Below are 230,686 nucleotides of genomic sequence, written 5' to 3'. Positions count from 1 at the left end.
GTCATCTTTAGAATTACAGAACTTGCAAACAAATTTTTGCTTAATAAAACCATCAAAATACTGCTTGCCGTCTTTGAGCATTTTAATACCTGCTTCACAAACCATATAACCATCATCAGTCAGTGGGGGACTTTTAGAATTACGCTTGTTAAGAGGAATAAAACAATGACCATGGAGAGTATCTCTAACAAAATTATAAACTCTCTTAACATCATACCCCTTATCGGCAATAAAATTAACATACTTAAGGTTAAACCACTTATTAGTCTTTTCAAGTAAAGACAAAGCAACTTCAAAATCAGGGACATCAGCGGGAGTAGTAGTTTCAGCGATAGGTAATCCAGAGATAGCATCAACAATAATATGATTTTTATAGCCCCAATAAAACTTATAACGTTTATTAGAAGAATCATTAGAAGCAGAATAAACGCCTAATTTACAATCCTTATCAGACTTAGGCTGATTATCTTTAGAGAATTTATTTTTAGAAAAAGACTTAGGGTTATTTAACTTAGTGTTAGCTTTAATAGGGGTAGAGTCCATGGAAATAAACTCACCAGAGATAATGCCCATATTTTTGAGGATATTGACTTGATTTTGAAAGATAGAGGTCAAATAATCATGAGAGAACTCATTAATAAAACGGCGGAAAGTCCAATAAGAAGGAAGAGGTTTAAGGATGTTAAAGCCACAAAGATGAGCAATGATAAGATTATTGCGGAGATAATCTAAAAGGTCAGAAATTGTACCGAATCTTTCAGCTTTCATAACAATAAAAGCTCTAAACATTGCATGATGAGAATAACCCTTACGGCCAGGACTAGAGGAAGGGAATTCAGGTATTGAAGACAAGTCTAGATTTTTAAACATAGAAGAATAGAAATCAATTTTAGACAGAGAAGTAAAGAGTTCAGGTATATTTAAAAGTAATTGAAGCTGGTACATGTAGGATTTCCCCCTCCTTAAAAAATATTTTCATGCGGTATATATAATAATTCGACAAATGGGAGGGGAAATCCTACATAAAAGATAAAAAATTCAAGAGTGATAGGAAAAAAGTATGTCTGTAGAATGGCTTAAATGAAGGCTTTTGAATTTTGCACAAGTCTATTAGTATATAATCCTATTGAGGTGATTTTTATGAAAATTGCTATTGCAGGTAATATTTATAAATACCCAGGAGGGACAAAATTAGAAAATATTGCAAAAAAATTTGAACATCTTTACAATGGGATAATAGTGGCTGCGAAAGTCGATAATGAATTAGTCGATCTGAACTGCACAGTTTCAAAGGATAGCACAGTGGAGTTTGTAGATACGACGATTGAGGAAGGTACGAGGATATATAGAAGAAGTTTGACTTTTGTTTTTATTAAAGCTGTAAAAGAGCTACTTCCTGGAGCTACAGTTACTATTGAACATTCTTTAGGGAAAGGATTGTATTGCGAGATACATGGTTATTCTCTCAACAATAAAATTGTTTCTATGATTAAAAAGAGGATGGAAGAAATAATAGAGAAGGATTTAAAAATCGAAAGAAAAATGTTGCCTAAAGAAGAGGCAATAAAGCTATTTGAAAAAGAAGGATTGACTGAGAAAGTAAAATTGTTTAAAGATACTGACAAAGACAAGGTTCCTGTTTATTATTGTGATGGTACAGTGGACTTTTTCTATAGCCCTTGTGTACCTTCTACAGGGTATCTAAAAGTATTTGATATACGTTTTTATTTTCCAGGCATTATTTTAATTGCTCCAGATGTATATAATCCCCGCTCTTTGCCTGCGTTTGTGGATGTTCCAAAACTTGCTTCGATTTTTAAAGAGACAGAGGAGTGGGCAAGTATTTTAAACATAAGTTATGTTTCTTCTTTGAACGACATGATAAAACAAGGAAGAGGTAGAGATTTAATATTGGTTTCTGAAGCATTTCATGAGAAGAAAATATCCAAAATTGCAGATTATATAGCTTCAAACAAAATGATAAAAGTAGTGCTTATTGCTGGACCCTCTTCTTCAGGGAAAACCTCTTTTATTCATAGACTTAGTGTGCAGTTGAGGGTAAACGGACTAAAGCCTTTTCCGATATCATTAGACAATTATTTTGTGCCAAGAGAACTTACTCCGAAAGATGAGTTTGGAAATTACGACTTTGAGTCCATAGATGCGTTAGATTTGCCACTTTTCAATGAGCATTTAATAAAGCTTATTCAAGGGGAAGAAGTAGAAATTCCTATTTTTAACTTTAAAACAGGGGAAAGAGAGCCAGAAAGAAGAAAAGTAAAACTTGACAAAAATCAAATTATTTTGATGGAAGGGATTCACGGTCTAAATGAAAAATTGACTTTGCAAATACCTAAAGATAATAAATATAAAATATACGTGAGTGCTATTACGCAGCTAAATCTTGATGAACATAATAGAATATCTACTACTCAGACAAGATTAATAAGGCGCATGGTGAGAGATAGCCAATTCCGTTCTAGTGATGCGGCAGAGACTATAAACATGTGGCCTATGGTCAGAAAAGGAGAAGAAAAATGGATTTTCCCTTATCAAGAACAAGCGGATGTCATGTTTAACTCTTTTTTACCTTATGAGCTACCTGTATTAAAAAAATATGCAGAGCCTTTGCTTAAGAAAGTTTCCCAAGACAATCCTGCTTATTCTATCGCTAAAGAAATATTAGAGTTTTTGAGTTATTTCCTTCCATTAGAAGATGAATTAGCAATACCTCCCAATTCTATCATAAGAGAATTTATAGGCGGCAGTTGCCTTGATGTTTAAGTTTAGGAATCTTCAATGGACTCCTGCTTTATTTTGTAGAATTTTTGCAAAAAGAGAAGGAATATTTAAGGTTTTGTAGAAATAATAAGAAAAGGCTAATACCTATGTTGTAATTAATGCAACCTAAAACAGGAGGGATTTTTATGCTTAAAAGTATCAAGTTTAGGCTGTTGATGTACGGTGTTATTTTGGCGGGTGTAAACAGTATTTTAGTTGCTTTTTTTGTGACCTATTTTGCAAGTAGAAATACAGTTGTGCCTTATGTAGAGGCTTTTATTGTAACAGTTGTTATAGCTGTTTTACTTCATTGGATAATGTTCGAAAAAAGTATGATTTTAGCAGTTGAAAAAATGAAGGAAGCCATTGAGGGAATAGCAAAAGGGGATTTGACGAAAAAAATTGACATAAAAGGTGATGATGAATTTGAAACGTTAGCTAAATCTCTAAATAGCTTTTTGAATAACTTTAAAAGATTAGTTACAGAATCTCAACAAACTGCGGAACAAACAGTTGTTGGGTCAAAAAAATTAACACATGAGATTAATAACGTTACCAATGCTGCAAAAGAGATTGCTGCTGCTTTAGAAGAAATTGCAAAGGGGGCAGAAGAGCAAGCAGAAGCTGCTCAGCAAACTGCCAAGGATGCTAATCAAGCTTTTGAGTTTAATAAAGAGATTAAAAGTAAATTTAATGAAACTAAAGATTTAAGCTTTGAGATGGGAAAAGTAATAAAAGAAAATGAAGCGATTATGACTGAATTGATGAAAAGGATAGAAGAAAGTGCTAACAAGAATAAGGAATTAATTAAAGAAGTATTGGATTTAAGAGAAAGAGCAAATAAGATAACAGATATAATTGGGATGGTGAATAAAATTGCAGATCAAACAAACTTATTAGCTTTAAATGCTGCAATAGAGGCAGCAAGAGCAGGAGAACAAGGAAAAGGCTTTGCTGTGGTAGCACAGGAAGTGAGAAATCTTGCAGAGCAGTCTGCTTCTGCTGCGGGAGAAATAGTTTTACTGACTAAAAACATTCAAGAAAAAATTAAAGAAGTTTCGGGGAAATTGGAACAAGAAATTCAAAACGCGTTAGAAAATTTGTCTTATACAAATACTGCAAAAGAAAAGATAGAAAATGTAGTAAAATCTAGTAGCAGAGTTATAGAGGCGATTATGTCTGTAGACAACTTAGTAAACTCTCAATACGATAAAATTAAAGAAATTAAAGAACTCAATCACAAGATTGCAGCGGTTACACAACAAACTGCAGCAAATACCCAGGAGACATTAGCTTCTACTCAAGAACAAGTTTCTTCAATGGAAGAATTAAAAGAAATGATGGGAAAATTAAATAACTTTGCAGAAAAATTGCAGACATTAGTTAAAAAATTTTCTAGCACAGTAAAACTTACACAAGAGCAAAAAAGAAAAATTGAAGAGGCTAAAAAGATACTTCAGAGAATAATAGAAGAAAACAAGGAACAGCTGTTTGGGAATAGAGCAAAAGAGATAGTCATGGAAATAATAAAGAAATATCCAAATTTTGAGTTGGTATTTTCTATTCTAAATAATGGAGATATAAAGGCTATTTCAATGGAAGTAGGAATTTCTAATGTATATCACAGGTCTTGGTTTCAACGGGCTATTGAAGGGGAAATAACAGTGACAGAGCCTTACATTTCTTTAGCGACAAACGAAATTTGTACCACAATTGCAATTCCTGTTTACAATTCAGAGAAGAAAATAATAGGAGTTTTTGGAGGGGATGTACAATTAGGTAAATAAAATAGTACTTGTAAGCATAAAATATAATAAATATTACTTGAAATGTTATTTTTAAAGTGGTATAATGTTCTTGAAATGGAATTTTGGTTTTTTGGGTTAGTTTGATATTTTGGGATAAAAAATAAAGTAGAGGAGGAGTTATGATGAATGTGATTGACCCGCTTATCAGTGCTGTTATTAACTATGTAGAAAAAGACCCAGAGAAAAATTTAGACAAAATAGCTAATCTTCTGTCAAAAATTGCAATAATGCCCAATCATAAACAGCAAATAGAAAGTGTGAAGAGATTTTTAGATGACAAAGACAGCAATTGGTACAGATTTGCAATGAAACTTCTTAAAAATATTGACAAAAACATTATAAAAACTTTAGGTGTTAATTTCTTTATAAATGCTAGCTTGAAAGGAATTCCAAAACAAAAAGAATTAGAAAACAAATTAGATATTAACATTCCGTGGGCAATTTTGATGGATCCAACTGAGGCTTGCAATTTAAGATGTGTAGGATGCTGGGCAGGACAGTACAAACCTCACAATCTTTCTTTTGAAGTGATGGATAGAGTATGTACAGAAGCAGAAGAGCTGGGCATATATTTTATAGTTTTGTCTGGTGGAGAGCCTACTGTTAGGATGAAAGATATTATAAAGCTTGCTGAAAGACATAAAAACCAAGTATTCCACTTGTTTACCAATGGTACTTTAATTGACGAGGATATGATAAAGGAAGTTAAAAGAGTAGGCAACATTACTTTTGCAGTAAGTATTAATGGTTTTAAAGAAAGTAACGATGCAATACGTGGAAAAGGTACTTTTGATAAGATTATGAGAGCAATGGATTTGATGAGAGAAAATGGGGTGCTGTTTGGATATTCAGCTACATCTACAAGAACAAATGTAGAGGAAATTTTAAGTGATGAATTTGTAGACATGATGATAGATAAAGGAGCTGCCTTTGCTTGGTATTTTACTTATATTCCTATAGGCAGAGACCCTGATATCAGCTTCATGGTTACACCTGAACAGAGAAAGTATAGCTATGAAAGAATAAATTATATAAGGGCTACAAAGGAACTTTTTGCAATTGATTTCTGGAATGATGGCGAATACAGTGGAGGATGTATTGCAGGAGGAAGAAGGTATCTACACATAAATGCAGCGGGAGAAGTTGAGCCTTGTGCTTTTATCCATTATTCTAATGTAAATATAAATGAAGTAAGTTTATTGGAAGCATTACAGTCACCTATTATGAAAAGCTATAGAAAAAGGCAGCCATTTAATCTAAATCATCTAAGACCATGTCCACTTATTGACAATCCAGAAAAACTTTTAGAAATAGTTAGAGAATCAAAAGCAAAACACACAGAAGCCAGTGAAGCTGCTCATATAGAGAACCTCTACGATGATTTAACAGTGGTTGCTGATAATTGGGGTAAAGTAGCCGACGAAATTTTGGAGAAAAAAATGGAAATAAAAAAAGAGGCTTGACATAAATATTAAAATCCCCTATAAATTTAGATAGTATTACTTAATGGGGTGTTGAGATGCTGACAAATAGGAGGGTGGAATTTTTAAAAACACTAACTGAACTTTATGATTCAAAAGGTGAGCCCGTTCACTATACAGATGTGGCGCAGGCAATGAAAATTAGCAAATGGACAGCTTATGATATTTTAAAGGAATTAGAGAAAGGTGATTTTGTTAAGACCGAGTATTACCTTGGGGAGGAAAAAAGCCAAGGAAGATCTACTTTAAGATTTCTACCAACAGAAAAAGCTTATGAAATATTTAAAAAAGCGAATAAAGATGAATGGAATTCCCTAAGAGATACTTTGATTAAAAAAGTAAAAAATAGTAAGCCTAATTCTCTTGAGGAAATATTAAATGAGATGTTTCAGGCTACTAAGCCTATAGAATTTTGTGCATATGCTATTACTGCATTTTTACTAAAACTTAGGATGGCGGGAGGCCTTTCCATGGAGAGTATAGAAAATTTACTGGCCTCTGTTAATCCTACTTCTTCTTTAGTTTTATTTGTAGGAGCAGTATTAGGTGTTTTGTTGTACACTAAAGTAAAGAGCGATATAGACAAAAAATTGGCTGAAAACATTCAAAAATTTTATATCAATTTAAATAAACTGAATTCGCAAGATGTCAATTTACTCAATAACTTTTTGAGAGAACTCCTTGCAATTGTATAAGGCTATATGCCTTATTTTTTTGCATATTTTCAAAGAGAAAGTTAAAAACTATTGAAGCAATGGAAGGTTAATGATATAATGTATGTGTAAAATTTTACATAAAATGATTAGGAGGTAATGGTATGAAAGTTTATGTCGACCAAGACGAATGCATAGCTTGTGGGGTTTGTATAGACATGTGCCCAGATGTTTTTGACTGGAATGATGAAGGGAAATCCCATGCAATTGTAGATGAAGTTCCAGCAGATTTAGAAGATTGCGTAAGAGATGCAATGAGCTCTTGTCCTACAGAGGCAATAAAAGAAGAATAACCCGGATTTTTCCGGGTTTTTTCATACATTTTTAAAGAAGCTTTAGGGGAAAATATTGATAAAACGAAACATGGAGGGTTTTTATGGGGAAAAGAAAAAAGTTATACCCTAAAGCTGAGGATGAGTTAGATTCTTTGAAGCAAGAAGCTGCTGAAGAGCTTAATTTAGATGATGATATTGAAAAACGCGGATGGGAAAACATGACTACAAGAGAAGTGGGTAAAATAGGAGGCAATATGGTAAAGAAAATGATAAAATTTGCAGAAAAAGAAATGGATGAAAGAGACGGAAAAATTGATGAAGAAGATTAATTGGCTGGAGGATTTTCCTTCAGCCAAAATTTATTCTTTGTGTAAAAAGAGGAAAAATTGATTTGTTGGCGAATAATTATTATTAAAAAGATTGGGTGGGTGTTGTTATGGGAAAGTTGAGTTTTAACAGATTAAAAAGATATGTAAATCCAGAAGTTTTTGATTTTGACACAACTGAAGAAATCCCTCCATTAGAAGGAATAATAGGACAAGACAGAGCGAAAAAGGCAATGGAATTTGGAATTAAAATAAAACAGAAAGGTTACAACATATTTATAACAGGAATAACTGGAACTGGTAAAACTAGTTTTGCCTCCAGTTACATAAAGAAGATTGCAAGAACGGAAGAAAGGCCAAATGATTGGGTTTATGTATATAATTTTGAAAAACCTGCTCAACCAATAGCGATAGAATTACCAGCTGGAATGGGCAAGCAATTCAAAAAAGACATGGAGGATTTTGTGGAACAACTCCAAAGGGATATACCTAAAGCTTTTGAATCGGATTCTTATGATATGCAAAAGAGTGAGATAATAAAGAAATACCAAGAAAAAAAGAGTGAGCTAATGGAAGAATTAAATACGCTTGCAAAAAGTTTTGGATTTGTCTTAAAAGATACTCGCACAGGTATTATAAGCATTCCTGTTATAGAAGGAAGGCAAATAAGTCAAGAAGAGTTTCAACAGTTAGATGAAGAAGTAAGAAAGGAAATTGAAAAAAGAGCTGCAGAATTTGAAGTAAAAGCTCTTCAAATATGGAAGGAAATACAATCTATTGACAAACAAGCGAGAGATGAAATTAAAAATTTGGACAATAATATAGGTCTCTTTGCTGTAGGTCATTTGATTGAGGATTTAAAGGGGAGATATAAAGTAAATGAAAGTGTGCTAAAATATTTAGAAAGCGTCAAAAAGGACATCTTAGAAAATATTGGAAGTTTTAAGAGTACTGATGGAGAAGATATGCCATTTCCTCTTTTGATGAGGAAAGAAAAAGCCTTTTTAAAAAAGTACATGGTTAATTTGCTTGTAGACAATAGCAATACTGACGGTGCTCCAGTTGTGTTTGAGTATAATCCTAACTATAATAACATAATAGGAAGTATAGAATACGAAAGTGACTTTGGAGTTGCTACAACGGACTTTACTAAAATAAAAGCTGGAGCATTACATAGAGCAAATGGCGGTTATTTAATTTTGCAAGCAAAAGATCTGTTATCTTATGCTTATGCTTGGGATGCTTTAAAAAGGTCTTTAAAGACGGAAAAAATTATAATTGAAAATATATCTTCTCAATATGGATTTTTGTCAATTTCTTCTTTAAAACCAGAGCCTATAAAGTTGGATGTAAAGGTGATTTTAATAGGTACCCCTTATCTTTACTATTTGCTTTACAATTATGATGAGGACTTTAGCAAACTTTTTAAAATAAAAGTAGATTTTAACGAAGAGATGGAGCTAAATGAAGAAAATATGAAAAATATGGCTTCTTTTATAAAGACCCACTGTGTAGAAAACAATTTAAAGCCCTTTGACAGGGAAGGTGTTGCAAAAGTTATAGAGTATAGTACTAGACTTTCTGAGGACCAGGACAAATTAACTACCCGCTTTAACGAAATTGTGGAAGTATTGTATGAGGCAGATGCCTGGGCAGGTTTGGAAGGAAGTCAAGTAGTTACAGGAGTCCATGTTAAAAAGGCTATAGAAGAAAAAATAAAGAGGGTAAATAAGCTAGAAGAAAAAGTTTTAGAATATTTCAAAAGGGACATATATCTTGTTGATGTTGAGGGAGAAAGAGTAGGAGTTGTCAATGGATTAGCTGTTATAAATTTAGGGGATTATGAATTTGGTAAGCCTTCAAGGATAACTGTCACCACATACCCAGGGGAAGAAGGGGTTGTAAATATTGAAAGAGAATCAAAAATGAGTGGTAGAATACACGACAAAGGAGTTATGATATTGACAGGTTATTTAGGGAGTAAGTTTGCAAAAGATTTCCCTTTGACCCTCTCTGCTAGAATCGTTTTTGAACAGTCCTATGAAGGAGTAGAAGGAGATAGTGCTTCCAGTACAGAACTTTATGCACTCCTTTCCAGCCTTGCAGAAGTTTCTATAAAACAGGGAATTGCCGTAACAGGGTCAGTCAATCAATTTGGGGAGGTACAACCGGTGGGAGGAGTGACCCATAAAATAGAGGGATTTTACAAGGTTTGTAAAGAAAAAGGTTTGACAGGGGAGCAAGGAGTAATAATTCCTCATCAAAATGTCAATAATTTGGTTTTAACAGAAGAAGTTATAGAAGCAGTTAAAGAAGGGCTTTTCCACATCTACAGTGTAAAAACAATTGAAGAAGGGATAGAAATTTTGACAGGAAAAAGCTTTGAAGAAATTTACGATAAAGTTTATAGAAAGCTTAAATATTATTATGGATTATTGTCTAATAAAAAAGAAGATAAAGGGGATAAATAGTGGATTGTGTAACTAAGGAAGAGATAAAAAAATTTGCACAACAAATTGGCATTGACTTAGTAGGTTTTGCAAGTCCTGATTGTTTGAAAGAATATAACAATTTTCTAAAAGAAAGAGAAAATTTAGGCTATAGTTGTTCTATTGAGGAGAGAGATATTCAAAAAAGAATCTCTCCTGAATTTATTTTGCCTGAAGTGAAATCTATTATAGCCATAGCTTTATCATATAATGTGGAACATGAGATTAAATATTATAGTAGAAGCTATGGTATAATTTCAAGAAGCAGCTGGGGAGTAGATTATCATAAAGTTTTAAAAGAGAAGATGGAAAAACTTTCTGAATTTATAAAATCAAAATGCCAAGAAGTAAAAACAGTATGTTTAGTGGACAATAACCCGCTTTTAGAAAGAGAAATTGCTTATCATGCAGGGATAGGGTGGTTTGGGAAAAATGGGCTTATAATTAATGATGAATACGGTTCTTATATTTTTTTAGGGGAAATACTCATCAACAAATATTTTGAACCAGATGTACCGCAAAAAACTAAATGTGGGGGTTGTGATTTATGTATAAAAGCTTGTCCTACTAAGGCTATAATTGAGCCTTATATAATAGATGCCAATAAATGTTTGTCTTATATTACAGTCAAAAAAGGCAAAATAGAAGAAAAAATAGCTAAAAAAATGGGCAGAAGAATATATGGCTGTGATACTTGCCAGCAAGTGTGTCCTTTTAATAAAAGAGCAAAAAAGGTAGTAAGGCCAGAATTTGTACCGGATAAGTTACTGCCAAGACATGACTTAATAGAAATTTTAAATATGTCAAAAAAGGAATTTGCAGAAATTTTTGGACCAACTTCTTCCTCTTGGAGGGGAAAAAGTATTATAATAAGAAATGCTATAATTGCTTGTGTCAATACAAAGGAAAAAAGTTGTATAGAGCCTATAAAAAACTTGTTAAAGTCACAAAGTCCTCTTTTGAGAGGATATAGTGCATGGGCTCTTTCTCATTTGTGCGACAAAGATAAAGAAGTCGTGGTTGAAATAAAGGAAGCGTTAATTGAAGAAAAAGATGAATTTGCTAAAGAAATGATGGCAAAAGCGATAAATAGGTTAAAAGGGTGAGGAAATTGCAAATAACAAAGGAAGAAGCCTTAAAAGTCATAGAAATACTAAAAAATACTTATCCTAATGCTAAGTCAGGGCTTAAATTTACTAATCCGTTTGAGCTTTTAATTGCCACAATTTTGTCAGCGCAGTGTACAGACAAAAGAGTGAATATAATTACTGACAGGCTTTTTAAAAAGTATAAAACGCCGGAGGATTTTTTAAAGCTTACTCCTGAAGAGCTTCAAGAGGAAATAAGGGAATGTGGTTTGTATAGGAATAAATCAAAAAGTATATTAGAGACATGTAAAATTTTAAAGGAGAAATACGATAGCAAAGTGCCTGAAACTTTAGAGGAATTGATGACATTACCGGGTGTGGGGAGAAAGACTGCCAATGTAGTTTTAAGCAATGCTTTTTCCAAACAGGCTATAGCAGTGGATACTCACGTTTTTAGAGTGTCCAATCGCATAGGTCTGGCGGACAGTAAAGATGTTTTTACAACAGAGAAGCAGCTTATGGAATTAATACCAGAAAACTTATGGTCTTTATCTCACCACCTTTTAATTCATCACGGAAGAAATTTGTGCACAGCGCGAAAACCTAAATGTGATGAGTGCCCTGTAAATCATCTGTGTTTGTATTTTAAAGGAAGGAAAAATTAATATTTTCGTAACCTTTTTAAGAAATTATTAATTGTATTATAAAGCTAATTGTAATATTATACTATTGTAAATGGAAGAAAGGAATAGGAGAGAAGCAAATGCAAGCAAAGGGTGGTACTAAAAAAAATAATTATTTTTATATTGCAATTATTTTATTGCTTTTGGTTTTCTTATCATCTTCTTTTGCGTATTTTTATTTAATGCTTAATTCTAAAGTTATTGCAAAGGGGATTTTTGTAAATGGCATAAGCATAGGAGGGATGACAAAAGAGGAAGCGGTAAATTTTCTTAAAAATAAGATAAAACTTCCTTCTTTTTCCATTACAGCTAAGTATCAAGACAAAGATTTTGTTATCACATCAGAAGATATCAATTTATCTTATAGCTATCAAGAAATGGTAGATGAAGCTTACAAAATAGGTAGAGAAGGAAATCCTATTGAAAGAGTGAGAGAAATTTATGTGACAGAAAAAGAGGGAAAGTATTTTAGCTTTTATCCCAAGTACGATGAAAATAAATTAAAAGAGTTTGTTGATAAAATTTCTCAAGAGATTGATAAAGAGCCAGTTAATGCGAAAATAAAAATTACAGGAGGAGTAAAACAAATTACACCAGATGTAGAGGGTGTAAAAGTTGATAAAAAGAAAACTTTAAAAAATCTAAAACAGCTTATAGATGAATTAGTAAAAGGAAAGACAGAAAAGACAGAAGTAGAGATTGTAGCGGAGAAAGTTGAAGCAAAAATTTCAAAATCAATGTTAGAAATGATAAATGGACGAATTTCCACTTTTTCTACAGTATTTAATCTTCAAGATGTAAACCGTTCGGGGAATTTAGCAGTGGCGGCAAGAGCCGTAAATGGAACATTGCTTTTGCCAGGAGAGACTTTTTCTTTAAACAAAACTTTAGGTCCAAGAATTATAGAAAATGGTTATAAAGAGGCACCAGTGATAGTAGGAAACAAGCTTGTACCAGATCTCGGTGGAGGTGTGTGCCAAATTGCTACAACCTTGTATAATGCAATTTTACGGGCGGATATAACAATTACTGAAAGATACCATCACAGTTTTCCGGTAGCTTATGTACCACCAGGACAAGATGCTACTATTTCGGGAGATGTTTTAGATTTAAAATTTAAAAATTCTACTCAATATCCCATATATATTGAGTCCTACATAGAAGGCAACAAATTAGTAATGAACATATATGGTTATGTGAAAAATCCTTCAAGATGGATAGATATTCAGTCAGAGATTGTTGAAAAATATGAGCCTAAAATAAAATATATAGATGACCCGACCTTGCCTCAAGGAGAAGAGGTTGTGGATATACAGCCCCATACTGGCTATAAAGTCAATACATATCGTTTGATTTATGAAAATAACAAATTAGTTAAAAGAGAATTTTTATATACAGATGTGTATAAGCCAGTAGATGGAGTAATTAAAAGAGGAACTAAAAAAGTAGAAAAATCTAAACCTATAGACGAGGAAAAAAAGGATGGAAGTAGTGATTTGACTCCAGAACAAGAAAGCCCACCTCAGGATAGTGCGCTCCAGCCTACCAACCCTTAATTTCTTAAAAAAATTCCCACTTTCTATTTAAAAAGTGGGAATTTTTTTAATTGCTAAGCTTCTTTTGACAAGCAGGGCAATAACCATAAAAATATAATTTTTGTTCTACCAGTTTGTAATCTGTGTGCTTTTTCACTTCTTCTATGAGATTTTGAAGAACAGATTCATCTAAATCTTCTACTTTGCCACAGCCCAGGCATACCAAATGAGGATGTGAGTTTGTATTAGCATCATATCGGAAACTGCCTTCTCCTACGTTTAATTCTTGAATGAGCCCTATATTTTTTAAGACTTCTAAAGTTTTGTATACAGTAGCTAAACTCATTGTAGGAAAATCAGAGGCAAGCTTTTTGTATATAGTTTCTGCTGTAGGATGTTCTTTTGTATTTCTAAGCAGATTAAGTATTGCTAATCTTTGAGGTGTTACTTTAAGCCCTTTTTGTTTTAAGAGGGCAGCGGCTTCTTCCATTATATCACTCCATTTCATAAAAGATAATATTTTTCTTTTAATATTTTGTGTCTTAATTATATCTCTCTTCATTAATAATGTCAATTATTTTTGAACAAATCGACGATATGGCAATTTACAGTGATATAATGTATAATATAATTAAACACAATATAGGGATGTGCAAAATTAATTAAAATAATCACGAACAAAAACCAAAATATGTATGACATACAATATATAGTAATCAACACTGACAATCAAACATAAAGGAAGTGGTAAGGGAAAAGAAAAGACAAAAAGAGGAGCTAAAGAAGGGCATAAATATCCTGTAGAAGTCAAATGTTAAAAAATGGCATGAGCTAAATTCAGCAAAAGTTAAGCCGATTGCATTAAAGCAACAAGAGACTTAAACTCATCAAATTTACCCAGTTTAATAGCTACAATAGCGACAGTAAGCAAAGTAATATGGCCAAAAGTATTAAGGTTGCTGACAGAATTAATATTTCTAACATAAGCTTTTTCAAAATCTAGAGCTTTAAATCGAGAATTATATCTTTCTGATTCTACTCTTAGTCTATAGACAGCCTTAAAATATAGGGAGTCTCTATTAATAGAAGACCTATAATCAGAAGATATAATAGCATACTTAGTACAGCCTCTATGCTTTTTGCCATTAAAATATTTAGGATGCTTTATAGGGCAGGCAGAGTCATCTTTAGAATTACAGAACTTGCAAACAAATTTTTGCTTAATAAAACCATCAAAATACTGCTTGCCGTCTTTGAGCATTTTAATACCTGCTTCACAAACCATATAACCATCATCAGTCAGTGGGGGACTTTTAGAATTACGCTTGTTAAGAGGAATAAAACAATGACCATGGAGAGTATCTCTAACAAAATTATAAACTCTCTTAACATCATACCCCTTATCGGCAATAAAATTAACATACTTAAGGTTAAACCATTTATTAGTCTTTTCAAGTAAAGACAAAGCAACTTCAAAATCAGGGACATCAGCGGGAGTAGTAGTTTCAGCGATAGGTAATCCAGAGATAGCATCAACAATAATATGATTTTTATAGCCCCAATAAAACTTATAACGTTTATTAGAAGAATCATTAGAAGCAGAATAAACGCCTAATTTACAATCCTTATCAGACTTAGGCTGATTATCTTTAGAGAATTTATTTTTAGAAAAAGACTTAGGGTTATTTAACTTAGTGTTAGCTTTAATAGGGGTAGAGTCCATGGAAATAAACTCACCAGAGATAATGCCCATATTTTTGAGGATATTGACTTGATTTTGAAAGATAGAGGTCAAATAATCATGAGAGAACTCATTAATAAAACGGCGGAAAGTCCAATAAGAAGGAAGAGGTTTAAGGATGTTAAAGCCACAAAGATGAGCAATGATAAGATTATTGCGGAGATAATCTAAAAGGTCAGAAATTGTACCGAATCTTTCAGCTTTCATAACAATAAAAGCTCTAAACATTGCATGATGAGAATAACCCTTACGGCCAGGACTAGAGGAAGGGAATTCAGGTATTGAAGACAAGTCTAGATTTTTAAACATAGAAGAATAGAAATCAATTTTAGACAGAGAAGTAAAGAGTTCAGGTATATTTAAAAGTAATTGAAGCTGGTACATGTAGGATTTCCCCCTCCTTAAAAAATATTTTCATGCGGTATATATAATAATTCGACAAATGGGAGGGGAAATCCTACATAAAAGATAAAAAATTCAAGAGTGATAGGAAAAAAGTATGTCTGTAGAATGGCTTAAATGAAGGCTTTTGAATTTTGCACAAGTCTATTAAACACAATAAAATAAGGAGTTGAAAAGGATGCAATACAAACTAATTGCCGTCGATATGGATGATACTCTTCTAAGACATGATAAAACTATATCTAAAGAGAATATAGAAGCATTACATAAAGCTCGGGAAAAAGGAGTATATGTAGTAATATCTACAGGAAGGGTTTTTGCTTCCGCCTATGCCTACGCAGATATGATTGGTTTTAGAACTTACATAATTGCAAGTAATGGTGCTTTGATAAGGGACCCTAACAATAATACTATTTACGAAAGTATTTTAAACTATGACAGCATGGTAGAAATTATAAAGGTTTGTCAAAAGTATAATACATATTTTCAGCTTATAAGTGAAACGACAGTTTTTTCGCCAGAGATTACAAATAAATTTCAAAGATACGCTGAGTGGAATGAGCTTTTTAAAACAGAATTAAAAGTAAATGTTAAAGAGATAAAAGAGCCATTAGAAGACATAGATAAACTAAAAGACAGTGTTTTAAAAATCATAGTTTTTAATGATGATATTGAGGTATTAAAAAGCATAAGAGAAGAATTGTCAAAAAATGATTCAATCCAAATCACCAGTTCCTACATGGACAATATTGAAATTGTCAACAAAGGAGTTAGCAAAGGAAGGGCTCTTGAAATTTTGGGAGAATATTTAAGTATAAAAAAAGAAGAAATGATAGCAATAGGAGATAGTGAAAATGATATTGAAATGATCAAGTTCGCAGGGTTAGGAGTAGCAATGGAAAATGCGATTGAAGAAGTGAAAAAGGTAGCAGATTTTATAACAAAGTCTAATATGGAAGATGGTGTAAAGTACGTTATTGATAAATTTATATTAAAACAATAAAAAGAAAGGAGTATTTTTATGAAAAAAACTGTATACTTGCGCATAACCGGACATGTGCAAGGGGTGGGGCTGAGGTATTCTGTGTATCAAAAGGCAGTTTCTTTGGGAATTGCAGGTTATGCGGAAAATCTTTATGATGGCAGTGTAGAAGTTGTTGCAGAAGGGGAAGAGGAAAGTATTAAAGAATTGATAAATTTTATTAAAACAGGTTTGAGATGGGCAAAAGTAGATAATGTAGAAGAAAGATGGTCGGATTACAAAGGGGAGTATCGGGATTTCCGGATTTATTAGTTGCTCTTTTTTTTATTCAATAAAACGTTTAAATGTGATATAATAATTAAAAAATAGTTTTACTATTTTAATGAGTTAATTTATTAATAGCGATTGAGGGTGCATGAATATGAGGATGGAATTCGATTTAAAACTTCAACAAACTCAAAAACTTATAATGACTCCTGAACTAAAACAGGCTATTGAGATTTTACAATTAAATTCCTTAGAACTTAATGCTCTTATAGAACAGGAATTAGAGACTAATCCTCTTCTTGAAAAAGAAGAAGTTATCGAAGAAGATATATATGAATCTAATGATTTTACTGAGTTGGCTAAATATATACGAGAAACAGAAGAGAGAATGTATTATGATGATTCCGATGATGAAGAAATAGAAGAAGTCAATTATGAAAACTTTGTGTCCACAAAGCCTTCTTTGACTGACCACCTTTTGTTCCAACTTCACATAACCCCTGTTTCTCCTAAAATCCAGAAAATATGTGAATATATAATATTTAGTCTAAGTCCGAGTGGTTATTTGAGAGAGGATATAAAAGATATTGCGGAAATTCTGGAATGTACTGAAGAAGAGGTATTAGAAGGATTATCTATAGTTCAATCTTTTGACCCCCCAGGAATTGCAGCACGTAATTTGCAAGAATGTTTAAAACTTCAGCTTTTAGCCCAAGATAGTTACAAAGGCATTGTAAAAGAATTGGTAGACTATCATCTTGAGGAAATTGCTGAGGGGAAGTATTCATACTTAGCAAAGTTGTATAATATTTCCCTAAAAGAAGTGCAACAAGCTGTAGATTTTATAAAAAAACTCAATCCTAAACCGGGAAGCAGCTTTTCTTCTACAGCAGATGTTAGATATATTGTACCAGATGTGGAGGTAATAAAAAGAGAGGGAGAGTATTTTGTTATAGTAAACGATTCAGTCACTCCTAAGCTCAAGATTAATAATTACTATCATTCTATTTTAAATAGCCATGATGAAGAAGCTAAAAAATATATAAATTCAAAACTGCAATCAGCCATGTGGCTTATAAAGAGTTTAGAAAGTAGAAAAGAAACTTTGTATAAAGTAGTTAAAGCAATAGTGGAGTTACAAAGGGATTTTCTTGACAAAGGTATCAATTACTTAAAGCCTATGACACAAAAACAAATTGCTGATATTGTAGGTATCCATGAATCTACTGTCAGCAGAGCTATAAATGGGAAATATGTTGCGACTCCAAGAGGGCTTTTTGAACTAAAATTTTTCTTTCAATCTGGAATTTCTAATAAAAATGGGAATGAATTTTCTGCTGAAACTATTAAAAATCTCATAAAAAAATTGATCGAAGAAGAAGATCCAACAAATCCTTTAAGTGACCAGAAAATAGCGGATATTTTAAAAGAAAAAAATATTAATATTTCAAGAAGAACAGTGGCAAAATATAGAGAGGAATGCAACATTCCTTCTACTATCAAAAGAAGAAGATATTAAATGGGCATGTAAATGCCCATTTAGGCTATTGAAAAAGCTTTATTAATAGTATAAAATAGTTAATGTAAATACTTTTTATGAAATGTGGGACATTTATAGAATAACGGGACTTTAACCGTCCTGAAGAGGGAAATGGCATGAAAGATATTATAGCTTTACAACAAAAGATAGTACCAGAGTTAATAGATTTACTTCAAAAGAGATATACTATAATGCGAAACATATATTTTAATCAACCCATAGGGCGAAGGGCACTTTCACACCAGTTGAATATGGGGGAACGAATAATTAGAAGTGAGGTATCCTTTTTGAAGGCTCAAGGTTTGGTGGATATAAATCCGATGGGAATGACAATTACTAAAGAAGGAGAAGAACTTATTGAAAACCTCAAAGATTTTATTCATGAGCTTAAAGGATTAAATAACATTGAAAATCTTTTAGAAGACAAGCTACAGGTAGAAAAAGTTATAGTAGTACCAGGTGATGTTGAAGAAGACTCCATGATAAAAAAAGAGTTAGGCAAATCTGCAGCTAATTACCTAAAAACAATAATAAAATACGACAGTATAATTGCCTTAACGGGTGGCTCAACTGTCTTAGAAGTTGCAAATGGTATGCCTCAACTTTATTCCCAATCAAACATAGTAGTTGTGCCAGCCCGTGGTGGATTAGGCCGGGAAGTAGAAAAGCAGGCAAATACAATCGCTTCAATTTTAGCTAAAAAACTTGGCGGTACATACAAGATGTTGCACGTGCCGGACAATTTAGGCAAAGAGGCGGTAAAGAGTCTCATCAAAGAGCCGGATATAAAAGATGTGGTAGAAACCTTGAAAAAAGCAGATATTTTGATATTTGGAATAGGTCGCGCAGATATAATGGCAGAGAGAAGGAATTTACCACAAGATATTAGAGATTTTTTAGAAGGGAACAATGCTACAGCTGAAGCTTTAGGCTATTACTTTGATAAAGAAGGGAAAGTAGTCTATGCTACACCAAGTATTTTTCTGACTTTAGAAGACCTAAAGTTTGTTAAAAATTTAATAGCAGTATCTGGCGGAAAAGGTAAAGCAGAAGCTATTGTTTCTACTTGCAGAAGTGGCAATGTACAAGTGCTTGTCACTGATGAAGGAGCTGCTTTTGAGATTTTAAAAATTGTTTAAAACACCTTTTCAGGTGTTTATAAAATAAAAATCAAGGAGGAATACATAATGGGTGTTAAAGTTGCTATCAATGGTTTTGGAAGAATTGGAAGAAATGTATTCAGAGCTGCATTTAAGAAAAATGTTGACCTTGAATTTGTAGCTATCAACGATTTAACAGATGCAAAAACATTGGCTCATCTATTAAAATACGATTCTACTTTTGGTAAATTTGAAGGAGAAGTATCTTATACGGATGATGCGTTAATTGTAAATGGCAAGGAAATTAAAATTTTCAAAGAAACTGACCCTGCAAAGCTTCCATGGGGAGAATTAGGAGTAGACATTGTAATTGAATCCACAGGAAGATTTACAAACAAAGATGATGCTATAAAGCACATCCATGCTGGAGCTAAAAAAGTTATAATTTCTGCACCTGCTAAGAATGAGGACATAACAATTGTTATGGGTGTTAATGAAAACATGTATGACCCAGCTAACCATCATGTAATTTCAAATGCTTCTTGTACAACCAACTGCTTAGCACCAATAGCTAAGGTTATTAACGACAAATTCCGCATTAAAAAAGGTATGATGACAACAGTTCACTCTTACACAAATGACCAAAGAATACTTGACTTACCTCACAGCGATTTGAGAAGAGCAAGGTCTGCGGCTATGTCAATAATACCTACTACAACAGGTGCAGCAAAGGCTATTCACTTAGTAATTCCTGAATTAAAAGGAAAAATGAATGGTTTTGCGATGAGGGTTCCAACTCCAGACGTATCTGTTGTTGATCTTGTTGCAGAAGTTGAAGTACCTGTTACAGTTGAAGAGGTTAATGCAGCATTAAAAGAAGCTTCTGAAACATATATGAAAGGCATTTTAGGTTATTCTGAAGAGCCATTAGTTTCAATGGACTATAAAGGAGACGACAGATCTTCTATAGTTGATGCACCTCTTACAATGGTAATTGAAGGAACATTAGTGAAAGTTGTTTCTTGGTATGACAATGAATGGGGTTATTCCAACAGAGTTGTTGACCTTGCAAAATATATTGCTGACAGACTCTAAGTAATAAAGGGTCCGTGTCCTTTGTGGACCGGACCTTTAAATCCTAATATAAGGAGGTTTTTGTGATGAAAAAGACAGTGCGTGATATAGATGTGGCAGGAAAAAGAGTTTTAGTGAGAGTAGATTTTAATGTGCCTATGGATGAAAACAAAAATATAACAGATGACACTCGTATAAAAGCAGCACTTCCTACTATTGAGTATTTAATAAATCACAATGCTAAAGTAATACTGGTATCCCATTTAGGAAGACCAAAGGGCAAAGTAAATCCAGAATATTCTTTAAAACCTGTTGCAAAAAGGTTGTCAGAGCTTTTAGGCAAACAAGTCATTATGGCAGAGGATGTAATTGGAGATGATGCTAAAGCAAAAGCAGCTGCATTAAAAGAAGGAGAAGTATTGCTTTTAGAAAATGTGAGATTCCACGCAGAAGAAGAGAAAAATGACACTCAATTTGCAAAAGAGTTAGCTTCTTTAGCAGATATATATGTAAATGATGCTTTTGGCACAGCTCACAGGGCCCATGCTTCTACAGCAGGCGTTGCAGCTTATTTGCCGGCAGTATCAGGCTTTTTAATTGAAAAAGAACTTACTATTATGGGAGAAGCTTTAGAAAATCCAAAGAGACCATTTGTCGCTATATTAGGAGGAGCTAAAGTTTCTGACAAAATAGGGGTTATAACAAACCTATTAGAAAAAGTAGATAGCCTTTTAATTGGCGGTGGTATGGCTTACACCTTTATAAAGGCAAAAGGATATGAAATTGGTAAGTCGCTTTTAGAAGAGGATAAAATAGAGTTAGCTAAAGAATTAATGGAGAAGGCTAAGCAAAAAGGTGTTAATTTGATGCTTCCTGTTGATACAGTTATTGCTAAAGAATTGAAATCAGGCGTACCTTATGAAGTAGTCGATATAGACAAAATGCCTCAAGACCAAATAGGAGTAGACATTGGACCTAAGACTATTGAAGAATACTCAAAAGTGATAAAACACGCCATGACAGTAGTGTGGAATGGGCCTATGGGAGTTTTTGAAATTCCTGAGTTTGCAAAAGGTACAGAGGCTATTGCGAAAGCTTTGAGTGAATGCAAAGGTACTACTATAGTAGGCGGTGGTGATTCTGCAGCTGCTATAGAGCAATTAGGATATGCGGATAAAGTCACTCATATTTCTACTGGAGGAGGAGCTTCTCTAGAGTTTTTGGAAGGCAAAGTATTGCCAGGAATTGATGTTTTAAATGATAAGTAAAGGGGTGTTTGTTTTGAGAAGACCAATAATTGCAGGTAACTGGAAAATGCACATGACCCCTTCTGAAGCGGTGAAGTTAGTTGAGGAATTGATACCTCAAGTGAAAGATGCAAAAGCAGAAGTTGTAGTAATACCTCCTTTTGTGGACTTGACAGAGGTAAATAAAGTAATTCAAGGTACTAATATTCTTCTCGGAGCACAAGATATGTTTTGGGAAGAAAAGGGCGCATATACGGGGGAAATTTCACCTTTAATGCTTAAAGAGATTGGGGTGAAATATGTTGTAATAGGCCACTCTGAAAGAAGGCAGTATTTTGGTGAGACTGATGAAATGGTGAATAAAAAAGTTTTATCCGCTCTATCTCACGGCTTAAGTCCTATTGTGTGTGTAGGAGAATCTCTTTCTCAAAGAGAAGAAGGAAAAACTTTTGAAGTAGTTTTAAATCAAACTAAAGAGGCTTTAAAAGGTGTTTCCCACGATGATATTGTAAATGTAGTAATAGCTTATGAGCCAATTTGGGCTATAGGTACTGGCAAAACTGCTACAGCTAAAGATGCCAATGAAGTGATAAAAGCTATAAGGAATACTATAGCTTCCCTTTATGGAAAAGGAAAAGCAAGTTTAGTTAGGATACAGTATGGGGGGAGTGTAAAGCCCGAGAACATTTCTGAACTCATGGCAGAGAGCGATATAGACGGGGCTTTAGTAGGGGGAGCAAGTCTTGTAGCATCAGATTTTGCAAAGATTGTCAATTATTAAGGAGAGGATTATATGCCTGAAAAATTAACCATGCTAGTTATACTGGATGGGTTTGGACTATCAGACAAAAAAGAAGGAAATGCAGTATATCAAGCTAATACTCCAAATTTAGATTTTTACTTTAAAAACTATCCCCATACGATTCTTTCCGCCAGTGGCCTTGCAGTAGGACTTCCTGAGGGACAAATGGGAAACTCAGAAGTAGGGCACTTAAATATTGGAGCGGGAAGAATAGTATATCAAGAACTTACGAGAATTAGTAAAGATATAAAAGAAGGTACCTTTTTTAAGAAAAAAGAATTTTTAGATGCGATAGAAAATGTAAAGAAAAACAACTCAAAACTACATCTTTTTGGCCTTTTGTCAGATGGAGGGGTTCACAGCCACATAACTCATTTATTTGCTTTAATGAAATTGGCAAAAGAACATGGGTTAAAAGAAATATATATTCATGCTTTCTTAGATGGAAGAGATGTTCCACCCGCTTGTGCAAAGGAATATATAAAGCAGTTTGAAGAAGAGTCAAACAGGATTGGCATAGGAAAAATTGCAACGATTTCTGGAAGATATTATGCAATGGATAGAGACAAAAGATGGGATAGAACTAAAAAGGCTTATGATGCAATAGTGTTGGGAAAAGGTGTTTATGTTAATTCACCAATGGAAGCAATAGATATAGCTTATTCAAAAGACCAAACTGACGAGTTTGTAGAACCAACGGTAATTTTAGAAAATGGAAAGCCAGTTGCTACGGTAGAAGCGGGGGATTCTATAGTATTCTTCAATTTTAGACCTGACAGAGCAAGGCAACTTACCAGAGCTTTTATTGACGAGGTATTTAACCATTTTGAAAGAGAAAAAGGGTATTTGCCTGTATTCTTTGTGTCTATGACGCAATATGATGAAACCTTTGAAAACATACATGTGGCGTATAAGCCAGAAAGACTGGAGAATACTCTTGGTGAATACTTAAGTAAAAAAGGGATTAAACAGCTTAGAATTGCAGAAACAGAAAAATACGCCCATGTGACTTTCTTCTTCAACGGTGGCGTAGAAGAGCCAAATGAAGGGGAAGAAAGAATTTTAGTTCCTTCGCCTAAAGTAGCTACTTACGACCTAAAGCCAGAAATGAGCGCTTATGAGGTTACAGATACTGTAATACCTAAGATTATGTCAGATCAATATGGCTTTATTCTTTTAAACTTTGCAAATCCTGATATGGTAGGGCATACAGGAGTTTTAAATGCTGCAATAAAAGCGATTGAAGCAATAGATGAGTGCCTTGGAAGAATAGTAAATGCTGTTCAAAGTGTAGGAGGGACAATAATTATAACAGCTGACCATGGCAATGCGGAAGAGATGATTGACCCTGCGACAAAAGAGCCACAGACAGCTCATACTACAAACCCAGTTCCATTTATTGTTATAGGTGAGGGAGATATTGATTTAAGAAAAGATGGGATACTGGCTGACATTGCTCCTACAATTTTGGACATAATGAAACTACCAGTTCCTAAAGAGATGACGGGTAAATCTTTAATCATTGGAAGAAGATAAAATTTAAAATAAAATTTAAAAAGAAAGGAGAAATTGTCATGTCATCAATAATTGATATTTTTGCAAGAGAAATACTTGACTCCCGTGGAAATCCCACAGTTGAAGTAGAGGTAGAGTTAGATAGCGGTGCCGTAGGAAGAGCTGCTGTGCCTTCAGGGGCTTCTACAGGAGCTTTTGAAGCAGTTGAGTTACGAGATGGAGATAAATCAAGATATTTGGGAAAAGGAGTGCTAAAAGCTGTTCAAAATGTCAATGACATTATTGCTCCTGAGCTAATTGGCATGGAAGCACAAGACCAAGTAGCAATTGACAAAGCGATGATTGAACTAGATGGAACTCCCAATAAGAGCAAATTAGGAGCAAATGCTATCTTAGGGGTATCTTTGGCAGTGGCAAAGGCAGCAGCTGAGGAATGTGGTTTACCTTTGTATCAATACATTGGTGGAGTAAATGCAAAAACTCTTCCTGTGCCAATGATGAACATATTAAACGGTGGAAAACACGCTGATAACAATGTAGATATACAAGAGTTTATGATAATGCCTGTTGGTGCTCCAAACTTCCGTGAAGCATTAAGAATGTGTTCAGAAGTTTATCACAATTTGAAAAACGTGTTACATTCTAAAGGGTTAAGTACAACAGTTGGTGATGAAGGAGGTTTTGCTCCCAACCTTACCTCAAATGAAGAAGCTATACAAGTCATATTGGAAGCTATAGAAAAAGCGGGATATGTGCCAGGAGAAGATATAGTATTAGCATTAGATCCTGCTTCAACAGAGCTTTATAAAGAGGATGGGAAATATCATTTTGAAGGAGAAGGAATTGTAAGAACCCCCGAAGAAATGGTAGATTTTTGGGAACAACTTGTTAACAAATATCCTATTGTCTCTATTGAAGACGGTCTTGCAGAAGAAGACTGGAACGGATGGAAACTATTGACTGAAAGATTAGGCAAGAAGATACAGCTTGTAGGAGACGACTTATTTGTAACGAATACTCAAAGACTTTCAAAAGGTATAAGCATGGGAGTAGCAAATTCAATCCTTATAAAACTCAATCAAATAGGAACTTTAACAGAAACTCTTGATGCTATTGAAATGGCAAAAAGAGCAGGATATACAGCTGTTGTGTCTCACCGCTCAGGAGAGACAGAAGATTCAACAATTGCAGACCTTGTAGTTGGAGTAAATGCAGGGCAAATTAAAACTGGAGCACCTGCAAGAACTGACAGAGTCGTAAAATACAATCAGCTTTTAAGAATTGAAGAAGCTTTAGGAAGCACAGCTCAATATCTTGGCAAAAATGCTTTTTACAATGTAAAAAAGTAATTAAAAGGGGATCCAAATGGGTTCCCTTTTTTAATAGTCCGTGTAAAATTATAAGTTAGGTAATATTGCTGACATTTTGCACAAGAGAAGCGACTTGACAGCCCGGCACTCAACCGAAAATTTTAAAAAAGGAGAATAAGAGAAAGGACCAGCCCGTTCAGTTGAGTGCCGGGAAACTTAGCGAGACCGAAAGACGGAAGCGGGGCCGAATCCAAGGATAGCGGAGGCGGGCAACTATTAACTTTTGACACACACTTTTTAATTAAACCTCTTGATTAAGAGATACATTATGATATAATATAGTATGTGGTATTGTGTTTTTGACAGAGCAAAAATTAGAGATAAGGCGGTGTAAATATGCTAAAAACTGTACTTATGGTTATACAAATTTTGGTTAGCATTTTCTTGATAGTAGTTATACTTTTACAAAAGGGCAAAAGTGCAGGTATTTCTGGTGTAATTGCAGGAGGAGCAGAAACATTTTTTGGGAAAAATAAAGCTCGAACTATGGAGGGGACATTAGAAAGGCTTACAACTATAGCGGCGGCGTTGTTTATAATTTTGTCTATGGTATTGACTATAATGATGGCTAAATAAAAAAGACAGTGCATTTAGAAATGAAAAAACCCTTTATGGGTTTTTATTTTTACCACCATTAAAAAAGGCTAGGTGGTCAAATGAAAATTAGAGAAATTACAGAGGAATTAGAATATCAGCTGCTTTCTCCTTATGCGACAAAAAGCCGTGAAACTCGCGGCAGGGATAAAGAAGAGGAAAAATGCGATATAAGGACAGAATTTCAAAGAGATAGAGACAGGATTATTCATAGCAAAGCTTTTAGAAGATTGAGCCATAAAACACAAGTCTTTATTTCTCCAGAAGGTGACCATTATAGAACAAGGCTAACTCATACTTTAGAAGTAGCTCAGATCGCAAGAACAATTGCAAGAGCTTTGAGGTTAAACGAAGATTTGACAGAAGCTATTGCTTTAGGTCATGATTTAGGACATACTCCTTTTGGCCATTCTGGTGAGGAAGTTTTAAATAGACTTTTAAAAGATGGCTTTAGACATAATGAACAAAGCATTAGAGTGGTTGAGGTTTTAGAAAATGATGGAAAGGGTCTTAATTTGACTTGGGAAGTTAAGGATGGCATATGTAACCACTCTACCGCAGGAAATCCTCAGACTTTAGAGGGACAAGTAGTACAAATTTCTGATAAAATAGCATACATTAATCATGATATAGATGATGCAATAAGGGGAAAAGTTTTAAAGCCGGAGGATTTGCCAAAAGATTTAATAGGAATTTTGGGAGATAAGCATAGTAAGAGAATAGATACAATGGTAAAAGATGTTATAAATAATAGCTTAGGGAAGCCAAGAGTTTCAATGAGTAAAGAGATTTATGAGGCTACTTATAGCTTGAGGGATTTTTTATTCAAAAAAGTTTATATTGGGTCAAAAGCTAAAAAAGATGAGGAAAAAGCCAAAAGAGTAGTAGAGCAATTGTTTTATTACTTTTATGACAATATTGACAAGATGCCTCAAGAATTTATAAAACTTGCTGAGATTTATGGAAGAGAAAGAGCTGTTGCTGATTATATTGCTGGTATGACAGACAAATATGCTCTTTTAAAATACAAAGAGATTTTTTTGCCCAGTCCTTGGTTTGAGCAAAATATTTTTTGATTTTAATAAAAATTTAATAAAACCAAAGAAGGATTTTTAAATCTTTTGTCGAATATATATTGGTCGCTACTAATAAATTAATTTGGTAAAGAGGAATTTAACAATTTTTGTCGAATAGAATAATTAGGTGATATTGATGGCTTACTCAAGAGAAATGATTGAAAAGGTCATAGAAGCAAATGACATAGTAGATGTTATATCAGAGTATGTAGAACTAAAAAAAGCGGGAAAAGAATTTAAAGGTCTGTGTCCTTTTCATAGAGAAAAAACCCCATCTTTTATGGTCAGTCAAGAAAAACAGGTTTATCACTGTTTTGGCTGTAATGCCAGTGGAAATGTTGTTACTTTTATAATGGATATTGAAAATTTGACTTTTAAAGAAGCAATTGAATTTTTAGCAGATAGAGTGGGAATAACTCTTGAAGAAAGCCAACTAAGTGATCAGGAGTACCGAAGAAAGAAGCTTATTGACGAAATATATAAAATAAATAAATTAGCAGCTATGTATTTTTATAATAAGCTTTTTTCTGAAGAAGGTAGACAGGCTTTAGCTTATATAAGAAAAAGAGGTTTGACAGAAGCAACGATAAAAAAATTTGGAATAGGTTATTCACCACCTCAAGGAAATGGACTTTTAAATTTTTTAAAGGAAAAAGGCTATACAGAAAGTTTTCTGGTAAAGGCGGGACTTTTGTCTCAAAAAAATAACCGCTATTACGACAGGTTTAGAAATAGAGTAATGTTTCCTATTATAGATGTAAAGGGTAATGTTATAGGTTTTGGAGGCCGCTCTATTGATGATAGTTTGCCTAAATACTTAAACACTCCGGAGACAGAGGTCTTTAAAAAAGGCAAAACGCTATTTGCAATAAATTTTGCTAAAAAAACTCAACAAGACAAATTTATTATTGTAGAAGGATACATGGACGCTATTTCCTTACACCAAGCTGGAATAGATTGTGCTGTAGCATCTTTAGGAACCGCTTTGACAGGGGACCAAGCAAGACTCATAAAAAGGTATAAAGGAAATGTTGTAATTGCTTATGATGCGGATGAAGCTGGTATTAGTGCCGCATTAAGAGGACTTGACATTCTTGATGAATTGAATTTAAATATAAAAGTACTGACTATTCCTTATGGGAAAGACCCTGATGAGTTTATAAAAAAAGAAGGAGTAGAAGCATTTAATCAATTAATAGAAAATGCCGATAGTTTAATTGAGTTTAAAGCAAAGGTATATAGAAAAAATCTCGACCTTGATAACCCTCAAGATAGAATAATATATGTTAAAAAAATTGCAAAAGATATTGCAAAACTTTCTGATGAAGTGAAAAGGGAAGTCTATATTTCTTCAGTGGCTAAAGTTGCTCAAATATCTGAGAATGCAGTGAGAACAGAGGTTGCTCGCTTTGTCAATAGGAAAATTGAAAAAAATCAAAAAAATATGTATATGGCTGGCAAGATAAGGCATAATATATACAGTAGCAGTAGTAAAATATCACCAGAAAAGTACTTAATTGCATTGCTGCTGTATGATAATAATCTTTACAAAAGGGTGAAAGAAACAATTACTGCCGATATGCTAGAGAATGTTAAATTAAAGCCAATTTTTGAAGAAATAATGTCAAGGTTGGAGGATGGGAAAAAAACTCAAATAAATGATATTGTTTATTTATTACAAGACGAAAATCTCATATCTGATTTTAACGATATTATTAAAGCTTTTTACGAGAGTGAAAATATTACTGAACAAGCTATTGATGATATTATAAACAAGATTCTCATTAACAGTTTGGCAGTTAAAAGAGAAAAGATTAAAAGAGCCATCAATGAAGCTCATATGTTGGGGGATATAGATAAAGAAAGGCAACTTTTAATAGAATTACAAAATTGTGAAAAGGAGATGCTAAAGATAAAAAATGGCTAAAAAGAAAGAAACCCATAGGGAGGGGAAACCTATGAACAACGAAGAACTGTCTAAAGAAGCCATTACAGAACTTATCAATAAAGGAAAAAAAACTGGGATGCTCACCTACAATGAGATAATGGATTCTTTAGAAGATATTGATTTAAATCCTGACCAAATTGAGAAGGTATATGATGCTTTTGAAGACATGGGAATTGAAATTGTTGGGGAAGAACCTCGTCAGGAAGAAATAACTGAAGAAGATTTAGACTTAGACCTTTCTCTTCCTGAAGGAATCAGTATAGATGACCCTGTGAGAATGTATTTGAAGGAGATAGGCAAGATTCCTCTTCTCACTCCTGAAGAAGAGATTGAATTGGCAAAAAGAATCGAACAAGGAGACGAAGAAGCTAAAAAAAGACTTATAGAAGCCAATTTAAGATTGGTTGTAAGCATAGCAAAAAGATACGTAGGAAGAGGAATGCTTTTCTTAGATTTGATACAAGAGGGAAATTTAGGGTTACTCAAAGCAGTTGAAAAATTTGACTATAGAAAAGGCTACAAATTCAGTACTTATGCCACATGGTGGATAAGACAGGCTATAACAAGAGCTATTGCAGACCAAGCAAGAACCATAAGAATCCCTGTACACATGGTAGAAACTATCAACAAATTGATAAGAGTTCAAAGGCAATTGCTGCAGGAATTAGGTCGCGAACCTACCCCTGAAGAGTTGGCAAAAGAGATGGGTATGCCAGAAGAAAAAGTAAGAGAGATAATGAAAATAGCGCAAGAACCTGTATCTTTAGAAACTCCTATTGGGGAAGAGGAAGACAGCCACTTAGGAGATTTTATACCCGATGAAGATGCACCAGCTCCAGCAGAAGCTGCTGCTTTTACAATGCTAAAAGAACAATTGATGGATGTTCTTGATACTCTAACGCCAAGGGAAGAGAAAGTACTAAGACTTAGGTTTGGCCTTGATGACGGCCGAGCAAGAACTTTAGAGGAAGTAGGAAAAGAATTTAATGTTACAAGAGAACGCATAAGACAAATTGAGGCAAAAGCATTAAGAAAATTGAGGCATCCCAGCAGAAGCAAAAAATTAAAAGATTTCCTTGATTAAATAAGCTTCTTGACAATGGGGCAAAAATCTGTATAATTATTATTGTATTCCTCAGTAGCTCAAGGGTAGAGCAACCGGCTGTTAACCGGTAGGTTGTAGGTTCGAATCCTACCTGAGGAGCCACTTTTTGGGCCTTTAGCTCAGCTGGCAGAGCGGTCGGCTCATAACCGATTGGTCCGGGGTTCAAATCCCTGAAGGCCCACCATTTAGAGAAAAAAGCATTTAGCTTTAAATGCTTTTTTATTTTTTATACTTTTAGGAGGATTACATGAAACTTACAGAGCGATTAGGGAAAATTGCTGAATATATTCCTCATGGGTCAAAAGTTGCAGACATAGGTACTGACCATGGTTTTATTCCTGTTTACCTTATTGAAAACAAAATAGCTACCTATGTCGTTGCTTCAGATTTAAATAAAGGTTCCTTAAATAAAGCTGTAAAAGAAGTTCAGAAGCGAAATTTGCAATCTTTGATAGACACAAGGTTAGGGAATGGTCTTAATGTTTTATCTCCAGGGGAAGTAGACGTAGTTGTCATTGCAGGTATGGGAGGAATTTTGATTACAAAAATATTAGAGGAAGGAAAAGATACTGCAAAAACTATTAAGAAATTTATACTTCAACCTATGAGAGATTCAACATATTTGAGGAAATACTTAATAGAAAATGGATATAAAATTTGTGATGAGGAATTAGTGAAGGAAAATCAAAAATATTATGAAATAATAGTAGCAGAACATGGTAGACAAAAAGTCAAAAATGACATATATTATCAAGTAGGGGAAAAACTCATACAAAAAAAACATCCACTGTTAAAAGAATTTTTGCAGTATAAAATCGACAAAATGAAGAAAATCATAAATAAACTTCCTGAAACCAATGAAAAGCGTAAGCAATTAGAGGAAAAAGTAAAGAAATTCGAGGTGTTGATAAATGGGCTTGAAATGCCAAGTAATAGCTTCCATAATGGATAAACTTGCACCGCGTAAATTTGCTGAAGAGTGGGATAACGTGGGATTATTAATAGGAGATGGTTCTAAAGATATCTCAAAAGTTTTAGTAGCTTTGGATGCTACTTCTGAAGTAATTAAAGAAGCGGTTGACAAAAAAGTAGATATGATTGTAACTCATCATCCGTTAATTTTTAAGCCAATAAAAAATGTCAGAGCTGATAATCCAGTGGGCTCATTGTTAATACAACTTATTAAAAATGATATCTCGCTTTATGCAGCCCATACCTCTTTTGATATAGCTCCAAATGGGGTGAATGATATTTTGTGTAATGTCTTAGGAATATACGATAGGGAAGTTTTGGATGTCACTTATTCCGAAGGATATAAAAAAATTGCAGTTTATGTGCCACAAGGATATGAAGAAGTGGTAAGAAATGCTATGTGCAGTGCAGGCGCTGGTTTTGTTGGGAATTATAGTGATGCTACTTTTCAGGCGCGAGGCATTGGAACTTATAGACCTTTAGAAGGAACAAACCCATTCATTGGTGAAACAGGGAAACTAGAAAAAACAGAAGAAGTAAAGATAGAAACTATAGTACCTCAGAGATATTTAGAAAAAGTGGTAACTGCAATGCTGAATGTTCATCCCTATGAAGAGGTTGCTTATGATATTTATTCTTTGGAAAATGTTAAAGAAGAATATGGGCTTGGAAGAATTGGAATTATTTCAGAAACTACTTTGCAAGAATTAGCTTTACAAGTAAAAGCAAAACTTAAAATTAATAATTTAAGAGTGGTAGGAGACCTAAATAAAAAGATCAGAAAAGTGGCTGTATGTGGTGGAAGCGGTGCAAGTCTTATTCACAAAGCTGTTTCTAAAGGAGCGGATGTTTTAATAACAGCAGATATTGGCTATCACGATGCAGTAGAAGCCCAACACCTCGGATTGGCTTTAATTGATGCTGGACATTTTGCTACGGAGAATATTGCAGTCAGGTTTATTGCAGAATATATAATCGATGAAACTCAGAAACAGGGACACGAAATAGAAGTATTAATTAGTGAAAGTCAAAAAGATCCTTTTATGTATCTATAATTAGGTTGACAAAAACAGATATATATGATAATATATACTCGACTGATATTAGAAAAATATATATGAAATAACGCATGTGAGTAAGTCGGATGGCCGCGTGCGATTTCGCACGAGGAAAGTCCGAGCTCCACAGGGCAGGGTGCCGGGTAACACCCGGTGGAGGCGACTCCAAGGAAAGTGCAACAGAGATATACCGCCTGGCACTCAACTTGTTGAGTGCCAGGTAAGGGTGGAAAGGTGAGGTAAGAGCTCACCAGGGACCAGGCGACTGGTCTGCTCTGCAAACCCCACCTGGAGCAAGGCGAATAGGAGGGAGTAGGTGGCCCGCCGTTTCCCTCGGGTTATGCCGCTAGAGGTGTCAGGCAACTGACCCCCTAGATAGATGGCCATCCTCGACAGAACTCGGCTTATAGACTTGCTCACATGCATTTAAAATACCATGATTTTGTGGTATTTTTTATTTTTTATTTATACAAAATTAAAAAATTGTTTGGTCCATAAATTTTTGTTTGATTTAAAAGCTGTTTTTTGCTAATATTATATATGGGCAAAACTATTATAGAAGGAGAGATTCAGATGAGCATACATATTGGGGCTAAAGAAAACGAAATCGCTCAAACAGTGTTATTGCCAGGAGATCCTTTAAGGGCTAAATACATAGCAGAAAATTTTCTTGAAGATGTAAAATGTTACAATGAAGTTAGAGGAATGTATGGTTTTACAGGATATTATAAAGGGAAAAGAGTGTCAGTTCAAGGGACAGGCATGGGAGTACCTTCTTTATCTATTTATGTAAATGAGCTTATAACCAGTTACAACGTGAAAAATCTTATAAGAATAGGTACTTGTGGTTCTTTGCAGCCAGATATCAAACTCAGAGATATAGTAATTGCCATGAGCTCTTCAACAGACTCTGCAATAAATAAGATTAGATTTAATGGCATGGATTATGCTCCTACAGCAAGTTTTAAATTATTGAAAAAAGCCTATGATAAAGCAATGGAGTTAGGAATACAACCTAAAGTAGGAAATATTCTTACAACGGATACTTTTTATAATGATGACCCAGACAGTTGGAAACTATGGGCGAAGTTTGGTGTTTTGGCAGTAGAAATGGAAACTGCAGGACTATATACTTTGGCTGCTAAGTACAATGTAGATGCTCTTACAATATTGACAGTGAGCGATAGCTTGGTTACCGGAGAAGCAACGACAGCTGAAGAAAGGCAAAAGACTTTTATGGACATGGTGAAAATTGCACTAGAAATAGCTGAATAATTTTTTAAAAGAGGATAACCTTGTTTATCCTCTTTTAAAATAATTGAAAAAGGAGCTGATAGTTGATGAAACCTTTAAAATTTAAGCCTATTTTTATGGAGAGAATATGGGGAGGTACTGCATTAAGAGATAAATTTGGATTTGATATTCCCGAGGGTAAAAAAATTGGAGAATTGTGGACAATATCTGACAATAGAACAGCTGTTAGTGTAATTGAAGGTGGAGAATTTAATGGCCAAAAACTAAGTGATATAGCCTACAAATTTTTTGAGGATATATACGGTAAAGGGGTAAATTATGAGAGATTTCCTTTACTTATCAAAATAATTGATGCACAAGACAAACTTTCTGTCCAAGTTCATCCAGATGATGAATATGCTTTTAAATACGAAAATGGCGATTCTGGAAAAACAGAGATGTGGTATATAATAGATGCAAAACCAGGGGCTAAACTTGTATGTGGTTTAAAGGAAGAAACTACAAAAGAAGAATTTAAAAGGCTATTGGAGGAAGAAAGATTAGAAGAATGTTTAAAAGAAATAGAAGTAAAGCCAGGAGATGTGGTTTACATACCTTCAGGGATGGTGCATGCTATAGGTGAAGGCATACTTATTTGTGAAATTCAACAAAATTCAGACCTCACCTATAGAGTATATGATTACAATAGAGTAGATGAATTCGGGAGGAAAAGGAAGTTACATATAGAAAAAGCATTAGATGTTATAGATTTTAATTTAAAAACAGATAAAATAATACCTGAATTTAAAGGAATACAAGGCGGACGCATATCTCATGTTGTTAAATCTCCATATTTTCAGGTAAGTATAATTGAAATAAATGAAGAAGTAAAAATAGATACAGAAGGAGAATTTAACACTTTAACAGCTGTAGAAGGAAATTGTAAAATTGACTATTATGAAGGTACTGTTGAATTAAAGGCAGGAGAAACTGTATTAATACCTGCTTCTATTCCAAGTTATACAATAGAGGGCAATTGCAAGGTGCTCAAAGCTTATATATAGAAAGCGTAAATATTGACAACCTTTTATTAAAATTGTATAATAAAAAAGCAAGAAGTGGGGTTATAGCTCAGCTGGTCAGAGCGCTACGTTGACATCGTAGAGGTCACAGGTTCGATCCCTGTTAACCCCACCATTTTTTTATATGGGTTACATGGGGATATAGCTCAGTAGGGAGAGCGCATGCCTCGCATGCATGAGGTCAGGGGTTCGAATCCCCTTATCTCCACCAAACTGAAAATAAAATATTTTTATACATAAAATTTATTTTTTATCAAAAGATATAACCGAATCATAAAAATGAGGAGGTTATATCTTTTTATGTGGAAAAAATTGAGATTGATATCAATCTTGATAATTTTGCTATTAACCATATCAATATCTTTGAGCGGATGTAAAAGTACAGCTCAAAAACCCTTTTTCAAACCTTTTAGTAAGATAGGAGTAAAAAAACTTCAAGTAGTAGGATTTTATGTTGATTCTGCTGGCCCAGATAATTCATATCAATCATTGGTAAAGTATTCAAGATATATTGATACACTTTCTCCCTTGTGGCTTACTGTAGAAGGAGACGGGACAGTAAAAGATTCTACAAACCCTCAAGCGCTGGCTTATGCGAAAAAACAAGGGATAAAAGTAGTTCCTCTTGTTAATGTGGCTAACAGCAAAGATGAAGTTCTTTTGGATCCAAATATCCGAGAAAAGGCTATTTCTCAATTAATGGCTTTATTAAAAAAACATGATTTTGACGGTTACAACATAGATTTTGAGTTTATTCCTCATGGAACTAAGAATTATGTTCAGGACAAAGATTATCTTACGGCTTTTATAAGCAAAATAAGACCGCTTATCAAAAAAGAAGGTAAAATTCTTGACATTTCCGTTATACCTCATTATCAGGTACCTAAAGAAATATCAGGTATATACGACTATCACGAATTAGCGCCTTTAGTGGACCATGTCACCTTGATGACCTATGATAGGCATAATGCTTCTTCACCGCCGGGACCTGTTTCTCCTGAGCAGTGGGTGGAGTACAACGTCAAAGATGCACTAAATGAAGGTTTTAAACCTGAACAAATATGTTTAGGAGTAGCTACTTATGGATATGATTGGCCTGCAAGTAAAAGTGGTGGTTTCTCTCGCCCTACAAAAGAAATACTTACAAAAGCACAAATTCAAGGAATTCAAATAAAGTGGAGCGACCAATACCAAGAGCCTTATTATGTCTATTATGACAAAAACACGGGAATAACGAGAGAGGTATGGTTTGAAAACTCTGCCACTTTAGCTGAGAAGATAGAAGTTGCTAAAAGGTATAATTTACATGGCATATGTGTGTGGAGGATTGGCTTTGAAACCCCTTCCTTTTGGAATGTTATAGGTAAGAAAATAGGAAGCAGATAGAAAAATATTGAAAACATTTAAGTAAAGGTATATAATAGAGATGTGATTACCAAATTATTGGGGGGATTTTTATGGATTTAAATTCCTACATAGACAATATGAGAGATGACATTATAAAATCTGTTCAAGAGTTAGTCAAGATAAAAAGCGTACAAGATGAACCGAAACCAGGAATGCCTTATGGAGAAGGTGTTGCTAAGGCATTGGACAAAGCTTTAGAGATTGCACAAAGTTTAGGCTTTAGGACTAAAAACGTGGATGGCTATGTAGGGTATGCAGAATACGGCGAAGGAGAAGAAATGATAGGAGTTTTGGGACATTTAGATGTAGTTCCAGAAGGTGATGGGTGGACTTATCCACCTTATGGTGCTGAAATACATGATGAAAAGATATATGGGAGAGGTACTGTAGATGATAAGGGCCCTATAATTGCTGCTTTATACGGGCTAAAGGCTATAAAAGACGCTGGGTTAAAGCTTTCTAAAAGAGTGAGAATTTTATTTGGAACAAATGAAGAGACAGGTTCTCACGAGATTGCTTATTATTTAAAACACGATGAAGCTCCTACAATGGGCTTTACTCCTGATGCTCAATATCCAATTATATATGCAGAAAAAGGAATAACAATGTTTAATGTGGTAAAAGACTTTAATAAAAAGTCCAGCAACATTGTTATAAAATACATCAAAGGTGGAGAAAGGCCTAATGTAGTACCAGGCTATTGTGAAGCTGGATTAGAGGTAAAAGAGGCAAATAAGAAGAAAGAAATTCAAGATAAGTTAGAAGCCTTCATAAAAGAGACTGGTTACAATTTGAAGGCTGAAGAAAAAGACGAAATGCTTGTAATCAAATCAGTAGGGGTTTCGGCTCATGGCAGCCTTCCACACTTAGGGAAAAATGCTATAATGCAGCTATTTCTCTTCCTTGACAGAATAGATTTAGAGGATAGCGATGTCAAAGATTTTATACATTTCTTTGCTACAAATGTGGGAATGGAAACAGATGGAAAAACTTTTGGGATATACTTAAAAGATGAAACAGGAGAATTGACTTTTAACGTTGGTACTATTCAATTAGATGAAAACAAAGGAGTATTAGGATTAAATATTCGATATCCTGTAAAATATAAATATGAGGATTGGATGAATATTTTTGAAGAAAAAATCAAAACTAATGGGATGAGAATAGAAGACATGCTCCATCAACCACCTTTGTATTTCCCACCAGACCATCCTTTGATAAAAACTTTGAGCAAAGTTTATGAAGAACAGACGGGACAGAAAGCAGAGCTTTTAGCAATAGGTGGAGGAACTTATGCGAAAGAGATGCCTAACACAGTAGCATTTGGGCCTGTTTTTCCAGGCAAGCCAGAGTTAGCACATCAAGCGGATGAATATATAGAAATTGAAGATTTGATATTAAATGCAAAAATTTATGCTCACGCTATATATGAATTAGCAAAATAAAATCCCTCTTTTGAGGGGTTTTATTTTAAACTAAAATATAATTTATTTTCTTCTAGCATAAATCCTAATTCTTCCCAAGGCAAAGATGTATTATTAGAATATACTGAAATGACACCAATATCGCGTAGAAACTCAGAAACAGTTTTTATAATTTGTTTTTCTAGTTCTTTTTTGTCAATTTCTTTTTCAAAAGACACAGAAAGTTCATTAATTATAATTCTATTAACTGGTTCATAAGAGTCTTGGAAAATTGTCAGCCAAAGTCGAAAGTTTTTTTCTATTCCATTTAGAAGAATAAACCATTCAGTATCATCTTCATATTTTAGAATATGTTGTATCAAGTTAATTTGTAAAATTTTTTCTATTTCCCACTTCATGAGGGAAAGGTATTCGTCGCTAAGAATTTCGCTCAAAGTAATGTTTATGCATCTCAATGATAATAAGTCATTCATGATATCCCTCTTTTTATAAAATGATATTCTTATTTGGTGATTTTTACTATATAGTATATGTTATTATGCAAGTAAGTGGTTTTATATTATAAATTCTATTAAAACGTTTAAAGTCCTTCTTTGTATTAAAAAATTTGTGATTGACATATTTTAGAGAGATGTATATAATAAAAATATAGAAAGTGGGGTTATAGCTCAGCTGGTCAGAGCGCTACGCTCACATCGTAGAGGTCACAGGTTCGATCCCTGTTAACCCCACCAATAATATGAAGATTTTCCGGCATTGTATAGATGCCGGGATTTTTATTTTTTGATGTTTATGCAGGAATGGTAATATTTTGCCCCTGTTGCCCAAGGAGGCAGCTCTATTCTTTTTATGTGTTTTCTTCTTCAATGTTTTTGTAATTATTCTCTAAGTGGTAAATATGTCTATACCTATTTGAGGGAGATACAAAAAGGTTCTTGACTTTACAGTTTTAAATTGATAACATAAATTACAACATGTTATACACAATAGTAATCATTACTTTCGTTATCCTTGGCTGGGATTATGGTTAAATCAACAGAACCGTAAATCCCCTTATTCTAAATGAAGAAATGCTTATAGACTGCTTAGTGATGTTGATAAACATTTTTGTAAAATTCATATAGGTTAGGAAGGAGTTATAGGTGTGGAACAATTGAAAAAGAAGGTCATTTCTTTTATCGATAGTATTAAGGGGGAGATTTTTGAAATTGCTGATGAGATATACAAAAATCCTGAGCTTGGAAATCAAGAATTTAAAGCTTCAAAACTATTAAAGGAAAAAATAAACGGTTATGGTTTTTTAGTAAATGAAGTCGAAGGCCTGCCAACTGCTTTTTTGGCACAGAAAAAAGGTAAAAAACCTGGTCCCAAGGTGGCGCTTTTGGCTGAGTATGATGCTCTTCCAGAAATAGGTCACGCTTGTGGTCATAACTTAATTGCAGCTGCAAGTTTTGGAGCTGCAGCAGCCTTAGGGGCATTAGATGAAGAGCTTTTCGGCGAAGTGATGTTAGTAGGTTCCCCTGCAGAAGAAACTGACGGTGCCAAGGTAATACTAGTAGAAAGAGGTATTTTTAATGATGTGGATGCAGCTATGATGGTACATCCTGGCAATAGAACTACTGTATATACTACTTCACTTGCCATAGAACCTCTGGAGTTTACATATACGGGTAAAGCAGCGCATGCCGCCGCTGCACCTCACCTAGGCATAAATGCTCTGGACGCGGTCATCCTTCTTTTCAACGGTATCAATGCCTTAAGGCAGCAGTTGAGACCTGATGCGAGAATCCATGGGATAATTACCGAAGGAGGATACACTCCCAATATTATTCCCGAAAGAGCTGTCGCCCGCTTTTACGTGAGGGCAAAAGAAAAAAATACATGCTGGAGGTAAAGGAAAAAGTAATAGCCTGTGCCAAGGGTGCTGAGGTGGCAACTGGAGCAAAGCTTTCATATAGAAATTTTGAGCTTGGCTTTGACAACCTAGTAACCAATAAAACTATGGCTGAGACATTTAAAGCTAATTTAAAGGAACTGGGTTATCATGATATAAGCGATAAGGAAGAGGGCGTTGGCTCAACGGACATGGGAAATGTAAGCCAGGTTGTGCCTTCTATCCATCCCCACATTGCCATAGCTGAAGAGGACATAGCACCTCATAGCTTGGAATTTTTGAAAGCTGCAGGTTCAGAGAGGGGAAAGGAGGCAGCCGTACTTGCAGCCAAAGCTCTGGCTATGACTGCGGTAGATATAATGACAAAAGAGGAATTGCTAAAGAAGATAAAAGAGGAGTTTAAAAAAACGGTTGAAATTTCTTAAATATTCCTCGCGAGCAATTTCTTATACCAATCAGAGTAGAAGGAAGCTTGCTGCCTTTATTTTTATGTAATTTAGGTTTGGTGCCAAAACTTTTTATGTTGAGGATAGATTTTTTTATTTCAGAGTCATATAAAAGCATTATAAGGAAATAAAAGTCACCTCTTGACATATTATCGAAATGCTGTAGAATGATATTATAATGAAAATCTTATCAGAGTTTTCTGTTTAAAAACTATTGTATGGAGGTTGTATGATGTACATTCCGACAATTAGCCCTTATGCTTTTAAAATTGGTCCAATTGCTGTTCATTGGTATGGAATTTTTATGGCTATTTCTATTGCTATTGGTGGATATTATTTGTACAAAGAGGCAATGAAATTAAATTACGATGAAGACTTTTTATTAAATCTATTAATGATTGTAGTAATTTCTGGTGTTATAGGTGCTCGATTGATGTTTGTATTGGCAAATTATCCTGAGTGGTTTATTAAAAATCCTATTCAAGTGTTAAAGATTTATGAAGGTGGACTTTCATGGCATGGTGCAGTTTTAGGTGGTTTTTTAGCAGGGCTTTATTATTGTCGTAAAAAAGGTGTGAGGATAAATCCTCTAGAGGATTTCGCAGTTTTAGGACTTTCAATTGGTAATATATTAGTCAGAATAGGAAATATATTTAACCAAGAAGTATTAGGAAGGCCGACTGAGTTTGCCTTTGGGAGATGGCCTGCGCAATTAGTAGGAGTTGCTATGGGAGTAATACTTCTCATAAGATATTTTTATATACAAAAAAAGCACATGCCTGATGGATATCAATTTTGGTCTTTTATATTTTATTATCAATTAATGAGAGGTTTAATTGAAGAAACAGTAAGGGACAATCCTTTAATATGGCCTGTATATTTAAATGAAAAATGGGGAATAGGATTTTTTACTTTAACTCAGTTAGTAACACCTTTTATTTTGATATTGGCATACTGGATGATTAGAAGGGTTTTAAATGACCCCAATAAACAATTTTACAATTAAACTGCCTTTGAGGCAGTTTTCTTATTTAAGGCAAATTGAATTAATCTTTAACTATTGATAAATCTAAAAGGGAACTACTTTATTTTATAACATTTTAATGGTAAAATTATATTGATAAATTTTTTACAGAGGAGCTGAAAAGATGGAAAAAAGAAAAGTTTTTGATGACTTATTAGTTAGGATTGACCAAAAGGCAAGAGAAATTGATGATATGGATGAATTTTATGGTGAAGTTGTTAAGATATTAGCAGACAATATTCCTTACTATAATTGGACAGGTTTTTATTTCATGAAGGATGGAGAGTTAGTAATAGGACCTTATATTGGTAGACCTACAGAACATGTGAAAATTAAAGTAGGACAGGGGGTTTGTGGAAGAGCTGTTGCAGAAAAAAATACTATAATTGTAGATGATGTAACAAAAGAAGATAATTATTTGGCTTGTAGTCTTGAGACGAAATCGGAAATTGTAGTGCCAATATGGGTTAATGGCGACATAATAGGAGAAATAGATATTGACAGCGATGATTTGGCTGCTTTTGATGAAGAAGACAAAAGATTTTTAGAAAAAGTTGCAGAAATTATAAGTCGAAAACTCAAAAAATAGATTTCCATTGATTTTTGTGGTATAATAATTGTGTCAGGAAGGAGGATAGGCTATGAGAGAAAGAGTAGAGGAAGTATTAGAGCTTCTAAGACCATCTCTTCAAGCAGACGGAGGAAATGTGGAACTTATTGACGTTACAGAGGATGGAATTGTAAAGGTAAGGCTGACAGGTGCTTGTGGAGGATGCCCTTTTGCTACGTTGACGCTGAAAGAAGGCATTGAAAGGGCTATCAAAGAAGAAATTCCTGAAGTGAGGGAAGTAATAGCAGTTTAAAAATCCGGGTTATCCGGATTTTTTTGTTATATAAGCAGGAATTTTTAACCATACATAGAATAGTATATATGGGAATATTTTCAAGGAGGTCTATGTATGGTTAAAAAATTTTGTTTAGCAGGATTGATTGCCTTGATATTATTTTTAAATTTATCAAGTGCCTATTCAGAAGCTAATCCTTATTCAGAAGAAAAAATATTACAAGAAATAATAATGAAGGTACCTTTTACAAGGGGATTAAAATTGGTAGAACATAAGTTGCAAAATGGGTTATATAGCTTTAAATTTGAAGGAAGTAATCCCTTTAAGAATTTAAAAATTGTATACAATAGTGACAATGATAAATTGGAGTATATAGATTACTATGAAAATACTTTTACACCTTTTGACAAAAATTTATCAGCAAAATATTCAAAAAGTGAGTCGATAATTTTAGCCCACAATTTGATATCTTCAATTACAGGAGAAGAATATCAATTTGTAAAAAGCCTTTCAGATGATGAGTATATTGATGAAAGTTTAGAAAAACCATATATTTATAAGTTAATTTTTAAAAAAGTGATAAATCACCTGATAGTGGATAATAGAGAAATAGTTGTGTACATAGATTCTCATTCAGGAGAAGTTGTTAAATTTTTTGGTGAAAATCTTTCGGAAAAAGTGGAATATGAGGGTACAAAGGATATTAAAAGTATTGGCGAAATAAAAAGCCTATATCAAAAATATATTGTTCCTCAGCTTATGGCTTATAAAGAAGGCAAAAAGTATCAGTTAGTGTATATTTCCTCTTTGAATCCTTTGTTTTATGGGATTGATGCCAAAAGTGGTATTTTTATTGATTATAAGGGAAATGATATTAAAGAAGAAATGATTACACTGGATTTTGCAAAGTTAAAAGACGATTGTTTTAATTTAAAAAATCCAGAGACAATTGCTCAAGATATAGCAAAAAATTTAAAAATAGATAAAATTTCTTTGCTCAAATCCGGTTATGTGAATAATTTTTGTTTGACGGGTAAACCGGCTGTGGCCTATGATTGGAATTTTACAAGTTTAAAAGACAAAATTTTAAATATAAATGTAGCAATTGATTCTCACGACCAAAATATTCTTCACTTAGGTTTTGGTTATTGGAATTATAATGAGAAAAATTTTAGAGTACTTGATATGGAAGAGGCAAAGACATATGTGAAAGAACATCTTTATAATTATTTGTCTTGTGATTTTTTGGTAGCATATCCTATGAATTATCGAGATAATAAAATTTATACTTTTTATAGACAAACAAACAATACGATAATTTCTAATAATTATATAACCATTGAAACAAATGAGGAAGGAATAGTTAAAAAAATAATTTTTAATTGGGATTATATTGATTTTCCAAAGATAGACAATACTATCAATACACAAGTTGCTCAAAATATTTTTATAGATAGTGGTTTTAAACTGTACTATTTTATAACAGAGAATAAAAAAGGTAAATTAGTGTATATACCTAACTCTTTGGAGTTTATGATAGATGCCAGCACAGGGAAAAAGATATATTACAGTTCTTTAAATTGGGAGGAGGATTAGAGAATGGACAATGAAATTTTGAAACTTGAAGCGGCTGAAGAATTAGGACTTCTTGAAAAGGTAAAAAAAGTTGGATGGTCTAAGTTATCTGCCCAAGAAACTGGGAAGATAGGTTCAATAGTTAAGAAAAAGATGAAAATGCAACAGGAGGTAGGAAAAAAAGAAAAGTTGTGATATACTCTATTTGAGGTGAATTGCCATGGGGGATAAAAATTTGTTTGAAGAGGCTGCTCGCCTCATTAAGCAGTCAAGAAAAACTATTGTATTGACAGGAGCAGGTATATCAACGGAAAGTGGTATACCTGATTTTAGAAGCCCAGGAAGGGGTCTGTGGGAGAAGTTAGATCCAATGGAGGTTTTGTCAACGGGAGTATTGTACAATTTCCCGGAGGAATTTTATAAAGTTGGTTTCAAGATTTTGTCTTCAATGAGAAATGCTGAGCCTAATGAAGCTCATTACATATTAAGCGAAATGGAGAAAGAAGGTATAATTTTTGGAGTAATTACACAAAATATAGACAATCTTCATCAAAAAGCTGGTTCTAAAAATGTATTCGAAGTTCACGGCAATACGAGAGAAGGAAGTTGTTTACATTGTGGAAAAAAAGTCTCTTTTGAAGTTTTAGAGGAAAAAGTAAATAAAAAACAAATTCCTCCTCGCTGCGATGAGTGTGGTGGGTTACTGCGGCCTGATGTAGTACTATTTGGAGATCCTATGCCTTATGTTTTTGATTTGGCAGTAAAAGAAGTAAAGTCCAGCGATTTGTTAATAGTCATAGGTTCTTCTTTAGCAGTTTCGCCAGTGAACTTTTTGCCAGATATAGTAAGACATTTAATAATTATAAATGCGACAGAGACTCCTTATGACTATAAAGCTGATGTAGTTATAAGGGAAAAAGCAAGCTATGCGCTTAGAAATATATGGGATATTATAAAATTTCAATAAAAAATTTGACAATTTGATATATAAGTGCTATGATAGAGAAGTAAATTATTTATCAAGTTTGGAGGAAGATATAAATGGTAAGAGGTAAAGTAAAATGGTTTAATGCCGAGAAAGGCTATGGCTTTATTGAAAGGGAGGATGGCACAGACGTATTTGTCCATTACTCAGCAATTGAAGGTGATGGCTTTAAGACATTAGAGGAAGGACAAAAAGTTGAGTTCGAGGTAGTTGAAGCTGCAAAAGGACCACAAGCTTCTAAGGTAAGAAAGGTAAACTGACGTGAAATTAAACCCTAACATTAAATATGTTAGGGTTTTTTGATATAGGAGGTATTTACTATGAGTGATTACATTGTAAGAGCTACAGCTTATAATAATAAAATATTAGCTATTGCAGCTTTTTCAACACAAACTGCCCAGAAGGCTAAAGAAATTCACAATCTCACACCTACCACTTGTGCAGCTTTAGGAAGAGCTTTGACAGCTGTCGCTATGATGCGAGTTATGATGAAGGGTGAAAAAGACAAGGTCACTTTAGTTATAAAAGGTGATGGGCCTATAGGGAATATTGTTGCAGTGTCAAATTACCCGGGAATTGTCAAGGGGTATGTAGGAAATCCTACAGTGGATTTACCACTGTCTGAAAAAGGAAAATTAGATGTAGGCAAAGCTGTTGGTAAAAATGGATATGTGACTGTTATAAAAGATATAGGTTTAAAGGAACCTTACATTGGAACTGTAGAGCTTCAAACTGGGGAAATCGGGGAAGATATAGCCTATTATTTTTATGCCTCTGAGCAGGTACCTTCTGCTGTTGGGGTAGGAGTGTTAGTGGGAAAAGAAGGAAATGTTTTAGCTTCTGGAGGCTTTATTATACAGTTATTGCCTAATGTTGAAGAAGAAGTTGTAGCAAAGCTAGAGGAAGTACTCAGGAATATTTCTTCAGTTACAGAATTGTTAAGGAATGGATATCTACCAGAAGATATATTGAACCATATATTAGGGGAGATGGGACTTAATATTTTAGAAAGAGTAGATTTAAAATATGAATGTGATTGTTCACAAGAAAGATTTGAAACTGCTATAATTGCTCTTGGAAAAGAGGAGATAGAAAAACTTATTTCAGAAGGACAATCTGTTGAAGCTGTATGCCATTTTTGTGGTAAAAAGTATTTGATAGAGGAAAGTAGGCTTAAAGAATTGCTGAGAATTGCAGAGGAATAAAGCAAATTTAAGAGAATCATCGATATTTTTTATTTTTAATTAGACATAAAGGCGAAAAAATCCTCAAAATAGTGTTGACTAATAGCAGTTTTTTATGTATACTATTACTTGCACGGCAGTAGAATGGTCGTATAGCTCAGCTGGGAGAGCACCTGCCTTACAAGCAGGGGGTCATAGGTTCGAGTCCTATTGCGACCACCACGGCCCAATAGCTCAGTTGGTTAGAGCGCCAGCCTGTCACGCTGGAGGTCGAGGGTTCAAGTCCCTTTTGGGTCGCCAGTTATGCCTCGATAGCTCAGTTGGTAGAGCAAGGGACTGAAAATCCCTGTGTCAGTGGTTCGATTCCACTTCGAGGCACCATTATGCGGACATAGCTCAGTTGGTAGAGCATCACCTTGCCAAGGTGAGGGTCGCGAGTTCGAGTCTCGTTGTCCGCTCCAATATGGCGACATAGCCAAGTGGTAAGGCAGAGGTCTGCAAAACCTTTATTCCCCGGTTCGAATCCGGGTGTCGCCTCCATAAAAATATGAAACTTTAGTGAATCAGGTTATGAAAAAGCCCTAGAAGGGGCTTATATTTTTTAATTTTAAAATCTAATCGTTTGTAGTCTTTTGGATAGGAGGGAAATTATGGATAAAATTAACGACATAGAAAATATAGAACAAATTATAAAGGAAAATGATATGGTATTTCTTTATTTTTCTACACAAGATTGCGGAATATGTACATCATTACTTCCTAAACTTGAAGAAATGCTAGTAAACTATCCAAAAATAAAAAGTTTTCACATTCCTATTGATGAGATTCCGCTGGCTTCTGGTAAGTTTTCTGTTTTTACTGTTCCTACTGTAATAGTTTATGTGGATGGAAAAGAGGCAATAAGAGAGGCTCGTTTTATAAGTATGGACACATTGGAAGAAAAAATTTCAAAATATTACTCTCTTTTCTTTGAAGAAACTGCATAAAATTTTATGTAAAATTTTTTCATTTTTAATTTAAATTTAATTTGCTAAAGTAGTAGTTTTTTTGCCAAAATTTTTATATAATATTATGGGGTTGTTAAATGTTTTTTTGTGGAGGAAGCATTGTGAAGGGGAGAAACATTCTTATTGTCGATGATAACAAACTTACAAGGAAAATTTTGAAAGATATTTTAGAAAATGCTGGGTATGGGGTGCTAGAGGCTAAAGATGGAGAAGAGGCTTTACAAATATACAGGAATAAACTACCTGATATGGTAATATTAGATATAGTTATGCCAGGCATGAATGGCTTTGACCTTTTAAGAATTTTGAGGAAAGAAGAAGAAAATTTGATGCTTCCTATAATACTTTTGACTTCACAGGACAATTTTGAAGAAAAAATTAAAGGGTTGGAATTGGGTGCAGATGATTATTTAGTGAAACCTTTTAATGACAAAGAACTTCTGTTTAAAGTCAATAATTTGTTTCAGCGGATAGAACACAACAGAATGGCCAACCCTCTTACTGGTCTTAGAGGAAATATTGACATTAAAGAAGAAATAAAAAGGCGAATTAAAGAAAACAAGCCTTATGCCATTTTGTATATTGATTTGGACAATTTTAAGTCTTATAATGATTACTATGGTTTTCTAAGAGGAGATAATGTAATAAAACTTACAGCCAAAATTTTATCAGATGCTGTAAATCTGATTGGAAATGAAAGAGATTTTTTGGGACACATAGGTGGAGATGATTTTGTGATAATTACTACTCCTGATAAAGCTGAAGAGATGTGTAAGTATATAATTTCTCGCTTTGATGAGGAAATAAAGTATTTATATGACGATGAAGATAGAAAACGGGGTTACATAGAGACAATTGGTAGGACTGGCGAAAAGATGATGTTTCCACTGGTATCAATTTCTATTGCTATTGTCACAAATGAATTTAGAGATTTTAAAAATGATTTGGAAATAAGTGCAGTAGCTGCTGAATTGAAAAAGAAATTAAAGACAATGGATGGAAGTTGTTATTTAAAAGATAGAAGAAAAGGTTAAAGAAAAGGTTAAAGAAAAGGTTAAGGGCATACAACAGTATGCCCTATCTTTGTATAAAAGAGGTGAAAAAATGTCTAATCCCTTTGTTCCCCATGGCAATTTTAAATGGGTTGTAATTGATGGAAGAGAGAGGGAAATTGGAGATAGTTTGTCTAAGTTAGGGATAAAAGTCTTATATACTGAAAAATGTGCAGATTTATACGATGCTATTTCTTTTCATCCCGATATACTTTTGCATCCCTTAGGAGACAGAGAAATCATTGTAGCTCCCAATGTGACACCAGAGTTTATACGCAAATTGAAATTAATAGGTTTAAAAGTAAAAATAGGACAAACTTTTTTGAAACGTAACTATCCTTATGATATCGCATATAATGTAGCAAGATTGGGAAACACAGCTTTTCACAATTTCAAGTACACAGATCCTGTTTTGAGAGAGTCCTTAGAAAAAAAAGGTGTCAAGTTTTTAAATGTAAAGCAAGGTTATACAAAATGTAATATGGCAATCATAGATGATAATAGCTTTATAACTTCAGACAAAGGAATATTTGAGGTAGCAGTTAGCAATGGTTTTGAAGCGCTTTTGATAGAACCCGGAGGTGTTTTTTTAAAGGGTTTTGAATACGGGTTTATTGGCGGTGCAATGGGGCTTATAGGAGAGAAAAAATTAGCAGTAACTGGTGTATTCAATTCACATAAAAATTATGAAAAAATTATTGAATTTTTAAATAAAAAAGGAATTGAAATTGTTTATCTTACTTTTAAACAAATAAAAGACATTGGTTCCATCATTCCACTGATTTAAAACAGATAAAAATGATAAAAAGACACATATACTATTAACGAAGGGAGTGAGAAAATTGCAACTATTTTCCATAGGTGTTTCAAAGGATTTAAAACTAGATGTAGAAAATTTAAAACATGGCTTAAAAAATTTAGCTGAAAATGGTATAAAGATTGCGATAAATTCTAATGTGTGTGGCTCAGTTACCTATTATAGCTTAAAAGTGGAGGATAAACAAGGCTTTAGCAATGTTGCGAGAATAAGAAATTATATAGCGGAAGCTATTTCAGATATAATTGTTAACCAAATTGACAAACGGATAATAAAAAAATTAATCAATAAATATTACCATTATTTTTCAGAAGATGAAAAGGAGGAAATAGAAAAAATCGCTTACAATATTTTAGAAGATGATGTGAATAAAGAGACATTTAAATTAGCAAAAAAAGAGCAAATTTTTGTATTGGTAAGAGATTTTTTAAAAGAGAGTGATTATATAGACTTAGAAGGATTTGTGAACTTTAGACTGAGGGATTTTATTGGTGAACTTAGCGAAGTAGCAGATAAGGCTGTTGATGAATTTTTAATGAAAAAAGAGTACAATGAGTTTATAGGTTTACTTAAATACTTCGTCGAATTACAGGATTCAAAAGTTGAAATATTGAATATCATTGTCGATAAAAATGGCAAATTTAAACTTTATGATGAAAATGACAAACCAATATCTAATGATTTTATTAATGAAATAGTTGCTGAATTAAAAGATGGTGTTATAAGTGATGAAGATGCTTTGATAAGCACGCTTATAACCATTGCTCCTAAAAAAATATTTTTTCATTCTATTAACAATATGAGAGATAATGAAATTCTAGAGACGGTTAAAAAAGTTTTTAATGACAAAGTAGAAATTTGCTATGGTTGTGAATTGTGTTCAAAGATTAAATGTGAAAAATAGCCCAGCTTAAGGCTGGGTTTTAAAATTCGTCAAAATCTGATATTATTATATTTGTGATTTTTTAAAATTTAGAGGTGGTGGAATGCAATTTTTAACAAGGATGCTATTTTTAGCTTTTGTAGGAGCAGCTATTGGATGGCTTACGAATTTTGTCGCCGTTAAAATGCTATTTAAGCCTTTGAAACCTGTAAAAATTTTCGGTATTACGTTACAAGGACTTATCCCTAAAAGAAAATATGAAATTGCTAAATCAATAGGTGAAATTGTGGAAAGGGAATTGTTATCTTTTAATGATTTATGGGACAGGCTTTTAACAGAAGAAAATCGCAAGTTTCTATTATCGAATTTGGACTTAAAAGTTAAAGAAGTTACAGAAAATAAACTTCCTTCTTTTCTTCCCAAGGCTATAAAAGAGATGATATCAAACTACATTGGTGATATTATAAATAGAGAAGTAGAAGTATTTTTAAATTCTCCTTCTAATGAAGTGGTAGAGATTATTTCAAAAAAACTTAAAATATCAGAAATTGTAGAGGAAAAAATAAAAAGCTTCAAATTAGAAAAATTGGAGGAGGTGGTGATAAAAATTGCTCACAGTGAACTTTATATGATAGAGATTATGGGGGGAGTTTTAGGGTTTCTAATAGGAGTATTGCAAGCAATTGTGATACAATTTTTATAAATTATTATTGACAAATGTCCGAGAGGAAGATATAATGATTAAAAAATTAAATATTAAAGCAATGAGGGGGAAAGTAGATATTTAAAGAACATCACAGAGATTGAATGACATAGGCTGAGATCATTCAAATGTTCTGAATATCGAAGACCACCCCGGAGCTGCGGATGATGAATCCGAACGGTTATTCCGATATAATACCAGAGTATAAAAAAGAGTGGAACCGCAGATAACCTCTGCCTCTTTACGGGGTAAGAGGTTTTTTATTTAAGAGAAAAATTTTACAAAGGAGGTAATTGAATGATTATAACATTAAAGGATGGCACACAAAGAGAATTTGAAAAGGGTATGACAGTTTATGAAATAGCTAAAAGTATAAGTGAAAGGTTAGCAAAAGAAGCCGTCGGTGGAAAATTTAATGGCAAAGTGGTGGAACTTAATACAAAAATTGAGGAGGACGGAAAATTAGAAATTTTGACTTTTGATGATGAAGAAGGGAAAAAGATTTATTGGCACACTTCTTCCCATATTTTAGCACAGGCTGTAAAAAGGCTTTTTAAAGATGTGAAATTGGCAATTGGTCCGGCTATAGACAATGGTTTTTATTATGACTTTGATACAGAAAGGCCTTTTACCACAGAAGACTTTGAAGCTATAGAACAGGAAATGAATAGAATTATAAAAGAAGATTATAAGTTGGAAAGGTTTGTCCTTCCAAAAGATGAAGCGATAAAATTGATGAAAGAAAAAGATGAACCTTATAAAGTGGAGCTAATTGAAGAAATACCAGAAGGAGAGGAAATTTCTTTTTACAAGCAAGGAGAATTTACTGACCTTTGTGCTGGGCCCCATCTTATGTCAACAGGCATGGTAAAAACTATTAAATTGTTGTCAGTTGCTGGAGCCTACTGGAAAGGCGACGAAAAAAATAAAATGCTTCAAAGAATATATGGAATAAGCTTTCCCAAAAAAAGCATGTTAGATCAATATTTACATATGTTAGAGGAAGCTAAAAAGAGAGACCATAGAAAATTAGGGAAAGAGTTAGATTTGTTTAGTATCCACCCTGAAGGACCTGGTTTTCCTTTTTTCCATCCTAAGGGAATGATTATAAGAAACATTTTAGAAGATTTTTGGCGAAAAGAACATATAAAGCATGGTTATCAGGAAATAAAAACTCCCATAATTTTGAATGAAGAATTATGGCGTAGGTCAGGACACTGGGACCACTATAAAGAGAATATGTATTTCACTGAAATAGACGGAGAGACTTATGCAATAAAGCCTATGAATTGCCCTGGAGCAATGCTTGTTTACAAGTCTACAATGCACAGTTACAGGGATTTGCCTTTGAGACTTTGTGAATTGGGTTTAGTGCATAGACATGAACTCTCAGGAGTTTTGCATGGGCTTATGAGAGTAAGAAGTTTTACTCAGGATGATGCTCACTTGTTTATGACTCCTGAGCAGGTTGAAGATGAAATTTTAGGGGTTATAAATTTAGTGGATTATTTCTATAAAATTTTTGGCTTTGAGTATTTTGTTGAATTGTCTACACGTCCTGAAAATTCTATGGGGTCTGATGAAGACTGGGAATTGGCTACAAATGCTTTGATTTCTGCTTTAAATCGCGTGAATTTACCATATAAAGTTAATGAGGGGGATGGTGCATTTTACGGACCCAAAATAGATTTTCATTTAAAAGACAGCATAGGTCGTACATGGCAATGTGGAACTATCCAATTGGATTTCCAGATGCCTGAAAGGTTTGAACTGGAGTATATAGGCCCAGATGGAGAAAAACACAGACCTATAATGTTGCACAGGGTAATTTACGGAAGTATAGAAAGATTTATTGGAATTCTTACTGAACATTTTGCAGGGGCTTTCCCAACTTGGCTGGCGCCAGTACAAGTTAGAGTTTTGCCTATATCTGATAAACACTATGCTTATGCCCAACATGTATACGGGCGTCTGTTGGAAAATGACATAAGAGCTGAATTAGACGACAGGAATGAAAAAATAGGATACAAAATACGAGAGGCACAACTTCAAAAGATTCCTTACATGCTGATTGTAGGGGATAAAGAAGTGGAACAAGGAACAGTATCTTTAAGGTCAAGAAAAGAAGGGGACTTAGGCGCTATTTCCTTAAATGAGTTTATAGAAAAAATTCTTAAAGAAATCGCCACAAAAGCTTTATAAAATCAAAATGCTCCTTTAAAGGGGCATTTTGATTTATTGAAAGAATTTAAAAAACGTGGTAATCTAAAATTAAAATATTAATTTTGAGGGAAGAGGTATGAAAAAGGACGCAGAAGTTTACAAATATTTAAGACATAACATAAAAATGAATATGACAAATGGTCTTGCATGGGCTATAGGCTTTAATATGGTCAACCCTTTTATTGGCATATATGCTATAAAATTAGGAGCAAATGACTTTCAAGTGTCTCTTTTAAATTCTTTACCTGCCCTTATGGTGGTAATTGGAGTTATTCCTGTAACATATTTGATTAATAAATTAAAAGAGGTTCACAAATTTTCTTATATTGTACTTTATATCGCAAGAACTTTTTATTTTTTACTTGCTCTTGCTCCGTTTTTTAATAAAGAGCTCCAACCGTGGGTGGTAGTCGTGTTGGTGGGAGTAATGAATTTACCTTCTATGACAGTTGGCATGTGTTGGCAATCATTTATGAGTGAATTAATTCCTCCAGAATATAGAAGTAAAGTTTTCGCTGACAGAAATTTTTGGACGACAATTGTGGCAACAATTACAGTTTTGGTAACAGGATGGTTGCTTGATAAAATAGTTTTCCCTATTAATTATCAAGTAATATTTACTGTTGCATTTATTTTCGGATTAATAGAATCTTATTATTTTTCAAGGTTTCATGTGGTAAAAAGGGATTTGGATGAAGCCAAGTCCGGAAGTTTTTATGAAGCTTTTAGAAACATGTTTGAGTCTAAGAAATTTATATATTTTAATGTAACTTCTTTTATATATTATTTTGCATGGATGATGGCTTGGCCCATTTTTACCATATATAAGGTAAATTTTTTGCATGCTAACAATGCATGGATGAGTATATTTACTATTGTTTCCTCTATTGGGTCTATTTTAGCTTTTTATAAATGGGCTGACCTGTCCAACAAAAGGGGAAACGGATTTGCTGTTGCATTAAGTGCATTGCTTCTAGGATTTATTCCCCTCATGTGGGCTACAGCTAAAAACCTTTATGTTGGCGCTATTTTTGATTTTTTAGGGGGTATAGCTGTAGGAGGTTATAACATGTTGCTCTTAAATTGGCTGTTAGAGCTTTTACCTCCTACTTCAGAAAAAATGAGTTACATCGCCGTGTTTACACTAATTACTCAAATTTCCGCTTTTATTGCTCCTATGTTTGGAATGTGGCTTTATACACAAATGGGTTATGTAGCTTTTATGATTTTAACAGGTATTGCAAGAATAGTAGTGAGTATTTTGTACTTTTTAGTAGCTAATTATGAAGATGAGATTAAAGAAATTGAAGCAAAGCAAGGAGGAAAAGTATGAGATATATTACTGCAGGGGAATCCCATGGGGAAGCTTTAATTGCTATTATTGAAGGCCTTCCATCAAATCTCTTTATTGACGTAGAATTTATAAATAATGAGCTTAAAAGAAGGCAAGGGGGTTATGGAAGAGGGGGAAGAATGGCTATTGAAAAAGATGAAGTACACATCTTGAGTGGAGTAAGACATGGCAAGACTATCGGAGCACCTCTTACATTGGAGATTATAAATAGAGATTATACAAATTGGAAAGATAAAGAAATTCCACCTATAACAAGACCACGCCCTGGTCATGCAGACCTTGCTGGTGCTATTAAATACAATCAAAGAGATATTAGAAATATTTTAGAGCGTTCTAGTGCCCGTGAGACCGCGGCAAGAGTGGCTATAGGAAGTGTGGCAAAATTGCTTTTAAAAGAACTAAATGTTTCAGTAAAAAGCAAAGTATTAGAAATAGGTGGTGCAAAAACAGAGGAAGAGTGGATTAAAGTAATTGAAGAGGCAAAGGCTAAAGGCGATACTTTAGGAGGTATAATAGAAATAGTAATTGAAGGGGTGCCTATAGGATTAGGCAGCCATACTCAATGGGACAGGAAATTAGATGCTCTGCTTTCTTATCATATAATGAGTGTTCAAGCAATTAAGGGAGTAGAATTTGGTTTAGGCTTTGAGGCAGCCAAAAGACCCGGTTCCTTAGTCCATGATGAAATTTATTATGAGGGAGATAAAGGTTTTTACAGAAAGACAAATAATGCAGGAGGAATTGAAGGAGGAATATCTAACGGTAGCCCTATAGTGATAAGAGCTGCCATGAAGCCAATTCCTACTCTTTTAAAACCCCTTACTTCTATTGACATAAATACTAAAGAGGAAGTAAAAGCTGCTTATGAGCGTTCAGATGTGACTGCTGTTGAAGCTGCTGCCTGTGTTTTAGAAGCAGTTTGTGCTTGGGTGATTGCTGATGAAAGCCTTAAAAAGTTTGGTGGAGACTCTATAGAAGAGCTAAAAAGAAATTATATTTCTTACTTGGAGTATGTGAGAAATTTTTAGGGTTATAAATTGCAATATTAAATGCAACACTTAATGAAAATCATGTAGATATAGGATTTGGGACAAATCATATATAACCTTAAGCCCATCTTAGTTAACAAATTGAGCGAAGGTCGTGATTTGTCAAGGGTTTAAGTCAGGCGAAGCCTGCCCCTTGACAAATCACGAGCGAGCTCTATACTTTATAAGAGATGGGCTTAACAGATTTTTGCCAGTTCCTCATAAAAGCATTCTTTAGGTGTTTTATAATTTAACAATTTTCGTGGAAGGTTATTAAGCCAATTTTCTACTCTCTTTATCGTATCTATAGATAAATCTTTAATACTTTTTCCTTTAGGGATAAAACGTCGTATAAGACCATTATGTCGTTCATTCGTAGCTCTTTCCCAAGATGAATATGGATGTGTATAATATACTTCTACCCCATATTCTAAAAGAGTACTTTCTAAATCACTAAACTCTGTACCATTATCAGATGTTATGGTTTTAAATACTTTGTTTAAATTATCACCAAATATATCTTTTAATTTTGATAGTGCATCTTTAACAGATTTGCTGTCTTTTGCATCTAAAAGAAGTATTATTTCATGGCGAGTCTTACGCTCTGTTAATGTCAAAAGGACCTTGTCATTAGACTTCTTGCCAATTAACGTATCTATTTCCCAATGTCCAAAAACTTCACGGCTTTCAACTTCTTTAGGCCTAAAATCAATACTTTTACCCATAATACGTTTATTTTTACGGTTTTGCTTCTTCCTTGGTTTTAAACGTAGTTTTAAAGGTAAATCAATGTTTTTAACTTTTAATAATCCTCTATCTATATAGTTGTAGAGTGTTTTAGTACAAACAATGGTTTTATTATTCCAGCTTGGGTCCTTCTTACAATAACCTACAACTGCATCCGGCGACCATTTTTCATGTAATATTTTATTTTCAGCATATTTCAAAAAATCTTCTGCTTTAGCTGCTTTAAATTTAGCTCCACAATTTGAACGATTTTTTTCGTAGACAGCCTGACCAGTTTCAGGGAAATAGCTTGTATAAGAAGACAAATCACTTCTAAGTTGTGTAGTAGTTCCACGTTTAATTTCACGGCTTATGGTACTTGGAGATCGATTAAGTTTTTTAGCAATATACCGAATACTCCTTCCTTCCTTGAGTAATGCATAGATTTCTCCTCGTTCATAGCTACTTAAGTGTTTAAAAGAACGCTTTTTTGTGGTACAATTATTATGAACCATAGTGAAAATCCTCCTTGTATGATGTTGATTTGACACCTATATCATACATGATTTTCACTATGGTTTCTATTTTTTTATCTGTTGCATTTAATTATACAACTAACCAAATTTTTAGGGTTTAGCAAACATAAAAATAAATATTGACAAAAAAATAAAATAATGATAAACTAAAAAAGCGAATAAGTAGAAGCGCCCGCTTCTCACCTTTCACCGAAGGTGCAAAGGTTTCTTCAAAAGTATTTATCTTTGTTTTATTGTAAAGAAGCGGGTATTTCTATATCCGCTTTTATTTTTTCATAATTTTTAGGAGGTGCGTATTTATTAACAAAGAGCTGCAGGTCAATGAGGAAATAAGGGACAAAGAGGTAAGGCTGATTGACCAAGACGGTAAGCAAATAGGTATAATGTCGGCAAAGGAAGCTTATAAAATTGCTCAAGAGCGACATCTTGATTTGGTTAAGATTGCCCCTCAAGCCAATCCGCCCGTGTGCAAATTGATGGATTTTGGTAAGTATAGGTATGAACTTAGTAAAAGAGAAAAAGAGGCAAAGAAAAAGCAAAAGATTATAAATGTAAAAGAAATAAGGATGTCCCCGACTATTGAAGACCATGACTTTGGTGTAAAGTTAAAAAGTGCTATTAAGTTTTTAAAAGAAGGTAATAAAGTAAAAGTTACTATAAGATTTAGAGGAAGGGAAGCAGCTCACACTTCACTGGCAGAAGACCTTTTAAAAAGGTTTGCAAATGAGCTCAGTGAGTATGGCGTTATAGAAAAAGCTCCTAATATTGAGGGGCGAAATTTAATGATGGTATTAACACCAAAAAGTTAGCAAAAATTACAGAAGGAGGATATATTTATGCCTAAAATGAAAACACATAGAGGAGCAGCAAAAAGGTTTAAAGTGTTAAAGTCAGGAAAAGTTAAAAGGTCGAGAGCTTATAAAAGTCACCTTTTGACACATAAAAATGCAAAAAGAAAAAGAAGATTGAGAAAAGCTACTTATTTGGTAGGTGCGGATGCTAAAAATATCAAACGCTTATTACCTTATTCATAATAGATTAGGAGGTTTTTAAAATGGCTAGAGTAAAATTTGGGAAAGTGACGAGGAGAAGACGCAAGAAAATATTGAAGCTTGCAAAAGGTTATTTTGGAGCTAAGAGCAAGCTTTTTAGAGTTGCCAATCAAGCAGTAATGAAATCTTTAATGTATGCTTATATTGGCAGAAAATTAAGAAAGAGAGATTTTAGAAAGCTTTGGATAACAAGAATAAATGCTGCTGCAAGAGCCCACGGAATTTCCTACAGCAGGTTTATAAATGGGCTTAAAAAGGCTGGAATAGAAATTAACAGGAAGATGCTTTCAGAAATGGCGATAAACGACGAAAAAGCCTTTGCAGAATTAGTAAATATAGCTAAGCAGCAGTTAAACGCATAAGGCCAGTTTGTATGGCCTTTTGCTTTAACTAATTTTGTAAAAGAGTGGTTGAAATGTTAATTACGAGTGAAAACAATGACCTTATAAAAAAATAAAAAAGCTAAAAGACAAAAAGGGCCGATACGAAGAAGGACTGTTTTTTGTAGAGGGTACTACAAGTGTATTGGAGGCTTTAAAAAGTGACTTTGAAATAGAGTACATAGTTATGGGGGAAGGGGTTAAAATAGATATTCCCAAAGGTGATTTTGAAATTGCACATACTACTGAAAGAATCTTTAAGAAAATAAGTGATACAGTAACTCCACAAATGGTGATGGCGATTATAAAAATACCAAAATATGAAGAAAATACGTATATAAAAGAAAAGGGTGTATATGTTATAGCAGACAATATTCAAGACCCAGGAAATTTAGGTACTATAATACGTACGGCTGATGCATTTGGGGTTAGTGCTATTTTTACTATAAACAACTGTGTGGATATTTTTAATCCAAAGGTTTTAAGAGCCTCTATGGGTTCTATTTTTCACATTCCTGTCATAGCTACTACTTCACAAATTTTGTTAAAACTTAAGCGAAGAGGAATAAAAGTTTTTGCAACTCACTTAAAAGCTCAAAAATTAGTTCATGAATGCAATATTTCGGATAAAGTAGCTTTTGTTTTGGGAAATGAAGCAAAAGGTGTCAGTGTTGTAGATCTGGTTGATGACTTTGTGAAAATACCTATGACAGGGGAGGCAGAGTCTTTAAATGTTTCAATCGCTGCTAGTATATTTTTATACGAATCTCAAAGGCAGAGGTTGATAAAAAATAATTAGGATGGTATAATCTTAAAAAAATATTTCAAAATGCTATGAAGGAGTAAAGTACATTATCGAAAATCACAGGGAGATAACACCGTAGACTGAGAGTGTTATCGTTAAGTAGATAATGGAAAGTTCCCTCCGGAGCAGCGTGCTGAACTAATAGTAGGCATTGCCGGTCATACCGTTATCCAAATGAGTGAGCATTTTTTATAAAATGCTAATTTAGGTGGTACCGCGGATTCTTCGTCCTATTGACGGAGGATTTTTTATTTTAACTAATACTAGGGATGTGCAAAATTAATTAAAATAATCACGAACAAAAACCAAAATATGTATGACATACAATATATAGTAATCAACACTGACAATCAAACATAAAGGAAGTGGTAAGGGAAAAGAAAAGACAAAAAGAGGAGCTAAAGAAGGGCATAAATATCCTGTAGAAGTCAAATGTTAAAAAATGGCATGAGCTAAATTCAGCAAAAGTTAAGCCGATTGCATTAAAGCAACAAGAGACTTAAACTCATCAAATTTACCCAGTTTAATAGCTACAATAGCGACAGTAAGCAAAGTAATATGGCCAAAAGTATTAAGGTTGCTGACAGAATTAATATTTCTAACATAAGCCTTTTCAAAATCTAGAGCTTTAAATCGAGAATTATATCTTTCTGATTCTACTCTTAGTCTATAGACAGCCTTAAAATATAGGGAGTCTCTATTAATAGAAGACCTATAATCAGAAGATATAATAGCATACTTAGTACAGCCTCTATGCTTTTTGCCATTAAAATATTTAGGATGCTTTATAGGGCAGGCAGAGTCATCTTTAGAATTACAGAACTTGCAAACAAATTTTTGCTTAATAAAACCATCAAAATACTGCTTGCCGTCTTTGAGCATTTTAATACCTGCTTCACAAACCATATAACCATCATCAGTCAGTGGGGGACTTTTAGAATTACGCTTGTTAAGAGGAATAAAACAATGACCATGGAGAGTATCTCTAACAAAATTATAAACTCTCTTAACATCATACCCCTTATCGGCAATAAAATTAACATACTTAAGGTTAAACCACTTATTAGTCTTTTCAAGTAAAGACAAAGCAACTTCAAAATCAGGGACATCAGCGGGAGTAGTAGTTTCAGCGATAGGTAATCCAGAGATAGCATCAACAATAATATGATTTTTATAGCCCCAATAAAACTTATAACGTTTATTAGAAGAATCATTAGAAGCAGAATAAACGCCTAATTTACAATCCTTATCAGACTTAGGCTGATTATCTTTAGAGAATTTATTTTTAGAAAAAGACTTAGGGTTATTTAACTTAGTGTTAGCTTTAATAGGGGTAGAGTCCATGGAAATAAACTCACCAGAGATAATGCCCATATTTTTGAGGATATTGACTTGATTTTGAAAGATAGAGGTCAAATAATCATGAGAGAACTCATTAATAAAACGGCGGAAAGTCCAATAAGAAGGAAGAGGTTTAAGGATGTTAAAGCCACAAAGATGAGCAATGATAAGATTATTGCGGAGATAATCTAAAAGGTCAGAAATTGTACCGAATCTTTCAGCTTTCATAACAATAAAAGCTCTAAACATTGCATGATGAGAATAACCCTTACGGCCAGGACTAGAGGAAGGGAATTCAGGTATTGAAGACAAGTCTAGATTTTTAAACATAGAAGAATAGAAATCAATTTTAGACAGAGAAGTAAAGAGTTCAGGTATATTTAAAAGTAATTGAAGCTGGTACATGTAGGATTTCCCCCTCCTTAAAAAATATTTTCATGCGGTATATATAATAATTCGACAAATGGGAGGGGAAATCCTACATAAAAGATAAAAAATTCAAGAGTGATAGGAAAAAAGTATGTCTGTAGAATGGCTTAAATGAAGGCTTTTGAATTTTGCACAAGTCTATTAACTAATACACTAAAAGAGGGGTTGGTTTAAAGATGGAAGAATTGTTGCGCAAGCTTTATGAAGATGCACAAAAAGAAATTCTGTCAGCTGATAGTTTACAGCAAATTGAAAACTTAAGAGTTAAATACTTAGGTAAAAAAGGCGAATTGACGCAAATTTTAAGGGGAATGGGAAGTTTAAAGCCTGAAGAAAGACCTGTAATTGGTCAAATTGCCAATGAAGTTAGAGAGAAAATTGAGGGTTTACTCACAGAAACAAAAAATAAAATTGCCCAATTAGAAAAAGAAAAGAGGATAAAAAGTGAGTACATAGACATAACTATGCCGGGTAAACCTTATGAGTACGGTCACAAACATCCCATGACACAAGTATTGGATGAAATTAAAAAGATATTTTTAGGATTAGGCTTTTCTATTGCAGAAGGGCCAGAAATAGAGTTTACTTATTACAACTTTGAGGCATTAAATACTCCAGAGGACCATCCAGCTAGAGACTTGCAGGATACCTTTTATGTGACTTCTGATATACTTTTGAGGACTCAAACATCCCCGGTACAAGTAAGGACTATGGAGAAAAATAAGCCTCCAATAAGGGTTATATCTCCTGGAAGGGTTTATAGGTCTGATGAGATAGATGCAACTCACTCTCCAGTATTTCATCAGATGGAAGGGCTTGTAGTAGATGAAGGAATAACAATGGGAGATTTAAAAGGAGTTTTAAATATATTTGCGAAGAAATTTTTTGGGGAAGACACTCAAACCAAATTTAGACCTCATTATTTTCCCTTTACAGAACCCAGTGCAGAAATGGACGTGAGCTGTTTTGCTTGTGGTGGAAAAGGTTGTAGAGTTTGCGGTTATACTGGTTGGATTGAAATTTTAGGTGCAGGCATGGTACATCCTAATGTTTTGAGAATGTCTGGTATTGATCCTGAAAAATACAGTGGATTTGCTTTTGGATTGGGGATAGATAGGATTACAATGCTGAAATACGGAATAGAAGATTTGAGACTTCTTTTTGAAAATGATTTAAGGTTTATACAACAGTTTTAAAGGGGTGGTCGTATGTTAGTGTCACTTTCGTGGTTGAAAGAGTTTGTTGACATAGATGAAGATGCGAAAATTATTGCTGAAGGCCTTACTATGTCAGGGTCAAAGGTAGAGACTATAACAAGTTATGGGAAAGAAATTTCAAATGTGGTGGTAGGGAAAATTATTTCATTAGAAAAGCACCCTAATGCTGATAAATTGTTAGTTGGTATTGTAGATGTAGGCACTGAAAAACTACAAATTGTAACCGGAGCACAAAATATTAAAGTGGGGGATTACATACCAGTAGCACTTCATGGCGCAACTCTTCCTGGAGGAGTTAAGATAAAAAGAGGCAAATTAAGAGGAATAGAATCCAATGGCATGATGTGTTCTGCTGAAGAGCTAGGACTTGATGAAAGCCTGCTGCCAGAATATCAAAGAAACGGAATTTTTATATTACCACCTTTTCCATTAGGAATGGATATAAATGAAGCTCTTCAGCTAAAAGACGATGTATTGGAATTTGAGATAACGCCCAACAGACCTGATTGTTTGTCAATGGTAGGAATAGCGAGAGAGGTAGCTGCGACTTTTAAGAAAAAATTTAAAATGCCAGTGGTAGAAGTTAATGAAAGCGAAGAACAAAATCCTGCAAAAGTGACTATTGAGGCTACGGATTTATGCTTTAGATATGTGGCAAGGGTCGTTAAGAATGTGAAGATAGGTCCTTCTCCTATGTGGATGCAGATGCGTCTTTTGAAAGCGGGAATAAGACCTATAAATAACGTGGTGGATGTTACAAACTATGTGATGTTAGAATTAGGTCAGCCCTTACACGCTTTTGATTTGGACAAAGTTGAAAACAAGCGTATAATTGTGAGAAGGGCAAAAGAAGGAGAAAAATTAGTTACATTGGATGGAAAAGAGAGAACTTTAGACAGCTCAATGTTGGTTATTGCTGATGAGAAGAAAGCTATAGGTTTGGCAGGTGTAATGGGAGGAGAAAATACGGAGATAACTGACACTACTGTAAATATTTTAATAGAAAGTGCTAATTTTAAAGGAAGCAATATAAGGCATACTTCTAAGAAATTGGGTTTAAGAAGTGAAGCTTCTTCAAGATTTGAAAAAGGTTTAGACCCAGAGATTACAGTTTTAGCTTGTGAAAGAGCAGCACAGCTTATGGAAAAATACTGTGGTGGTACAGTTTTAAAAGGGCTTGTGGACGAGTATCCAAAGCCAATTGAAAAAACAGTTTTAACTGTAAATCCTCACAGGATTAATAGATTTTTAGGCACAGAGCTTCCGACATATCAAATGATTGAAATATTGGAGTCTTTAGAGTTTAAAGTTCTACAAAAAGGCGATGACCTTGAGATAACAGTTCCGCATTTTCGCAGAGATGTGACAATGGAGGCAGACATTGCAGAAGAAATAGCGAGGTTATTTGGATACAACAACATACAAGATAGCTTAATGAAAAACGCTCAAACGACATTGGGGGCAATGACAAAAGAACAGGAATTAGAGGAAAAAATAAAAGAAGTGCTGTTGGCTTGCGGATTGAATGAAATAGTTACGATATCTTTTATGGGAAGCAAAGACTTAGATAAAATCAATGTGCCTTTAGACAGTCCATTGAGGAAAGCAGTTAAAATTATAAATCCTTTGGGAGAAGACCAAAGCCTTATGAGAACTACTCTACTGCCTTTTATATTGAATGTAGCTTATACCAACTATAGTAGAAAAGTACAAGATTTCAAAGTTTTTGAAATATCTAAAGTCTTTATGCCAAAAGAATTACCCTTAAAAGAATTACCACAGGAAATAAAGACTATTGCAATAGGAATGTACGGGAAAGATGTGGATTTTTACTCATTAAAAGGAGTAATAGAAGCACTTTTTGAAGTAATGGGTATAAAAGGAGTAGAATATGTAAGGGCAGAAGATCCTTCCTATCATCCAGGAAGGTCTGCAAAAATTCTCCTAGGTGACGAAACATTAGGTATATTTGGAGAGATACACCCTGATGTTTTAGAAAATTACGACATACCTGTTAGAGTCTACGGTGGAGAAATAAACTTAGATAAAGTAATACAATATGCTAATGTAGAAAAGAAGTACATGCCTCTTCCCAAGTATCCAGCTGTAGAAAGGGATATAGCAGTTTTAGTAGATAGAGATATTTTTGTAAAAGATGTGGAAAAAGTTATACTTGAAACAGGAGGAAAACTTATAGATAAAGTCGAATTGTTTGACGTCTATAAAGGTCCTAACATCCCTGAAGGCAAAAAAAGCGTTGCTTTCTCTATCTGGTACAGGTCTTATGAAAGGACTTTGACAGATGAAGAGGTAAATGTAATTCACAACAACATTGTAGAGGCTCTTGACAAAAAATTAGGAGCCAAATTAAGATAAAAAAGGCTATTTTACAGCCTTTTTTATCTTTTATTTTAATTAAGAAGGAAATTGCACTTTAATGTAGAAGTAAATAAAATAACAAAAGATTAAGGGGATGTTTTTGTGGAGTTAAATAAAGTTACCGTGATTATCAATGGGAATGAATATATTTTAAAATCTGATTATCCTGAAGAGCATGTAATAAAACTTGCCAATTATGTAGACAATGTAATTAAAGAATTGCTCCAAAACTACGAAAAGTTATCACAAATGCAACTACTACTTTTGTCGTCTTTAAATATTGCAGATGAACTTTTTATTGCAAAAGAAGAAAATAATGCTATCAAAAAGGAATTGCTTTCTTTAAAAGCAGAATTAGAAGAAAAAAATCGCTATATAAAACAATTAGAGGAGGAGCTTACTAAAACTAAACAACAGCTTTTAGAGACAGAGGAAGAGTTTCGGCAGTTTATAGAAACTTTTGATGAAGAAAAGTAAAGGTGATTGGATGAAAAAAGTTGAATTATTAGCTCCAGCAGGAGATTATGAGGCTTTAACGAGTGCAGTTAATGCAGGATGCGATGCAGTGTATCTAGGAGGAAAAAATTTTGGTGCAAGAGCTTATGCAACCAATTTTGACTATGATGATTTAAAATCTGCTGTAGAATTCTGCCATTTAAGAGATGTCAAGGTATACGTTACTGTAAATACCCTTGTAGCGAATGAAGAATTTGAAAAGCTGGTGAACTATTTAGATTTTTTGTATTCTATAGGTGTTGATGCAGTTATAGTGCAGGATATGGGAGTATTAAAGTTTTTACGAGAAAATTATCCTGATTTAAAAGTTCATGCCAGTACTCAAATGACAGTTCATAATTTAGAAGGAGTACAAGAATTAGCTCAAAAGGGAGTTTCACGGGTTATTTTATCAAGAGAGCTTACATTAAAGGAAATAAAGGATATAGTTCAAAATTCTAACATTGAAATAGAAGTTTTTGTTCATGGAGCTCTCTGCGTCAGTTATTCCGGACAGTGCTTTATGAGTAGTATACTAGGAGGAAGAAGCGGAAACAGGGGAAGATGTGCACAACCCTGCCGTTTAAAGTATTCTCTTGTAGATAAAGAGGGAAAAGTTTTAGAAAAGGATTTACACCTTTTGAGTATGGCGGATTTATGTACTATAGAACATATACCAAAACTCATTGAGGCGGGAATCACTTCTTTTAAAATAGAAGGTAGGATGAAAAATGCCGAGTACGTCGCTTCGGTTGTAAAAGCCTACAGAGAAGCTATTGACAGTTTTTATGAGAGCAAAGCTTTTGATTCAGGTAAAGCTATAGAAGAGATGTCTCGAATTTTTAATAGAGGATTTTCTACTGGCTATCTTTTTGGAGTTAAACCCTCTAAAATGAGTTATATTTCCCCTAAAAACACGGGAGTTGCTGCTGCAGAAGTGATAAGTGTAACTTCAAAAACTTCAAAACTGAGGCTTTTAAGGGATATCGCAAAAGGTGATGGAATTTCTGATGAAAAAGGAGAAAAAGGACAAAAAGTTGAAATAATATTTAAAAATGGGAAGAAGGTAGATAGAGCTTATGAAGGAGACATAATAGAACTACCCCTTAAGTTTTATGTAAAAGAAGGAGAAATATTAAATAAAACTTATGATGCATTGTTAAATGACAAGCTGAAAAACTTACCTTCCAAGAAGATTCCTATAAAAATTTATGCGGAGTTAAAAAAAGGCAAACCTTTGTATATAAAGATACAAGAAGGAATTCGTACAGTAGAAGCTTATAGTGATGAAATAAGTCAGATAGCAGAAAAAGTTTCTATTGATGAAGATTTTTTGAAGGATAAACTTACTCAAATAAATGATACAGCCTTCTACGTAGAAGAAATAGAGGTAGTAGTTGAAAAAGGCCTTTACATGTCTGTAAAGGGAATAAAAGAGGCGCGAAGAAAAGCAATAGAAATGTTAGAAAAGAGAAAGTTAGACTATTATAAAAGAGAAGAAAAGCATACCTTTTTTATTCTGCCTTCTTTCAAGGAGAAAAAGGAAGAAGTAAGTTTAACTTTTTATACTGATAAAGTTGAGCACTTGAAGATAGCCAGCCAATTGGGTATAGAATACGTCTATTTCAATTACAAGCTTGATATAAAACTTTTAAAAAAAGGTTTAGAACTGACAAAAGATTCAAAGACAACGGTTATAGCTGCTTTCCCTTCTATATTGAGGGAAGAGATAAAAAGAATAAAGCCTCAATTAGAATTTTTACAAGATATGGGGATAAACAAAATTTTGGTTTCAAATTTAGGGCTTTATCATATTGCAAAAAATTATGACTTTGAGATATTTATAGATTATCCTTTGAATATTTTCAACAATTTAGCTGTAGATTACTTTAAACCTTACGCTGTGACTTTATCTTATGAACTTACGCTGGAGCAGATTAAAGATATTGCCAAAAGAAGTGATGTAAAATTTGAAGCTTTAATATATGGTAGACTGCCTCTTATGACAATGGAATATTGTCCAATAAGAAATTTAGTAGGCTGTGACAGAGAAAGGTGTGAAAAAGGTTATTATTTTCTAAAAGACAGAAAAGGCAAATTAATGCCTCTTAAAAGCAATGGTTTTTGCAGGATGCAGATTTTAAACGCAGATGTGCTTTTAATGTTAAGCATAAAGGAGCTTAAACAAGCTGGACTTTCTTTTTTGAGGATACATGATACAATAGAAGAAGATGAAGAAATAGAGAAAGTTTTAAAAATGCATATTGAAGCTTTAAAAGGGAATGAAATTGAAATTTTAGAAGGAAAATATACAAAAGGACATTTTTACAGAGGAGTTTTGTGATGGTGAGAGGAATTAATAGTAGAGCAATAAAAAGTCTTGAATTTGACAAGATAGTGGAGTTTATTGTTGGATATTGTGATTCGGATTTAGGCAAACAAAAAGCTTCAAATATTGTCATAAAAAAAGACATAGAGGAAATAGAGAGGGAATTAGATTTACTGAATGAGGCAATTAGCTTTATTTCCTCCTATGGAGGTATTTCTTTTGCTTTTGAGGACATAAGGGATTATATAAAAAAAGCACAAATAGATTCCGTGCTTTATAACCAAGAGCTTTTAAAGATAAAGAAATTTCTTAACTTGGTAAGCCAAATAAAAGGCTATTTTAAAAATCTTCAAGAAAGTGATAGATTTGTAAGGTTAAAAGAATACGATAAAAAAGTTTTACCAATAAAAGATTTGGAAAAAAGGATTGAAAATATAATAATTTCAGAAGATGAAATAGCAGATGATGCTTCTCCAATGCTTAAATCTTTAAGAAGGCAGAAATCAAGCATAAATGAAAAAATAAGAGCGACATTGAATTCGATAATTTCTACCCGTCAAAAAGAATTGCAAGAGCCTATTATAACTGTAAGACAGGGAAGATATGTTGTACCTGTAAAACAAGAATATCGCAGCACTTTTAAAGGTATCGTCCACGACCAATCCTCCAGTGGTGCTACTCTTTTTATTGAACCTATGCAAGTGGTTGACTTAAACAACGAATTGAGACAAGTGGAACTAAAAGAAAGACAAGAGATACAGAGGATACTTCTTGAGCTTTCTCAAGAGGTCAAAAAGTATTCACAAATTTTATTTGATGACATTGAAATAGTTTCAGACTTAGATTTTATATTTGCTAAGGCTAAATATTCTTTAAAGCTAAAAGCCGTAAGGCCAGAGCTAAACACAATGGGATATATTAATTTAAAAAAAGCAAGGCATCCTCTCATAAATCAGGAAGTAATTGTCCCTATAGATATATATATAGGAGACCAATTTAATACTTTAGTCATTACTGGCCCTAATACAGGTGGGAAAACTGTAACTTTAAAAACAGTGGGACTTTTAACTTTAATGGCAATGGCGGGGCTTAATATTCCTGCGGAAGAAAGGTCACAGGTTTCAATATTTGAGGAAGTTTTTGTGGATATAGGAGATGAGCAGAGTATTGAACAAAGCTTAAGCACTTTTTCTTCTCATATGACGAATATTGTAAGTATACTCCAAAAAGTAAACAAAAATTGCCTTGTTTTGTTAGATGAATTAGGGGCAGGTACAGACCCTATAGAAGGTGCTGCTTTGGCTATGAGTATTCTTGATACCTTGCATAAGATTGGTGCGAAGACAATAGCTACTACCCATTATAGTGAGCTAAAGCAGTATGCCTTAAAAGCACCAGGAGTAGAAAATGCCAGTGTGGAATTTGATGTTGAAACTTTAAAGCCTACCTATAAACTTATAATAGGCCTTCCTGGCAAAAGCAATGCCTTTGAAATATCCAAGAGATTAGGACTTCCTCAGCAAATAATAGAAAATGCGAGAAAGTATATTTCAGGAGAAGCTTTAAAATTTGAAGACATAATTGCAGACGTCGAAAGTAAAAGAAGGGAATTGGAAAAGGCAAATCAAGAAATAGCTTTTTTAAAGAAAGATGTAGAAATTTTAAAAGAGGAATTAGAAAAAGAAAAGAAAAAATTGCAAAGTGAAAGGGATAAAATATTAAAAGAGGCGAAAGAAAAGGCGAGAAAAATAATACAAGAGGCGAAATTTACCGCCGAGGAAATAATTAAAAAAATAAAAGAGGCAAAAGAAAGCACACAAAATAAAGACAGGATAATACAAGAAGTAAGAGAAGAATTAAAGAAAAATTTAGAAGAATTAGAAGAAGAAGTTTTAAAACCTAAAGAGGCTCACTACAGCAGAATCCCTGATAATTTAAAAGAGGGACAGACAGTCTATATAGTACCTTTGGACCAAAATGGGATTGTACTTTCTCTTCCTGACAAATCGGGAAATGTAGAAATACAGGCAGGAATTTTAAAGATGACAGTTCATATAAGTAATTTGAGGGTAGCAGAGGAGAAAGAAGATGAGGAAGTAAAAAAAGGCTACAGCAAATTTGTACACGAAAAGTCTCAATCTATAAGCACTTCCATAGATGTAAGAGGTAAAAACCTTGACGATGCTTTATTAGAGGTGGAAAAATATATAGACGATGCTTATTTAGCCGGACTTAAGGAGGTGACAATTATTCACGGACGTGGTACAGGGGTGTTAAGGACAGGGATATCACAATTTTTAAGAAGCAATAAGCATGTTAAATCTTTTAGATTAGGTAAATACGGTGAAGGAGGAGACGGCGTTACTATAGTAGAATTAGCTGATAAATAGGGGATGGTAAAATGTATTTGGTAAGTGCTTGTCTTGCCGGAGTTAACTGTAAATACGATGGGGGAAACAATGAAAAAGAAGAAATAAAAAGATTAGTAGAAGAAGGGAAGGCTATTTTAGTTTGTCCTGAGCAATTAGGTGGACTTCCAACTCCGCGTTTACCCTCTGAGATAAAAGGTGATAAGGTTTTTAACATTGAAGGAGAAGAGGTTACAGAAAATTTCTATAGAGGAGCCTATGAGACTTTAAAAATTGCTAAAATGTACAAGATAAATGAGGCAATTTTTAAGGCTAAAAGCCCTTCTTGCGGCTGTGGAGAAATTTACGATGGCACTTTTTCAGGAAATTTGATAGATGGAAATGGAATTACCACAAGGATTTTAAAGGAAAATGGGATATCTGTTATGACAGAACATGATTTTTATAAAAAAATAAAAAATGAGTAACCAAAACACCTCCTCTAACATAAAATATAGGGGAGGTGTTTTGCTTGAAAAGGAAAAAATGGGGACTGAGGCGCGTTAATTCGTTTTACATATATTTGATTTACATAGTTGTTTTATTTGTGATTTTATACTATTTTACAGAATATCGATTAAAACCGGCTATTATAGCAGTAAGTGAAACTTTAGCAAAAGAAACAGCTGTAAATACTATAAATGATGCTATAAATGAAAAAGTGTTAAAAGGAATAGAGTATAAAGATTTAATCTATGTGAGAACTGATAACAATGGCAAGGTATCTATGCTTCAAGCAAATACTATTGAGATGAATCTTTTAGCTGCCAAGATAACAAAAGAAGTCAAGGAAAATTTAAACAATATAGGACCTTTGCATGCCAAAATTCCCTTAGGTTCTGTGTTTTCCAGTGATTTATTTGCAAATGTAGGACCTAAAATAAAAATTGGGCTTTTGCCTGTGGGAGCAGTGGATGTGGATTTTAGTTCAGAGTTTGAACCTGCAGGGATAAATCAGACAAGGCATAGAATATATTTAGACATACAAACTACAATACGCATAATTGCACCATTAGCATCAGATAAAGTAGCAGTTACACTTCACATGCCAATAGCAGAAAGTATAATAGTAGGAGATGTGCCTGCCAGCTATGTGGATGTAAATGGCGACAAATTTACGATTCCTGTACCTCAATCACCAAATTCAAAAGTAGAAATACAAAAATAGCTATTGAATTTTTAAAAGGATGTGGTATAATAAAAAACGTGTGATATGTGGGGGTGTAGCTCAGTTGGGAGAGCACCTGCCTTGCAAGCAGGGGGTCAGGAGTTCGAATCTCCTCATCTCCACCAATTAAAGATAAAGATTACCCGAGAAGGGTATTTTTTTTGCTTTTTTTCTTTACCTTAGCAATTTTTTCTTTAAAATGCAGGATTTTTTTGTTCTTTGTCGAATTATAAAAGAAGTGAGGCTCAGGAGGTGAAATACATGAGTCTTAACATGGAAGTTGCTTATAAAAAGCGATTAGATAATATCGTAGAAAAAACTATTGAAGTGATTGAAAACAGCAAGGAGCAAATTTTTGATATTTTAGAAAAAGCAAAAGAAGAAGCGAGAAAGTTAGAAGGGCAATTAGAAGAGCTAAAAGTCCAAGTTGTAAATGTGATAAAAGAAGTAGAACTGTGTGAGAGAAGAGAAAAAAAGTGCAGGTTAAAGCTGGCATTCGTAAGCAAACAATTTGGCCACCTCTCTGAGCAAGCTATAAAAGAAGCCTATGAAGAGGCAAAAGAAGCACAAATAGAGTTGGCATTAAAAAGACGGGAGGAAAAAGAATTAATTGAAAAAAGGAATGAATTAGAAAGGAAACTTTTGGATACCAAAGCCATTATAGAAAAAGCTGAAAAACTTGCATCACAAATTAATATAGCTCTTAATTATTTAAACAGTGATTTGAAAGAAATGAATATGCGGTTTGAACAGTTAAAGGACAAGCAAGCTTTGAGCGTAAAAATTATTGAGGCTCAAGAAGAAGAAAGAAAAAGAATTGCAAGGGAAATTCACGATGGTCCCGCACAAGCTATGGCAAATGTGCTTTTAAAGTCTGAGCTTTGTGAAAGGTTGATAACTAAAGATGTTGAACAGGCGAAAGTGGAGCTCAAAAATTTAAAAGATATAGTGCAGCAGTCGTTGAAAGAAGTGAGGAAAATAATATACGATTTAAGACCTTCAGCTCTTGACGATTTAGGACTTATTCCTGCTCTTTCAAGGTATATAAAAAATTTTTCAGAAGAAACGGGCATTGCTGTTGATTTTACTGTTTTATCAGATTATAAAAGACTCAGTCCTGAGATTGAGATAACCTGTTTTAGGGTTATTCAAGAAGCTCTTACAAATATAAAAAAGCATTCTAGGGCGAAAAATGCCTCTGTTAAATTTGAATTTGGCATGCGATTTATCAGCATAATTATCAAAGACGATGGCACTGGATTTGATAAAGAAAATATTGGGCAAGGATATGGTCTAATGGGCATGAAGGAAAGAGTAGAAATTTTAAATGGCAAATTTGAAATAAGCAGTTTTAAAAATAAAGGGACTCAAATTTATATTTCTATACCTGTAAGGGGTGTTGAGGATGATCAGATTATTAGTGGCTGATGACCATGCCTTGATAAGAAAAGGATTAGTCCAGCTTATTGAAATGGAAAATGATATAAAAGTTATCTCTCAGGCTTCGAATGGGGAAGAGGCTTATAAACTTGCAAAGAAATTTATGCCTGATTTAATACTTATGGATGTGAATATGCCCGTGATGAATGGTATAAAGGCAGCAAAGATGTTAAAAGAAGAAAAACATCCAAGTAAAGTGTTGTTTTTAACTATTTACAATGACAGAGAGTATCTTTTAGAAGCGCTTAAATTAGGAGTAGAAGGGTACATATTAAAGGATGCGGAATATGACGATTTAATAAAAGCGATAAGGACTATTTACAATGGAGGAGTTTATATTCATCCTTCTTTAATGGAAGAAATAGACAACATAGACCATGAAAACTTGAAAAAAGACCTCACACCAAGAGAGATAGAGATTCTTAAACTTATTTCTAAAGGGTATAGCAATAAAGAAATTGCACAAAAACTATTTTTAAGCGAGAAAACTGTCAAGAACCACGTTTACAATATTTTCAAAAAATTAGATGTGAAGGACAGAACTCAAGCTGCTATTTATATGCTTAAAAATGAGACAATTTTACAAAACTAATCTTTTATAAGGCTAAATTTGACTTTTATACAAAAAAAGCGTATCATATTGTTGATACAGAGTGTCATCCATACAAAAAACCACGGGGGGGTAATTTCATTGGAAGAAAAAGATTTAAAGGAAATTGAAAAGCGTTTAGGTTACAAAAACGTAGATGCATGGACAAAAATTTCTGATGAGGAAAAAGAAAAAGTTTATCAGTTTGGAGAAGACTACAAAGACTTTATGACAAAATGTAAGACAGAAAGAGAAACGGCAGAGAAGATTATAGAAATAGCAGAAAAGAATGGCTTTATCAATATTGAAAAAGTTACAAATTTAAAGCCGGGCAGCAAAGTGTATTACAACAACAAGGGGAAATCAGTAGTTTTAGCTGTAATTGGTAAAGAGTCAATGCAAAAGGGGATAAAGGCGGTAGCATCCCATATTGATTCTCCGAGAATTGACCTAAAGCCTAATCCAATGTATGAAGATGGCGGCTTGGCTTTATTTAAAACCCATTACTATGGCGGTGTTAAAAAATACCAGTGGGTGACAATTCCTTTGGCTCTCCATGGAGTAATTGTCAAAGCAAACGGTGAGAAGATAAACATTGTAGTGGGAGAAGATGAAAATGACCCTGTCCTTTACATAACAGATTTATTGCCTCACTTAGGGAAAGACCAGATGGAGAAAAAAGCAGCAGAAGTGGTTACAGGAGAAGCATTAAATGCTGTAATTGGAAGCATTCCTCTTTCTGAGGAAGTCAGCGTGAAACCTAATATTTTGAAATATTTAAATGAAAAATATGGCATAGTGGAGGAGGACTTTTTAAGTGCTGAGTTAGAATTAGTGCCTGCCTATAAGCCTCGCGATATAGGTTTTGACAGAAGTATGATTGGGGCTTATGGTCAAGATGACAGGGTTTGCGCTTATACTTCTTTAAGAGCAATTCTTGAGCTTGAGGTGCCAGAGAAGACGGCTGTTGCGATATTTGCTGATAAAGAAGAGATTGGGAGTATGGGCAATACTGGTTTGCAATCAAGATTTTTCGAAAATGCTATTGCAGAGATATTAGAAAAATATGAAGGAAGCACAGATATCAAATTGAGAAGGGTTTTGGCTAATTCTGAATTGCTATCTGCTGATGTAAATGCTGCATTTGATCCTACTTATCCAGAAGTTAGTGAAAAGCAAAACACTGCTTATTTAGGGAAAGGGGTTTGTGTAACCAAATATACTGGTTCAAGAGGAAAAGGAGGATCAAATGATGCAAATGCGGAGTTTGTAGGCAAAGTTAGAAAACTCTTCAATGAAAAGGGAGTAATATGGCAGACAGGTGAGCTGGGCAAAGTTGACATGGGAGGCGGCGGCACAGTAGCACAATATGCTGCAAATTATGGAATGGAAGTTTTAGACTGTGGTATTGCCTTATTAAGCATGCATGCTCCTTATGAATTGTCCTCTAAAGTGGATGTATATATGGCTTATAAAGCTTATAAAGTGTTTATGGAAAAAGATTAAATCCGGGGAAACCCCGGATTTAATCTTTAATAAACATTTCAACAACTATTATCCCATTGCCTTCCCTATTTTTTACTATTCCCACTCCAACCTTATTGTAGTAAGGATTTAAAATGTTTGCCCTATGTCCTTCTGAGTTCATCAAGGAATAGTGAGCTTTTATAACATTGGAATTTAAAGCTATATTTTCACCTGCCAAATAGTAATTTATTCCAAAATTTTTTATCATGTTGAAAGGTGAGCCGTAGGTTGGAGAAGTATGAGAGAAATAGTCGTTTTCTTTCATGTCTTCTGCTTTTAGTCTGGCGACTTTACAAAGATTTTCATCTATTTGAAGAGGATTCAAGTTGCGGCTTATTCTTTCTCGATTTATTAATTCTACTAAAGTTTTTTCTTCTTGAGAAAGAAAAATATTTGTTGTTGGAAATGTTACTCCTTTATTTTGCGAAGTAGAACCATTGCTAGTAATGGTATTAGAAACATTTGGTGGGTTTGAGGTTGTTTGTTTAGCTGTGACATTATAAGAAACTGGTTGTTTTATAGTTATAAAGTTCTTTGAATCAGAAAACCTTATTGAATTATTTGCTACAGTATTTTTAGTGAAATATCCATAAGAATAAAAAATTGAAGCACTGGCAGGATTTAAAGAAAAAATTATAGTTATTGCTATTAATACTGCTATTATTGATTTTATTTTCATTTTTATTACCTCCTCAAAATCATATATTCTACAGACAGCTGTAAATTCCTTCAAGTAATTTATGGTAAGGTAGGAACGTTGTATCAACTTTTGTTTTGTTGGAATATACTAATTTTGAGGTGGTAATAGTGAAATATGGATTGATTGTCTTTTACTCTTATCAGCATGGTTTAATGGCAGAAAAGATATTAAAGAAAAACAATATTCCGGTGGAGTTTGTACCAACTCCTAGAAGTATTACGGAAAGCTGCAGCCATTCTCTCAAGTTTGGATTAGAATCTTTGCGAGTAGTACAAAACCTTTTGCAAAGGCTCAACATTCCTTATAAGGGGATATACGAAATAGAGAGAATTCCTGCAGGATATAAAATAGTCAAAATTATTTAATATTAGTCGCTTTTTATAAATATACTTTTTATTTTTTGAAAAGTAGTAACATTTTGAAGAGTCTCAAGCTTGCTGTTTAAGGTTATTATTTGATTTTGCAAATCTTTTATTTGTTTTTTAAGATTTTCATTTTCTCTTATCAAACTATTTACCATTGTATTGTAATTGTCCGCTTTAAGGGCAATTTTCATTTTTTCATCATTTATTTGTTTTAATAATTCTTGTAAATCGGCTATATTTTTGTTTTTTATTGTAATTTCAACATTTTTTCTGCTTAGTTCCTCTTCTAATCTTGTTTTTTCCTCCTTGATAGTTTCCAGTTTTTTTATTAGGATGTTTAAATACTCCTGAACTTCTTTTATATAAAAAGTGAAGTAAGAATCTTTTTCTCCGTTTTTCCTGGTTAATTTGTATTGCAAAGAAGGAATTACTTCTCCGTTATCGTTTATAAATAAATAATTGCTTTGAAATTTGTCTATTGGGCTTTTTAACTTAAAAAAGTTGTATTCAGAAAAAGAAGGAGGAATTTTAAAAGGCTTGCACCAACTATTTCCTCCATCAGAGGACATGGTGGCAAAAAAGCTATCGTTTTGAAGGTAAGTGCACCATAAAATATTTTCTAAAAGGGAGATATAGCAATTTTTAATATTTGTAGAATAAGCCAAAGTTATAGGACTACCCCAACTGCCTTTTGGCCAGCTTCCAGGGGTTTTCTTTCTATATTTTATTTTTTGAATTATATCTTCTTCTACCCATAAGGTATGTACATTTTTTTGCGAATTTACCGTTATTGTAGGATAGAATATTCCTTCTGCTTCTGAAATTAGAAATTTTGGCGACCAGTTATCTTTTACGTAGTAAAGGTAATAAAGTTGGTTCTTATTTTTTTCTTTTGTAACATAAATTAAATGAATATTTTCCTCTTCATCAATGAATAAGTCATAAAAAGGGGTGAAAGAAATATTTTTTATAACAGCTATATTATTGCCCTTCCAATTTTTGGCCCATTTTTGGTGTATTAAATGGACTTCTCTAGGATTATTAGAATTACTGATTGTGAAAAATATGTGAAGTGTTTTATTTTTTATAAAGAGGCTAAAATTGCTTATATACGTTTTTTTATCTTTATAGGTGTATAAAGCTTTCCCTACCCATCCTTCTTTCTTTTGAATTAAAAAAATTATTTCTCCTTGTGAATTAAAGTATATCAGGTTTAGATTTCCTTCTTCATCGTAACAAGCGTCAAAATCACTTAAACAGTCTTTTACAATGATTTCTTCTGTTGTTTTTCCATTTTCTATAGTGTTCAATAGGATTTTTCTATCTTTAAGATAAAGATACTGTAAAAAATCCTCATCTTTTTTAGTCACAATCTTGTCCATAAATTTCCCTCCCTTTGCTAAAATATATGCATAATGATTGTTGAATAGAATTGACATGTTATTGACAATGATGAAAGAAGGATTTTTGAGGTCAAATGTAGAAATAAATAAGAAGATAAATCAAGCATCAAATACACTCAAAAAGGAGGTCACAACAGTTGGAAATGACAGTGCAAAATGATATAATTTTAATTAGGTGATTATGGATGTATTAACTGTGCAAAAAGTTAAAGAGATATATAATATTAGCAGAAGAACACTAATACACTGGGAAAAGAAAGGTTTAAAACTTTTGTTAGAACACCAAAAGGGAGAAGAAGATACAGAAAAGAGATATAGAAAAATTATTGGGTATGATAGAAGAAAAACCGAAACCGAAAGTAGTTTTATATGCAAGAGTATCTACAAAAAAACAAGAGGAATATCTTGAAAATCAGATTAGAAAGCTAGAAGAATATGCCAATTCTCAAGGTTGGCAGTATGAGGTTATATCCGAAATAGCAAGTGGGGTAAACGAAAATAGAAGAGGTTTATTAAAACTTCTGAACAAAATAAAAAGAGGAGAAGTTGAAAAAGTTGTAATAGAATATCCTGATAGACTAGCAAGATTCGGTTTTGAATATCTTAAATTTTTCATGGAAAGTTTTGGAGTAGAACTTATAGTTTTAAATGGAAAAGAAAATAAAGAAGATGTAAACAAAGAACTAGCAGAAGACTTGATAGAATAGTCACTACATTTGCAGCCAGGATTTATGGACAAAGAGGTGGTAAAAGACATGCTAACAATACAGACTAAACTTATTTTTCTAAGCGAAGAAGACAAACAAATCGTACTAGATTTAATGAGAATATGGTAGAATATAGAAAACTAAAAATCAAATGGCAAGAAAAAAGAAAAGGAAATCTCTAAAGGATAAGTTAAAGGAGTGATTATGTTGAGAAAGGGAGAAGTTTTAAAACTGGGAATTGTACCTTATATGGAAGGAAAAGAGATACAGCTTAAAGCCTTTGAAAGAGTTAAAAAGGGCGAGACGGACGGGATTCTTATATTGCTTCAACATCCACCAGTATATACTATAGGAGTTTCAGGTGGTTTTGACGAAAACATCCTTGTGCCTTTAGAGGAACTTATGAAAAAAGCGGAGCTTTATAAAGTAGAAAGGGGAGGTAAAATAACTTTTCACGGGCCAGGACAAATAGTTGCCTATCCTATATTTAATTTGGCAAAGTGGCAAAAAGATGTTCATCTTTTTGTTTATAAATTAGAAGAGACGATTATAAAACTCCTGGAGGAGTATGGTATAAAAGCGGAAAGGAAGCCTAAATACACCGGAGTATGGGTAGGAGATGAAAAGATATGCGCCATAGGTATCGCTGTTAGGCGCTGGATTACTTGGCATGGAATAGCCTTTAATGTAAATACTGACCTTTCATATTTTGGCTTAATAAATGCCTGCGGCATTACTGAGTTTGGAGTTACTTCTATGCAAAAACTTGGAATAAATGAAGACATAGAAAAAGTAAAAGAAAAAATGGTTGATAAATTTAGTGAAGTATTTGGTATACACTTTAATGAGATAACTTTAGATAGATTGGCGGTGATTGATAATGCAAAAGCCTGAATGGCTCAAAGTGAGGCTATTAAACGAAGATTTAAACAGGATGGAAGCTTTTTTAAAAAGTATGTCTTTAAACACAGTTTGTCAAAGTGCCAATTGTCCCAACATGGGGGAATGCTTTGCGAGAAAGACAGCTACTTTTATGATTATGGGAAATATATGTACACGAAACTGTAGGTTTTGTGCGGTAGAAAAAGGCCATCCTCAGCCTCTTGATGAGGATGAACCGAGAAGAGTAGCTGAGGCTGCTCAAAAATTAGGATTAAAGCATGTGGTGGTTACTTGTGTTACAAGAGATGATTTGCCGGATGGTGGGGCATCACATTTTGCAAAGACAATCTATGAACTTAAAAAATTGCCAGGAGTTACAGTCGAGGTACTTGTATCTGATTTCATGGGCAAAGAGGAGTCTATTGCTAAAGTAGTAGAAGCCAAGCCAGATATAATAAATCACAATATAGAAACAGTGCCTAGACTTTATTCAAAAGTGAGGCCAAAAGCTGATTATTCAAGGTCTTTAAACCTTTTAAAAAAGTCAAAAGAACTAGACCCTTATATTCTTACTAAGTCAGGAATTATGGTGGGGCTTGGGGAAACAGAAGAAGAGGTTATACAAGTTATGAAAGACTTAAGAAGTGTTGATTGTGACATGATGACTATAGGACAGTATTTGAGACCTTCAGCAAAACATATAGAAGTAGCAGAATATGTTACTCCACAGCAATTTGAGAGATATGAAGAGATAGGATATGAATTAGGTTTTAAATACGTAGCTTCTGGCCCCTTAGTCAGAAGTTCTTATCATGCTGACGAGGGGTTGAAGGTGACAAAGGCTTAGTTTTTAAGCCTTTGTTTTTGCTTGAGGAGAATTTTAAAATGATTTAAGGGGGAGTGTCATGAAAGATTTTATATCTTTTATGGAGAGGGCTTGGTGGAGATACGTTAATGAGGGGGTAATTACTGAAGGTGTTAAAGAAGAGGTTAGAGAGTCATGGGAGCTTTGTAAGTTCTACGGTGTAGACCCTTTTGGAGGTGTTGGAGAAATATTAGATGAAGATAACATGAAAATAAGGTTGAGGCAAAATGAGGATTTAATATCTGTTGCACATCCTATTATGGAAAATGTATATAAACAAGTAACTGGCTCGGGTTTTTTGTTTGTTCTGGTGGACAGGGACGGTTATCTTATTGACAGAATTGGCGATGATAGTATACTGGGAGAGACGAGAAAATTAAACTTTGTTGAAGGGGCTTTATGGACAGAAGAGGCAGTGGGGACTAATGCGATTGCTTTGGCTTTAAGACTTAATAAACCTATACAACTGGTGGGAGCCGAACATTATTGCATTACCCATCACATAGCCACATGTTCTGCAGCACCTATTCATGATGAAAACGGCAATATTATAGGATGCCTTGATATGACTGGATTAAAAGAAGACGCACATCCACATAATTTAGGTATTGTACTTGCTGGAGCTTGTTCTATTGAAAAGCAACTTGCGCTTATCAAATCTCATAAACTTATAGACGCTACTTTTGATTCTATTCACGAAGGCATGCTTATAATGGACCATAATTTTGTTGTTCAGAGGGTTAATGAAATAGCATTAAAGATATTAAATATTTCAAAGAAGGAAATTATAGGCATGCATATACAGTCCATACTTGAAGATGTGGATATAATTGAAGATATACTAAGTCAGACAGAACCCTATTACGATGTTGAATGTGTTTTTTATGGTCGAAACCAAAAAATACCATGTCGTATAAATGCTGTTCCTATAGTAGCTAACAGAAAAATTATAGGTACTGTTATAACTTTTAGAGAAGAGAAATATGTTCGTAATGTTGTTAATAAATTAGCAGGATTTAAAGCGAGTTATACATTTGAAGATATAATCACAAATGATGAAAATATGAAAAAAATCATAGAAACTGCTAAAAAAGCTGCGAGGAGTGATTGCAATATCCTTATAGAGGGTGAAAGTGGAACAGGTAAAGAACTTTTTGCGCAAGCAATACATAACTATAGTAAACGTTCAAAAGGACCATTTATTGCAGTAAACTGTGCTTCTATACCACGAGAATTAGTAGAAAGTGAGCTTTTTGGGTACGAAAGAGGAGCGTTTACTGGGGCAAATAAAGAAGGCAAACCTGGTAAATTTGAACTTGCTGACAATGGAACGATATTTTTAGATGAAATTGGAGAGTTGCCCTATGAGGTGCAATCTAAACTTTTAAGAGTGCTGGATAACCATAAAATTGTAAGGGTAGGCGGTACTGAGGAAAAGAAATTGAATGTAAGGGTTATTGCGGCAACTAATAGGAATTTAAGTGAAGAAGTGAATAAAAAGAATTTTAGAAATGATTTATATTATAGGATAAATGTCATAAAAATAAACATTCCTCCTTTAAGAGAGAAAAGGAGACGTTGAACTTCTTGCTAAAGTGTTTGTAGAACGACTTAATAGATATAATGCTTTAAGCGTTTCAGATTATAAGGTTTTAAGCGAATCGTTTATAGAACGATTGATGAATTACAACTGGCCAGGAAATGTTCGAGAGTTACAAAATGTTATCGACAGGGCGTATTACCTTACGGAAGGCAAAGTAATTATCGAAGAGTATTTCCCTGAAAATATAAGTGAAAATAGTAATGCACAACAGGAAAATAATACTACAGTCTTTCCAATTGAAGTTATTGAAGAAAAAAACATAAGAGAAGCACTAAAAATAGCCAAGGGTAATATATTGAAGGCAGCTGAAATGTTAAATTTGAGTAGAGCTACTATTTATAGAAAGATAAAAAAATACAATATAAGTGTAAAGGAATTGCTGTCTCAAATTGAGACTAAATAAAAGGAATCTCAAAATGAGACAAATGATTTTGTATAAATATGAGATTGCTAATTTATTAACCCTTAATTTAAGGGGTTTTTTATTTTGGCATGAAATTTGAATATTAATTTTAATAGCATTGTCTTTGATAAAAAATTTTAAGAAATGGAGGCGGTACTTATTAAAAGGTTTATAGTCGAGTTTGGATATGGAGTAGATTTACACGGTCAAGATGTCAATAAAGCTGCTCAAAAGGCAGTAAAAGATGCGATATCTCATAGTTGTCTATGTGGACTTACGGAAATATTGGGTGTTGACTTAAATGAGATAGTTGTAGAGGCTACAGTGGCAGTATCAAGGCCAGAAGAAATTGAAGAAGAAGGAATAAAGGCTGTACTTCCCATTGGGGAAAAATATGTAAAAGCAATAAAAGGGGGGATGAGGGTAGCAGGAATAAAAGAGCCGGAATTTGGAGACAAAGATGACACCATTGAAGTTGCAGTGGCTTGCATAACGGTAAATATAAAATGAGGAGGAGATGAATAGTTATGGAAATTTCAAGAGATGTTCTTCTTGATATGTACACCAGAATGGTTAAAATCAGGAAGTTTGAAGAAAAAGTCGCGGAACTATTTGCTCAGGGGAAAGTTTTAGGTTTTGTACATTTATACATTGGTGAAGAGGCTACAGCTGTCGGTGTATGCGAAAATTTAGAGGATAAAGACTATATTACCAGTACTCACAGAGGTCATGGTCATTTAATAGCAAAAGGTGGCGATCTAAAATATATGATGGCCGAATTATATGGCAAAGAAACGGGATACTGTAAAGGGAAAGGCGGATCTATGCATATAGCGGATGCCACTAAAGGAATTTTAGGAGCTAATGGTATTGTAGGTGGAGGTTTTCCTATTGCAGCGGGTGCAGCTCTTTCCGCTAAAATGAGAGGAACTGATCAGGTGGCAGTATGTTTCTTTGGTGATGGCGCCTCCAACCAGAGTACTTTTCACGAGGCGTTGAATATAGCCTCTATATGGAAGTTACCAGTAGTGTTTGTCTGTGAAAACAACCTTTATGGTATATCTATGAGGCAGGATAAGCACCAAGCTATCAAAGATGTAGCTGACAGAGCTATTGGTTATGGTATTCCTGGGGTTACGGTGGATGGAAACGATGTATTGGCAGTATATGAAGTAGCAAAAGAAGCTATAAACAGGGCTAGAAGTGGCGCCGGTCCGACTTTAGTTGAATGTAAAACGTATAGATATAGAGGGCATTTTGAAGGGGATCCTACTATTTATAGGTCTAAAGAAGAAGTGGAAGAATGGTTGGCAAAAGATCCAATACTTCGATTAAGTAAACATATACTCGACAATGATGTGGCAACTGAGAAAGAATTAAAAGATATAGAGGCAAGGATAGTTGAAGAGGTAGAAGAAGCGGTAAGGTTTGCTGAAGAAAGCCCATATCCAAAAGAAGAGGCAGCGGTAGAGGATGTTTATACAGATATAGTAGAGGAGGTAAGGGTAAGATGAGGAATATGGCGTATGCAGAGGCTTTAAGAGAAGCTATTTTAAATGAGATGAGAAGAGACCCGGCAGTGTTTTTATTAGGAGAAGATATTGGGAGATTTGGAGGGACTTTTGGCGTAACTCGCGGCTTGATAGATGAATTTGGAGAGGACAGAGTAAAAGATACTCCTATTTCAGAAACAGCAATTACAGGTGTTTCGATAGGAGCTGCAGCTACTGGCATGCGACCTGTTGCTGAGCTTATGTTTGTGGATTTTGTAACAGTGGCAATGGATCAGCTTGTCAATCAGGCTGCAAAAATGAGGTATATGTTTGGCGGGAAAATTACAATACCTATGGTTTTAAGAATGCCAGCAGGTGCAGGAATACAAGCAGCAGCTCAGCATTCACAAAGCCTTGAAGCGTGGTTTACTCATGTGCCGGGATTAAAGGTGGTTTATCCTTCTACTCCTAAAGATGCTTTAGGTCTAATGATATCTGCAATACGTGATGACAACCCGGTGGTTTTTGTGGAACATAAAGTTTTGTACAGTATGAAAGGGGATGTTCCTGATACTAATGAACCCATACCTCTTGGAGTAGCAGATATCAAAAGAGAAGGCAGCGACGTTACCGTAGTTGCAACAGGTCTCATGGTCCATAAAGCGTTAAAAGCAGCAGAAATATTGTCAAAAGAGGGTATAGAAGTGGAAGTAATAGACCCGAGGACTTTGTTCCCTCTTGACAAAGAAAAAATTTTTAATTCCCTAAAAAAGACTCACAAGATAGTAATAGTTACAGAAGAAGTTAAGAGGGGTAGCTGGGGCGGTGAGTTAGCAGCATTGATAGCTGAAGAAATGTTTGATTATCTAGATGCACAGATAGTACGCATTGGAGCTTTAAATACACCAATCCCATTTACGACGGTTCTTGAGAATGTTGTAATCCCTAATGAAGAAGATATAATAAAGGCGGTAAGGGCAATAGCATAGGACGTAAAGCATTTTGTTTGATAAATATAAGGAGGCAGACATGAAAACCATAGGGATAATTGCAAATCCGTCATCGGGGAAAGATATAAGGCGATTGGTTGCACATGCGACGGTAATTGATAATTATGAAAAGGTAAACATAGTAGAAAGAATTATATTGGCTGCTCAAAAATTTGGTACTGAGAAAATATATATAATGCCTGACACTTATGAAATTGGATATAAAGCCAAAAATAACTTAATTTATTTAAAACAATTGGGAATAGATGTGGAGATACTTGATATGACTATAACTGGTAGTTTTGCAGATACAATGGTAGCTACGAAAATAATGGAACAATTTGGTGTGGGATGCATTGTTTCATTAGGGGGGGATGGAACCAACAGAGTTATTGCAAAAGTGATTAACGAGACACCACTTTTGCCAATTTCGACAGGTACCAATAATGTATATCCTATGATGTTGGAAGGAACTATAGCTGGCATTGTAGCTTCTGTAGTATCTTCTGGTAAATTTGACAAAGAGATATTGTGTAAAAGAGACAAAAGATTAGAAATATACAAAAACGGTAAGTTAATAGACATTGCTTTGATAGATGCTGTAATCTCTAAAGAGAACTTTACAGGTACTAAGGCAATTTGGGATATATCGACAATAACTGATATTTTTGTTACAAGGGCTCACCCTAATAACATCGGCTTTTCTTCTGTAGCTGGTTATAAAACAACATTGTCAGAAGATGAGGATGGAGGTATATATGTAAAAATAGGGGAAAGCCCGGAGTCAGTCATGGCGCCTATAGCTCCGGGCGTCGTTGAAAAAGTAGGGATAATTGATTGTAAAAGATTGAACATGGATACAGATTATTCTTATGAGGTGATGGAAAAAGGTACTATTGCGTTGGATGGAGAAAGAGAAGTGATAATAAAAGAAGGTGATATATTAATTTTTAGAATATCGCGGAATGGACCTTATCGAGTTAATGTAACAAAAACGCTTGAAATTGCACAGCAAATAGGACTTTTTGTAAAGAGGTGATTTTATGCCGGTAAATGTAGTGATGCCTAAATTGGGACTTACAATGAAAGAAGGCAGAGTAGATAGATGGCTTAAAAAAGTTGGTGATATTGTAAAAAAAGGAGAAGAGATTGTCGAGGTTTCTACAGATAAGATTACCAATGTTGTAGAATCTCCAGCGGATGGAATTTTGGCGAAGATCTTAGTAAATGAAGGAGAAATTGTACCAGTAGCTACTCCTATTGGAATAATTACAGCTGAAGGGGAAAAGTTAGAAGAAGTAGAAAAAAGTGAGGAAAAGTTTATAAAAGCTACTCCAGTAGCAAAAAGGTTGGCGAAGGAGAATAACATAGACCTTTCTTTAATAACTGGAACAGGACCAGGTGGAAGGATTACTGAAGAAGACGTAAAAAAGTTTATTTCTGAGCAAAAAGTAAAAACAGAAGAAGAGGGACCAAAAAAAGAAGTAGCAGTAATAGAAGGACAAGCATTGGAAAAAGTTGAAAGAATGCCAATGGACAATATTCGCAAAACCATAAGTCAAAGGATGAAAAAAAGCTGGTCAGAAATTCCTCATGTTACAGAAGATATTAAAGTGGATGTCACAGAACTGGTTAACTTAAGAGAAAATTTAAATCATATTAGCGATAATAAATTTACTTATACCGATTTAATTGCAAAAGCATGTGTAATAGCTATAAAGAAAAATCCTGTAGTTAACTGGTCTATAGAAGGAGAATATATAATTAAAAATAGCAGTATAAATCTCGGAATTGCAGTGGCTTTAGATAATGGTTTAATAGTTCCTGTAGTGAAAGAGGCGGACAAAAAGAGTCTATTAGAATTGTCAAAAAATATAAAAGAATTAAGTGAAAGAGCGAGAAATAATAAGCTTACTCCAGACGAAATAATCGGAAGTACATTTACTATCACTAACCTTGGAATGTATGAAATAGATAGTTTCACGCCTATTATAAATCCGCCCGAAAGTGCTATATTGGGTGTCAACAAAATATATAAAGAACCAGTTGTTCTAGACGACAATATTGTTATAAGGCATATTATGAAACTTAGCCTTTCTTTTGACCATCGATTAATAGATGGGGCTACCGCTGCTAAATTTTTGCTTGACTTAAAGAAAACATTAGAGAATCCAGTATCTTTACTTATTTAAATTAAAATTTTAAATAAAGCAAGCTGATGTTGAAAATAAAGTTATATTTTCACATTGGCTTGTTTTATTTGATGCTGAAATAAATAACAAATACGTTGAGTTGATTCGACTTTTTGAAATTTTTTGATATTACATGAATTTGTGATATAATAAAATCAATACATAAGGAGAGGGGATGTTAGTTATGCCTGAGTTTGGAACTCCTTTTTCTGGACTCACTGAAAAAAGGAAGGTCACCCATGAAGAGTTGGTACGGGCTATACGCTTTATGGTGGCGGCAGAGTATGAGGCAATTCAACTTTATACTCAGTTGGCAGAAGCTACTGATAATGAATTAGCAAAAGCAGTTTTAATGGACATAGCAGATGAGGAAAAAGTGCATGCGGGAGAGTTTTTGAGGCTTTTGAAAGAACTAGCTCCTGATGAGGAAAAATTTTACGAAGAAGGGGCAAAAGAAGTAGAAGAAATGATTGAAAAGATTAAATAAAAGAAGGAGTTTGCGTTTATAGATGATTGAAAAATCAGGAACAATTTATGTGGCAAGCTAAAATAAGTACCTCAATCGAGGTACTTACAGACTGTAGACAAACTTTCGTAAAGGAGATATTTTGCATAAGGAGCGACTTGTTACAAAGCGGTAACAAAACTTAGCAAGACCGAGGGTGGAGGCAGGGCCGAAGCCATGGATGGCGAAGGCGGGCACCTGAGGCAAGGAGGCCGATTGTGCCCGGTACCCTGCCGGAGCCCGAAGGTCGAGCTTTAGTTTTGTCGCTTTGGAACATCGGAGCGACGATGCAAAATATCTCCTTTGAATATTTTTTAACTTTGTCAACAAACTGTAAGTACCTCAATCGAGGTACTTATTTTTTTGATTTTTTGTAACAGTCTAATACATTAAAACGTATATTGTAGATAGATAAGATAATTTAAGTTAATAAAAGCTGTAACTGTAAAGGGGGAAATAATATGGCTTTTTCTAAAAAAATGGTGGGGCAGCAAGAGATAGTGCCAGGCCCTGTACAGCCAGGGCAACTTCCTGAACCTACAGAAATAGCTTGCATTGAAGTGACTAAGATATATGATGCTTGTTCTCAGAGAATATGTTTAGATAAAATACCACCCATTACTTTTCATCCTTCTAACCCACAATTAACTCCTACTTTTGGCGAAATAACAAATATTACTGTATCACTTATTACACCTCCTGGCTTTGTTATAACTCCAATTGCAGATAGGCCAGGATTTGCAAGAGTAGAAGCAACTTTTCAAGTGACTTTTGACATTGTGATTAACTATCCGGATGGAACCACACAAACATTGCCAGGTAAAACTACTACTTTCAACAAAGATATTGTACTTTACGTGCCAGACCCAAATGTAGCAATAATGAAATACGAAGCGTTGGCAGAAGGGTTATATGGAAAGGTTACTACAGGAAAAAAGGAAAGTTCAGAGGGGGAAAGTTCAGAGGGGATTCCTAAAGCTACCGTAGAGGTAATAATAGGGGTATGGATTGTGATAAAATCCGCAGTAGATGTGCAATTATTAGTTCCTTCTTACGGTTTTTGCCCTACTCCAGCAGCTTGTGAAGAATTTGCAGCAGATGTGTGTGAAATTTTCAATCAAAAGCCTTTCCCATCTTTTGATCCGCCTCAAATGCAACAAAATCCTTATTAAAAGCCAGCTACTTAGCTGGCTTTTTTACGTGCGCCCGGCATGGGCGATAACTAGGCGGTGAAAGTCCGCTGTGGGCTTGGTAGTGGGAACCACTAGCCAGAAGCAAGGGTGTCCATCGTGAGGTGGAATCTGAAGGAAGCTTAAGGCAAAATCTCGGTCTGATGAACAAGAACCAGATAAGAGGCTGAATTGGGATGGACGAGTTTGCGTAACAAAACGAAGTCCAACACTACCCGAATCCCATCCAGTATATCTGGCAGATATGTGAGATGAAAGTTATCGTTTTTACCCGGGGAGGTCTCAAGGATAAGTCATGGGAGTGAACTCTGAAATGACAACCCATGCAGTGATGTATGGCTGGACCTTGAGAAGTCAGCAGAGGTCATAGTACTTATCTAGTCATGAATAGATAAGGAAGGACCGAACGTTAGGAGGTTTTGGAAATCTTATGAACTCGAGAGATATGCGAAGACTGCAGACAACTCAACAAAGAGGCTATCCGTTGGAGGGAGAAATGGAATTTCAAAAGACAACGGAAGTGCATAGTATATCACCGGCGTCAGAAGATAGAAGAAACGATGTACAAAGATATACCAGCAATATGATTGAGATGATAGTAGAACGAGAGAACATGAGATTAGCATACAAGCGAGTCGTTGCAAATAAAGGGAGCCATGGAGTCGATGGGATGGAAGTAGATGAACTTCTACCGTATCTCAAAGAGAAATGGCCAACCATAAAGCAACAATTGCTGGAAGGGAAGTATAAACCACAGCCAGTGCGAAGAGTAGAAATTCCCAAACCAGATGGAGGAGTAAGACTACTAGGAATACCTACAGCACTAGATAGGCTAATACAACAAGCATTAGCCCAAATACTAAATAGAGTCTACAACCATACATTTTCCGATAGCAGTTATGGATTCAGACCAGGACGCAGTGCAAAAGACGCAATAAAAGCCGCAGAAGCATATATAAATGAAGGATACGCATGGGTTGTAGATATGGACTTAGAAAAGTTCTTTGACAGAGTAAACCACGACATAATAATGTCCAAACTAGAAAAGCGGATAGGAGACAAAAGAGTACTAAAGTTAATACGAAGATACTTAGAATCAGGAGTAATGATAAACGGAATCAAAGTATCAACAGAAGAAGGAACGCTGCAAGGAGGGCCACTAAGTCCGTTATTAGCAAATATCATGTTGGACGAATTAGACAAAGAACTTGAAAAACGTGGGCATAAATTTTGTCGATATGCAGACGACTGCAACATATATGTAAGAAGCAGGTCTGCAGGAAACAGAGTAATGAAGAGCATAAAGAAATTCATAGAAAGCAAATTAAAACTAAAAGTCAACGAAGCAAAAAGTGCTGTAGATAGACCCTGGAGAAGAAAATTTCTTGGATTTTCATTCTATACAAAAGAAAATGAAGTGAGGATAAGAATCCATGAAAAATCCATCAAAAGGTTTAAGGAAAAAGTAAGAGAAATAACCAATCGGAACAAGGGAATAAGCATGGAAAACAGAATAAATAGACTAAATCAAATAACAACAGGATGGGTCAACTATTTTGGATTAGCAGACGCAAAAAGCATAATGAAAACCCTTGACGAATGGATAAGGCGAAGACTAAGGGCATGTATATGGAAACAATGGAAGAAGATAAAAACGAAGCATGATAACTTAGTAAAACTAGGAGTAGAAGATCAAAAAGCCTGGGAATACGCCAATACAAGGAAAGGCTATTGGAGAATTTCCAACAGCCCAATCCTGAACGCAACTCTTACAAACAAATACTTTGAAAGCATTGGATACAAGAGTTTAACAAAAAGATATCTAACTGTGCATTAGTTCCTAATGAACTGCCGTATACCGAACGGTACGTACGGTGGTGTGAGAGGACGCTGAATAAAATAATTATTCAGCTCCTACTCGATATAGGAATTGACTCTTTGCAAATTTTGTGGCAAAGTTAATATATAAGGAATTAAATTAGTAAAGGGTGTGTTGTAAATGGGCGATAATTTGAGAAATGATATTTTGATGAGATTAAAGACGATAAAAGGGCATATAGCAGGGATAGAAAAAATGGTAGAAGAGTCAAAAAGTTGTGAGGAAATTTTATTGCAGATAGCAGCTGTAAAAGCTTCTTTAGAAAAAGTGGGCATGTCTATAATACAAGAGCATGCTAAGGAGTGTATATTAGCAAGTGAAGATGGAAAGGCTACCTATGAAGAAGTACAGCGAACTATTAATTTGTTAATCAAGTTTGCAAAATAGATAAAAGGGATGATGTCTATGGAAGTATACCTTGACAACAGTGCTACTACACGAGTTAGGAAAGAAGTTATAGAGAAAATGGTAGAGGTTTTAGAAAATGAATATGGCAATCCTTCTTCGTTACATTTGAAAGGGTATCAGGCTGAAAAATTGATGAAGGAAGCAAGAGAAAATGTTGCTAAACTAATTAACGGAGATATTGAGGGGATTGTTTTTACTTCTGGTGGTACAGAATCAAACAATCTTGCTTTAATTGGAGTAGCGGAGAGTTTGAGAAAAAAGGGTAATCATATAATTTCTTCCGCTATTGAACATCCCTCTGTACTTAATGTGCTAAAATATTTAGAGGAAAATGGCTTTGAAGTAACCTATTTAACTGTGGATAAAACAGGAAAAGTAGATGTAAAAGACTTAAAAAGAGCTATAACTGACAAAACGATTCTCATTTCAATTATGGCTGTTAACAATGAAATAGGTACGATTGAGCCAATAGAGGAAATAGGGGAAATAGCAAAGGAAAGAGGTATAATTTTTCATGTTGATGCTACACAGGCAGTGGGAAAAATAAATATAGATGTAAAAAAGCAAAATTTAGATATGATTTCTTTAAGCAGTCATAAAATACACGGCCCTAAAGGTGTAGGAGCCTTATATATTGATAAATCAGTAAAGATTAGGCCAATAATTTTTGGAGGAGGACAAGAAAAAAATTTAAGGTCTGGGACAGAAAATATGCCAGGAATTGTGGGATTTGGTGTGGCTAGCAAATTAGCCAAAGAAAATTTCCACGGTAATGTAAGCAAATTAATGACCTTAAAGAAGCGACTTTATCAAGGCATAGTTTCTGAAATAAAAGATGTTCATTTAAACGGGCCAAATGTTGAAGAGGGAGCGCCACATATACTCAATATTTCTTTTGCCGGTGTGAGGGGAGAGGTGCTTTTACACGCTCTTGAAGAAAAGGGCATATATGTTTCTACGGGATCGGCTTGTTCTTCCAAAAAGAAAGGACAAAGTCATGTTTTAAAAGCGATAGGTCTTAAAGAGGACCTCATTGAAAGCGCTATAAGATTTTCCATTGGAATTTTTAATACAGAAGAAGAAATTGACTATACTATATCAGTGTTAGAAGAAAAAGTGAATTTTTTAAGAAAGTATAAACGGAGGTAAAATATGCAAGACATATTATTGATTAAATATGGAGAATTAGCTTTAAAAGGAGATAATAGGTCTTTTTTTGAAAATAAATTGATAAAAAATATAAAACATGCTCTTTCTGATTTTAAGGAAGTTAAAGCTGAAAAAACTCATGGCAGAATTTATGTAGAATGTGATGGAGATATTGAAGAGGTAATAGAAAGATTAAAAAAAGTCTTTGGTATTGTAGGAATAACAAAAGCTAAAAAAACCGATTTAAACTTGGATGAAATATTTAAAGCTGCAGTAGAACTTATGAAAGGACACGAAGGAAAGACTTTTAAAGTAGAGACTAAGAGGCCAAATAAGTCTTTTCCTTATAACAGCATGGAGGTTAGCCGCAGAGTAGGAGCAGCAGTATTGAAAAATATCAAAAACTTAAAAGTAGATGTCCATAATCCTGATGTGCTTTTAAATGTAGAGATAAGAGAAATGGCTTTTGTATACGCGGGAGTGATTGAGGGAATAGGAGGCCTTCCTCTTGGGACAAACGGTAAAGCGACTGTACTTTTGTCAGGAGGCATTGACAGCCCTGTAGCTGCTTGGATGATGATGAAAAGAGGCGTAGAAGTAGAAGCGGTTTATTTTCACAGTCCTCCTTATACCTCTGAAAGAGCTAAAGACAAGGTTGTAGATTTGTGCGAAGTCCTTTCTCAGTATGGCCAAAAGATAAAATTACATGTAGTGCATTTTACTGATTTGCAATTGGAAATTTATGAAAAGTGTCCACCAAGATTTACTACTATAATCATGAGAAGGATGATGATGAAGATAGCAGAAAAAATTGCTCAAAAGAATGGTTCTATGGCTCTAATCACTGGGGAAAGTTTAGGACAAGTTGCAAGTCAAACGATTGAAAGTTTATATGTAACCAATGCTTCTGTGTCTATGCCAATATTTAGGCCTCTCATTGGAATGGATAAGACAGAGATTATAGATTTAGCTCAAAAGATTGGTACTTTTGAGATCTCTATAAGACCGTATGAAGACTGCTGCACTATTTTTGTGCCAAAACATCCTGCTACAAAGCCTAAGTTAGACAAAGTAATAGAAGCAGAACAAAAAATGGAGTATCAAAAATATATTGATGATTTTGAAGAAGAGGTTATAGAAGTTTAAGCCAAGCAGCTTTGCTTGGTTTATTTTTATCCTTTAAAAAATTAATTTTTTTAAACTAAAACTTAAAATAATTTAAAATTTTTATTGACATTTTTAAAATAAGTGTTATAATAAAAACAAGATGACGAATGTGAGCAGGCTTTTTATAATAAACTTGCCTTTTAAGAGGTGATATTAATGAATGAAGTAATAGGTAGATGTCCAGTTTGCAGTGAAAAAATGGTGGTAACAAGGCTGGAATGTCCTCAATGTGGAACAGCAATTGAAGGTAAATTTGAACTTTGTAAATTTTGCTATTTGTCAAAAGAGCAAAGAGATTTTTTGGAACTTTTCATACGGACGAGGGGAAATATAAGGGAAATGGAAAAAGAATTAGGCTTATCTTATCCTACAATTAGAAACAAATTGGACAATTTGATTGCTGCTTTGGGATATGAAGTTGAAAGAAGGCCTACAGTAGACAAAAAAGAAGTCCTGAAGAAGTTAGAAAGTGGTGAAATAACTGTTCAAGAAGCTTTGAAACTTTTAAAAGAATAGTAAGGATTAGGGGGCAAGCTCTATGAATGAAGAAAAAGAATTGATTTTAAAAATGCTAGAGGAGGGGAAGATAACAGCAGAGGAAGCGGCTCAATTGCTTGAAGCGATAGAGGGAGAAGAATTTTTTTATGAAGAAGAATTAGAAGAGGTAGAAGAGAAAGAGAAGGCAAATAAAAAAGAGGAAAGTTTTTCAAAGCTAGAAGAAATTCCTTTTAAAATAGAAGAGAAAATTGATAAGGCAATCTCTACAGTAAGAGAGAAAGAAAGAGAAATTTCTACTTTTGAGAGGACAGTTGACCGGCTGCTGGATACTTTTTTAGGAATATCTTTAGGAAAGACAATTGAAAAAGAATTTCGATGCGATAGTGTAGCGGAAAATACTAATATAAGAATAGAAGGGAGAAATGGAGAAATTTATATTGAAACGTGGGAAGAAGAGTATGCTTCTATTACCACAAGATATGTAGTTCCCAGAAATGGAGAAGAAGAAATTATATACAATTGCCAAAATGGAATATTAGAAGTAAAGAAGACTCCAAAGATAAAGGCTTTGAGTGTTAAAATGTATCTTCCTAAGGTTAAATATAAAAATATAACACTTTCCACTACAAATGGCAGAATTTCCATAGAAGGTATTGAAGGAGAAAGCCTGCAGGCTTACACTACCAATGGAAGCATTTACTTAGAAGAGATAAAGTCTTATCAAATAGAGAACCACACTACAAATGCGAAGATAGAGGTGGATGATGCTACTTGTGAAAGGGTTGTTTGTCGCACTTCTAATGGCAGTATAGCTGTAGAGGACAGTACTTTCAACGATGCAGATTTAAACACAATAAATGGTAAAATTATTGTAGAGGATTTTAAAGTCAATTCAAGCAATTCTTCCCTAAAGGCAAGTACTACTAATGGCAGTATCGAAATGAAGATTGCTGATGAAAAGGTTGGCGTTTCTTTTGATTTGAGCACAGTAAATGGCAAGTGTCAAGTGAAATTGCCAAGTATGTTTTATGAGGTAAGAGGAGCTACTCATCTTAAAGGGAAAACTCAAGACTATGAAAGGGCTTATAATAAAATAAATATAGTAGCTCGTACTGTCAATGGGAATGTTCATTTAGAGTGAGGGGGTATTTTTATGGAAGAAGAAAAAATGAGAATTTTAAAGATGTTAGAAGAGGGCAAAATAACAGCTGAAGAAGCGGCTGAGCTATTGAAAGCTATCGATGATAATGGGGGAGAAGAAATAAGTTCCAAAACAAGTCAAAAAAATAAATTCAAATGGATGAAGATAAAGGTTTATGACATAGTTAACAATAGATTAAAGGTGAATCTTGCAATACCATATAGTCTTGTCAACTTGGGAATGAAAATAGGAGGAAAATTTATTCCTTCTGAAGTTACAAATGCAGGTATAAATTTAGAAGAAATTCTTGAGGCGCTAGAAAAAGGAGAAACAGGGAAAATAATAGATGTATATGATGAAGAAGATGGGGAACATGTAGAAATAAGTCTGGAGTAACGTATAAAAATCGCCTTTTATGGCGATTTTTATACGTTAAATCTGAAGACTACTATATCCCCATCCTGCATCACATAATCTTTTCCTTCCAGTCTCATAAGTCCCATTTCTCTTGCTGCTGCCTGTGAACCAGCTTTTACTAAATCTTCATACGAGATCACTTCTGCCCTTATAAATCCTTTTTCAAAATCTGAATGAATTTTTCCTGCTGCTTGAGGTGCTTTTGTGCCTTTTTTTATTGTCCAAGCGTGGACTTCTTTTGGTCCAGCGGTGAAAAAGGTTATAAGTCCAAGGAGAGAGTAACCATGCCTTATTATGTTGTTAAGGCCAGGTTCGGCAAGGCCGTATTCTCTCAAAAGTTCATTTCTTTCATCATCACTTAAAGAGGCTAATTCTTCTTCAATTTTTGCACTTATAACCAAAACTTGGGAATTCTCTTTTTCAGCATATTCTTTTAGTTGCTTTACATATTGGTTTTCTTCTCCTGAAATTAAATCTTCTTCTGATATATTTGCTACATACATAACAGGTTTATAGGTAAGCAACATAAGTTGACTTACAAAACTTTTTTCTTCTTCAGTAAATTGAAGTGTTCTTACAGGCTTCCCTTCATCTAATCCTTTTTTATTTTTTCAAGTACTTCCACTTCAAAGGCTGCTTTTTTGTCATTTCGTGCAAGTTTTGATGTTTTTTGAAGCCTTCTTTCCACTACTTCCATATCAGCAAGTATAAGCTCTAAAGTTATTATTTCAACATCTCTTATAGGATCAATACTTCCCTCTACATGGACAATATTGCTATCTTCAAAACATCTTACTACGTTTAAAATAGCGTCAACTTCCCTAATATGAGAAAGAAATTTATTTCCTAAACCCTCACCTTTACTGGCGCCTTTTACTAAACCTGCTATGTCAACAAATTTTATAGTTGCAGGTATGACTTTTTGCGGATTTTCAATTTTTGCCAAAAAGTCCAGTCTTTCATCTGGTACGGCCACAATTCCAACATTTGGTTCAATGGTACAAAAAGGGTAGTTTGCACATTCTGCACCTGCTTTTGTAATTGCGTTAAACAAAGTGCTTTTACCGACGTTAGGTAGTCCAACAATTCCTATTTCCATTTCATCTTCCCTCCAATAGTTTTACATATGCATTATATATTACTCACAAAATTTTTTCAAATGTTTTTCGTAAAAATTCCATAATTTAGCATAATACTTTTTAATAAAAGTGCAAAAATATATTTTGAGGAGGTGCATAGCTTTGAAAAAAATAAAAAGTATAATTACAATAATGCTTATTGGGATAATGATAATGGTTTCAATGGCAGGATGCAAAACTGCGACTAAAAAGCCTACTCCTGCACGTTATACACCAGCCCCTACAAGGACTACTCCTGCGCCTTCTAAGACAGCCCCAGGATATACTACACCTGCACCGACAACACCTACACCTGCTCCAACTGCTGTAAGAAAACCGACACCTGAGAGTGTAAGGGCTTCTAAGATAGCTTCAAATGTTGCCAAAATACCAGAAGTAAACAAGGCTACAGTGGTAATTTCAGGGACAAATGCTATTGTAGGTGTGGATATGAAGGCAAGGGTACAAGGCGCTCATGAAACTGATGTGAAAAAGAAAATAGAAAAAACAGTAAAAGACACAGATAAGTCTATAAAAAGAGTTTATATAACTGCTGACCCAGATTTGTACAAGAGAATAGATAATATTGCTAAGGGTATTTCAGAGGGAAGACCAGTTTCTGAATTTGCAAAACAGATATCAGAAATTATTAAGCGCATAACGCCTGGCATGTAAAAAACCTGGGGTTTTTCCCCGGGTTTATGTATTATTGACTTTGTGATACAATTATCATATAATCAAAAAATAATTGGATTATTTTAGAAGGAGTTGATTCCATGGAATTAATTGAGAAACAATTAAACAACGGAATAAATTTGTACATAGATACTACAGACAAATTTAAAACAGTGACAATTAATCTTTATATCCACAATCAATTAGGAGAAGAGGCTACAAAATATGCTTTGCTGCCTGCTGTTTTAAAAAGGGGTACTTCTAGTATTAAAACCTATAAAGAAATGGTGAAGTTTTTAGAAAACTTATACGGCACTACTATGGCTGTTTCTGTGTATAAAAAAGGAGAAAGGCACCTTCAACAATATAGATTGGAATTACCTCAAGAGGAGTACATAAAAGAGAATATTTTAGAAGAGGGAGTAAAATTTTTAAAAGAGTTAGTTTTCAACCCTCTTACAGAAGGAAATGCTTTTAATAAAGATTATGTACTTCAAGAAAAAGAGATTCACAAAAATTTAATAGATTCAAGAATAAATGACAAAACCAAATATGCGGTAGACCGTTGTTATGAAGAGATGTGTAAAGGGGAGCCTTTTGCTATATTCGAATTAGGCAAGAGTGAGGACTTAGAGGTTATTGATGAAAAAAATCTTTACCACTATTATCAAAATTGTATTAATACTTTGCCGATGGATATATATGTAGTGGGAAACGTAGACCCTAAATATGTAGAAGAGGTTTTTAGAAAATATTTTGCTTTTCAAAGAGGACAAATATTAAATATTCCTTCCCCAAATATATATAAAGAAGTAAAGGAAGTAAAATATGTGACAGAAAATTTAGAAGTAACCCAGGGAAAGCTTACTCTTGGCTTTAGAACGAATGTGCCGGCTAACAGTGAGGAATATTATCCGCTTTTGGTATACAGTGGCGTGCTAGGAGGAGGACCTTTTTCTAAACTTTTTATGAATGTGAGAGAAAAGGCAAGTCTTGCTTATTATGCTTATTCAAGGCTTGAGAGATTTAAAGGTTTAATGGTGGTAAGTTGCGGCATAGAGATAGAAAATTACAACAAAGCTCTTGATATAATACTTAAACAGTTAAAAGAAATTGAAGAAGGTAATATCTCAGATTATGAATTAGATTCCACAATAAAAGCCTTAAAGACCTCTTTGAATGCAATGAAAGACAATGCTACTTCTAAATCTGACTACTATTTGTCACAAAAAATTGCAGGAGCAGATTTAAATATAGAAGAATTTATTAAAAAAGTAGAAAAGGTGACAAAAGAGGACGTAGTGGAAGTTGCTAAAAAGGTTAAATTAGATACGGTGTATTTTATGACCGGCAAAAAGGAGGAATAATTATGCAGCAGTTGTACAATGAGAGAATAGACGAAAAAATACTTTTACAAGAATTGGATAATGGCCTGAAAGTGTATATAATGCCGAAAAGAGGTTATACAAAGCAGTTTGCAATATTTGCTACCCATTTTGGTTCTAATGACAGTAAGTTTATCGCTCCAGGGGATACTGATGTAACAGAAGTACCTGATGGGGTTGCGCATTTTTTGGAGCACAAAATGTTCGAGGAGGAAGAAGGTAGTATTTTTGAGCAGTTTTCAAAATTAGGGGCTTCAGCTAACGCTTATACAAATTTTACTACAACTGCTTATTTATTTGCGAGTACTGAAGACTTCTATGAAAATCTAAAACTTTTAGTGAAGTTTGTACAAAATCCTTATTTTACAGATGAAAATGTGGAAAAAGAAAAGGGAATAATAGCTCAAGAAATAAGGATGTATCAAGATGACCCCAATTGGAGAGTTTATTTTAACGCATTAGAGGCTCTTTATCATGTACATCCAGTTAGAAAAGACATAGCTGGTACGATTGAATCAATTTCGCAAATAAATAAAGAAATCTTGTATAAATGTTATTACACATTTTATCATCCTGAAAATATGGTATTGTTTGCTGTAGGAGATATTGATATAGATAAAACTCTTGACGTTATAAAAGAAAATGTGAGACAGGATAAAAAACAGGGAGAAATAGAAAGGATATATCCTAAAGAGCCTTCAAGCGTTTATAAAAAAGAAGTTGTACAAGATATGCAAGTATCCATTCCTCTTTTTAATCTAGGTTTTAAAGATACAGATGTAGGTTTTGGGGGAAAGAAATTATTAAAGAAAAATTTAGAGATACAAATAGGTTTGGAAATGGCATTAGGCAGAAGTTCTGACTTGTATGAGAGGCTTTACAATGAAGGGCTTATTGACAGCACTTTTAGCTTTGATTACGGTGGAGAGATAGATTACGGTTATTCTATAATAGGAGGTCAATCTAAAGATCCTTTTAAAGTGAGAGATATCATTTTAAATGCAATAAATAATCTACAATTTTTAAAGGAAGAAGATTTTGAGAGAATAAAGAAAAAATACATAGGAAAATTTTTAAGAACATTTAATTCGGTCGATAGTATAGCTTACAGTTTTATAAACTTTTATATGAAGGAAATAAATTTACTGGATTATTTAGATCTGCTTTATAGTATAAGCTTTGAAGATGTTAGAGAAAGATTTCAAAATCATCTGAGAGAAGAGAATAGTGTGCTTTCCGTTGTGAATCCTATTAAAAAATAAAAATCAGGCGCAAAGCCTGTTTTTTTATTTTTTATAAAAATTTAGCAGGATTTTTTAAATTTATATAGAATAACATATTAAGTGGTGCAATGTGGTGGTAAGTGGGAGAATGTGAAGGGAAAGTTTGGTGTTTTGTATGTTGATGGGTCAATACGAACACACAATTGATGCAAAAGGAAGAGTCATAATCCCCGCTAAATTCAGAGAAGAGCTGGGGGATAGGTTTGTATTGACTAAAGGATTGGACAATTGCTTATTCGTATATTCACTGGATGAGTGGAAAAATATTGAGGCCAAACTTAAAACTTTGCCACTTACCAAAAAAGACGCAAGAGCATTTACGAGATTTTTCTTAGCTGGAGCTGTGGAATGTGAAATTGATAAACAGGGAAGAATACTTATACCTGCTAATTTAAGAGAGCATGCCAAAATAGAAAAAGATGTTATATTTATTGGAGTTTCTACAAGGGTTGAGATTTGGAGTAAAGAGGTTTGGGAAGAGTATTCTAATAATACAGATGTTTCTTTTGAAGAGATTGCTGAGCATCTTGACGACTTAAATATATAGGTGTGATAAAGAATGGAATACAGCCATAAAAGTGTTTTGCTTAAGGAGACAATTGAATATTTAAATATAAAACCAGAGGGAATATATGTAGATGGTACTTTAGGTGGTGGAGGTCATTCTGAAGAAATATTAAAAAGGCTTCCCACCGGAAAGTTAATTGCGATAGATAGAGATTTGGATGCGATAAAAGCTAGCAAAGAAAGGCTTAAAAATTACAAAAATGTAGAGTACATAAATGATAATTTTAAAAATATAAAAGAGATACTTAAAAGTTTGGATATTGACAAGGTTGATGGCATCCTTTTGGATTTGGGGGTATCTTCTTATCAATTAGAAGAAGTTGAACGCGGTTTTTCTTATATGAAAGATGCTCCGCTGGATATGAGAATGGACAAAAATTCACCTTTTTCTGCCTATGATGTGGTGAACAAGTATTCACAGCAAGAATTAGAAAGAGTGATAAGAGAATATGGAGAAGAGAAATGGGCATCGCGTATTGCTAAATTTATTGCAAAAGAAAGAGAAAAAGGAGAAATAAAAACTACTTTCCAATTAGTAGAGATTATAAAAAATGCTGTTCCTGCCTCTGCCAGGAGAGAAGGACCACATCCAGCAAAAAGAACATTTCAAGCCATACGAATAGAAGTCAATGAAGAACTTAAAGGTTTAGATAAGGCGATTGAGGATATGGTAGAGGTATTACGGGGGAAAGGGCGCATTGCGATAATCACATTTCACTCTTTGGAAGATAGAATTGTGAAGAATACTTTTAAAAAATTAGAAAATCCCTGCACTTGTCCACATAATATGCCTTGTACTTGTGGCAAAGAACCTTTGATAAAAATCATCACAAAAAAACCGGTACTACCTTCCAAAGAGGAAATAGAGACAAATTCAAGGTCTCGCAGTGCAAAACTTAGAGTTGCAGAAAAACTGTAAGTTCTAAAAGAAATGGAGGTAGAATAAATTGATAGTAGCACAAAGAGAATATAATTACGAGTATCCCCCATATACCTCAGAAAAGAAAGAGCAAGTAAGAAAAACTAAAAAAAACAGGAAATTAAAGAATTTACTTTTGGTAGTTTTTGTAAGTTCTCTAAGCATTTTGATACTTTACAGGTATACTGTAATTTATCAAAGGTCAATTGCATTAGATAAAATGGAAAAACAAGTACAATATACAGAAAATTTAAATCAACAATTAAAAGCCCAAATTGCTTCTTTAAGCAATCCTGCTCGAATTGAAGAGATTGCAAAAGAAAAATTAGGAATGCAATTGCCAGAAGAAAATCAGATAGTCTATATAAATGTGGGAGAAAAGCCTAAAGTAGCTGAAGAGAAAAAAGGTGAAGAGAAATCACAAGATAGAAGTAACTTTTTTATGAGGATATTGGGGGTGTTGAATAGATAGGGGGGATAATAAATATATCCAACCATATCTGTAAAGAGAAGAATTCTTTTTTTACTTTTTTTATCTTCTATAGTAGTTTTTGGGCTTATACTTAGACTTTTTTGGATACAGGTTGTAAAAAGTGAAGAATATCAAAAGATGGCACTTCCTCAATGGACTTTAGACGTATCTGTTAGCGACAAAAGGGGAAATATATTTGATAGAAATGGCAAAGTATTAGCAGAAAATATAAGTGTTAATAAAATAAGTGTTATCCCCAAAGAAATACCTGATTCTCAAAGAGAAGCAGTAGCTGAAGCTTTAGCCCAAATATTAAATTTAGATAAAGGAAAAGTTCTTCAAAAGATTTCTAATAAAAACTTACAAGAAGTGTTAATTGCTAAACAAGTTGATGACGAAAAGGCAGCAGAGATAAGAAAGCTTAATATAGATGGAATAATAATTTCTGAGGACATGAAAAGATTTTATCCAAATAATACTCTTGCATCTCATGTCTTGGGCTTTACTGGAATTGACAACCAAGGTTTAGATGGCATTGAATTAGCATTTGACAACTTTTTAAGAGGTATTCCGGGAAGAATTTCTACTCCAATGGATGCTATAGGTAGAAAGATGGATGTGGGAGAGGATGAGTATTTTGAACCTCTTCCAGGTTATAACGTAGTGCTTACAATAGATGAAACTATTCAGCATTTTGCAGAAAAGGCTCTTAACCAAGCGATGGTTCATTCTAAGCCTTCAAAAGGAGCAGTAGCCATTGTTATGGACCCCAAAACAGGGGAAATATTGGCTTTGGCTAATAGACCAAATTTTAATCCTAATAATCCTTTTGAAGGACCGCAGGAGGAATGGTATAAAGCTTGGCGAAATAAAGCTATTTCTGATTCTTATGAACCTGGTTCTGTTTTTAAGACAATTACTGCTTCTGCAGCTTTAGAAGAAAAACTTGTAGGTCTTAATGAACAGTTTTATTGTCCGGGCTATATTACAGTTGCGGGGCATAGAATAAATTGCTGGGCTACTCATGGCAGTGAAAATTTTGTTAAAGGCGTTCAAAATTCCTGCAACGTAGTTTTTGTGACGTTAGGACAAAGATTAGGAGTTGAAACATTTTATAAATACATCCATGAATTTGGATTTGGACAAATGACTGGAATACTTCTTCCTGGTGAAGCTTCAGGTCTTGTATTGGCAGAAAGTAGTATTGGACCTGTTGAGTTAGCCACTAATTCTTTTGGGCAAGGTATTGCTGTGACGCCTCTTCAGATGATTACTGCTGTCTCCGCAATAGCCAATGGAGGAAAATTGATGCAACCTCTAATTGTGAAATCAATTGTAGATTCAAATGGAAAAGTAGTGAAGGAATTTAAACCAAAAGTAGTGAGGCAAGTCATTTCTGAACAGACCTCTTCTACAATGAGAGAAATACTAAAAAGTGTAGTGTCAGAGGGAACAGGCAAAGCAGGATATATTGAAGGATTTGATGTAGCTGGAAAGACTGGTACTACAGAAAAATATATGCCAGGCAAATATGTGGCATCTTTTATAGGTTTTGCACCAGCGGAGGATCCAAAAGTTATTGTGTTGGTGGTAATAGATGAGCCTAATAATCCTGAAACCCATTTTGGAAGCCAATTGGCTGCACCTGTAGTAAAGAGCATTTTAGAAGATACCTTAAGATATTTGGAAGTACAGCCAAGAGGAATAGAAAAACCTGCGTCGGTTGTGGTACCGGATGTGAGGAATATGAAACTTTATGAAGCAGAAAACATTATTTTGTCGAATAGGCTTAATTTTATAATAGAAGGAAATGGAGATACTGTTTTTGACCAAATGCCTAAACCAGGAGCAATTGTAGAAGAAAACACACAAGTTATTTTGTACTTAAATGCTGAAAAAATACAAGAAGTAGTAGTTCCTGATTTAACTGGTAAGAGTGTAAAAGAAGCCACAGAAATTCTAAATTCTTTAGGGCTTAAAATAAAAATAAAAGGCAGTGGTTTTGCTGTGAATCAAAGTCCGAAAGAAGGCACGATTTTGAAAAAAGGTGAAACTGTAGAAGTGGAGTTTAGGCCTAAGGAAAGTTAAACTTCCTCTATGCAAAATCTATAATTGTGCTATACTATTTAGTGGTGGTATGCTTTTTAGATATTTTTGTGAGGAGGCCTAACATGAAACTTATAGATATTTTAAAAGGAGTCAACTGCGAGATAAAAGGAGATCCTAATATAGACATCAGTGGGGTGTGTTACGATTCCCGTAAATCTAAAAATAAATATTTATTTATCGCTATAAAAGGGTTTAAAACCGATGGTATTTTCTATGTGGAAGAGGCTATTAAAAATGGGGCAGTTGCTGTTGTTACAGATAGGGAAATAAAAGAATATCCCGGAATTACAACAGTATTAGTAGAAGATGCTCGAGCTGCCATGGCAAAAATAGCTTCTAATTTTTACAATAATCCCACCAGCAAACTTACTTTAATTGGTGTAACAGGAACAAATGGCAAAACCTCTGTTACTTATATGCTAAAAGCGATTTTAGAAAGGCAAAATAATAAAGTGGGATTAGTAGGGACTATACAAAATATGATAGGGGATGAAGTGATACCTTCTGTACATACCACACCTGAATCGTTGGATTTGCAGGAACTTTTTAGTATTATGGTGAACAAAGGTGTTAAGTATGTGGTTATGGAGGTATCATCTCATTCTTTAGCATTAAATAGAGTAGACGAATGTGAATTTGATATAGCAGTTTTTACCAACTTATCCCAAGACCATTTAGATTTTCACCAGAACATGGAAGAGTATGCTAAGACAAAGGGTAAGTTATTCAAGATGGCGAAGAGTGCGTCGGTCATCAATATAGATGATAAATACTCTTCTATGATGATTGAGAGTTCTAAAGCAAAGGTTTTGACTTATGGTATAAAAGATTTTGCTTATGTTATGGCAAAGGATATTAGGAATAGTCTAAGCGGTGTAAAGTTTAAAGTTCAGATTGAAGATAAAAAAGAAGAGATTTCATTAAAAATTCCAGGAATTTTTAGCGTCTACAATGCTTTAGCTGCCATTACAGTGGCTGATTTTCTTGGCATTTCTTTGCGAAGTGTGAGAGAGGCTTTAAGTCAGGTCACAGTAAAAGGTCGATTTGAACTGGTGGAGACAGGAAAAGACTTTTATGTGATTATAGATTATGCCCATACTCCTGACGGAATACAGAATATAATGGAAGCCTTGAAGGAATATAAAACTGGAAGAAAAATACTTCTTTTCGGTGCTGGAGGAGATAGAGATAAAACTAAAAGGCCTTTGATGGGAGAAGTTGCAGGGAAGTATGCGGATTTTTGCATTTTGACTTCGGATAATCCTCGTTCGGAAGACCCAAGAGAAATAATTTCACAAATTGAGGAAGGCATAAAAAAGACTAATTGCCCTTATGTTGTAATAGAAAATAGAAAAGAAGCGATAAGCTACGCTCTGACTAATGCTCAAAAAGACGATGTAATAATACTTGCAGGTAAAGGACACGAAACTTATCAAATTATAGGAGATAAGGTTATTCACTTTGATGAGAGAGAAATAGTTAAAGAAATTTTGTCTGAAGGCGGTAATAGATGATGGAACTTTTAATAGATGAAATTGTAAGAGCTACTGAGGGAAAATTGATAAAAGGAAGTTTAAAGGATAAAGTAATAGGAATTTCAACTGATTCGAGAAAAGTCAAAAAAGATGAATTATTTATCCCTTTAAAAGGGGAAAAATACGATGGAGAAGATTTCGTAAAAGATGCAATAGACAAAGGTGCTATTGCAGTTATTACTGCGAGGTTGGAAAATGTAGAGTGTTTGAAAGATTTTTCAGTTGATGTCATTTACGTTAATGAGACTTTAGAAGCTTTGCATAAAATTGCTTCTTATTATAGAAAAAAATTCAATATTCCTTTTATTGCTGTGACAGGTAGCAGTGGAAAAACTACTACGAAAGATATGATTGCACAAATATTGTCTAAAAAGTATAAAGTTTTGAAAACAGAGGGAAATTTTAATAATGAAATTGGCTTGCCATTGACAATTTTTAATTTGGAAGATACTCATCAGATTGCGGTAGTGGAAATGGGAATGAGTGGTTTTGGAGAAATTAGGAGGCTAAAGAATATTGCAGAGCCTCAAGTAGCAGTTTTTACAAATATAGGAGTTGCTCATATCGAAAAATTAGGCTCAAGAGAAAATATATTAAAAGCAAAAACTGAGTTAATTGAAAATTTTAAAGAGGAAAATGTGATTGTATTAAATGCAGATGATGATATGCTATCAAAAATTCCTCTGAAGTATTCAAGTAAGTATTACAGGTATGGTATAAAAAGTGGAGAAATTAAAGCTTGCGATATAAAAAAAGGAGAAAAAGATATAAAATATACTTTAAAATATAAAGATTTAGAGAAAGAAATAAAGCTTTCAGTACCTGGTATTCATAATGTGTACAATTCTCTTGCTGCTATTTGTGTTGGATTAGAGTTTGGTATCAATGTAGAGGACATGGCAGAGGCTTTAAAAGATTTTCAACCAGGCAAAATGAGACTTAATATAATAGAAAAAGGTGATATGAAAATTATTGACGATGTATATAATGCTAATCCGGATTCTATGAAAGCAGCTTTAAGTGTATTAAGGGATTTACCTGCTAAGAGAAAAATAGCAGTTTTAGGAGATATGCTGGAATTAGGTGAGTATGCAGTAGAAGCACACAAAGAAATAGGAAAATTGGTGGCAGATAGCCATATAGATATTTTGATAACGTCTGGTGATATGTCGAAATATATTGCAGAAGAATCCAAGGTTTGTGGGATGAAAGGGAACAATATTTTTGTTTGTAACACTAATGAAGAGGTTAATGAAATTTTGAAAGATATTATCAAAGAAGGGGATTCAATTTTAGTAAAAGGTTCAAGAGGTATGAAAATGGAACAAATAGTACAATTTTTGCAGGAGAGGGTAAAGTAAAATGTTGCAAAAGATAATTTTGGCTACAGTTGTTGCTTTTGTGCTAAGCTTGGTGTCTGGTCCTCTTTTTATACCTTATCTTAGAAAATTAAAATTTGGGCAAAAAGTAAGGGAAGATGGGCCTAAAAGCCATTTAAAAAAATCTGGAACCCCTACAATGGGGGGAATAATGTTTATTACAGCCACAGTTATTTCTACTTTAATTTTTTCTCATTGGAACAAATATTTAGCTATTTTGTTATTAGGTTTTTTGGGATATGGTTTAATAGGATTTGCAGATGATTTTCTAAAGGTTTATTTTAAAAGACCTTTAGGTTTGAGAGCGAGAGAAAAACTTATTGGACAGTTTTTACTTGCGATAATCATTTCATATTTTGCTCAAAAATATGTAGGAACAGAAGTGATTTTTCCTTTTTTAAAAACTTCTATTGACCTTGGCAATTTTTATATTCCTTTTATGGTTTTTGTAATAGTTGGAACAGTAAATAGCGTAAACTTGACAGATGGGCTTGATGGATTAGCAGCAGGTGTATCTTTTATTGTTATGGCTTTTTTCACTATGACAGCTTTATTTTTAAATAATATAACTTATGGAGCTTTTAGCGCTGCTTTGACAGGAGGATTGTTAGGATTTTTGAGGTATAATCGTCATCCTGCAGAGGTTTTTATGGGAGATACTGGTTCCTTAGCTATTGGAGGAGCTATAGCTACTGCCGCGGTTTTGACTAAATTGCCCTTGATTTTGCCCTTATTAGGCATTATTTATGTGGCTGAAGCTCTTTCAGTGATTATTCAGGTATTGTCTTTTAGATTGTTTGGTAAAAGGGTTTTTAAAATGAGTCCTTTACACCATCATTTTGAATTGTCAGGTTGGCAAGAACAAAATGTAGTCTACGCTTTTTGGATTGTTACTCTAATTGCTATGTTTATATCTTTTTATAGTTTAAGCTAAGGAGTGCAAATTATGGAGCTAAAGGGTAAAAAAATTTTTGTGGCAGGTTTAGGAGTTAGCGGAATAGCTTTGTGTAAAGTGTTGGACAGCTTGAAAGCGAAAGTAATAGCTTATGATGGAAAAGAATATGATGTATTAAAAGAAAATTTAGAAGAAATTAAAAGTTTGTCCATAGATTTTAGGTTTGGTAAATTCAAAAAGGAATTTTTAGAAGGCATAGATTTGGTCGTTTTAAGTCCAGGTGTTCCTATTGATTCGGATATAGTAAAAACAGCACAAGAAAAGAAAATTGAAGTATTGGGAGAAGTGGAGTTTGCATATAGATTTTCTAAAGCTCCTATTTATGCAATTACAGGTACAAATGGCAAAACAACTACTACTTCTTTATTAGGCGAAATGTTTAAAAATGCAGGGAGAAAGGTATATGTTGCTGGGAATATAGGTTATCCACTTATTTATGCTGTCATGGAAGCGACAGAAGGGGATTTCATAGTAGCAGAGATTAGCAGCTTTCAATTAGAAACTATAAAAGAGTTTAAACCTAAAATAAGCTGTATAATAAATATTACCCCTGATCATTTAAACAGGCATAAGACTTTTGAAAGTTATAGAGATATAAAAGGAAGAATTTTTGAAAATCAACGAGGCGATGAATATACTGTTCTAAATTTCGATGACCCTGTTACGTGGAGTCTAAAAAACAAGGCTAAATGCAGAGTTTTTCCTTTTAGTAGAAAAAGTTCATTAGAAAATGGGGCATATGTAAAAGATGGCAGTATTTATATAAGTGTTAATGGAAATGCTAAAAAAATTATTGACATAGAGGAAATTTATATTCCTGGAGAACATAATTTAGAGAATGCATTGGCTGCTTCTTCAGTAGCATATCTTTCAGGGATTAGTGCAAATGTTATTGCAAATACTTTAAAGACTTTTAAAGGTGTAGAACATAGGATTGAGTTTGTTGATGAAATAAATGGTGTAAAATTTTATAACGATTCTAAAGGGACTAACCCAGACGCTTCAATTAAAGCAATACAGGCCTTAAAAACCCCTATAGTTTTAATTGCTGGTGGTTATGATAAAGGTAGTGAATTTGATGAGTTTGTAAAAGCCTTTAATGGGAAAGTAAAGAAATTGATTTTGATAGGGCAAACTGCAAAAAAAATCAGAGATACTGCAAGGAAGTATTCTTATCCTGAGGATGACATACTTTTTGCTGGTACTTTAGAAGAAGCTGTTAAAAAAGCTTATGAAAGTGCGAAAGAGGGAGATAGTGTACTTTTATCACCAGCTTGTGCCAGTTGGGATATGTTTAGGAATTTTGAAGAGAGGGGAAGAATCTTTAAAAAGGCAGTAGCAGAGTTGAGGAGGTAAAATAATGAAAAAAAAGTACCCTGTGGATTATGGCATTTTACTCACAGTTTTAATACTAGTCTCCATTGGTGTAATTATGGTCTTTAGTGCTAGTTCTGCCAGTGCTGAGTATATGTATAATGATGCCTATTATTTTTTAAAAAGGCAATTGTTATGGGTAATATTGGGCTTTTTTGCTATGGTTTTTATGATGAATTTTGATTACACTATTTTAAAAAAGTTAGCTGGTCCTTTACTTATTATTTCGATTGGATTGCTTATTGCAGTCTTGATTCCTGGAATAGGAGTTGAAAGGTATAATGCGACCAGATGGATAGGAGTTGGAAGCTTTACAATCCAGCCTTCTGAATTGGCAAAATATGCTCTTATTATATACTTGGCAAAATATTTTGACAAACATCCCGATTATGCAAAGAGTTTCAAAAAGGGAGTTATGCCTGTCTTAGGATTGGCAGGGTTGTTTTTTGGCCTTATAATGTTACAGCCTAATTTTAGTACAGCTGGTATTATATTTATTGTGGCTGTAATAATTCTCTTTGTAGCAGGTGCTAAATTATCTTTTATGGGAGCTTTATTTGGAGCAGGAATTGGGGCAGCTATCGTTGTTTTTTCATCTTTTAAGTATATACGGGAAAGGGTATTTACATTTTTAAATCCGTGGCAGGATATTCAAAAATCTGGATATCAAATCGTACAATCCCTTTATGCATTAGGCTCGGGAGGACTATTTGGAGTTGGACTCGGAGGAAGCAGGCAAAAACTTATGTATCTGCCTATGCCTTACAATGATTTTATATTTTCCATAATTGGAGAAGAATTAGGACTTGTTGGTACAGTCACTATACTTTTGATGTTTTTATACCTTATTTTGCGAGGTTTGAGAGTGGCAGCAAAAGCTCCAGATATGTTTGGATGTCTTTTAGCTACAGGAATTACAAGTCTTATAGGAGTTCAAACACTTATAAATGTTGCGGTTGTAACTTCTTCTATGCCACCTACAGGGGTGTCTCTTCCTTTTATAAGTTATGGAGGTACTTCTACTGTTATTATGATGGCAGGAGTAGGAATACTATTAAATATTTCACGATCTGCAAATTTAGATAGGAGTTGATGATAATTGAAATATTTGTTTGCTGGTGGAGGTACTGGAGGACATATTTATCCTGCCATAGCCATTGCTAAGGAAATATTAAAAAATGAAAAAGATGCTCAAATTTTATTTGTAGGTACAAAAAAAGGTTTAGAGAATGAATTGGTACCAAGAGAAGGTTTTGAATTAAAGACAATTACTGTGCAAGGATTTAAAAGGAAATTATCATTGGATACATTAAAAACTATTTATAAAGCAATGGTGGGGCTTAAGGAAGCAAATGATATTTTAAAAGAATTTAAACCAGATGTAGTAATTGGAACAGGGGGATATGTTGGTGGTCCTGTTTTAATGATGGCAGCTTTAAAAGGGATACCTACTTTGATTCATGAACAAAATGCTTTTCCAGGCCTTACAAATAAGGTACTATCACGATTTGTGAAGGTAGTAGCGGTAAGTTTTGAAGAATCAGTTAAATATTTTAAAAATAAAGGAAAAGTTGTGGTAACAGGTAATCCAATTAGAAGAGAATTGCTAAAAGTTACTAAAGAGGAAGGTTTAAAAAATTTGGGTTTTTATTCTGATAAACCTTTAATAGTATCAGTAGGGGGAAGTAGAGGAGCAGAAAAAATAAATTTTACAATGGTAGAATTTTTAAAGCAAAAGGATAAAAACCTGCAAGTTTTAATAATTACAGGAGCTAATCAATATGAAAAAGTGTTGGAAAAAGTTAAAACTGAAACTATAAACATAGATGAAACAGTTAAAATAATTCCTTATTGTCACAATATGCAGGATGTATATGCTGCTGCAGACATTATAATCTGTAGGGCTGGTGCTATTACTTTGGCAGAAATTACTGCAAAAGGTGTTGCTTCAATCTTGATTCCTTCTCCTTATGTTGCTAACAATCACCAAGAATATAACGCCCGGGTATTAGAAAAAGCCGGAGCTTCTTATGTTATATTAGAAAAGGATTTGACAGCAGAGAAATTATACAAAAAAATTAAATATCTTTTAGATAATCCTCAAGTACTTTCAAAAATGAGAGATAATGCCCGAAAAATTTCTAAAATTGATGCTGCGGAGAAGATATACAAGCTTATAAAAAGCATAACTTAATACCTTATGTAACACCCCATCTTATTTATGCATAGTATATGGTGTAAGCTGTATTAAATTTAGGGGTGATAAGATGGGGAAATTTAAAATTAATGGAGGGAACAGGCTGTATGGTGAGTTAAAGGTAAATGGCGCTAAAAATTCTGTTTTACCCATCCTTGCAGCATCAATTTTAAATGAAGGGATTTCTGTAATACATGATTGTCCAAAATTAAAAGATGTTTATTCAATGATAGAAATTTTAGAACATTTAGGGTGTAAGATAACTTTTAAAGGCAGAGATATTATTGTAGATGCAAGGGATGTAAAAGATAGTGAAATACCTGATAGCTTAATGAGAACCATGAGGTCATCTATATTTTTGATGGGGGCTTTAATATCAAGAAACAAAAAAGCTTTGATGAGTTTTCCAGGAGGTTGTGATATAGGACACAGACCTATAGATTTACATCTTAAGGGTTTGAGAAGATTAGGAGTTAAAATTGAAGAGTCTTATGGATATATTAAATGTGAAGGTGGGAAGATAAGAGGAAATGAAATTCACTTAGACCTTCCTAGTGTAGGAGCTACAGAAAATATTATGTTGGCGGGAGTTTTTGCAGAAGGTATTACCATCATTAGAAATGCGGCAAAAGAACCGGAAATAGAAGACTTGCAGAATTTCTTAAACTCTATGGGAGCGAAAATATCAGGAGCTGGTACTAACACGATTATCATAGAAGGAGTAAAAAGATTGCATGATGCGGAATACACCATAATTCCAGACAGAATTGTTGCAGGTACTTATCTTTGTGCTGCGGCGATGACACGAGGAGAATTAACAGTAGTAAATGCTTTAAAAGAACATTTAGAACCATTGCTGTCAAAATTGAGAGAGACGGGATGCGAAATACATGCTGGAAATGATTATATAAAAATTATAGGCGATAAGCGCCCCAAAGCAGTAGATATGATTGTTACCTTGCCATACCCTGGCTTTCCCACAGATTTGCAGCCTCAGATGGTTTCGGTTTTATCTGTAGCAGATGGGACATCTATTGTTACGGAGACAATATTTGATAATAGATTTAAATACACAGAAGAACTAATACGAATGGGAGCAGATATAAAAGTGGATGGAAGAGTAGCGGTAATACGTGGTGTTGAGAAGCTAATGGGTGCAAAAGTAGTAGCAAGAGATTTAAGGGGAGGAGCTGCTTTGATTATTGCAGGTTTGGGGGCAGAAGGTGCTACAATAGTAGAAGAAGCAGAACACATTGATAGAGGATATGAATCAATCGAAAAGGCTTTAAAAAGTGTGGGAGGGGATATTGTAAGAATAATGTAAAACAGCGTCATGCTGTTTTACATATGCGAAAGAAAAGTACAAGCAGGGGATGGTTTAATGGTTAAAAGGGCTTTTAAGAAGCGGTTTTTAATATTTATGTTTGTGATGCTAGTATTTATAGTTTTGCTTTACCTTTTTATGTTTCAATCAAATTATTTTGAGATTAAAACTATAAAAGTTGTAGGTAATCAAATTTTATCTTATAATGATATTAAAGAGTTGGCTATGATAGATTATGGAATGAATATTTTTAAAGTTACTCCTAAAAAAATAGAAAGTAATTTACTTGCTAACCCCTATATAAAAGAAAGCAAAGTAAAAATTCAATATCCTGATACTGTAGAAATATTTATAAAAGAAAGACAAATAGTTGCACAAGTCAAATATCAAAAAGACTATTTAATGATAGATAAAGAAGGAGTGGTAATAAAAAAGGACGATTATAACCCTGAACTTCCTGTTATAGAAGGAATAAAAGTTGAGAAATATCAAATTGGCAAAAAGTTGAATGATATTTTTGAAAAAAGTTATTTGGGAACGCTTTTAGAACTCATAGAAGGTACTGATTTTTGTTCTGTTATAAAATATATGAATGAAAGACAAATTATATTAGTTACAAAAAATGGCATAGATATATCTTTTGACAATCCTTCTGATATTAATTATTCTTTCAAATTTGCCGAATTAATATTAAAAGATTTGGTTGAAAAAGGGTATCATAAAGGTACAATTCAAATTATTGGAGACAGCAATCCAGTATTTATGCCATAGAGGATGGGGGTACTTATGAAAAAAAGTGTATATATTTCCGTAGCTTTAGTTTCAATAGTATTAGGAATAATGCTTTCTACTCAATTTAAAATAGTAAAAAAAAGCGGCGTAGTTACTGTGCAGAGAGCAGAAGAATTGGCAGCTCAATTAAAGGAACTGCAGTCAGAAAAGGATGCTCTTCTAAAACAGATTAATGATTTAGAAGCAAAAATAAATGCTTACGAAGATTCTGCGTCCAAGAATAGCGTAATTACTCATACTTTGAAAAATGATGTAGAAAAATATAAAGAATTAGCAGGACTGACTGACCTTCAAGGTCCAGGAGTAATTGTAACTATAAATGATAGCAAACAAGCCGTTCCCCCAGGACAAGACCCTAATTTATTTCTGGTCCACGATGAGGACTTATTGCGAGTTGTAAATGAGCTAAGAGCGGCAGGAGCGGAGGCCATATCTTTAAATGACCAAAGATTAATTGCTACTTCAGAAATTAGGTGCGTTGGCCCTACAGTAAATGTAAATTCTGTGCGTTTTTCTGCGCCGTATGTCATAAAGGCTATTGGAGACCCTGATACATTAGAGGCTGCTCTTAAGCTAAAGGGTGGAGTAGTAGATACTTTAGCTACTTGGGGAATAGAGGTAAATATCAAAAAATCGGACAATATATTGATTAAAAAATATGACGGAGTGATAAAGTTCAGATATGCAAAACCTTTAGTTGAAGGAGAGAACAAGTAATGGCTTATATTATAATAGTTAGTTTATTAATAGGAATAGTGATAGGTTTTATTTTGCCAATTAATATCCCCAGCACTTATGTTTCTTATTTATCTGTTGCTATTCTTGCAGCGTTGGATTCAGTTTTTGGTGGTATTAGAGCTAGTCTTGAAGAGAAGTTTGATAATCTTATTTTTATAACTGGCTTTTTTGGCAATGCGATATTGGCAGGAGGCCTTGCTTATATTGGAGATGTGTTAGGAGTTCCTATTTATCTTGCGGCAATTTTTGTATTTGGAAGCAGGCTATTTGTCAATTTTGCATATATAAGGAGATATCTGATAGACAAGATGCGAAAAAGATAGCAGTCTCCTGAAGGAGGATTTGATAATGGGTGATTTAATAGTTGGTTTAGACATTGGCACATCTAAAGTATGTACAATTATTGGAGAAGGGGATAAAAATGGAGAACTGCATATTGTTGGGATTGGCTATTATCCGTGCTATGGGGTTAAAAAAGGGGTTATTGTAGATATAGATGAAACTGCCTATTCTATAAAAAAGTCTGTAGAGCAAGCGGAAAGAATGGCCAACCAAAAAATATCCTCTGTGTATTTGAAAATATATGGAGGGTTGACGACTATATATAAAAACAATGGAGTAGTAGCAGTATCGAGAGAAGATAGAGAAATAACAAAACAAGATGTGGATAGAGTTTTACAAGCTGCTAAAATCATTGCTATTCCTTCTGATAAAGAAATTATCGATGTTATACCATTAGAATATATTGTGGATGGGTATGGGGAAATAAAAGACCCTGTTGGAATGGCGGGTATAAGGTTAGAGGTAAATGCCGCTATAGTAACAGGTAGTGTTACCGCTATTCAAAATATGGAAAAGTGCGTTAAAAAAGCAGGGTTAGAGGTAGAGGGAATAATTGTAGGCCCTTTAGCTACAGGAGAAGCAGTACTTTTAAAAGATGAAAAAGAGTTGGGGGTTGCATTAATTGATGTGGGTGCAGGAGTGACTGATATTTCTGTTTTCAAGTATGGCAGCCTTATTTATTCATCTATGATAGCAGTCGGTGGATGGCATATCACAAACGATTTATCTATAGGGTTAAAGATTTCTTTTGAAGAAGCCGAAAATATAAAGAAGAAATATGGAACTTTAGAAAAATTATCCCCTGAAAAGCTGGAACCAATTAAAATTGCTAGTTTAGCAGGTAAAAGCAAATCAGCTACAGATGTAAATGAAATATCTGATATAATAGAAGCGAGGGTTTCTGAACTTTTAATGCTTGTGTATGAGAGATTGGAAGAAGCAAAAGTTCTGGAAGACATTGTTACAAATGTAGTCATAACAGGTGGAGGCATTTCCTTTTTAAAGGGAAATATAGAGTTGGCACAAAAAATTTTTAATAGAAACATTCGCATTGGTTCTCCGCAAAATATCGGAGTAGCAACTCCTATTTACTCGGCAGGGGTAGGAGTGGTAAAATATGTATATAACAATAAGAGGTTTATGCATAATGTCCAACCGACTGATAAAAAAGAGAAAAAGAGTTCTAAATTAGTTGATAAACTCAAAGAAATATTTAGCGATTTTTGGGCGTAAAGAGGAGGGTTTTTTGTGATAGGTATAGAAACTGATATGGAACAATTTGCTGCTATTAAAGTAATAGGAGTTGGTGGTGGAGGCGGAAATGCTGTAAATCGAATGATTGATGCTGGCCTTCGCGGTGTTGAGTTTATTGCAATTAATACAGACAAGCAGGCTCTTTATTTATCAAAAGCTGAAACAAAGATACAAATTGGTGAAAAATTAACAAAAGGGTTAGGAGCAGGAGCAAACCCTGAAATTGGGAAAAAAGCTGCTGAAGAATCTAGAGAAGAAATAGAACGAGTCATAAAAGGTGCTGATATGATATTTATCACTTCTGGCATGGGAGGAGGCACAGGAACAGGAGCTGCTCCTGTTGTGGCGGAAATAGCAAAAGAATTAGGAATTTTGACTGTAGGAGTAGTTACCAAGCCTTTTACCTTTGAAGGGAGAAAAAGGATGGCCCATGCAGAAATGGGCATTGAAGAACTTAAAAAACATGTAGATGCTCTTATTACTATTCCTAATGATAGATTATTGCAAGTTGTTGAAAAAAAGACTTCAATGATTGATGCTTTTAAATTAGCAGATGATGTTTTAAGACAGGGTGTTCAAGGTATATCCGACCTTATCGCAGTCCCTGGACTTGTAAATGTGGATTTTGCTGATGTTAAAACTATTATGACAAATACAGGACTTGCACATATGGGAATAGGTATAGCTTCTGGGGAGAATAAAGCGACTGAGGCAGCGAAACAAGCAATCCATAGTCCATTATTAGAGACTTCAATTGAAGGCTCAAGAGGAATATTACTTAATATTGCAGGAGGTCCAAATTTAACCATATTTGAAGTTAATGAAGCGGCTAATTTTATCTATGAAGCTGCAGACCCTGATGCAAATATTATATTTGGTGCAGTAATAGACGAGGCATTAGAGGACCAAATAAGGATTACTGTTATAGCTACAGGATTTGAAAGAAATGAAAAATCTAAGGATACAGCAAAGAAAAAAGACACTAGGGAGCCTGAAGTAAAATTAGAAAATGTTATAGAGAGTGATGATTTAGATATACCTACTTTTTTAAGAAGAGGGAGACGATAAATCTGCAAAGGTTTCTTTGCAGATTTTTTTATGCAAAAATTCTACAAAAACAACCTTATTTTTATTCCAAAATATTACAATAAATTTGAGATTTTTATTTTATAATATGAATAAAATAAGCAAATGGGAATATACATTGTATAAGGATTAAAAGTGTCCCCGGGGATGGTATGAATGTATTTAGACGTAATTTTTTTCGAAAATTTAATTATTAACTATCTTATTTTATCCCTTACACGAAAATTTTCTAAAAAGGGCAGCAAACCTATTAAGCTTTTTTTAGGTGCATTATTGGGAGCGTGTTATGTCCTAATATTTTTTTGTTACCTTATAAGATGATTCACGAAGTTTTCGCAAAAATTATTTTATCTCTCTTAATAATATATATGGCATTTACTCCAAAAACATTAAAAGAATTTTTGAGAATTTTAGCAGTTTTTTATCTAATTTCTTTTGCGATAGGTGGGACAATTTTTGCAGTTTTGTATACGGCAAAATTTAATTTACACAGTTTATGGATTGGAATATTGATAGCTATTTTACTTTTCTATACTAATTGGGATTATATAGTGAGAAAATCAAAAGAGGAAAAAATGTTATACAGCATAAAAATAGAAATTTTTCAGAAACAAATAGAGATAAAAGGATTGTTAGATACTGGAAATAGATTATACGACCCTTTAACTAAATCGCCTGTTGTGGTAGTAGAGTTTTTGGCTATGAAAAATATACTTCCTGATAATATGGAAATTTTATTAAATGAAGAGATGATAGATTTTAACAAAATTTTTGAAGTTTTGAAAGAGGAAAGATGGTTATCAAGGATAAGGTTAATACCCTTTATATCAGTAGGACAGTCTAAAGGAATAATGTTAGGATTTAAGCCAGATAAATTAGTGGTAGGTGAAAAAGAGGTAAGGAATGTAATAGTAGGAGTATACAAAAGCCAAATAGATAAATATGGTAATTATGCGGCGTTGTTAGCACCAGAAATTTTAGTATAATGGGGGTGTTGGAAGTGCAACTAAAAACAAAAGTAAAAATAGAAATGCTATTGTTGTGGAAAAAAATCCTTGATTTTTTAGATTTATCTGAAGGCATATTTTATATTGGAGGAAGTGAAGCATTACCTCCACCTCTTTCTGTAGAAGAAGAAATATATTTAATTTCAAAAATGGAAAAAGGAGATAATGAAGCAAAAACGGTACTTATTGAAAGAAATTTAAGGTTGGTAGTATATATAGCAAAAAAATTTGAAAACACAGGAGTAGGAATCGAAGATTTAATATCTATTGGCACGATTGGACTTATAAAAGCTATTAATACTTTCAATCCTAAGAAAAAAATAAAATTAGCTACTTATGCTTCTCGATGCATTGAGAATGAGATATTAATGTATTTAAGAAGGAATAGCAAAACTAAATTAGAGGTTTCTTTTGATGAACCTTTAAATGTAGATTGGGATGGAAATGAACTTTTGCTTTCAGATATTTTAGGCACTGATAACGAAACAGTTTATAAATATATCGAAGATGAAGTAGAAAAGGAATTATTGACTTCTGCATTAAAGAAATTACCAGATAGAGAAAAAAAGATAATAGGACTTAGATTTGGATTAGAGGGTGGAGTAGAAAAGACTCAAAAAGAAGTGGCAGATATGTTGGGAATTTCACAGTCCTATATTTCTCGCTTAGAAAAAAAGATTTTAAAAAGATTAAAAAAAGAAATGAATAGACTAGTTTAAGCGTTTCTGTATATTTTTTTATCCTGCCGGCAATACTGTTAATAAGCTAAACATGTGGGGGCAGGATTTATGAATAACAAAGTTGAAATTTGCGGTGTCAATACTTCTAAGTTACCTGTTTTAAAACCTTCCAAGCAAAAAGAGCTACTGCAGCGGATGAAAAATGGAGACAAAAAAGCGAGAGAAGAATTTATAAATGGGAATTTGCGATTGGTACTAAGCGTTATTCAACGGTTTAATAATCGCGGAGAGTACGTAGACGATTTGTTTCAAGTAGGATGTATAGGGCTTATAAAAGCTATTGACAATTTTGACTTAAATCAAAATGTAAAATTTTCTACTTATGCTGTTCCAATGATAATTGGAGAAATAAGAAGATACTTAAGAGATAATACTCCTATAAGGGTGAGCCGCTCTTTAAGAGATATAGCCTATAAAGCATTACAGGTAAGGGACAAATTAGTATCGGAAAATTCCAAAGAGCCGACAGTAGGCGAAATAGCTAAAGAGCTGGACCTTCCAAGAGAGGAAGTGGTAATGGCTCTTGATGCTATTCAAGAACCGGTTTCTTTGTTTGAACCTATATATCATGATGGTGGAGATGCAATTTATGTGATGGACCAAGTCAGCGATGACAAAAATATGGATGAAGTGTGGCTAGAGAAAATTGCATTAAAAGAAGCAATACAAAAACTAAGCGAAAGGGAAAAAATGATATTGACGATGAGATTTTTTGAAGGGAAAACCCAGATGGAGGTAGCAAAAGAGATAGGAATATCTCAAGCACAAGTTTCAAGATTAGAAAAAGCGGCTTTAAATCACATGAGGAAATACATCTAGCTTATCAGGAATGATAAGCTAGATTTTTTCATATAATTTTATGAAAAGGACAAAAGGGGGAAATGAGGATGATTAAAGCTTCAGAGTTAAGAGATAAAGATGTTATAGATATAAATACAGGAGAAAAATTAGGGAATATAATTGACATTGAAGTAAACCTTGAAGAAGGAAGAGTAGAGGGAATTGTTATACCGAAAGAAACAAGTTTTTTTAGGTTTTTTAATAAAGATATAGAAATATACTTGCTGTGGGAATCTATAAAAAAGATTGGAACGGATGTAATATTAGTAGATTATAAATTGCAATATTAAATGCAACACTTAATGAAAATCATGTAGATATAGGATTTGGGACAAATCATATATAACCTTAAGCCCATCTTAGTTAACAAATTGAGCGAAGGTCGTGATTTGTCAAGGGTTTAAGTCAGGCGAAGCCTGCCCCTTGACAAATCACGAGCGAGCTCTATACTTTATAAGAGATGGGCTTAACAGATTTTTGCCAGTTCCTCATAAAAGCATTCTTTAGGTGTTTTATAATTTAACAATTTTCGTGGAAGGTTATTAAGCCAATTTTCTACTCTCTTTATCGTATCTATAGATAAATCTTTAATACTTTTTCCTTTAGGGATAAAACGTCGTATAAGACCATTATGTCGTTCATTCGTAGCTCTTTCCCAAGATGAATATGGATGTGTATAATATACTTCTACCCCATATTCTAAAAGAGTACTTTCTAAATCACTAAACTCTGTACCATTATCAGATGTTATGGTTTTAAATACTTTGTTTAAATTATCACCAAATATATCTTTTAATTTTGATAGTGCATCTTTAACAGATTTGCTGTCTTTTGCATCTAAAAGAAATATTATTTCATGGCGAGTCTTACGCTCTGTTAATGTCAAAAGGACCTTGTCATTAGACTTCTTGCCAATTAACGTATCTATTTCCCAATGTCCAAAAACTTCACGGCTTTCAACTTCTTTAGGCCTAAAATCAATACTTTTACCCATAATACGTTTATTTTTACGGTTTTGCTTCTTCCTTGGTTTTAAACGTAGTTTTAAAGGTAAATCAATGTTTTTAACTTTTTAATAATCCTCTATCTATATAGTTGTAGAGTGTTTTAGTACAAACAATGGTTTTATTATTCCAGCTTGGGTCCTTCTTACAATAACCTACAACTGCATCCGGCGACCATTTTTCATGTAATATTTTATTTTCAGCATATTTCAAAAAATCTTCTGCTTTAGCTGCTTTAAATTTAGCTCCACAATTTGAACGATTTTTTTCGTAGACAGCCTGACCAGTTTCAGGGAAATAGCTTGTATAAGAAGACAAATCACTTCTAAGTTGTGTAGTAGTTCCACGTTTAATTTCACGGCTTATGGTACTTGGAGATCGATTAAGTTTTTTAGCAATATACCGAATACTCCTTCCTTCCTTGAGTAATGCATAGATTTCTCCTCGTTCATAGCTACTTAAGTGTTTAAAAGAACGCTTTTTTGTGGTACAATTATTATGAACCATAGTGAAAATCCTCCTTGTATGATGTTGATTTGACACCTATATCATACATGATTTTCACTATGGTTTCTATTTTTTTATCTGTTGCATTTAATTATACAACTAACCAATATTAGTAGATTTTAAAGATAGAGAAGCTTAAGTTTGACTAATGAAAACAAGTTTATTATAATTTTATTAAACAATTAAGAATTGTTGGAGGTAATAAGATGAAATGCCCTTATTGTGGGTATCCAGATTCAAAAGTTATTGATTCTCGACCTACAGACGATAACACTTCTATAAGGAGAAGAAGGGAATGTTTAAAATGTGGGAAGAGATTTACTACTTATGAGAAAGTAGAACAATTGCCTATACTTGTAATAAAAAAAGACAATCGCCGAGAAGTCTATGACAGAGATAAAATATTAAAAGGCATGATAAAAGCTTGCGAAAAAAGGCCCGTGCCTATAAAGGTCTTAGAAGAAATTACAGATGAAATTGACAAAAGAATAATAAATTCAATGGAAAGGGAAATAACCTCCACCGAAATCGGAGAAATGGTAATGGAAAAACTTAAAAATGTAGATGAAGTAGCTTATGTCAGATTTGCTTCTGTTTATAGGCAGTTTAAAGACATAAATACTTTTATGGATGAACTTAAGAAACTTCTTAAAGAGAATGAGACAAAAAAGTAAAGACATAATTTTATTTTTTGTTTCAAATGTGTACAAGCCATATTATCTGGAGGTGTCAAAATGGCCCATACGGTTTTGGTTATAGAAGATGAAATTCATATATTGGAACTTTTAAGATACAACTTGGAAGCAGCAGGATACAAAGTTATTACTTCGGAAAATGGAAAAGAAGGCTTGGATAAAGCACTTGAAGGAAAACCTGATTTGGTTATATTAGATTTGATGTTGCCAGATGTGGATGGACTGGAAATATGTAAAATTTTAAAAAAGAATGATGAAACGAAAAATATACCGATAATAATGTTAACAGCAAAAAGCGAAGAATTTGATAAAGTATTGGGATTGGAGTTGGGAGCAGATGATTATATAACAAAGCCTTTCAGCGTAAGAGAATTGTTAGCTCGAATTAAAGCCGTTCTTCGGCGAACCCAACAACCAGAAGAAGAAAAAGAAGGAATAATAAAATTTGGTGATATAGTTATAGATACTGGAAAGCATTTGGTTTATAAAAAAGGGAAAGTCTTAGAATTGACTTTAAAAGAGTTTGAGCTTTTAAAACTTTTGTCTCAAAATATGGGTAAAGTATTAACTAGAGACTATCTTTTAGACAAAGTATGGGGATATGAATATGCTGGAGAAACTCGAACTGTTGATGTCCATATCAGACATTTAAGAAAAAAGATAGAAGACGATGATAAATCTCCTGTGTATATTGAAACTGTAAGAGGAATTGGATATAAGCTAAAAGATAAAGGTGAAGTGTGATGCTAAAGAATTCCTATTATAAATTGTTTTTTATAAACCTACTTGGAATTTTAATAGTCGCCATATTTTTTTAGGCTATGTTCCAACGGCCAAATTTATTTTTACTATTTTATTAGGAATTTTTGTAACAGGTTTTTTAAGTTATAGATTTATACGAAATATAGTAGAGCCCATAAAAGAAATAACTGAAATTACAAAGGATATTGCAAATGGTATATACAGTCATGAACTTGAAAGCAATTCTATTGATGAAATAAAAGAACTTTCTCTTGCAGTAAATTCTATGTCTTATAAATTAAAAGAAACGATAGAGGAATTAAATGACAGAAATGCAAAATTAGAAGCCATTTTAAAAAGTATAGTAAATGGGGTTATCGCTTTTGATGATAATGAGAAAATATTACTTATAAATGATGCTGCGAGGAAAATTCTAAATATAAAAGAGAAAGATTTAATTGGAAGACATATCTTAGAAGTTGTAAGAAATAGTAAATTACATGACCTTTTTGAAGATGTTAAGAAAAATAAAAATTCCTCTTCCAGAAGTTTAGAACTAAACGTTTTCAACAAACACCTCAAAGTGTATACCAGTCCAATTCTTCATCCAATTTCCCATCAAAATTTAGGTTTTGTGTTGATAATAGATGATATTACAGAAATGAGAAGATTGGAAAAAATAAGAAGCGAATTTGTTGCAAATGTGTCCCATGAGCTAAGAACTCCTTTGACTTCTATTAGAGGCTTTATTGAAACTTTAAGAAATGGTGCTATTGAGAATCCTGAAGCAAGAGATAAATTTTTAGATATAATTGATTTTGAGTCTGAAAGACTTACAAGACTTATAAACGATATACTCACTCTTTCTGAAATAGAAAATGTTAAAGAAGGTTATCCGACAGAAGAAATAGAATTAGATAATGAGATAGAGGATATATTATATATAATGGACAAGGTCGCGAGAAATAAAAATATAACGTTGAAAAAAGATTTAAATTGTACTGATTTGGTGATAAATACTAATAAAGATAGATTTCATCAGATGATGATCAATTTAATAGATAACGGTATAAAATACACTCCAGAGGGAGGATTTGTAAAAGTATCTACCAGAGAAGAGGGGGATAAAATAATTATTGAAGTAGAAGACAACGGTATTGGTATTTCAAAAGAAAATATTCCTCGGCTTTTTGAGAGATTTTATCGAGTTGACAAAAGTCGCTCAAGAAAATTAGGTGGTACAGGATTGGGACTTGCTATAGTTAAACATATCGTGGAATATATGAAAGGGGAAATTTTTGTAGAAAGTGAAGTGGGGAGAGGTACAAAATTTATTATAAAATTCAACAAAGCTGATTTAACAAAGACTTAACAATATCTTAATATTGACTTTACAATAGACTGTTACAATGTAGTTGTACAAAAAATTTAAGGAATTTTGGAGGTGCTTCAATGTTAAATAGTCGATTTGCGAAAGTTGCTATTGCAGTACTGTTAATTGCAAGTTTTTTTACTTTTGCTGCGTGTGGCTCAAAACAACCTCAAAGTGCAGATTCTGGTAACCTTTCAGGTAATATAACAATTGCTGGTTCTACAGCGTTACAGCCATTGGCTGAACAAGTTGCTAGAATGTTTATGGAAAAATATCCTAATGTAGCGATAACAGTGCAAGGCGGTGGCAGTGGTACAGGATTGACACAAGTAGTTCAAGGGGCAATTGATATTGGAAATTCTGATATTTTTGCTGAAGAAAAATTAGATGCCAACACAGCCAAATCTTTAGTAGATCATAAAGTTGCGGTTGCAGGTTTTGCTGTAGTTGTTAATAAAGATGTTACAGTTGATAATTTAACTCAACAGCAATTAATAGACATTTTTACAGGGAAAATAACAAATTGGAAAGACGTTGGCGGACCAGATATGAAAATAGTTATTATTAATAGACCTGCAAGTTCAGGAACTCGTGCTACATTCAAGAAAGTGGTATTAAAGGGACAAGAAGAAGCTCAAGGTTTTGCTTTGACAGAGGATTCATCAGGTGCAGTTAAAAAAGCAGTTGCTGACACAAAAGGAGCTATAAGTTATCTTGCTTTATCCTACGTGGATGATACTGTTAAAGCTCTAAAATATGAGGGAGTAGAACCAACGGCCCAAAACATAATAGATGGCAAGTATCCAATTTGGTCGTACGAGCATATGTATACAAAAGGAGAACCAACAGGAGCAGCCAAAGCTTTCTTAGATTTCATGATGTCAGATGAAGTGCAGAAAGGACCTCTTACTAAGTTGGGATTTATCCCTGTTACTGAAATGAAAACAAAATAAAGTAAAAAATGGGAGCTGGTTTATTTTCCAGCTCCTTTTTAAGGCGAGAAATAATGGAAATTTGTAAAAAAACGAATAAATTTAACATAGATTTAACATAAATTTAACATAGATTTAATGAATGTTTTTTTTAAGTTGTTATCATGAAATGAGTGTGATTATTGTATTAGATTTTCTCAAACGGGGGATGGGTATGACAGTTGATAAAAAATATGAAAGCAAGCGAAAAGTGGCTGACATATTTGGAAGAGTTATCGTTTTCATCTCTGCTTTATTGTTAATAATTATTACTGTTTCACTATTTTTATTTGTGACATCTAAAGGCCTTTCTACTTTCATAAAAGATGGCATCTCGATAAAAGAGTTTTTGTTTTCTACCACTTGGAATCCGGATAGAGAGGTACCTGCTGTCGGGTCTTTGCAATTTATAATAGGGTCTATTCTTGTTTCTGCTTTTGCAATTATGATAAGTGCACCTCTGGGAGTTTCCTCTGCAATTTTTATGGTAGAGATTGAAAAAAAATTAGGACAAAAAATATTGCAACCAGCTATTGAGATTTTTGTTGGTATTCCCTCTGTCGTATACGGATGGGTTGGTCTTACTGTATTAGTTCCTTTTATAAGTAAACATTTTGGGGGATTGGGCTTTAGTTTATTGGCAGGTATATTAGTCCTTACCATTATGACGCTTCCAACAATTACTAGTGTTAGTACTGATGCTATAAGGTCATTACCTGTGGAAATAAGAGAAGCCAGTTATGCTCTTGGGGCGACAAGATGGCAGACAATACGACATGTTGTCATTCCTGCTGCGAAATCGGGAATTTTAACAGCAATTATTTTGGGTTTGGCAAGGGCTTTTGGAGAAGCTTTGGCAGTTCAAATGGTTATAGGTAATCGTCCAGTTATTCCCAAATCTTTTTTAGAGCCTATGAGCACTATAACCTCTATTATTACAATGGACATGGCAAATACAGTAATGGGTTCTGTGTGGAATGATGCACTTTGGTCTTTAGCATTACTGCTTCTCATAATATCTTTTACTTTTATCATTATTATCAAATTAGTTGGCAGGAGGGGAATGTATAAATGAAATCCAAGCTGTATGACAAAATAGCGACTATATATTTCTATGCTGTTGCTGTGTTTTTAATCTTGTTTTTGGTTTCATTAATAAGTTATATATTATATCAAGGGAGAACTAAACTCAATATAGATTTTTTAACTTCCCCTCCAAAATTTATGGAAGCAGGAGGAGGCATAGGGCCACAGCTTTTTAATTCGTTAGAATTATTAATAATAACTTTGATAATTTCTGTTCCTATAGGCTTAGGTGCAGGAATCTATATGGCAGAGTATGCAAAGCCAGGTTTATTAACAGAACTTATAAGATTGTCAGTAGAAACTTTATCTTCAATGCCTTCTATTGTAGTAGGTCTTTTTGGACTTTTAGTGTTTGTAACTATGACTGGATGGGGTTATTCCCTCATTGCAGGAGCTCTTGCTCTTACGGTGTTAAATCTTCCTGTAATGACAAGAGTAAGTGAAGATTCAATTAGAAGTGTGCCTAATAGTTTGCGAGAGGCAAGTTACGCTTTAGGTTCCACAAAATGGCAAACAATTGTAAAAGTTGTAGTGCCTGCTGCAATGCCTGGAATTATAACCGGGATAATTTTAACTGCTGGAAGAATTTTTGGAGAAGCTGCTGCTTTATTGTATACTGCAGGTATGAGCAGCCCTGCCTTGAATTTTTCAAACTTAAATCCTTCAAGTCCTACCTCGCCTTTAAATATCTTTAGACCTGCAGAGACTTTAGCTGTTTATATTTGGAAGGTAAATAGTGAGGGGTTAGCACCTGATGCAAGACAGATTGCAGACGGTGCAGCAGCAGTTTTATTGCTAATGGTATTGATTTTCAACATCCTTGCTAGATGGTTAGGAAGTACATTATATAAAAGAATGACAGGCGAAAAATAAAATGGTATAATATAGCTAATAGGAAGGGGAATGACTGACAAATGAAAAAAATAGAGGTCAGAGAGTTGGACTTATTTTATGGTGAGGTCCAGGCCCTTAAAAAAATAAATTTGGATGTAGAAGCAAATAGTGTTTTGGCACTTATAGGTCCGTCTGGTTGTGGGAAATCTACCTTTATTCGTACTTTAAACAGGATGAACGATCTTATAGAAGGGGTCAAAATAAATGGAACAGTTTTGCTAGATGGACAAGACTTATACAAAGAGGTAGATGTTATTGAACTTAGAAAAAAAGTAGGAATGGTTTTCCAAAAACCAAATCCTTTTCCTATGACTGTTTACGACAATGTAGCATATGGACCTAGAATCCATGGTATAAAAGACAAAAAAAAGTTAAATGAAATTGTTGAAAAAAGTTTAAAAGCTGCAGCTTTATGGGATGAAGTAAAAGATAGGCTTCATAAGTCGGCTCTTAGTTTATCTGGAGGTCAACAACAAAGGCTTTGCATTGCTAGGACATTGGCAGTAGAGCCAGAAGTAATTTTGATGGATGAGCCTACATCTGCGTTAGACCCTATTTCTACTATGAAAATAGAGGAATTAATTGAGGAACTTAAAAATAAATATACAATAATAATAGTAACTCACAATATGCAACAGGCAGGAAGAGTGTCTGATTATACTGCGTTTTTCCTAAATGGTGAATTAATTGAAAGTGGACCAACAGATCAAGTATTTTATAATCCTAAAGATAAAAGAACAGAAGATTACATTACTGGTAGATTCGGTTAAAGGAGGTGACACAGTGAATCGCACCCATTTTGAAAAAGAATTAGAGGAACTCCATTATGACGTATTGAAAATGGGTAGCCTTGTAGAAGAGGCCATAGCAAATGCCATTGCTTCTTTAGTAAACCATGATACAGAATTAGCTCAGAAAGTTATAGATGACGATGACAGGATAGACAAAATAGAAGTAGAAATTGATAATAAGTGTGCAAAAATCATGGTCACACAGCAGCCGATTGCAAGGGATTTGAGAATAGTTTTGACGGGCCTTAAAATTGTTACAGATTTAGAAAGAATGGCAGATCATGCAGTAGATATAGCAAAGACTACGTTGCGGATTGCTCATCAAAAGTATATAAAACCTTTAATCGATATTCCTAGAATGGCAGAAATTGTAAGAGAAATGGTCAAAATGTCTTTGGATTCCTACGTACGACAAGATTTAGAGCTGGCAAGAGCTATTGGCGAAAAAGACGATATAGTAGATGCTCTTTACAAACAGATTTTTAGAGAACTTTTGACATATATGATGGAAGACCCTAGAAACATTGACCAGGCAACTCAATTTTTGTTTGTTGCTCGTTATCTTGAAAGAATTGCTGACCATGCAACTAATATATGTGAATGGGTAATCTACCTAGATACCGGTGAACATATAGATTTAAATTGAAATGCAAAAAGCGCTCACTCGAAGAAGTGAGCGTTTTTTGCATATTTTTTTTGCATTGTGTAAAACATATTTTTAAGAAAAAAAGTTAAGGAGTGATTTTGATGCCATTAAGTTATATTTTGCTTTCTATTACAGGATTGGTCGTTTTGTTTGGATTTGCCCATAGAGTATTAGATAGGATGAAAATGACAGATACTTGGGCTTTTTTAGTGATAATTGGGATGATTATAGGGACTTTGATACCTAATATTCCTATAACCAAAACTGTGTCTATAAACATAGGTGGAGCTGCTATTCCTATAGCAGTATGTGTGTATCTTTTTTTGAGAGCAGAAAGTACCAGAGAAAGAGTAAATGCAGTTGTAGTATCAATTGTTACAGGAATAGCTGTTTTTATTGCAGGGCGAATACTTCCTGCAGAACCTGAAGCCATGATTATTGAGCCTAAGTATATTTATGGTATTGTTGGAGGTTTAATCGCGTATCTTTTTTCACGTTCGAGAAGAAGTGCTTTTATTGCAGGAGTGATGGGAATAATGCTGGCAAATGTGATGCAGGCAGTTTCAAACTACTTGACAGGGACAAGAGGAGCAGTACCCATAGGAGGAGCTGGATTTTTTGATTCGGTAGTTATATCTATGATAATTGCCGTGTTTTTGTCTGAAATAATTGGGGAAACAAGAGAAAAAATACAAGGAGGTACTTCTAAAAAGCATCTTGAACCCAGGGAGGGTATGGCTAGCAGCCTGATAGATACTAACAAAAAAGAAGAGGGTGATAAAAATGAACAAAAAGAAGATGAATAAAGTTACAATATTAATCTTATTGATTATTGTGTTTTTATCTTTTGCTTTTAGCAGTTATGCAGAGAAGCAGGCTGAATTACAACCTGATTATTACACAGTGTATGATGCAAAGACAAATAAAGTGCTTTTCAGGACTGCAATGGAGGTTTATAAAGGGGATAGATATTTATCAGGGGATAATAAATTGTATGAAGTGTTCACAGTGGATAAAAATGAAAATATAGCTTATGCAAAGTATTTGCGAACAGAAAAACTTCCAGATGTTAACATAGAAGAAATTTCACAAGCAATGGCAGTAGCAGAAAATACTGGTGAAAAGAGAGTGGCGATATATTCTACCCACAGTGATGAATCATATCTTCCTTCAGATGGCGCTGCAAGTATCAATGGACATGGCGGGATATATAAAGTAGATGCCGCCTTACAAAAAGCTTTAGAGGCAAAAGGAGTCACAGTCAAAGTGGACAGGACTTTGTATTTACCGCATGATGCTATGGCATACAGCCGGTCAAGAACTGGAGTAGTCAAACTTTTAAAGGATTTTAAACCGGACTTACTTTTGGATGTCCATAGAGATGCAGTCCCTTTCAAAGAATATATACGAAAAATTGCAGGGAAGAATGCTACAGGCGTAAGAATTGTCATAGGACGGAACAACCCTAATTTAAAAGCAAATCAGCAATTAGCCTATAGGATAAAAGCTATTGCGGATAAGACATATCCAAACATGATCAAGGATGTATTTTTTGGACAAGGAGATTTCAATCAAGATTTGACTCCAAACTCTTTGTTGTTAGAATTTGGCACTTATTCTCACACAAGAGAAAGAGCAGAAGTTTCAGCTTCTTTAATAGCAGACATATTGACAAAAGCTTTATATGGTTCCGATGAACAAAAACAAGTAGGTACAGTTACAAAAACTCAAAAGCCGTTGCCAGGACAAAATAAAGCTGCAGGTACCGGAATATGGGTTTTGATTGGAGTTGTTGTAGTATCAGCAGTAGCTTTCATGTTTTTGAGTACTGGTGGGCGAGAGATGTATCACAAGTTTTCTAAAGCTACGCGCAAAGAATTTGCAAGTTATTTGGGTAAGTTTAGGAGAAAAAAAGGAGATGAGCCATGAGCATAAATCATGAATTGTATATCAATATTGTGGTTTGTGGAATTGCTTTGGGGACACTTGCCCGCTTTATATATTTAAGAGTGGACTATAGGCAGTATCCTACTTATCCTCAAGGTTATATGACTCATTTAACCTTAGGGATAATTTCAGCGGCTTTAGGAGCTTTTTCTGTGCCTGCATTAATTGAAAAACAGTACACTGCTGTCACCTTTTTAGCTTTGGCAGCACAACAATTTAAAGAAGTAAGAGAAATAGAGAGAGCCAGTTTAGAAAAAATGGAAGCAACAGAATTAGTTCCAAGAGGAGCAGCTTATATAGAAAATATAGCTAAAATTTTTGAAGCAAGAAACTATATTGCTATGGCAGTAGCTACTCTTACTTCTTTGGCAGTTTATCTTTCTAAAAGCGTTATAATAGGGACAATTGTGGGAGGACTAGCAATTTATTTGTCTCGTTATGTAATGAAAATTGCTTATATTAGAGATATTGCCGAAGTTCTTCCTTCAAAGATTGTTTTTAAAGGACCTTTATTGTGCGTTGAGGATGTGGTTTTAGCAGATATAGGTCTAAAAGAAGGAAGAGAAATAATAGAGAAATTTGGAATGGCTGTTATAATACGTCCGAAAGGATTGGATAGTTTAATTTCCATAAACAATTTGGGAATAAGACAGGCTATTCTCCATGAAGCTGCTAATCAATTGGGATTAAAAATGAATATTGATACTCCCGAATTAGCTCCTCTTACTATGAACAACAATGAAAATGGAGATATTATTGTAGTTATGGTAGCGATGAAGCCTGATATTGATGCTTTTGTGGAAATTATAAAGAATGTGCCAGCAATTGAAACTGTAAGAAAGTATCCTTCAAAGTCAAGGGGCGCGAGAAAAGCTGTTAATTGAGGTGATAGAATGGAAGTACATGTAACAGGATATATAATAGCAATAGTAGCTTTAAGAAAAGCAAAAGATAATGTCTTAAGTGGTACTGCACCCATCATTTATGTAGAAAATGAAGAAGAGCAGCAAAAGATTTCTATGTATTTGAGCAGAATTTTTAAGGCAGCCGTTCACGATCTTGAAAATGGAGTATTTATTTTAGTTAAACAATATTAGGTGGTATCTATGAAAGTAGTGTATTATAGCTATTATGGGTGCTATTCTTCTCCTATATGTGCATATCTTCATTTAAATGATAAATCCAAAATTGAAAAAGAGGAATTTTTTAAAATCCCTTTTTTGTTTCAAGTTGATTATGGACAAATGAGATTTATTGGGAAAGATAATAATCAAAATGAAGTGTTCATAATAGGAATGAAAAATTTTAGTGAAAATATCAAGAAAACTTTGTGTGATTTGATGGAAGTTTTTAAAATAAAAGAAGATATAATTTTTATAGATACTTCCCACTATGATGTAATTTTTTTAAAGTGCTGATGAATCTAAGAGGTAAGAAAATACTAACACAAACTATAGACAATTTTTTGTATAATTACTATTTGATGAGACACAAGAATATAAAAAGATTTGTAGAGAGATATAAAAAAATACTATGAGGTGGTAGGTTTGTGATTATTGTATATATGTGTTATGGAAGTGCTCACTCTTCTGTTGTAGCTGCTTCTATACACATAGGACTTTTACCTATTGACAGAGTGCCTACTTATGAAGAAATTGTTTCTCTTCCTCATTATGATAAAACTTCCAACGATGAAATTGGCACTCTTTTTTATATGGGTAAGGATGAATTTGGAAACTATGTGTACATTGTCGGTGCGAGAAATGGGCGAGAAATAGTGACAAAAGCTATTTACAGTTTTTTGTCTTTATATGGAATTTCTGAAAAAGATATATTAGTCGTAGATGCACTTCCTACCATAGGACTTACTACAAAGATTGGAGGTATTACGTCAAGGCGCTTAGGAATTATCTTTTTAGGTAGGCCTATAACGGTATATGGCATATTGAAAAAATACAACAATTTCGTAAAATTAGTAACAGATATTAAAACAAAGTTGCAAATAAGGTCTTGACGTATTGATAGGATTAATTCATAATTGAAAAGAGAGGAGTTAATTTAGGAGGAAAAATATGCATAAAATAAATATAAAAGATGTAATAAAAGGAAGTATAGCATGGGATTTAGATATACAAAAAGGAGACAAACTCATTACATTAAACGGAAAAGAAATAATTGATATAATAGATTATCGATATGAAGTGTCAAATGAGTTTATACAATTAGAAATTGAAAAGGCTACAGGAGAAAGATATATTTTTGAAGTGGAAAAAGACTATGATGAGGATTTAGGGTTAGTCTTTGAAGAAGACATAATTGACAGGCCAAAACATTGTAGAAATAAGTGTATTTTTTGCTTTATTGACCAGTTACCTAAAGGAGTCCGCAAATCTCTTTTATTTAAGGATGACGATTATAGGTTTTCCTTTTTACAAGGTAATTTTATTACTATGACTAATATGAGTGAAGAGGAAATTGCCAGGGTAATAAAATATAAGCTCTCTCCCTTATATGTTTCAATTCATGCCACTGATGATGATGTAAGAATGAAAATGATAAATAACCCGAATGCAAAAGGTATAATGGATAAATTAAAAAAACTTGTTGAGAACGGAATTGAGGTACATGGTCAAATCGTATTATGTCCAGAAATAAATGATGGTAAAATTCTTGACAGAACTATCAAGGATTTGTCAAGTCTATATCCTGGTGTAAAATCAATAGCAGTTGTTCCAGTAGGACTTACAGACCACAGAGAGAAACTTTATAAACTTAGAACTTTTACTAAAGAGGAAGCTAAAAATGTGGTCGAACAAGTATTTTCATGGCAAAAGAAATTAAAGAAAGAATTAGGTTCTTCTTTTGTTTTTTTGTCAGATGAGTTTTATGTGATGGCAGGTGTTACTATACCTTCTTATTATCATTACGAGGGTTTTCCTCAAATAGAAAATGGCGTAGGACTTATGGCATTGTTTAAACATCAATTTCAAAGGAGTCTAAAAAGATTAAAAGTGAAGAAAGGGAAAAATATAAACACCACCCCTTACATTATTGTTACAGGAATAGCTGCCTATAATTTTATGGAAGAAGTAGCGAAAGAATTAAGAAAAACAGGGTTTAATGTAAAAGTGGAGAAGATACACAATGAGTTTTTTGGTCACAATATCACAGTAGCTGGACTTGTGGTGGGGAAAGATATAATAAACCAATTAAAAGGTAAAATAAATGAGGAAGTTTTAGTTATTCCCGATGTCATGTTAAAGGAAAGTTCAAATGTTTTTCTTGATGATACTACTGTTGAAGAAATAGAAAGAGAACTGGGGACAAAAGTTATAGTTTCTGAAGTCGATGGGAGAAAATTTTTACAAAGGATACAGAGTGGAAGGTGATAGATATGGCAGGAGCAATGGTAAGTATTGTAGGTAGACCAAACGTGGGTAAATCTACTCTTTTTAATAAAATTATGGGAAAAAGAATTTCTATTGTGGAAGACAAACCAGGAGTTACAAGGGATAGAATATACGGCAATGCAGAATGGCTGGACAAAAAATTTATATTAGTAGACACAGGAGGATTAGACCCAAATGCTGAAGATATCCTCTTTTCAAAAGTCCGTTTACAAGTGGAAGCAGCAATTGATGCTTCCGACGTAATATTATTTTTAGTTGATGCAAAAGAAGGTTTAATGCCAGAAGATGAAGAAATAGCAAACATTTTAAGAAGAGCAAAAAAAGAAGTTATTTTGGTTTGCAACAAGGTGGACAGTTTTAAAGAAATGCCTCCTACTTATTATGACTTTTTTAGCCTTGGTTTAGGCAATCCCATTCCAATTTCAGCGTCAAATGGGTTGGGCATCGGAGAACTTTTAGACGAAGTAGTAAAAAAATTGCCACAGGAAGAGTTAGAATACACTGAAGAGACAATTAAAATTGCTGTTATTGGCAAACCTAATGTGGGGAAATCCTCACTAGTTAACAAAATATTAGGGGAAGAAAGGGTAATAGTCAGTAACATACCTGGCACTACACGGGATGCAATAGATACTCCTTTTTCAAAAGATGGGAAGAACTATGTTCTTATTGATACAGCAGGGATACGTAGAAAAAGTAGAATTAGCGAATCTATAGAAAGGTACAGCGTACTAAGAGCTTTAGCTGCAATTGAAAGGTCTGATATATGCCTTTTGATGATAGATGCTACAGAAGGTCCAACAGAACAGGACACTAAAATAGCAGGATATGCGTTTGAAAATGGAAAAGGAATCATCATAGTTGTTAATAAATGGGATGCAATAAAAAAAGATAATAATACTGTTAATGAGTATACTAAGATGGTAAGAGAAAAACTATCTTTTATATCTTTTGCTCCTATACTATTTATTTCAGCAAAAACAGGGCAAAGAGTACACAGAGTTTTAGAGACTGTAGATAAAGTATGGGAGGAATATAATAAAAGAATTACTACTGGTCTTTTAAATAATGTGCTAAATGAAGCTATGCTTATGTTTCCGCCACCTGCTGATAAGGGCAAACCATTAAAAGTATATTATACTTCACAAGTAGGAATTAAGCCGCCTTCTTTTGTAGTATTTGTCAATGAACCTGAGCTGATGCATTTTTCCTATTTAAGATTTATTGAGAATACATTAAGACAAAATTTTGGTTTTGAAGGAGTACCTGTTGTGATTTCTACGAGAAAAAGAGGGGAAAATTAAAAGGGAAAGGGGGGAAAATATGTACGCTGTTCTGACGGCCATCATTGCTTATTTGATTGGTTGCATAAACAATGCATATATTTTAACAAAATATACGCGAAAAATAGACATTCGCAATTATGGGAGTGGAAATGCGGGGGCTACTAATGTTTTAAGAGTATTAGGGTATAAAGCTGCGGCTCCTGTTTTTGCATTGGATGTGTTAAAAGGAGTAATAGCCGTATTAATCGGTAAGTATTTAATGGGTAATACTGGTGCTATGATTGCAGGAATAGCAGTGGTATGCGGTCATAACTGGCCTGTGTTTTTAAAATTTAGAGGTGGAAAAGGAATTGCTACAAGCGTTGGAGTTGTAATGACCGTAAGTCCTCTTTTAGGGCTCATAGCCTTAGCAATTGGGGTTACAGTAATTGTTTTGACAAAATACGTATCTTTAGGGTCCATAACAGGGTCGGTTACTTTTGTGCTTTTAAATGCAATCTTTTGGAATTCAACACAAATATTCATATTTTCGCTTATTCTGGCATTTTTAGCAATTTTCCAACACCGTTCTAATATAAAACGTTTGCTGGCGGGAACAGAATCCAAGCTGGGACAAAAGACGGAAATAAAATGAGAAAGGAAAGTGGTCATGAAAATATCAGTATTAGGTGCGGGAAGTTGGGGAACAGCTATAGCGATACACTTAAACCGACTTGGGCATCAAATTACATTGTGGATGAGAGATAAAAATCAGTTTGAGGAAATTGTGTCTACTCGTCACAATAAAAAATATCTTGATGTTGATATTCCTCAAGAAATTTCCATTACTACTGATTTAAAAGAGGCAGTAACTAACTCTGAAATAGTAGTAATTGCAGTACCTTCTCATGCTGTGAGAGAGATATCGGAAAAATTAAAAGAGGTAGTTGATAAAAACTTTATTGTGGTAAATCTTGCAAAGGGAATAGAGACTTCCACTTTAAAAAGAATGTCTGAAGTCATAAAAGAATATCTTTCAAATGATGTAGTTGTTTTGTCAGGTCCTAGTCATGCTGAGGAAGTAGTCAGGCAAATTCCTACAGCCTGTGTTTTAGCCTCTTTAAATGTTAAAGCCTGTGAAGTAGTGCAAGATGCCTTTATGGATGAAAACTTTAGGTTGTATATAAACAAGGACGTTGTGGGAGTGGAATTAGGAGGATCATTAAAGAATATTATAGCCTTGGGAGCTGGAATTTCAGACGGGCTTGGATTTGGCGATAATACCAAAGCTGCTCTTATGACAAGAGGTCTTGCGGAAATTACTCGTTTGGGTGTCGCGTTAGGTTCTGATCCGTTGACGTTTTTAGGTTTGGCAGGCGTAGGAGACCTCATTGTCACTTGTACCAGTATGCTTTCACGAAATAGAAGAGCAGGGATACTTATAGGTAAAGGTAAAAGTTTAGAAGAAGCATTAAAAGAGATAGGAATGGTAGTAGAAGGAGTTAATACTACAAAATCCGCCTACAAACTTTCTCAAATTCATAAAATAGAAATGCCAATAACTAAAGAAATTTATTCCATACTTTTTGAGGGTAAAAATCCCTATGAGGCTGTTTATAGCCTTATGACGAGAGATAAAAAACATGAATTGCACGGTATTTGATCTCCGGTTTTCCGGAGATTTTAGTTTGTTGACAAAGTTAAAAAAATATTCAAAGGAAATATTTTGCATCGTCGCTCCGGTGTTCCAAAGTGACAAAACTAAAGCTCGACCTTCAGGTTCCGGCAGGGTACCGGGCACAATCGGCATCCATGCCTTAAGGTGCCCGCCTTCGCCATCCATGGCTTCGGCCCTGCCTTCACCCTCGGTCTCGCTAAGTTTTGTTATCACTTTGTAACAAGTCGCTCCTTATGAAAAATATCTCCTTTACGAAAGTTTGCCTAAGGTTTGTGAACTCCGGTATTTCCGGAGATTTTATCATATTTCAATATTTTTTACATATAAATGTACTGTTAAAGCATATATATATGAGTGAGAAGAAAAGGATATGGGGATATAAAAAAGGAGGGAAATGGGTTGGAAAACTACGATATCTATAAAAATATTGCAGAAAGAACACAAGGGGATATCTACATAGGAGTAGTAGGCCCAGTGAGAACAGGTAAATCGACTTTTATTAAGCGATTTATGGACATATTGGTACTGCCATACATAGAAAATCTTCCCCAAAAAGAGAGAATAAAAGATGAATTGCCACAAAGTGCAGCAGGCAAAACCATAATGACTACTGAGCCTAAATTTGTTCCTGAAAAAGCGGTAGAGATAACAATTAATGAAAATACGAGGTTTAAAGTGAGATTAGTAGATTGTGTAGGATATATGGTTAAAGGTGCACTGGGATACATGGAAGGGGATAAGCCCCGCATGGTGTCTACTCCTTGGTATGATTATGAAATACCTTTTGAAGAAGCAGCAGAAATAGGAACAAAAAAAGTTATAAATGACCATTCTACAATAGGATTAGTGATTACCACTGATGGAAGCATAACCGACATACCGCGAGAAAATTATGTAGAAGCAGAAGAAAGGGTAGTAAAAGAATTAAAAGAATTGAATAAACCTTTTATAATAGTGCTAAATACAACTAATCCTCAAAGTCCCGAAACAATTAATTTAGCAAAAGAATTAGAGAAAAAATACGACGTACCTGTAGTTGTTTTAAATGTACTTAAAATGGAAATACCAGACATTCATGCGATTTTGGAAAAAGTCTTATTTGAATTTCCTATACGGGAGATTTCAATTGATTTGCCTAAATGGGTAGATGCTCTTGATAAAAGTCATTGGCTTAAGCAAAGTATAATGGAAACAGTAAAAGAAAATATAAAAGATTTGTTTAGATTAAGAGATATACCTAAGTTAGTTGGTGGTCTTAAAGCAAATGAAAACTTTTCTGAGGTGTTTATAAAAAAGATAACTCCAGGTGAAGGCTGTGCAAATGTTGAAATAAAAACCCAGGAAGGCTTATTCTTTAAGATATTAAGTGATGAAAGCGGACTTGAAATTCATGGTGATAAAGAATTAATGACAATGATGAGAGAATTGGCTTATGCAAAAAGACAGTATGATAGAGTTAAAGATGCTTTTTTACAAGCTGAAAAAACAGGTGTAGGAGTGGTACCTGCAAGCCTTGATGACATGAAGTTTGAAAAACCCGAAATAGTAAGGCAAGGTGGGAGATTTGCGGTAAGGCTTAGAGCTTCTGCTCCTTCATATCACATATTTAGAACTGATATTACGGCAGAAGTATCGCCAGTTGTAGGAACAGAAAAGCAAAGTGAAGATTTTGTAAAATATTTGACAGAACAGTTTGAGAGCGATCCAGAAAAAATTTGGGAATCTAACATTTTTGGCAAGACCTTGAGTGACCTTGTAAAAGAGGGAATGCAAAACAAGATTGGCACAATTCCCGAAAACTTAAGTCATAAACTGAGAGATACATTAGAAAGAGTGGTGAATGACAGCGGAGGCGGAATAATCTTTATAATCATTTAACTATTGATTTTTTCTTTTATCTCGTTTATAATAAAAGCTGAACATAGTTTCTTTCTGGGTGTGGCGCAGCTGGTAGCGCGCCAGAATGGGGTTCTGGAGGCCGGGGGTTCAAGTCCCCCCACTCAGACCAGTGAAGATCAGTAACCGCAAGGCTTTGCGGTTTTCTTTTTTTTGGAAATACAATTAGAAATCGAAATTTGCAAACATTTTGCAAACATATTTTTTATTTTGTTTCTTTATCAAGAATTGGGGTGGGTATTTTCTGAATGCCTGCCCTTAGTTTTTAGATTGGAACGTAATACTATTATTAGCAATTTTATATATTGAATGCAAATAACTTTATTTTACTCTAATCTTATTTTAACCTCAATTCGACAAGTAGCAACTAGATTAAAAATTCAATTTCTATGAATGTAAAATATTGATACTTCATTATGAGATCTTCAACTATTGTATATTTGTTGGATAAAGATGTTCTTTTTTGATTAACATAATTTATAAAACATCTAATCCATGCCTGATTTTTGGGTTTCATTTCATGCTCATAATCTTATTCTAAGCAAAAATGAAATTTTACCTCAAAAATTTGGACTTGGCTTAATGTAGCTATCTATAAATTTTTTGACAGAAGAATATCATAGGGATAGTATTATGACAGGAAAATTTTTATTGTGTTTTTAAGTAAAAAGAGTATAATAATATTTCGGAAATAGAGGTCTTGAGTGATTTTCAGAAAATATAGCAAAACGTTTTTATAAGTTACATTTGGCTATATTTGCTGAAATCTAGTTAATTGGAGGCATTAACTGATGAATGCTGTTTAAAGGAGAACAGAAGCAAATTATCTTTAACACAGTACACCGCAGGAAAGATGGTTCTCTTTATCCAGTAGAAGTTCACTTGGAACTTATAGAATTTGGGAAAGAAAAAGTATATGCAGCACTTGTGATTGATATAACGGAGCGTAGAACAATGGAAAAAGAACTGAAGGAAAGGAATGAGATTTTAAGCACTATAATGGAGTCTGCAGGAGATGCCATTATTATGATTGACGACAAAGGGAACGTAACTTTTTGGAACCCTGCAGCGGAGCGTATACTTGGATATTCAAGAGAAGAAATAATAGGAAAAGAATTACACGCACTTATGATTCAAGATGAACGACTGTACGAAGTATATAGAAAAGCATTTAAAAGATTCCGCTTGACCGGCAAGGGGAATACTGTAGGGAAAACAATCGAGCTAAAAGCAAGACATAAAAACGGCTATGAAATTGATGTAGAACTTTCACTTTCTGCTGTAAAAATTAAAGATGCATGGCATGCAATAGGCATAATTCACGACATAAGCGAGCGCAAGAGATTTGAGGAACTGCTTTACTGCCAGTCCATTACCGATCCCCTTACAAATATATATAACAGACGTTTTTTCATGCAGATGCTGGAGCAGGAAATAGAGCGAGTAAAACGAAATAAAAAGCTCTTTTCCCTTATATTATGTTTGACTTAGATCATTTCAAAAAGGTAAATGACCGTTTTGGGCATGCTGCAGGAGATATGGTTCTTAAAAGTGTTGCCGATACAGTAAAAGAAAGGATACGCAAGACAGATTGTTTTGCGCGCTGGGGAGGAGAAGAATTTATAATCCTCCTGCCTGAAACTTCTTTGAATAATGCAGTTGATCTGGCTGAAGAGCTTAGAAAACAGATAAGTAGGATGGAACTGCAAGGAATAGGGGATGTAACAGCAAGCTTTGGAGTAACTGAATATAGGGATACTGATACCATTGACACAGTTCTTATTCGAGTAGACAACATGCTTTATGAAGCAAAGGGTGAAGGAAGAAATGTGTAAAAAGCGAATAAAAAATGGAAATGAAATATAATGTGGGAGGAGGATAAAAAGAGAGGCTTGTAATGAAGCCTCACTAAAAGAACTATGGAGGAAAGGAAAGATAGTAAAAATATTCTAGTAATAGATGATTCTGTATTAATACGGCTTATGGCTAAAAATATATTAGAGGCAGAAGGATATAACGTTGAAGCTGCAGCTACCGCTGAAGAAGCGATGCTGAAAGTAAAAAATAGAAAAGAATTATTTGATTTAGTAATTGTAGACATTAATCTGCCGAATCAGAATGGTTTTGAATTTATACGGAAATTAAAGTCAGAGGAAAAATACAGAGACATCCCGGTAATGATATTGAGCGCAGATGCTACAGCACCTTCAATTAGACAGGCAGTAGAAGCTGGTGCGGTAGAATATCTCATTAAGCCCTTTAAAGCAGCTGAGCTTGTAAAACGTGTAGTAAAACTAATAGGATACATTAAAGAAGAAGATCACTATCCGGAACTTAAAGAGCTGCTAAAAAAAGAAATAAACCGGGCCAAGAGAAGCAATGTAAATCTTTCTTTAGTTCTGGCACAATGCGAAGGAAAAATCAGAGTAGAAATTTCAAAAATAGCAAAACAGGTAAAGAACAGACTTCGAGACATAGATACAGTATTTGAGATTGATAAAAATACTTTGGCTTTAGTTCTTCCTGTTACAGGAGCTGATGGCGCAGTGGTTGTAATAAAAAAAGTTAAAGGTAAACTGCCGGGTAAATGGTATTTTGGTATAGGTACATATCCCGATAACGGCAAAGATGAAGAGGAGCTAATTAATTTTGCAAAAGAAAGCTTAATGAAAGAAATATCGAATTTAAAACAAGAGACGGCAGAAAGAAAAGAAATATAGGAGTTATATAGACAGTAATTTTTTGGTATTATATTTTTAGACAAAAAAATAATAAAATTGCTATTGCAAAGGAAATGTTAAAAAAGGCATAGATATCGACAAAATTACAAAAATTACTAAGTTGTCTTTAAAAAAATAAAAAACTGCTAAATTAGTTTTTCTGTTTAATTGATGGTGATGACTTAAGGAATCAGAAACGTACAAAGTGATATTAGGAGAAAGGATAAAAGAGAGTGCTAAGAAAAAAGTATTAAAAATTGCTAAAGAATTATTAAAAAGGCATGAGCATTAACAAAATTGCAGAGATTACTGAACTTTCAATAGAAGAAATAAAAAAGCTGCTAAATTAAATACTCTGAAGATAGGCGGGCCAAGGCTTTTCTTGACCTATTTTATTTACCCCTTTATTTACAAAACATTTTTATTGGGAAAATTTAAAAAGTATTATAATATAAAGTGAAATTCAAAAGATGGACTTATATAACAACACATAAGTTTATCGGGTGAAGATCTATGAAGATTGTAGGAAAATTTTTTACTTTTTAGGAAAATGGATTTTTTATTTTTTATTTAAAATATTTATCAAAATTGAAGTTGAAGGAAAGAAAAACCTTCCTGAAAAAGGGCCTCTTATAATCGCATCAAATCATAAAAGCATATTGGATCCATTAATACTAATGGTTATATTACCTTATTATATAACTTTTCTTGCTGCTTCATACCTATTTAAAATACCGTTTTTAAATATAATTTTAAAGCTTGTGGGTGTGCTTCCTGTAAAAGAAAAAAATCAAGATTTAAGGACATTAAAACGAGCAATAGATTTGCTAAAAAACGGCAATATAGTCGGCGTTTTTCCGGAAGGCGGGGTGAGCGTAAATGAAAATGTTAAAGAATTTAAACCTGGTTTTGCTTTCCTTTCGGTTAAAACAAATGCACCTATCCTTCCTATAGCGATAATAGGGACGGAAAGAGTGCTTCCTCCAGGAAAATGGATTCCAAAAAGGGCAAAAGTTAAAATTTGCATTGGGGAACCCATATTTTTAGAAAAAGTAAATATAAAGGATAAAAAAGAAATTTACAGTTATTTAGTAAATTATACAAGGGCAATGATTTTAAAGTTCATATCAAAATTTAGCACTCCTGTAATAAATTAAAATGTTGTAATATTTTCCCGAAATTGGGCATGAAGTATATAAGAAGAATAAAAAAATTGCGAAGCAAAGTTCAAAATAGCCAGATGCAGTAGTAGGTTATTGCAGAAGGAGTTCTGGATGAAAAAAAAGAAACAGTTTGTACTAAGACACTATATAATTACATAGATAAAGGCTTGTTAAAAGTTTGCAATATAGATTATTTATGTTTAAAAGTACGTTTAAGGCCGAAGAAGAAGGTAATAAGTATTTCGGTAATATGTCAAGAGGGTGATAAAAAAAATTCAAAAAAAATTTAATAAAATAACCTAAAAAAGGGCATAGCAAAGCTAACCATCACGCAATAAGCTGATGGAAATTAATGTAAAATATGGTTATGGGATAATATGTTAACTTATACAATCATCTCCTTTCATTATTGGGGATTTATAAAGTTTTTCTTCGCGCAGCAGAGCGAAGACTAACCTTACAGTTTTACGTGCAGTCAATACAAGAGCACGTTTATGCTTGTGAGTTTTGCTTTCTTTAAATTTGCGAGCATAGTATTGTGAGAACTCAGGTAAATACTTCCTGAGTTGGTCAGCTGCTTGAATAAAATAATATCTGAGATACTCATTACCAGTACGCTTGAGATATGTGTCCTCCGCTTTAAAATCAGCAGACTGGTATTCTGACCAATAAAGGCCGGAAAACTTTGCAAGGGCATTATCATTATCAAACCTTGAAATTCCGCCTATCTCAGATATTAAGCCGGCTGCGATGGTTGGGCCAATACCTTTTACTGATGTAAGACAAAGAAATTCATTGTTAAATCCTTTTACCTCATTAATAATGGCTTTTTCTACAGCTTTCTTCTGTTTTTCAAGGGACTGTAGATTATCAAAGCAAGACTTGATAACAAAGTTTAAAGAATCATCTACAGTAGCATTAATTCTATAAGACTTGCGAACAGCCTCTTGAAGCAATTTAGCTGTAGCTTCTGGATCATCAAAGCGATCTTTACTCTTATCAACCAAAAAGCCGGCAAGCTCATCAAGCGGTCGAGCCGCAATATCATCAAGGGTGAAAAACTCATTAAACATTTCAGTAGCAGCTTTAGCAAAATTATTACTAAAGACTTTATTTTGGCACAAACCGCTAAACTTAAGGAACAAATTGCTGAGTAAATAATTTTTTCTCTAACAATACTATTAACAATGTGAAAGCGATGGCGAGTAAGCCTCTGGAGAGCAAGATATCTAAAATCTACAGAACAAGATTTAGGGAGTCTACCGAATCTCAGTTTTTCAGCAATAGCAAAGGCATCCATCCAGTCATTTTTAGGCAAATTGCCGAGAGACTTTTTAAAAGCATTAATAATATTAGCATTAAAAGTAGTAATAGAAGGTTGATAAGGCTTAAGAGCAAAATGATCAGCCAAATAATACTGGAGGTGCCAGCCATAGACTGAGGTAGATTCCAAACCAATAAAGACCTTTTGGATATTGTATTTATTACAACACTCCAAGATACGTGATACTATAACATCACAACCATGAGGGTTATTTTCTACAGAAAAACGAGAGGAAGCATCATTACCCTCCTGGTCGAGAATATGAACCTTGACATCATTCAGGCTTACATCCATACCAACAAAAAGCTTATTCAAGATTGTTACACCTCCTTTCAAAAGTGATAAAGTAAGTAAAAGTTAATTTGAGATAACCCTAGCAACCAGATTATGTAGCAACCTCGCAATTAGCTCTTAATATATAAGCCTGAATCCTCTGCTGCCAGGGGCTTATATATGACAAAGCAGATTTCGCGTAAGAAAAGGCAAATCTGGTGTAGGGACCACACTTAAAAGAGCGGTCAAGCCGCATGGAGGACGAAAGCCTGTCCCACATTAACTTTACAGTATAATAATGCTACAAGTTATCTCAAAAGTAAATAATAAGGCCGAAAAAAGATGAGACGGCCGCGCCATGAATCCTGCATATTGCGCAATATTACGGATTCATGGCAATAGATAAGATTTTAGACAAGATGAGAATATTAAAGATTTCCAGTTATAAATTTGCTTTATTAAATTTTAAGAAGTGAGACAAATTTATTGCCTTTAAAATTAATTATACGAGGAGGAATAAAAAGATTATGGGAGAAAGTATACCACAGAGGCCAGAGGAAATAAACAGAAGAGAAGTTTTTAGGCATTGTGAGATAGACACTGTAATGGAGAAACGGACAAATGATAAAGTTTTATTAACAATAACGGAGCGCCTTACAAGGTATGAATATATGTTTGTGATAGATAAAAAGGACTGTTTATCAATTAAAAGGTATTTGATAGACTTAAAGAACAATATAAAGAGAATTTTCCAAAGATATTCAAGAGCATAACGGCAGATAATGGCTCAGAATTTGCAGAGCTAGATGAGATGCTAAAAGAATATGGCAGTAAAGCATACTTTACTCATCCATATTCCGCATTTGAGAGAGACACAAATGAACGTCACAATGGATTAGTGAGGAGATTTATACCTAGAGGTTGCACAATAGCTGACTTACCGGAAGGACCGTAGAGCGAGTACAAGATTGGTGTAATAGACTTCCAAGAAGAATTTTAAGATATAAGACACCAGAAGAATTCTTTTTGCAAGAGATAGCTCAAGCTATTAACTAGCATAACAAATGGGAGCAAAAAATTTAAAGCAGAAGTTATTGCAGATTTAGTTAATATGTAAAATTATGGAACTATACTTCCCCTATAGGGGAAGTATATATAAGTATCATACATGGTTATAAAATAATGGCATTTAATGTAAATAAATGTTGCGTTTAATATTGCAATTTACACTACAAAATCTTGACACGGATGAACTACGTTAGTAATTGAATTTGTTGCAATAAGGTAATATAATAATATAGTTGACTGTAAAACCATTTAATACTTCAAATTATCGGCAAAGGAGAGGATTTCCTTGCTCGAAAAAATTAAAAGGGTTTTAATTGGACAACCATTGCCAAATGAAGTTGAAAAATCAGAAAAATACGGTGTTTTATGGGGTTTGCCGATTTTGTCAAGCGATGCTATATCATCCGTTGGATATGCAGGGCAAGAAATGCTATATGCATTACTTCCTGCTGTAGGAATTTTATCGTTTGAAAAAATCCCTATTCTTTCACTAGCTATAATTGTATTACTTTTTATTCTTATGATTTCATACAGTCAAACCATTGATAACTATCCAAACGGTGGTGGAGCCTTTATTGTTGCCAAGGACAATCTTGGAGTTTTAGCAGGAATCATTGCTGGTGCTGCTTTATCAGTTGATTATATACTTACTGTTGCTGTTTCTATATCATCTGGTGTTGATCAAATTGTAACTGCTATCAGTGTGTTAAGACCATATAAATTGGTGATATGCTTGCTTTTAGTCTTATTATTGATGATAGGAAACTTAAGGGGAATAAGAGAATCTTCACGTATATTTGGTATTCCGGCTTATGCTTTTATGTTGGCGATAGTTTCACTAATAATCGCGGGATTTTTCAAGCTCAAAACTGGTTATATACCGCCTGAACCAAAAATAAATTATCCAATACACCCTGTTACAATGATTTTGCTTTTGAAAGCATTTGGAAGTGGATGTACTGCCTTAACAGGTGTTGAGGCAGTTGCTAATGCTGTTCCCAACTTTAAAGAGCCTGCTACAAAACATGCAAAAATGGTTCTTATGCTTTTATCTTTGATAATTTTTATATTATTTGGTGGGACATCTTTACTGGCGACTTACTATCGAGTAAATCCCGAAAAAGGTGCAATGCTTGTTTTAATGGCTCAAGAAGTTTTTGGCAAAACTTTTATGTATTATTTCGTTGCTGCAACAACATTTATAATTCTTGTATTTGCTGCAAATACAGCTTTTGCAGGTTTTCCAATGCTTGTAGCTGTCATGGCAAAGGAAGAATTTGTTCCAAGACAACTAAGTATGAAAGGAGACAGATTGAGCTATTCAAATGGAATAATAATTCTTTCATTAATATCTGCTTTATTAATTGTCATTTTTAAAGGCAATGTTTCGGCCTTAATTGGTCTTTATGCTATTGGTGTATTTATATCATTTACATTGTCTCAAAGTGGCATGTTTGTAAGATGGCTCAAACATAAAGGTAATAGCTGGCACATAAAAGCTTTTATAAACGGGTTTGGAGCTCTTACTACCTTTGTTGTTGTCATTATAATTGCAATAACCAAATTCAAAGAAGGCGCTTGGATTGTTGTTCTTTTAATACCTGTACTTGTTCTTGCAATGGTAAAAGTAAAACTTCATTATATTGCTGTTGCTGACCAGCTCAGAATAACACCTGCTGATAAAGAATTGTTAGATATTGAACACAATATCTATAGAAATAGAGTAATTGTTCCAATAGAAAGTTTAAACAAAGCAAGTGTAAGAGCATTAAGGTTTGCAAGGACTATATCTGATAATGTAATTGCATTCAATGTTTCTATAAGCGAGGAGCAAGCAAAGAAATTGCAAGAAAGATATAAAATGTTAAATTGTTCTATTCCTTTAGTTATCAGATACTCACCTTACAGAAAAATCATCGAACCACTTTTAGAATATATAAAGTCAGAAGAGTATAACTATCAAAAGGGAGATATAATAACTGTAATTATACCAAAATTTACTGCACCAAAGTGGTGGCAAAAGCTATTGCACAATCATACATGGTTGTTTATTGAAAAAGAGCTGTTAAAAGAAAAGCACATTGTTGTGTCTGTTATGCCCCTTCAACTAAAAGATGATGAAATTGTTTTGAAGAATAAAAAGCAATCTTTGTGGAATGTGTTAGAGAAAGATTAGATTTTTGTGATTATCAAGTATTTACAGATTTTGATATAAGAAAAATTAATGTGCTATCTTGGAAAGAGCAATGCCAGGGCAGTGGTTAATTGCTCTTTTTTAATTAACTTTTTAATTAAAAAGAAAAAGCTTAAAAGTTTTGCCACAGTCAGCCATTATCTCATTGAATAATAAAATTTAAAATGTTAACAAAAATAAGCTACCTTAAAACTTTAAAAAGCCTTTAAAGTAGCTTTATATTGATTCTTTTTGATTTATTTATAAATTCATAACATTTATACATGAAAAATCAAAAACCTTTTAATGCATTTACGATTGCATTCATATTATCATATATAATTGCTTTTTGTTCTTCAATTTTATTGTAAAGCTGTTTTAAGTATTGCACTTCTTCAAAATTCTTTGACTCTAAATAGGCTATATATTCATTAAAAAATTTTCTTGATAATAGCTGTTCTAGATTTTCTAAAATCATATTGCTATCATCTATTCTTTGAGGTAAAGTATTAACATAGTTAGATAGGGATATAACAAATCTTATCTTTATTAAACTAATCTGGAATGTTGTTGGTATAGTTAAAAATTCTAATATGTTTTGAAGCTTTTCTTTGAGGTCATTATCTTTTGTAGTTTTTTCTATTTTTACTATTTTGTCTAATATAGAAAAATACACTTTTTCTGCAACTATATCTTCATCAAAAATTTCATCTATCACTTCATCAAATATAGAATCAAAAAGTTCTTGTTGTTCTGTGTTTTTCTTTTTAAAGAATTCAGCAGCTTTTGCAAGGAACTTTAAATAAAATATATAAAATACATAAAATGGTATTTCAATTTCCATTTCAGGGTCTAAAATATAATTTAATTCATCTTCCATTTCCATAAGCATATTGGCACTTAAATATTCGGCAAATATAGGATATTTATAGAATATTTCCATCACTTTCTCCTTCACTAAGTCATGAGGTAATTTTTCTGCATCATTTAAAACTTTTTCTAATTCATCTTCTCCATCCACAAGGTCAAATTCCGTTGCTTCTGAGATAGGTGTTGTAAATATCTTATAAGTTTTATCTATAACTGCTATTGAAAGCCAGATAAAGATATTTTTCATTTCTTCTTCGGTAAATTTTTCTGTACGTAGAGAATAGGCTAAATTTAATAAATAGTTTTCTAAAAAAGATGTATTAGATATTTCATCTAAAACTCTTTCCATTTCTTCCTCATTATCAAGATCTACATTCATTATAAAAGTAACTGGGATTCTTAAGTCTTTCAACCCTTCATTTTTTCTGAATATACTTACAATTTTTCTAAATAACTCTTCTATTGCTTCATCTTCATTTTCTTCATTAAGTTCTTCCGCCTGTCGTTTTCTTTCTTCCAATGATTCTATTAGTAATACTTTTAATTTTTCCACGTTTACAGCTTCATTTTTACCATCCAGCTTAATTCCATACATTACACTTAGTATTCGTATAAATTCATAATCATAAGGTGAAAATACATCTTCTTTTTCCATTTCCTTTAAGAGGGTTTTCTCAATTTTTTCTATGTTAGGAAGACAACATTTTTTATATTTTTTTCCACTTCCACAAATGCATTCATCATTTCTATCAATATCAAAAAATTTACTCATTTAAAGCCCTCCAAATTGATTTTTACTTTCTTTTTATAGATTACCACACTGTTTTCTTCTTGTCTATTATTTTTAAGGATACTTATCTCATTGTTCACGCATTTATTTATGTCTTTATCTATCATTTTTATAATAAAATGTTTACACCCTATTGACTTTGTAAAAATAATGTTATAATATAATTTGGAAACCAAAATATTAGGGAGGCAAATTGATGAAACTAGGGTATATAGACAATTTAGAATTGTTTTTACGAGAGATAAACCACATATTAAATTTATATACCCGAAGCTATCTCAACGAAAAAAATATAACAATGGCGAGATTTTGGGTTATGAATAAGTTGTCGGATGACAACCCAATAACCATGAAAGAATTGCAAAGAAGGTTGCTGCTGGCTCCTGGCACTCTGACAGGGCTTGTTGACAATCTTGTAAGTGATGGGCTCGTTGAAAGATGGCGAGATGAAACTGACAGAAGGCTTGTTTATCTTAAATTAACCCAAGAAGGTGATAAACTATTAAAAGAGATCTTACAATATCGTACATCAATACTCGCAAATATTTTGAAAAAGATTGATGGACTTGACGTAGAACGTCTAAACAGGGATTTGAGGTTAATTTGGAATCAATTGAAAGAATGTGAGACTTGCTAAATTTTAATTTGGAAGCAGGTGTTTATATGCCTTTTTCTGTTGAAGTTAAAAATCTAAGGAAGCTTTTTGGAAAGTATGAAGCAGTTGCAGGTATAAGTTTTACCATAAACGAAGGAGAAGTTTTTGGTTTATTGGGACCTAATGGAGCAGGAAAAACAACTACAATTCGTATGATAACTACGCTTTTGCTTCCGACATCAGGCGAAATCAAAATAGAGGGAATAAATGTTATAAAAAATGGAGGTTATATTCGAAATTTAATAGGATATGTACCGCAAGCCTTATCAGCCGATTCAACTTTAACAGGGTATGAAAATCTTCTAATTGTTGCAAAATTATTGTGCTTACCTAAAAAAGAGAGAGAAGAAAGGATTAATCATATTCTTGACATATTAAATTTAAGTGAAGCAGCAAACAGGATTGTCAAAGAGTACTCTGGTGGTATGGTTAGAAAACTGGAAATCGGCCAGGCATTAATACACAGGCCAAAATTATTAATACTTGATGAACCGACAGTTGGTCTTGATCCTGTAGCACGACGTAACGTTTGGGAAGTTCTTGAAGCACTTAAAAAAGAAACGGGACTTACAATTTTAATAACAACCCATTATATGGAAGAAGCAGAAGCCATGTGTGACAGGGTAGCTATTATGAATAAAGGCAGGATAGCTGCACTTGGAACCCCTGAAGAATTAAAGGTGATGACTGGAAATAAAGAAGCTACTTTAGAAGATGTTTTTACATTTTTTACAGGCAATCGACTGGAAAGCGGGGGAAACTTCAATGAATTGCGACAAGTCAGAAGGCGCATTCAGCGCTTTGACTAATGAAAGACGACACAGTTTTTCTATACTATCAAAATTTATAGCCTATATGGCTAATTCCTTTACTATTGCTGAGATGGAAATAAGAAAATTACGCCATGACCCCACTGAACTTTTTACTCGCGCAGTTCAACCAGCTTTATGGTTGTTGGTTTTTGGCCAGGCTTTTTCCAAAGTACGTGCTATTCCGACAGGAAATGTTAATTACCAGACATTTATGACTCCAGGGATTCTGGCACAGTCTATGATGTTTATATCAATTTTTTATGGACTTAGTATTATTTGGGACAAAGACCAGGGAATTCTTCAAAAATTAATTGCACTGCCAGTACCTCGCTTTGCATTTGTTACGGGAAAAGCTTTGGGAGCCGGTGTAAGGGCAATAAGTCAAGTAATGATTATACTGTTTCTTTCCTTGTTAATAGGGATAAAATTACATTGGAGCATTGTTAACATATTAATGAGTGTAATTACTATAATTTTTGGGGCTATTATCTTTTCTTCTTTATCCATGACTATTGCAGCTATAGTTAAAACCAGAGAAAGATTTATGGGCATAGGACAGGTAATAACAATGCCTCTTTTCTTTGCCAGTAATGCAATTTATCCTATTGAGATTATGCCTCATTGGCTGCAAATAGTAGCACAAATAAATCCTCTGAGTTATATTGTAGAACTTTTAAGAGGATATTTATTAAATAGTCCTATACCAAATGCAGGCTTGGATTGGCTAATAATAATATTCATAACTGTTATTTTGCAATTGTGTGCCGCATTATTATATCCAAGAATCGTTGTATGAAAGGAGATGCATACTGTGAAAAAATTGGAATACAAATGGATTGCACTTTCATGCACTACAATAGGTGCTCTTATTTGGGATTATTGGCACGCTGTGGGCAGCACTACAACTTAGGGAAGTAGAGGCTCTTCCTGAGCATCAAAAATTTGATTATGCTGGTACTTTAGTATTTACCGTTGCTATGATAATACTTTTAATTGCCCTGTCTTTTGGAGGATTTGCAGGATGGGGAAATCCACACATTATTACTCTCTTTGTTGTCGCAATAGCCTTGTTTGTTTTATTTATTTATATTGAAAATACCGTGGAACAGCCAATGCTTCTCGATTTGAATCTTTTTAAAACGAGAATATTAGCTTTTGCCTATACGAGTAATCTTTTAAATGGAATAGCAAGAGGAGCAGTTACTTTTCTTTTGATTTTTTACTTGCAGGGTATTAAGGCAATGGATCCATTGACTGCAGGTATTTTATTGACACCATTTGCTCTAGCAATGATGGTGGTTTCACCAATTAGCGGTTGGCTATCTGATAGGTATGGGTCACGAGAGTTAAGTAGTATAGGGCTACTTATATCTGCAGTAGGACTTGTAGGTTTTATGGGAATAAATGTTACAACGTCAATTACAAAATTAATACTGTGGATGGCTATAATGGGTTTTGGCTCCGGGCTATTTATATCTCCTAATACCAACGCTATAATGAGTAATGTTCCTGCTGATAAAAGAGGAATAGCGGCAGGAGTAAGGACAATGATGAACAATGCCGGAACAGTAATAAGTATAGCTTTGGCTATGGGAATAATTTCTTCAAGCATAGATCCGCAAGCAATGCAAGCACTTTTTGTAGGACCCCAAGTTGGGGCAAAAGGGATAGCAGTTGCTCAATTTATTAAGGGCTTAAGGTCTACTTTTGGGGTATCTTTTGCAATAAGCTTGGTTGCAGCTTTTATATCCTATCTAAGAGGACCACAGCCCAAATGGGAATCAGAATATAGTGCTAATAAAAGAATGTAAGTAAGTTAAGATAATAAAAAACACCAGTAGCAGAAAGATGGATTGCAACGCAGAGAGAAAATATTGCTTTTGATAAAATCTAAGGAACCCTTTACAGCAGAAGGGTTCCTTACTTTTATAGCATAACAACTTAAACAAAAAAGTAGATAAATGTAATTTCTCAAATTAATTTATCCTAATACTAATAAGGCAGTGTAAAATTTAAGTAGGTGAAATAAAGCAGGAAAAAGGGGGTTAGGTGTAGTTAAAAGACCCACCCACCAAAAACGAAATAAAACAAAAATCAAAAGAAAGGTAAGGTCTAATATGTTAGATATTCGACACATAGTGGGGGCAATCCTTCTTTTTGCAAATGGATTAATAAAAATAATAAAAGAAAGTAAAGACTTTTATGAACTTGAATAAGGAATCCACAACCTCATGCAGAAGATATCCACTCAAATTTTTGCATGGGCTTTAGAAGAAATAGACACACAACTTATGAAAGGAAGAGAGAAGGAAGTATGGAAAGTAGTAGGATTTAGAGCGAAACAGGTTGTTAGTACCTTTGGAGAATTTATATAAAGGAGGCGTCTATACAGAAACAAAAAGAGAGGAGAGACAAAGTTTTTACTGGATGAATTATTAGATTTAAGATCTCGTTCACAAATAACACCGAAGTTAAGAGAAATAGCTGTAAAATTAGGTACAGAAATGCCTTTTAGGCGTGCGGCAGAAATATTAAACTATCTATTTCCTGGAATTAGTCCGATGCCGATCTGGAAAGGAGTGCAGGAAGTAGGAGAAGATTTAAGGGAAGACAGTGAAGAAAAGAGGAAAGAAGTTTTTGAAGATGGGAATTTACCGAAAGGAGAGAAGGTTACAAAGAAGCTATACATAGAAAGCGATGGTATAATAATAAGGCTACAAAGAGCAGAGAGACTTGTCAAGAATTTTGTGTCTGAGCATAGTAACGTAACTGGAAAAGCTGCATGATCTCGTAAATGTAAGCTTTTATCACTGGAACAGGCTTTTCCCATTTTGTTTGCTTCAAATGCTCTCTGCAAATAAACCATTGAGTTCCAAAATATCAGCTGATTGAAAATATCCACCAGATTTTATTCTCACTTTTTCAACCAAGCTATTAACACTTTCAACTGCACTTGTGGTATAAATGTGCTTTCGTACCTCCTCCGGGTATCTTGTAAAAGCAAAGTAGTAGTCAGCTTTTTGAAGAATGGCCGATTTTAGAAGGGCCATTTGCAGGAAGACTCTGGATAAAATATGTTTTTAAAAGAGATAACGCGAGCCAATGGTCTAGAGATAAGTGTTTGAAGCAGGAAGTTAATAACCAGTATTTGACATTTAAAGGCTAATAAAAGAAGCGAGATGTTTAGTGTTTGCTTCTGAAGTAATAATTTAACATAAATAGAACATATTTTATATTCAGTAAAGTGAATTACGTATTGGTGGTGAGGTAAGTTAGGCAAAAAATTTTTAAAAAATTTACCTACGAAAACTTGATACGGATCTTGACAAAAAATTAACTTGACTATATTTGAAAAATCGAATATAATCTATATGAAAGGATGAGAAAAGTGGAAGCTGATTTGTATAGTAAAGTAGCGGAGTATTTTAAAGCATTATCCCATTCTACAAGAATAAAAATAATAGAGCTTTTAAGCAAAAAAGAAATGTGCGTATGTCAAATGATGGCAGCACTAAATTTAGACCAATCCCACGTATCAAGGCATTTAATGGTATTAAGAGCAAATAAAATGGTAAAAACCAAAAGAGAAGGGACTATAATTTATTATTCTTTAACAGATGAAAATATCATAAACATTATCGATGAAGTGAAAAATATCTTTCTTGGCACAAAATAAATTTTTTTACTTGCTATATTCGAATATTCGAATATAAAAATATATAAGGAGGTTAATATAAATGATAATTGCTTTTGCATCAAAAAACCATCTTGGCTTAAATAGCGATGTAGGAAGTAGTATTGTTTCATCAGAATACTTTACTGTTGCAGAAATTGAAAATGGAAAATTAAAGAAAGTTAAAAACGTAGAAAATCCCGTTTTTAAAGAAGAGAAAATAAATGCACAAAAATTTGTTGATTTTATCAAAAATACCAATGCACAAAAAATCGTAATTTCAGTTGTAGATAATGCTGACATAGAAAATGAGCTCTTATTAAATGATATAGAAGTTATAAAGAATGTAAATGGAAGGATAGCTGATATACTGAAAGAGCTTTAAACGCTGGAGAGGAGGTGAAATATGTGGCAAAAAATTGGTATCCTATAATAGATAAGGATAAATGCATTCAGTGCTATCAATGTGTGAACTTTTGTCCACATGACGTTTATACCATCGGTGACGATGGATATCCGGATGTTGTAAATCCAGACAACTGCGTGGAATTTTGCCGTGGATGTTCAAAAATTTGTGATAATGAAGCTATAACATATTTTGGAGATAGGAGGTAATTTTTATGAGTAAAAAAGGATTACTTTTATGTGTTTGCCAAGGCACTTGTCCATCATTTCAACAAATGGACACATTTGAAGTTTTAAACACTTTAAGAAGAGAGGGCATTTTTGAATGGGTAGGATTACATCCTCAACTTTGTGCAGATGATGGAGATAGGTATTTAAGGGAATTATTAAGAGGAGCGCAAATAGATGAACTTTATGTCGCTGCTTGTGACCCTACAATGCAAAAGAAAATGTACAGAGATGCTTTTGACGATGTAGGCTTTTCTAGAGATAAGCATATTGGAATCGAAATAAGAAACATGAATACACAGCAGGTTATTGAGGAAATAAAGAAAGCAGTTGCTCAAAGAGAACAATCGCAAAATAAATAATTTTATCTAACACGGCTTCGATTGTTGCTAAAGCTTACAGGCAAGAAATATTTAGCAACAATCGAAGTTATATTTTTATGGTGTTAAAGTTAAATATAAAGTATTCCTCTACTTAGTTGTTGACATATGTTAATTATGTTGATATAATATATTCGTTAATTCGGATATATTAATGGAGGAGCGATCAATGGAACACAGAATATGCTTTAACTGCATTATAAGGCACTTTTCACCGGCATGGTATGCATCCGTTATGGGTACTGGTGGATTTGCTAATGTTCTTTATTTGTTAAGTGCAAAAATGCCTTTTTTAAAACCAGTAGCTGTAGCACTTTTCTTTTTAAATATATTTTTGTTTTTAATATTTATAATTCAGGGTAGGAAGATGGTTTTTACATTTTGATAAATTAATAGAGGATTTAAAGCATCCTGCTATGTCTAACTTTTTTGTTACTATGCCTGTAGGAAGTTTAATTCTTGGAACAAACTTTTTTATGATAGGTAAGGAATATTTTAGCATGGCATTTATTGTGACTTTGGGCACAATTTTGTGGGTATATGTCGTAGCTCTTGCCTTAATTTTTGGAGTTTTTGTAACATACAATATGATGATAACAGAAAATATAGGACCCGAGCTTACAAATTACTCATGGTATATAACTCCTGTTGCAAGTATTGTAGTGCCTTTATTAGGAAATCTTCTAGTTAAGGCTTATGAGACAAAAAACACAGAATTGGCAAAATTAATAAATATTATAGATATAGTATTTTATGGAATTGGATTAATGCTCTTTGTCATACTTAGTAGTATTATTTTGAACAGATTTATAAGTCATACAATGCCGCATGCCATGGCAACACCAACTTTCTGGATTATACTTGGGCCTATTGGCGTAGGAACTGTAAGTTTGATGGGTATTGCTGGTGCTTCAAAAGAAATAGGACTAATTTTGGCGGTAGATACTTTAAAAATGCTTTCTTATATTGTGGAGATTTGGGCTTTGGGCATTTGTGCTTACTGTTATAATAACAATTAAATACCTTATAGAAGGTGGAATACCTTTTTCACTTTCGTGGTGGGCATTTATATTTCCGTTGTCAGCATATACTTTGTCGGCTTTTAATGTATTTATGTATACAAAAATACAGCTTATATACTGGTATACAGTATTATTAGCAATTTTACTTGCTATATTGTGGATAAGCACTTTTATAAAGTGATTCCCGCAAATAGAGGCGTTTGTGGCATTGCTTATAAAGAAAGAGAAATTTTAAATGATACGGAAGCAATAGAGGCGACAAAAAGATTACTCCTTTGAAAATATATAACAGAACCCATTGAGAATTTTGGGACTTTGCAAGAATCTAAAAATAATAATGTAGAGGAGGTATAAAATTGCTTACACAAGAACAAATATTAAACGCTCTAAGAAAAGTATATGACCCAGAAATAGGAAGAAGTATAGTTGACCTTGATATGGTGAGAAATATTCAAATTGAAGGGGATAAAGTTACAATTGACATAAACCTTACTGTGAAAGGTTGCCCTCTTCAAGATACTATTAAAAAAGATGCTATAGAGGAAGTTTCCAAACTTGAAGGGGTTTCAGAAGTAATAGTAAATCTTGGAGCTATGACAGAAGAAGAAACGCAAAACTTAGCAAGAAAGCTTAGTGGTGGCAGGAAACCCATATTTGAAAATACGAGAGTGATAGTAGTAGGTAGTGGAAAAGGTGGAGTAGGTAAATCAACTGTTGCAGTTAATTTGGCTGTGAGCCTTGCCAGATTAGGCTTTAAAGTAGGGCTATTGGATGCTGATGTGTTAGGATTTAGTGTTCCAAGGCTTTTGGGGATTGTGGATGAAAGACCTTACGCATTGGATGAGCATACTATTTTGCCATTAGAAAGATTCGGGATAAAAGTGATTTCAATGGGTAATTTTACTGACGAAGATACACCTTTAATATGGAGAGGTCCACTTTTGTCAGGAGTTCTTGATCAGTTTTTCAATGATGTGTATTGGGGAGAATTAGATTATTTAGTATTGGATTTACCACCAGGGACAGGAGATATACCTCTTACAGTGATGCAAAAATTGCCTGAGTCAAAATTTGTGCTTGTGACAACTCCACAAGCTTCAGCTTCTCACGTAGCAGGAAGAATCGGTTATATGGCTAAGAAAGTTAATTTAGAAGTTATAGGTATTGTGGAAAACATGTCATATTTTGAATGTCCTAACTGCCACCAAAGATATAATATTTTTGGTGAAGGGGAAACAGAAAAATTAGCGCAAGATTTAGGAACAGAAATACTTGTAAAGATTCCAATAACGGTTAAAGTCAGAGAATTAAGCGATGTAGGTATACCACCTGCTCTTGATGATGGATCTGAGGGATTGCCCTATATTGAACTTGCAAAAAAAGTTATAGAGAAAGTAAGTCCGATAAAATAAGTTAACCCACCGTGTGTTAAACTTACATTATGGAGATTCTCCTTTCTGTTAATGTTTTTGAGTTGACACTTAAATTTTATCAGAAAAAAGGGAATCTCCATATATTTTTTGCAAAAAATTCTTCACTTAATTTAGCCCTCAAATGGCTCTATTTGGGCATTTCGTAAATTCACTTGCCGAATTCAAGTTTATATTTTTTTAAGGGAGTGAAAAATATTTTGTATATTTAGATTAATTTCATACTCTTTCTTGGCAAGAATTAATTAACATTTTATCTAATCCATCTTTAAGTATAACCTTTTTTCTAAATTTTATGCATGAAATTGAATTAATTTGGTTAAAATATTCAATTAGGGGTTGTTTGAGCTTTTCTTTAGGACCTTTGAATCTCTAGGTCTTCAAAGGTCCTAAAGAAAAATTTTTTTCGGTTCTTTTCCCTTATAGATATTTTTCTAATCTGCCTGAATACATTATAATCAATTGGTTTAATACTATATCCCAATTTTTATATCTTACGGTCCATTTCTTTAATACATTCATACTTACCAATTAAAGCATTTTTTCTAATGCTTCATCGGATGGAAATATTGTTTTTGATTTTGTAACTTTCCTTAACTGCCTATGGAGTCCTTCAATTATATTCGTTGTATACATTATTTTCCTTACTTCATTAGGAAATTTTGCAATTTTGTCGATATCTATGCCTTCTTTTAACATTTCTTTTGCAATAGCAATTTTTTCTTGCATTACACCTTTTTCTATTCCTTTCTCTATTCCTTTCTCCAATATCATATTATATGCTTCAGATTCTTCAATCCTCAACATATTCTTCCTTCCGTTTCTCCTTAATTATCTTCTACTGCAATTATAACATACTTCACAGTGATAATAAATCTATTACACTCTCTATAAGTGATTCTTCTACTTCATCGTCTTGTCAAGAATGTTTCTCATAAAACGGGTTTGGCTAAACTTAGAAACTGTGGTAATATTGAATTAAAGGATTTTGCATTCTTTTGCCAATGAATAGAATTAATTTAAGGGAGGCTAAAATGATGAACGAAATAAGTATTGCGCATCTTAGGCTTTGCTACTTTTATTCATGTAGATGAGAATGGAAGGCCAGCGCCGCATAATGTTACCTTACCTGAGCCTGAGAATGAAGAAGAAAGAATGCTTAGGGAAAGGGCAAAACAAATTATCTAGGAGATGAGAAATAAATATCAACTGGAGAAAAAACCACTTCTGTGAGGAAGGGGAGTTTATGGGGTAGTGATAAAATGGATACAGTAAAGATTTATACCAATATTATAAAAGATAATATGGATAAACCGGAAAAAGTAAATAAGCTAATAAACTTTGGTCTTACCGCTGCTTATTATTATGTGAGCTTTTTCAAAGACAAGAGGATTCCCAAATCTCTTCATTACCTAAATAAATACTCTATAAAAAGCATAAAAGATTCTTTAGCAAATCCTCAAAATTCTGCTTGGGTAAACCTCTTTGCACCCTCTGAATTTTTGATTGCTATGGACATAAAACCCTTATTTATTGAAGCATATTCTTCTTTCATGTCAGGCTTCTTCATCGAAGATTATCTTATAGATACTGCTGAATCAAGGGGTATGTCAAATACTTTATGCAGTTACCATAAAACTTTTATAGGAGCTAGTGAACTTAATATTCTCAAAAAACCTAAATTTATGATGACTACTTCCATGATCTGTGATGCGAATATACCTACTTTCAAGTATCTTTCAAAAAAGCACGGGGTTCCACTGTACATTATTGATATTCCCTACAAATATTCTAAAGACGCTGTAGTGTATGTAAAAAAACAACTTTTAGAAGTGGCGGAAAAGCTTGAGGAAGTCTTTAACAGAAAGCTTGATACTGATAAATTGAGGGAAGTCGTAAAAACGGAAAATAAAACAAGAGCACTTATGAGAGAGTATTTAAATCATGCGGGAGAAAAAAGATTTTTACCTACTATGACCTTTGAAATGTATATGCTTTTTGCATCCCATGTATTCATTGGAAGCAAGGAAATATTACATTTTTATGAGATGTTAGTGGAGGATATAAAAAGAGTTCCTGAAAGAAGTGGAAAAAGCATATTTTTTATACACCTTCTTCCTATATTTGAGAAAAATTTTAAAGATTACTTTAACTTCAGCGATAAATTTCACATTGCTGGTAGTGACTTAAATTATGATTTTGTTGATGAAATTGATGAAAACGACCCCTTTAAGGGAATCGCTGAAAAGCTTATCTTAAACTCTTTTAATGGTGAAATAAATAGAAAAGTTGCAAGAATCAAAGAACTGATAGAAAAAATAAAACCGGACGGCATTATACAGTTTTGTCATTTGGGCTGTAAACAGTCGATGGGTGGAACAGTTATAATTAAAAATCTTGCTTCAGAATTGGGTATTCCATTTCTTTATTTAGATGGGGATTGTGTAGACAAAAGAAATAATCAAGAGGGGCAGAATAGGACGAGGCTCGAAGCTTTTCTTGAAATGCTTTAGCAATCCTTCTGGAGGTGAAAAATTGATAGGGTACATTTGCAAATACACGCCTGTAGAAATAATCGAAGCCTTTGGAGAAGAACCGGTAAGACTTGATTCGGGATATAAGTCTCATGAACATGCTGAGGCCCTGATTCACTCAAATATGTGCAGTTTTGCAAAAGGGGTTTTGGAAAATATAATTGAAAATAATATTGAAGAGGTTATATTAACTGCCTGCTGTGACAGTATAAGAAGACTTTATGATGTATTAAAAGATAAAGTAAAATTTATCTATCTCCTAGACCTACCCAGAAAAAAAGATCCTCTCGCAATAGATCTTTTTTACAATGAAATAATTGAATTTATAGAAGCGTATCAGGCCTTTAAAAACAAGAATTTTGCTGAAGAGAATTTGCTAAAAATTCTAGAAAGCAAATCTTTTAATAAAGAAAAGGAATCCACTGAAAGCATTGCTATATTAGGTGCGAGGCTTAAAGATGATGTTATAGAAAAAATCATAAATTCTTGTACAGCAAACGTAATAAATTTTACCTGCACAGGTGAAGAAAGAGTATTCAATATTGAAGCAAAAGATAATTTATTAAAAAGCTATGCGGAATCGCTTCTCAATTTAACACCCTGTATGAGAATGGCAGAAGATCGAAGCAAGTTAATCAATAAAGAATTCAAGGGGATAATATACAACACCATAAAATTCTGTGATTTTTATTCCTATGAGTATGCTGAACTCAAAAGCAAAGCAGACGTCCCACTTTTAAAAATTGAAACTGACTATAACGATTCAAATAGCGGCCAGATTTTAACAAGAATAGATGCCTTTTTGGAATCAACCGGTATAAAAAAGATGGAAAAACAAAAAGCCAAGAAAGGATATTTTGTAGGAGTGGATAGTGGCTCTACTTCTACAAATGTAGTCATAATCGACGAAAACAAAAATATAATATCATATTCTATTATTCCAACAGGTCCTAAAGCTCTAGAAAGTGCTTTTAAAGCTTTTGAAATTGCTTTAAATAGTGCGGGACTTCAAAAAAGGATATTACATCAATAGTAGCGACAGGGTATGGAAGAGTGAGTATTCCCTTTGCAGATAAAATTGTAACCGAAATTACGTGTCACGGAAAAGGCGCGTTTTTTATAGACAATGCTGTTAGAACTGTTATAGATATAGGTGGACAGGACAGCAAAGTGATAAGGCTCGATGACAGCGGCAATGTCATTGATTTTGTGATGAATGACAAATGTTCAGCAGGGACAGGCCGGTTTCTTGAAGTAATGGCGAGGACGTTAGGCATTTCAATAGAAGAAATGGCAAAAGTGCATAAGGAAGTAAAAGAAAATATCACGATTACCAGTATGTGCACTGTATTTGCAGAATCTGAAGTAATATCTCTTATTGCCCAAAATAAGGACCAGAGGGATATAATACATGCCCTCAATAAATCCGTTGCTTCAAAAGCTATTTCCCTGGTCGACAGAATAGGGAGAAAAGGAAAATACATGATGACAGGGGGCGTTGCCAAAAATCAGGGAGTAGTTTATGCCATCGAAAGCAGGCTCGGCGAAAAACTTATAATTCCATTTGAACCACAGATTATTGGAGCACTTGGAGCAGCGCTAATTTCACTTGAAGGTAAATGAAGTTACTTTTTATGATAAAAATAAAATGGTGGTGATGTTATGAAAATTCTTATAGCTCCCGATAAGTTTAGAGGAAGTTTATCTGCATTTGAGGTTGCAGATAGCATAGAAAAAGGAATTTTAAAGGTTTTCCCAAAAGCCGTTATCGAGAAAGTCCCTATGGCAGATGGTGGCGAAGGGACTGTTGAATCATTAGTTGATGCAACTGGAGGAAAAATAATAAAAACAAATGTAAAAGATCCTTTATTTAGAGATATTGAAAGTTTTTATGGAATATTAGGTGATGGCAAAACAGCAGTTATAGAAATGGCTGCTGCCTCAGGACTTTATCTTTTGAAGGATTATGAGAGAAATCCCATGATTACAACAACATACGGAACCGGTCAGCTTGTAAAAGATGCTTTAGATAGAGGCTGCAGAAAATTCATTATAGCAATAGGTGGAAGCGCAACAAACGATGGTGGTGCCGGCATGGCAATGGTGTTAGGAGTTAGATTTTATGATGAAGATGGTAGAGAAATAGGTCTTGGAGGAGGAGAACTTTCAAAAATTTACTCAATCGATATTTTAAATCTTGATGAGAGACTAAAGGAATGTGAGTTTATCGTAGCCTGCGATGTAGCAAATCCTTTAATTGGAGAAAATGGCGCATCAAGAGTTTATGGCCCCCAAAAGGGTGCTACAAAGGAGATGGTAGAAGTTTTAGAGAAAAACCTTGAACATTATGGTAAACTTCTAGAAAAGTATTTTAGTAAAAAAATAATAGATGTTCCAGGTTCAGGTGCTGCAGGCGGTTTAGGTGCAGGGCTTATGGCATTTTTAAATGCGCAGTTAAAAAGTGGTATAGAAATAATAATTGAGGCATTAAAGCTTGAAGAAAAAGTAAAAGAAGCTGATATAGTAATTTCCGGTGAAGGAAAAGTAGATTTTCAAACAGCGTTTGGGAAAACAATTTCAGGAATAGCTAAATTGTGCAAAAAGCATAATAAACCGCTTATTGTAATAGCAGGAACGGTTGAAGATATAGAAAAACTTTATGAGATTGGAGTTAGCAGCGTTTTTTCAATTATGGAAAAGCCAATGTCCCTTGAAGATGCTATAAAAAACGCACCAACATTGTTAGAAAAATCCGTTGAGAGAATTTTTAGGTTAATCAAAGCCATAAAGGCTTAAAAAATAAAGGAGGGTTTTTAATGTTAGGTCCATATTTAGTTTTTATTCTATTCTTGACTATACTTTTTATCGTAATTGCAACAGCAAAATTTAAACTTCATCCATTCTTAGCCCTTATTTTTGCATCATATTTTTTAGCTTTTGTAGCATTTATGCCATCCGATAAAATTGCAGGGATAATTACTCAAGGCTTTGGCAACACCCTCACAAGCATAGGAATAGTAATAATAGCTGGTGTTATCATAGGAACCATTCTTGAAAAATCAGGTGCTGCAATCAAAATGGCTGAGACAATTATTAAGTTTGTAGGAGAAAAGCGACCTACAATAGCAATGAGTATCATGGGTTACATTGTCTCTATACCTGTTTTCTGTGATAGTGGATTCATAATTCTTTCTTCATTGAACAAAGCTTTAGCAAAGAAAACTAAAACATCTCTTGTTGCAATGTCTATAGCACTTTCAACAGGACTTTATGCAACACACGTTTTAGTTCCGCCGACTCCAGGTCCAATTGCTGCTGCTTCTAATCTTCAACTTAATAATCTTTTACTGGTTATCTTAATAGGACTTTTGGTAGCGATACCAGCAATGATAGCAGGTAATATATTTGCTAATAAAGTTGCTTCAAAATATCTAGTATCCTCTTTCTAAATCGTTTAAAATTTCTATATCCCTACGCGTCCCTCTTTAGCACTTTAATCTTGTTATTAAATCTTTCTGTTACAGCATTTGTGTATGGAACATCAAAGACTCGAGTATTTCCTCAAAGCAAAATAGATGAACTAAAATATAGTAGATAAAAATATTTAGACAATGTAAAATTTTCATAAGAGAGTGATGCTATAATCCTTTAATAAGAAATTTATTTAAACTATTTCCTACAAAAACTTTACACCATCTGGTAATATTAATATCTATTCACACTGGGGGTATATTTTTTATTGCTATATTGCAAAACATTCTGATATGGTATAATAAAGGCGAATGTAAGAATAAGAAGCTTAATAATATCAAAAAAGCAAAAAAGTTCAGAAAGCGGGTATTATAAACAAAAATACAAGGTTAGATCTATATACATTGTATGAATTTAACAGATAAAAAGGTTGAGTCATCTACAATAAAAATTATCATACATACAAGCTAAAAACTAACCTAAGATGAATACTTGTCTGGTGATAGGGCTATGTGGACATAAATATTATTTCCTTTTTACTTTTTTATATAATTTTTTTGCACGAAAAGCACATTAAGCATTGAAAAGCATGTTTTTCAAATTTTCAACGTGCTCAATAACTGTACATTTAGTGTATATAATGATAAAAATTATCATATACTTAATGAACATTTTTGTGCGCTTGAAACACGCCTGGTTAAGCTTTTTTCGCTTTTTATGCTTTTAGTGCAATAAGTAAATAGGTTTTATCTGAGGGACCATATTTTTTGTATATTTTACAAACAATTTTGTTTTTGGGAGATAGTTTTTGCGAGATATGGAGGTAAGGGATTTCTCATATTACTGCCGGAAGCAGTAGGCACGAACAGGCTTGTTTTCTATAGCCATCTGAACAAACAAAAAGATTAGAGGGGTGTAATTTGATGGAAAATATGACTATAGGCCGATATATTAATTTACCCGTAGTTTCACAGGATGCCGATCTAAGAGAAGTTGCAAGAGTAATGCTTGAAAGTAAAGAAGGTGTGGTTATCGTAGAAAAAGAAGACGGCGCAAAGGGCTACATTGACTATAACGTAGTACTAAAATGGTTTCTCATGGGAGATGAAGCTTCGAAGGTTAAGGCTAAAGATGTTGCTATCTTGATAAAAGACGAAGATAAAGTGGAAGCGACGCTGAATATAGAGGATCTTGTCAAAAGTGTAATTACACACAAAGACTGTCGGTTATTTACCAGCACAAATGGAGGAGTAATAGCTAGACTTTCTCTTGAAAATTTAATTGAGGGACTTGCAAAGTCGCATAGTGGTGAAAAGGAAAAAAGGGAGGGGCTTGAACGTTTAATAGGTATGATAATAGACCTCTTTCCCTTTGGAGTAGCACTGGTTTCAGAGGGTGGTGAAATCATACGGGCGAATAAGCTTGCGATGGAAATAATATCCGAAAATCCAATAGAAGTTGAAGAAATAAGAAAAATGATTAACGATAATCGAGAAAAAATATTAACATCTAAGGCAGGAACCTATTATAGGATGAGTACGAGTATTTTAGGGGAGACAAATAAATTTTTAGTTACATTTACTGATATAACAGCGGAATACAATATGATGCAAAAATTGAGAAGTAGTCAAAATGAAGTGGAAACGGCATTTTCGATCATGCTTCCTGACCAGCGTATAGAGGCACGGCTGAAATCTGTTCCAGAGTATATGGATGAGTACGACGAAACTACAGGCATGGTGAAGATAACCGGTATAATCAGAAATGGTGGTTTCAGGCACGTGGTAAACATGCTTAAATTAATTGCAGATGCTTTTAGACAAGGTCTGATGGAATTGCCTGGGATGGATAAGAATGCACTTGTACAGGCAGCTGTCCTGCATGATATTGGGAAAGTACAGCCGGACTTGAAGATAGGAGATATAGTAAATCCGAAAGAAGTGTTTGAAAAGGGTTATTTTCATGCATTTCGAAGCGCTGATTTAAGCAAGGCGTTATATAATATAGACGATAAGGTGTATTATGTGATAAAGTATCATCATCATCTTGAAAACGAACTGCCGTCCGACTTCCCTGAGGTTCTATTGCCAATGTACAGATTTTTCAGATTAATTGATGGTCTTTCAGCTGGAATTACTCGCAGAGGTTCTAAAGTATTGATGAAGATAAACGGCACCAGAATTTATGTGAAGGAAGAAAGCAGTTTTCCCTCTTACAATCAGGAAATTGAAATGGACATTTACACTGGATTTTTCAATAGCAGGAAGTTGTAAAGTGTAGAAGAATGCTGATGAGAGAAGCTCTGCCATTTTTCCATGTTATAACGTCGTAAACCATCTTAAGGGAAGGGTCACGGGGGTAAGTAGAGATACCATTAGAATCAATGCCAGGCTGAGGGGGGACTTTATATTCAGCAGCAGAATTAGCATTTTCAATATCAAAAGAATCATTATCGTAAAAGCTGGTAGGCTTTAAACACCCAAGCCATTAGTAACAATATAAAGAGATAATTGTTTAGCTTTGCTTTTCATAGGATTTCCTCCGTTTCGTTTTTGTGTTTGTCATATATAGGAATTCAACAAAAGCGGGGGAATTCCTTTGAAAATATATAGCAGAACTCCTGAATTTATGAGGGTTTTGGGGTTCTGCAAAAACCGAAATGTTAAAATAAAAAAGGGGGAAAAAGAACATGGAATTTATGAATGTTAAGCTTCCAGAGGAAATTGTTCGTGAAGAATATTTAGGAAATTTTGACCAAGCAAATCATCTCATTGAAAGATGGCTTGAAAGAAGACTTCCAAATGACCTTAGAATGAGATTAATTTTTGAAAAGGAGCGAGTAAAAAGACTTTTAAAGAATTATCCTTATAATGAGGAGACAGCTATTAACAAAGCAAGAGAGCTTATAGATAATTTTACAAATGAAGAATTTTATACTTTACTTGATAAAGGATTTTTGGATTACATTATGGTTGATGGAAAAAGAATGTATGAGGAAAGATTTGTTCAGAATATTACTTATGCGATTCCGGATTACCAGAAAAGGATGAAAAAAGACAAAAGTAGAGAAGAGTCACGAAATCTTAATGACAATAGGTTACGAGAACTTCTGAATGGTGATAAGCCGAAAGAATATAAGGTTCGTGCTAAAATTTCTCTAAAAATTGTAGAAGACATCGAGGAAGAGAAAGTGAAAGTTTGGTTACCATTTCCAAAAGAAGAATTTCAGCAGAAAGATGTAAAACTTGTTTCAGCAAGTCATGAAAAGTATTTTTTAGCATCTTCCGATATCCCTCAAAGAACAATCTATTTTGAAGGTAAAAAAGAAAATGAATATTTTGTAGAATTCGAATATGTTATAAAAGAATGGGTAAATACAGTTGTTCCAGCAAATACTGAAGAAATAAATAATTATGACTTTTTATCAGAGGAGCCGCCTCATATAATTTTTACACCATATTTAAAGAAACTTGCTAAAGAAATAGTAGGAGATGAGAAAAACCCCTATCTAAAAGCAAAGAAGATATATGATTGGATAACCTTAAATGTTAACTACTCTTATGTACATCCTTATGCATTATATGAAAATATTCCTGAGTTTGTTGCATGTAATTTAAAAGGAGACTGTGGATTTCAAGCGCTCCTCTTTATAACTCTTTGCAGGGTTGTAGGTATTCCTGCCAGATGGCAATCCGGCTGGTATATAACCCCATTCCTAGCGTCACCGCATGATTGGGCATTATTCTTTATACCACCTTATGGATGGCTTCCTGCCGACCTATCTTTTGGTGGGCGCTATAAAAACAATCAAGAATTAAGAGAATTCTATTTTGGTAATCTTGATGCATTTAGAATGGTGGCAAATTCTGATTTTATGAAAGACTTTGCACCTAAGAAAGTATTCTGGCGTAATGATCCTTATGATAATCAGGTTGGTGAAGCAGAAACAGAGTATAAAAATATTTATGATTTTAAATATGAGATTCAAGTATTAGATTTTAAAGAAATACGGAGGTAGAGAAAATGGGAAAAATAGTGGATATAAAATTTACACTTAAAAGGTATAATTTCTATAAACCATTTCATATCGTTGGGAGCATTTCATCAGAGGCAACAAACATTGAGGTAGAAGTAACTCTTGATAGTGGTGCAAAAGGGTATGGAGAAGCATCGCCTTCATTTAGAGTTAATGGAGAAAGAGTAGAAGCTTTATTACAATTTGAAAATTTTGTAAAAGAAACAATCACAGGAATAGACGTTAAAAACTATAGAAAAATTTTTGATATTACGGATAAGATGTTGGCAACTCCAAGTGTAAAGGCAGCTGTTCAATACGCAGTGCTTGATGCTTTTTCAGAAGAAATAGGAATTCCTGTTTATCAGATATTAGGTGGTGCAAAGGATAAAATTGAAACGGATAAAACAGTAGGAATAGATAGTTTTAAGAATCGTGTAGAGGAAGCAAAATCTATATATAATGAGGGCTTTAGGGTTATAAAAATCAAGGTTGGTGAAAACTTAGCAGAAGATATTGAAGTTATGGAATCAATTTTTGAGGTAACAAAAGGAGCAAAATATATTGTTGATGCAAATATGGGATATACTCATAAGCAAGCAGTTGAATTTATTAAAAAGGTATATAATATGGGAATTGACGTATCAGTATTTGAACAACCTGTTCTAGCAAATGATATAGATGGCTTAAAATTTGTTAGGTTTAATTCTCCATTTCCTGTAGCAGCAGATGAAAGTGCACGTACTAAATATGATGTACTTAGGCTTATAAAAGAAGAAGCAGTAGACTACATAAATATAAAACTTATGAAGTCGGGTATTTCAGATGCTTTAGCAATTGTTGAGATGGCTAAAGCTGCAAATTTACAGCTTATGATAGGTTGCATGTCAGAGTCAAGTGTTGGAATAAATCAAAGTGTGCATTTTGCACTTGGAACAGGTGCGTTTAATTTTCATGATTTAGATTCACACTTAATGATGAAAGAAGAAATATTCAGAGGAAAATTTGAACAAAAAATATCAGAAATAATACCAAAAGAATGAAAAAATCAAAGAGTTGAAAGTAGTACGTATAAATCAGTTAAAGTGGTACGGATTTTTTAATTTTCGCTATGTTTAAATCAAAAATCCGAATCAAAAGGCGCACCTCTGCTTATTTTCGCAGACGTGCACCTTTTGTATTTGGCAGTATATGTAGTGCAACTTTACGGCAAATAATGAGATATAGTGACATTTTCGCAATTGTGGCACAAGTTTCTGCTGACTTCTCTTACAGCTTCTCTGTTCTCTTTATCTCCTGAGTCTTTTTTGTTTGTATTCTTCATTATATTTTATTATATTTTCTTTGTTCCTTTGACATTTTGTAGACACTTTCTCTCTTTACATCATCAAAAATTTTTTGGTAATAATAACGTTTAATATAGAAATAAAGACATTTTAAGCACATGTAGAATAAAATTGGAAAAAACGAAAGAGCGCGAGTGATATTTATAATAAAAAGAAGAAAATCGACGGATATTCCTCGAATTTGAGCAAATTTGGGAATTGATATTTTTTTAACAAATGGATATTATAACTTCAAAGGAGGAAGCACAATTTTAATAAAAAATTTTTAAAGGGGTTGTGATCATCACAACTCAAAATAAGGAGGAGGTACTATGACCCATTTTCCAAATCTTTTTTCAGAAGGCCGGATAGGAAACTTGGTTATCCGGAACCGCATTGTTATGCCACCGATGGCAACGAATCTTGCAAATGAGGACGGATCAGTAAGTCAAAGACTCATTGACTATTACGTAGCCCGTGCAAGGGGTGGGGTAGGGCTTATAATCTTAGAAAATGTGCAGGTAGATTACCCTCAGGGCAAAAATGTTGCCTGCCAGTTGCGGCTTGATGACGACAAGTACATGGCCGGATTTTTTGAGCTGGCAGAGGCTGTCCACAGTTATGGGGCTAAAATTTTTATGCAGATACACCATGCTGGTCGTCAAACCACTCCTGGTATAACAGAAGGGCTTCAACCTGTAGCTCCATCTCCAGTTCCTTGTTCATTTCTGGGTACTCAACCGCGAGAGCTCACAATCAACGAAATTGAAGAGATAATTCAGAAATTCGTTGATGCTGCTGTGAGAGCTAAAGGAGCGATGTTTGACGGAATAGAGCTGCACGGCGCACATGGATATCTTATTGGGCAGTTCATGTCGCCACGTACAAATCGGCGGGTCGACAAATATGGTGGTAGCTTTGAAAGAAGAATGCGCTTCCCTTTGGAGATAATTCGGAGGATTAAAGAAGCTGTAGGAGAAGACTATCCAATAAGTTTCCGTTTTAGTGCCGACGAGTTTGTCGAGGGTGGCAATACTTTAGAAGAGGGCAAACAAATAGCCAAAATGCTGGAGGAAGCGGGCGTACATGTGTTACATGTAAGTGCAGGCATTTACGAGTCGATGCCTACTCTTCTGGAGCCATCGAGGTTTGAACAGGGATGGCGCGTATATCTTGCGGAAGAAATAAAGAAGGTAGTAAATATCCCGGTAATTACTGTCGGTGTGATTCGTGAGCCTGAGTTCGCCGAAAAAATCATTGCTGAAGGGCGGGCGGATTTTGTAGCTGTCGGTCGCGGATTGATAGCCGATCCGGAATGGCCCAAGAAAGCTAAAGAGGGTCGGCAAAACGAAATACGTAAGTGCATTTCCTGCAATATTGGCTGCATAGGCGGACGTGTATTTCAGAATCTCCGTCTCCGTTGCACCGTCAACCCCGTAGCTGGCCGTGAAGGTGTATATAGCGAAATTAAACAAGCTCCTGTAAAGAAAAAAGTAGTAGTGGCCGGTGGAGGACCGGCGGGGATGCAGGCAGCTATCACTGCTGCCAAACGAGGGCACCAAGTTATATTGTATGAAAAGAAACAACATCTAGGGGGCCAGCTAGAAATTGCATCAGCGTCGCCTGGAAAAGCTAAAATTAAGTGGTTCCGCGACTGGCTTGAAGCGGAACTTTCGAGAGCTGGCGTAGAAGTCAGAAGCGGTGTTACCGCAGATGCTGAGACTATTGCAGCGCTTTCACCGGACTATGTGATCCTTGCTACGGGTTCTGAACCTGTGACACCCAGGATTAAAGGGGCGGAGAAAGAAAATACGTTTGTTTTCCAGGCATGGGATGTATTAGCAGGAAAGGTGTCTTTCGATAAAGACGAAGAAGTTGTTGTGATTGGTGGTGGATTAGTAGGCTGCGAAACCGCCCATTATCTGGCTGAAAAAGGGGCTAAGGTAACTATAGTCGAAATGCTATCCGATATAGCTATAGACATGGAGCCAATAAGCCGATTCGATATGATGCAGCAGTTCACCAAGCTGGGTATAACTGCAAGGACAGGTAAGGTAGTTACTGAGATCACTCCCGAGGGTGTAGCAGCAGTGGGTAAGGAAGGGAAACAAGATTTCATACGTGCTCATAAGGTTGTATTAGCTATTGGACAGTCGCCTGTCGGAAACGAACTTAAGAAAACCTTAGAGGATAAAGGAATTGATGTTCGAGTTATTGGAGATGCTTACAATGTAGGTAAGATTATTGATGCAGTTTCCAGTGGGTTCCAAGTTGCCTGGCAAATATAGTGCTGGCTGGTGTAGTATTTAAAATGTGGTTCTTTGTCAAGAGGTGGGGTAGGTGTTTTCTGAATGCCTGCCCTTACTTTTTAGATCAGAACATAATGTAATTATTAGCAATTTTACATTAAATGTAAATAACTTCATTATACTCTAGACCTCATTTGATACAGAGGCTATCCAGTATTTGCTTTTATATTCCCTTGTTACCCTTATTTACACACAATAAGGTATCCTCTTTCTAAATCGTTCAAAATTCCTATATCCATATGCCTCCCTCTTTGATACTTTAACTTTTGTTATGACATTTTGATTTATATCTTCAGCTTTTAAAAGTTTTGTGATATAATTGTTATGCACTTATTCTGGCCTTTTGAGTGTTTTTAGTATTTGAACAATTATAATATAACAGGTATTTAGAACAAGTGCTCTATTTTTTTAAATAGGGTGTTATTACCCACCATTATAGAATTTTTTAAAAAATGAAAAAAGGAGAGGCGAACTTCTCACCTCTCCTTTTTCAATGTATTTTTTGGGAAGTGCAGAGATGGGAAGTACGATTAAGGGAGAAAACCACTCCTTAATACCATACTTACCACCTCCTGCACATACTAAATTGTATTTCTACTTTAATTAATATTATAAAGGTCAAAGAAAGTCAAAATTAAATAATTAAGTTTATCCACAATTTTTCGCCCAAAACATAAAAAAACACAAGGTAAATGAGATTTTTCTCTTTTTATTTCAATATTACGTTATTTTTCACTGGGTTTAATATTAAAATTTTTGACAACAAAGGAGTGCAAAAAATTTTATAATCATTAAAAAAATATTGATAAGCCATAAATATTAATGATATAATATTCTATGTATTCAGATTTTACATATTGTATAACACTTTTACTGAAAGGATGAAAATAAATGAAAACCATTATAAACACCGATGCCGCCCCTAAAGCTATTGGACCATACTCGCAAGCTGTAATGATAGATGGCTTTTTGTACACATCCGGACAAATAGCAATTGATCCTGCTACAGGAGAACTTGTAGAAGGAGGTATTGAAGCGCAGACGGAAAGGGTTTTAGAGAACATAAAAGCGATTTTAAAAGCTGCCGGAATGGACCTTAATAATGTTATAAAGACGACTGTATTTGTCACTAACATGGAGGATTTTGCAAAAATTAATGAGATTTATGGAAGGTATTTTAAAGACAATCCACCTGCCCGTTCCTTAGTTGAAGTAAAAAGTCTTCCTAAGGGTGCCCTTATAGAAATAGAAGTAGTTGCTCATAAATAAAGTTTTCTCTTTTTTTAAAGAATTATTAAACGATTACAAGCTGTGGAAATAAAAATAGGAGGTATCAACAGTTAAGAAATTTTAGGTAAAACAGTATAATTGTAACTAGAGCGATAAATAAATTTGTGCGCCTTACAATTCCAAGGAGAGTTTACACTAACAGCCATATGGATGTTATAGCAGAGGCTGTAAAAAGAGTTTATGCAAGAAGAGATAAAATAAAAGGATATAGATTTACTTATGAGCCGCCAATATTGAGGCATTTTACTGCGAGATTAGAACCGGTAGAATAAAAAATAAGGGGATGGGCAATTCACCATCTCCTTATTTTGTCTATAAAAATATCAAAAACTGTGATAAAATGAATATATGCATAAATTTGTAGAAGGAAAATCGGCATTTATATAGAATATATTGATAGGTGAGAGATGTGAAAAGGTTAGCTAAAATTATAGTTATATTATTGGTGATAGTTTACATAAGTAAAGTAGGGATAACGACTTTTGCAAACCAAAATAAAACTACAGTAGTGACTTATGGAAGTATTTTAATAGCCTTTAATGCCCAAGGATATGTTATAAAAAATGAAATAATGATAAATGCTCCTTTTGATGGTAAAATAAAAAAACTTGTACCAAGTGGAGAAAAAGTTCCCAAAGGTACTCCTATTGTGCAAGTTTATTCTGCTGATTTTAATGAGGAAAAACTACATCAATTAGATGAGGTAAACAGAGAACTAAAAAATCAGGATACTAATATACCTTTTTATTCAGATGTTCAAAAATTAGACGACATAATAAAGAAAGAAGAGCAAAATTATCAAAATGCGATACAGCAAAATAGCCCTGGTGCAGATAAAATACAAAAAAGGATTGAAGACTTAAAAGCCAAAAAAGAAGAAATTTTAAGTAAAGGGCCAATAATGCTCCAAAGAATTGAAAACTTAAAAGAGCAAAAGGAGTATTTAGAAAAATATGTAGAAAAAAATGTGATTACTGTAAATTCACCAGAGTCAGGAATTGTAAGTTACTATTTCGATGGCAGTGAAAGTATTCTACATGAAAAAGATATGTTCAATTTAAATCCGACACAACTTGAAAATTTAAACTTTCAATCCAAAGAAATTAGTACAGAAGTAAAAGGAGATTACCCTTTTGTAAAAATAGTGGATAATTTGGAATGGTATTTAGCGTTGGTTTTAAATGAAAAACAACAGGACTTATTAAAAGAAGATAGTAATGTGAAAATTTTGATTGATAATTATGGTGGTGAATTGCGGGGAAAAGTTATAAAAACCTATAAAGGTGACGATAAATTATATATAGGAATAATTGAGATGATAGATGAATATCCCAACTTTTATAAAACTTCTAAAATAAATGTAAAAGTTAAAGTTAAAGAGTACAATGGACTTAAAATACCTCTTTCTTCTATTGTACAAAAAGAAGGAAAAGAAGGAGTTTTTGCAATAAAAAATGGCAAAGTTCCTACTTTTAAAGAAGTAGTAATAAAGGCTACAGATGGCAAATATGCGATTGTAGAAAGCCTTGATAAAACATTTGGATTAAAAGTGTATGACGAAATAGCGGTAAATGGAGAGGATTACTTGAGCAAATAAGGGGGGATAAATACGACTATATATGAAAATATAAGAAAGATAAAAGAAAACATAAAAGAGCATGCATTAAAGGTAAATAGAAATCCGGAGGAAATATTAATTGTGGCAGCTACTAAAACTTTCGGTGTTGAAACTATAAAAGAGGCTATTGCTTGTGGAATAACTGACATAGGTGAGAATAAGGTTCAAGAGTTAAATGAAAAGTATCCTTATTTAAAAAATGAGGTAGAATTTCACTTTATAGGACATTTACAGACAAACAAAGTGAAATACATTATTGACAAAGTTAAGTTGATACATTCTTTAGATAGTATTAAATTGGCAGAAGAAATAGACAAAAGGGCTAAACAAAAGAGTCTCGTAATAGATTGTTTGGTGGAAATCAATATTGGTGGAGAGGAAAGTAAATACGGAATTCCTCCTGAAGAAATGCATAATTTTGTTAAAGAAATGGAAAAATATGATAATATAAGAATTAGAGGGCTTATGACAATAGCTCCTTACCTTCCACCGGAAGAGGTAAGGCCCTATTTTAGAAAGATGAAAGAATTATTTGAAGAGCTAAAAGAAATTAAGCAACATAATGTACAAGTAGAATTTTTGTCAATGGGCATGTCCAATGACTATTGGGTAGCAGTTGAAGAAGGGGCGAATATTGTTAGAATTGGCACTTCTATTTTTGGGCAAAGACAATATAATGTGGAGGGATAATTAATGTCTTCAAAAGTGATTGATAAATTAATGAGTTTCTTTGGTATCGATGAGCCAGAAGAAGAGAAAGAAGAAGTAGACTCTTTACAACCTGTCATACCTTACGATAGAAAGCCTAAAATTGTCAATATTCATACACAGACCCAAGTAAAAGTTTTGATTTTAAAGCCAGAAAAGTTTGAACAAGTGATGAATATATGCAATGAATTAAAAAATAAAAAACCGGTGATTGTAGATTTACAAAAGATGGACAAAAATGAAGCTCAAAGAGTAGTGGATTTTTTAAGCGGTGCAGCCTATGCTCTTAATGGAGAGATAAAGAAGATATCTGGCTATATATTTTTAGTTGCGCCTGAGAATTTTGACATTACAGGGGATATAAAAGATGAAGTAAATTCTTTATACAATCTAAATTGATAAGGAGGAAATGATTTTGCCTGTAAATTTTGCAATTTTAACAGCATTAGATTATTTTTTTGAAGTTATAAATTGGCTTATATTGATAAGGGTTATTTTATCTTTGCTACGAATGGAGAATATGTCAAATCCACTTTCTCGCTTTGTGATCGTAACGACAGAACCAATACTTGAGCCTTTTAGGGCATTACAATTTAGGTCTTCTATTGGAAGAAATTTAATGATAGATTTTTCGCCGGTTTTGGCGATTTTGGTGATTCAGTATTTAGTTCGTCCTTTAGTTTTTAAATTAGTATTATTACTGATGAGGTATATATGATGGACAAGGAATTTGCTGTATCCCGATTTGAAGACATAATTAAAGGCGTTTTAAAATCTAAAAGAGTAAAATATACAGACTTTTTAAGCCTCTCTGAACAAAAAATTTTTGAAAAAACTATATTAAAGTATCGACAGCAAGATATAAACTATAATCTCGATGGAGGATACCCTTTAGCAGAAAGAAAGATAGCAATTATTTACCCCGATTTTTTACAGCCGGAGGATACCCCTATTTGTGCTGTAAGAATTGAAGGCAATTTTTCTAAGCTATCTCATAGAGATGTATTGGGTTCACTTTTAGGGTTAGGGATAAAAAGACAAAAAATAGGCGATATAATTGTAAAAGAGGATAAATGTGACATATTGTTACATAAAGATGTGGAAAGTTATGTACTTATGAACCTTTTTAAAGTCGGGAAAGAGAAGGTAAGAGTTAATTCAATTGACTTGAAAGATGTGTTGGAACCTGAAATAAAATATAAGGACATTTTTTCTACCGTAGCCTCACTACGGGTTGACAGTGTGGCAGCTGCAGGTTTTGGTATATCAAGGACGAAGGCTTCAGAACTTATAAATTCCGGTCTTCTTCAAATAAATTGGGAGTATACAGAGGACCCTTCTTCAGAAGTAAAAGAGGGAGATGTAATTTCTTTACGTGGTTTTGGAAGAATTAGATTAGAAGAAGTGAGAGGTAATACAAAAAAAGGTCGCGTTTCTGTACATATTCTAAGGTTTATATAATGTTACAAAAGAAAAGGAGGTAATATTATGCTGACGCCTATGGATATACATAATAAAGAATTTAGGCGGTCTTTTAGGGGTTATAATGAAGAGGAAGTGGACGAGTTTTTGGATAAAATTATGGAAGACTATGAGATGTTATACAAAGAAAATGCGGAGTTAAAAGATAGAATTAATATAATGAATGAAAAACTTCAAAGCTACATAAATATGGAGAACACTTTAAACAATACTTTGATTGTTGCTCAAAATACTGCAGAGGAATTGAAAAGAAATGCAGAAAAAGAAGCACAACTTATCATACAAAATGCACAACAAAATGCAGAAAAAATATTAGAGAAGGCAAATCAAGAAGTTGTAAGAATAAGAATGGAGTTAGAAAGATATCGCAAGCAATTAAATGTTTTTAAAGCGAAATTTAAATCTCTTTTAGAAGCCCAGTTGGAATCAATACTTTCAATAGATGAGAAAGAATTGATTCCAGATGAGGATGAGGAGAAGGATGCAGAATAGATTAGGGGTTGTTGGAATATTAATTCAAAATAGAGAAAATGTGGCGGATAGGGTAAATCACATATTGAGTGAGTACGGCCACATTATTGTAGGAAGAATGGGTATACCCTATAAAGATAGAGGAGTATCGGTTATCGCTTTAATAGTTGATGGTACAACGGATGAAATAGGGGCTCTTACTGGTAAACTTGGAAGTCTTCCTGGTGTAAAAGTGAAATCTGCTCTGACTGCATGAGATATGCATACTATTGACGAAAAACTTGTGGTATTATATAATTGTGTAAAAAATATTGTTAAAAGCTATGATGAGGACGAGTAAGTAGAAGTGACTTCCAGAGAGTTGGCGGTAGGTGCGAGCCAATAAGTTCGTTTCTACTGAAAATCACCTCGGAGCTGCAGGCTGAAATAGGAGTAAGCTGTGCCGGGTTTCCCGTTATCTTAAATGAGAGATTAAGGCAAAGTTTTTCTTTGTCTTAATAAGTAGGGTGGTACCGCGAACTTCTCGTCCCTGACGAGAAGTTTTATTTTTAGTTTGAAAGATAATATTTGAAGAGGAGGTAATGTTCAGTGGATTACAACAAGACACTTAATTTGCCGAGGACAGATTTTCCTATGAAGGCTAATTTGCCAACAAGAGAGCCAGAGATATTAAAAAGATGGGAAGAAATGGATATTTATCATAAAACATTGGAAAAAAATAAAGGCAAGGAAAAATATATTTTACACGATGGGCCGCCTTATGCTAATGGAGATATACACATTGGAACTGCTATGAATAAGGTATTAAAAGACATTATAGTGAAATACAAAACAATGAGGGGTTATGATGCTCCTTATGTGCCAGGATGGGATACACACGGTCTTCCTATTGAACAGCAAGCTATAAAAACTTTAGGTATAAAAAGGCATGAAGTAAGTCCTACAGAATTTAGAAAAGTGTGTAGGGATTTTGCTTTTTCTCAGATTGAAAAGCAAAAAGCTCAATTCAAAAGATTGGGAGTAAGGGGAGATTGGGATAATCCTTATCTTACCTTGAATCCGGAGTATGAAGCTAAACAGATAGAAGTATTTGGTGAAATGGCTAAGAAAGGCTATATCTATAAAGGTCTAAAGCCTGTATATTGGTGCCCCAGCTGTGAGACTGCTTTGGCAGAAGCAGAAATTGAATACTTTGATGAAACCTCTGATTCTATTTATGTAAAATTTAGAGTTAAAGATGATTTGGGGAAATTCAAGGGAATTGTTGAGAATCTTAATAATGTGTATTTTGTAATATGGACAACTACTACATGGACTATTCCGGCTAACCTTGCAATTGCTTTAAATCCAGAGTTTGATTATGCGCTTGCAAAGTTTGGAGACGAAGTATATATAATGGCAAAAGATATGTTAGATACTGTAAAGAAAGAAGCTAACCTTTCAGATTATGAAATAGTTGCTGTATTTAAAGGGAAAGATTTGGAGGGCATGAAGGCTACCCATCCTTTATATGACAGAGATTCTTTAATAATCTTGGGTGAGCATGTAACTTTAGAAGCTGGTACTGGATGTGTTCATACTGCTCCCGGCCATGGTGAAGAAGACTTTTTAGTTGGGCAAGAGTACGGTCTTGAGGTTTTAAATCCAATAGATGATAAGGGATATTTTACAGATAAAGCGCCAGGATATGCTGGTCTGTATTATGAAGAGGCTAACAAGGTCATTAAGGAAGACTTGAAAAAAGCTAATGCATTAGTGGCAGAAACACGTATTACCCACTCATATCCTCACTGTTGGAGATGTAAAAGTCCAATAATATTTAGGGCGACAGAACAGTGGTTTGCTTCTGTGGAAGGATTTAGAGAAGAGGCACTAAAAGCTATTAAAGAAGTTAATTGGTATCCTTCATGGGGCGAAGAGCGCATAACTAACATGGTAAGAGATAGACGAGACTGGTGTATTTCAAGGCAAAGGGTATGGGGTGTGCCAATTCCTATATTCTACTGTGAAAAGTGTGGGAAACCGCTTATAAATGATGATACAATAAATGCAGTTAAAGAGATCTTCAGGCAAAAGGGTTCAGATGCATGGTTTGAAATGTCAGCTGAAGAGATATTGCCAAAAGGGATTACTTGCGAATGCGGTTCTACAAAGTTTAGGAAAGAGACAGATATTATGGATGTGTGGTTTGATTCAGGCTCCAGCCATGCAGCTGTGTTGCAAACTCATCCTGACCTAAAGTGGCCTGCAGAGCTTTATTTAGAAGGTTCAGACCAACACAGAGGATGGTTCCAGTCTTCCCTTTTGACATCTGTGGCAACACGTGGAAAAGCACCTTATAGAAACGTATTGACCCACGGATTTGTTGTAGACGGTGAAGGAAGGAAAATGTCAAAATCTTTAGGGAATGGTATTGACCCAGCTGATGTAATTAAAGAATATGGAGCAGATATTTTGAGGCTTTGGACTGTTTCTGCTGATTTTACTTCAGATATGAGAATTTCACAAGAGATTTTAAAACAGATGACAGAAGCGTACAGAAAAATACGTAACACTAGTAAATTCTTGTTAAGCAATCTTTATGACTTTGACCCTGATAAGGATATGCTCCCTTACGAAGAGCTTTTAGAGATAGATAAATGGGCTTTATATAGGCTTAACAGAGTAGTTGAAGAGCTTACAGAGGCTTTTGATAAATATGAGTATTACGATTTTCTCCATCTGGTTCATACCTTCTGTGTAGTAGATATGAGTAGCCTTTACCTGGACATTTTAAAAGACAGATTGTACACTTATCCTGCTACTTCTAAAGAGAGAAGAGCGGCTCAAACGACACTTTACATTATTTTAGACACTCTTGTAAGGTTGATAGCACCAGTGCTTACATTTACTTCAGAAGAAATATGGTCATATATGAAGCACGACAGTCAAAATAATTTTGAAAGTGTTCAGTTAGCTGATTGGCCTCAAGTCCAAGAAAAATACAATAACCCTTATATAATAGAAAAATGGGAAAAACTTTTTGACACAAGAAAAGATATTTCTAAAGCTCTTGAAATAGCGAGAACTGACAAAAAGATAGGTCACTCTTTAGAGGCACAAGTGGATATATATCCATCTCAAGAGCTTTATGATTTCTTTAAAGGCTTTAATGACCTCGAATATGTGTTCATAGTTTCAAAAGTGGTACTTCACCAACCAGAAGAACCTGTTCCTCAAAATGCTTATGAAAGTGAAGATTATAATTTGAAGATTGTGGTAACCCATGCACCGGGTGAAAAATGCGAACGCTGCTGGATGTACAGTGAAACAGTAGGGACTATAAAAGAGCATCCAACTATTTGCGCAAGATGTGCTTCTCACATTGAGCAGCAAACACAAGTTTAAAAAGGGGATTTTTCCCCTTTTTAAACATTATTTTTAGGAGGGATATTATGAATCTGCTTATAAAAAATGTAGCTTTGCTATCTATGAAAGAAGAACAGCCACTTATGGAAAACACCAATATCTATATTGAAGGCGACACGATAACTTACATAGGAGAAATTAATCCGGATATAAAAGTTGACAGAGTCATAGATGGGACAAAAAAAATTGCAATGCCGGGTCTTATAAATGCTCATACTCATTTGGGAATGTCTTTACTTAGGAATTATGCAGATGATGTGCCGTTATTTGATTGGTTGAGTAAACATATCTGGCCCGTTGAATCTAAACTTTCAGCAGAAGACGTTTACTGGGGTTCTTTATTGAGTATGATAGAGATGATTTATTCTGGTACTACTACTTTTTGCGATATGTATTTTTTTATGGATAAAGTAGCTAAAGCAACAGAAGAAGTAGGGATAAGAGGAGTGTTGACAAGGGGTATTATAGAAGAAAGTGACGCTGAAATAAATAAGGAAAAATTAAGAGATACGCGAAAACTTTATAATACCTGGCATAATAAAGCGGATGGAAGAATCAAAGTAATGGTGGGTCCTCATGCACCTTATACCTGTAGCCCCTCTTATTTAAAGGAAGTAGTAGAGTTAGCTAAAGAGTTAAATACAGGAATTCATATTCATGTATCAGAAACAAAAAAAGAAGTAGAAGAAAGTTTCCAAAAGCATGGAAAATCTCCTGTGAAACATTTAAAGGACATAGGAGTATTTGATGTTCCAACTATAGCAGCTCATTGTGTTCATGTAAGCGATGAAGACATTGAAATATTAAAGGAAATGAAGGTATCACCAGTTTACAATCCTACCAGTAATGCCAAATTAGCCAGTGGTTTTGCTCCTGTGGATCAAATGCTAAAAAAAGGAATAAACGTAGCTTTGGGAACAGATGGCCCAGCCAGTAACAATAACTTAAACATGTTTGAAGAGATTCATTTTGCTGCCACTATTAATAAGGCGTTAAATTACGATGCTCTTGCTGTACCGGCATTGGAAGCTCTAAAAATGGCGACAATCAATGGCGCTAAAGCTTTATTGTGGGATAAAGAGATAGGTTCCATCGAAGTAGGGAAAAAAGCGGATATAGTGATTATTGATATTGACAAGCCGCATTTTTATCCACATCACAATTTAATTTCTGCTTTAGCTTATACTGCTCAAGCATCAGATGTGGATACAGTGATAATAAATGGCAAAATAATAATGGAAAATAGAGAAATAAAAACTGTAGATGTGGAAAAAGTAATGTATAACGTAGAGAAAAGGGCGAAGGAATTAATAGGGAAAGAATAACATGGAAAAGGTATTCTGCTAAGGCAGGATACCCAAATTTTTGTAAGTTGACACTTTATTTGCATTTTTATATGATGGCTTTGGTAGAAATTGTAAAATTATTTAGAGCACATATTAAAAATGGGGTGATAAAAGTGCTATTAAAATCAGAAAGAGAACAAATAGTAGAATATGGCAAAAAACTTATAAATTCTAATCTTACAAGAGGTACAGGAGGGAATTTAAGCATTTACAATAAGGAAAAAGGATTGATGGCTATAACTCCTTCAGGAATTGATTATTTTGAAATTAAGCCTGAGGATGTAGTAGTAATGGACTTAAATGGCAATGTAATAGAAGGTAATAGGACTCCTTCTTCAGAGTATGAGATGCACAGAATTTTTTACGCTAACAGACAAGACATAAACGCTATTATACACACTCATCCAGTATATTCTACAACTCTTTCCTGTCTACATTGGGACCTTCCACCAGTTCATTACCTTGTGGCTTTAGCAGGACCAAATGTCAGATGTGCTAAATATGCAACTTTTGGTACAAAAGAATTGGCAGAAAACGCTTTTGAGGCTATGAAGGATAGAAAAGCTGTGCTATTAGCCAATCACGGACTTTTGGTAGGAGCTGAAGATTTGCCTAATGCTTTTAATATAAGTATTCAAATTGAGTACGTGGCAGAATTATATTACAGGTCAAAATCTATAGGAGAACCAGTTATTCTTCCAGAAGATGAAATGAGGTTAATGTTAGAAAAGTTTAAAACTTATGGGCAGGTAAAAAAATAATAAAGAGGTGAAAAAAGTGGGAGAGATTAAAACTATAGAGTTTAAAGATGGAGTTTTATATTTAATTGACCAAAGAAAATTGCCCAATAGTTATGAGATTTTTGAGTGCAGAACTTATAAAGACGTAAATTTTGCTATAAAAGACATGGTGGTAAGGGGGGCACCGGCAATTGGAGCTGCAGCAGCTTATGGGGTGGTATTGGCTGCAAAAGAATTTATTAATGAGGAAAAAGAAAGTTTCTTTAAAAAAATGGAGGAAGCTTTAGAAATTCTCTCAAAATCAAGACCTACTGCTGTAAACCTTATGTGGGCAATAAATAGAATGAAAAAAGTTATTGAGAATAATAAAGAGCTAGGACTACAAGACCTATATGAGCTATTAAAAAAAGAGGCAGATAATATTTACTACGAAGATATAGAAACCAACAAAAAGATGGCTAAATTTGGGAATGAGATAATTAAAGAAAATGCAGTTATTTTGACCCATTGCAATACGGGAGCCCTTGCAACCGTAGGGTATGGAACTGCTTTAGGAGTTATTAGAGAAGCCCATTACAGTGGGAAAAATATTTTTGTATATGCTGATGAGACAAGGCCTAGGCTTCAAGGCGCAAAATTGACAGCATGGGAATTAGTACAAGAAGGAATTCCTGCAAAGTTAATTGCTGATAGTGTTGCTGCTACTTTGATAAGAGATGGGAAAATAGATGTGATATTAGTAGGAGCCGATAGAATTGCTTTAAATGGGGATACTGCCAATAAAATTGGAACTTTTATGCTCTCTGCTGTGGCAAAAATGTACCATGTTCCTTTTTATGTGGTAGCTCCTACCAGCACAATTGATTTTAACATTGAGACAGGAAAAGAGATAGTTATAGAGGAAAGGAGTCCTGAAGAGGTAACTCATATAAATGGCGTAAGAATTGCACCTGAAGGAATAGAAGTGTACAATCCAGCTTTTGATGTGACTCCTCATGAAAATATAACGGGAATAATTACAGAAAAAGGAATAATTAGACCTCCTTTCAGGGAAAACATATTAAAGCTAAAGTGAAGGATACCCGGATTAATTTTGATTATTTGCATATAAATACAAAAGACAGAGGAGGTACATTTTTAATGGAAAAGGCGATCATTGGTGGTACTGGATTTTACGAAATAGGACAAAAGGTGTCAAAAAAAATGGTAGAGACAAAATATGGAGAAGTGGAAATTGATATTGTGACTATTGCGGGGGAGGAAATTGGTTTTTTGCCCCGACATGGGAAAGGTCATGCAGTTCCACCTCATCTCGTAAATTATAGGGCAAATATTATGGCATTGAAACAAATGGGAGTAAAATATGTGTATGCAACAGCTGCAGTTGGTTCTTTTAATGAAAATTATGAGCCAGGGGATGTTGTAGTACTTAAAGATTTTTTAGATTTTACTAAATCGAGACCATTGACCTTTTTTGAAGGGGAAGATGGAGTGGTAAGACATGTAGATATGAGTGACCCTTATTGTAGTAATTTAAGGGCAAAATTTTATAATGCTGCTAAAAAAGAAGACTTATTGATAAAGGGAGATGCAGTTTATGTGTGCACTGAAGGTCCACGATTTGAAACTGCACAAGAGATAAGAATGTATAAAAATTTAGGTGCCGATGTAGTGGGGATGACTAATGTTCCAGAAGTAGTTTTAGCGAAAGAATTAGGAATGTGCTATGCTGCGGTGGGGATAGTTTCAAATTGGGCTACAGGAATGAAGGGCAATATAACATTACATGAAATAAAAAATATCTTAGAATTGAGCAAAGAAAAAGTGATAAAAACATTTATAAAGGTTTTCTTAGAAGAAAAGTTAGATCAAAATCATTGTAGTTGTAATAGGGCAGTGATTGAATTATAGGAGGAGCGATTATGGAAGCGGATAAAAATTATCGATTTGACACAAAGGCAATTCACGGGACTGGGTTTAATAGAAATCCTGAAAATGCTTTGAATCCTCCAATTTTTCAGACGACTACTTTTGTTTTTGATGACCTCGAACATGTTGAAAAGGTGATGACTTTTCAATCTCAAGACTATGTTTATACAAGAGGTAATAATCCGACCTTAAGATTATTTGAAAACAGATTAGCGGAGTTGGAATATGGCAAAGGGGCAGTAGCTTTTTCTTCCGGGATGGCTGCTATTAGTTCAGTTTTATTTTCTCTTTTAAAACTCAAAGATACTGTAATAGTTCATAAGACTCTTTATGGTTCAAGTTATAACGTAGTGACAAATATACTGCCTAAATATGGAGTAAATTATAAAATAGTGGACCTTACAGATATAAGCGAATTAGAAAAAAGTATAGATGACTCCACAAAAGTTGTGTATTTTGAGACTCCTTCTAATCCAAATTTATCTATTATAGATATTGAAGAGGTTGCAAGGGTATGTCATAAAAAAGATATTAAAATTGTTGTTGATAATACTTTTGCTACCCCCTATTTTCAAAATCCTCTTCTATTGGGAGCCGATGTAGTTGTTCATAGTGCTACTAAATATATAGGAGGCCACGGTGACGCACTTGGAGGAGTTGCAGTTTCACAAGATGAAAAGTATATACATTATTTAAAATTTGATTATATGTGTGAATTTGGTGGGGTAATGAGCCCTTTCAATGCTTGGTTGATGTTGAGAGGCATAAAGACTTTAGGCTTAAGAATGAGGCAACATGAAAAAAATGCAATAGAGGTAGCGAATTTTTTAAATTCGCATCCTAAAATAAAAAATGTTATGTATCCTGGTCTTGAAAGTTTTAAAGGCCATGAAATAGCGAAAAAGCAAATGAGAGGATTCGGAGCTATCATAAGTTTTGAAATAGAGGGAGGAACCAAAAATTTAGAGAAGTTTATAAGTAATTTAAGATTGTGTCAGTTAGCGGTAAGCTTAGGAGATACAGAAACATTAGTGGAAGTACCTTCCTTTATGACTCACAGAGGGTATCCAAAAGAAAAGCTTGAGGAATTCGGCTTCACAGAAAGTATGGTGAGAATATCAGTAGGGCTTGAGGATTACAATGATATAATAGAGGATTTGGATCAAGCTCTTAAACAAATTTAAAAAGGTTTTGAGGTGATAAAGTGCCAGTTGTCAATTTAAGCCTACAGGTATTGCCTGTAGTTTCTGAAGAAAAGGTGTATCCCATTGTAGATAAAGTCATAGAATATATAAAGAGAACAGGTGTAAAGTATGTTGTGGGACCAATGGAGACTACAATGGAAGGAGAACTTGATACTCTTTTAGAGATAGTTAAAAAAGCGCAGGAAATTTGTATAAAAGAAGGAGCAAGTAGGGTCATATCTGTTGTAAAGATTGATTATAAACCTGAAGGAGTTACAATTGACGAGAAGATAAAAAAATATTATGTATAATTAACTTTGACTTGCATAAAAATATATTGACAAATAATTTAATGCGTTATAGAATTAAAATAACACAATATAAATTTGTATGAAAACCAATGACCGGGAAGAGTAGATATCAGCGTTTAGTCAAAGCGAGCTCGGGAGGGTGAAAGCCGAGTACTGTAGCTGATATTGAATGGGCCCGTGAGGTGAGATGCGAACTTTTAAGTAGCAGTATCCGGTGGTCTACCGTTAAAAAGACAGGGTATCGAGGAATCTCCGTACCCGAAAGAGTGGTCCTGTGTTAAAAAGGTGGCACAAGCGAGCATTTCGCCCTTTTGGTGAAATGCTTTTTTTAGTAATACAGGACAAATTGGGTGGCACCGCGAGTCACTTCGCCCCAATGGGCGGAGTGACTTTTTTAATTTTCAGGAGGTGATAAAGTGGTAAACATTTCTAAAGAAGATTTTTGCGAACACAAAAAAAGAGGATATGTCTTTCCGGTCTATGTAGAAATAAACGGAGATGAATTGACCCCAATAAACATTTTTTATAGTCTTGAAGGCAAAAACAAATTTTTACTGGAAAGTGCAAATGGAGGCACTAACTGGGGGAGATATTCCTTTATAGGAAAAGACCCTTATTTATTAATTTTAAGCTACAACAGAGATATAAAAATTATCACAGACAGAGAAGAGCATAAAAAAGGTATGGTGCTTGAAGAGATAAAAAATGTTTTACAGCTTAATTATAATCCTTTAGGACTTGATATTCCTTTTGTAGGGGGGCTGTGGGTTATGTATCTTACGATACGATAAGACTTTATGAAAGACTGCCGGATAAAAACCCTGATGAAATAAATATACCGGACGTATACTTTATGTTTTATAAAAGTTTTATTTGCTATGACCACTTTAAACACAGGATTTATATTGTTTATAACGTATATCCTGATGAAGATGTAGAGTATGAGGAAGTTTTACAAGAGATTAACGGTCTTTTGCAAGAGATAAAATCAACTAACATAGAATTTCATGACCTTTCACCTCAAGAGGAAAAAGAAGTGAATTACAACTTTACAAAAGAGGAGTTTTGCCAAATTGTTAAAAAACAAAAGAATACATCGAAAAAGGAGACATATTTCAAGTAGTACTGTCACAAAGATTAAAAGCACGAGTTAATTCGCACCCTTTTGAGGTTTACAGAAGATTGAGGTCAAAAAATCCATCTCCATATCTATTTTATATCGACTTTGGTGATTTTCAGCTTCTTGGTTCTTCACCTGAAAGCCTTGTAAGTGTTTTTGGAGACAAAGTGACTACAAATCCCATTGCAGGCACAAGGCGAAGAGGAAAAGATGCAGAAGAAGATTTAAGACTTAAAGAGGAACTTTTAAAAGATGAAAAGGAAAGGGCAGAGCATGTGATGTTAGTTGACCTTGGAAGAAACGATATAGGAAAAGTTAGTGAATTTGGAAGTGTAAAAATAGAGCGTTTTATGGAAGTAGATTTTTACTCTCATGTAATGCACATTGTATCGACTGTTTCAGGAAAGTTAAAAAGAGGACTTACGGCTTTTGATGCTCTTATAGCTTGTCTTCCTGCAGGTACAGTTTCTGGGGCACCAAAAATAAGGGCGATGGAAATAATAGACGAACTTGAAAATGTGAGAAGGTCTTTTTACGCAGGAGCTGTTGGTTATTTTTCCTACAATGGCAATATGGACATGTGCATAGCAATAAGGACTATTCTCTTCAAGGAAGGTTATGCTTACCTTCAAGCGGGAGCAGGTATTGTATATGATTCAATTCCTGAGATGGAATATTATGAAACTTTAAATAAGGCAATGGCTCTTAAGGAGGTTCTTTGATGATTCTGATTATAGATAATTACGATTCCTTTACCTATAATCTTTATCAATATGTGGGAGAAATGAGCAAAGAAATATTTGTAATAAGAAATGATGAAGTGTCTGTTAAAGACATTGAAAAACTAAATCCCGAAAAAATTATATTATCACCTGGACCGGGAAGGCCTGAAAATGCAGGCATATGCGTTGATGTCATTAAAAGTTTAGGGGACAAAATTCCAATATTAGGAATATGTCTTGGCCACCAAGCGATTGGATATGCATATGGTGCAAAAATTGTGAAAGCAGATAAGATAATGCATGGCAAAACTTCTCTCGTGTTTCACAAAGGAGAAGAGATATTTAAAGATATTAAAAATCCTATAGAGGCAATGAGATATCATTCTCTTGTTATTGACAGACAAACTCTTCCAAGAGATTTAGAAATTACAGCCTATACAGAGGAAGGAGTGATTATGGGAGTAAGGCATAAAATGTACCCTGTATATGGTTTACAGTTTCATCCAGAATCTATCTTGACAGAGCGGGGTAAAGAAATTTTGAGAAATTTTTTGGAGGTGCTTTAAAGTGTTACAAGAAGCTATTAAAAAAATTGTTTTAAAGGAAAGTCTTGAAGAAAAAGAAGCTTATGCTGTTATGAATGAAATTATGAGTGGCAATGCAACTCCTTCTTTAATAGGGGGCATATTAATAGGACTACGATTAAAAGGTGAAAGTGTGGAAGAAATAACAGGTTTCGCGAAGGCAATGAGAGACAACGCAATAAAAGTAGAACTTGCCTCTGACTATGTGATAGATACTTGTGGGACAGGTGGCGATGGTGGGAAGACATTCAATATTTCAACGGCGGTTGCTATAATTGCTTCAGCTGCAGGAGTAAAAGTTGCAAAACACGGCAATAGAGCTGTTTCCAGTAAAAGTGGAAGTGCAGATGTTTTGATGGAATTGGGATTTGACATTGAAATGGTGCCTGAAAAAACAAAAAGATTAATTGAAGAAAAGGGTATGGGATTTTTGTTTGCGCCCAAATATCACGTCGCAATGAAAAACGTAGCAGGCATTAGAAAAGAGTTAGGCACAAGAACGGTATTTAATGTTTTAGGACCATTGACAAATCCCGCATTTGTAAACGGACAGGTGTTAGGAATTTATGATAAAGAATTGATTCATCCCCTTGCTGAAGTACTTTTAAGATTGGGAATTGAAAAGGCTATGGTGGTCCACGGCTTTGATGGCCTTGATGAAATAACTACTACTTCTCCTACTTTTGTCAGTGAAGTAAAAGAAGGCAAAGTCATTGATTATGTGATAGACCCAGGAGATTACGGTATCCCTTATGCAAAACTTGAAGATTTAGAAGGCAAAGACGCTAAAGAAAATGCTCAAATAATCTTAAACATCTTAAGAGGTGAAAAAGGGCCTAAAAGAGATATAGTCGTTTTAAACGCAGCAGCGGCCTTATATATAGGAAAAGTTGTGGAAGATTTAAAAGAAGGAATAAAAGTCGCAAATTATCTAATAGATACGGGTTTAGCTCTTGATAAGCTTACAGAGATTTTGGAGTACCAAAGGAGGCTTAGTTGATGGTATTAGATGAGATTGTGAGACACAAAAAAAAGGAGGTGGAAGAGAAAAAAAGAATAAAGCCAGTAGAGGAACTAATTAACGAAATTAAAGGAGGCTATTCTGGCAATTTCAAGAAAGCACTTCAAAAAGAGGGTATATCAATTATTGGAGAGATAAAAAAAGCCTCTCCATCTAAAGGAATTATAAAAGAAGACTTTGATGCAGTAAAAATTGCAAAAGTGTATGAGAAAGTTGATATTGACGCTATTTCCGTTTTGACAGAGAAGGAATTTTTTAAAGGGGATGACAATTACATTAGTGAAGTAAAAAAAGTCACTTCAAAACCTATTTTGAGAAAAGATTTTATTGTGGATGAATACCAAATATATGAATCAAAAATTTTAGGAGCCGACGCAGTACTTTTCATTGTTTCCGTATTAGGGGATAACTTAAATACTTTCTATAATTTATCTAAAAGTGTAGGTTTAGATGCGCTTGTGGAAGTTCACGATAGACAGCAGCTTGCAATAGCATTAGAAGCTGAATGTGACATAATAGGTATAAATAACAGAGACCTTAAGACTTTTAATGTAGATATAAATACAACAGAAAATTTGATTAAATATATACCTCAAAGTACAATAATTGTTTCCGAAAGTGGAATAAAAATACCTGAAGATGTAAGGTATTTAGCTTCTTTGGGAGTAGATGCCGTATTAATTGGCGAGACTTTTATGAAAATTATAGATGATATTGACAAAATCACTGATTTTGTAAGGGAGGCAAAAGGAGGAGGATAAATTGGTAAAAGTAAAAATTTGCGGACTGAGAAGAAAAGAGGATATTGAATATGCCAATGAGCTAAAACCTGATTATGTAGGATTTGTCTTTGCAAAAAGCAAAAGACAAGTAGAGGTAGAACAGGCTTTATACCTCATAAGCCTTCTTGATAAAGAGATCAAAACAGTGGGAGTTTTTGTAAATGAACCAGTGGAAAATGCATTAAAGATAGCTCAAACACTAAATCTCGATGTTTTACAGTTTCACGGTGATGAAACACAGGATTATATAGATAATTTTAAAAATTTCACAGTGTGGAAGGCAATACGCATAAAAGACAAAGAAGATTTGGAAAAAACAAAAGAATTTAGAGTAAATAGTTTTGTATTTGACACTTTGACAAAAAACGAATACGGTGGTACAGGAAAAACATTTAATTGGGAAGTTTTAAAAGGATTTGAATTGAATGTTCCAATAATTTTGGCAGGAGGGCTAAACGAAAACAATGTAGAGGAAGCTATAAGAATAGTAAATCCCTATGCTGTTGACGTCTCCAGTGGCGTTGAGACAGAAGGTTATAAAGATTTTAAAAAAATGAAATCATTTATTGAAAAAGTGAGGGGTATTCGATGAGTGGAAGATTTGGACGTTTTGGAGGTCAGTATGTGCCAGAGACTGTGATGAATGCGCTTATAGAATTAGAGAGGGAATTTGAAAAAGCTAAACAGGATAAAGATTTCATGGAAGAATATAGGTATTACTTGAGGGAATATTCAGGAAGACCTACACCTTTGTATTATGCTGAGAATCTTACTAAAAGGTTTGGCGGGGCGAAAATTTATCTAAAGAGGGAAGACCTAAACCACACAGGAGCCCATAAAATAAACAACGTATTGGGACAGATTTTATTGGCAAAACGGATGAATAAAAAGAGAGTTATAGCTGAGACAGGAGCAGGACAGCATGGAGTGGCAACTGCTACAGCTGCTGCAATGTTTGGAATGGAATGCGAAATATTCATGGGAGAAGAAGATATAAAAAGGCAATCTTTAAATGTCTTTAGAATGAAACTTTTAGGTGCAAAAGTAACACCAGTAAAATCAGGGACGGGAACCTTAAAAGATGCAGTAAATGAAGCAATAAGAGATTGGGTGACAAATGTAGATAATACTTTTTATGTGATGGGTTCTGTTGTTGGGCCTCATCCTTATCCTACTATGGTGAGAGATTTTCAAAGAGTAATAGGGGATGAGGCAAAAGAGCAAATACTTCAAAAAGAAGGAAGACTTCCTGACTATGTGATTGCTTGTGTCGGCGGAGGCAGTAATGCCATGGGAATTTTCTATCCCTTCATTGAAGATAAAGAGGTAAAATTGATAGGCGTGGAAGCTGCAGGTGAAGGAATTGAGACAGGGAAACATGCAGCTACAATGGCAAAAGGTTCTGTAGGAGTATTGCACGGCATGATGACTTATCTTTTACAGGATGAAGAGGGGAGAATAATGCCAGTATACTCTATATCTGCAGGACTGGATTACCCGGGGGTAGGTCCAGAACATGCCTTTTTAAAAGAAAGTAATAGAGCTCAATATGTATATGCGACAGACGAAGAAGCATTGGCGGCTTTTATGGACTTATCTCAAACAGAAGGGATAATACCAGCTTTGGAAAGCGCTCACGCTTTGGCATATGCTATGAAACTGGCTCCAAATTTAAGGAAAGACAATATTATCATTGTAAATTTGTCAGGCAGAGGAGATAAAGACGTAAATACAGTTGCGAAAGTATTGGGGGTGGAGTTATGAATAGGATTGACAAAAAGTTTGAAGCCTTAAAAGGAGAAGGGCGCAAAGCCTTAATAACCTTTATAACAGCGGGAGACCCGGATATTGAGACAACTTATGATATAGTTTTGGCCTTAGAAGAAGCAGGATCGGATATAATAGAACTGGGAATACCTTATTCTGATCCCTTAGCTGATGGACCTACAATACAGGCTTCTTCACAAAGAGCTTTAAATAAAGGTGTAAAAATTCCTGATATAATGAAAATAGTAGAAAAAATAAGGTTAAAAAGTGATATCCCTCTGGTTTACCTTGTCTACTATAACTCTATATTCAAATATGGCATACAAAAATTTTTAAAAGAGTCAAAAGATGTAGGGATAGATGGGCTTATCATTCCAGACTTGCCTATTGAAGAGAGAAAAGATATTTCTGAAGAAGCAGATAAATACGATATTTATTTAATACCTTTAGTCGCTCCCACATCAAAAGAAAGAATAAAATTAATCACTGAAAATGGCAAAGGATTTGTATATTGCGTATCAATTACAGGTGTCACAGGAGCAAGAGAAGACATTGAAACTGACATTGAAGAATATATGAAAATGGTCTCTCAATATACCAATATGCCAAAGGCAATAGGGTTTGGCATATCTACTCCGGAGATGGCGAAAAAATTAAAAGATTTTAGTGATGGGATTATTGTAGGGAGTGCCCTTGTAGAAAGAATTGCTAAAGGGTATAATAAATCTGAAATGCTGCAGGAAGTTAAGAGTTTTGTATCCAGCTTAAAAGAAGTGTTATGAAGGTGATGAAAATGGACCTTAAAATAATTGGCGACAAAAATAATAAAATATCAATAAAAATAGGAGATATAACTGTTGGAAAAGATAAACTAATAATAGCGGGACCTTGCGCTGTTGAGAATGAAGAAATGCTAGTAAAAACAGCAGAAAAAGTTAAAAGCTGTGGCGCAAATGCTTTAAGAGGAGGAGCTTATAAACCCCGCACCTCTCCTTATTCTTTTCAAGGTTTAGGGATTGATGGACTTAAAATGCTTAAGAATGTGGGAGATATGTTTAATTTGCCAGTTGTAACTGAAGTTTTAGATGTGAGAGATGTTGAAATTGTGGAAAGATATGCTGATGTTCTTCAAATAGGTTCAAGAAATATGCAGAATTTTTCGCTTCTCAAAGAAGTAGGAAAAACCAAAAAGCCTGTTTTGTTAAAAAGGGGATTTTCAGCTACCTATGAAGAATGGCTTTATGCAGCGGAATATATTGCAGTTGAAGGAAACACCAACATCATCATGTGTGAAAGAGGTATAAGGACTTTTGAAACTTATACACGAAATACGCTGGATATTGCTGCAATTTCAGTAATTCATGAACTTTCAAATTTGCCTATTATTGCAGATGTAAGCCATGGTACAGGAAAGAGAAGCTTAATTATACCGATGGCAAAAGCTGCAATAGCTGCTGGCGCAGATGGAATAATGGTGGAAGTTCACCCTGAGCCCGATAAAGCTTTATCTGATGGAGAACAGTCCCTTGATTTTTCCCAATTTGAAGAATTGATGAGAGAGATAAAAAGCTATTGAAATTTTGCGTGAGAAAATATATAATAGAAGTAACAGAAAATAATTATCTAAAGAAAATAATTTTAGAAAGTAGGGATAGCATGGTAGAGCTAAGTAAAAAGGCTCCTGACTTTACTTTAAATACCCATGATGGAAAACAAGTTTCCCTTTCAGATTTTTTAGGTAAAAAGGTTGTTTTATACTTTTATCCAAAAGATAACACTCCAGGTTGTACAAAAGAAGCTGTTTCTTTTAGAGATAACATAAAGTCAATAGAAGAGAAAAATGCTGTCGTAATAGGTATAAGTTTAGATGATGAAACTTCTCATAAGAAGTTTATTGAAAAATTCAATCTTCCTTTTATTCTTCTAAGTGACAAAGATGCGAAAGTGTCTACAGAATATGGGGTATACAAAGAGAAAAACATGTATGGCAAAAAGAAAATGGGAATAGAAAGGTCAACTTTTATCATTGACTCTGAAGGAATTGTGAGAAAAATATTTAGAAGGGTAAAAGTAGATGGACACGTTGAAGAGGTATTAGAAGCGCTAGATGAAATATCGAGTAGGAGCTGAATAATTACTTTATTCAGCGTCCTCTCACACCACCGTACGTACCGTTCGGTATACGGCGGTTCATTAGGAACTAATGCACAGTTAGATATCTTTTTGTTAAACTCTTGTATCCAATGCTTTCAAAGTATTTGTTTGTAAGAGTTGCGTTCAGGGTTGGGCTGTTGGAAATTCTCCAATAGCCTTTCCTTGTATTGGCGTATTCCCAGGCTTTTTGATCTTCTACTCCTAGTTTTACTAAGTTATCATGCTTCGTTTTTATCTTCTTCCATTGTTTCCATATACATGCCCTTAGTCTTCGCCTTATCCATTCGTCAAGGGTTTTCATTATGCTTTTTGCGTCTGCTAATCCAAAATAGTTGACCCATCCTGTTGTTATTTGATTTAGTCTATTTATTCTGTTTTCCATTGTCATTTCTCAAATTAATTCAGCCCAAAACCGATAAAATTTTTCAGATTAAATAATCTTGTGATAAAATTAATGCTAAAGGAATGTGAAAAAAATTCATCACATTCTTTTAGCATTAATTTTTTAATTGGAGATGTTGTTTTATGCAAATAATTTTTCATGTTGATAACATTGAAGAATATTTGCAAAGAAGTAAAGATTACAATTTTCCTGACCCACCAGACAGATGCCCTCATTCTGACTGCAAGTGCAGAGTAAAACTAAAAAAGCACGGTTTTTACTACCGTTACTATTTAGATGGACCTAACTGTGTAAAAATAGCCATAAGAAGGTATATATGCCCTGTGTGCAAAAGGACTCTTTCCTACCTCCCTGATTTCTGTATTCCTCATTTTCAGTATTCTTTCAATATGATTGTAAAGTCTTTAAAAGAGACACTTACAAGAGAAAAAACTCTCAGTTCTTTCATAAATGACTTAAAAAGAAACTTCCCTACCATACTATTTTCAAGACAGCATATATATTTTTACACCAAAAGGATAATGAATAATTTAAGTTTTATCATATATGGATTAAGGCAAATAGACCCTTACATAAAGTTATTCGAGGTTAGTTCTCAAAGAGAGAGGGCCAGAGAGATTTTGGACATAATAAACATTGTACCACTCTTTTCCCAACGGTTTTATGCCCATTGCCAAAAATCATTTCTGGCCCCTCTCACATAATTTTAGCATTAAACATGAAAGATTTAAATAAAAATTTTGATTTTTTCTTAGCAACATAGCTTTTTCCTTTAATGTCCCCCAGATATGAGCTAAAATTACGATTAAGAAATCAAAAAAGTGAAGGGGGAACATATAAATGCTTGATGAAAAAGCGAGAGAAGCTATAGCATTAAAGAGATTTTCACTGATAAGTCCGGTGTTAAACGGACAGGTAAAAAATCAGAAAGAATATTTTGATGCTCTTTCCGATAAACCTATTGAGATACCTTATCTTGGAATGAGAAGATATACTCCTAAGACACTTAGAGGGTGGCTGTATCAGTATTTAAGAGGTGGTATAGAAGCGTTAAAGCCGGGTTATCGAAGTGACAGAGGCAAATACAGAAAGATAGACTTTGAACTTTCAGAGAGAATAAAGCAAAAGAAGCTTGAACATCCTGAAATGCCCAACAAACTTCTTTATGAGACATTGATAGGAGAAGGAATAATATCACCGGATAAAGTATCCCTTTCGACATTCTATAGGTTTTTGAAAAACATTCCTGTAAAATCTCTAGATAAAGAAAAAGAGGGTAAAACAAAGAGGTTTTCCCATGAATACATCAATGAACTGTGGCAAACTGATGTCATGTATGGGCCATATATTAAAGAAGGTAAAACAAAAAGACAAACGTACCTTATTGCATATATAGATGATGCTTCAAGGCTTTGTACCTATGCTCGCTTTTACTATACCCAGAATTTTTTAGCTTTAAGAGACTCATTTAAAGAGGCGGTGCTAAGAAGGGGGATACCCAAAATGCTTTACACTGACAACGGAAAGATATATAGAAGCACTCAATTGGAATATATCTGTGCTTCACTAGGCACATCTCTTATTCACGCTGAGCCTTTTTCACCTCATTCAAAAGGAAAAATAGAAAGATTCTTTCATACGGTGAGAATGAGATTCTTAAGCACAATAGATCCTACCTCCGTAAAGAGTATAGATGAACTCAACATGATGTTTTTTAAATGGCTGGAGGAAGATTACAACAGAAAAGAACACAGCAGTATTGGCATGAGTCCTTTAGATTTTTTCATGTCACAAATATCAAGAATAAATATGTGTAACATAGATATGTTGAATGAATGTTTTCTCATAAGAGTAAATCGTAAGGTAAATAAGGATGCTACACTTAAAGTGGAAAATATACTTTATGAAACAGAAGAAAAGTTTAAAAATATGCACTTAGAAGTCAGATATGACCCTGAGTGGCTTAAGGATAATACACCGCTTCTACTTTATTATGAGGGCAAAAAAGTGGGGGAAGCGTATAAAGTGAACTTTCATGAGAATGCTAAAATTCCTGCTGCGTATATAAAAGGCAAAAATGACGTAAACGAAAATGAAGAAATAAGTGATTTTACCAAGCATAAAGTAATCTCTTTTAACGATATCATTGATTGAAAGAGAGGTGCCTTAAAGTGTTTACCCAATATTTTGGAATGAAATTTAATCCATTTTCTAAAGAGATAAGTGTAAACGACCTTTACATAAGTGAAGACATTGCTGAATTAAATGCCAGGTTAAAATATTTACAAGAAACAAGGGGTATAGGACTTATCGTTGGGGAGGCCGGTTCAGGTAAATCTACTGCATTAAGAAGATATGCTGAAAGCCTCAACCGTTCTACATTTAAACCATGTTATTTCGCTTTATCTACACTTACAGTGAGAGAATTCTATCAAGCATTGGCTATGATTTTAGGCGAAACACCCTCATACAAAAAAGTAACGCTCTTTTACCAGATACAAAGAGCGATAACAGAACTTTACTATAGCCAGAAAATAACTCCTGTCATAATATTAGATGAAATACAACTGGTTTCTAATGATGTTCTTGAAGATTTGAGAATAATATTTAACTTTAATATGGATTCTCAAAACCCGTATATATTGATACTTTCAGGACAACCACACATAAGAAACAAACTAGCTCTCAATGTAAACAGTGCACTAAGGCAAAGAATTTCTATAAAGTATGTGATGCAAGGGCTAAAAAAAGAAGAAATTCAAGATTATATAAAAACAAGAATGAAAATAGCCGGAATGATGGATGATATATTTACACCATCAGCATATGAAGCAATATATTCCCTAACAAAAGGGCTCCCAAGGATAATAAATAACCTGGTAACAGCTTCTTTACTCTATGCGTATTCTAAAAGGCTAAGAGAAATAGACGAAGAAGTAATATACCAGGCACAAAATGAAATCAGTTTATGAGAGTAGCACTTTTTGTGTTACTCTCAATTTTATTATATATTAATTAAATAAAATTTCAATAACAGATATTAACATATTTTGGCGGTAATGCTCTTGGAAAGTGAAAAAAATTTTTAATCAGGCTGTAATAATTTGAGAAAAAATACTTTTATGCACTTAAAAAATGCCATTATAATTTGAAAATCTTTGGAGATTTAATTTGAGAATTGACATTCCATGCTTATTCCCTTGTTCCGATTGGTTATTTCTCTTACTTTTTCCTTAAACCTTTTGATGGATTTTTCATGGATTCTTATCCTCACTTCATTTTCTTTTGTATAGAATGAAAATCCAAGAAATTTTCTTCTCCAGGGTCTATCTACAGCACTTTTTGCTTCGTTGACTTTTAGTTTTAATTTGCTTTCTATGAATTTCTTTATGCTCTTCATTACTCTGTTTCCTGCAGACCTGCTTCTTACATATATGTTGCAGTCGTCTGCATATCGACAAAATTTATGCCCACGTTTTTCAAGTTCTTTGTCTAATTCGTCCAACATGATATTTGCTAATAACGGACTTAGTGGCCCTCCTTGCGGCGTTCCTTCTTCTGTTGATACTTTGATTCCGTTTATCATTACTCCTGATTCTAAGTATCTTCGTATTAACTTTAGTACTCTTTTGTCTCCTATCCGCTTTTCTAGTTTGGACATTATTATGTCGTGGTTTACTCTGTCAAAGAACTTTTCTAAGTCCATATCTACAACCCATGCGTATCCTTCATTTATATATGCTTCTGCGGCTTTTATTGCGTCTTTTGCACTGCGTCCTGGTCTGAATCCATAACTGCTATCGGAAAATGTATGGTTGTAGACTCTATTTAGTATTTGGGCTATTGCTTGTTGTATTAGCCTATCTAGTGCTGTAGGTATTCCTAGTAGTCTTACTCCTCCATCTGGTTTGGGAATTTCTACTCTTCGCACTGGCTGTGGTTTATACTTCCCTTCCAGCAATTGTTGCTTTATGGTTGGCCATTTCTCTTTGAGATACGGTAGAAGTTCATCTACTTCCATCCCATCGACTCCATGGCTCCCTTTATTTGCAACGACTCGCTTGTATGCTAATCTCATGTTCTCTCGTTCTACTATCATCTCAATCATATTGCTGGTATATCTTTGTACATCGTTTCTTCTATCTTCTGACGCCGGTGATATACTATGCACTTCCGTTGTCTTTTGAAATTCCATTTCTCCCTCCAACGGATAGCCTCTTTGTTGAGTTGTCTGCAGTCTTCGCATATCTCTCGAGTTCATAAGATTTCCAAAACCTCCTAATGTTCGGTCCTTCCTTATCTATTCATGACTAGATAAGTACTATGACCTCTGCTGACTTCTCAAGGTCCAGCCATACATCACTGTATGGGTTGTCATTTCAGAGTTCACTCCCATGACTTATCCTTGAGACCTCCCCGGGTAAAAACGATAACTTTCATCTCACATATCTGCCAGATATACTGGATGGGATTCGGGTAGTGTTGGACTTCGTTTTGTTACGCAAACTCATCCATCCCAATTCAGCCTCTTATCTGGTTCTTGTTCATCAGACCGAGATTTTGCCTTAAGCTTCCTTCAGATTCCACCTCACGATGGACACCCTTGCTTCTGGCTAGTGGTTCCCACTACCAAGCCCACAGCGGACTTTCACCGCCTAGTTATCGCCCATGCCGGGCGCACATAAAAGAAGTTTAGGGAAAGCCCTAAACTTCTTTTATTATACTTTGTCAAGAGCTTGTTTGAAGTCATTTATAATATCTTCTATTTCCTCTATTCCAACAGAAACTCTTATAAGTCCTTCTGAAATTCCTAATGAGTTTAATTCTTCCTTGCTGAGAGACCTATGGGAAGTGGATTTTGGATGAGTTATCATGGTTTGTACTCCTGCCAGTGAAGGAGCAAATTTAACAAGTTTAAGCCCTTGCATAAACTTATCTACTTCAGGTTCTCCACCTTCTATTTCAAAACTTAACATACCTCCAAACTCATCTTTAAACAACTTCTTTGAAACGCTGTAGTCAGGATGAGAAGGAAGTCCGGGATAATACACTTTTTTGACTTTTGGATGGCTTTCTAAGAATTTAGCCAGTTCCATTGCGTTTTTACAGTGTTCTCTCATTCTTAAGAATAGAGTTTTTGCTCCTCTTAAAGTCAGCCATGCGTCAAAGGGGCTCATTGAACCGCCAAAGTTTTGCGTAATTCTTTTTGTACGAGAGATAAATTCTTTATTGCCTGCTATAAGTCCGGCGATGACATCGCTGTGGCCGTTAATGTATTTTGTTGCACTGTGTATTACAGCGTAAGCTCCTAATTCAATTGGTTTTATCAAATAAGGGGTTGTAAAGGTATTGTCAACAATCAATTTTATATTGTGTTTTTTTGCGATATTTGCAACTTCTACTATGTCAAAAACTCTTATGAGAGGATTTGTCATGATTTCCATGTATATTACTTTAGTATTTAGCTTTATAGCTTTTTCAACAGCTTCTAAATCGGAGAAATCCACTAAAGTTACATCAATATTAAGTCTTTTAAATTCTGCCTTGAAAAGGCTGTTTGTACCACCGTATATATCTTTTGCCGCGATTATGTGGTCTCCTGCATTCACTTCTGCCAATAAAGCTGAAGAAATTGCCGCCATTCCTGACGAACAAGATTGTCCTGCTTCTGCCCCTTCTAAATTGGCAATTAACTCTTCTACAGCAGTTTGATTAGGATTTCCAAGTCTCGTGTACATATACCTTGAAGGGTTTCCATCGAGATAGTCATAAACTTCCTCTAATGTATCAAATGTAAAAACGGAAGTTTGATAGATAGGAAGAGTTTTTGGCATTGGAGGGATTTCTTTATCTACTTGATTTCCTATATGTACTACTTTTGTTTTAAAACTTAAATCCATTTTATCAACTCCCACAATTTGTGCTTTAAATTAATGATAATATGTAAAAAATTAAAAGTCAATAACACTTCACTTGAAGTACATTTTGAGGTAAACTATTATTAAATGCAAGATTAATTGCATATTTTTTCTAATGAATAAATAAACCTTTATAAAGGCTTTATTTTACAGTAATAAAGAAAACGATACTGGAAAAATTAAATGTGAGGAGGAAAAAGTCTTGAATAAAGACGAATATAAAAACAATAATAATATTATGTTAACTGCAATAAAAAAGCAGTTGGACCAAATGTCAGAGATGATGGAGAAGATGAAAATTGCTGATTACGTCGAGCTTATGCAAAGCCCGTATAGGCTTTTGTGGCTAAACTTTATAGGCGGGGTAGCAAGAGGTTTTGGAATAGCGGTAGGTTTTACAATACTTGGCGCGATAGTTCTTTATATTCTTCAAAAATTGGTGGTGTTGAATTTACCTTTAATTGGCAGTATCATAGCTGACATAGTTAAGATTGTAAATCAAAAGCTATATTAGATAGGAGTTGGTATGATGGATAGTGAAAAGCTGGAACACTTTAGACAATTACTATTAAAAGAAAAGGAAAGGGTCTTAAGTACTATAAATCAAATGAATTACAATGATGGCATTGGCGGAATTGCACAGAGAGAGTATTATCAAGAACTTTCTCTTTTGGATAATCATCCGGCAGATTTTGGCTCTGAAGTTTATGAAGTAGAGAAAAATTATGCTCTTAAAGATAACGAAAAACATATTTTAAGGCAAGTAGAAGATGCTTTTAAAAGAATGGAAATGGGTACTTACGGCATATGCACTCACTGCCATAAGCCAATTGAAGAAGAACGTTTAGAAGCCCTTCCTTATACTGCTCTTTGTGCAGAGTGTGCTAAAAATAATGACTTAGAACTTAATGATTTAAAAAATTCAAGACCTAATGAAGAAAGAATGATAAAATACCCCTTTGGATGGGGGTATAAGGATTTAAAAGGTGAAATTCAATTTGATGCTGAGGATTCTTATCAAGAAGTTGCACGGTTTAATAAAACAAAAAGTGGCTTGGATAATTATGACGATGACTATGACGATGAAAATGCTGGCTATGTAGAAGAAACTGATAAAATAAGTAATGAGGATTATAAGAAGACATTATAAATCTCCGGGAAACTGGAGATTTATCATTCACCTATAATTTTCACCAACACTCTCTTTTTTCTTTTTCCATCAAATTCACCGTAAAAGATTTGTTCCCATGGACCAAAATCTAATTTTCCATCTGTTATTGCTACTACTACTTCTCTTCCCATTATTGTGCGCTTTAAATGAGCATCTGCATTGTCTTCATATGTGTTGTGATAATATTGGTCATAGGGCTTTTCGGGGGCTAATTTTTCTAAAAAATTTTCAAAATCTTTATGTAAGCCTGGTTCATCGTCATTTATAAAAACACTTGAGGTAATGTGCATTGCATTACATAAAAGAAGCCCTTCCTTGATTCCGCTTTCCCTAACGCATTCCTCTATAAGAGGTGTAATGTTTATAAATTCTCTTCTCTTTTTTGTTTCAAACCACAACTCTTTTCTATAGCTTTTCACGATGATACCTCCCAAATTGGTTATTTTTAATTATATTTTATCACAAATAAATTGTTTGCAAGAGTAATAATACTCTGGTATATTAATTTTAAGAGGAAGAGGTGTTGTAAAAAGGCCACAAAAAATTGGTATTTGAAGGTCATATTAGAGAAGAAAATAAAAAATTAAGGAGTGTGTATAATGTCAAAAAAACTTTATCGCTCAAGAACACAAAGAATGATAGGAGGCGTATGTGGAGGAATAGCAGAGTATTTTAATGTAGACCCAACAATTATAAGACTCATTTGGGCATTTCTAATAATATTTTGGGGAACTGGACTTTTAGCTTATTTAATTGCATGGATAATTATACCAGAAGAACCGTAAAATTAACGTTAAGATAAGTTTATTAGTTTTAAATTTCTGAATGGTAGCGATTTAGGAATAATAAAACCCCTCCCAACAACTTCGGATTTTTTGAGAGGGTTCGTTTGCTGGAAACATTAACTTTTCAATAATGGCAGGGGAGACAGGAATCGAACCCGCAGCCCACGGTTTTGGAGACCGTTGCTCTACCAATTGAGCTACTCCCCTGCGCGCTTTTTATTATAACATACGAAACAAACCCTCGTCAATAATTTATATCCTTTTTTGTTGAATTATTCATAAAAAAGTTTTCTGAGATTTAGTATAATTATTAAAGAGATAGAGAAATATTGTTGTATAGTTTAATATTAGTCTCTAGAAAGTTCAGAGGTGATATATAATGCTTAAAAAGATATCTTTAATACTATTAGTTTTTGTAGCCTTTTCTATATTAATTCCTATTTCAGCACAAGCGGCAAATATAACAATTACAATTAATGGCCAAAATGTAGTTTTTGAACAAAAGCCTGTTATAAAAAACGACACAACTTTAGTCCCTATGCGGGCATTTTTTGAAGCATTAGGTGCTAAGGTAAACTGGGAAGAGAAAACTAAAACGGTTACAGCCTTTCGCGGCGAAACGACTGTACAACTTATAATTGGCCACAAAATTGCAAAAGTTAATGGAAAAAGTTATGAGCTTATTGTAGCACCACAAATTATAAACGGTTATACCTATGTGCCTTTAAGATTTGTTGGTGAAACCCTTGGAGATGAAGTAATATACGATAATGGGCACATAATAATCAATTCTTCCAACCAAAGAACAAGGGTAAGTTCAATAACTGCACCAAAAAACACAGTTAGCGAAACTAATACTTTTTCATCTTCTAATATAACCAGTGAAAAAGATTTGTATCTTTTAATTAAAAATGCTCTTGAAAACAATGAAGATGAGATAACTTTTACCCTTAGCAATTCTTTCTACAATTCTGTAAGAAGTAGTGGTACAGTTAATGATATATTAAACAGTATATCGGATATTGTAGATCTGATATTGGCACATCATCCTGAAATTGGCTATGCTAATAAGTGGACTATTTCTGCAAATAGTTTTAACAATGTCATAAGTAAAGTAAGTATAAAATTTGAATATATATATCCTAAAGATAAATTGGAAAAAATGAAAGATGAAGTATATATTAAAGCTAAAGAAATTATTAGCCAAATAATAAAACCGGATATGTCTGATATAGATAAAGTCAAAGCAATTCACGACTACATTGTAAAGAATACTAAATATGATTATGAAAATTTAATAAATAACACTATACCACCAGAATCTTATACTGCTTATGGAGTTTTGATAAAAGGAGTAGGGGTGTGCCAAGGATATGCTGCAGCTTTTAATTTACTTGCTCAATTAGCTGGGATTGATAGCATTGGAGTAGCTGGTACAGGTTTTAATTATAGTGGGTCTATGCCTCATGCTTGGAATATGATAAGAATTGACGGCAAAATCAGTTACGTAGATGTTACATGGGATGACCCTGTTCCAGACCAAGGGGATAATGTAAGATATGATTATTTCAATGTAACAGAGGAGCAGTTAGCAAAAGACCATAGCTGGGATAAAGAAAAATTTTTGGAAAAATATTTTGATTATAAGTAGTATATTACCTCTTTATGTAGGTGAAAAAATGTTAGTAAGAAATTTAATATGGTTCTGTTACTATTCCTAAAACTGCTCCTGTGATAATTGAATTAGAAGATAGTTCTTGCAAAGATTCGGGGTGTCCCACTACGACGACGCCGTAGTATTTTATCCCGTTTTCCTTTAAGAAATTCACTGTCCTTTTTAGATTAGTTGAAGAATAACTTTGTACATTACTAAGTCGTTCCAGTTCTTTTAAAAATTCTTTTTCGCCATTAAGGCTATTAACATATGGGTTTCCAACCAATCTTTCTGCAAGATAGCTTCTTTGCTTATAATCTTTTTCTTCATAAACTAAAACGGCACCCCACATTAGCTTTAAATCCTCAGGTATAATAGTTTTAATTTCGCTGAGGGTTAAAGGCCTGTCAAAAGATAAAGCCATTTCAACGAGATTATCGTTAGGTATATTTTTTAGTACATCAAACTCTCTTATAACTTTATCGTATTTTACTGCGGGATTGTAAAATTTTAATTTTGGCACGGCATAAGGAGCAAGGTATTCTTTTGTACCTTCTGGTATGGCTGTGGAGATTTTGGAATAAGGGATTATATGGTCAGTTTCGATAACACAAAAAGATTTGTCTCCTTTAAATTGCTCTCCTCCCCAGATATCAAAATCAACTGTGACTATTCCGGCAGGATAAGGCTTATTTCCTATTAACCTTAAAAGATAATATTCTTTTTGCCGCCCGAATAGCCTGACATTATAACTTTCTCCTGAAATTGCGAAGGTATTAGGTTCTGTAAATTTAATAATATCCGGATAAAAGCTATCTATGCGGTTTTCTTGATTCTGCAGCATCATTTCGGGAACTATGAAGGTTAATACAAAAGCACCTATGGCGATAATTAAAGAAATTATTATTATGCGAAGTATGCTTTTAAAACGAGCTTTGCGCAAAAAAGCTTTTTCGTCAAAAGGTATATCGCCTATTGGCTTATTTAAATCTGATCCCATTTAACTTTTCTCCTCCTCTTTTAAATATTCTTTTAATTTTTTTCTTAGTCTCCATACCATTGTCTTTACTGTATTGGAATTGGTTTTTAAGTAAGAGGAAATTTCTTCATTTGACATTTCTAATATGAATTTAAGGTAAAAGAGCTTTTGCTCATTGGGAGTAAGCCTATTAACTGCTTTTTTTATTACTTCTTTATTTTCAATCTGTTGAAACTCTGAAAAGGTACTTTGAGGAAAGACATCTATAATAGAAACTGTCACATCTTTTTTAGTTTTGCGCAAAAAATCAGTGTATTTGTTTCGTGCTGCTGTCAGCACATAAGCTTTTAATTTTCCCTCTTGAATGCCGTCTAAATGCAAGTATGTGGAAAGCAGAGCTTCTTGAGCTATGTCTTCAGCATCAGCCTGTGGTACACCCAATTTAAGTAAATAATAGAATGCAGCTTTGTACAAATCCTGCCACATTAACCCCTCCTCCTTATAGCTTTTCATTAATAAAGACGTTTTGGGGATGAAAAAGTAAACAAATTAAAAATATGCAAAAATTCGTTGTTATTTCGATTATAACTCAAAAGAGTTTGTTCTAAATCTTTTTTCAAAAAGGCAGGAAGGATTTCATACTTTTGTGGAGAATATAAATCTACTATCGGCATTTTTTAAAAACTGGCATACCATTTTTAGGTTAGTTTTGTAATTCTGGATTAAAAAAAGGAGAGTGTATAAGTATGAAAGAATGCCAGAAACTTATAACAGAGAGAAGGTCTATCACATTTTTTGACACGACAAAAGAAATATCCAATGACCTTATAAAAGAAGTCCTTGAGGTAGCTGCTACAGCGCCTTCAGCTAATAATCTTCAGCCTTGGGAGGTCATAGTTGTAAAGTACAAAGAAAAAAAGAAAATTCTCAAAGAAATCTGTTTTAACCAACAAAAAGTGGAAGATGCATCGGCTGTAATTGTCTTAATAGCAAATCCAAAAACAGCTTTTGAACATATAGACAGAGTTTTAGACAGTTCTGTAGAACTGGGGTATATGCCAAAAGAAAGGAGAGAATCAGCAAAAGAAAGGGTCCTTGAAGTGTGGAAAGACATGGAGCAAGCTAAAAGAAAGTCCATAAGAGATACTGCACTTTTTGCAATGAATATAATGATAGTTGCAAGAGTTTATGGCCTTGAGACCCATCCTATGGATGGTTTTAGTGAAGAAAAGATGAAGGAGTTTTTAGGGATAGATGTAGAAAAAATGGTACCTATGATAATAGCGATAGGTTACAAAGACCCAGAGAAAGATTTACTACCAAGAGCCTATAGATTTAAATTTGACGAATTTGGAGAGATAATCTAATGAGTAATTACGTAATAATTTTAGTGGCTTCTATTTTAGCAGGAGCTACTAATGCTATAGCAGGAGGTGGCACTTTAATAACCTTTCCTGCCCTTGTATGGGTTGGTGTAAATCCTCTATCTGCCAATATAACAAATACAGTTGCTCTGTGGACTGGTTCTGTCACAGGTGCATGGGGCTTTAAAGAAAGACTCGTTAAGACAAAGCATCTTTTGAAGATTTTAATATTTCCCTCGTTATTTGGAGGTATTTTAGGAGCATATCTTCTTATGATAACTCCTTACAAGGTTTTTAATTTTGTCGTACCTTTTTTGGTTTTATTTGCGACCATAATTTTAGCATTAAATGACAGAATAAATAAATTTAATCTAAAGGAAGGAGAAGATATAAAGAAAAAATCACTAGTATTTGTTTTTATACTTCAATTTCTTACTTCTCTTTATGGAGGATATTTTGCAGCAGGTATTGGCATTTTAATGCTTGCCACTTTAGGCATAGCAGGTATTACTGATATACACACAGCAAATGGTATAAAAAACCTTCTTTCACTTTTTATAAATGTCACTTCCGGTTTAGTTTTACTCTTTAGTGGAAAAGTAGTATGGCCTTTTGCTTTTATTCTGATGATAGGATTTGCTTTAGGAGGATATTGGGGAGCAAAAGTATCACAAAGGTTTGACAATAAGAAAGTAAAGAATTTTGTAGTTTTATGGGGAATTGCATTGGCAATAGCGTTTTGGGTTAGAGGAGTGTAGGAAAGTAGATAGTTATTGAACTGAAGGGAGATAACTTTGTGGTGTATTATTTTGCCAATTTTTTGACTTAACAACTAACATTTTAGTGATAAAATATAAAGTGTGGACAATCAATCACTTGTTGAAAGGAGAAAAATATGTTAAAAGGGTTTAAAGAATTCATTATGCGTGGAAATGTTTTGGATTTAGCAGTAGCTGTAATAATAGGTGCAGCTTTTAACAAAGTAGTAAATTCATTAGTTGTGGATGTTTTAACTCCACTGATTGGAGCAATATTTGGAGCTCCTGATTTTTCTGCCCTTAAATTAGGACCAATAGCCATAGGTAATTTCCTTAATGCTGTTGTTAACTTTATTATCGTATCTGCAGCCATATATTTTTTCATAGTAGCTCCTATGAATGCTATTAGACAGCGAAAAGCAAAAGAAAAAGAACAAACACCACCTGAACCATCAGAGGAAGTAAAACTTTTAAGAGAAATATTAGAGGTATTAAAGGAAAAGTAAGGTAAGAATATTGATTAATATAAATTTGTCGTCGACCTAAGATAATGCAAAAAATGTTGAGGATCGACGACAAATTATTTTTTCAATTTTAGAAAATAGTTGATTTTGTCAAACAATATGGTATAATAAAGTTAAAATACTTGACAGATAAGATGAAAAAAGAAAAATTTGTTCTTTATTATATTTGATTATAATGGGTTTTTAGCCTACCTATAAGGAATTGAAAGAAGGGAGGGTTAAAATGGCAAGGTATAAGATTGTGGGTTTTTAGCCTACCTATAAGGAATTGAAAGACTTTTTATAAATGCTTTTGTATAATTCTAATTCTCGTTTTTAGCCTACCTATAAGGAATTGAAAGCTGGGATGCAGTGGCTAATCAATATAGAAGATGGCCGAGTTTTTAGCCTACCTATAAGGAATTGAAAGTACATCTATGCCACCGCCTTATATTTGCGGTATAGGTTTTTAGCCTACCTATAAGGAATTGAAAGTAGCTCGTCTGACATAAACCTCAAAAAGCTTATAAGTTTTTAGCCTACCTATAAGGAATTGAAAGTAAAATGCTCTTTCTTGAGCATTCCACACATTTATAGTTTTTAGCCTACCTATAAGGAATTGAAAGACGAATTTATCTATGTATATTTCAATTTCATCATCTTGTTTTTAGCCTACCTATAAGGAATTGAAAGCATGAAGCTGTTACTGTAGCTGTTCCTGATGTTGTTGGTTTTTAGCCTACCTATAAGGAATTGAAAGTTGTTTTCTTCTTCTTCAATAGCCTTAATTATCCTAAGTTTTTAGCCTACCTATAAGGAATTGAAAGCACAGTACAGTTCCGTACAGTACCTTGGCTCAACAAGTTTTTAGCCTACCTATAAGGAATTGAAAGCTGGATAGGAGACTATATAAGAGGGGAGGCTAAATAGTTTTTAGCCTACCTATAAGGAATTGAAAGTCTGCAAGCTTTTTAATGGCTTTAAATATATTTTTGGTTTTTAGCCTACCTATAAGGAATTGAAAGCTAGCTAGAAGGAAAGAAGAACAAAGGAAAATTGGTTTTTAGCCTACCTATAAGGAATTGAAAGTTTTTTTGCTCCTGTGACCGCCATATAGTGCATACGTTTTTAGCCTACCTATAAGGAATTGAAAGCATCATTCCCCACCATTGACATTTCGTCTACAATAGTTTTTAGCCTACCTATAAGGAATTGAAAGATGGGTATGGTATTTTACAACTAACACTTGATGCCGAGTTTTTAGCCTACCTATAAGGAATTGAAAGGTAATATGGAAGTTTGCCGAGGCTTTTAAAGATAATACGTTTTTAGCCTACCTATAAGGAATTGAAAGTACACACACTGTCAGATGAATTAAAAAACAAAATTGGTTTTTAGCCTACCTATAAGGAATTGAAAGTTTTTATCTGAGATAAGCAGAGAAAAACTAAACAGAGTTTTTAGCCTACCTATAAGGAATTGAAAGCATCGTCTATGTAGGCGAATCCGTCTTCGCCTACCAAGTTTTTAGCCTACCTATAAGGAATTGAAAGTATATGCATATATTCTTATATTCTTTACTCTTTTATTGTTTTTAGCCTACCTATAAGGAATTGAAAGAAGGCATAAAAAAAGAGGCCCCGAAGGGCCATACAAGTTTTTAGCCTACCTATAAGGAATTGAAAGTATATATGAAGTCTGTCATATTTATCCCACCCTTGAGTTTTTAGCCTACCTATAAGGAATTGAAAGACTCCAATATACTTTTCTTTCTTCCCTTTTATTCCATCGTTTTTAGCCTACCTATAAGGAATTGAAAGTGCGACTAGTAAAAGATGAAGATTTAAGGGAATTTGGTTTTTAGCCTACCTATAAGGAATTGAAAGATATGACATTTGGTGCTATAATGAAGCCAGCTTTCGGTTTTTAGCCTACCTATAAGGAATTGAAAGATGGTGTTATTTCTGGCGTTGGTTCTGCTATAACGTGTTTTTAGCCTACCTATAAGGAATTGAAAGGATATATCGTCCTTTAGTTGTAGTAGCATTTCGTAGTTTTTAGCCTACCTATAAGGAATTGAAAGAACTTTGGGCGCTATCGTAAAAGACATCGTCACACAGTTTTTAGCCTACCTATAAGGAATTGAAAGAGTTTGGCATCCACTTGTCCGCATCTTTGCCGGGACGTTTTTAGCCTACCTATAAGGAATTGAAAGTTCTCACGTATGACAAACTTTCTTCCTGCCTGTGCGTTTTTAGCCTACCTATAAGGAATTGAAAGACAAATTTCCTCAAAAGATAATATATGGCTAACAGAGTTTTTAGCCTACCTATAAGGAATTGAAAGTCATGAACATAAAATAAAAAGGGCTTGCTAGCCCTCGTTTTTAGCCTACCTATAAGGAATTGAAAGAAGGGATAATGCTTGGTTTATCTGTAATTTCAATGTGTTTTTAGCCTACCTATAAGGAATTGAAAGAATGCAACTTTGTAGAATTTGTCACGATATTTTTGCGTTTTTAGCCTACCTATAAGGAATTGAAAGATGCACTTGCGATAGGTATAACATTACCAATGCTTGGTTTTTAGCCTACCTATAAGGAATTGAAAGATATAGGAGGGGTGGTGGAAGATGTTTGATTTAAAAGTTTTTAGCCTACCTATAAGGAATTGAAAGATGTACCCACTTGAAGTTTACGCAATTGAGGATGGTAGTTTTTAGCCTACCTATAAGGAATTGAAAGCTGTAATCCACAAAAGCTAAAAATTCTTTTTGCTCAAGTTTTTAGCCTACCTATAAGGAATTGAAAGCAGGGCCTTTACTTCACAAAACACAACTTAACCATTGTTTTTAGCCTACCTATAAGGAATTGAAAGATGTCGTTCTCCTGATACTTGTCTTCTACTCCTAACATGTTTTTAGCCTACCTATCCTGAAAATAGTGTCTCTCAAAAAGGCAACAAAAAACTAAACCCATACCGATGTAAAAATATGGGATAAATGAATGGTTAATAAAGTTAAATTAAAAGTTAAGACACTGCAGATTCGACCGTGACCTTAAGGCCTAAAGACTCTAGCTTTTTTAAAGATTGACGAATAATCATATTACGCTTTTTCTCTTCATAATAAGTAGGACCTAATTCAATATATGGTTGCTTTTGCTTGAGAATATGATAAACTATAATTAAAATGCTATGTGCCACTGCAACTGCTGCACGGTTTGCTCCTCTTCGAGCAGCGATGCGGTGGTACTGACTTGAGAGATAAGTATCTTTTGCCCTTGAGGCAGCTCTGGCAGCTTCAATAAGAGAGCTTCGCAATTTTTGGTTACCTTTTCGAGTTCTTGCAGACTTTTGTTTACCAGCACTTTCATTATGACCTGGACACAACCCTGCCCAAGAACACAAATGGGCAGCAGAAGGGAACTGTTCCATATTCGTGCCGATTTCGGCTATTATTTGTTCTGCAGTTCTTCTTCCGACTCCAGGGATTGTATCCAGCAGTGCCAGGTCTTTTTCAAAAGGGAGCATTCGATTTTTAATTTCTTCGTCTAATTTTGCTATTTCTTCATCAAGGTAATCAATGTGTCTAAGCTGTATTTCCAGAAGCATCCTTTGGTGATGATTGATCAAGCCTTTTAAAGCGCGTTTTAGTTCATCCATTTTATTTTTTAGCTTGCCTTGAGAAAGCTCAGCCAGGGTTTCGGGATTTTCTTCACCATTTATAATAGCCTCAAGTATAGAACGACTGGATGCCCCGTTGATATCAGAGACTACGGAAGACAGTTTGATATTAGCTCCTTCTAAAACCTTTTGTATGCGATTAAGTTCTCTTGATTTTTCTTCAATGAGGCTTTTTCTATAGCGTACAAGCTCGCGAAGTTCTCTTTGTTCACGATCTGGCACAAAGCTGCCTTGCAAAAGGCCATGTTGTAAGAGACTTGCTATCCACTCAGCATCTTTTACATCGGTTTTTCTACCAGGGACATTTTTAATATGCTTAGCATTGACGAGTAGGATTTTAATGCTCTCAAGCTCAAGTAGATTGTAAATAGGTTTCCAATAAGAGCCGGTACTTTCCATAGCAACAACAGAACAACCTTTAGCTTTAATAAATTCTTTTAATGCAATAAGGTCATCGGTCATAGTTGAAAAAGTACTGATTTCTTTACCTTCTGGTGTTATTATACAAGCTACGACATTCTTTTTATGGACATCTAATCCGCAAACGTGAGAGTAAACTAAATCCATGAAAGAGCCAACTCCTTTTTTTAAAATTTGAACGATAGCGACTGTAAAATTGAAGAGCTGGTGCAACAACCATAAGGGGTTATTCTATCCTGCGTGCTTCCCGTAAAGGGAGCAACAATCTGTGGTGCACCTGGTCGTTGGAGTCTGTCTATGAGTCGGGCTCAAAGCACCAAGGTAAGAACGACCTTTCTTCACCAGCCGCTGTACTGATTATATCATCAAAAAAGGACATTTTCATCCTCTGCTGGTGCCGCATTTGCGGCATGGGAGTCTATAAGGAATTGAAACTTGTACCACCTGTCGCAGCGTTGAAAAGCCCAGCCTCGTTTTTAGCCTACCTATAAGGAATTGAAACTCTCCCCTTCTAGTCGATACAAGTCTGCTTTAGAAAAGTTTTTAGCCTGTAAATGATAAAATAAGAATGTACGAAAAGTGGAAAATAAAAATGTACAAATTTGTACATAAATTTGGTATCCTTCTGTTTGTAGGAGGGATACCAAAAATGAAAAATCTATTAGGTGAAATTAGTATATTTAAAGCTATGGAGATAAAACCTAATTTTTCAGAATTAGCAAGAGAATATGGAGTAGATAGGAGAACTGTTAAAAAGTATTATGAAGGATATGAAGGCAAGCCAAAAACAAGAAATAAACAAAGTAAATTAGATAAATACTATGATGAAATAAAAGCAAAGCTTGAAATAAAGGGGGTTACGGTAAAGGGAGTATATGAATACTTTGTTTCTAAAAATTATGATATTGGGACATATTCTAATTTCAACAAATATGTAAAGAGAAAGGGGCTGAAACCTACTAAAAAAGCAAGTGGTCATCCACGATTTGAAACTCCTGCGGGAAAACAGGCCCAGGTAGATTGGAAGGAAGACATAAAATTAGTTTCGAGATATGGAGAAGAATTCGTTGTTAATGTATTTAACTATAAACTTGGATATTCAAGATATTGCTACTTTGAATATAGGAAAGCAAAAACTCAACAAGATGTAGTTGAATGCTTGATAAACGCATTTAAAGCTACAGGAGGTGTTCCGGAGGAAATACTTTTTGACAATATGAAAACAGTAGTTGATATAACAAACGATGGGAGGAAGATAAATAATAAAATAAAAGCATTTGCAAATGATTTTGGCTTTAAGATACGCTTATGTAAACCAAGACATTCATATACCAAAGGAAAGGTGGAATCATCTAATAAATTTATTGATTGGTTACTGCCATACAATGGTGAATTTGAAAATGAAGAAGATTTAATAAAGATAATTGATGAAATAAACAAAAAGGTTAATCAATCCACAAATCAATCAACAGGGATACAACCGATAATATTATTCCAAAAAGAAAAGGAGTATCTATCTCCGCTACCAACTAATGATATCATAGAAAGTTATATGAACTTCGAGCAAAAAGCAACTGTCCATAAAGATTCTATGATATATTACAAAGGGAGTAGATACTCAGTCCCTCCAAAATATATAAACAAAACTGTAACTCTTAAAACAGTAGAAAATGAGTTACATGTATATTTTAACACAGATTTGATATCTGTCCATATATTAAGTGATAAAAAGATAAACTATCATGAATCTCATTATAGAGAATTAATGGAAAATCTCATCAAAAATAGAGAAGATATTGAACAAATATGTACAAATAATACTTAATAGAATTAGATAAATTATTGCAGAGGTAGGTGAAAATGTGAGTAACTATATTAAGCTATTAAACAATTTAGAAGAACTTGGATTAAATAACATAAAAAATAATATAGATATGTACTTAAACCTGATTAAATCAGGAGAAAAAAGTGTTAGATGCTCTATATGTATAATGATACCAGAAAACTAGACAGACAAAAAGGCAAAAATAAGTTAGAATATAGTTATGAATAAGAGAAGAAATTTTACACCAGAACAAAAAGCCAAAATTGTATTAGAGGCATTACGAGAAGAAAAAACGCTTAATGAAATCGCTGCTGAATATGAAATACATCCGAATATGATTAGTCGCTGGAAAGCAGAATTTATCAATAATGCAGCAAAGGTATTTAGCAAAGAAACCGACGAGTTAGAAAAGGTCAAAAGATCATATGAAAAGGAGAAGGAGGAATTATTAAAACAAATAGGGCAGCTCTCTTATGAGAATGCCTGGCTTAAAAAAAAATCTGGCCAATTCTAAATCTCGTGAGGAACGCATGAAAATGATTGATAGGGGTGATAAAAAGCTTAGTATCAGCAGACAGGCTGAGCTCTTAGGCATTAATCGTACAAGCCTTTATTACAAGTCTGTTCCAACAAGCGATGAAGAATACATGATTAAGCGCATAATTGATGAGGTTTATACAGCCCATCCCGAATATGGCTATCGCAGAATGACAACTATACTAAGGAGGGATTATGGAATTCTTATCAACCGTAAAAGAACTCGCCGCTATATGCGGGAAATGGGCATACACGGATTCTACCCTGGGCCAAATCTTAGTAAGAGACTGCATAGCAAATATTTCTATCCATACTTATTAAAAGGGTTAAACATTGATCATCCTAATCAAGTATGGTCAATAGATATAACATATTGTCGGATGAAACGAGGCTTTATGTACATGGTAGCCATAATAGACTGGTAATCTAGGTATATTGTAGGATATGGGCTGTCTAATACACTTGAACATACATTTGTTATTGATACAATAAAGAAAGCCATAAAGCAGCATGGAGCTCCAGAAATCATGAACAGTGATCAAGGCTCACAGTTTACCTGTGATGATTATATAAATTTGCTGAAAGAAAATAATATCAAAATATCTATGGTGAGTTTTGGCAGAGCATTAGACAATCAACGTATAGAACGATTTTTTAGGAGCTACAAATGGGAGAAGCTGTACTTGGAAGATTGTGAAACTGGGCATCAGCTAAGAAAAATAACACAAGAGTATATTGAATATTACAACAATAAGAGACCACACCAGTCATTAGGGAATAGAACACCTGCTGAATATTACTACGGAAAACCTAATACTCTTGTGCAAGCTGGCTAAATCTGTGGCATTTATCACATGTTCCCTGTGGTGAACTTTTCATTCCATGCCTTGATGCATCAGTAATATACAACTTGTAGATCACTAAGATGTTGATGTTTGACATAGCTGTCCAAATATCTAAAATGGTATGCACTAATTGTGATAAATCTAAACACACAAATAACTTCACTTTGTGTATCTAACTTACATTTTATATAAAATTATCAAAATAAAGGAGGTGCAAAAATCTAACTTAGATTTTTAAAAAAATTGTCTTGACAAATGGGGGCATTATATTCTACATATTTTATTCATTTTCAAGAATTAATGTCTCAATTAAAAAAGGCATTAGCAGAAAACCGTTTAGAGATCCGATTAAAACATTTTTCAAAGTATAAAGTGTTAATAATAGACGAAGTAGGGTATTTACCAATAGACACAGATGCTTCAAATATATTTTTTCAGCTAATATCTAAAAGGTATGAAAAGCATAGTACTATTATTACAACTAATATGCCCTTTTCTAATTGGGCAGAAGTATTTGGATCAGCAACATTAGCCAATGCAATATTGGATAGATTACTTCATCATTCGCATGTTATATCAATAAAAGGGCCTTCATATAGATTAAAGTCAAAAGTTGAATATTTTAACAGTTCTTCGAATGCATCTTAGTACATTTTTTGTACAAAAATATATTGACTTTTACACCATTACATCATAGCAGTGTTTTTAGCCTACCTATCCTGAAAATAGTACGGAGATGCTTTGTGATGTATGGCAAAGGCGAAATGAGTTTTTAGCCTACCTATCCTGAAAATAGTGTCTCTCAAAAAGGCAACAAAGAACTAAACCCATACTGATGTAAAAATATGGGATAAATGAATGGTTAATAAAGTTAAATTAAAAGTCAAGACGCTGCAGATTCGACCGTGACCTTAAGACCTAAAGACTCTAGCTTTTTTAAAGATTGACGAATAATCATATTACGCTTTTTCTCTTCATAATAAGTAGGACCTAATTCAATATATGGTTGCTTTCGTTTGAGAATATGATAAACTATAATTAAAATGCTATGTGCCACTGCAACTGCTGCTCGGTTTGCTCCTCTTCGAGCAGCGATGCGGTGGTACTGACTTGAGAGATAAGTATCTTTTGCCCTTGAGGCAGCCCTGGCGGCTTCAATAAGAGAGCTTCGCAATTTTTGGTTACCTTTTCGAGTTCTGGCAGACTTTTGTTTACCAGCACTTTCATTATGACCTGGACACAGCCCTGCCCAAGAATACAAATGGGCAGCAGAGGGGAACTGTTCCATATTCGTGCCGATTTCGTCTATTATTTGTTCTGCAGTTCTTCTTCCGACTTACAGCTTAGACATATAGCAGGAAATAGGACGAGACTTGCGACTGCCGGTGGATATTTATGGAAACCGATGTTTTGACAGTGAAATAAATGTTTTGACTGTAATTGCCAATGACTATTACGATCACTTCGCTGAAGCCTTGCAAAAAGATTTTAGATTGGAGGAAGGATTAGATCAGGAAGAAGTTACTTTTGAAGTTATTTACCAAACCTTGGCAGATGCCGGGGATGCCAGAGGAATTTCTTGTAGCAGATACAGTGGAAGCTTTTAGGACTGAACTTATTAATACTGGAATTATTAATGCTAAAACTAACCAACTAACGAAAGATGCAGCAGAGATAATATATCATGAATTTACAAATTCAAGTTTACAACAATATCAAGAAGCTATTAAAGAGAAATTTATAGAAAATATGAAAGCAAAAGGAAGTAAGCGAATTGAGATTAAAAATGGTGATGAAGAACCTGTGGAAAATGGATATCACAGTTTTGTAACGGAAAAAGAATTTCAAAAGCTTTTAGCAGAATTACGTGAACGAATAAACAAAAGAACAATTTACCATGTAAACATTGATAAAGAGGAATTTATTAAACAAAGTATAGAAGAAATCAATAAACATCTAACTAATAAATTTATTTATCGTCAATATGAAATAGCAACAGGATGTATAGATTTCAAAAAATCAAATGAGTTGCAAATACATGATCCTGCTAAATTTACAATTAATCTTGGAATAGAAGAAATAGAAAATAATAAAAGTGATTTTGAAATAATAAATTATCTCATGCATCAAACTTTCTTACCAAGGAAAGCTTTAATCAGAATTTATTCAGCTTTAGAAAATAAAATTTTATTGCAAAAACAGGAGATTTTGGATGAAGTAATTAAGATTCTTCAAAATAAATTGAATGAATTCCAGGCTAAAAATATAGAATATGAAGTTTTAGAAGGGGTTGTGTTTGAAGAGAAGAATATTTTTGCTGTGGATGAAATTGAACAATGGATGCTAAATGAAAGTGCTAAAAAAGCATATAAAACAAAAGAAGAATACCGAAAAGCTCTCCAGATATCCGTGTAGATAGTCATGGGGAGTATGAATTTGCAAGAAGCCTTGATGAAGATCCTGATGTTCTTCTCTTTACAAAATTGAAAAAGGGAGGACTTGTCATTGAAACCCCTTATGGAAATTATACTCCTGACTGGGCAATAATACATAAAGTTGATGATCATAAGGCAAAGTTGTATTTTATTGTGGAATCAAAATTTGAAAAAGAAAGAATTAATTTAACCGATGTGGAAAAAGCCAAAATTGAATGTGCCCGTAAACATTTTGCCACCGTATCCAGTGATGTAGTTTTTGATTGGGTCAATAGCTATGAAAGATTTAAAGATATTGTAAATAGAAGTATTCAAAAAAATAATGTAGGGAAAAGAAGTTAAAAAAGGCTTAAGAAGGAATTTTTAAAATACATGTCGAAATATATAAAGTGTTTAATTAAATAAAAATGGGATATTTTGAATAATAACTAGAGAAATTTATATTTTTGAGAAAGGTAAGATAAAAATGTCACTAAAGACTCTTTTTAAAGAGGTTATGGATAATTATATAAAAGCTAGAACCTCACAGCCGTTTAAAGGAAATAGAATAGGAGATATATTACGAAAAGAAATACCTCAGGAGATACAAAAATTTGATTTTATAGGTGATGAATATTTTATTAAAGGCTCTAATGGTCAAGGTAACTGGGCAGAAATTCCTTGGGTTGCTATTATGGACAAAAATATTACACAAACTACAATGGAAGGGGTATATATTGTTTATCTATTTTCTTCTGATATGAAAAGGCTATATTTAACTTTGAATCAAGGCTATACTAAGTTAAAAGATAAATATGGCAAATTTGGGGCCATTGAAAAAATGTTATCTCTTGCTTCAAAAATAAGGAGTAAAATAGAGGCAAAGGGATGGAATACAGATAATAATTTACCAATTGGCAATGAATTTTATGAAAAAGGGACAATATTTTATAAAAAATATGAGAATGATGATTTACCAGATGATGAAACATTAAAAAATGACCTTCATGATTTGATAAATATTTATAAAAACGTTTCTGTTTTAAGCGGTGAAGATAAGGATCAAATATATGAAAATGAGGAAGATTATATACCTGACAACGATACTAGTTATAATGTCAAAGATGAACTTGATTACATAAAAAGTTACATAAAAAATCAGGGGTTTAGCTACAATGATAAGTTAATAGAAAATTTTTATTTATCTTTGAAGTCAAAGCCATTTTTAATTCTTGCTGGTATTTCAGGTACAGGGAAAAGCAAACTTGCAAGACTTTTTGCGGAGGCTATAGGTTGCAATACCAAGAATGGACGATTTATGTTGGTACCTGTAAGACCTGACTGGTCAGATTCTACGGAATTATTAGGTTACAAAGATATGCATAATAAATTTCATCCTGGAGTTTTAACAAATTTTATAAAAAGGGCTATAAACGATATAAATAAACCTTACTTTTTTGTATTGGATGAAATGAACCTTGCACGTGTAGAGTATTATTTCAGCGATATTCTTTCAATTATAGAGTCACGAAAAAAGGATGGCGATAGAATTGTTACAGATCCCCTTTTGAACAAAGAACTGTTAGATGAGGATTCTTTCCATGAATATGGCAATTTGTACATACCTGAAAATTTATATTTCATTGGCACTGTTAATATGGATGAGACTACGTTTCCCTTTAGCAAAAAAGTGCTTGATAGAGCAAATGTTATTGAGTTTTCTGATGTAAACCTCGATTATTTTGTTGGAGATATCGAAGAAATTACTGAAAAAGTATTAAACAATAGTTTTTTGAAGAGTGAATTTCTAACATTAAATGATTGTCTTGATTATAGGGAAATTATTGATGATGTGATTTTGGTTTTAAAAAAAATTAATGATGTTCTAAGAGAAGGAAATTTGCATTTTGGTTATAGGGTGAGAGATGAAATAAGTTTTTATATGATATACAATGAGTTAAATGGTTTAATGGATTTTGATGAAGCGTTGGATTTAGAAATATTGCAAAAGATTTTGCCCAGGATACACGGAAGCAGTATCAGTATAAAGAAAATACTTATCGAATTATTTAAAATATGTTCTGGCAATTATGAAGCCAAGTATGAATATGAGGATATGGATGTTAGTGATAAGATGCTTAAAGATATGGATAATTGTGTATATCCAAGGTCAGCAGAAAAAATTATTTATATGGTAAGGAGATATGAAGAAGATGGATTTACGTCATACTGGCTCTGATGTTGACCTGCTTTATATATCTACTCCGAAATTTGATTTTTCAATAAAAAGCAATCCCTATCATCCTAATGTTGGTGCTTTAGATATTAATAAAAACATAAAGGCAAAAATATATATCTCGTGTACAGAATATACTGCAGAAATTTATTCTCCAATAGAGAATAAAATGGTGCCATATACGGGGGATAGTTATCCTCTTTTTTATGAACAACAGAATTATGAAATTGTGATTGAGAAAAAAACAGATGATGATGTATTATTTTGGCATGAGAATATAAATATCAGAAACAAAGTACGTTTTGTAGGTGCTTCCAAAAGAGTATTATCAGGTATTATTAATTTTAAAAATGATATTGGATATTCAGAGCTTATTATGCTAGTGAATAATCGAGAATATCTAAAGGTAACTATTGAGGTTTTTCCTTCTAAAATTGACTATCAAAAGGATTATTATGCTCTTTTACAAGATATTAACAATGAATTATACAATCTTACATTTGATTTTTATAAAAGGACATACTTTTATAGCATGACTAAAAACAAGGTAGGAAACAGCCTCACTGAATTTTTTGCGATTATAAATCAAGTGTTTGATAAGTTAAATAAATCGATCATGATTGTGCTAAATATGCCCCATCATGTATTAAAAAAAGATAGGGAAATACTCAAATATTATACTGCAAAAAGGGTTGACAGAGAGGGAATAAAATGGATTAACAAGCATCCTCAATATGTGAAGAACATTAATGGGGAAATAATAGTTGACAAAGTTTTCTCTGTAAAGAGTTCTATTACCTATGATACATATGAAAACAGATTGGTAAAATACATTATAAAATCTATAATAAAAAAGCTTAATTTAGTTAAGAAAAATTATGAAAAAGAATCAAGTATTGTTGATGAAAATATTAAAAAAAGCATTGAAGCGATGATATATAAGCTTGGAAGGCATTTAAATTACAGTTTTTTGAAAGATGTTGGAGATATATATACTATGAATTCACTTTCCCTTGTGCTTAATATGGCGCCAGGATACAAGGATGTTTATAAATATTATATTATGCTTTTAAAGGGACTTATGATAAGGGAATACATTTTTAAAATATCTATGAAAGATTTGGCTATATTATATGAATATTGGTGTTTTATCAAACTTAATTCAATATTGAGAGAAAAATATAGTCTTGTAAAGCAAGGTATTATTAAATTTAATAATCGAGGACTTACTGTTACTTTGACAAAAGGCGAGGAGACTCGTGTTGAATATCAAAATCCAAAAAATGGGGAGATATATTCCCTAGTGTACAATAAGAAATTTAGATATGATAATATCCCAACTACACCTCAAATGCCTGATAGTATATTATCGTTGAGTAAAGTTGGATCAAATACTATATTTAAATATGTACTTGATGCAAAATACAAAATAAATCCTGCAGTTGTTGATACAGATTATTATAATAAATATCGTTCTCCAGGTCCAGAAGAAGAGGATATAAACACTATGCATAGATACCGTGATGCCATTGTGTATGAAAATAAAAATAATAAAAATTTTGAGAAAATGGTTTTCGGGGCTTTTATATTGTTTCCATATTCTGACGAAGAAAAATATAAAGAACATCATTTTTATAAAAGTATTGAAAAAGTTAATGTGGGAGGACTGCCATTTTTACCTGGTTCTACTAAGCTTGTTGAGAAACTCATAGATGACCTTATAAATAACTCTTTCGAATCAGCTTTTGAAGATTCAGTTTTCCAAGGTGGTACATATGAATACCTTGATCAAGTAAAGTTTGATGATAAAGAAGTACTTGTTGCTCCGTTGTCAAGTAAAGAACAGCTTGAGATAAATCTCAAATATAATTTTTATCATATACCTTATAAAAATATTAAGTCTAGCGGTATCAAGTTTAAATATGTTGCGATATACCAGTCAATCAAAAAATTTGATAAAGAAGCGGGGATACACTATTATGGTAGGATAAAAGGTTTTGAAATAGTAAAAAGGAAAGATATAAAAGAAATACCAAAGGATTCTGATGAGTTATATGTAAAATTTGAAATAGAAAAATGGAAAAAGCTTGAAATACCTATTACTTGTGGTCCTTTTGGAGTTACAAATCGTATATATACTAATTTGTTTCTTCTTAAGAATGCAAAAAACGTATCAGAACTTTGTATAAAAACAAAAGAAGACTATAGACTTTATTTGGAACTTAAGAGGTTGTATGAGCATCAAGAAGAATTTTTAAAAGTCAATATTAATAGTAAAATGATTGACGAAAATACAAAAATAACAGGCTTTAAAATAGGGAATTTAACGATATTTATAAATGAGGGTTATTATTATATTTATAAAGATGATATTTTACGAGATAAAATACCTATAGAAGAATTTTCAAAAAGACCTAATGCAATTATAAAGAGGATAAGAAGAGAAATACAGCAATAATTCATTTAAAATTGGAAGAAGTAATGCCGATGTATAGGAAATTTTTAAAGCGATAGAAGATATTTTTTAACTGGATCCGTAATTTAGAGGAGGTATAATTGAAAGTGAGCTGGATTTGTTGGGTACAGTTTATAGGAAACTGGGGCAAAAAGAAAAGGCGTTAAAGCAATTTCAAAAGATTTATGTGGAGGATAGTAATTTTTTGGATGTGGCTGAAATTTTAAATGAGATGGAAGGTTAAGAATACCGTAAAAACTTTATGTATACTTCTCAAGTTCTAAAGGAAAAACCTTTCAAAGCTATTTAATAAGTTTTGCGATATTTATCTCTAATTTTTTAAAAATATTAACTTTTATAGTATCTTCTATTGTATATTTTTCGGGTTCTGAATATTGACCCTTTTCATCCAATTTGTAGACAAATATATTTTTTGAAACAGGATTTACTATCCAGTATTCCTTCACTTTAAATTTTTCATATAAATAGAGTTTTTTAACGTAATCAATAGAAACATTTGAGGGTGAAACGACTTCGATTATAAAGTCGGGTGCACCTTTTAAGCCTTTATCGTCTAATTTACTTTTATCACATATCACGGAAATATCAGGTTGAACAACATTTTTACAATTTTCTTCAGTTTCATCTTTGTCTATTAATCTTACGTCAAAGGGTGCCACATAAACTTCACATTCTAAATTTTTTTCTTTAATAAAATTCCCTATAACCCTTGAAACTTCTGTAATTATTTTTTGATGAATTCTTGAAGGTGAAGGTGACATAGCGACAAAGTTACCCTCAATTAATTCTACTCTTTCACCATCTTCCAATTTAAGATAATCGGAATATGTGTAAATATTATGTTTTATTGGGAATTCCATAATTATCACTCCTGAATTTATATTAAATTTCTGCAGAGGAATTAATGCAATTTTGTATATATTCCTCCATAATTTCATTATATCTTATGAGCACTATATTTTAAACCTATAGCTTTAAAATGTTTTATTTTGTATAATATATTCGTACAGCAATATGGTTACAAAAACAAATGAATACATAGGAGGAATTGACTTTGGAGATAATTATTGTAGCGTTTGTAGTTTTGCTTGACCAAGTGACAAAATACCTTGCAGTAAAATATCTTATGCCTATATGGAGCTATCCGGTTATAAAGAATTTTCTTCATCTTACTTATGTAGAAAATAAAGGTGCGGCATTTGGGATGCTGCAGAATAAGACTCTTTTTTTTATAGTGATAACAGTAATTGTAGGAGCTGTGTTGATTTATTCTATGATTAAATTGCCGGAAAATAGTGTGTATAATTATACACTTGCTATGATTTTAGGTGGTGCTATTGGAAACCTAATTGACAGAGTGAGGCTGGGGTATGTTGTGGATTTTATTGACTTTAAATTTTTCCCTGCGGTTTTTAATGTTGCAGATTCTTTTATAGTTATAGGAGCTATTATATTAGGATATCTTATGATTTTTATGGAGAAGGCGTGATGGGATGAACGTAGTAGATAAGATAGTTTTGCAAGGAGAAAAAGAGGATGAGGGAAAGAGAATAGACGTTTTTCTTGCGGCAGAGTTAGATTACACAAGGTCTTATATTAAAAAATTGATTGTGGATGAGCTTGTTTTTGTAAATGGTAAAACGGTAAAGCCCAGTTATAAGGTAAAAGAGAATGATGAGGTTGTTGTAAATATCCCAGAGGCAGAGAAAATTGATGTACTGCCAGAAAATATACCTTTGGATATTCTTTATGAAGACGATGATATAATTGTGATAAATAAGCCCCAGGGAATGGTAGTGCATCCGGCGCCGGGTAATTACAGCGGTACACTTGTTAATGCACTTCTTTACCACTGCAAAAATTTATCGGGAATTAACGGCATTTTAAGGCCGGGTATAGTTCACAGGCTTGATAAGGATACCTCTGGTGTGATGGTTGTTGCTAAAAATGATAAGGCGCATATAAGTCTTTCTAATCAAATAAAAGAGAGAAGTGTTTTTAAAAAATATGTTGCTATTGTAGAGGGAGTTATAAAACATGAAGAGGGGAAAATTGAGGCTCTTATAGGAAGGCACCCTGTTGACAGAAAAAAGATGGCTGTAATAGAGGATGGAAGATATGCTCTTACATTGTACAAAGTTTTGGAGCGGTTTAAAGAAAATACATTAGTAGAGGCGGTTATAAAGACAGGTAGGACTCATCAGATAAGAGTGCATATGGCTTATATTGGTCATCCTGTTGTAGGGGACCCAGTATATGGCTTTAAAAAGCAAAAGTTTAAGTTGGAAGGGCAGGCATTGCATTCACATGTTTTAGGATTTATGCATCCTACAAAAGGAGTGTATATGGAATTTGAAGCTCCACTTCCTGAGTATTTTGTGAGGTTGATTGAAATTTTGAGAAACAAATAGAGATAGGATTACAAGGAAATCCTATCTCGCTTTATTGATAAAATTCTAATTTTTTGTTGGCATTTTGCATCGTTCGCTCCAGGTGACATCGCCGACTAAACTAGCGCTCGACCTCAGGCTCAAGCGGGGTTCCGGGCACATTCGACCTCCTTGTCTCAGGTGCCCGCCTCCGCCCTCCTTGGCTTTGGCCCCACTTTCGCTCCTCGGTCTCGCTAAGTTTCCTGGCACTCAACTGAACGGGCTGGTCCTTTCTCTTATTCTCCTTTTTTAACATTTTCGGTTGAGTGCCGGGCTGTCAAGTCGCTTCACTTATGCAAAATGCCAACATATCATAAAAAGTTTGTTTACACCCTGAGATAGAATTATAAAAGAATCCTCTCTTTATTTACTAAGTATATTTCATCTCGCTCTGGTGGAATTATTTCTTCTTTTCCTTTTGATGTTATTAAATATTTTCCTTCTTTTATAATTTTACCTATTATTGTAGCTTGTATTCCTTTTTCGGATAGAGATTTGACTATTTTATCTCCATCACTGGCAGTAATTATCATTGAACCGCTGGATATGAGCTTTAAAGGGTTTATGCCAAAAAAACGGCAAATTTCTTTTGTCTCAGGGCGTATTGGCAATTTTTCTTCATATATTTTAATGCCAAGGCCAGAGGCTTCTGCAATTTCATAAGCTGCTCCTAATATTCCTCCTTCTGTTATATCGTGCATTGCATTTGCACCATTTTGTGTTGCAGTAAGTCCTTCTTCTATGACACTTATTTCGTTTATAAAACTTTGTGCTTTTAAGATAAAATCTTTATCGTAGCGCTTTAGCAGCAAATCTTCATAGTCAGTTGTTAAAATTGCTGTGCCTTCAAGGCCTAAAGCTTTTGTAACTATGACATCATCGCCTATTTTTGCGCCTTTTGTGGTTATGTACTCACCTTTTTTAGCCATGCCAATTGCTGTTGTGCTTATAATAGGCTTGTTTACTGTAGAGGTTATTTCTGTGTGGCCTCCTAAAACTTCAATGCCTAATTTTTTTGCTGCTCTATCTATTTCTTTCATGATGCCATGTAAAATAGCTTCTTCAGTACCTTCAGGAAGCACTATAGTTGATAATATTCCAATTGGCTTTGCACCACAAGAAGCCAAGTCATTACAGGATATTATGACAGATAAAAAGCCACTTAATTTGTCTGCTGCTGTTATGGGATCTGTTGAAAGGACCGCCACGTATTCGCCGAAATCGATTATGCTACTGTCTTCTCCTAATTGGGAGTGGACTAAAACTTCTTTTCTTTTAACGCCAAGATAAGGGAAAACACTTCTTTTGAGTATTTCTACAGGTACTTTTCCTACTTCCATTTTGTCACATCCTTCTTTTAATATTGGTGTCAATACTAACATCTTAGCACAATTTTTATTTTTTTAAATATTCCCTATAGACAAGTTGAAAAGAATGTGATAATATATAGAAAACGAAGTCTTTTAAGCAGTCCTGTGAGGCTGGCAAGGTTGGCATAATTATATGTAGCATAAAAAGCTTCTTGCCAGTGCAAGAAGCTTTTTTGTGGAGGTTAGGAAGTTGAAGATAAAAGCAGAGATAATGGATGAAAAAGCCATAGACAGAGCCTTGATAAGAATAGCCCATGAGATTGTGGAAAGGAATAAAGGCATTGAAGATGTGGTTTTGGTAGGCATTAAGACAAGAGGAGTGCCTTTAGCAGAAAGAATAGCAAGGTATATATCGCGAATTGAAGGAAAAAAGCCTCCAGTAGGGTCATTGGATATCACCCTATACCGTGATGACCTTACCACAGACCTTGAACAGCCTGTAGTCAAGAAAAAAGATATAGGTGTGGATGTGGTAGGTAAAATAGTGGTGTTAGTGGATGACGTGATATACACAGGAAGGACTATAAGGGCTGCTATGGATGCAATTATCGACTTAGGAAGACCTAAAGCGATACAGCTGGCAGAATTAATAGACAGAGGGCACAGGGAATTGCCTATAAAGCCAGATTATGTGGGTAAAAATGTTCCAACATCAAAAAATGAAATAGTAAATGTGATGTTGGAGGAAGTAGACAAAGTCAACAGAGTGGTAATAACTGAAAAGTAGCACCTTTAATTTAGCCCAGCGAGGCTAAAAAGGGAGAATGATAGATATTCTCCCGGAGTATTAAACTCTAAAAAGGGAGGATTTTTTATGCCAAAATTTAAAACCCTAATTTTAACAGAAGATAATATTTTATACAAAAAGAGTAGTACCATTTCACATTATCGTGATGTGGTGACTACTCTTTTTTCAAAAGGAGGAAGGTAATGTGGATAGAAAAGACCTATTAGGCATTAAGGATTTATCGAAAGAAGAAATACTTGAACTTTTAGACATTGCAAAGGAGATGAAAAAAATTCTAAATGGAGAAAAATATTCACAGATACTAAAGGGAAAGACAGTTGTGACGATTTTTTTCGAACCTAGCACGAGGACAAGACTATCTTTTGAGATGGCAGCAAAGTATTTAGGCGCTCATTACGGAAATATAGAAGTGGCAACCAGCAGTGTTGCTAAAGGGGAGTCTTTAATAGACACCATAAGGACTGTTGAGATGATGAAGGCGGATGTGATAATAACAAGGCACAACATGAGTGGAGCGCCGCATCTTATGGCAAAATACACAGATGCCTCTATCATAAACGCAGGAGATGGTATAAATGAACATCCCACCCAAGCCTTGTTGGACATGATGACAATCAGAGAAAAGAAAAAAAGCTTTGAAGGATTAAAAGTGGCGATAATAGGAGACATTATGCACAGCAGAGTTGCACGGTCAAATATATGGGGACTTAAAAAGATGGGGGCGGAAGTGAGAGTTGCAGGCCCTTCCACCTTGATGCCACCACAAATAGAAAAGATGGGAGTTAAAGCTTACTACAATGTAGAAGAAGCTATAAAGGATGCGGATGTAGTGATGGGACTAAGAATTCAATTGGAAAGGCAAAAAAGTGGACTATTCCCATCAATTGACGAATACAGAGAATATTTTGGGATAAATAAAGAGAGAATGAAACTTGCAAAAGCCGATGCGATATTGATGCATCCAGGACCTATAAACAGAAATATTGAAGTTACTTCAGAAGCAGCAAATGCTGAGTATTCTGTCATAGAAGAACAGGTAACGAATGGTGTCGCTGTCAGGATGGCACTTTTAAAAATACTTTGTGAAAGGAGAAATTAAAATGAGGATGATTATAAAAAACGGTACTGTAATAGATGGGTTTGGAAGTGAAGTTAAAGCGGATATATTAATAAACTATGGAATAATAAAGGCGATAGATAAAAATATAGAAATTTCGGATGCAGTAGTAATTGATGCGGCAGGCAAATATGTACTCCCAGGTTTTGTGGATATGCACACACATTTAAGGCAGCCGGGATTTGAAGAGAAAGAGACTATTAAAACAGGTACAGAGGCTGCAGCAGCAGGAGGTTACACTACTGTTGCCTGCATGCCAAATACAAATCCTACTATAGACAATGAAATAGTAGTAGAATATGTAAAAAGCATTGCGCAAAGAGAAGGAGTTGTAAAAGTACTACCTATAGGAGCTATGACAAAGGGAATGAAAGGTGAAGAGATAACCGAGATGGCAAAACTTAAAAAAGCAGGGGCTGTTGCCTTATCTGATGACGGTTTTCCAATAATGAGTGCAGGGCTTATGAAGAGGATAATGACATATGGAAAAATGTATGACTTACTCATGATAACTCACTGTGAAGACAAAACATTAAGTGGCGAAGGTGTAATGAATAGCGGAGTAATTTCCACAATGATAGGATTAAAAGGCATACCAAGAGAAGCAGAAGAAGTCATGCTTGCAAGAAATATTATACTTGCAAAGTCAACCGGTGTAAGGATTCACATCGCACATATCTCAACAAAGGGAAGTGTCGAACTTATAAGAGAAGCGAAAGAAAAGGGAGTGAAAATAACTGCTGAAGTGACTCCTCACAATCTTACCTTGACAGATGAAGCAGTCTACAATTACGATACAAACACAAAAGCTTATCCACCCTTAAGGACAAGAGAGGATATAGAAGCATTAATAGAAGGATTGAAAGATGGCACAATAGATGCAATCGCGACAGACCATGCCCCTCACACTAAGGATGACAAAAAAGTGCCTTACGACATGGCTGCTTTTGGAATATCAGGCTTAGAAACAGCCTTTTCCGTGATAAATACTTTCCTTGTACAGACAGGTAAAATAACCATAAAGGAGTTAGTCAATTACATGAGCATAAATCCTGCAAATATATTGGGTATATCCAGTGGAATAAAGGTTGGCAAGACAGCGGATATTGTGATTGTAGACCCTTATGAAGAGTATGTAGTTGACAAAGATAAATTTAAATCAAAAGGAAAAAACACACCTTTCCATGGTATGAAGCTAAAAGGAGTTGTGGAATACACAATAGTTGAAGGTCAAATAAAATATGCAAGGGATAGAAAAATTGAAAAAATTGAGGTATAATTAATAAAGGAATATTTATGCGATAAAATGAATAAATTTTCAATAAGAGGATGGTGTAGATGTTTATTGATAATTTAATTGAGAGTATAAAAGCTAAGAAAAGCCCTGTTGTAGTGGGGCTTGACCCCAGAATTGAAAAAACTCCACAATTTATAAAAGACGTTGCTTTTAAGAGAAAAGGAGAAAATATTGAAGGCATATCTGAAGCTTTATACCTTTTTAATAAAGGTATAATAGATGCAGTCTACGATGTTGTGCCTGCGGTCAAAATCCAAGTTGCTTTTTATGAAGTTTATGGGATAGAAGGATTTAAAGCTTTTTTCAAAACTGCTGAATACGCTAAAAATTTAGGGCTTATGGTAATAGCGGATGTTAAAAGAGGAGATATACAAGAGGTTGCAAAAATGTATTCAAAAGCATATTTGCAAAACCAGTTGTTTGATGCGATTACTGTAAATCCCTATATGGGTGAAGACACTATAATGCCTTATGTAGAAGATGCGATTAAATACGATAAGGGTATATTTGCACTTGTCAAGACTTCAAATAAAGGTTCTAAAGATATACAGGATATAAAAACTGCAACAGGAGAATACGTATATCAACGAGTTGCTAAAATAATAAATAAAATTTCAAAGTCAGCAGTTGGGAAGTATGGCTATAGTTCTATAGGTGCAGTAGTGGGGGCAACATATCCAGAGGAGGCAAAAGTGCTAAGAAAGGAAATGCCAAATTGTTTCTTTCTAGTGCCAGGCTATGGGGCACAAGGGGGGACTGTTGAAGATATAATGGATTGTTTTGATGAGAATGGACTTGGCGCGATAATAAATTCTTCACGTAGCGTTATCTATGCATATCAAAGTCCTTACTGGAAAGATGTATATTCTGAATATGAGTATGCACAAGCGGCGAGAGCAGAAGTAATTCTTATGACAGGCATGATTAACAATGGCCTTGTTAAAAGAAAATACATCGCTTGTTGAGGTGAAAAATGGAGACCAGGATATTGTCTAATGAAAAGATAGCCAGTGGCATTTATAAATTGGTATTTGAGTGGAAGGGGGGAATACCCTCTCCAGGCCAATTTGTAATGGTAGACTGCAAAGGCAAGACTTTTCTAAAAAGGCCTATAAGCGTATGCTCTGCTGATGACAAATCAATGACAATTGTATATCAGGTTAAAGGGGAAGGTACTAAAAATTTATTCGAAATGAAAAAAGGAGACACAATTGAAGTAACAGGTCCTCACGGACATGGTTTTGAACTATATGAGGACAAAAATGTGTTAATAGTAGGAGGGGGAATAGGCATTCCTCCCCTTCTATACCTTGCTAAAAAAATCAAAGCAAAAAATTTGTATATTGCGTTGGGATTTAAAAGAGAAATTTTTCTTGTGGAGGAGTTTAAAAATTTAGGAAAAGTTATTGTCACGACAGAGGACGGAAGTTTTGGGAAAAAAGGAATGGTGACACAAGGAATTGAGGATATAATTGATAAGATTGACATAATATATGGCTGTGGACCAAAGCCTATGCTAAAAGCTCTTAAAGAGATTTCTTTGAAAAATAACATTCCTTGTCAAATATCTGTAGAAGAAAGGATGGCTTGTGGCATAGGAGCTTGTCTTGTATGCGCTTGTAAAGTGAAAAAAGATGGTGGTTTTGAGTACAAAAGAGTGTGCAAAGATGGTCCCGTCTTTTGGGCAGAGGAGGTGGAATTTTGAATTTACAAGTTGAAGTTGGGGGACTTAAGTTAAAAAATCCGGTGATGACAGCTTCAGGTACTTTTGGGTTTGGAAGAGAGTACGGAGAATATATTGATTTAAATAAATTAGGAGCGATAGTTGTAAAAGGACTTACAATAAAACCTAAAGAAGGTAATCCACCTCCACGAGTTTATGAAACTCCTTGTGGAATGCTAAACAGTGTAGGGCTTCAAAATCCGGGTGTAGATGCTTTCATTGAGAAAGAGCTGCCTTTTTTAAGAGATTATGATGTTGCTGTAATAGTAAATATTGCAGGAGAAACCATTGAGGAATTTGCTTACATGGCAAAGAAGCTTGATATAGATGGTGTTGATGGAATTGAAATAAATGTCTCCTGTCCAAATGTAAAAAAAGGTGGTATGGCTTTTGGAATAAATCCTGAGGATATATTTAATATAACAAAAGAAGTAAAAAAAGTTACACAAAAAACTGTTATTGTAAAATTAACACCAAATGTGACGGATATTGGGGTTTGTGCTAAAGCAGCAGAAGATGGAGGAGCAGATGCTGTATCTTTAATTAATACAATTGCAGGAATGGCTATAAATATTGATACAAGAACCCCTGTTTTTAAGAACGTGATTGCGGGTTTGTCTGGACCTGCTATAAAGCCTATTGCCCTTAGGATGGTGCATGAGGCAGCGAGAGCCGTGAAAATTCCTGTTATAGGTATGGGCGGTATAAGTTCATTTAAAGATGCATTAGAATTTATGATTGCGGGGGCGAAGGCAGTGGCAATTGGCACTTGTAATTTTGTAAATCCCAATTGCACAATTGAGGTTATTGAGGGAATAAAACAATATATGGTTTTAAACAATATAGAAGACATAAATGAGATTATAGGTTCTTTAAAGGTTGATTAAAGGGGATGAGAAAATGGAAAAAGAAGAAGTCTTAGAGATTTTTAGCAAGTTAGGAGTAATTAACAAAGGACATTTTTTATTGACATCAGGAAAACACAGCAATACCTATTTGCAGTGTGCGAAAATATTTCAATATCCTAAATACAGCGAAATTTTTAGTAAAGAATTGGCATTAAAATTTAAAGGCCACGAAATAGATGTTGTAATAGGGCCTGCAATTGGAGGAATTATATTGGCCTATGAAGTTGCTCGTCAAGTTGGAGCAAAAGCTCTTTTTGCAGAAAGAGAAGAAGGAATGATGAAGCTAAGAAGAGGATTTGAAATCAAAGAAGGAGAAAATGTGCTTGTAGTAGAAGATGTAGTGACAACAGGGGGCTCCGTAAAAGAAGTTATAGAGTTAGTCAATTCTTTAAAAGGTAATGTAATAGGAGTTGGAAGCATAGTTGATAGAAGTGACGGAAAGGTAAATTTTGAAGTTCCTTTTAAGTCTGTGGTAAGCTTGTATGTTGAAGCATTTGAAAGAGAGGAATGTCCCCTTTGCAAAGAAGGCATTCCTCTTGTAAAGCCGGGAAGCAGGAAATTTTAAGGTATAAGCATATTTATAACTCTCATTGTTTCAGGTCCTACAATTCCGTCAACTTTAAGGCCATTGTCCCTTTGAAATTTCATAACAGCGTTTTTGGTCCTTGGTCCAAAAATGCCGTCTATTGGACCAGGGTCATAGCCTAAACTTTGAAGAATCATTTGAAGCTGAAGGACATCGTATCCGACGGTACCCTCGTATAGAAGCCTGGAGCCTAATTGTTGCCTCTCCATTTTTTCACCTCATTTATACACTTTCACTATTACACAATATGATAAAAATAGGGAAAGTGTTCTTTTTTATAAGACTTGTAGAATTAGGCACTTTAAGTATTGAGTTTCTTCAGAGGCTAATAATATTGGATGGTCTTTTGATTGAGTACGTTGTTCTACAAGTCTTACATTTCTTTTAGCATCATTGGCTGCCTCTTTAATGACACCTAAAAACATATCTGGTTTTATGTGCTGTGAACAAGAGCAGGTGATGAGAAAGCCTCCTTCTCTTAGAATTTTTAATGCTCTTAAATTTATTTCCTTGTATCCCCTTAATGCGTCTTTTACAGTTTCTTTGCTTTTTGTAAAGGCAGGGGGATCTAGTATTACAGTATCAAACTTTCTGCTTTCTTTGTCATATCTTCTTAATAGGTCAAAGGCGTTGTCACATACGAAATTACATCTTTCTTGATAACCATTGAGTTCTACATTCTTTTTTGCGATTTCAATGGCTTCCTCAGAGATGTCGACTGTCTCAACTCTTTTTGCACCATAGTGCAGGGCATGTACTGTAAATGAGCCTGTATGGCTGAAACAGTCTAGAACTTCTGCATCTTTAACGTAATTTTGAATTGCTTTTCTGTTTTCTTTTTGATCTAAAAAATACCCAGTCTTTTGGCCATTTTCAATGTCTACCCAAAATTTTATTCCATTTTCTTCAAATTGTTGCATTGTGTCAAACTTGCCGCACAAATATCCTTTTTGCTGTGGAAGCCCTTCTAATTCTCTTACATTTACATCATTTCTTTCATAAATGCCTTTGGGATTTAATATTTCAACAAGGAGCTTTACTATTGTATTTTTATATTTGTCTATGCCTAATGCAAGAGTTTGCAAAACAAGATAGTCACCAAATTTGTCCACGATTAAAGCGGGTAAAAAATCTGCTTCTGCAAATACAACTCTGCAGGAGTTTAAATTGTCCATAACTTTTTTTCTGTATTCCCATGCTCTTTTAATTCTTCTTCGAAAAAACTCTTCATCTATTTCTTCATTAATATCTCTGGTCAATAATCTGACAGTTATCATGGATTTTAGATTTATGTATCCTTTTCCTATGAATTCTTTTTTGTGATTTAAAACATTTACAATTCCACCTGGAG

The 230,686-nt window shown here is 33.9% G+C and carries 215 protein-coding genes, 13 tRNA genes, 1 other RNA gene, 22 pseudogenes, 1 CRISPR repeat array and 5 other annotated features (2 of these 257 cut by a window edge); of the genes and pseudogenes, 222 read left to right on the top strand and 29 right to left on the bottom strand.

Going from position 1 to position 230,686, the window contains the following annotated elements; translation table 11 throughout:
• Positions 1 to 945: the 5' portion of a transposase gene (locus THEWI_RS08535; RefSeq protein WP_014062090.1), read on the bottom strand. It extends 333 nt beyond the left edge of the window; the window shows 945 of its 1,278 coding nt (coding positions 1–945); the start codon lies at positions 943 to 945; the stop codon falls past the left edge of the window.
• A 195-nt stretch (positions 946 to 1,140) separates the two neighbouring features.
• Here THEWI_RS08535 and THEWI_RS08530 point away from each other — a divergent pair, with 195 nt between their 5' ends.
• The 10 genes from THEWI_RS08530 (at position 1,141) to THEWI_RS08485 (ending at position 13,200) form a co-directional block, all read left to right on the top strand.
• Positions 1,141 to 2,784, top strand: a complete 1,644-nt coding sequence (locus THEWI_RS08530) for a nucleoside kinase (RefSeq protein ID WP_014063099.1) — start codon at positions 1,141 to 1,143, stop codon at positions 2,782 to 2,784.
• A gap of 143 nt (positions 2,785 to 2,927) precedes the next feature.
• The gene (locus THEWI_RS08525) at positions 2,928 to 4,568 is read left to right on the top strand and encodes a methyl-accepting chemotaxis protein (protein ID WP_014063098.1); all 1,641 of its coding nucleotides are present in this window, start codon (positions 2,928 to 2,930) and stop codon (positions 4,566 to 4,568) included.
• A gap of 143 nt (positions 4,569 to 4,711) precedes the next feature.
• Entirely contained in the window at positions 4,712 to 6,052 is a 1,341-nt protein-coding gene (locus tag THEWI_RS08520; protein WP_014063097.1) for a radical SAM/SPASM domain-containing protein, read from the top strand.
• A gap of 56 nt (positions 6,053 to 6,108) precedes the next feature.
• Entirely contained in the window at positions 6,109 to 6,765 is a 657-nt protein-coding gene (locus THEWI_RS08515; RefSeq protein ID WP_003870211.1) for a helix-turn-helix domain-containing protein, read from the top strand.
• A 122-nt stretch (positions 6,766 to 6,887) separates the two neighbouring features.
• Positions 6,888 to 7,076: a ferredoxin gene (locus THEWI_RS08510; RefSeq protein ID WP_003870210.1), complete on the top strand. Its 189-nt coding sequence runs from the start codon at positions 6,888 to 6,890 to the stop codon at positions 7,074 to 7,076.
• 83 nt (positions 7,077 to 7,159) lie between these two features.
• Positions 7,160 to 7,387, top strand: coding sequence for an alpha/beta-type small acid-soluble spore protein (locus tag THEWI_RS08505; RefSeq protein WP_003868666.1), 228 nt, complete (start codon positions 7,160 to 7,162; stop codon positions 7,385 to 7,387).
• A 107-nt stretch (positions 7,388 to 7,494) separates the two neighbouring features.
• Positions 7,495 to 9,855 (top strand): Lon protease family protein, encoded by a 2,361-nt coding sequence (locus tag THEWI_RS08500; RefSeq protein WP_012269149.1) that lies wholly within the window; start codon positions 7,495 to 7,497, stop codon positions 9,853 to 9,855.
• A complete protein-coding gene (queG, locus tag THEWI_RS08495; protein WP_014063096.1) occupies positions 9,855 to 10,979 on the top strand; it encodes a tRNA epoxyqueuosine(34) reductase QueG in 1,125 nt (374 codons plus the stop codon). The genes THEWI_RS08500 and queG overlap by 1 nt, the downstream gene beginning before the upstream one ends.
• A gap of 5 nt (positions 10,980 to 10,984) precedes the next feature.
• On the top strand, positions 10,985 to 11,626 hold the full coding sequence (gene nth / locus THEWI_RS08490; RefSeq protein WP_041589222.1) for an endonuclease III: 642 nt from the start codon (positions 10,985 to 10,987) through the stop codon (positions 11,624 to 11,626).
• A gap of 98 nt (positions 11,627 to 11,724) precedes the next feature.
• Positions 11,725 to 13,200, top strand: coding sequence for a VanW family protein (locus THEWI_RS08485; RefSeq protein WP_014063094.1), 1,476 nt, complete (start codon positions 11,725 to 11,727; stop codon positions 13,198 to 13,200).
• Positions 13,201 to 13,246: 46 nt separating this feature from the next.
• Here THEWI_RS08485 and perR read toward each other — a convergent pair whose 3' ends face one another.
• Positions 13,247 to 13,669, bottom strand: a complete 423-nt coding sequence (gene perR / locus THEWI_RS08480; protein WP_014063093.1) for a transcriptional regulator PerR — start codon at positions 13,667 to 13,669, stop codon at positions 13,247 to 13,249.
• A gap of 357 nt (positions 13,670 to 14,026) precedes the next feature.
• Positions 14,027 to 15,304, bottom strand: a complete 1,278-nt coding sequence (locus THEWI_RS08475) for a transposase (RefSeq protein WP_014062090.1) — start codon at positions 15,302 to 15,304, stop codon at positions 14,027 to 14,029.
• Positions 15,305 to 15,500: 196 nt separating this feature from the next.
• On the opposite strand from THEWI_RS08475, the gene THEWI_RS08470 reads away from it, so the two are divergent.
• The 24 genes from THEWI_RS08470 to pepV all read left to right on the top strand — a co-directional run bounded on the left by THEWI_RS08470 (position 15,501) and on the right by pepV (position 37,139).
• On the top strand, positions 15,501 to 16,325 hold the full coding sequence (locus THEWI_RS08470; RefSeq protein ID WP_014063092.1) for a Cof-type HAD-IIB family hydrolase: 825 nt from the start codon (positions 15,501 to 15,503) through the stop codon (positions 16,323 to 16,325).
• Between the two features lie 18 nt (positions 16,326 to 16,343).
• A complete protein-coding gene (locus THEWI_RS08465) occupies positions 16,344 to 16,616 on the top strand; it encodes an acylphosphatase (protein WP_003870203.1) in 273 nt (90 codons plus the stop codon).
• 109 nt (positions 16,617 to 16,725) lie between these two features.
• A complete protein-coding gene (gene rpoN / locus THEWI_RS08460) occupies positions 16,726 to 18,090 on the top strand; it encodes an RNA polymerase factor sigma-54 (protein ID WP_003870202.1) in 1,365 nt (454 codons plus the stop codon).
• A gap of 137 nt (positions 18,091 to 18,227) precedes the next feature.
• Positions 18,228 to 19,250, top strand: coding sequence for a sugar-binding transcriptional regulator (locus THEWI_RS08455; RefSeq protein WP_014063091.1), 1,023 nt, complete (start codon positions 18,228 to 18,230; stop codon positions 19,248 to 19,250).
• Between the two features lie 48 nt (positions 19,251 to 19,298).
• Entirely contained in the window at positions 19,299 to 20,306 is a 1,008-nt protein-coding gene (gap, locus tag THEWI_RS08450) for a type I glyceraldehyde-3-phosphate dehydrogenase (RefSeq protein WP_003870200.1), read from the top strand.
• A gap of 65 nt (positions 20,307 to 20,371) precedes the next feature.
• Positions 20,372 to 21,553 (top strand): phosphoglycerate kinase, encoded by a 1,182-nt coding sequence (locus THEWI_RS08445; RefSeq protein ID WP_014063090.1) that lies wholly within the window; start codon positions 20,372 to 20,374, stop codon positions 21,551 to 21,553.
• Positions 21,554 to 21,566: 13 nt separating this feature from the next.
• A complete protein-coding gene (gene tpiA / locus THEWI_RS08440; RefSeq protein ID WP_083820926.1) occupies positions 21,567 to 22,313 on the top strand; it encodes a triose-phosphate isomerase in 747 nt (248 codons plus the stop codon).
• Positions 22,314 to 22,325: 12 nt separating this feature from the next.
• The gene (gene gpmI / locus THEWI_RS08435) at positions 22,326 to 23,870 is read left to right on the top strand and encodes a 2,3-bisphosphoglycerate-independent phosphoglycerate mutase (RefSeq protein WP_014063088.1); all 1,545 of its coding nucleotides are present in this window, start codon (positions 22,326 to 22,328) and stop codon (positions 23,868 to 23,870) included.
• Between the two features lie 38 nt (positions 23,871 to 23,908).
• Positions 23,909 to 25,198 carry a phosphopyruvate hydratase gene (gene eno / locus THEWI_RS08430; protein WP_003870196.1) on the top strand — a complete coding sequence of 430 codons (1,290 nt, stop codon included), beginning with the start codon at positions 23,909 to 23,911 and terminating at the stop codon, positions 25,196 to 25,198.
• Positions 25,199 to 25,555: 357 nt separating this feature from the next.
• Positions 25,556 to 25,795: a preprotein translocase subunit SecG gene (gene secG, locus THEWI_RS08425; protein WP_003870195.1), complete on the top strand. Its 240-nt coding sequence runs from the start codon at positions 25,556 to 25,558 to the stop codon at positions 25,793 to 25,795.
• A gap of 80 nt (positions 25,796 to 25,875) precedes the next feature.
• Positions 25,876 to 26,889, top strand: a complete 1,014-nt coding sequence (locus THEWI_RS08420; RefSeq protein WP_003870194.1) for a deoxyguanosinetriphosphate triphosphohydrolase — start codon at positions 25,876 to 25,878, stop codon at positions 26,887 to 26,889.
• A gap of 136 nt (positions 26,890 to 27,025) precedes the next feature.
• Entirely contained in the window at positions 27,026 to 28,816 is a 1,791-nt protein-coding gene (gene dnaG / locus THEWI_RS08415) for a DNA primase (RefSeq protein WP_014063087.1), read from the top strand.
• A 31-nt stretch (positions 28,817 to 28,847) separates the two neighbouring features.
• Positions 28,848 to 29,921, top strand: coding sequence for an RNA polymerase sigma factor RpoD (rpoD, locus tag THEWI_RS08410; protein ID WP_003867211.1), 1,074 nt, complete (start codon positions 28,848 to 28,850; stop codon positions 29,919 to 29,921).
• A gap of 48 nt (positions 29,922 to 29,969) precedes the next feature.
• Positions 29,970 to 30,044, top strand: a tRNA-Asn gene (locus tag THEWI_RS08405).
• Between the two features lie 6 nt (positions 30,045 to 30,050).
• A tRNA-Ile gene (locus tag THEWI_RS08400) sits at positions 30,051 to 30,126 on the top strand.
• A gap of 63 nt (positions 30,127 to 30,189) precedes the next feature.
• Complete coding sequence (locus tag THEWI_RS08395) at positions 30,190 to 30,894, top strand: tRNA (adenine(22)-N(1))-methyltransferase (RefSeq protein WP_003870192.1); 705 nt, start codon at positions 30,190 to 30,192, stop codon at positions 30,892 to 30,894.
• Positions 30,854 to 31,969: a Nif3-like dinuclear metal center hexameric protein gene (locus tag THEWI_RS08390; RefSeq protein WP_003870191.1), complete on the top strand. Its 1,116-nt coding sequence runs from the start codon at positions 30,854 to 30,856 to the stop codon at positions 31,967 to 31,969. The genes THEWI_RS08395 and THEWI_RS08390 overlap by 41 nt, the downstream gene beginning before the upstream one ends.
• Positions 31,970 to 32,046: 77 nt before the next feature.
• Positions 32,047 to 32,395, top strand: an RNA gene (rnpB, locus tag THEWI_RS13700) — RNase P RNA component class A.
• A gap of 150 nt (positions 32,396 to 32,545) precedes the next feature.
• Positions 32,546 to 33,247, top strand: a complete 702-nt coding sequence (gene deoD, locus THEWI_RS08385; RefSeq protein ID WP_003870190.1) for a purine-nucleoside phosphorylase — start codon at positions 32,546 to 32,548, stop codon at positions 33,245 to 33,247.
• A gap of 65 nt (positions 33,248 to 33,312) precedes the next feature.
• On the top strand, positions 33,313 to 34,269 hold the full coding sequence (manA, locus tag THEWI_RS08380; RefSeq protein ID WP_014063086.1) for a mannose-6-phosphate isomerase, class I: 957 nt from the start codon (positions 33,313 to 33,315) through the stop codon (positions 34,267 to 34,269).
• A 56-nt stretch (positions 34,270 to 34,325) separates the two neighbouring features.
• A tRNA-Val gene (locus THEWI_RS08375) sits at positions 34,326 to 34,402 on the top strand.
• A 20-nt stretch (positions 34,403 to 34,422) separates the two neighbouring features.
• Positions 34,423 to 34,498: transfer RNA gene (locus THEWI_RS08370), tRNA-Ala, on the top strand.
• An 89-nt stretch (positions 34,499 to 34,587) separates the two neighbouring features.
• The gene (locus THEWI_RS08365) at positions 34,588 to 35,673 is read left to right on the top strand and encodes a glycosyl hydrolase family 18 protein (protein ID WP_014063085.1); all 1,086 of its coding nucleotides are present in this window, start codon (positions 34,588 to 34,590) and stop codon (positions 35,671 to 35,673) included.
• 71 nt (positions 35,674 to 35,744) lie between these two features.
• Positions 35,745 to 37,139, top strand: a complete 1,395-nt coding sequence (gene pepV, locus THEWI_RS08360; RefSeq protein WP_014063084.1) for a dipeptidase PepV — start codon at positions 35,745 to 35,747, stop codon at positions 37,137 to 37,139.
• Positions 37,140 to 37,159: 20 nt separating this feature from the next.
• On the opposite strand, the gene THEWI_RS08355 is transcribed toward pepV, so the two are convergent.
• Complete coding sequence (locus THEWI_RS08355; RefSeq protein ID WP_003870186.1) at positions 37,160 to 37,591, bottom strand: hypothetical protein; 432 nt, start codon at positions 37,589 to 37,591, stop codon at positions 37,160 to 37,162.
• A gap of 184 nt (positions 37,592 to 37,775) precedes the next feature.
• Here THEWI_RS08355 and THEWI_RS08350 point away from each other — a divergent pair.
• From THEWI_RS08350 to THEWI_RS08240, 24 genes are all read left to right on the top strand, one after another.
• Positions 37,776 to 37,852, top strand: a tRNA-Val gene (locus THEWI_RS08350).
• A gap of 410 nt (positions 37,853 to 38,262) precedes the next feature.
• Positions 38,263 to 39,012 carry an amidohydrolase gene (locus THEWI_RS15815; protein WP_244262195.1) on the top strand — a complete coding sequence of 250 codons (750 nt, stop codon included), beginning with the start codon at positions 38,263 to 38,265 and terminating at the stop codon, positions 39,010 to 39,012.
• Positions 39,000 to 39,437 carry a zinc-binding metallopeptidase family protein gene (locus tag THEWI_RS15810; RefSeq protein ID WP_244262194.1) on the top strand — a complete coding sequence of 146 codons (438 nt, stop codon included), beginning with the start codon at positions 39,000 to 39,002 and terminating at the stop codon, positions 39,435 to 39,437. Before THEWI_RS15815 ends, THEWI_RS15810 begins: the two co-directional genes overlap by 13 nt.
• 253 nt (positions 39,438 to 39,690) lie before the next feature.
• Positions 39,691 to 40,464, top strand: coding sequence for a prolipoprotein diacylglyceryl transferase (locus THEWI_RS08340; protein WP_003870182.1), 774 nt, complete (start codon positions 39,691 to 39,693; stop codon positions 40,462 to 40,464).
• Positions 40,465 to 40,606: 142 nt separating this feature from the next.
• Positions 40,607 to 41,071, top strand: a complete 465-nt coding sequence (locus THEWI_RS08335) for a GAF domain-containing protein (protein WP_014063082.1) — start codon at positions 40,607 to 40,609, stop codon at positions 41,069 to 41,071.
• Between the two features lie 52 nt (positions 41,072 to 41,123).
• Positions 41,124 to 41,345 (top strand): NifU family protein, encoded by a 222-nt coding sequence (locus THEWI_RS08330; protein WP_003870180.1) that lies wholly within the window; start codon positions 41,124 to 41,126, stop codon positions 41,343 to 41,345.
• Positions 41,346 to 41,441: 96 nt separating this feature from the next.
• Positions 41,442 to 42,923, top strand: a complete 1,482-nt coding sequence (locus tag THEWI_RS08325) for a hypothetical protein (RefSeq protein ID WP_014063081.1) — start codon at positions 41,442 to 41,444, stop codon at positions 42,921 to 42,923.
• Positions 42,924 to 42,926: 3 nt separating this feature from the next.
• On the top strand, positions 42,927 to 43,097 hold the full coding sequence (locus tag THEWI_RS08320) for an alpha/beta-type small acid-soluble spore protein (protein ID WP_003870178.1): 171 nt from the start codon (positions 42,927 to 42,929) through the stop codon (positions 43,095 to 43,097).
• 25 nt (positions 43,098 to 43,122) lie between these two features.
• Positions 43,123 to 43,869 carry an NAD-dependent protein deacylase gene (locus THEWI_RS08315; RefSeq protein WP_004401923.1) on the top strand — a complete coding sequence of 249 codons (747 nt, stop codon included), beginning with the start codon at positions 43,123 to 43,125 and terminating at the stop codon, positions 43,867 to 43,869.
• Positions 43,870 to 43,943: 74 nt separating this feature from the next.
• On the top strand, positions 43,944 to 44,147 hold the full coding sequence (locus tag THEWI_RS08310) for a cold-shock protein (RefSeq protein WP_003867228.1): 204 nt from the start codon (positions 43,944 to 43,946) through the stop codon (positions 44,145 to 44,147).
• A 60-nt stretch (positions 44,148 to 44,207) separates the two neighbouring features.
• The gene (gene hslO / locus THEWI_RS08305) at positions 44,208 to 45,092 is read left to right on the top strand and encodes an Hsp33 family molecular chaperone HslO (protein ID WP_006569986.1); all 885 of its coding nucleotides are present in this window, start codon (positions 44,208 to 44,210) and stop codon (positions 45,090 to 45,092) included.
• 125 nt (positions 45,093 to 45,217) lie between these two features.
• A tRNA-Val gene (locus THEWI_RS08300) sits at positions 45,218 to 45,293 on the top strand.
• Position 45,294: 1 nt separating this feature from the next.
• A tRNA-Asp gene (locus THEWI_RS08295) sits at positions 45,295 to 45,371 on the top strand.
• A 5-nt stretch (positions 45,372 to 45,376) separates the two neighbouring features.
• A tRNA-Phe gene (locus THEWI_RS08290) sits at positions 45,377 to 45,452 on the top strand.
• Positions 45,453 to 45,456: 4 nt separating this feature from the next.
• Positions 45,457 to 45,532 (top strand) — tRNA-Gly (locus tag THEWI_RS08285).
• Positions 45,533 to 45,536: 4 nt separating this feature from the next.
• A tRNA-Cys gene (locus THEWI_RS08280) sits at positions 45,537 to 45,611 on the top strand.
• A gap of 110 nt (positions 45,612 to 45,721) precedes the next feature.
• Complete coding sequence (locus tag THEWI_RS08275) at positions 45,722 to 46,057, top strand: thioredoxin family protein (protein ID WP_003870175.1); 336 nt, start codon at positions 45,722 to 45,724, stop codon at positions 46,055 to 46,057.
• Positions 46,058 to 46,179: 122 nt separating this feature from the next.
• Positions 46,180 to 47,112, top strand: a complete 933-nt coding sequence (locus THEWI_RS08270) for a GGDEF domain-containing response regulator (RefSeq protein ID WP_003867231.1) — start codon at positions 46,180 to 46,182, stop codon at positions 47,110 to 47,112.
• A 70-nt stretch (positions 47,113 to 47,182) separates the two neighbouring features.
• Complete coding sequence (locus THEWI_RS08265) at positions 47,183 to 47,917, top strand: DUF6873 family GME fold protein (RefSeq protein WP_003867232.1); 735 nt, start codon at positions 47,183 to 47,185, stop codon at positions 47,915 to 47,917.
• 55 nt (positions 47,918 to 47,972) lie between these two features.
• A complete protein-coding gene (gene ytxC, locus THEWI_RS08260; RefSeq protein ID WP_014063080.1) occupies positions 47,973 to 48,851 on the top strand; it encodes a putative sporulation protein YtxC in 879 nt (292 codons plus the stop codon).
• An 82-nt stretch (positions 48,852 to 48,933) separates the two neighbouring features.
• Positions 48,934 to 49,533, top strand: coding sequence for a DUF445 domain-containing protein (locus THEWI_RS08255; protein WP_003871462.1), 600 nt, complete (start codon positions 48,934 to 48,936; stop codon positions 49,531 to 49,533).
• A 52-nt stretch (positions 49,534 to 49,585) separates the two neighbouring features.
• Positions 49,586 to 49,777, top strand: a binding site (T-box leader).
• A gap of 53 nt (positions 49,778 to 49,830) precedes the next feature.
• Positions 49,831 to 51,735: a threonine--tRNA ligase gene (thrS, locus tag THEWI_RS08250; protein ID WP_014063079.1), complete on the top strand. Its 1,905-nt coding sequence runs from the start codon at positions 49,831 to 49,833 to the stop codon at positions 51,733 to 51,735.
• 97 nt (positions 51,736 to 51,832) lie between these two features.
• Positions 51,833 to 53,089: an MFS transporter gene (locus tag THEWI_RS08245; RefSeq protein WP_014063078.1), complete on the top strand. Its 1,257-nt coding sequence runs from the start codon at positions 51,833 to 51,835 to the stop codon at positions 53,087 to 53,089.
• A complete protein-coding gene (locus THEWI_RS08240; RefSeq protein ID WP_006569989.1) occupies positions 53,086 to 54,138 on the top strand; it encodes a chorismate synthase in 1,053 nt (350 codons plus the stop codon). Before THEWI_RS08245 ends, THEWI_RS08240 begins: the two co-directional genes overlap by 4 nt.
• A gap of 197 nt (positions 54,139 to 54,335) precedes the next feature.
• Here the strand turns inward: THEWI_RS08240 and THEWI_RS08235 are convergent, their stop codons facing one another.
• Positions 54,336 to 55,379, bottom strand: a complete 1,044-nt coding sequence (locus tag THEWI_RS08235; protein ID WP_014062608.1) for an IS30 family transposase — start codon at positions 55,377 to 55,379, stop codon at positions 54,336 to 54,338.
• 175 nt (positions 55,380 to 55,554) lie between these two features.
• Positions 55,555 to 55,677, top strand: a sequence feature (ribosomal protein L20 leader region).
• Here THEWI_RS08235 and infC point away from each other — a divergent pair.
• From infC to THEWI_RS08215, 4 genes and pseudogenes are all read left to right on the top strand, one after another.
• Positions 55,658 to 56,209 (top strand): translation initiation factor IF-3, encoded by a 552-nt coding sequence (gene infC, locus THEWI_RS08230; RefSeq protein ID WP_004401900.1) that lies wholly within the window; start codon positions 55,658 to 55,660, stop codon positions 56,207 to 56,209. (Overlaps the previous feature by 20 nt.)
• A 27-nt stretch (positions 56,210 to 56,236) precedes the next feature.
• Positions 56,237 to 56,434 carry a 50S ribosomal protein L35 gene (gene rpmI / locus THEWI_RS08225; protein WP_004401892.1) on the top strand — a complete coding sequence of 66 codons (198 nt, stop codon included), beginning with the start codon at positions 56,237 to 56,239 and terminating at the stop codon, positions 56,432 to 56,434.
• Positions 56,435 to 56,454: 20 nt separating this feature from the next.
• Positions 56,455 to 56,814, top strand: coding sequence for a 50S ribosomal protein L20 (gene rplT, locus THEWI_RS08220; protein WP_003871005.1), 360 nt, complete (start codon positions 56,455 to 56,457; stop codon positions 56,812 to 56,814).
• Between the two features lie 53 nt (positions 56,815 to 56,867).
• Positions 56,868 to 57,631, top strand: a pseudogene (locus tag THEWI_RS08215) (TrmH family RNA methyltransferase).
• Between the two features lie 26 nt (positions 57,632 to 57,657).
• Positions 57,658 to 57,873, top strand: a binding site (T-box leader).
• A gap of 232 nt (positions 57,874 to 58,105) precedes the next feature.
• Here the strand turns inward: THEWI_RS08215 and THEWI_RS08210 are convergent.
• Positions 58,106 to 59,383: a transposase gene (locus THEWI_RS08210; protein WP_014062090.1), complete on the bottom strand. Its 1,278-nt coding sequence runs from the start codon at positions 59,381 to 59,383 to the stop codon at positions 58,106 to 58,108.
• 200 nt (positions 59,384 to 59,583) lie between these two features.
• Between THEWI_RS08210 and pheS the strand changes: the two genes are divergently transcribed.
• The 11 genes from pheS (at position 59,584) to THEWI_RS08155 (ending at position 72,938) form a co-directional block, all read left to right on the top strand.
• Complete coding sequence (pheS, locus tag THEWI_RS08205; protein WP_004401887.1) at positions 59,584 to 60,603, top strand: phenylalanine--tRNA ligase subunit alpha; 1,020 nt, start codon at positions 59,584 to 59,586, stop codon at positions 60,601 to 60,603.
• 12 nt (positions 60,604 to 60,615) lie between these two features.
• On the top strand, positions 60,616 to 63,000 hold the full coding sequence (gene pheT / locus THEWI_RS08200) for a phenylalanine--tRNA ligase subunit beta (RefSeq protein ID WP_041589221.1): 2,385 nt from the start codon (positions 60,616 to 60,618) through the stop codon (positions 62,998 to 63,000).
• A gap of 105 nt (positions 63,001 to 63,105) precedes the next feature.
• Entirely contained in the window at positions 63,106 to 63,480 is a 375-nt protein-coding gene (locus THEWI_RS08195; RefSeq protein ID WP_003867245.1) for a cell division protein ZapA, read from the top strand.
• A 10-nt stretch (positions 63,481 to 63,490) separates the two neighbouring features.
• On the top strand, positions 63,491 to 65,842 hold the full coding sequence (locus tag THEWI_RS08190; protein ID WP_014063075.1) for a U32 family peptidase: 2,352 nt from the start codon (positions 63,491 to 63,493) through the stop codon (positions 65,840 to 65,842).
• Positions 65,842 to 68,217: an endonuclease MutS2 gene (locus THEWI_RS08185; RefSeq protein ID WP_014063074.1), complete on the top strand. Its 2,376-nt coding sequence runs from the start codon at positions 65,842 to 65,844 to the stop codon at positions 68,215 to 68,217. The genes THEWI_RS08190 and THEWI_RS08185 overlap by 1 nt, the downstream gene beginning before the upstream one ends.
• Before the next feature lie 11 nt (positions 68,218 to 68,228).
• Entirely contained in the window at positions 68,229 to 68,663 is a 435-nt protein-coding gene (locus tag THEWI_RS08180; RefSeq protein ID WP_003870999.1) for a 2-thiouracil desulfurase family protein, read from the top strand.
• A gap of 44 nt (positions 68,664 to 68,707) precedes the next feature.
• On the top strand, positions 68,708 to 69,403 hold the full coding sequence (yunB, locus tag THEWI_RS08175) for a sporulation protein YunB (protein ID WP_004401883.1): 696 nt from the start codon (positions 68,708 to 68,710) through the stop codon (positions 69,401 to 69,403).
• 49 nt (positions 69,404 to 69,452) lie between these two features.
• Positions 69,453 to 69,528: transfer RNA gene (locus tag THEWI_RS08170), tRNA-Ala, on the top strand.
• A 136-nt stretch (positions 69,529 to 69,664) separates the two neighbouring features.
• Positions 69,665 to 70,831, top strand: a complete 1,167-nt coding sequence (locus THEWI_RS08165; RefSeq protein WP_014063073.1) for a sensor histidine kinase — start codon at positions 69,665 to 69,667, stop codon at positions 70,829 to 70,831.
• Positions 70,809 to 71,435 (top strand): response regulator, encoded by a 627-nt coding sequence (locus THEWI_RS08160; protein WP_004401880.1) that lies wholly within the window; start codon positions 70,809 to 70,811, stop codon positions 71,433 to 71,435. The genes THEWI_RS08165 and THEWI_RS08160 overlap by 23 nt, the downstream gene beginning before the upstream one ends.
• A gap of 99 nt (positions 71,436 to 71,534) precedes the next feature.
• On the top strand, positions 71,535 to 72,938 hold the full coding sequence (locus THEWI_RS08155) for an aminopeptidase (RefSeq protein ID WP_014063072.1): 1,404 nt from the start codon (positions 71,535 to 71,537) through the stop codon (positions 72,936 to 72,938).
• A gap of 19 nt (positions 72,939 to 72,957) precedes the next feature.
• Here THEWI_RS08155 and THEWI_RS08150 read toward each other — a convergent pair whose 3' ends face one another.
• Positions 72,958 to 73,638, bottom strand: coding sequence for a CAP domain-containing protein (locus THEWI_RS08150; protein WP_014063071.1), 681 nt, complete (start codon positions 73,636 to 73,638; stop codon positions 72,958 to 72,960).
• A 128-nt stretch (positions 73,639 to 73,766) separates the two neighbouring features.
• Between THEWI_RS08150 and THEWI_RS08145 the strand changes: the two genes are divergently transcribed.
• The gene (locus THEWI_RS08145; RefSeq protein ID WP_014063070.1) at positions 73,767 to 74,024 is read left to right on the top strand and encodes a putative Se/S carrier protein; all 258 of its coding nucleotides are present in this window, start codon (positions 73,767 to 73,769) and stop codon (positions 74,022 to 74,024) included.
• Between the two features lie 2 nt (positions 74,025 to 74,026).
• On the opposite strand, the gene THEWI_RS08140 is transcribed toward THEWI_RS08145, so the two are convergent.
• Complete coding sequence (locus THEWI_RS08140) at positions 74,027 to 75,406, bottom strand: coiled-coil domain-containing protein (protein ID WP_014063069.1); 1,380 nt, start codon at positions 75,404 to 75,406, stop codon at positions 74,027 to 74,029.
• Positions 75,407 to 75,446: 40 nt separating this feature from the next.
• On the opposite strand from THEWI_RS08140, the gene THEWI_RS14225 reads away from it, so the two are divergent.
• The 21 genes and pseudogenes from THEWI_RS14225 (at position 75,447) to THEWI_RS08050 (ending at position 92,894) form a co-directional block, all read left to right on the top strand.
• Positions 75,447 to 75,587: a hypothetical protein gene (locus tag THEWI_RS14225; RefSeq protein ID WP_156786936.1), complete on the top strand. Its 141-nt coding sequence runs from the start codon at positions 75,447 to 75,449 to the stop codon at positions 75,585 to 75,587.
• A 21-nt stretch (positions 75,588 to 75,608) separates the two neighbouring features.
• Positions 75,609 to 76,202: pseudogene (locus THEWI_RS08135) on the top strand (IS607 family transposase).
• Positions 76,183 to 76,260 (top strand): annotated as a pseudogene (locus THEWI_RS15590) (transposase); the annotation flags it as partial. The pseudogenes THEWI_RS08135 and THEWI_RS15590, both read left to right, overlap by 20 nt.
• A gap of 81 nt (positions 76,261 to 76,341) precedes the next feature.
• A complete protein-coding gene (lipB, locus tag THEWI_RS08130; RefSeq protein WP_041589220.1) occupies positions 76,342 to 77,028 on the top strand; it encodes a lipoyl(octanoyl) transferase LipB in 687 nt (228 codons plus the stop codon).
• Positions 77,015 to 77,863, top strand: coding sequence for a lipoyl synthase (gene lipA / locus THEWI_RS08125; RefSeq protein WP_003870171.1), 849 nt, complete (start codon positions 77,015 to 77,017; stop codon positions 77,861 to 77,863). The genes lipB and lipA overlap by 14 nt, the downstream gene beginning before the upstream one ends.
• A gap of 58 nt (positions 77,864 to 77,921) precedes the next feature.
• Positions 77,922 to 79,463 (top strand): sigma-54-dependent Fis family transcriptional regulator, encoded by a 1,542-nt coding sequence (locus THEWI_RS08120; protein WP_014063067.1) that lies wholly within the window; start codon positions 77,922 to 77,924, stop codon positions 79,461 to 79,463.
• A 13-nt stretch (positions 79,464 to 79,476) separates the two neighbouring features.
• Positions 79,477 to 79,887, top strand: a complete 411-nt coding sequence (locus THEWI_RS15805) for an AAA-type ATPase lid domain-containing protein (protein ID WP_244262192.1) — start codon at positions 79,477 to 79,479, stop codon at positions 79,885 to 79,887.
• Between the two features lie 144 nt (positions 79,888 to 80,031).
• Positions 80,032 to 80,397 carry a Lin0512 family protein gene (locus tag THEWI_RS08115; protein ID WP_003867261.1) on the top strand — a complete coding sequence of 122 codons (366 nt, stop codon included), beginning with the start codon at positions 80,032 to 80,034 and terminating at the stop codon, positions 80,395 to 80,397.
• A 17-nt stretch (positions 80,398 to 80,414) separates the two neighbouring features.
• On the top strand, positions 80,415 to 81,401 hold the full coding sequence (gene pdhA, locus THEWI_RS08110; RefSeq protein ID WP_003867262.1) for a pyruvate dehydrogenase (acetyl-transferring) E1 component subunit alpha: 987 nt from the start codon (positions 80,415 to 80,417) through the stop codon (positions 81,399 to 81,401).
• On the top strand, positions 81,398 to 82,369 hold the full coding sequence (locus THEWI_RS08105) for an alpha-ketoacid dehydrogenase subunit beta (protein ID WP_014063066.1): 972 nt from the start codon (positions 81,398 to 81,400) through the stop codon (positions 82,367 to 82,369). Before pdhA ends, THEWI_RS08105 begins: the two co-directional genes overlap by 4 nt.
• Positions 82,370 to 82,409: 40 nt before the next feature.
• On the top strand, positions 82,410 to 83,408 hold the full coding sequence (locus tag THEWI_RS08100) for an ATP-NAD kinase family protein (protein WP_014063065.1): 999 nt from the start codon (positions 82,410 to 82,412) through the stop codon (positions 83,406 to 83,408).
• 4 nt (positions 83,409 to 83,412) lie between these two features.
• Positions 83,413 to 84,561, top strand: coding sequence for a dihydrolipoamide acetyltransferase family protein (locus THEWI_RS08095; RefSeq protein ID WP_014063064.1), 1,149 nt, complete (start codon positions 83,413 to 83,415; stop codon positions 84,559 to 84,561).
• 175 nt (positions 84,562 to 84,736) lie between these two features.
• Positions 84,737 to 85,048, top strand: coding sequence for a ferritin family protein (locus tag THEWI_RS08090; protein WP_003870164.1), 312 nt, complete (start codon positions 84,737 to 84,739; stop codon positions 85,046 to 85,048).
• Between the two features lie 479 nt (positions 85,049 to 85,527).
• Entirely contained in the window at positions 85,528 to 86,238 is a 711-nt protein-coding gene (locus THEWI_RS08085) for a hypothetical protein (protein ID WP_014063063.1), read from the top strand.
• 448 nt (positions 86,239 to 86,686) lie between these two features.
• Positions 86,687 to 88,093, top strand: a complete 1,407-nt coding sequence (ltrA, locus tag THEWI_RS08080) for a group II intron reverse transcriptase/maturase (protein WP_014063062.1) — start codon at positions 86,687 to 86,689, stop codon at positions 88,091 to 88,093.
• Positions 88,094 to 88,255: 162 nt separating this feature from the next.
• Positions 88,256 to 88,522, top strand: coding sequence for a metal-sensitive transcriptional regulator (locus THEWI_RS08075; protein WP_003870161.1), 267 nt, complete (start codon positions 88,256 to 88,258; stop codon positions 88,520 to 88,522).
• An 18-nt stretch (positions 88,523 to 88,540) separates the two neighbouring features.
• Positions 88,541 to 89,692: a cysteine desulfurase family protein gene (locus THEWI_RS08070; RefSeq protein ID WP_014063061.1), complete on the top strand. Its 1,152-nt coding sequence runs from the start codon at positions 88,541 to 88,543 to the stop codon at positions 89,690 to 89,692.
• A 3-nt stretch (positions 89,693 to 89,695) separates the two neighbouring features.
• Positions 89,696 to 90,838 carry a tRNA uracil 4-sulfurtransferase ThiI gene (gene thiI, locus THEWI_RS08065; protein WP_014063060.1) on the top strand — a complete coding sequence of 381 codons (1,143 nt, stop codon included), beginning with the start codon at positions 89,696 to 89,698 and terminating at the stop codon, positions 90,836 to 90,838.
• A 177-nt stretch (positions 90,839 to 91,015) separates the two neighbouring features.
• The gene (locus THEWI_RS08060; RefSeq protein ID WP_003870158.1) at positions 91,016 to 91,375 is read left to right on the top strand and encodes a DUF2089 domain-containing protein; all 360 of its coding nucleotides are present in this window, start codon (positions 91,016 to 91,018) and stop codon (positions 91,373 to 91,375) included.
• A 22-nt stretch (positions 91,376 to 91,397) separates the two neighbouring features.
• Positions 91,398 to 92,498 (top strand): DUF4097 family beta strand repeat-containing protein, encoded by a 1,101-nt coding sequence (locus THEWI_RS08055; protein WP_014063059.1) that lies wholly within the window; start codon positions 91,398 to 91,400, stop codon positions 92,496 to 92,498.
• A 12-nt stretch (positions 92,499 to 92,510) separates the two neighbouring features.
• On the top strand, positions 92,511 to 92,894 hold the full coding sequence (locus tag THEWI_RS08050; protein ID WP_003870156.1) for an SHOCT-like domain-containing protein: 384 nt from the start codon (positions 92,511 to 92,513) through the stop codon (positions 92,892 to 92,894).
• Positions 92,895 to 92,923: 29 nt separating this feature from the next.
• Here THEWI_RS08050 and ychF read toward each other — a convergent pair.
• Positions 92,924 to 94,014, bottom strand: a pseudogene (gene ychF, locus THEWI_RS08045) (redox-regulated ATPase YchF).
• Between the two features lie 142 nt (positions 94,015 to 94,156).
• Here ychF and THEWI_RS08040 point away from each other — a divergent pair.
• From THEWI_RS08040 to THEWI_RS07930, 23 genes and pseudogenes are all read left to right on the top strand, one after another.
• Positions 94,157 to 94,708, top strand: a complete 552-nt coding sequence (locus THEWI_RS08040; protein ID WP_004402400.1) for a YhcN/YlaJ family sporulation lipoprotein — start codon at positions 94,157 to 94,159, stop codon at positions 94,706 to 94,708.
• Positions 94,709 to 94,809: 101 nt separating this feature from the next.
• On the top strand, positions 94,810 to 96,075 hold the full coding sequence (yfmF, locus tag THEWI_RS08035) for an EF-P 5-aminopentanol modification-associated protein YfmF (protein WP_014063057.1): 1,266 nt from the start codon (positions 94,810 to 94,812) through the stop codon (positions 96,073 to 96,075).
• 2 nt (positions 96,076 to 96,077) lie between these two features.
• On the top strand, positions 96,078 to 97,355 hold the full coding sequence (gene yfmH, locus THEWI_RS08030; RefSeq protein ID WP_014063056.1) for an EF-P 5-aminopentanol modification-associated protein YfmH: 1,278 nt from the start codon (positions 96,078 to 96,080) through the stop codon (positions 97,353 to 97,355).
• Between the two features lie 136 nt (positions 97,356 to 97,491).
• The gene (gene mraZ / locus THEWI_RS08025; RefSeq protein ID WP_019907797.1) at positions 97,492 to 97,923 is read left to right on the top strand and encodes a division/cell wall cluster transcriptional repressor MraZ; all 432 of its coding nucleotides are present in this window, start codon (positions 97,492 to 97,494) and stop codon (positions 97,921 to 97,923) included.
• A 12-nt stretch (positions 97,924 to 97,935) separates the two neighbouring features.
• On the top strand, positions 97,936 to 98,862 hold the full coding sequence (gene rsmH, locus THEWI_RS08020) for a 16S rRNA (cytosine(1402)-N(4))-methyltransferase RsmH (protein ID WP_014063055.1): 927 nt from the start codon (positions 97,936 to 97,938) through the stop codon (positions 98,860 to 98,862).
• A 28-nt stretch (positions 98,863 to 98,890) separates the two neighbouring features.
• Positions 98,891 to 99,334, top strand: coding sequence for a cell division protein FtsL (ftsL, locus tag THEWI_RS08015; protein WP_014063054.1), 444 nt, complete (start codon positions 98,891 to 98,893; stop codon positions 99,332 to 99,334).
• Between the two features lie 12 nt (positions 99,335 to 99,346).
• Positions 99,347 to 101,422 (top strand): stage V sporulation protein D, encoded by a 2,076-nt coding sequence (locus tag THEWI_RS08010; RefSeq protein ID WP_014063053.1) that lies wholly within the window; start codon positions 99,347 to 99,349, stop codon positions 101,420 to 101,422.
• Between the two features lie 83 nt (positions 101,423 to 101,505).
• Positions 101,506 to 102,957 carry a UDP-N-acetylmuramoyl-L-alanyl-D-glutamate--2,6-diaminopimelate ligase gene (locus tag THEWI_RS08005; protein ID WP_014063052.1) on the top strand — a complete coding sequence of 484 codons (1,452 nt, stop codon included), beginning with the start codon at positions 101,506 to 101,508 and terminating at the stop codon, positions 102,955 to 102,957.
• Positions 102,954 to 104,339, top strand: coding sequence for a UDP-N-acetylmuramoyl-tripeptide--D-alanyl-D-alanine ligase (locus THEWI_RS08000; protein ID WP_014063051.1), 1,386 nt, complete (start codon positions 102,954 to 102,956; stop codon positions 104,337 to 104,339). The genes THEWI_RS08005 and THEWI_RS08000 overlap by 4 nt, the downstream gene beginning before the upstream one ends.
• Position 104,340: 1 nt before the next feature.
• A complete protein-coding gene (gene mraY / locus THEWI_RS07995; RefSeq protein ID WP_003871203.1) occupies positions 104,341 to 105,291 on the top strand; it encodes a phospho-N-acetylmuramoyl-pentapeptide-transferase in 951 nt (316 codons plus the stop codon).
• A gap of 12 nt (positions 105,292 to 105,303) precedes the next feature.
• Complete coding sequence (murD, locus tag THEWI_RS07990) at positions 105,304 to 106,668, top strand: UDP-N-acetylmuramoyl-L-alanine--D-glutamate ligase (RefSeq protein ID WP_014063050.1); 1,365 nt, start codon at positions 105,304 to 105,306, stop codon at positions 106,666 to 106,668.
• Positions 106,669 to 106,672: 4 nt separating this feature from the next.
• Positions 106,673 to 107,779 (top strand): stage V sporulation protein E, encoded by a 1,107-nt coding sequence (spoVE, locus tag THEWI_RS07985; protein WP_014063049.1) that lies wholly within the window; start codon positions 106,673 to 106,675, stop codon positions 107,777 to 107,779.
• Positions 107,780 to 107,785: 6 nt separating this feature from the next.
• Entirely contained in the window at positions 107,786 to 108,880 is a 1,095-nt protein-coding gene (gene murG, locus THEWI_RS07980; RefSeq protein WP_014063048.1) for an undecaprenyldiphospho-muramoylpentapeptide beta-N-acetylglucosaminyltransferase, read from the top strand.
• Positions 108,881 to 108,953: 73 nt separating this feature from the next.
• On the top strand, positions 108,954 to 110,207 hold the full coding sequence (gene murA / locus THEWI_RS07975) for a UDP-N-acetylglucosamine 1-carboxyvinyltransferase (RefSeq protein ID WP_004402387.1): 1,254 nt from the start codon (positions 108,954 to 108,956) through the stop codon (positions 110,205 to 110,207).
• Positions 110,208 to 110,264: 57 nt separating this feature from the next.
• Complete coding sequence (locus THEWI_RS07970; protein ID WP_004402386.1) at positions 110,265 to 110,978, top strand: cell division protein FtsQ/DivIB; 714 nt, start codon at positions 110,265 to 110,267, stop codon at positions 110,976 to 110,978.
• Positions 110,979 to 110,993: 15 nt separating this feature from the next.
• Positions 110,994 to 111,716, top strand: a complete 723-nt coding sequence (locus THEWI_RS07965) for a DUF881 domain-containing protein (protein WP_014063047.1) — start codon at positions 110,994 to 110,996, stop codon at positions 111,714 to 111,716.
• A complete protein-coding gene (locus tag THEWI_RS07960; RefSeq protein ID WP_003871210.1) occupies positions 111,716 to 112,060 on the top strand; it encodes a small basic family protein in 345 nt (114 codons plus the stop codon). Before THEWI_RS07965 ends, THEWI_RS07960 begins: the two co-directional genes overlap by 1 nt.
• A 25-nt stretch (positions 112,061 to 112,085) precedes the next feature.
• The gene (gene ftsA / locus THEWI_RS07955) at positions 112,086 to 113,312 is read left to right on the top strand and encodes a cell division protein FtsA (protein ID WP_004402384.1); all 1,227 of its coding nucleotides are present in this window, start codon (positions 112,086 to 112,088) and stop codon (positions 113,310 to 113,312) included.
• A gap of 15 nt (positions 113,313 to 113,327) precedes the next feature.
• The gene (gene ftsZ, locus THEWI_RS07950; RefSeq protein ID WP_014063046.1) at positions 113,328 to 114,401 is read left to right on the top strand and encodes a cell division protein FtsZ; all 1,074 of its coding nucleotides are present in this window, start codon (positions 113,328 to 113,330) and stop codon (positions 114,399 to 114,401) included.
• 174 nt (positions 114,402 to 114,575) lie between these two features.
• Positions 114,576 to 115,405 (top strand): annotated as a pseudogene (spoIIGA, locus tag THEWI_RS07945) (sigma-E processing peptidase SpoIIGA).
• Between the two features lie 14 nt (positions 115,406 to 115,419).
• Positions 115,420 to 116,145, top strand: a complete 726-nt coding sequence (gene sigE, locus THEWI_RS07940; RefSeq protein WP_003871580.1) for an RNA polymerase sporulation sigma factor SigE — start codon at positions 115,420 to 115,422, stop codon at positions 116,143 to 116,145.
• Positions 116,146 to 116,214: 69 nt separating this feature from the next.
• Positions 116,215 to 116,985 (top strand): RNA polymerase sporulation sigma factor SigG, encoded by a 771-nt coding sequence (sigG, locus tag THEWI_RS07935; RefSeq protein ID WP_004402381.1) that lies wholly within the window; start codon positions 116,215 to 116,217, stop codon positions 116,983 to 116,985.
• 68 nt (positions 116,986 to 117,053) lie between these two features.
• Positions 117,054 to 117,296 carry a YlmC/YmxH family sporulation protein gene (locus tag THEWI_RS07930; RefSeq protein WP_014063044.1) on the top strand — a complete coding sequence of 81 codons (243 nt, stop codon included), beginning with the start codon at positions 117,054 to 117,056 and terminating at the stop codon, positions 117,294 to 117,296.
• 176 nt (positions 117,297 to 117,472) lie between these two features.
• Here the strand turns inward: THEWI_RS07930 and THEWI_RS07925 are convergent.
• A pseudogene (locus THEWI_RS07925) lies at positions 117,473 to 118,517 on the bottom strand (IS30 family transposase).
• Positions 118,518 to 118,723: 206 nt separating this feature from the next.
• On the opposite strand from THEWI_RS07925, the gene nrdR reads away from it, so the two are divergent.
• The 26 genes and pseudogenes from nrdR to THEWI_RS15585 form a co-directional block, all read left to right on the top strand.
• On the top strand, positions 118,724 to 119,191 hold the full coding sequence (gene nrdR, locus THEWI_RS07920; RefSeq protein WP_014063042.1) for a transcriptional regulator NrdR: 468 nt from the start codon (positions 118,724 to 118,726) through the stop codon (positions 119,189 to 119,191).
• A 60-nt stretch (positions 119,192 to 119,251) separates the two neighbouring features.
• Positions 119,252 to 119,956 (top strand): winged helix-turn-helix domain-containing protein, encoded by a 705-nt coding sequence (locus THEWI_RS07915; protein WP_003871120.1) that lies wholly within the window; start codon positions 119,252 to 119,254, stop codon positions 119,954 to 119,956.
• Positions 119,956 to 121,325 (top strand): annotated as a pseudogene (pnpS, locus tag THEWI_RS07910) (two-component system histidine kinase PnpS). The gene THEWI_RS07915 and the pseudogene pnpS overlap by 1 nt, the downstream one beginning before the upstream one ends.
• 80 nt (positions 121,326 to 121,405) lie before the next feature.
• On the top strand, positions 121,406 to 122,278 hold the full coding sequence (locus THEWI_RS07905; RefSeq protein ID WP_014063040.1) for a phosphate ABC transporter substrate-binding protein: 873 nt from the start codon (positions 121,406 to 121,408) through the stop codon (positions 122,276 to 122,278).
• A 193-nt stretch (positions 122,279 to 122,471) separates the two neighbouring features.
• Positions 122,472 to 123,371, top strand: coding sequence for a phosphate ABC transporter permease subunit PstC (pstC, locus tag THEWI_RS07900; protein WP_014063039.1), 900 nt, complete (start codon positions 122,472 to 122,474; stop codon positions 123,369 to 123,371).
• Positions 123,368 to 124,255 (top strand): phosphate ABC transporter permease PstA, encoded by an 888-nt coding sequence (pstA, locus tag THEWI_RS07895; RefSeq protein ID WP_006570260.1) that lies wholly within the window; start codon positions 123,368 to 123,370, stop codon positions 124,253 to 124,255. The genes pstC and pstA overlap by 4 nt, the downstream gene beginning before the upstream one ends.
• Before the next feature lie 41 nt (positions 124,256 to 124,296).
• On the top strand, positions 124,297 to 125,046 hold the full coding sequence (gene pstB / locus THEWI_RS07890; protein WP_003871115.1) for a phosphate ABC transporter ATP-binding protein PstB: 750 nt from the start codon (positions 124,297 to 124,299) through the stop codon (positions 125,044 to 125,046).
• Positions 125,047 to 125,059: 13 nt separating this feature from the next.
• Positions 125,060 to 125,713, top strand: coding sequence for a phosphate signaling complex protein PhoU (gene phoU, locus THEWI_RS07885; protein ID WP_003871114.1), 654 nt, complete (start codon positions 125,060 to 125,062; stop codon positions 125,711 to 125,713).
• A 101-nt stretch (positions 125,714 to 125,814) separates the two neighbouring features.
• Complete coding sequence (locus tag THEWI_RS07880) at positions 125,815 to 126,519, top strand: DUF1614 domain-containing protein (RefSeq protein WP_004401352.1); 705 nt, start codon at positions 125,815 to 125,817, stop codon at positions 126,517 to 126,519.
• Positions 126,497 to 127,642 (top strand): stage II sporulation protein P, encoded by a 1,146-nt coding sequence (gene spoIIP, locus THEWI_RS07875; RefSeq protein ID WP_014063038.1) that lies wholly within the window; start codon positions 126,497 to 126,499, stop codon positions 127,640 to 127,642. Before THEWI_RS07880 ends, spoIIP begins: the two co-directional genes overlap by 23 nt.
• Positions 127,639 to 128,544, top strand: coding sequence for a YIEGIA family protein (locus THEWI_RS07870; RefSeq protein WP_003871111.1), 906 nt, complete (start codon positions 127,639 to 127,641; stop codon positions 128,542 to 128,544). The genes spoIIP and THEWI_RS07870 overlap by 4 nt, the downstream gene beginning before the upstream one ends.
• A 9-nt stretch (positions 128,545 to 128,553) precedes the next feature.
• Positions 128,554 to 128,757, top strand: coding sequence for a capping complex subunit for YIEGIA (locus tag THEWI_RS07865; protein ID WP_003871110.1), 204 nt, complete (start codon positions 128,554 to 128,556; stop codon positions 128,755 to 128,757).
• A gap of 9 nt (positions 128,758 to 128,766) precedes the next feature.
• Positions 128,767 to 129,197 (top strand): annotated as a pseudogene (locus tag THEWI_RS07860) (DUF3189 family protein).
• A gap of 12 nt (positions 129,198 to 129,209) precedes the next feature.
• On the top strand, positions 129,210 to 129,674 hold the full coding sequence (locus THEWI_RS07855; RefSeq protein WP_003867953.1) for a DUF3189 family protein: 465 nt from the start codon (positions 129,210 to 129,212) through the stop codon (positions 129,672 to 129,674).
• Positions 129,675 to 129,732: 58 nt separating this feature from the next.
• On the top strand, positions 129,733 to 131,049 hold the full coding sequence (locus tag THEWI_RS07850; RefSeq protein WP_014063037.1) for a DUF512 domain-containing protein: 1,317 nt from the start codon (positions 129,733 to 129,735) through the stop codon (positions 131,047 to 131,049).
• Between the two features lie 5 nt (positions 131,050 to 131,054).
• On the top strand, positions 131,055 to 132,374 hold the full coding sequence (gene der / locus THEWI_RS07845) for a ribosome biogenesis GTPase Der (protein WP_004401360.1): 1,320 nt from the start codon (positions 131,055 to 131,057) through the stop codon (positions 132,372 to 132,374).
• Positions 132,375 to 132,393: 19 nt separating this feature from the next.
• The gene (gene plsY / locus THEWI_RS07840; RefSeq protein ID WP_014063036.1) at positions 132,394 to 132,990 is read left to right on the top strand and encodes a glycerol-3-phosphate 1-O-acyltransferase PlsY; all 597 of its coding nucleotides are present in this window, start codon (positions 132,394 to 132,396) and stop codon (positions 132,988 to 132,990) included.
• A 15-nt stretch (positions 132,991 to 133,005) separates the two neighbouring features.
• Positions 133,006 to 133,998 carry an NAD(P)H-dependent glycerol-3-phosphate dehydrogenase gene (locus THEWI_RS07835; protein WP_014063035.1) on the top strand — a complete coding sequence of 331 codons (993 nt, stop codon included), beginning with the start codon at positions 133,006 to 133,008 and terminating at the stop codon, positions 133,996 to 133,998.
• Between the two features lie 414 nt (positions 133,999 to 134,412).
• A complete protein-coding gene (spoIVA, locus tag THEWI_RS07830; RefSeq protein ID WP_014063034.1) occupies positions 134,413 to 135,891 on the top strand; it encodes a stage IV sporulation protein A in 1,479 nt (492 codons plus the stop codon).
• 54 nt (positions 135,892 to 135,945) lie between these two features.
• Positions 135,946 to 136,021: transfer RNA gene (locus tag THEWI_RS07825), tRNA-Pro, on the top strand.
• Between the two features lie 683 nt (positions 136,022 to 136,704).
• Positions 136,705 to 137,400, top strand: coding sequence for a PAS domain-containing protein (locus THEWI_RS07820; protein WP_483027925.1), 696 nt, complete (start codon positions 136,705 to 136,707; stop codon positions 137,398 to 137,400).
• Positions 137,388 to 137,744, top strand: a complete 357-nt coding sequence (locus THEWI_RS15800) for a GGDEF domain-containing protein (RefSeq protein ID WP_483027924.1) — start codon at positions 137,388 to 137,390, stop codon at positions 137,742 to 137,744. The genes THEWI_RS07820 and THEWI_RS15800 overlap by 13 nt, the downstream gene beginning before the upstream one ends.
• Positions 137,745 to 137,828: 84 nt before the next feature.
• A complete protein-coding gene (locus THEWI_RS07815; protein ID WP_014063033.1) occupies positions 137,829 to 138,629 on the top strand; it encodes a response regulator in 801 nt (266 codons plus the stop codon).
• Between the two features lie 181 nt (positions 138,630 to 138,810).
• Positions 138,811 to 138,979, top strand: a pseudogene (locus tag THEWI_RS14905) (DUF4351 domain-containing protein); the annotation flags it as partial.
• A 153-nt stretch (positions 138,980 to 139,132) separates the two neighbouring features.
• Entirely contained in the window at positions 139,133 to 139,786 is a 654-nt protein-coding gene (locus tag THEWI_RS07810; protein WP_244262188.1) for a lysophospholipid acyltransferase family protein, read from the top strand.
• A 10-nt stretch (positions 139,787 to 139,796) separates the two neighbouring features.
• Positions 139,797 to 140,028, top strand: a pseudogene (locus THEWI_RS15585) (IS30 family transposase); the annotation flags it as partial.
• 144 nt (positions 140,029 to 140,172) lie between these two features.
• On the opposite strand, the pseudogene THEWI_RS07805 reads toward THEWI_RS15585, so the two are convergent.
• Positions 140,173 to 141,410 (bottom strand): annotated as a pseudogene (locus tag THEWI_RS07805) (IS110 family RNA-guided transposase).
• A 506-nt stretch (positions 141,411 to 141,916) separates the two neighbouring features.
• On the opposite strand from THEWI_RS07805, the gene THEWI_RS13655 reads away from it, so the two are divergent.
• The 3 genes from THEWI_RS13655 to THEWI_RS07795 all read left to right on the top strand — a co-directional run bounded on the left by THEWI_RS13655 (position 141,917) and on the right by THEWI_RS07795 (position 144,633).
• Positions 141,917 to 142,162: a hypothetical protein gene (locus tag THEWI_RS13655; protein ID WP_052877857.1), complete on the top strand. Its 246-nt coding sequence runs from the start codon at positions 141,917 to 141,919 to the stop codon at positions 142,160 to 142,162.
• Positions 142,147 to 142,344 (top strand): IS30 family transposase, encoded by a 198-nt coding sequence (locus THEWI_RS15580; protein WP_156786946.1) that lies wholly within the window; start codon positions 142,147 to 142,149, stop codon positions 142,342 to 142,344. The genes THEWI_RS13655 and THEWI_RS15580 overlap by 16 nt, the downstream gene beginning before the upstream one ends.
• A 399-nt stretch (positions 142,345 to 142,743) precedes the next feature.
• Positions 142,744 to 144,633, top strand: a complete 1,890-nt coding sequence (locus THEWI_RS07795) for an APC family permease (protein WP_014063031.1) — start codon at positions 142,744 to 142,746, stop codon at positions 144,631 to 144,633.
• 289 nt (positions 144,634 to 144,922) lie between these two features.
• On the opposite strand, the gene THEWI_RS07790 is transcribed toward THEWI_RS07795, so the two are convergent.
• Positions 144,923 to 146,272: an SEC-C domain-containing protein gene (locus THEWI_RS07790; protein WP_014063030.1), complete on the bottom strand. Its 1,350-nt coding sequence runs from the start codon at positions 146,270 to 146,272 to the stop codon at positions 144,923 to 144,925.
• A gap of 214 nt (positions 146,273 to 146,486) precedes the next feature.
• Between THEWI_RS07790 and THEWI_RS07785 the strand changes: the two genes are divergently transcribed.
• The 6 genes and pseudogenes from THEWI_RS07785 to THEWI_RS14895 form a co-directional block, all read left to right on the top strand.
• Positions 146,487 to 146,927 carry a MarR family winged helix-turn-helix transcriptional regulator gene (locus THEWI_RS07785; RefSeq protein WP_014063029.1) on the top strand — a complete coding sequence of 147 codons (441 nt, stop codon included), beginning with the start codon at positions 146,487 to 146,489 and terminating at the stop codon, positions 146,925 to 146,927.
• Between the two features lie 26 nt (positions 146,928 to 146,953).
• A complete protein-coding gene (locus THEWI_RS07780) occupies positions 146,954 to 147,754 on the top strand; it encodes an ABC transporter ATP-binding protein (RefSeq protein ID WP_014063028.1) in 801 nt (266 codons plus the stop codon).
• Positions 147,711 to 148,553 (top strand): ABC transporter permease, encoded by an 843-nt coding sequence (locus THEWI_RS07775; RefSeq protein WP_014063027.1) that lies wholly within the window; start codon positions 147,711 to 147,713, stop codon positions 148,551 to 148,553. The genes THEWI_RS07780 and THEWI_RS07775 overlap by 44 nt, the downstream gene beginning before the upstream one ends.
• Before the next feature lie 64 nt (positions 148,554 to 148,617).
• Complete coding sequence (locus tag THEWI_RS07770) at positions 148,618 to 149,568, top strand: MFS transporter (protein WP_014063026.1); 951 nt, start codon at positions 148,618 to 148,620, stop codon at positions 149,566 to 149,568.
• Between the two features lie 420 nt (positions 149,569 to 149,988).
• Entirely contained in the window at positions 149,989 to 150,132 is a 144-nt protein-coding gene (locus tag THEWI_RS14900; protein ID WP_244262187.1) for a UPF0236 family protein, read from the top strand.
• A gap of 12 nt (positions 150,133 to 150,144) precedes the next feature.
• Positions 150,145 to 150,543 (top strand): annotated as a pseudogene (locus THEWI_RS14895) (UPF0236 family transposase-like protein); the annotation flags it as partial.
• Between the two features lie 54 nt (positions 150,544 to 150,597).
• On the opposite strand, the gene THEWI_RS15795 reads toward THEWI_RS14895, so the two are convergent.
• On the bottom strand, positions 150,598 to 150,807 hold the full coding sequence (locus THEWI_RS15795; protein ID WP_041589219.1) for a transposase: 210 nt from the start codon (positions 150,805 to 150,807) through the stop codon (positions 150,598 to 150,600).
• A gap of 338 nt (positions 150,808 to 151,145) precedes the next feature.
• Here THEWI_RS15795 and THEWI_RS07755 point away from each other — a divergent pair, with 338 nt between their 5' ends.
• From THEWI_RS07755 to THEWI_RS07730, 7 genes and pseudogenes are all read left to right on the top strand, one after another.
• Positions 151,146 to 151,433 (top strand): ArsR/SmtB family transcription factor, encoded by a 288-nt coding sequence (locus THEWI_RS07755; RefSeq protein WP_014063025.1) that lies wholly within the window; start codon positions 151,146 to 151,148, stop codon positions 151,431 to 151,433.
• 61 nt (positions 151,434 to 151,494) lie between these two features.
• On the top strand, positions 151,495 to 151,815 hold the full coding sequence (locus tag THEWI_RS07750) for a NifB/NifX family molybdenum-iron cluster-binding protein (protein WP_014063024.1): 321 nt from the start codon (positions 151,495 to 151,497) through the stop codon (positions 151,813 to 151,815).
• 23 nt (positions 151,816 to 151,838) lie between these two features.
• Positions 151,839 to 152,045 carry a 4Fe-4S dicluster domain-containing protein gene (locus THEWI_RS07745; protein WP_014063023.1) on the top strand — a complete coding sequence of 69 codons (207 nt, stop codon included), beginning with the start codon at positions 151,839 to 151,841 and terminating at the stop codon, positions 152,043 to 152,045.
• Between the two features lie 5 nt (positions 152,046 to 152,050).
• Positions 152,051 to 152,425 carry a hypothetical protein gene (locus THEWI_RS07740; RefSeq protein WP_014063022.1) on the top strand — a complete coding sequence of 125 codons (375 nt, stop codon included), beginning with the start codon at positions 152,051 to 152,053 and terminating at the stop codon, positions 152,423 to 152,425.
• Between the two features lie 187 nt (positions 152,426 to 152,612).
• Positions 152,613 to 152,828, top strand: a complete 216-nt coding sequence (locus THEWI_RS15275) for an SLAC1 family transporter (protein ID WP_279625589.1) — start codon at positions 152,613 to 152,615, stop codon at positions 152,826 to 152,828.
• Between the two features lie 31 nt (positions 152,829 to 152,859).
• A pseudogene (locus tag THEWI_RS07735) lies at positions 152,860 to 153,646 on the top strand (SLAC1 family transporter).
• Positions 153,647 to 153,821: 175 nt separating this feature from the next.
• The gene (locus THEWI_RS07730) at positions 153,822 to 154,877 is read left to right on the top strand and encodes an Mrp/NBP35 family ATP-binding protein (RefSeq protein ID WP_014063020.1); all 1,056 of its coding nucleotides are present in this window, start codon (positions 153,822 to 153,824) and stop codon (positions 154,875 to 154,877) included.
• 438 nt (positions 154,878 to 155,315) lie between these two features.
• On the opposite strand, the pseudogene THEWI_RS13645 reads toward THEWI_RS07730, so the two are convergent.
• Positions 155,316 to 155,669 (bottom strand): annotated as a pseudogene (locus tag THEWI_RS13645) (transposase).
• A 488-nt stretch (positions 155,670 to 156,157) separates the two neighbouring features.
• On the opposite strand from THEWI_RS13645, the gene THEWI_RS07720 reads away from it, so the two are divergent.
• The 4 genes and pseudogenes from THEWI_RS07720 (at position 156,158) to THEWI_RS07705 (ending at position 160,878) form a co-directional block, all read left to right on the top strand.
• Positions 156,158 to 157,408: a 2-hydroxyacyl-CoA dehydratase subunit D gene (locus THEWI_RS07720; protein WP_041589218.1), complete on the top strand. Its 1,251-nt coding sequence runs from the start codon at positions 156,158 to 156,160 to the stop codon at positions 157,406 to 157,408.
• A 22-nt stretch (positions 157,409 to 157,430) separates the two neighbouring features.
• Positions 157,431 to 159,052, top strand: a pseudogene (locus THEWI_RS15270) (acyl-CoA dehydratase activase).
• A 39-nt stretch (positions 159,053 to 159,091) separates the two neighbouring features.
• On the top strand, positions 159,092 to 160,225 hold the full coding sequence (locus tag THEWI_RS07710; protein ID WP_014063017.1) for a glycerate kinase: 1,134 nt from the start codon (positions 159,092 to 159,094) through the stop codon (positions 160,223 to 160,225).
• 20 nt (positions 160,226 to 160,245) lie between these two features.
• Positions 160,246 to 160,878 (top strand): GntP family permease, encoded by a 633-nt coding sequence (locus tag THEWI_RS07705; RefSeq protein WP_014063016.1) that lies wholly within the window; start codon positions 160,246 to 160,248, stop codon positions 160,876 to 160,878.
• A gap of 22 nt (positions 160,879 to 160,900) precedes the next feature.
• On the opposite strand, the pseudogene THEWI_RS14875 reads toward THEWI_RS07705, so the two are convergent.
• Positions 160,901 to 160,969 (bottom strand): annotated as a pseudogene (locus THEWI_RS14875) (hypothetical protein); the annotation flags it as partial.
• Between the two features lie 854 nt (positions 160,970 to 161,823).
• Between THEWI_RS14875 and THEWI_RS07700 the strand changes: the two are divergent.
• From THEWI_RS07700 to THEWI_RS07685, 4 genes are all read left to right on the top strand, one after another.
• A complete protein-coding gene (locus THEWI_RS07700) occupies positions 161,824 to 163,173 on the top strand; it encodes an HD domain-containing protein (protein WP_014063015.1) in 1,350 nt (449 codons plus the stop codon).
• A 416-nt stretch (positions 163,174 to 163,589) separates the two neighbouring features.
• Positions 163,590 to 164,918: a transglutaminase family protein gene (locus tag THEWI_RS07695; protein WP_014063014.1), complete on the top strand. Its 1,329-nt coding sequence runs from the start codon at positions 163,590 to 163,592 to the stop codon at positions 164,916 to 164,918.
• A gap of 5 nt (positions 164,919 to 164,923) precedes the next feature.
• A complete protein-coding gene (locus tag THEWI_RS07690; protein WP_014063013.1) occupies positions 164,924 to 165,958 on the top strand; it encodes an L-Ala-D/L-Glu epimerase in 1,035 nt (344 codons plus the stop codon).
• 614 nt (positions 165,959 to 166,572) lie between these two features.
• A complete protein-coding gene (locus THEWI_RS07685) occupies positions 166,573 to 168,528 on the top strand; it encodes an FAD-dependent oxidoreductase (RefSeq protein WP_014063012.1) in 1,956 nt (651 codons plus the stop codon).
• 207 nt (positions 168,529 to 168,735) lie between these two features.
• Here THEWI_RS07685 and THEWI_RS14870 read toward each other — a convergent pair whose 3' ends face one another.
• Positions 168,736 to 168,879 (bottom strand): transposase, encoded by a 144-nt coding sequence (locus THEWI_RS14870; protein ID WP_244262184.1) that lies wholly within the window; start codon positions 168,877 to 168,879, stop codon positions 168,736 to 168,738.
• A gap of 561 nt (positions 168,880 to 169,440) precedes the next feature.
• On the opposite strand from THEWI_RS14870, the gene THEWI_RS07680 reads away from it, so the two are divergent.
• The 25 genes and pseudogenes from THEWI_RS07680 to bcp all read left to right on the top strand — a co-directional run bounded on the left by THEWI_RS07680 (position 169,441) and on the right by bcp (position 191,162).
• The gene (locus THEWI_RS07680; protein ID WP_014063011.1) at positions 169,441 to 169,818 is read left to right on the top strand and encodes a RidA family protein; all 378 of its coding nucleotides are present in this window, start codon (positions 169,441 to 169,443) and stop codon (positions 169,816 to 169,818) included.
• A 125-nt stretch (positions 169,819 to 169,943) separates the two neighbouring features.
• Positions 169,944 to 170,111: a tryptophanase gene (locus THEWI_RS13905; RefSeq protein ID WP_228378986.1), complete on the top strand. Its 168-nt coding sequence runs from the start codon at positions 169,944 to 169,946 to the stop codon at positions 170,109 to 170,111.
• A 137-nt stretch (positions 170,112 to 170,248) separates the two neighbouring features.
• Entirely contained in the window at positions 170,249 to 171,436 is a 1,188-nt protein-coding gene (locus THEWI_RS07675) for a biotin/lipoyl attachment domain-containing protein (protein WP_014063010.1), read from the top strand.
• A 6-nt stretch (positions 171,437 to 171,442) separates the two neighbouring features.
• Positions 171,443 to 172,147: a YggS family pyridoxal phosphate-dependent enzyme gene (locus THEWI_RS07670; RefSeq protein WP_208854414.1), complete on the top strand. Its 705-nt coding sequence runs from the start codon at positions 171,443 to 171,445 to the stop codon at positions 172,145 to 172,147.
• Between the two features lie 3 nt (positions 172,148 to 172,150).
• Positions 172,151 to 172,564 (top strand): cell division protein SepF, encoded by a 414-nt coding sequence (locus THEWI_RS07665; protein WP_003869631.1) that lies wholly within the window; start codon positions 172,151 to 172,153, stop codon positions 172,562 to 172,564.
• A gap of 16 nt (positions 172,565 to 172,580) precedes the next feature.
• The gene (locus THEWI_RS07660; RefSeq protein WP_003867667.1) at positions 172,581 to 172,883 is read left to right on the top strand and encodes a YggT family protein; all 303 of its coding nucleotides are present in this window, start codon (positions 172,581 to 172,583) and stop codon (positions 172,881 to 172,883) included.
• A complete protein-coding gene (locus tag THEWI_RS07655) occupies positions 172,880 to 173,626 on the top strand; it encodes a YlmH family RNA-binding protein (RefSeq protein WP_014063008.1) in 747 nt (248 codons plus the stop codon). The genes THEWI_RS07660 and THEWI_RS07655 overlap by 4 nt, the downstream gene beginning before the upstream one ends.
• 27 nt (positions 173,627 to 173,653) lie before the next feature.
• The gene (locus THEWI_RS07650; RefSeq protein ID WP_003869629.1) at positions 173,654 to 174,139 is read left to right on the top strand and encodes a DivIVA domain-containing protein; all 486 of its coding nucleotides are present in this window, start codon (positions 173,654 to 173,656) and stop codon (positions 174,137 to 174,139) included.
• A complete protein-coding gene (locus tag THEWI_RS07645; protein ID WP_003867670.1) occupies positions 174,129 to 174,374 on the top strand; it encodes a TM1266 family iron-only hydrogenase system putative regulator in 246 nt (81 codons plus the stop codon). Before THEWI_RS07650 ends, THEWI_RS07645 begins: the two co-directional genes overlap by 11 nt.
• Positions 174,375 to 174,432: 58 nt before the next feature.
• Positions 174,433 to 174,652 (top strand) — a binding site (T-box leader).
• A gap of 54 nt (positions 174,653 to 174,706) precedes the next feature.
• The gene (gene ileS, locus THEWI_RS07640) at positions 174,707 to 177,505 is read left to right on the top strand and encodes an isoleucine--tRNA ligase (protein ID WP_014063007.1); all 2,799 of its coding nucleotides are present in this window, start codon (positions 174,707 to 174,709) and stop codon (positions 177,503 to 177,505) included.
• Positions 177,506 to 177,552: 47 nt separating this feature from the next.
• Positions 177,553 to 178,851 carry an amidohydrolase gene (locus tag THEWI_RS07635; RefSeq protein ID WP_014063006.1) on the top strand — a complete coding sequence of 433 codons (1,299 nt, stop codon included), beginning with the start codon at positions 177,553 to 177,555 and terminating at the stop codon, positions 178,849 to 178,851.
• A 134-nt stretch (positions 178,852 to 178,985) separates the two neighbouring features.
• Positions 178,986 to 179,633 carry an L-fuculose-phosphate aldolase gene (locus tag THEWI_RS07630; RefSeq protein WP_003869625.1) on the top strand — a complete coding sequence of 216 codons (648 nt, stop codon included), beginning with the start codon at positions 178,986 to 178,988 and terminating at the stop codon, positions 179,631 to 179,633.
• A 16-nt stretch (positions 179,634 to 179,649) separates the two neighbouring features.
• The gene (gene mtnA, locus THEWI_RS07625) at positions 179,650 to 180,687 is read left to right on the top strand and encodes an S-methyl-5-thioribose-1-phosphate isomerase (protein ID WP_014063004.1); all 1,038 of its coding nucleotides are present in this window, start codon (positions 179,650 to 179,652) and stop codon (positions 180,685 to 180,687) included.
• 65 nt (positions 180,688 to 180,752) lie between these two features.
• Positions 180,753 to 181,523 carry an S-methyl-5'-thioinosine phosphorylase gene (locus THEWI_RS07620; RefSeq protein WP_014063003.1) on the top strand — a complete coding sequence of 257 codons (771 nt, stop codon included), beginning with the start codon at positions 180,753 to 180,755 and terminating at the stop codon, positions 181,521 to 181,523.
• 11 nt (positions 181,524 to 181,534) lie between these two features.
• Complete coding sequence (locus tag THEWI_RS07615; RefSeq protein WP_014063002.1) at positions 181,535 to 182,725, top strand: trans-sulfuration enzyme family protein; 1,191 nt, start codon at positions 181,535 to 181,537, stop codon at positions 182,723 to 182,725.
• 20 nt (positions 182,726 to 182,745) lie between these two features.
• On the top strand, positions 182,746 to 183,036 hold the full coding sequence (locus THEWI_RS07610; RefSeq protein ID WP_014063001.1) for a thiamine-binding protein: 291 nt from the start codon (positions 182,746 to 182,748) through the stop codon (positions 183,034 to 183,036).
• A gap of 80 nt (positions 183,037 to 183,116) precedes the next feature.
• Positions 183,117 to 183,415: a binding site (T-box leader), on the top strand.
• A gap of 37 nt (positions 183,416 to 183,452) precedes the next feature.
• Positions 183,453 to 184,878: pseudogene (gene trpE, locus THEWI_RS07605) on the top strand (anthranilate synthase component I).
• The gene (locus THEWI_RS07600) at positions 184,878 to 185,444 is read left to right on the top strand and encodes an anthranilate synthase component II (protein WP_014062999.1); all 567 of its coding nucleotides are present in this window, start codon (positions 184,878 to 184,880) and stop codon (positions 185,442 to 185,444) included. Before trpE ends, THEWI_RS07600 begins: the two are co-directional and overlap by 1 nt.
• A 1-nt stretch (position 185,445) precedes the next feature.
• Positions 185,446 to 186,462 (top strand): anthranilate phosphoribosyltransferase, encoded by a 1,017-nt coding sequence (trpD, locus tag THEWI_RS07595; protein WP_014062998.1) that lies wholly within the window; start codon positions 185,446 to 185,448, stop codon positions 186,460 to 186,462.
• Positions 186,462 to 187,244 carry an indole-3-glycerol phosphate synthase TrpC gene (gene trpC, locus THEWI_RS07590; RefSeq protein WP_014062997.1) on the top strand — a complete coding sequence of 261 codons (783 nt, stop codon included), beginning with the start codon at positions 186,462 to 186,464 and terminating at the stop codon, positions 187,242 to 187,244. Before trpD ends, trpC begins: the two co-directional genes overlap by 1 nt.
• Position 187,245: 1 nt before the next feature.
• The gene (locus THEWI_RS07585) at positions 187,246 to 187,857 is read left to right on the top strand and encodes a phosphoribosylanthranilate isomerase (protein WP_003869616.1); all 612 of its coding nucleotides are present in this window, start codon (positions 187,246 to 187,248) and stop codon (positions 187,855 to 187,857) included.
• Positions 187,854 to 189,029, top strand: a complete 1,176-nt coding sequence (gene trpB / locus THEWI_RS07580; RefSeq protein WP_014062996.1) for a tryptophan synthase subunit beta — start codon at positions 187,854 to 187,856, stop codon at positions 189,027 to 189,029. Before THEWI_RS07585 ends, trpB begins: the two co-directional genes overlap by 4 nt.
• The gene (trpA, locus tag THEWI_RS07575) at positions 189,026 to 189,814 is read left to right on the top strand and encodes a tryptophan synthase subunit alpha (protein WP_014062995.1); all 789 of its coding nucleotides are present in this window, start codon (positions 189,026 to 189,028) and stop codon (positions 189,812 to 189,814) included. Before trpB ends, trpA begins: the two co-directional genes overlap by 4 nt.
• Before the next feature lie 11 nt (positions 189,815 to 189,825).
• Positions 189,826 to 190,608, top strand: a complete 783-nt coding sequence (gene aroF, locus THEWI_RS07570) for a 3-deoxy-7-phosphoheptulonate synthase (RefSeq protein ID WP_083820924.1) — start codon at positions 189,826 to 189,828, stop codon at positions 190,606 to 190,608.
• An 80-nt stretch (positions 190,609 to 190,688) separates the two neighbouring features.
• Positions 190,689 to 191,162 (top strand): thioredoxin-dependent thiol peroxidase, encoded by a 474-nt coding sequence (gene bcp / locus THEWI_RS07565; protein WP_041589331.1) that lies wholly within the window; start codon positions 190,689 to 190,691, stop codon positions 191,160 to 191,162.
• 70 nt (positions 191,163 to 191,232) lie between these two features.
• Here the strand turns inward: bcp and THEWI_RS07560 are convergent.
• A pseudogene (locus THEWI_RS07560) lies at positions 191,233 to 191,574 on the bottom strand (group II intron maturase-specific domain-containing protein); the annotation flags it as partial.
• A gap of 137 nt (positions 191,575 to 191,711) precedes the next feature.
• Between THEWI_RS07560 and THEWI_RS07555 the strand changes: the two are divergent.
• From THEWI_RS07555 to THEWI_RS07545, 3 genes are all read left to right on the top strand, one after another.
• The gene (locus THEWI_RS07555) at positions 191,712 to 192,293 is read left to right on the top strand and encodes a DUF6431 domain-containing protein (RefSeq protein ID WP_014062373.1); all 582 of its coding nucleotides are present in this window, start codon (positions 191,712 to 191,714) and stop codon (positions 192,291 to 192,293) included.
• A gap of 136 nt (positions 192,294 to 192,429) precedes the next feature.
• Positions 192,430 to 193,743 (top strand): DDE-type integrase/transposase/recombinase, encoded by a 1,314-nt coding sequence (locus THEWI_RS07550; protein ID WP_014062546.1) that lies wholly within the window; start codon positions 192,430 to 192,432, stop codon positions 193,741 to 193,743.
• Between the two features lie 17 nt (positions 193,744 to 193,760).
• Entirely contained in the window at positions 193,761 to 194,561 is an 801-nt protein-coding gene (locus THEWI_RS07545) for an ExeA family protein (RefSeq protein WP_014062504.1), read from the top strand.
• A gap of 212 nt (positions 194,562 to 194,773) precedes the next feature.
• Here THEWI_RS07545 and ltrA (THEWI_RS07540) read toward each other — a convergent pair.
• Positions 194,774 to 195,850: pseudogene (gene ltrA, locus THEWI_RS07540) on the bottom strand (group II intron reverse transcriptase/maturase); the annotation flags it as partial.
• Between the two features lie 457 nt (positions 195,851 to 196,307).
• The gene (locus THEWI_RS07535; protein ID WP_014062992.1) at positions 196,308 to 197,489 is read right to left on the bottom strand and encodes a trans-sulfuration enzyme family protein; all 1,182 of its coding nucleotides are present in this window, start codon (positions 197,487 to 197,489) and stop codon (positions 196,308 to 196,310) included.
• 220 nt (positions 197,490 to 197,709) lie between these two features.
• Between THEWI_RS07535 and THEWI_RS07530 the strand changes: the two genes are divergently transcribed.
• Both THEWI_RS07530 and THEWI_RS07525 read left to right on the top strand, forming a co-directional pair.
• Positions 197,710 to 198,021 carry a DUF5665 domain-containing protein gene (locus THEWI_RS07530; protein ID WP_014062991.1) on the top strand — a complete coding sequence of 104 codons (312 nt, stop codon included), beginning with the start codon at positions 197,710 to 197,712 and terminating at the stop codon, positions 198,019 to 198,021.
• A 15-nt stretch (positions 198,022 to 198,036) separates the two neighbouring features.
• Complete coding sequence (locus THEWI_RS07525) at positions 198,037 to 198,657, top strand: TraR/DksA C4-type zinc finger protein (RefSeq protein WP_041589216.1); 621 nt, start codon at positions 198,037 to 198,039, stop codon at positions 198,655 to 198,657.
• A gap of 23 nt (positions 198,658 to 198,680) precedes the next feature.
• Here the strand turns inward: THEWI_RS07525 and THEWI_RS07520 are convergent, their stop codons facing one another.
• Positions 198,681 to 199,097, bottom strand: a complete 417-nt coding sequence (locus THEWI_RS07520; protein WP_003869608.1) for a secondary thiamine-phosphate synthase enzyme YjbQ — start codon at positions 199,095 to 199,097, stop codon at positions 198,681 to 198,683.
• 180 nt (positions 199,098 to 199,277) lie between these two features.
• On the opposite strand from THEWI_RS07520, the pseudogene THEWI_RS07515 reads away from it, so the two are divergent.
• A pseudogene (locus THEWI_RS07515) lies at positions 199,278 to 199,460 on the top strand (PspC domain-containing protein); the annotation flags it as partial.
• A 134-nt stretch (positions 199,461 to 199,594) separates the two neighbouring features.
• On the opposite strand, the gene THEWI_RS07510 reads toward THEWI_RS07515, so the two are convergent.
• A tRNA-Trp gene (locus THEWI_RS07510) sits at positions 199,595 to 199,670 on the bottom strand.
• 172 nt (positions 199,671 to 199,842) lie between these two features.
• Between THEWI_RS07510 and THEWI_RS07505 the strand changes: the two genes are divergently transcribed.
• Positions 199,843 to 201,114 carry a stalk domain-containing protein gene (locus tag THEWI_RS07505; protein WP_014062989.1) on the top strand — a complete coding sequence of 424 codons (1,272 nt, stop codon included), beginning with the start codon at positions 199,843 to 199,845 and terminating at the stop codon, positions 201,112 to 201,114.
• A 43-nt stretch (positions 201,115 to 201,157) separates the two neighbouring features.
• On the opposite strand, the gene THEWI_RS07500 is transcribed toward THEWI_RS07505, so the two are convergent.
• Entirely contained in the window at positions 201,158 to 202,117 is a 960-nt protein-coding gene (locus THEWI_RS07500; protein WP_014062988.1) for a sigma factor regulator N-terminal domain-containing protein, read from the bottom strand.
• Positions 202,118 to 202,582, bottom strand: coding sequence for an RNA polymerase sigma factor (locus THEWI_RS07495; RefSeq protein ID WP_014062987.1), 465 nt, complete (start codon positions 202,580 to 202,582; stop codon positions 202,118 to 202,120).
• Positions 202,583 to 202,842: 260 nt separating this feature from the next.
• Between THEWI_RS07495 and THEWI_RS07490 the strand changes: the two genes are divergently transcribed.
• The 3 genes from THEWI_RS07490 to mscL all read left to right on the top strand — a co-directional run bounded on the left by THEWI_RS07490 (position 202,843) and on the right by mscL (position 204,724).
• Positions 202,843 to 203,463, top strand: coding sequence for a nitroreductase family protein (locus tag THEWI_RS07490; protein ID WP_014062986.1), 621 nt, complete (start codon positions 202,843 to 202,845; stop codon positions 203,461 to 203,463).
• Positions 203,463 to 204,218, top strand: coding sequence for a sulfite exporter TauE/SafE family protein (locus THEWI_RS07485; RefSeq protein ID WP_014062985.1), 756 nt, complete (start codon positions 203,463 to 203,465; stop codon positions 204,216 to 204,218). Before THEWI_RS07490 ends, THEWI_RS07485 begins: the two co-directional genes overlap by 1 nt.
• Positions 204,219 to 204,355: 137 nt before the next feature.
• Positions 204,356 to 204,724 (top strand): large conductance mechanosensitive channel protein MscL, encoded by a 369-nt coding sequence (gene mscL / locus THEWI_RS07480; RefSeq protein ID WP_003869602.1) that lies wholly within the window; start codon positions 204,356 to 204,358, stop codon positions 204,722 to 204,724.
• A gap of 197 nt (positions 204,725 to 204,921) precedes the next feature.
• Positions 204,922 to 207,597: a CRISPR direct-repeat array (repeat unit 30 nt; unit sequence GTTTTTAGCCTACCTATAAGGAATTGAAAG).
• 153 nt (positions 207,598 to 207,750) lie between these two features.
• Here mscL and THEWI_RS07475 read toward each other — a convergent pair.
• The gene (locus tag THEWI_RS07475) at positions 207,751 to 208,971 is read right to left on the bottom strand and encodes an IS110 family RNA-guided transposase (protein WP_014062984.1); all 1,221 of its coding nucleotides are present in this window, start codon (positions 208,969 to 208,971) and stop codon (positions 207,751 to 207,753) included.
• 502 nt (positions 208,972 to 209,473) lie between these two features.
• Between THEWI_RS07475 and istA the strand changes: the two genes are divergently transcribed.
• The 4 genes and pseudogenes from istA to THEWI_RS07455 all read left to right on the top strand — a co-directional run bounded on the left by istA (position 209,474) and on the right by THEWI_RS07455 (position 212,679).
• Positions 209,474 to 210,649 carry an IS21 family transposase gene (gene istA / locus THEWI_RS07470; protein ID WP_014062983.1) on the top strand — a complete coding sequence of 392 codons (1,176 nt, stop codon included), beginning with the start codon at positions 209,474 to 209,476 and terminating at the stop codon, positions 210,647 to 210,649.
• A gap of 37 nt (positions 210,650 to 210,686) precedes the next feature.
• A complete protein-coding gene (locus THEWI_RS14200) occupies positions 210,687 to 210,833 on the top strand; it encodes a hypothetical protein (RefSeq protein WP_279625586.1) in 147 nt (48 codons plus the stop codon).
• A 36-nt stretch (positions 210,834 to 210,869) separates the two neighbouring features.
• A pseudogene (locus THEWI_RS07460) lies at positions 210,870 to 212,022 on the top strand (IS3 family transposase).
• Between the two features lie 264 nt (positions 212,023 to 212,286).
• Entirely contained in the window at positions 212,287 to 212,679 is a 393-nt protein-coding gene (locus tag THEWI_RS07455) for an ATP-binding protein (RefSeq protein ID WP_083820897.1), read from the top strand.
• Positions 212,680 to 212,914: 235 nt separating this feature from the next.
• Here THEWI_RS07455 and THEWI_RS07450 read toward each other — a convergent pair.
• Positions 212,915 to 213,367 (bottom strand): annotated as a pseudogene (locus THEWI_RS07450) (transposase); the annotation flags it as partial.
• A 37-nt stretch (positions 213,368 to 213,404) separates the two neighbouring features.
• On the opposite strand from THEWI_RS07450, the gene THEWI_RS14865 reads away from it, so the two are divergent.
• From THEWI_RS14865 to THEWI_RS15265, 6 genes are all read left to right on the top strand, one after another.
• The gene (locus THEWI_RS14865; protein WP_244262183.1) at positions 213,405 to 213,638 is read left to right on the top strand and encodes a hypothetical protein; all 234 of its coding nucleotides are present in this window, start codon (positions 213,405 to 213,407) and stop codon (positions 213,636 to 213,638) included.
• Positions 213,595 to 214,446: a hypothetical protein gene (locus THEWI_RS14860; RefSeq protein ID WP_244262182.1), complete on the top strand. Its 852-nt coding sequence runs from the start codon at positions 213,595 to 213,597 to the stop codon at positions 214,444 to 214,446. Before THEWI_RS14865 ends, THEWI_RS14860 begins: the two co-directional genes overlap by 44 nt.
• Positions 214,416 to 214,808 carry a restriction endonuclease gene (locus THEWI_RS14855; protein WP_341853102.1) on the top strand — a complete coding sequence of 131 codons (393 nt, stop codon included), beginning with the start codon at positions 214,416 to 214,418 and terminating at the stop codon, positions 214,806 to 214,808. Before THEWI_RS14860 ends, THEWI_RS14855 begins: the two co-directional genes overlap by 31 nt.
• A 124-nt stretch (positions 214,809 to 214,932) precedes the next feature.
• Positions 214,933 to 216,684, top strand: a complete 1,752-nt coding sequence (locus THEWI_RS07440) for an MrcB family domain-containing protein (protein WP_014062982.1) — start codon at positions 214,933 to 214,935, stop codon at positions 216,682 to 216,684.
• Entirely contained in the window at positions 216,659 to 219,139 is a 2,481-nt protein-coding gene (locus THEWI_RS07435; protein WP_014062981.1) for a DUF2357 domain-containing protein, read from the top strand. The genes THEWI_RS07440 and THEWI_RS07435 overlap by 26 nt, the downstream gene beginning before the upstream one ends.
• A gap of 118 nt (positions 219,140 to 219,257) precedes the next feature.
• The gene (locus tag THEWI_RS15265) at positions 219,258 to 219,380 is read left to right on the top strand and encodes a hypothetical protein (RefSeq protein WP_279625585.1); all 123 of its coding nucleotides are present in this window, start codon (positions 219,258 to 219,260) and stop codon (positions 219,378 to 219,380) included.
• A 58-nt stretch (positions 219,381 to 219,438) separates the two neighbouring features.
• Here THEWI_RS15265 and THEWI_RS07430 read toward each other — a convergent pair whose 3' ends face one another.
• Entirely contained in the window at positions 219,439 to 220,017 is a 579-nt protein-coding gene (locus THEWI_RS07430) for a Uma2 family endonuclease (protein WP_014062980.1), read from the bottom strand.
• A gap of 194 nt (positions 220,018 to 220,211) precedes the next feature.
• Here THEWI_RS07430 and lspA point away from each other — a divergent pair, with 194 nt between their 5' ends.
• Both lspA and THEWI_RS07420 read left to right on the top strand, forming a co-directional pair.
• Positions 220,212 to 220,646, top strand: coding sequence for a signal peptidase II (gene lspA, locus THEWI_RS07425; RefSeq protein ID WP_014062979.1), 435 nt, complete (start codon positions 220,212 to 220,214; stop codon positions 220,644 to 220,646).
• A gap of 4 nt (positions 220,647 to 220,650) precedes the next feature.
• Positions 220,651 to 221,568 (top strand): RluA family pseudouridine synthase, encoded by a 918-nt coding sequence (locus THEWI_RS07420; protein ID WP_014062978.1) that lies wholly within the window; start codon positions 220,651 to 220,653, stop codon positions 221,566 to 221,568.
• Positions 221,569 to 221,930: 362 nt separating this feature from the next.
• Here THEWI_RS07420 and THEWI_RS07415 read toward each other — a convergent pair whose 3' ends face one another.
• Positions 221,931 to 222,926: an AIR synthase family protein gene (locus THEWI_RS07415; protein WP_014062977.1), complete on the bottom strand. Its 996-nt coding sequence runs from the start codon at positions 222,924 to 222,926 to the stop codon at positions 221,931 to 221,933.
• 220 nt (positions 222,927 to 223,146) lie between these two features.
• On the opposite strand from THEWI_RS07415, the gene pyrR reads away from it, so the two are divergent.
• From pyrR to pyrE, 7 genes are all read left to right on the top strand, one after another.
• Positions 223,147 to 223,683: a bifunctional pyr operon transcriptional regulator/uracil phosphoribosyltransferase PyrR gene (gene pyrR, locus THEWI_RS07410; protein ID WP_004401205.1), complete on the top strand. Its 537-nt coding sequence runs from the start codon at positions 223,147 to 223,149 to the stop codon at positions 223,681 to 223,683.
• A gap of 205 nt (positions 223,684 to 223,888) precedes the next feature.
• On the top strand, positions 223,889 to 224,803 hold the full coding sequence (locus THEWI_RS07405; protein ID WP_014062976.1) for an aspartate carbamoyltransferase catalytic subunit: 915 nt from the start codon (positions 223,889 to 223,891) through the stop codon (positions 224,801 to 224,803).
• A gap of 1 nt (position 224,804) precedes the next feature.
• A complete protein-coding gene (locus tag THEWI_RS07400) occupies positions 224,805 to 226,100 on the top strand; it encodes a dihydroorotase (protein WP_014062975.1) in 1,296 nt (431 codons plus the stop codon).
• 59 nt (positions 226,101 to 226,159) lie between these two features.
• Positions 226,160 to 227,083, top strand: coding sequence for an orotidine-5'-phosphate decarboxylase (gene pyrF, locus THEWI_RS07395; RefSeq protein WP_014062974.1), 924 nt, complete (start codon positions 226,160 to 226,162; stop codon positions 227,081 to 227,083).
• An 8-nt stretch (positions 227,084 to 227,091) separates the two neighbouring features.
• Positions 227,092 to 227,823, top strand: a complete 732-nt coding sequence (locus THEWI_RS07390; RefSeq protein ID WP_014062973.1) for a dihydroorotate dehydrogenase electron transfer subunit — start codon at positions 227,092 to 227,094, stop codon at positions 227,821 to 227,823.
• Entirely contained in the window at positions 227,820 to 228,728 is a 909-nt protein-coding gene (locus tag THEWI_RS07385) for a dihydroorotate dehydrogenase (RefSeq protein ID WP_014062972.1), read from the top strand. Before THEWI_RS07390 ends, THEWI_RS07385 begins: the two co-directional genes overlap by 4 nt.
• A gap of 13 nt (positions 228,729 to 228,741) precedes the next feature.
• Positions 228,742 to 229,314, top strand: coding sequence for an orotate phosphoribosyltransferase (gene pyrE, locus THEWI_RS07380; protein ID WP_039931432.1), 573 nt, complete (start codon positions 228,742 to 228,744; stop codon positions 229,312 to 229,314).
• On the opposite strand, the gene THEWI_RS07375 is transcribed toward pyrE, so the two are convergent.
• The gene (locus tag THEWI_RS07375; protein WP_014062971.1) at positions 229,311 to 229,544 is read right to left on the bottom strand and encodes a peptidoglycan-binding domain-containing protein; all 234 of its coding nucleotides are present in this window, start codon (positions 229,542 to 229,544) and stop codon (positions 229,311 to 229,313) included. The genes pyrE and THEWI_RS07375 overlap by 4 nt on opposite strands.
• 66 nt (positions 229,545 to 229,610) lie before the next feature.
• Positions 229,611 to 230,686, bottom strand: partial view of a class I SAM-dependent rRNA methyltransferase gene (locus THEWI_RS07370; RefSeq protein WP_041589214.1) — the 3' portion only. Its footprint extends 100 nt past the window's final position; 1,076 of the gene's 1,176 nt are visible here — the last part of the coding sequence; the start codon falls outside the window, past its right edge; it ends in the stop codon at positions 229,611 to 229,613.

It is taken from the genome of Thermoanaerobacter wiegelii Rt8.B1 (assembly GCF_000147695.2).
Classification (GTDB): domain Bacteria; phylum Bacillota; class Thermoanaerobacteria; order Thermoanaerobacterales; family Thermoanaerobacteraceae; genus Thermoanaerobacter; species Thermoanaerobacter ethanolicus.
Note: the sequence above shows the minus strand (reverse complement) of the source record. Positions and strands in the feature narration are given on the sequence as shown.

Bases quoted from the DNA above. Each gene is read 5' to 3' on its own strand.
- THEWI_RS08530 (WP_014063099.1), top strand. From the start codon at position 1,141: ATGAAAATTGCTATTGCAGGTAATATTTATAAATACCCAGGAGGGACA.
- THEWI_RS08525 (WP_014063098.1), top strand. From the start codon at position 2,928: ATGCTTAAAAGTATCAAGTTTAGGCTGTTGATGTACGGTGTTATTTTG.
- THEWI_RS08520 (WP_014063097.1), top strand. From the start codon at position 4,712: ATGAATGTGATTGACCCGCTTATCAGTGCTGTTATTAACTATGTAGAA.
- THEWI_RS08515 (WP_003870211.1), top strand. From the start codon at position 6,109: ATGCTGACAAATAGGAGGGTGGAATTTTTAAAAACACTAACTGAACTT.
- THEWI_RS08510 (WP_003870210.1), top strand. From the start codon at position 6,888: ATGAAAGTTTATGTCGACCAAGACGAATGCATAGCTTGTGGGGTTTGT.
- THEWI_RS08505 (WP_003868666.1), top strand. From the start codon at position 7,160: ATGGGGAAAAGAAAAAAGTTATACCCTAAAGCTGAGGATGAGTTAGAT.
- THEWI_RS08500 (WP_012269149.1), top strand. From the start codon at position 7,495: ATGGGAAAGTTGAGTTTTAACAGATTAAAAAGATATGTAAATCCAGAA.
- THEWI_RS08485 (WP_014063094.1), top strand. From the start codon at position 11,725: ATGCAAGCAAAGGGTGGTACTAAAAAAAATAATTATTTTTATATTGCA.
- perR (WP_014063093.1), bottom strand. From the start codon at position 13,669: ATGGAAGAAGCCGCTGCCCTCTTAAAACAAAAAGGGCTTAAAGTAACA.
- THEWI_RS08475 (WP_014062090.1), bottom strand. From the start codon at position 15,304: ATGTACCAGCTTCAATTACTTTTAAATATACCTGAACTCTTTACTTCT.
- THEWI_RS08470 (WP_014063092.1), top strand. From the start codon at position 15,501: ATGCAATACAAACTAATTGCCGTCGATATGGATGATACTCTTCTAAGA.
- THEWI_RS08465 (WP_003870203.1), top strand. From the start codon at position 16,344: ATGAAAAAAACTGTATACTTGCGCATAACCGGACATGTGCAAGGGGTG.
- rpoN (WP_003870202.1), top strand. From the start codon at position 16,726: ATGAGGATGGAATTCGATTTAAAACTTCAACAAACTCAAAAACTTATA.
- THEWI_RS08455 (WP_014063091.1), top strand. From the start codon at position 18,228: ATGAAAGATATTATAGCTTTACAACAAAAGATAGTACCAGAGTTAATA.
- gap (WP_003870200.1), top strand. From the start codon at position 19,299: ATGGGTGTTAAAGTTGCTATCAATGGTTTTGGAAGAATTGGAAGAAAT.
- THEWI_RS08445 (WP_014063090.1), top strand. From the start codon at position 20,372: ATGAAAAAGACAGTGCGTGATATAGATGTGGCAGGAAAAAGAGTTTTA.
- gpmI (WP_014063088.1), top strand. From the start codon at position 22,326: ATGCCTGAAAAATTAACCATGCTAGTTATACTGGATGGGTTTGGACTA.
- eno (WP_003870196.1), top strand. From the start codon at position 23,909: ATGTCATCAATAATTGATATTTTTGCAAGAGAAATACTTGACTCCCGT.
- secG (WP_003870195.1), top strand. From the start codon at position 25,556: ATGCTAAAAACTGTACTTATGGTTATACAAATTTTGGTTAGCATTTTC.
- THEWI_RS08420 (WP_003870194.1), top strand. From the start codon at position 25,876: ATGAAAATTAGAGAAATTACAGAGGAATTAGAATATCAGCTGCTTTCT.
- dnaG (WP_014063087.1), top strand. From the start codon at position 27,026: ATGGCTTACTCAAGAGAAATGATTGAAAAGGTCATAGAAGCAAATGAC.
- rpoD (WP_003867211.1), top strand. From the start codon at position 28,848: ATGAACAACGAAGAACTGTCTAAAGAAGCCATTACAGAACTTATCAAT.
- THEWI_RS08395 (WP_003870192.1), top strand. From the start codon at position 30,190: ATGAAACTTACAGAGCGATTAGGGAAAATTGCTGAATATATTCCTCAT.
- THEWI_RS08390 (WP_003870191.1), top strand. From the start codon at position 30,854: ATGGGCTTGAAATGCCAAGTAATAGCTTCCATAATGGATAAACTTGCA.
- deoD (WP_003870190.1), top strand. From the start codon at position 32,546: ATGAGCATACATATTGGGGCTAAAGAAAACGAAATCGCTCAAACAGTG.
- manA (WP_014063086.1), top strand. From the start codon at position 33,313: ATGAAACCTTTAAAATTTAAGCCTATTTTTATGGAGAGAATATGGGGA.
- THEWI_RS08365 (WP_014063085.1), top strand. From the start codon at position 34,588: ATGTGGAAAAAATTGAGATTGATATCAATCTTGATAATTTTGCTATTA.
- pepV (WP_014063084.1), top strand. From the start codon at position 35,745: ATGGATTTAAATTCCTACATAGACAATATGAGAGATGACATTATAAAA.
- THEWI_RS08355 (WP_003870186.1), bottom strand. From the start codon at position 37,591: ATGAATGACTTATTATCATTGAGATGCATAAACATTACTTTGAGCGAA.
- THEWI_RS15810 (WP_244262194.1), top strand. From the start codon at position 39,000: ATGCTGGAGGTAAAGGAAAAAGTAATAGCCTGTGCCAAGGGTGCTGAG.
- THEWI_RS08340 (WP_003870182.1), top strand. From the start codon at position 39,691: ATGTACATTCCGACAATTAGCCCTTATGCTTTTAAAATTGGTCCAATT.
- THEWI_RS08335 (WP_014063082.1), top strand. From the start codon at position 40,607: ATGGAAAAAAGAAAAGTTTTTGATGACTTATTAGTTAGGATTGACCAA.
- THEWI_RS08330 (WP_003870180.1), top strand. From the start codon at position 41,124: ATGAGAGAAAGAGTAGAGGAAGTATTAGAGCTTCTAAGACCATCTCTT.
- THEWI_RS08325 (WP_014063081.1), top strand. From the start codon at position 41,442: ATGGTTAAAAAATTTTGTTTAGCAGGATTGATTGCCTTGATATTATTT.
- THEWI_RS08320 (WP_003870178.1), top strand. From the start codon at position 42,927: ATGGACAATGAAATTTTGAAACTTGAAGCGGCTGAAGAATTAGGACTT.
- THEWI_RS08315 (WP_004401923.1), top strand. From the start codon at position 43,123: ATGGGGGATAAAAATTTGTTTGAAGAGGCTGCTCGCCTCATTAAGCAG.
- THEWI_RS08310 (WP_003867228.1), top strand. From the start codon at position 43,944: ATGGTAAGAGGTAAAGTAAAATGGTTTAATGCCGAGAAAGGCTATGGC.
- hslO (WP_006569986.1), top strand. From the start codon at position 44,208: ATGAGTGATTACATTGTAAGAGCTACAGCTTATAATAATAAAATATTA.
- THEWI_RS08275 (WP_003870175.1), top strand. From the start codon at position 45,722: ATGGATAAAATTAACGACATAGAAAATATAGAACAAATTATAAAGGAA.
- THEWI_RS08265 (WP_003867232.1), top strand. From the start codon at position 47,183: ATGTCTAATCCCTTTGTTCCCCATGGCAATTTTAAATGGGTTGTAATT.
- THEWI_RS08255 (WP_003871462.1), top strand. From the start codon at position 48,934: ATGCAATTTTTAACAAGGATGCTATTTTTAGCTTTTGTAGGAGCAGCT.
- thrS (WP_014063079.1), top strand. From the start codon at position 49,831: ATGATTATAACATTAAAGGATGGCACACAAAGAGAATTTGAAAAGGGT.
- THEWI_RS08245 (WP_014063078.1), top strand. From the start codon at position 51,833: ATGAAAAAGGACGCAGAAGTTTACAAATATTTAAGACATAACATAAAA.
- THEWI_RS08240 (WP_006569989.1), top strand. From the start codon at position 53,086: ATGAGATATATTACTGCAGGGGAATCCCATGGGGAAGCTTTAATTGCT.
- THEWI_RS08235 (WP_014062608.1), bottom strand. From the start codon at position 55,379: ATGGTTCATAATAATTGTACCACAAAAAAGCGTTCTTTTAAACACTTA.
- rpmI (WP_004401892.1), top strand. From the start codon at position 56,237: ATGCCTAAAATGAAAACACATAGAGGAGCAGCAAAAAGGTTTAAAGTG.
- rplT (WP_003871005.1), top strand. From the start codon at position 56,455: ATGGCTAGAGTAAAATTTGGGAAAGTGACGAGGAGAAGACGCAAGAAA.
- THEWI_RS08210 (WP_014062090.1), bottom strand. From the start codon at position 59,383: ATGTACCAGCTTCAATTACTTTTAAATATACCTGAACTCTTTACTTCT.
- pheS (WP_004401887.1), top strand. From the start codon at position 59,584: ATGGAAGAATTGTTGCGCAAGCTTTATGAAGATGCACAAAAAGAAATT.
- pheT (WP_041589221.1), top strand. From the start codon at position 60,616: ATGTTAGTGTCACTTTCGTGGTTGAAAGAGTTTGTTGACATAGATGAA.
- THEWI_RS08190 (WP_014063075.1), top strand. From the start codon at position 63,491: ATGAAAAAAGTTGAATTATTAGCTCCAGCAGGAGATTATGAGGCTTTA.
- THEWI_RS08185 (WP_014063074.1), top strand. From the start codon at position 65,842: ATGGTGAGAGGAATTAATAGTAGAGCAATAAAAAGTCTTGAATTTGAC.
- THEWI_RS08180 (WP_003870999.1), top strand. From the start codon at position 68,229: ATGTATTTGGTAAGTGCTTGTCTTGCCGGAGTTAACTGTAAATACGAT.
- THEWI_RS08165 (WP_014063073.1), top strand. From the start codon at position 69,665: ATGAGTCTTAACATGGAAGTTGCTTATAAAAAGCGATTAGATAATATC.
- THEWI_RS08160 (WP_004401880.1), top strand. From the start codon at position 70,809: ATGATCAGATTATTAGTGGCTGATGACCATGCCTTGATAAGAAAAGGA.
- THEWI_RS08150 (WP_014063071.1), bottom strand. From the start codon at position 73,638: ATGAAAATAAAATCAATAATAGCAGTATTAATAGCAATAACTATAATT.
- THEWI_RS08140 (WP_014063069.1), bottom strand. From the start codon at position 75,406: ATGGACAAGATTGTGACTAAAAAAGATGAGGATTTTTTACAGTATCTT.
- lipA (WP_003870171.1), top strand. From the start codon at position 77,015: ATGCAAAAGCCTGAATGGCTCAAAGTGAGGCTATTAAACGAAGATTTA.
- THEWI_RS08120 (WP_014063067.1), top strand. From the start codon at position 77,922: ATGAAAGATTTTATATCTTTTATGGAGAGGGCTTGGTGGAGATACGTT.
- THEWI_RS08115 (WP_003867261.1), top strand. From the start codon at position 80,032: ATGGAGGCGGTACTTATTAAAAGGTTTATAGTCGAGTTTGGATATGGA.
- pdhA (WP_003867262.1), top strand. From the start codon at position 80,415: ATGGAAATTTCAAGAGATGTTCTTCTTGATATGTACACCAGAATGGTT.
- THEWI_RS08105 (WP_014063066.1), top strand. From the start codon at position 81,398: ATGAGGAATATGGCGTATGCAGAGGCTTTAAGAGAAGCTATTTTAAAT.
- THEWI_RS08100 (WP_014063065.1), top strand. From the start codon at position 82,410: ATGAAAACCATAGGGATAATTGCAAATCCGTCATCGGGGAAAGATATA.
- THEWI_RS08095 (WP_014063064.1), top strand. From the start codon at position 83,413: ATGCCGGTAAATGTAGTGATGCCTAAATTGGGACTTACAATGAAAGAA.
- THEWI_RS08090 (WP_003870164.1), top strand. From the start codon at position 84,737: ATGTTAGTTATGCCTGAGTTTGGAACTCCTTTTTCTGGACTCACTGAA.
- THEWI_RS08085 (WP_014063063.1), top strand. From the start codon at position 85,528: ATGGCTTTTTCTAAAAAAATGGTGGGGCAGCAAGAGATAGTGCCAGGC.
- ltrA (WP_014063062.1), top strand. From the start codon at position 86,687: ATGAACTCGAGAGATATGCGAAGACTGCAGACAACTCAACAAAGAGGC.
- THEWI_RS08075 (WP_003870161.1), top strand. From the start codon at position 88,256: ATGGGCGATAATTTGAGAAATGATATTTTGATGAGATTAAAGACGATA.
- THEWI_RS08070 (WP_014063061.1), top strand. From the start codon at position 88,541: ATGGAAGTATACCTTGACAACAGTGCTACTACACGAGTTAGGAAAGAA.
- thiI (WP_014063060.1), top strand. From the start codon at position 89,696: ATGCAAGACATATTATTGATTAAATATGGAGAATTAGCTTTAAAAGGA.
- THEWI_RS08060 (WP_003870158.1), top strand. From the start codon at position 91,016: ATGAATGAAGTAATAGGTAGATGTCCAGTTTGCAGTGAAAAAATGGTG.
- THEWI_RS08055 (WP_014063059.1), top strand. From the start codon at position 91,398: ATGAATGAAGAAAAAGAATTGATTTTAAAAATGCTAGAGGAGGGGAAG.
- THEWI_RS08050 (WP_003870156.1), top strand. From the start codon at position 92,511: ATGGAAGAAGAAAAAATGAGAATTTTAAAGATGTTAGAAGAGGGCAAA.
- yfmF (WP_014063057.1), top strand. From the start codon at position 94,810: ATGGAATTAATTGAGAAACAATTAAACAACGGAATAAATTTGTACATA.
- yfmH (WP_014063056.1), top strand. From the start codon at position 96,078: ATGCAGCAGTTGTACAATGAGAGAATAGACGAAAAAATACTTTTACAA.
- mraZ (WP_019907797.1), top strand. From the start codon at position 97,492: ATGTTGATGGGTCAATACGAACACACAATTGATGCAAAAGGAAGAGTC.
- rsmH (WP_014063055.1), top strand. From the start codon at position 97,936: ATGGAATACAGCCATAAAAGTGTTTTGCTTAAGGAGACAATTGAATAT.
- THEWI_RS08005 (WP_014063052.1), top strand. From the start codon at position 101,506: ATGAAACTTATAGATATTTTAAAAGGAGTCAACTGCGAGATAAAAGGA.
- THEWI_RS08000 (WP_014063051.1), top strand. From the start codon at position 102,954: ATGATGGAACTTTTAATAGATGAAATTGTAAGAGCTACTGAGGGAAAA.
- mraY (WP_003871203.1), top strand. From the start codon at position 104,341: ATGTTGCAAAAGATAATTTTGGCTACAGTTGTTGCTTTTGTGCTAAGC.
- murD (WP_014063050.1), top strand. From the start codon at position 105,304: ATGGAGCTAAAGGGTAAAAAAATTTTTGTGGCAGGTTTAGGAGTTAGC.
- spoVE (WP_014063049.1), top strand. From the start codon at position 106,673: ATGAAAAAAAAGTACCCTGTGGATTATGGCATTTTACTCACAGTTTTA.
- murA (WP_004402387.1), top strand. From the start codon at position 108,954: ATGGGGAAATTTAAAATTAATGGAGGGAACAGGCTGTATGGTGAGTTA.
- THEWI_RS07970 (WP_004402386.1), top strand. From the start codon at position 110,265: ATGGTTAAAAGGGCTTTTAAGAAGCGGTTTTTAATATTTATGTTTGTG.
- THEWI_RS07965 (WP_014063047.1), top strand. From the start codon at position 110,994: ATGAAAAAAAGTGTATATATTTCCGTAGCTTTAGTTTCAATAGTATTA.
- THEWI_RS07960 (WP_003871210.1), top strand. From the start codon at position 111,716: ATGGCTTATATTATAATAGTTAGTTTATTAATAGGAATAGTGATAGGT.
- ftsA (WP_004402384.1), top strand. From the start codon at position 112,086: ATGGGTGATTTAATAGTTGGTTTAGACATTGGCACATCTAAAGTATGT.
- sigG (WP_004402381.1), top strand. From the start codon at position 116,215: ATGAATAACAAAGTTGAAATTTGCGGTGTCAATACTTCTAAGTTACCT.
- THEWI_RS07930 (WP_014063044.1), top strand. From the start codon at position 117,054: ATGATTAAAGCTTCAGAGTTAAGAGATAAAGATGTTATAGATATAAAT.
- nrdR (WP_014063042.1), top strand. From the start codon at position 118,724: ATGAAATGCCCTTATTGTGGGTATCCAGATTCAAAAGTTATTGATTCT.
- THEWI_RS07915 (WP_003871120.1), top strand. From the start codon at position 119,252: ATGGCCCATACGGTTTTGGTTATAGAAGATGAAATTCATATATTGGAA.
- THEWI_RS07905 (WP_014063040.1), top strand. From the start codon at position 121,406: ATGTTAAATAGTCGATTTGCGAAAGTTGCTATTGCAGTACTGTTAATT.
- pstC (WP_014063039.1), top strand. From the start codon at position 122,472: ATGACAGTTGATAAAAAATATGAAAGCAAGCGAAAAGTGGCTGACATA.
- pstA (WP_006570260.1), top strand. From the start codon at position 123,368: ATGAAATCCAAGCTGTATGACAAAATAGCGACTATATATTTCTATGCT.
- pstB (WP_003871115.1), top strand. From the start codon at position 124,297: ATGAAAAAAATAGAGGTCAGAGAGTTGGACTTATTTTATGGTGAGGTC.
- THEWI_RS07880 (WP_004401352.1), top strand. From the start codon at position 125,815: ATGCCATTAAGTTATATTTTGCTTTCTATTACAGGATTGGTCGTTTTG.
- spoIIP (WP_014063038.1), top strand. From the start codon at position 126,497: ATGAACAAAAAGAAGATGAATAAAGTTACAATATTAATCTTATTGATT.
- THEWI_RS07870 (WP_003871111.1), top strand. From the start codon at position 127,639: ATGAGCATAAATCATGAATTGTATATCAATATTGTGGTTTGTGGAATT.
- THEWI_RS07865 (WP_003871110.1), top strand. From the start codon at position 128,554: ATGGAAGTACATGTAACAGGATATATAATAGCAATAGTAGCTTTAAGA.
- THEWI_RS07850 (WP_014063037.1), top strand. From the start codon at position 129,733: ATGCATAAAATAAATATAAAAGATGTAATAAAAGGAAGTATAGCATGG.
- der (WP_004401360.1), top strand. From the start codon at position 131,055: ATGGCAGGAGCAATGGTAAGTATTGTAGGTAGACCAAACGTGGGTAAA.
- plsY (WP_014063036.1), top strand. From the start codon at position 132,394: ATGTACGCTGTTCTGACGGCCATCATTGCTTATTTGATTGGTTGCATA.
- THEWI_RS07835 (WP_014063035.1), top strand. From the start codon at position 133,006: ATGAAAATATCAGTATTAGGTGCGGGAAGTTGGGGAACAGCTATAGCG.
- THEWI_RS07820 (WP_483027925.1), top strand. From the start codon at position 136,705: ATGCTGTTTAAAGGAGAACAGAAGCAAATTATCTTTAACACAGTACAC.
- THEWI_RS15800 (WP_483027924.1), top strand. From the start codon at position 137,388: ATGTTTGACTTAGATCATTTCAAAAAGGTAAATGACCGTTTTGGGCAT.
- THEWI_RS07815 (WP_014063033.1), top strand. From the start codon at position 137,829: ATGGAGGAAAGGAAAGATAGTAAAAATATTCTAGTAATAGATGATTCT.
- THEWI_RS13655 (WP_052877857.1), top strand. From the start codon at position 141,917: ATGGGAGAAAGTATACCACAGAGGCCAGAGGAAATAAACAGAAGAGAA.
- THEWI_RS07790 (WP_014063030.1), bottom strand. From the start codon at position 146,272: ATGAGTAAATTTTTTGATATTGATAGAAATGATGAATGCATTTGTGGA.
- THEWI_RS07785 (WP_014063029.1), top strand. From the start codon at position 146,487: ATGAAACTAGGGTATATAGACAATTTAGAATTGTTTTTACGAGAGATA.
- THEWI_RS07780 (WP_014063028.1), top strand. From the start codon at position 146,954: ATGCCTTTTTCTGTTGAAGTTAAAAATCTAAGGAAGCTTTTTGGAAAG.
- THEWI_RS07775 (WP_014063027.1), top strand. From the start codon at position 147,711: ATGAATTGCGACAAGTCAGAAGGCGCATTCAGCGCTTTGACTAATGAA.
- THEWI_RS14900 (WP_244262187.1), top strand. From the start codon at position 149,989: ATGCAGAAGATATCCACTCAAATTTTTGCATGGGCTTTAGAAGAAATA.
- THEWI_RS15795 (WP_041589219.1), bottom strand. From the start codon at position 150,807: ATGGCCCTTCTAAAATCGGCCATTCTTCAAAAAGCTGACTACTACTTT.
- THEWI_RS07750 (WP_014063024.1), top strand. From the start codon at position 151,495: ATGATAATTGCTTTTGCATCAAAAAACCATCTTGGCTTAAATAGCGAT.
- THEWI_RS07740 (WP_014063022.1), top strand. From the start codon at position 152,051: ATGAGTAAAAAAGGATTACTTTTATGTGTTTGCCAAGGCACTTGTCCA.
- THEWI_RS15275 (WP_279625589.1), top strand. From the start codon at position 152,613: ATGGAACACAGAATATGCTTTAACTGCATTATAAGGCACTTTTCACCG.
- THEWI_RS07720 (WP_041589218.1), top strand. From the start codon at position 156,158: ATGGATACAGTAAAGATTTATACCAATATTATAAAAGATAATATGGAT.
- THEWI_RS07710 (WP_014063017.1), top strand. From the start codon at position 159,092: ATGAAAATTCTTATAGCTCCCGATAAGTTTAGAGGAAGTTTATCTGCA.
- THEWI_RS07705 (WP_014063016.1), top strand. From the start codon at position 160,246: ATGTTAGGTCCATATTTAGTTTTTATTCTATTCTTGACTATACTTTTT.
- THEWI_RS07700 (WP_014063015.1), top strand. From the start codon at position 161,824: ATGGAAAATATGACTATAGGCCGATATATTAATTTACCCGTAGTTTCA.
- THEWI_RS07695 (WP_014063014.1), top strand. From the start codon at position 163,590: ATGGAATTTATGAATGTTAAGCTTCCAGAGGAAATTGTTCGTGAAGAA.
- THEWI_RS07690 (WP_014063013.1), top strand. From the start codon at position 164,924: ATGGGAAAAATAGTGGATATAAAATTTACACTTAAAAGGTATAATTTC.
- THEWI_RS07685 (WP_014063012.1), top strand. From the start codon at position 166,573: ATGACCCATTTTCCAAATCTTTTTTCAGAAGGCCGGATAGGAAACTTG.
- THEWI_RS07680 (WP_014063011.1), top strand. From the start codon at position 169,441: ATGAAAACCATTATAAACACCGATGCCGCCCCTAAAGCTATTGGACCA.
- THEWI_RS07665 (WP_003869631.1), top strand. From the start codon at position 172,151: ATGTCTTCAAAAGTGATTGATAAATTAATGAGTTTCTTTGGTATCGAT.
- THEWI_RS07655 (WP_014063008.1), top strand. From the start codon at position 172,880: ATGATGGACAAGGAATTTGCTGTATCCCGATTTGAAGACATAATTAAA.
- THEWI_RS07650 (WP_003869629.1), top strand. From the start codon at position 173,654: ATGCTGACGCCTATGGATATACATAATAAAGAATTTAGGCGGTCTTTT.
- THEWI_RS07645 (WP_003867670.1), top strand. From the start codon at position 174,129: ATGCAGAATAGATTAGGGGTTGTTGGAATATTAATTCAAAATAGAGAA.
- THEWI_RS07635 (WP_014063006.1), top strand. From the start codon at position 177,553: ATGAATCTGCTTATAAAAAATGTAGCTTTGCTATCTATGAAAGAAGAA.
- THEWI_RS07620 (WP_014063003.1), top strand. From the start codon at position 180,753: ATGGAAAAGGCGATCATTGGTGGTACTGGATTTTACGAAATAGGACAA.
- THEWI_RS07615 (WP_014063002.1), top strand. From the start codon at position 181,535: ATGGAAGCGGATAAAAATTATCGATTTGACACAAAGGCAATTCACGGG.
- THEWI_RS07600 (WP_014062999.1), top strand. From the start codon at position 184,878: ATGATTCTGATTATAGATAATTACGATTCCTTTACCTATAATCTTTAT.
- trpC (WP_014062997.1), top strand. From the start codon at position 186,462: ATGGTATTAGATGAGATTGTGAGACACAAAAAAAAGGAGGTGGAAGAG.
- trpB (WP_014062996.1), top strand. From the start codon at position 187,854: ATGAGTGGAAGATTTGGACGTTTTGGAGGTCAGTATGTGCCAGAGACT.
- trpA (WP_014062995.1), top strand. From the start codon at position 189,026: ATGAATAGGATTGACAAAAAGTTTGAAGCCTTAAAAGGAGAAGGGCGC.
- aroF (WP_083820924.1), top strand. From the start codon at position 189,826: ATGGACCTTAAAATAATTGGCGACAAAAATAATAAAATATCAATAAAA.
- bcp (WP_041589331.1), top strand. From the start codon at position 190,689: ATGGTAGAGCTAAGTAAAAAGGCTCCTGACTTTACTTTAAATACCCAT.
- THEWI_RS07555 (WP_014062373.1), top strand. From the start codon at position 191,712: ATGCAAATAATTTTTCATGTTGATAACATTGAAGAATATTTGCAAAGA.
- THEWI_RS07550 (WP_014062546.1), top strand. From the start codon at position 192,430: ATGCTTGATGAAAAAGCGAGAGAAGCTATAGCATTAAAGAGATTTTCA.
- THEWI_RS07535 (WP_014062992.1), bottom strand. From the start codon at position 197,489: ATGGATTTAAGTTTTAAAACAAAAGTAGTACATATAGGAAATCAAGTA.
- THEWI_RS07525 (WP_041589216.1), top strand. From the start codon at position 198,037: ATGGATAGTGAAAAGCTGGAACACTTTAGACAATTACTATTAAAAGAA.
- THEWI_RS07505 (WP_014062989.1), top strand. From the start codon at position 199,843: ATGCTTAAAAAGATATCTTTAATACTATTAGTTTTTGTAGCCTTTTCT.
- THEWI_RS07500 (WP_014062988.1), bottom strand. From the start codon at position 202,117: ATGGGATCAGATTTAAATAAGCCAATAGGCGATATACCTTTTGACGAA.
- THEWI_RS07495 (WP_014062987.1), bottom strand. From the start codon at position 202,582: ATGTGGCAGGATTTGTACAAAGCTGCATTCTATTATTTACTTAAATTG.
- THEWI_RS07490 (WP_014062986.1), top strand. From the start codon at position 202,843: ATGAAAGAATGCCAGAAACTTATAACAGAGAGAAGGTCTATCACATTT.
- THEWI_RS07485 (WP_014062985.1), top strand. From the start codon at position 203,463: ATGAGTAATTACGTAATAATTTTAGTGGCTTCTATTTTAGCAGGAGCT.
- mscL (WP_003869602.1), top strand. From the start codon at position 204,356: ATGTTAAAAGGGTTTAAAGAATTCATTATGCGTGGAAATGTTTTGGAT.
- THEWI_RS07475 (WP_014062984.1), bottom strand. From the start codon at position 208,971: ATGGATTTAGTTTACTCTCACGTTTGCGGATTAGATGTCCATAAAAAG.
- istA (WP_014062983.1), top strand. From the start codon at position 209,474: ATGAAAAATCTATTAGGTGAAATTAGTATATTTAAAGCTATGGAGATA.
- THEWI_RS07455 (WP_083820897.1), top strand. From the start codon at position 212,287: ATGGGGGCATTATATTCTACATATTTTATTCATTTTCAAGAATTAATG.
- THEWI_RS14860 (WP_244262182.1), top strand. From the start codon at position 213,595: ATGCCAGAGGAATTTCTTGTAGCAGATACAGTGGAAGCTTTTAGGACT.
- THEWI_RS07440 (WP_014062982.1), top strand. From the start codon at position 214,933: ATGTCACTAAAGACTCTTTTTAAAGAGGTTATGGATAATTATATAAAA.
- THEWI_RS07435 (WP_014062981.1), top strand. From the start codon at position 216,659: ATGGATTTACGTCATACTGGCTCTGATGTTGACCTGCTTTATATATCT.
- THEWI_RS07430 (WP_014062980.1), bottom strand. From the start codon at position 220,017: ATGGAATTCCCAATAAAACATAATATTTACACATATTCCGATTATCTT.
- THEWI_RS07420 (WP_014062978.1), top strand. From the start codon at position 220,651: ATGAACGTAGTAGATAAGATAGTTTTGCAAGGAGAAAAAGAGGATGAG.
- THEWI_RS07415 (WP_014062977.1), bottom strand. From the start codon at position 222,926: ATGGAAGTAGGAAAAGTACCTGTAGAAATACTCAAAAGAAGTGTTTTC.
- THEWI_RS07400 (WP_014062975.1), top strand. From the start codon at position 224,805: ATGAGGATGATTATAAAAAACGGTACTGTAATAGATGGGTTTGGAAGT.
- pyrF (WP_014062974.1), top strand. From the start codon at position 226,160: ATGTTTATTGATAATTTAATTGAGAGTATAAAAGCTAAGAAAAGCCCT.
- THEWI_RS07390 (WP_014062973.1), top strand. From the start codon at position 227,092: ATGGAGACCAGGATATTGTCTAATGAAAAGATAGCCAGTGGCATTTAT.
- pyrE (WP_039931432.1), top strand. From the start codon at position 228,742: ATGGAAAAAGAAGAAGTCTTAGAGATTTTTAGCAAGTTAGGAGTAATT.
- THEWI_RS07375 (WP_014062971.1), bottom strand. From the start codon at position 229,544: ATGGAGAGGCAACAATTAGGCTCCAGGCTTCTATACGAGGGTACCGTC.